Source organism: Sinorhizobium chiapasense, from assembly GCF_045277575.1.
Classification (GTDB): Bacteria; Pseudomonadota; Alphaproteobacteria; order Rhizobiales; family Rhizobiaceae; genus Ensifer; species Ensifer chiapasense_A.
Window position 1 is genome coordinate 1,910,687 of the sequence record NZ_CP144206.1, and the last position, 230,686, is coordinate 2,141,372.

The window sequence follows — 230,686 nt, forward strand, 5'->3', positions numbered from 1 at the left end:
CCCCCGACGGATCGATCATCACCAATCATCACATGGTCGAGGATTCAAAGACAGAGCGGATCCGGAGCGTCAACGGCAGCGTCGGACAGAGAACCGTGCTTGGCCGCGACGCGGATACCGACATCGCCCCAGCGGCGCCGACCTGGACGTCCAGTCATGGGCTCGCCTCGGGGACGGCCGGACGATGGCGCCGGCTCAACTGGGGACCGGCCGCAATCAGCGCACGGCGTCCGCCACAGTCGACGCCGCAGCGGAGAACAGATTCAAGGCGGCGTACTGCAACAGCATGATCGTCTTGCCATCGCGGATGGCGCCCGAGGCAACCATTGCAAGCGCCTCGTCGATACCGAACTCCAGCACGGCAATCTCCTCGCCTTCCGCCTCGTTGCCACCCCCTGCAGAAGCCCTATCGCGCGGCTGGTACTCGCCGACGAAAAAATGCAGCCGCTCAGTTACCGAACCCGGGCTCATGAAGGCATCGAACACGTGGCGGACTTCGCGCACGCGAAAACCCGTCTCCTCCTCCGTCTCGGCGCGGATGCGCGCTTCAGGCTCAGCATTGTCGAGGAGCCCGGCCGGCGCTTCGATGAGGAGGTCGTCATGACCGTTGACGAAGGCCGGGTAGCGGAACTGGCGCGTGAGAATGACCGTACGGCGTTCCGGATCGTAGAGAAGGATCGTCGCACCGTTCCCCCGATCGTAGGTCTCGCGCGACTGCCTTTGCCAATGCCCGTCATCGCGCTGAAAGCAAAAGGTCGTTTTCTTCAGTACGTACCAGTCATCCGAGAGAACGGTGACATCCTCGACACGAACCCGGTGTGCAATGCTCATTGTTGCCTCCTCCATGGCTGCAGGCCGAGGCAAACCACCACGCTCCGCGCCGGATCGAAATTCGTGCATTTTCATGCAATGTCAAGAAATTTCGTGCAAAACCGGGCGTGCCACCCTGCAAGTGCTCAATCTCGCGAGCAGCTTCAATCCACGTGGCAGACCTGTCTTCCGATGAAACTTGTCCGGTTATCGCGCTTTCTGGCCTGACGAACCGGTGTCGCTGGCTTGGTCGGCACCTGACCGAAAAAACAGCGCTTAAGCGACACACCGATGACACGCCACGGGCGGACGCTTGACCTTGCCATCGTTGGAAGCCCTACAAACATAACCGCACCGGCGTCGATAAAGACCCGATCGCACCACAGATTCGACGCGAATCGACCGTCAGCCGATCTGGCAAATGACGGCAACGGCCACGTGCGCGGGGGCAGAATGTTTCAAATCTCGGGGCCGACAGGCATGACGTCTTCATTGCATCCCCACTGGGACTTCGCCCGCGAGACGCGGTCGGTGCTGCTTCGCTTCGTCGCCTTTGCGATCCTGCTCGCAAACCTGCTGCTCGGCGGCAACGAAGGCGCAGAAGGGATGCATGCGCTCGTCGTCGTCAGCTATATCGCAATCAGCATCGCCTCCGTGGCGACGGCCCGCTACCTGCCCGGTCGCTCGTGGCTGAAGGCCTTTTTTGTCGTCCTCGACGCCCTGTTGGTCGCGCTGCTCCTCTATGCACACATCCTGGCCGGGCCGGTGACGGAAAACCATAACCTCACGACCACCAGCCTTGTCGTCGCTTTCATCCTGCTCGTCCATGTCGGCCTGAAGCTCGAACGGCGGCTCGTGCTCATCTTCTCAAGCGTCGTTCTCGTCGCCTGGGTAGCGATGCTCGCAACGACTGCTGCCAGGCATCAGACAGGCGGCACCCTTTCCCTCCTCGGGTCGTTCTTCAACCAGGATCTCGGCCTGACCGTCAGTTTCGGTTTCACCGCCTTCGCCATCTATCTTCTCGCGCGGGATCACGACCGGACGCGCAAGGAGGCCCTCAAGGCCGACCAGCGGCGCCTCAATCTCTCCCGCTTCTTCTCGCCACTTGTGGTCTCGGAACTGCAGGAGCGTGGAGGCGCTCTTGGTCTGGAACGCCGGAATGCGGCAATCATGTTCGTTGATCTCAGGGATTTCACTCGTTTCGCCGAGACCGCACCTGCTCCGGAACTCGCCTTCGTGCTGGCTGAGTATCGCCAGCTCGTCTCGCAGACGATTTTCGAACATGGCGGCACCGTCGACAAATTCATTGGTGACGGCGTGATGGCGGTCTTCGGTCAGCCGAGGCCCATGGACGACGATGCAGATCGGGCAATGGCCTGCGCCCTCGATCTCGTCGACGCCCTGACCGACTGGAAAAACCACAATGCCCTCAACGGCCACCCCGCCCTCGATGCCGGCATCGGCCTGCATTACGGCAAGGTGGTCGGCGGCGTGCTGGACAGCGGTTGCCACAGCGAATTCACCGTCATTGGCGACGCGGTCAATGTCGCCCAGCGCCTGGAAAGCCTGACCAAATCGCTTGATGCGCCGCTGGCGGTATCGGCTGCGCTGATGGCGCGCCTCATGACTCCGGTCCCGCCCGCCAACTGGATGGCGCAGAAGGACGTCACGCTTCCCGGACGCAGACTGCCTGTCGATGTCTGGTATCTGCCTCGCCAAGCCAGCGGCCTGTCCGCCGCCGCAACCTCGCCTTACGAGACCGGCACCGTACAAACAGCTCTCCAGAGATCGGCTTTCCAATCAACCGGCGCCGACGCCAGCACCGGATAGTCGACGCCCCGGACGGAGACTTTCGCCGGATCGCTGCACTTCACCAGCGCACGGTGCTTTCCGGGATCATTGTACACGCTGCCATCGACAACCCGTCGGGAGGAGATCGAGATCAGCACATCGTAGTCGTAACCAGGCAGCAGTGCCGCGCGATTGCCGGCAAGTGCAAGGCTGACGACCGTGTCGTCGCTGAAATGTTCCGCATGGAAGACCGCCGGCTCTCCCGCGATCGCGCTTGTGATGGATAGCCCTCCGACGACGAGGGCGATGACAGGGCGACGCATTCCGACCTCCCATGGTTCGGCCGCCACGCCATCCTATCATCGATGGTGTAGCCCCGCACTCGGAATGCGCGCAATCGCGGGCCTTGCGCCAATTACCCGTCGACGAAACTGAGCTTGAAGCGTGTGGTGAAATCGCCGCCCCACCACATGGGGAAATTGGTGCCCCACTTGTTGTTGTGGATGTTGAAGCGGACGCCGGCGGAATAATCAGGCAGGTCCTTGCAAAAGGCCATGAACGGCCATGCCTGAGGCGCGACCAGCGGCGTGTCGAGGTTCTCGACCATCAACACTGCGCCCGATTCCGGCCGCCCCCGCACGGCCGTGACCGCCTGCAACTGGGCGCCACCGGCGCGGGCGAAATTGTCGGTGTCGTGCCAGAGGCCCATTTTGCGCACGGTCCAGGCAGAGCGCCCCTCGGGCGTGAAAGACAGGAAGCTCGCCTCCGGCATACGGTTGGCATTCTTGCCGTAAAGTGTCAGCCGGACGTCGAGGCCGGTTGAGGTCGCGGCAAACTCCAGCGCAATATCAGCCGGGGCACCGCATTGCTCCACCGCCTCGGCCGGCATCGCTGCGACGATCGATGTGGTTGTCGTGCCTCGAAGCTCCGGCCGATAGGCTTGCGAGCGGGCCTCGGCGACTTGAGCAAGTCCGGGCTTGTCATGATCGAGCACGGCCCAGTCCATCCAATGAGTCAGATAGCTATCCATGTGCCGGCGGACATCGCCGGCATCATAACTTTCATAGCGGTAGGCCATCAGCGATCCATTGGCGCCGCGGATCTTTCGGCCGTCGGGTGCAGTCAGCGCGGCGACGTCGCCCGTCGCCGGATCGAGATCGATGCTCCATCCGCCGACCTCAAGCCGCGTTGCGACATCGGCGGGAACGGGTCGCGGCGCAACCGTAAGATCGGCAAGGGCTGCCTCGGCGCGGGCCGCATCCTCGACCTCCAGTTCCGCCACCGCCTGGTCGAGATAGGCGCGCTGCTCCCGCCACGAAGCCTCCGTGTAATGAAAGCGCGGATCGGTCCCTCGTGCCGCCTCGAAGGCAGGGCGCGCCCAGGCCTTTTCGTCGCGCAGGAAGGATTTGATATCGACGCCGCAGGTGTGTTCGGCGACCAGCGTCAGCTTACGCCCGAAAGCCTGACGGCTCGCCGTCATCTGCTCTTCCGTGAAGCGACCATAGAGCCGCTGTAGCGCGAGATAGCGGGCGATCTTTTCCGGGTCCGTGCCGCTGCCATGGATCCAGCTATCGCCAAGTTCCTTCTCCACGACCGGGAAACGCGCGCGCACGTCCCACATCAGCGCACCATAATCCTCAAGCGTCGCGGCACGCACGGTGGCGCCGGGCTCGTGCTTCAGAATATCGCGGTACGCCTCGGCCGTCTGCGACACGCTCTGCGGGCCGATATTGTCGCTCGTATGGGCAAAGCTCAGGCCATCGGAAAGGCCTTGCGGGAAATAGGTCTCGCCATAGGAGTGCTGATACATGACGACGATTTCCTCGCCGCCTGGCGCCCGCCAGCGGAAGACATCGGGAATTTCCGGCGGCGGTGAAGCCGAGTTCACGCCGATATGCAGAAAGCGTACGCCCGCTTCCGCCAGCAGCGGCACCATGCCGAGCGTATGGCCGGGCACATCGGTCATCTTGGCGGCGGTCGTCGTCAAACCGAAGCGGCGGTCGAGCTCCTGGGCATAGGAGAGCCCGGCGCGGAAAAGCTCCGGCGACATCAGCTCCGTATGGGTCGTGAAGGGCAGCGCATGCCAGCGGATCAGGCCGCGCTCGATCGCCTGTTCCAGTCGCGCAACCTCTTCCTTCGAACGCGAATGCAGGTGGTCCCAGATCAGCCAGGCGCCGGTCGTCCAGATGAATTGCGGTTCGTGCGGATTCTCGTTGTAGAAATGCGCCCCGGTTTCGATCGCCTGCGGAATGAAGCGCTCGTGGTACTGCTTACGGATCTTCTCGGCGTGATCGGTGAAGCCGATGTCGAGATGAGTCTTGAAGACGACGTGAATGCGCTTTTCGGTCATGTTCATTACCTTCAGCCGACGGTGCCCCGCACGATCAGGCGGGTGTTGAGTGTCTCGGTGAGCGGCTCGGCATCGGGTGCCCGAAGTCGCATGAGGATCAGGCGAACGAGCGCGCGCACCCGCTCTTCGAGGTCGATGCGCACGGTGGTGAGGTTGTAGCTCTTCCAGTGCGACTGCGGGATGTCGTCGAAGCCGACGACCTTGACGTCATCGGGCACGGAAAGGCCAAGTTCGTGGCGGAGCGCATCAATGGCACCAAAGGCGCCGACGTCGTTGGCCGCGAAGATCGCGTCGGCCCCCTCACCGATCCGAAAGAGGTCGAGCGTCGCCTGATAGGCGGTGTCGTAGGTATAGTCGCCGGGAAGCACGATCGGCGCATCCATGCCGCGCTCGGCGAGCGTCTCCTTCAGCGTTCGCTCGCGCTCGGCATTGGCGAGCGATTGCGCCTTGCCGCCGAGATAGGCGATGCGGCGCGCGCCATAGCCCTGAAGCAAGGCCACGGCCTGCTCGATGCCGTTCTTCTGCCGGACAAGCAGCCGGTCGTAGAGGGTGCCGGATGCCGCCCCCGCAAACTGCGCGACGTCGTCGTAGATCACATAGATCGGCACGGCGCGATCGAGAAAACCGCAGAGCACGTCCGGCAGGATGTTCTCGGTGAAGGCGATTACCGAATCCGGATTGAAGCCGCGCATATAGGTAAGCAGGCGCGGGTCCATGCTGAAATCGGCCTTCACCTTGAAGAGAAGGGTTGCGAAACCTTCCGCCTGCAATGCGGTCGTCAGCGCGTCGATCTCCTGGCTTTCCCAAGGGCTGCAGACGTCGGGCACGATCATGCCGACAAGGTGCGAGCGGCCGGTGACGAGCGAACGCGCGGCCATGTCGGGCGTGTAGTTCAGTTCGCGCGCCACCTTGAGGATACGGTCACGCTTCTCCGGTTTCAGCGAGGCGTTCGGGTTGAAGGCCCGGGATACGGCAACACGGGAAACATTGGCTTCGCGCGCCACCTGGTCTGCGGTGGCTCGGGCGGCTTTCTTGTCGGCGCGATCGTTCATCTATCCGTCACAAAATGAAAACGTGTTCAACAACAAAAGAGGACAACCCTTCGATTTCGTCAAGCAGAATAACAATTCTCGTCGTAATCGTAGAAAGAACAGATGGTCCATGTTGACAAAAATGAAAGCGTGTTCATTCTTGATCGTCGTCGGGACAGCGGACCTGGAGGAGGGCCGGACTGTCGCAGCCAGACACTTTGGTCCGCAGTGGACCGCCGGGAGGAGAAAACATGCGTACCAGGTTTCATTCCCTATTGCTCAGCGCGGCCGCGGCCATTGCCTTTGCGGCGCCGGCGAGCGCCACCGAACTCAACATCACCTGCCGCTGCGTCGTCGGCGGCGTCAACAGCGGCATGGCCGAGTGGATCGAACAGAAGGTCATTCCAGCCTTCACCGAGAAGATGAAGGCCGAAGGCAAGGACGTCACCGTCAAGCTGACGCAGTTTGGTGGCGAAGACGAGCAGCTGACGCAACAGCTCGCACTCGACTTCTCGACCGGCGCCGGCCCCGACGTCTCGGGCTTCGACGGCTTCCTCATCCCGAGCTTCGTTCAGGGCAACCTTCTCAAATCACTCGAGGAAGTGGCCGGTCCCGACGTTGCGAAATGGGACGGCTGGCAGCACATTTCCGACGGCACCAAAGCTCTGATGAGCTACCAGGGCAAGCCCTACGGCATCGCGCTTGGTACCGACGCGCGCATGATCTTCGTGCGCAAGGACCTCTTCAAGTCCGCCGGGCTCGACGCCGACAAGTGGCAGCCGAAATCCTGGGAGGAGCTGCTCGAAGCCGCCCGCAAGATCAAGGCGGCGGCACCCGAAAGCTTCCCGCTGCAGCTCAATGCGGGCGTCTCGATGGGTGAGGCAACGACGATGCAGGGCTATTGGATGGCACTGCTCGGCACCGGTGAGCAGGTCACCGACGACAGCGGCAAATACATCGTTTCGAGCCAGGGCATTCTCGACACGCTGAAGCTCTACAAGACCATCTATGTCGATGAGAAGCTCGGCGACCAACGCGCGCAGTTGCTTGCTGACGGCCGCAACCGCACCTTCGCCAATTTCCGTGACGGCAAGACCGCAATGCTGGTCGAAGGCGACTGGTTCTACCGCTCCGTCACGGCACCCGGCGCCGAGTTTGCGGTGGCCGATCGCGACAATGTCATGACCTGGAAGAAGATGCCGGCAACAGCACCCGGCAAGGGGCTTCGCGGCCAGGACTTCGTCACCGTCTCGGGCGGCACCGGCTTCGTCATCAACCCGCATACCGATGCGCCTCAGGAATCCTGGGCGCTGCTTTCCTTCATGAACAGCAAGGAGCAGCTCACGGCCTTCCAGGAGATCCAGCCGGCGATCCGCATCCGCGACGACGTGGCGATCCCGAATTCGCCGTTCCTGACGGAAACGGCGACGACACTGCTGCCAATCACCACGGCCCGGCCGAACGACGCCAACTACAACAAGGTCTCGACCGAGATCCAGCGCATGACCGAAAGTGTCGTTTCCGGCGAGCTTTCGCCCGAGGATGCGATGGCCCAGTACAAGGCGGCGGTCATTGCCATCGTCGGCGAAGAAAACACCGTCAGCACGCTCTGAAAGCCGCACGGGGTGAAAGCGGAAACCCATGCGGCTTCCTCATCCCGTCCCCATCCAGTGACCAGCGCGCCCGGCCCTCCAGCGGCCGGGCGACCGATCCGGAAAAAGGGCATGAAGAAATTCTCACTGCTTTCGACGCGCGCCGGCGCACTCTTCCTTGCGCCCGCGGCGGCTCTCGTCGGGGTCTTCGTCATCATTCCTTTCTTCTGGGTGATCTTCGTCTCCTTCACCAATCGCACGCTGCTCGGGCGCACGGCGGTCGACCCTGATTTCGTCGGGCTGCAGAATTATTTCGCCCTCTTCAACCCCGCGACCTTCTTCACCCGCGGCCAGTTCGGCTTTTCACTGATCCTGACGATCCAATTCGTGCTGCTCTCGGCGCTGATCGGCCAGGCGCTTCTCGGTCTGCTGCTCGCCTGGCTTAGCCAGTCGGTCACGCCGACGCTCAAATCCTTTCTGCATACGGCCGTCATCGCCGCCTGGATCCTGCCGGAAGTGGTGATCGGCTTCGCCTGGTTCGCCTTTCTCGACTACGACAACGGCACCCTCAACATGATCCTGCGCGGCCTCGGCCTGCCGCCCGGCGACTGGCTGCTGCAGCAGCCCTTCTGGGTGATCGTCTTCTTCAACACCTGGCGGGGTGCCGCCTTCTCGATGATGCTGTTCAACTCGGCCTTCCAGTCGATCCCGCCGAGCTACTTTCAAGCTGCCGACGTCGCCGGCGCCACCTCCTGGCAGAAGCTGCGCGACATCGCACTGCCGCTGATCCGCGGTCATGTCGTGACGGACCTGATCCTCATCACCATGTGGACCTTCAACGTCTTCACGCCGTTCCTGCTCACCCATGGCGGGCCGTCCTATCGCACCGAGATCCTCTCGATCTACACCTATCGCATCGCTTTCAAGGATTTCGAATTCGGCAAGGGCGCTGCCGTCGGCGTCGTCATCATGCTGATCAACCTGGCCTTCGCGCTCGTCTATCTTCGCCTTGCCCATAAAAAGCCGGTGGAGGCGGAGTGATGCAGAAGAGGACGCAGAACATCTCCGTAAGGCGTACGGTCTTTGCGGCTGCCGCCACCTTCCTCGGCACGGTCTTCGCACTGCCGCTCGTCTGGTTCATCTTCGCGCCCTTCAATGCCCGAGCCGAACTCGGGCTTGCCATCCCCTCGCCCTTCACGCTGTCGAATTTCGCGACCGTCTTTGAGAACACTTTCGCCATGCAGGCGCTCTTGAACAGTCTCATCCAGGCGGCAGGCGGCGTGGTGTTGGTCGGGGGAGCGGCGACGCTTGCGGCTTACGCGTTGTCGCGCTCCCCGATCCCGGGCAAAGGCGCGGTCACCTACATCCTGCTTCTCTTTTCGTCCGTGGTTTCAGGTTCGGCGGCGATGGTGCCGATTTTCCTGATCATCTCGGCGGCCGGGCTGATCGACACCCATCTCGCCGTCATCCTCGTCTTCGCCGGCGGACTGCTGCCGACGGCGATGTTCATCCTTCGCGACTTCATCGACGCCATCCCGCGCTCGTATGAGGAAAGCGCGATGGTCGCGGGTGCCTCGCCGCTGCAGGCTTTCTTCGATGTCGCGCTGCCGGTCATCCGGCCCGGCATCGTCGTGGTCGTCGTCTGGGCCTTCGTCAACATTTGGGGCAGCTTCCTCATCCCCTTCATCCTGCTGCGCAGCGACAAGCTGATGCCGGCTTCCGTCGCCATCTATTCCTTCTATTCGGAAGCCGGCACGCCGATCGTCACGCTGCTTGCCGCCTATTCGCTGATCTATTCGCTGCCGGTCATCGCCCTCTATCTCTTCGTGAACTGGAAATTCGGTTTCCGGTTCTTCGGTGGCATCAAGTCGTAATCGGAAATCCGCCATGGCCTCTGTCGAATTCCAGAACGTCTCCAAAAGCTTCGGCGCCTTCGTCGCCGTTCCCGACATCAGCTTCCAGATCGCCGATGGCGAGTTCATCTGCCTGCTCGGCCCTTCCGGCTGCGGCAAGACGACGAGCCTTCGCATGATCGCCGGCCTCGAAACGCCGACGTCGGGCCGGGTGATGATCGGCGGCCGCGACGTCACCTATCTGCATCCGAAGGACCGCGGCATTTCCATGGTCTTCCAAGATTATGCGCTCTATCCGCACATGAACATCGCCGACAACATCGCCTATCCCTTGAAAGTACGCGGCGAGCAGGAAACCAAGCGCCACGCCCGGGCCAAGGAGGTGGCCGACGTGCTCAAGATCGGCGATCTCCTGAAGCGCCTGCCGAGCCAGATTTCCGGCGGCCAACAGCAGCGCACCTCGCTCGCCCGCGCGCTCGTCTATCCGAGCGAGGTCTACCTTTTCGACGAGCCGCTCTCGAACCTTGACGCGAAGCTGCGCCTCGAAGCGCGCGGCTTCTTGAACCATCTCCAGCGCGACATGGGCATGACGGCGGTCTATGTCACCCACGACCAGGCCGAGGCCATGGCGCTCGCCACCCGCATCGCGGTCATGGACAAGGGCCGGATCGTGCAGTTTGCGCCGCCGATCGAGATCTATCGCCGGCCGGCGACCACCTTCGTCGCCAATTTCGTCGGCAATCCGCCGATGAACCTCGTTGCCGTCGAAGCATCCATCGGCGAGGGCGTGCTGCATCTCAGCGCTGACGGTCTTCAGGTCGCGCCGATCGAACTTAACGACGCCATCGCCAAAGCGGCAAAGGCCGGAAAGATGACCCTCGGCGTCCGACCGGAGCATTTGCGCGTCGCCGGTCCCACCGACCACAACGTTCTTTCCGGCGAACTCTTTGCCAATGAGAACATGGGGCCGGAAAGCCTCGTCACCCTCGAGCGCGGCGACAATGGCCGCGTCACCGCGCGCATCTTTACCGACGACGAGATCAAAGTCGGTACCTCGGTGCACCTCGCCTTCGATGCCAGGCACGTCACCCTCTTCGACGACAACGGCGCGCGCATTCCCGCGGCCGACGAGCACTGAGGTCGCCATGCAGGAATTCGCCGTGCGGATCACCCGCGAGCACCAGGCCGCCGATCCCTATTTCTACGTGCCCTTCGATGTGCCGGACGGCGTGACACGGATCGACGTGACGCTCAGCTATCCGAAGTCTGAGGGGTGCGTCGTCGATCTCGGCGTGCTTGATCCGCGTGCCACGGACTATCCGACGGAGCGGGGCTTTCGCGGCTGGAGCGGCGGCGCACGCGACCGCTTCTTCGTCGCCACCGACGACGCCACGCCCGGCTATATCCATGGCGCGATACCACCCGGACGATGGAAAGTCATGCTGGGTCTCTATAAGATCCCTGACGACGGCGTCGAGGCACTGGTGACCATCGACTATGACAGCAGCCCGCGCGCGATCGCACCGCAGTCGGTGCGACAGTTCCCGATACGCAAGGGACCCGGCTGGTATCGCGGCGACCTGCACTGCCACACCTTCCATTCGGATGCGGCAGGCTCGCCGGAACTGTTGCACGCGGCCGCGCGCCAGGCAGGGCTCGACTTCCTCGCGGTTGCCGACCACAACACGATCACCCAGCGACGCTATTTTCATCCGCACTCTTCTCCAGACCTCGTCTTCGTGCGTGCCATGGAAGTCACCACCGCCATCGGCCACGCCAATGTCTTTGGTGTCGACGACTGGATCGATTTCCGCATGACGAGACCCGAGCACGCCCACACGCTCGCGCGCCTGGTGCATGAGCGCGGCGGACTGCTTTCGATCAACCACGACAAGCCGACGATCCCCTGGGACTACGAGTTGCCGAAGATCGATTGCATGGAGGTCTGGCAATCCCACTGGCTTGCCTGGAACTGGGTGTCCTTGGAGCGCTACCAGCAGCGCCTCGCCTCCGGCCTGAAGATCTCCGCCATCGGCGGCAGCGACTTTCACCAGCCGGCCCGCCTGATGCCGGAAGGCCCGCTGGTCCTCGCCCGTCCGACGACCGTGCTTCATCTGGAGGAACTATCCGAAGAGGCTGTGCTCGGCGCCATGAAATCCGGCCGCGGCTATGTCACGGAGAGCCCAACGGGACCGCATCTGGAACTCACTGCCAATGGTGAGCCGATGGGATCGAGCGTCGCCGGCCCCGTGGCAGCGGATGCGCAGGTTCGCGGCGCCAAAGGCGACAAGCTGATGTGGTTCGATGCCTCGGGCATCATCGGTGACCAGGTGATCGAAGCCGACGACTGGACCGGCCAGTATGTCGGCGCGCCCGATCGCTTCCTGCGCACCGAGATCGTAGCGGCCGCGAGCCGCGGCGGGATCGTCGAGACATTCCGGGAGGCCCTTCGCGGCAAGGGCCTACCCTGGCAGCTTTGCGAGGACGATCTCGCGAACCGTACGATCCGCCGCGCCATCAGCAACCCGATTTATTGCCGGCCCAGCTAACGGCACACTGCATTCAAGAACTTCCGGGCCGTTCTGAGCAGCCATCCGGTTCGGCACTTCGACAGCCCGAAACCGGAGGGTCCGGTTTTTCCGTGCGGACCGTCACATTTCTCCGTTGCAGCAATTTTAAGCAGAAAACTTCCGTGCTAAGAAAAAGTGCAGAAGCTCCCTCGACGGCACGTTAGGAACCCCATGGCGGCACGCCAGCGCATCATTCCCATAAGGCGGGAATACAATCGTTGGGTCGCCAACCAGACGCTTGAAGACTATGCGTTGCGCTTCACCGCCAAGAGCGCGCGGCGCTTTTCCTCCGAGCGCATCTCACAGACCGCCATCGGCGCCATCTCCTTCCTGGCACTGGAAGCCATCGGCGGCGCCATCACCATGTCCTATGGCACCACCAATGCGATCGTCGCGATCCTGGTCGCAAGCCTGATGATCCTGACCGTAGGACTGCCGATCAGCCGCTACGCCATCCGCCACGGGGTCGACATTGATCTGCTCACCCGCGGCGCCAGCTTCGGCTATATCGGCTCGACGCTGACCTCGCTGATCTATGCGAGCTTCACCTTCATCCTCTTCGCGATCGAGGCGTCGATCATGTCGGGGGCGCTCGAACTGGCGCTCGGCATCCCCTTGTGGGTCGGCTACATCGTCAGCGCTGCCGTCGTCATCCCGCTCGTCACCCACGGTGTGCGGCTGATCAGCAAGTTCCAGCTTTTGACCCAGCCCTTCTGGATCGTGCTCAACATCCTGCCCTTCGTCTTCATCGCGTTCGCCGATTGGGAGAAGGTCGGCGCCTGGCTTGCCTATTCCGGCATTCATCACGCCTCGGGCCCTCCCGGCACGCTTGCGCCCTTCGGTCTCGTCGAATTCGGTGCAGCGTCGGCCGTGATCTTCGCGCTGATGGCGCAGATCGGCGAGCAGGTCGACTTCCTGCGCTTCCTGCCGCCGGACGGGCAGCGCAAGCTGCATCATCGCATCGCCGTCTTCCTCGCCGGCTCCGGCTGGGTGATCGTCGGCGCGCCGAAGCTGCTTGCCGGGTCGTTCCTCGTCGTGCTGGCGCTTTCGAGCGGCGTGCCCTCGACCAGAGCCGCTGATCCGGCGCAGATGTATTACACCGCCTTCGGCTACATGATCCCGTCCGAAACGGCTGCGCTGCTCTTGATGGTCGCCTTCGTCGTCGTGTCGCAGCTGAAGATCAACGTCATGAACGCCTATGCCGGCTCGCTTGCCTGGTCGAACTTCTTTTCGCGCCTGACCCACAGTCACCCGGGCCGCGTCGTCTGGCTGGTCTTCAATGTCGCCATCGCGCTTCTCCTGATGGAACTCGGCATCTACCGGCTGCTCGAAGAAACGCTCGGCGTCTTCTCGATCATCGCCATGGCCTGGCTTTGCACGATTTCGGCCGATCTCTTCGTCAACAAGCCGCTCGGCCTTTCACCGCCGGGCATCGAGTTCAAGCGCGCCCATCTCTACGACATCAATCCGGTGGGGCTTGGCGCCATGGCGATCTCGGCGACGGTCGCCCTGACGGCACATTTCGGCGCCTTCGGCGAGATCGCCGCTTCGCTTGCGCCCTATATCGCGCTCGTCGTCGCCTTCATCGCCTCTCCGCTGATTGCCTGGCTGACAGACGGCAAATTCTACCTCGCCCGCAAGCCGCGCAGAAGCTGGGCAAACCAGAGCGAAATCGCCTGCTCGATCTGCGAGCATCCGTTCGAGCCGGAGGACATGGCCTGGTGCCCGGCCTATGCTGCGCCGATCTGTTCGCTTTGCTGTTCGCTCGACAGCCGTTGCCATGACATGTGCAAGCCGAAGGCGCGCTTCAACGCCCAGGTCGCAGCCGTCGCCAACACCCTGCTTCCACGCACCGTCACGGAAAAGCTGGCAACACGCCTCGGCCGCTACGCGATCTGCGCGATCCTCTCGATTGCCGGCATCGGCTTGATCCTGGCGATGATCGCGCACCAGACCGCCGGCGCGTCTCCGGAGACCGCAGCCGTCGTCGAACGCACCATCGCCGTCGTCTTCTTCGTCTTTGCCGTGCTCGCCGGCATTGTCTCCTGGTTCTATGTGCTCGCCCATGACAGCCGCGTCGTCGCGGAAGAAGAATCCTCGCGCCAGAACACCCTCCTTCTGAAAGAAATCGCCGCTCACAAGAAGACGGACGCGGCCCTGCAGCAGGCGAAGGAAACGGCGGAGGCGGCCAATCGTGCCAAGAGCCGCTACGTCGTCGGCCTCAGCCACGAACTCAGGACGCCGCTCAACGCCGTGCTCGGCTATGCCCAGGTGCTGGAGCGCGACGAGACCATTCCGCCGGCCCGACAGGGCGCGATCAAGGTGATCAAGCGCAGCGCCGATCATCTCTCCGGCCTGATCGACGGGCTGCTGGACATCTCCAAGATCGAGGCCGGCAAGCTGCAGGTCTATTCCAACGAGATCAACATTCACGACTTCCTCGACCAGATCGTCGAGATGTTCCGACCGCAGGCGCAGGCCAAGGGCATCACCTTCGAGCACGAGCGCGCCGCGAGCCTACCGCGCTACGTGAAGACCGACGAGAAGCGTCTGCGCCAAATCCTCGTCAACCTTCTCTCCAACGCGCTGAAGTTCACCGAGCGCGGCGGCATCCGCCTGGACGTCGCCTATCGAAGCCAGGTTGCGACCTTCACGATTGCCGACAGCGGCCGCGGCATTGCGGACAAGGACCTGCCGCGCATTTTCGACCCCTTCCAGCGCGGCGAGGCCGAGCATCAAGGCAACATGCCGGGCCTCGGCCTGGGCCTGACGATCACCAGGCTTCTGACGCAGACGCTCGGCGGCGAAATCGCCGTGACCAGTAAGCTCGGCGAAGGCACCAGCTTCCGCGTCCGGCTGATGCTTTCGGCGGTCGACCGCCCAGCGCTTGCAGCCCCCGTCCGCCGCATCACCTCCTATCTCGGCCCGCGGCGCACGATCGTCGTCGTCGACGATAATGCCGATCATCGCGCCCTGATGCGTGAAATCCTCCTGCCCATGGATTTCACGGTCTTCGCCGTTCCATCCGGGGGCGACTGCCTCTCTCTCCTTGAAGACGTCAGCCCGGACCTCTTCCTGATCGACATTTCGATGCCAGGCATGAACGGCTGGGAACTCGCCGGGCGGCTGCGCGAAATTGGACAAACGGCGCCGATCATCATGCTGTCGGCCAACATCGGCGACGGCTCGACGACCGGTTCTTTCACCGGCCACGATGACACGCTCGCCAAGCCCTTCGTCGTCGGGCAACTCGTCGACAAGCTTGCGGTCCATCTCGGCCTGACCTGGATCCACGAAGGCGAAGAAAAACTGCATGCCGCCCCAATTGCCCGGCCGATGACGCGCCCGCACTTCCACCACGTTCAGGAACTGATCCGCCTCGGCGAGATCGGCTACATCAGAGGGATCGAGGCCAAACTGACGGAGATCGCGATGGAGCCAGAACATCAATCCTTCGTCGAAGAAGCCCGTTCCTATGTGCAGGCCTTCGATCTCTCGGGCTACGACGCCTTCCTCAAGAACAGCACCCAAGAAGGAGGCGACGCTCGTGGCTGAGACCTACGACCGCCGGGACATCGTTCTGCTCGTCGACGATTCACCGGAAGCCCTCGGTTTCCTTACCGAGGCCCTGGAGCAATCGGGCTTTTCCGCGCTGATCGCCACGTCAGGCAACGCCGCGCTTTCGATCGCGGAGCGCATAACCCCCGACGTCATTCTGCTGGACGCCGTCATGCCCGGCATGGACGGCTTCGAGACCTGCCGACGCCTCAAGGCCAATGCCGCCGTCGGCCAGACACCGGTACTGTTCATGACCGGATTGACGGAGACCGAGCATGTTGTTCGCGCCCTTGAGGCTGGCGGCGTCGACTATCTAACCAAGCCGATCAACATCGACGAACTCAGGGCGCGCATCCGCGTTCATCTGTCCAATGCGCGCTCTGCCCAGAGCGCGCGCGTCGCGCTCGATGCCGCAGGGCGCCACCTCCTGGCGGTTCGCGCCGATGGCGGTATCTGCTGGTCGACGCCCCAGGCGACCCGCCTCGTCAATGCCGCAACCGGCCGCGACGATGGATTGGGTACGGTCACGAAACGCATCGCGCAGTGGATGGAAAACCGCGGCCGAGGAACGTCATCGCACGAGGATAACTTCACGCTCGACCAGCCGGGCCAATCGGGTCTGCAGATATCCTATCTCGGCGGCATCGGTCCGAACGAATATCTCTTTCGCCTGACGGCCGAGAACCGGCTGACCGACGATGAAATGCTGCGCCAACATTTCGCGCTGACGCAACGGGAATCCGAGGTGCTGCTCTGGATCGCCAAGGGCAAGGCGAACCGCGACATCGGCGAGATCCTGGGCCTGAGCGCGCGTACGGTGACCAAGCATCTGGAACAGATCTATGTGAAGCTCGGCGTCGAGAACCGGGCGTCGGCCGCCGTCAAGGCCACACAGGTTCTGCACGGGATCTGAGACAAGGAACGGAACATCCGCCACGCTGACAGGTTCGGCTAGTGATCCAGACGCCGACTATTGTACTATCGACACCGCTGAACGGAGGGTTGCATCCATGCCCCGTTGGTTGTTGCTTGTCGTCATGGCCGCGCTCGCCCCTGGCGTTGGGCGCGCGGACGAGGGTGCATTCCTGAAGTCGTTGGGTGGTAGCTGGGCGGGCGTCGGCGTCGTTCGTATCCGGACCAACATGTCCCCAATCAACGTTTCCTGCAGCTTCAACTCCGAGGCAACCGGTCTCGCGCTGTCGATGGCCGGGGTCTGCCGCGGGATGCTGCTGATCTCGCGCTCCATCGACGCAAAGCTGCGCTACACGGGTTCGACCTATAGCGGCTCCTATCTCGGCCCCCGCGGCGGGCGCGCCGGGCTCAATGGCCATCGCCGCGGCGACGCGATCAACCTCACCATCCGCTGGGCCAAGGACGTCAACGGCGACCGCCGCGCCGATCTGACCGTACGCAAGGTCGGCGCCAACGGAATGCAGTTGACGACGATTGACGTCGATCCTGCGTCGGGCAAGCACGTGGTGACGAGCGAGATAAATCTCAAACGACAATAGCGGAGGAATGCCGCCCTCTCCGCGAGCGGCCATTGAGCGCAGTCAGGCCGCGGCCGCGGTGCGGGTATCGTAGTCGGCGGTCCATTGCAGCGATGGACGCGCGCCACAACGCTCAACCCATGCCTTGACGGCATTGCTGTCCGGTGTCGCTGCAGGATACCAGGCAAAGGGCGAATGCAGCAGCAGGTCTACGGCCGTGTAGTGGTCGCCCATCAGATAAGGGCTATCCTTCAGCGCGCTATCAAGGCGCTCGGCCATCTGCTTCGGACCGCGGAAGGTGAAATCCAGATAGGGATGGGAAAGCCCCGCTGCCTGCATGATCAGGACGGGCTCGACCACGCCCGCATACCAGGCAAGCCAGCTCAGATACCGGCCGCGTTCCCGGTCGCCTGCAAGCGGCGCCAGCTTCTTTTCCGGGAAAAGATCAGTCAGATACTGGATGATCGCAATGCTTTCCCAAAGCACGACGCCATCATGCACAAGCAGCGGCACCTTGCCCTCCGGATGCGGGTTCTTCGGGTCCTTCCGACCACTGCCGTCTCCGCGGGTGATGTCGACGATCTCGATCTCCACCTTGTCGATGGCATCGAGTTCGCGAAGCAGCGTGATGATGCGCGACGAGCGCGAGCGCGGGGCGTGAAAGAGTGTCAGCATGATGAGGTTCCTTGGTTGCGTTTGCGGATGCGGGTCTTATACAGTCGCCCAACTGCCAGTTTTCGTCAGCAGGCTTCATCTATCTTCCAGAGCCATGGCCCGTAGTGATCGTCTGTTCCGCCTGCTCCAGGCGCTTCGCACATTGCCCTCTCCGGTGACGGCCGCTCGCCTTGCCGAAGAGACCGGGGTGTCGATGCGCTCGCTCTACCGGGACATCGACAGCCTGCGGGCCGCCGGCGCCGTGATCGACGGCGAACGCGGCTTCGGCTATCGGTTGACGGAGGACATCGCCTTGCCGCCGCAAACTTTCACACGGCTCGAAATCGAGGCGCTGGTGCTCGGCCTCGCTGAGGTGCAGCACATGGGCGAGCCAGACCTTGCGGCGGCAGCAGGCGCGGTGCTTTCCAAGATAACGGCGACGTTGCCCGACCGGCTGCAGCGCCAGGCGCTACATGCCGCGTCGCAGGTCTACCGCTTCGAGCGCAGGGATCCGCCGGTGGCTGATGTCGGCCTTTTGCGCGAGGCCTGCTGGCAGGAACGGGCCGTTGTCATCGGTTATGTGGATGCAGACCAGCAGCGAACGGACAGGCAGGTGCTGCCGCTCGCGATCGTCTATCTGGAGCGGATGCTGGTGCTGCTCGCCTGGTGCTGCCTGCGCCAGGATTTCCGCAAGTTCCGCATCGACCGCATCGCCGATATCAGGATGACGGACGAGAGTTTCCGTCCGCGCCGGGTGCCGATGCTCAGAGAGTTCATCGCCTACTTGAACGGTGGCGCACCTGACCGGCCGAAAATGAAACTGGCCGGCCAATAGGTCCAAACGACGACGCGGCCCGTGTTGCCACGAGCCGCGTTCGGACTGCACTTTGCAGTCATGCCTTGGGCGGCAACCTTATTCGGCCGGCTGAAGCGCCGGCTGCGGAACGGCGACAGGCGCGCGGCCGCCGAGCGTCGCGGCCATCTGCGCTTCGTCCAGCTCACCTTCCCACTTCGCGACGACGATCGTGGCGACCGCATTGCCGACGAAATTGGTGAGTGCACGGCATTCCGACATGAAGCGGTCGATGCCGAGGATCAGCGCCATGCCGGCGACCGGAACGGCCGGCACGACCGAGAGTGTTGCGGCCAGCGTGATGAAGCCGGCGCCGGTGATGCCGGCGGCACCCTTGGAGCTCAGCATGGCGACGAGCAGCAGCAGCACCTGGTCGCCGAGCGACAGCGGGATATCCATCGCCTGGGCGATGAAGAGCGCCGCCAGCGTCATGTAGATGTTGGTGCCGTCGAGGTTGAACGAGTAGCCGGTCGGGATGACGAGACCGACGACCGAGCGCTTGCAGCCAGCCTTTTCCATCTTGCTCATCAGCCCCGGCAGTGCAGCCTCCGACGAGGAGGTACCGAGCACCAGCAGCAGTTCTTCCTTGATGTAGCGGATGAGCGCGATGATCGAGAAACCGTTGTAGCGGGCGACGGCGCCGAGAACCAGGAACACGAAGAGGAAGGACGTGAGATAGAACGTGCCGATCAGCATCGCCAGGTTAGCGATCGAGCCGACGCCGTATTTGCCGATGGTAAACGCCATGGCGCCAAAGGCGCCGATCGGGGCGGCTTTCATCAGGATGCCGACGAGCTTGAAGACCGGCAGCGTCAGCGCGTGCAGGAAGTCGACGACCGGCTCGGCCTTCTTGCCGACCATCGCCAGCGCGAGACCGAAGAGAACGGAGACAAACAGCACCTGCAGGATGTCGCCTTCGGCAAAAGCACCGACCAGCGTCGTCGGGATGATGTTTGTCAGGAAGCCGGTGATCGTCTGCTCATGCGCCTTCTCGGCATAGGTCGTCACGGCCTTGACGTCGAGCGAGGCGGGATCGATGTGCATGCCGGAGCCGGGCTGGACGACATTGGCGACGATCAGGCCGATGACCAGCGCCAGCGTCGAGAAGGTCAGGAAGTAGATCATTGCCTTGCCGGCGACGCGACCGACCTTGGCGAGATCGGTCATGCCGGCAATGCCGGTCGCAACCGTCAGGAAGATGACCGGCGCGATGATCATCTTGACGAGGCGAATGAAGGCGTCGCCGAGCGGCTTCAGCTCGGTGCCGAGCGACGGATAGAAATGGCCGAGCAGAATGCCGGCCGCGATCGCCGCCAGGACCTGGACGTAGAGATGCCGATAGAAAGGTGTCTTGCCGCGCGGTTCCGCGGATTGGTCGATAATCATGAGATCCTCCACTGGACCCAGTCCGGCGTCATGCCGGGCCTCCCGGGTCAATTTCCGATGCGCGACAGCTCGGGCTGTCATGAGGATGCCATTTGCAACAGGCGTGCCAGTTCTCTGCGGTCAGAGCCAAACTATTGAATCGATGAGGACCTTTTGTGCATGCGGGTCGACGCGCACGAAGAGTTGAGCGGAATTCCGCACAAGACGCCTGGAAGCTTGAGCGAAAAGATGCACAATCGGGCGATGTTCAATGCCCCATCCGCCCCCCTGAACCTGGCAGATCTCGACCGGTCCATGCGCCGCATCTGGCTGGCGTTTGCCGGCCTCGCTTTGGCGCTCATCGTTGCCGGGCTTCTGTTCGCCGGCGAATATCGTCGCAGCCAGGCGCTCGAGACGGTCGATGCCCAAAGCCGGATCGACGCCAATCTGAAGGCTTCGCTGCTGCGCGCCGTGCTCGAGCGCCAACGCTCGACGCCGCTGGTGCTGGCCGACGATGTCGAGGTGAAGGCGGCACTTTCAACAGGTGACGGCCGGGCGCTGCAGCGACTGAACGAAAAGCTGCAAGCGCTCGCCTCCAATACGGACGCGGCCGTCATCTATGTGATCGGCACTGACGGCGTTGCAGTCGCCGCCAGTAACTGGCACGAGCCGACGAGCTTCGTCGGCAACGACTACGCCTTCCGCGAATATTTCCGCATGGCGATGCGCGACGGCAAGGCGGAGCACTTCGCCATGGGCACCGTCAGCAAGCGGCCGGGCCTTTACATCTCGCGTCGGGTGCAGGGCCCTGACGGCCCGATCGGCGTCGTCGTCGCCAAGCTCGAATTCGACGACGTCGAGACGGAGTGGCTTGCCTCCGGCAAACCCGTCTATGTCACCGACCGGCGCGGCATCGTGCTGATCACCAACTTTCCATCCTGGCGCTTCATGACGACCAGAACCATTCCGCGCGATCGCGTCGCCGCGATCCGCGACAGCCTGCAATTTGGTGACGCTTCCCTGCTGCCGCTGCCGTTTCGCGATATCGAGCCCACCAGTAACGGTTCCAGCGAGTTGCGCGCGCTGCTGCCGGGCGATAGGGAGCGATGGTTCCTGCGGGTCGAAACCATGGTCCCGACCACTAACTGGCGCCTCGAACAGCTCGCCCCGCTGGACGGCGCCCTGGCCGCAGCAACCCGGGAGGCCCGGCTGATCGCGTTGGCCGTGATCGTGCCGCTGCTGGCGCTTGTCGCCTTCCTCCTGCGTCGCCGCCAGGCGCTGACGCTGGCGGCAGCGAGGGAGCGTGCCGCCCGTGACGAACTGGAGCGCCGCGTGGCGGAGCGTACCCATGACTTGAGCCTTGCCCGCGATCATCTGGAAACGGAGATCGCCGACCACAGGCGCACCGGCGAGAAACTCCAGGCGGTTCAGCAGGAGCTGGTCCAGGCGAACCGGCTGGCGATCCTAGGCCAGGTGGCCGCCGGCGTCGCCCACGAGATCAACCAGCCGGTTGCCACCATCCGCGCCTATGCCGACAACGCCCGCACCTTCCTCGACCGCGGCCAGCAGGAAACGGCAGTGGAGAACCTCGCCAGCATCGCAGAACTCACTGAAAGGGTCGGCACCATCACCGACGAACTCCGCAGCTTCGCCCGCAAGGGCCGCTTCGTGGCCGAGCCGACACCGATGCGCGAGGTGGTCGAAGGCGCGCTGATGCTCCTTCGCAGTCGCTTTGCCGGCCGCATGGATGCGATCGTCGTCGACCTGCCGGAAAACGGCCTCAGCGTGTTCGGCAGTCGTATCCGTCTCGAACAGGTGCTGATCAACCTGCTGCAAAATGCCTTGGAAGCGCTGGGCGAGCGCGCCGATGCCGAAATCCGCGTGCGTTGCGAGGACGGCCCCTCCGGCACCGTTTCGCTTGTCGTTGCCGACAACGGCCCGGGTATCCCGCAGCATATCCGCGAAGATCTGTTCACGCCATTCAACACCTCCAAGGACGAAGGACTCGGCCTCGGTCTTGCCATCTCCAAGGAGATCGTCGCCGACTATGGCGGCGAGATATCAGTCGAAACCAGCGACAGGGGCACCGTCTTCACGGTCCGCCTGAAAAGGGCCTGAGCGATGCAGCCGTCCGTTTACCTCATCGACGACGATAACGATCTGCGCAAGGCGATGAAGCAGACACTGGAGCTTGCCGGCCTTGCCGTCACCTCGCTTGCAAGTGCCGCCGAAGCGCTGGAGACGCTCGACGCCAATTTCGACGGCATCGTCGTCAGCGATATCCGCATGCCGGGGATCGATGGCCTGGCGCTCTATCGCCGCATCGCCGCCTTCGATGCCGACCTGCCGGTGATCCTGGTGACCGGCCACGGCGATATCCCGATGGCGGTGCAGGCATTGCAGGATGGCGTCTATGACTTCATTCCCAAGCCCTTTGCCGCCGATCGGCTGGTGCAGAGCGTGCGGCGCGCAACCGAAAAGCGCCGGCTCGTCATGGAGAACCGCGCGTTGAAACGGGCGGCGGAGACGGCCGGCGACAGCCTGCCGCTGATCGGCCAGACACCGGTCATGGAGCGGCTGCGGCAGACGATCCGGCACATCGCCGACACGGATGTCGACGTGCTCGTCGCCGGCGAAACCGGCAGCGGCAAGGAAGTGGTTGCCACCCTACTCCACAATTGGAGCCGGCGCCGCAACGGCAACTTCGTCGCGCTGAACTGCGGCGCGCTGCCGGAAACGGTGATCGAAAGCGAACTCTTCGGCCACGAGCCGGGCGCCTTCACTGGCGCCTTGAAGAAGCGCGTCGGTCGCATCGAACACGCCAGCGGCGGCACGCTGTTCCTCGACGAGATCGAGGCGATGCCGCCAGCAACCCAGGTCAAGATGCTGCGTGTTCTTGAAGCCCGCGAGATCACGCCGCTCGGCACCAATCAGGTCCGTCCCGTCGATATCCGCGTCATCGCCGCCGCAAAAATCGATCTCGGTGACCCGGCGCAGCGCGGTGACTTTCGTGAAGATCTCTACTTTCGATTGAACGTCGTGACGTTGTCGATCCCGCCGCTGCGCGAACGCCGTGACGACATCCCGCTGCTCTTCTCGCACTTCCTGACCCGGGCAGTCGAGCGCTTCAAGCGTGACATGCCCGTCATCTCACCGACCGTGCAGCAGCACCTGATGACGCACAACTGGCCTGGCAATGTGCGCGAACTTTCGCATTTCGCCGAACGCGTCGCGCTCGGCGTCGAAGGCTCGTCAGGGCAGCCCGTTGCCTCGACCGAACAGTCCGGTTTCGCGCTGCCGGAGCGGCTCGAACGCTACGAGGCGGAGATCCTGAAGGAGGCGCTGCGAGCCCAGCGCGGCGACGTCAAGGCGACCATCGAAGCGCTCGGGATTCCGCGCAAGACCTTTTACGACAAGCTCCAGCGCCACGGCATCAACCGCGCCGACTATGCGGAGCGCGGCGCTCCGGAAAAACCTGGCCACTAGCGTCGAGTCCAAATCCGGAAATACACGTTTAACATGCATCTTGAGCAACGGGCGAATTCGCGCTTGACGACCCGTGCCGTTCGATGGCTATCTTCTAGGCATTCACCAGGGGGGTCCCGCAAGGGGCTGAGATTCTGCTGGATGGCCGGCTCGCCGGCTGTGGCGCAGTGACCCGTTGAACCTGATCCAGTTCATACTGGCGTAGGGACGGTGCAGATATCGAAGCCAGGATTCCGTGCGTTCAGCACCTGGCGGCGCGTCTTTCATCCTTCCGGCATCAGAACTGGGTCTCCAATCGCAAACTTGGAGCCTCGTCATGAATATTGCCACAAAGCCCGCAGCCCTCTCGGTCACCCAAGGTCCGCTTCCGGCATCCCGAAAAGTCCACAAGGCCGGCATCCTGCATCCGGAGATTCGCGTGCCGATGCGTGAGATCGCGCTGCACCCGACCTCGGGCGAACCGCCGGTCACGGTCTATGATTCCTCAGGCGCCTATACCGCCGACGATGCCGAAATCCGCATCGAGGAGGGGTTGCCGCGGCTGCGCCGCAACTGGATCGTCGCCCGCGGCGATGTGGAAACCTACGAGGGGCGCACCGTCCGGCCGGAGGACAACGGTTTTGCCAGCGGCGACCGGCTGACGCCGACCTTCCCGTTCCAGCACGCACCGCTGAAGGCAGTGGCCGGCAAGGCGGTAACCCAGCTTGCCTATGCCCGCGCCGGCATCATCACGCCGGAAATGGAGTTCGTGGCGATCCGCGAAAACCTCGGCCGCGATGCGGCGCGCGCGAAAGCTCGCGATGGCGAGAGCTTCGGAGCCCATATCCCCGATCATGTCACGCCGGAATTCGTGCGCCAGGAAATCGCCAGCGGCCGGGCGATCCTGCCCGCCAACATCAACCATCCGGAATCCGAGCCGATGATCATCGGCCGGAACTTCCTGGTGAAGATCAATGCCAATATCGGCAACTCCGCCGTCACCTCGTCGATGGCTGAAGAGGTCGAAAAGATGGTCTGGGCGACCCGCTGGGGCGCCGACACGGTCATGGACCTTTCGACCGGCCGCAACATCCACAACATCCGCGAATGGATCATCCGCAACTCGCCGGTTCCGATCGGCACCGTGCCACTCTACCAGGCGCTGGAAAAGGTCAACGGCATTGCCGAGGACCTCACATGGGAAGTCTATCGCGACACGCTGATCGAGCAGGCCGAACAGGGCGTCGACTATTTCACCATCCATGCCGGCGTGCGGCTGCATTACATCCCGCTCACCGTCGACCGCGTCACTGGGATCGTCTCGCGCGGTGGCTCGATCATGGCCAAGTGGTGTCTGCATCATCACAAGGAAAGCTTCCTCTACGAGCATTTCGAGGAGATCTGCGATATCTGCCGCGCCTATGACGTCTCCTTCTCGCTCGGTGATGGCTTGCGCCCCGGCTCGATCGCTGATGCCAACGACGCGGCGCAATTCGCCGAACTGGAGACGCTCGGCGAGCTCACGAAGATCGCCTGGGCCAAGGATTGTCAGGTGATGATCGAAGGCCCCGGTCACGTGCCGATGCACAAGATCAAGGAAAACATGGACAAGCAGCTCGCCGTCTGCGGCGAGGCGCCGTTCTACACGCTCGGACCGCTGACGACGGATATCGCTCCCGGCTACGACCACATCACCTCCGGCATCGGCGCCGCGATGATCGGCTGGTTCGGCACCGCCATGCTGTGCTACGTCACGCCGAAGGAGCATCTGGGCCTGCCGGACCGCAACGACGTCAAGGTGGGCGTCATCACCTACAAGATCGCCGCCCACGCCGCCGATCTCGCCAAGGGCCACCCCGCCGCGCAGGTGCGCGACGACGCGCTGTCACGCGCCCGCTTCGAGTTCCGCTGGGAAGACCAGTTCAACCTGTCGCTCGACCCGGAGACAGCCCGCAACTTCCACGACGAGACGCTGCCGAAGGAAGCGCACAAGGTGGCGCATTTCTGCTCCATGTGCGGCCCGAAGTTCTGCTCGATGCGGATCTCTCACGACATTCGTGCGGAAGCGCAGAAGGAAGGGCTGGAGGCGATGGCCGCCAAGTATCGCGAAGGCGGCGACCTCTATATGCCGGTCGGCGAAGTCGAAGCTGGGAGTTAAAGCGCAACACGTCGGAAGGGACGCCTCGCAGTCCCTTCCGACAGCAAGGCGGATGCTGGCCCCTGGGCGACTAGCTTGCCCCCTTATCGGTTGAACGATATGTAAGGCTCACGCAAAAGTCGTCGCCTTCGAACCCGTCATTCACGCCAAGCTGCCGTCTGCGGCGGTACTCTTGCAAGACGACGTAAAAAAACGCCGCTTACGAGGAGAATGACGTGAGGACACGCCTGCTGAGACTGACTGCCCTGTCAATAGGCGGCTTTGCGGCACTCGCTGGAGATATGCCGCGCCTCAACGACAGCGGGAGTCTTGCCGCAGGCTTTTCCTGGATTTCCGCCGCCCATGCGGACGACACCGATGGCGGCGGCGATGGGGGTGGCGGCGATTGGGGCACCGGTGACGGCAGCGGCGTAGGCGGCGTGCCCGGTGGTACCGGCGCAGGCGGCGGAGGTGCTGCCGTCATCGACAGCGATAGTCATAGCGAGCGCCACTCATCCTCGCGCGACTCACGGGATTACGGACCAAGCGGCAACGTATGGTACGGCGGCAGCAGTTTCCTCAACCTTTTCCGCCGCACACCGGAAAGGCGCTTCGAACGGAGCCAGCCTGAATCGTCTGCCCGGCAGAAGACCGTTCACACGAAATGAGAGCCTTGAAGGCAGGTCAACTTCGTCGCAACGGAGGGGACCTGCGCTACTTCTCGAAACCGGACTCCGGATGTCCGTGTAGGCACGAGTTCTGACGCGCGAGAACCAGCTCAACTGGGCTTTACATTCGAGAAATGTCTATCCCGATCATGACCTGCCGGAGTGTGGCGACGGAGCCATGGATACAGAGCATCGTCTTTCCCGCCGCGTATGTTCCTAACCGCCTTTCCAGCCGCTGCAAGCAATTCGCTCGACCACATCAAACAGCACATTGGCGCCGGCGACCAGATCATCCGGGTCGGTGTGCTCGCGCGGATTGTGGCTGATGCCATCGCGGCTCGGAACGAAGATCATCGCCGTCGGCGCGAGGCGCGCGATCATCTGGGCATCATGACCGGCGCCGGAGGTCATCCGCCGGCTTTTCAGCCCACGCGCCTTTGCCGAAGCCTCGATGACCGCGACGATGCCCTGGTCGAACGCGACCGGCTGGAAGCGCGCCAGGCGCTCGACCGAGATCTCGACACCCTCTTCCTCGGCGATGCGGACAAGGAAATCTGCAAGCACCGTCTCCAACGCCCTGAGCCGATCCTCGTCCGGATCGCGCAGATCGACGGTGAAGACCGCACGCGACGGGATGACGTTGATGGCGTCGGGCTCGAAACGCATGGTGCCGATGGTGGCCACGCTCGGCGCGTTCGAGCGGGCGATGTGCTCGCGCAGGAACAGGCCAACGCGGGCGGCGGCAAGACCGGCGTCGCAGCGCATCGCCATCGGCGTCGTGCCGGCATGGTTGGCGACGCCATCGATGGTGACGCGTTGCCAGGAAATGCCCTGCAGGTTTTCGACCGCACCGATCGCAAAACCTTCCCGCTCCAGCACCGGCCCCTGCTCGATATGGAGCTCGACATAGGCATGGGGCGTGAGAAACCCCGGCTCGGCAGTACCGGCGTAGCCGATCCGCGCGAGTTCCTCGCCCAGCACCGCGCCATCCGTGCCGACGGTCGCGAGCGCGGTATCGAGGGAGAGGCCGCCGCCATATACCAGCGAGCCGAGCATGTCGGGCGCAAAACGCACGCCCTCCTCATTCGTGAAAGCGGCAACGACGATCGGCCGGGCCGGCGTCACGCCCCGCTCCTTCAACGTCTCTATCACTTCAAGCGCGGCAATCACGCCGTAGCATCCGTCATAGATGCCGGCATTGATGACCGTGTCGATATGCGAGCCAAGCATGATCGGTTCTGCGTCAGCACTGCTCGCGTCGCGCCAGACGCCGAAGATGTTGCCGATCCGGTCGATCACGATGTCGAGCCCCGCAGCCTTTATCCAGGCGACGAGGCGGTCGCGGCCCGCCCTGTCGTTGTCGGACCCGGCCAGTCGCGTCAATTGCCCCTGAGGATCGCGGCCGATTTCGCCAAGCTCGCGGATGCGCCCGGTCAGGCGCGCGGCGTCGATGGAATGCAATGGCATCTTTGTCCTGCTTTCATGCGGTTTCTGATCAGGACCGGGTGTCGGCCGGCGCCAGTCGCTGCCGGACGATCTCGGCGTGGTAGCGCGCGCCGAAGATCAGGGCATCGTCGTTGAAGTCATAACGCGGATTGTGCAGCGGCGCCGACGCCTCACCGTTACCGATGAAGACGAAGCAGCCCGGCACATGCTCGAGAAAGCGCGCGAAATCTTCCGAACCGGTCATCGGCTCGGCGGCCGTTGCGACATTCTCGGGGCCGAACACAGATTCCGCCGCGGCAAAGGCGTGGCCGGTCAGCACCGGATCGTTGATGAGCGACACGAACTCGCGTGTGTAGTTGACCTCGACCTCGCAGCCATAGGCGTCCGCCGTGCCCTTGGCGATCACGCGCATCTCCGCCTCGATCTTCGCGCTGACCTCCGGCCGGAAGCTGCGGGCATCGCCGAGGATCCGAGCGTGGCCGGGCAAGGCATTGCGCGTGCCGTCTGTCAGCAGTTCCGTCACCGAAACGACGCCGATATCCGTCGGCGACAGGCGGCGCGAGACGATCGTCTGCAGATTGACGACGGTGGCGCAGGCGGCAACAAGCGTCTCGTTGCCCCAATGCGGCCGCGCCGCATGTCCGCCAACCCCGGTCAGCGCGATCTCGAAGTTGTCCTCCGCCGACATGATCGCGCCCACGCGGGTTTCGAAACGGCCGACCGGCAGCCCCGGCATGTTGTGCAGGCCATAGATCTCGTCGAAGGGGAAGCGCTCCATCAGGCCGTCGTTCAGCATCGCGAGCGCGCCCTTGCCCCACTCCTCCGCCGGCTGGAAGACGAAGCACACGCTTCCGTCGAATCCGCCGTCTTCGGCGAGCATCTTGGCAGCGCCCAGCAGCATCGCCGTGTGGCCGTCATGGCCGCAGGCGTGCATGGTGCCGGGCCGGGTCGAGCGATAGGAAAGCTCTCCCTGCTCCGGAATGCGGAGTGCGTCCATGTCGGCACGAAGCGCGATTGCGCGATTGCCGCTGCCGCGCTTCAGCCGGCCAACGACGCCGGTGCCACCGACGCCTTCCACCACCTCGTCGAGCCCGAACTCCCTAAGCTTCGCCGCGACGAAGGACGACGTGCGCTGCTCCTCGAAACCGAACTCCGGATGCGCGTGCAGGTCCTGGCGCCAGGTCGTCATTTCCTCGACAAGCTGATCAAAATCCAGTTCCGCCATGGGTCACCCTCTTTCGTTCGAGCTGTTCGCAACCGCCTCGGGCGGCAATCCGACCAGGGCAGCATAACGCTCGGGGTCTGTCGCCCCCTCGGTATTGATGACGAAGACGCGCGACTGGGCCGTCAATCCGAGCGCTTCGCGCAGTGCCGGATTCCGGGCCACCGCCAGCAGCCCGGCCAGACCGACGCCACCGCTTTCACCGGAAACGATCGCCGGGTCGGCGCCGGCGGGACGCGCCAGCCTGTTCATGACCGAAACGGCATCCTCTTCGGCGACGGTCATGAAGGCATCGGCCGCGCGCGACAGGATACGCCAGGCAACGAGTGACGGCTCGTAGCATTCGAGCATCGCCATGATCGTCGGTTCGCCATGCGCCACCTTCACCGGATGTCCGGCCTTGGCGCTTTCGTAAAGACAGGCAGCCCGCGCCGGATCGACGACGACGAAACGCGGACGCTTCGCGCCATAGCGCAGCGCCAGATGTCCCGCGGTGGCGGCGGCAATACCACCGACGCCCGCCTGCACGAAGACATGGGTCGGCGGCCGATCCATTTGCCGAAGTGCTTCGCTGAGGAGCGCCGTGTAACCCTGCATCACCAGACCAGGGATATATTCGTAGCCCGGCCAGGACGTGTCGGAGACCACGGTCCAGCCGTGCGCCTCGCAGACCCGCGCGGCCTCCTCGACGGAATCGTCGTAGGTCCCGGCCACCCGAACGATCTCGGCGCCATAGTGGGCGATCGCGTCTATGCGCTTCTCGCTGACACCGGAATGCACGAAGATCACCGACTTCGCCCCGACGAGTCTGGCGCCCATGGCGACGGAGCGGCCGTGATTGCCGTCCGTGGCGCAGCCGAAGGTCATGCCGGCGGCAATCGCCCGGACCTCAGGCTGTTCGAGATCGTCGAGATCGAGGCTACGCCCGAGGCGCCGTTCCGCCTCCTTGATCACCAGCCGGATCACCGCGTAGGAGCCGCCAAGCGCCTTGAAGCTTCCAAGACCCAGGCGATGGCCCTCATCCTTGACGAAGACACCGGCGACGCCGAGCTCACTCGCCAAGGCGGGCAAAGCATGAAGCGGCGTTGGCCGATGATCCGCGCGCCGGGCAAGCTGCTGCTCGACCTTTTCGGCGGCCGCGAGCGACAGCATATCCGCATCTTCAGGCGCAAGATGATGGCCGAAATCGGCATGGGCATTGGCGAGAAACATGGTGCAATCTCCGTAGACCTGCGAAAATCTATTTCATTGCGGACGAGAAATGCGCTCTAAATGGCCAAAGCGAATGCAAGTTTGTAAAGCTGGACCGGCCAGAGGGCCTGATGTCCCGCTCACGGCTCCGAACTCAGCAACCGACAGGCCCCGGATGGTCCCCTTGAAAAAGCCCCAGATCGAACTCGACCGCTTCGATCTTGCTATCCTCGCAATCCTGCAGAAGGACAATTCGACGCCCCAGCGCCAGATCGGCGAGGCGGTCAATCTGTCCGCTCCGGCCGTCCAGCGGCGTATCAAGCGCATGGAGGAAACCGGCGTCATCCGCGCCAATGTCGCGCTGGTCGATCCCGCGAGCGTCAACCAGGCGCTGACGATCCTGGTGGAGGTGGAGGTCGAGAGTGAGCAGATCGCCCTGCTCGACGCGGCAAAGGCGGCGTTCACCGGCGCGCCCGAGGTGCAACAATGCTACTATGTCACCGGCGACGTCGATTTCATGCTCGTCGTGATCGTGCCGACAATGGCCGATTATGAAGCCTTCACGCGGCGGATGTTCTTCGGCAATCCGAACATCAGGCGCTTTCGCACTTTCGTGACGATGGACCCGGTCAAGGTCAGCCTGTCCGTACCGATCGAAACGTCACGCTGAGCCACGCGGGTACTTCTACCCGAGCGCCTTTTTCGCCGCTCCCGCATCGGGCGGCTGCTCGGCGCCGCGCGATGCGGGACGGCGTCGACGGTTCCGAGCGACGAGGCGGGTACGTATCCGTCTCCGCCTTCGGGCTGGCGGAGACCAATCGTGTCTGCCGTCAGAGATTTTCTGGTCTTCCTCGTACACGCTCCGGGGAACGATGGCGCCCCTGAAGGCTGACCGAACTTGAGCGAGATCAATGTCTCGATACCCGATTGGCGGAGACTGACGGTTTGATGATCTCTTTCGAAAAGGAGAGCCTCATGTTGATCAGAGAAATGACGCGGCAGGAATGTCTCGACCTTGTCGCTGAGAACCACATCGCCCGCCTGGGCTGTGCCCGAGATGGCCAGCCCTATGTCGTTCCCATCCAGTATGCCTTGGCCGCCAACCGGCTCTACAGCTTTTCCATGCCGGGGCAGAAGATCGACTGGATGCGCGCCAACCCGCGTGTCTGCGTACAGATCGACACGGCAACGGACCGGCAGAATTGGCGAAGCGTCGTCATCCACGGGCGCTATCAGGAACTGCCGGACACGAAGCAATGGCATCGCGAGCGCATGAACGCCTGGTCGTTGCTCGAACAGCGCGTCAACTGGTGGGAACCGGGCGGGCTGAAGCTCGGGAAACAGCCCGTTGCCGGCACATCCCCGCATCTCTTCTTCGAAATCGAGATCGACGACGTAAGCGGACGAGCGGCCTCTACCGGCTGACCGCCGAAGGCGCGCAGGCAAATGGCTGCGCGCCGCGCCCCGGTCCCGCCAATTGATGCCATAAGCATCGGGATCAATGCGCCATGAGCACGGGGATCACGGCGTTTTCGAGCATCGAGCGAGTGACCCCGCCAAAGACCCGCTCGCGCATTCTGGAATGTCCGTAGGCACCCATGACGATCAGATCGGCCTCCACATCCGACGCAAACCGGTTGATCACGTCATCAACCCGATGTCCGCCGCTCGGCAGTCTCTCGACGGAGACGGAAACGCCGTGCCGGGCAAGGTAGCCGGCGATATCGGCGCCGGGTTCCTCGCCGTTCTTGCCATAGGCGGCGCGAGGATCGACCATCGTGACGTAAACGGTCTCGGCTCCGGTCAGCATGTCGAGCGCTTCACGTGCTGCGCGGGCGGCTTCCAGTCTGGAATTCCAGGCGAGTACCACGGTCTTCGGATCAAGCCGTGCGGGCTTGCCCTTGGGCATGATGAGGACCGGGCGAGCGGAGCTGAACAACGCCCCATCGACGGAGCGTGAACGCAACTCCGGATCCAGCGTCAGACCATCACCGACCAGCGTCAAGTCGGCGTAGCGGGCGCGCTCGCCGATCTCGTCGTCGGCCCAGGCGGCCTCGGTGTATTTCGTCTCGACGCTAAACGAGATGCCCTCCTTGGTCAGAACATCGGTTGCTCTTGCCACGCAGGACTCGAGCTTGTCGACATCGCGCTGCCGCTCGTTCAGCCAATCGACGGAGATGGCGGCGGCATAATCGCCGATCGGTGGAGATGCGGCGAGCTTGACGATCAACAGGGAGAGGTGGGCGTTTGCGGATGCACAAACTTGTGCTGCCGCACGCAGATGCTCTGCGGAATGATCGACGCCGACGACGGCGAGAATGGTCTTGTATGTCATCGCGTTTTCTCCTCGTGACCAGATCTTGGGTCTGGATCAGCGTAGTAGAACCCCGAGCGACGGCATTGATCCCCGTCAACAGAAATCGCGGACATGGGCGTATAATCCCAGGGGAGGCTCCATGTTGCAGCTTGGCAAAGTCTTTGCGCCACCATTGCCTGACTGCGAACGGGCGTGGGCGGCGGAGTGCGCGACGGCCGGAAATACAGCCATCAGGCGCTCCGGCGCGCGACGACCGGCACGTAATGCTCGAGTTCCGGCGCCGGGAAGTTGAGCGTCGCGTTGATCTCCGCCGAGCGGTAGAGGCCCATCAGCATCTCGACGACGGCGAGTCCGTCCTCGAAGGTTTCGAGCGGCTTCTCGCCTTTGCGAAAGCGCTCGACCATGTGGCGGTTCTCATCCGTATAGCCGTAGGCGCCGGCTTCGTCCTCAAGCACCGGCATCAGCCCCTGTTCGGCATTCTGCTTCTCGACGAGATCCTCGCCTTCGGAACCCTTGACCTCGCGCGACATGAAGATCTTGAGGCCGGTGCTTAGCGAATTGTATTCCAGCGCATATTCCGGCCCGAGCAGTTCCAGCTGGATGCGCAGCCCGGCGCCAACATAGGCCCAGGAGGTGGTGGCCTCGATCATCAGCTCGTTGCCATCCTGGTCTTCGAGCGTCACCGTGGCACGGGCGAAATCCTCCGACGGCCGGTTGCGGTAGTCCACCTCGCTGCCGAAGCGCCGGCGCAGCTGGTCGGCATAGTTCGGTCGCGTCCATTTGAGGTTGGCGACCGTGCCGTTCACCGCCTTGATCTTAAGCGAATTGCGCGGCGCGCCGGGCGCCGTCAGCAGGTAGCGCGCCACCTCGACGCTGTGGCACATCATGTCCGAGAGCACGCCGCCGCCCTGCTTGTCGCCCTGCCAGAACCAGGGCTCGTGCGGACCGGAATGTTCCTCGGCCGCCCGCGCCAGATAGGGCCGACCCGTGGTGGAGGCGGCACGCCGCCAGATAATCTCCTTGCCGCGCAGTACCGGCGTGCAGAACACCTGGTTTTCGAGGTAGCCATGGTTGAGGCCAGCATCCTCGGCGAGCGACAGCATCTCGCGCGCCTCGGCCACGGTGCGGGCGAGCGGCTTTTCGCAGGCAACGGCGAAGACCTTGCTGCGGCCCTCCTTGATTGCCTTGTGCAACAAACGCATCACGTCGAGGCGGGTGTAGTTGGGCGAAAGGATCCAGATCGCGTCGACGTCATTGGCCGTCAGCAGGGCCTCCAGGCTTTCATGGGTGCGGCAGGTTCCGAGATCGAGCGCGGCGACCTCCTCCGCAAACTTCTCCCGGTTTTCCGGCTTGCGGCTGAAGACGCCGGTCACCTCGACGTTGCGCACGCCGATCATCGACTTCAGATGGAAATGGGCGATGAAACCCGATCCGACGAAACCCACGCGCAGCGTCTGCTTCGGTAGCTGTATCATTCTCTTCTCCCGGGCTGTTTCAACGCAATTCCAGGAAATGTGTGAAACGGGCTTCCGTCCGGAATTGCGTCATTTCAAAGAGTCAGATCATTTCCGCGGCGGCGCAGTGCTGCCACGAATGTTGAGAGCGGTCGGCAGGACGATTGCCGGCGCGGCGACATCGTCGCCGGACATAATGTTGAGAAGCAGCGACATGGCGGTGCGGCCGATATCTGCGCGCGGCTGGCTGACCGTCGTCAGCGGCGGATAAAAGGCTTTGCTCAAGTAGAGGTCGTCGAAGCCGACCACGGACACATCGCCGGGCACGTCGCAGCCGAGACGGCGCAGCGCATGAATCGCGCCATAGGCCATCTCGTCGTTGGCGACAAAGATCGCCGTCGGCGGTTCCGGCAGATCGAAGAGCTCGGCCGCGCGCGCTTCCCCACTCTCCAGCAGGTAATCGCCACGGACTTCAAAGCCATCGGGGATCGGCAGACCGGCCGCCTGCATCGCCGCCCGGTAGCCATCACGACGATGGGTCGCCATCACCTCCGGCAATGGCCCGGCGATGTGGGCGATGCGGCGGTGACCGAGCCCGATCAAATGCTCCACGGCGCTACGCGCCGCCGCGGCGTTGTCGATCTGCACATGCGGAAAACCCGAGGTCTCGATCAGTTCCAGCGCGACCACGACTGGCAGATGTGAAAGACCGGTACTTTCGCCTGGTCGCGGCGGCGGCAGCTTGCCGGTCATCAAGATCATGCCGTCGGCATGGCCGTCGCGCAGCATGTTGAAATATTCAACCTCGCGATCCGGGTCGTTCTCGGTGTTGCCCATGAGAACGGCGTAGCCCGCCTCGCGCGCCGTCGCCTCAACGCCCTTGAGGATCTCGAGATAGAAAGGGTTGCCGACGTCGCGGACGACGAGCAACACGGACATCGACCGGCGGGTTCGCAAATTGCGGGCACTGACATTCGGCCGATAGTTGAGCTCGCGGGCAAGTTCGTGGATGCGTTTGCGCGTCTCGTCGGTCACCAGCGAAGAGCCGCTGAGCGCACGCGAAACGGTGGCGACCGAGACGCCGGCGCGCTCTGCGATATCCTTGATCTTCGGCCGCTCGCTCATGCCCGCATCGCCCGCCCGCGGCCGTAGAACAGCATGAGAAGCAACAGCGTCGCGCCGAACACCATCTGGCGGCCGGATTCGTCGATGTTGACCGTGGTCAGGATGCCCTGGAGGATGACGAGCAGCAACGCGCCCGCCATCGTGCCGGTGTAGCCGCCCTTGCCGCCGGCAAGCGAAGTGCCGCCGAAGACCACCGCTATGATCGAGGAAAGCATATATTGCTCGCCGACATTGGCGAAGGACGAGCCGGAATAGCCGAGCAGGCAGAGCCCGGCGATCGCGGCAAACATGCCCGAGATCATGAAGAGGCCGATGCGCATGAGGCGGACCGGAACGCCGGCCATGTAGGCGGCATGTTCATTCGAGCCGATCGCATAGATGCGGTGGCCGAAGACGGTCCGGTTCAGCATGAGGGCCATGAACAGGCCGATCGCGATCCAGAGCCAGATGATGCCAGGCATGCCAAGTATAAGCGGTTGGGTGACGAAGGCGGAGAGGCCGGGTGCCGCCCGGCCCGAGGGAATGCCCTGGCGGATGACGACGAGCAGGCCCTGTAAAACGCCGAGCATGCCGAGCGTCATCACCAGCGGCGGGATGCGCAGAAGCGTGACGCCGAGGCCGTTCAGCAAGCCGAAGAAAGCACCCGCCGCAAGGCAGGCAAGAGCTGCCGGCAGGATCGCGCCGTCGGCGCCATTCATGACGTTGCCGGCGATGATGGCGCAGAGCGAGACGACACCGCCTACGGAGAGATCGATGCCCTCGCGGCCGCCGAGAATGACGACATTCTGGCCGGCCGCGACGATGCCGAGCAGCGAGGCGACGATCAGCAGGCGCAGGATCTGATCGGCCGAAGCGAAACCGGGAGACAGGCTTTCGCCGAGGACAAGCAACACGACGATGAGGATGAGCGCTACGACCAACGGCTGTTTGAAGAAGGTGGTGATCGCTGTCATGCGCGTGCCCTCCGTCCGGCGAGCACGCCCGCCATCAGCACCAGCAGGATGGCGAGACCCTGGACGAAGTTCTGCCATTCCGACGGCGTGCCCATGAAGAAGACCAGCGAATTGACGAGGCCGATCGTCAGCGCACCCAGGACCGAGCCGACCACCGTTGTCCAGCCGCCGGCAAGCGCGCTGCCACCAAGCACCACGGCGGCGACACTGTAGAGCGTCATTTTGCCGCCGACGAGCGGATCGCCGCTTGCGGTGTCGCCGGTCAGGCAGAAAGCCGCGAGCGCCGAGAACAGCCCGCATAGCAGGTAGCCCTTGATGCGTACGGCAACGACGGGAAGCCCCGTCTGATAGGCCGCCTGTTGGTCGTCGCCGACCGCCAGGAGTTCGGTGACGATGCGCGTGCGTGACAGTAGAAAGAGCAGGACGGCGAGTGCCGTAAGCGCGTAGAATACGAAGGGGACGCCGAGAAGCCGCCCGCCATAGGTGCGCCAGAAGAGCGCCGGCGCCGGCGTGCCGGCGACCGGCATCACATAGAGAGCCAGACCGGTGAAGAAGATGCTGGTCGCAAAGGTCGCGACGATCGCCTGCAGCCGCAGCGCGGCAACGACGAGCCCGTTGACCAGGCCGCAGGCAAGCCCGATGAGGACGCCGAGCGCCAGCGCGAGCAGCACGGCGCCGGCGCCACCGCCCCAGCGCTCCATCAGCACGACGATGGCGACGTTGACCAGCGACAGCGTCGCGCCCGCGGAAAGATCGATGTCGCCGGCGGAGACGACATAGGTCTGCGCAATCGCCAGCATGACCAGCGCCAGATAGGTGCTGAGGAGACCCGTCAGCGAGCGGAAGCTCAGGCTGTTCGGCGAAAAGATACCGTTGAGCGCCAGCAAGGCGACAATGATGACGAGCGCCGGAAGGAAGGGGTAGCGCTCCAGCCAGGAGCGAAGGCCGCCTGCCCCGAAAGATCGAGTGTCTGTCGTGGTCGATGTCATCACGCGGCCTCGTATGCAGCCTGGTAGAGATTGTAACGGGTGCGGTCGTCGCCGGTCAGTTCGCGCGTCACCGAGCCGCCATTGAAGACAAGGATGCGGTTGGCATTGCCGAGCAGCTCGGCATCCTCGGACGAATAGAGCAGAATACTGAGCCCCTCGGCCGCGAGCTGCCGGATCAGCGCGAAGAGATCGGCCTTGGCCGAAAGGTCGATGCCCTTGGTCGGATCGTCGAGCAGAAGCACGTCGGGCCGGTCGATCAGCCAGCGGGCGATGACCACCTTCTGCTGGTTGCCGCCGGAAAGCGAATTGATCGGATGGAAGAGGCTCGCAAGTTTCGTGTGCATCGCCTCTAGCGCCGGCATTGCCTTGTTCCTGAGGCGAGAAGGCCGCGCGATCATCAGCCGGTCGCGAAGATAATGGATCGGCGTGACATTCTCGATGATCGGACGGCCGCTGATCACCCCGTCACGTCCGCGGTCACCCGAGACATAGGCGCAGCCGCGCCGGATGGCATCGCGCGGGCTTTTGGCGTCATAGCGCTCGCCGCCGATCGTCACCGAGCCCGACGTCACGGGGTTCGCGCCGAAAATCGCCCGCAGCAGCGCCGATTGACCCTGACCGTGCAGGCCGCCGAGGCCGAGGATTTCACCGCGCGCAACCTCGAAGCTGACATCGCGAAAACCCTTGCCTGAGAGGTTCCGCACAGAAATTGCCGCCTTCGCCTCGGTTTCCACCACCGCGGGCGCCGAGGACCGCGCCGCTGGCATATCGCTGGCGCCACCGACCATCAGCCGGATGACCGTTGCCGGATCGGTGTCGGAAAGCTTGAGTGTCTCGATGGTCTCGCCGTCGCGGATGATCGTTACGCGATCGCCGATCGCGGTGATTTCGTCCATGCGGTGCGAGATGAAAATGATGCCACGTCCTTGCGCTTTCAGGCCACGCAGGATTTCGAAGAAGCGATCGACCTGGGCGCGGTCGAGCGCCGAGGTCGGTTCGTCGAAGATCAGAATCGGCGCTTCGCTCGCGAGCGCCTTCATGATTTCGACCAGTTGCCGCTGGTCGGCCCGGAGATTGCCGACGAGCGCCTGCGCATGGAAACCTTCGCCGGCAACCTGCGAGAACAGAGCGATGTAGCGCGCCGCCCGCGCCTTCAACGTCCGGTGGTCGATGAAGAAGCCGGCCTTCACCGGCAGCGCGGAGAGGCAGATGTTCTCCTCGACCGAACGATGGCTGGCCAGACTGAGCTCCTGATAGAAGATGCCGATGCCGGCAACGCGCGCGGCTTGCGGCCCTGAAATCGTCACCGGCTTGTCATTGATCAGAATCTGGCCGGCGTCAGGGCGAACGCTGCCGGCGATGATCTTGCACAGCGTGCTCTTGCCGGAGCCGTTGGAGCCCATCAGCACATGCACTTCGCCGGCGGCGATCTCGAGGTCGCCGCGGCGTAGCGCCAGCGTTGCGCCGTAAGCCTTGCTCACGCCGTTCAATCTCAGTTTCGACATCGGCTGTCGTCCGTCGTTTGGTTGCTTGCCGCTTCGCCTTTCAAGCCGGCCTCGGCGCGGGCTCCGCTGCAACTGATTTCATGCCCGTCACGGCCCCGCCCTCGGCAGTCGTCGGCGACGGTCGCCGGACAACTCCAATGAAGTTGCCCGGCGGAACCACGGCTTACTTGAACAACGCCGTTGCGTCGTCGATCGAAAGCGCACTGGTGTAGGAGTAGTAGCCGGGCTTGCCGTCGAGCTGCTTGGCGGCCTCCGCAAGGTTCTTGGAATCGATGAACGGGATCGGCAGATACATGGCGTTCTTGTACTGCCCCGCCGTTGCCGGTTCCTTCAACTCCTTGCCCTGCAGCATCAGCACCGCGACGTTCAGCGCGCTTGCCATGACACCCGGCGGGTTGACGGTCGCGCCGGAGTTCAGCTTGTCCTTCACCCAGAGATCGATGAAGTCCTTACGGATTTCGCCGGTCGCGGCGATCTGGCTGGTCTTGCCGGCATCCATGATCGACTTCCATGCGCCGGCCGCCATGCCGTCCTGCACGACGACACCGTTGATGTCAGGATAGGTCGCAAGGATGTTCTGCATTGCCTGCTGGCCCTGCGCCTGATCCCAGTTCGCATTGACCTCGTTGACGACCTGGATATCCGGATAGTCCTTGAAGACGCTCTTGTAGCCGGCGACGCGCATCTCGTTGGCCGGATGGCCGGCGACGCCGTTGATCGCAACCACCTTACCCTTGCCGCCGAGCGTTTCGGCGAGCCACTTGGCACCGGCCGCACCCCAGGCCGTCTGGTCGATACCGACATAGATCGCGTCCGGCGAGGAAACCTCGGCGTCCGTTGCGATCACCAGAATGCCGGCTTCCTTCGCCTGCGCGAAGATCGGATCGAAGGCCGTCGGGCTGTTGGGGTTGATGATGATGGCGTTAACGCCCTCGGCGATGAAGTTGCGCACATGCGCAATCTGCCCGGGTACATCGACATTGGCGCTCTGGACGGAGACTTCGACGTCGACGCCCTTTTCCTTCCATTTCGCCGCGGCCTCCTTGGCCTCGTCGATCATCTGCGTGCGCCATTCGCTGCCCACCCAACCGTTGGACAGGCCGATCTTGAAGGTCTCGGCGTTGGCGAAAGAAGCGGAAATAGCAATGGTGGCGACAGCGCCAAGCGCTGCGGCGATAAATTTCTTCATAAGATCCTCCCAAATCTTGCGAAATCCATGAAGCCAGAAAATGTAATCGATTTCAATGGGAGCTTTCAGCGATTTTGTGAGGTTTCCTTCCCGTCACAAGCCGTGCCCAGCATCTCAGCACGCGCCGGCGACAATCAATGGAACGCATCGCAAGAGCGACCACGGAAGGTGCGATGCCCCTTGGCTCCCCCTTTCCGCTGTGCAACAGCAAAGACAGAGGCGGCGACGATTCGTCGTGCCGCCAACTGGAATGAAATGCAGGAATAGAGCCATGACATGAAGGCGCTGCGGGGTGGACCCCGATTGTCGCCGGAGCGACGGCGCGCGCGTTGCTCAAATCGCAACACTTCGTTGCTTGCGGGCCGACTAGCCGCAATTTGCCCTCACCCCCTACTGTGAAGTCTGGGCAAAGAACAACAACTGGCTCCCAACCAGAGGAGAACATCATGACCGGGAAAACCGGAGCCGCCTCCGGCGCGCTCTATCTGCATCTCATTGTGCTGGCGATCGTCATCGTCTCCGAGCTGATCGGCATTCAACGCCTTCCGATCGGCATCGGCACCGTCATCTTCCTGCCGATCCTCTATGCCTTCGCGCTCGGCATCCTTTTCAATCCTGCCATTTTCAAGGCAAGCGCCAGGTTCCTGTCGCGCGATGCGGTCAAGCTTTCCGGAGCGATGATCACCGTTGCCATCATGCCGTTCATCGCCAAGTTCGGAACGACCGTCGGCCCACAGATCTCGAAGATCATCGAGGCCGGCCCGGCGCTCGTGCTGCAGGAACTCGGCAATCTCGGCACGATCCTCATCGCCTTCCCGGTCGCCGTCTTTCTTCTCAAGATGGGTCGCGAAGCCGTCGGCGCGACCTATTCGATCGACCGCGAACCGAACCTCGCACTGATCGCCGACAAATACGGTCTCAACTCGCCGGAAGGCGCCGGCGCCATGGGCGTCTATGCCACCGGCACACTGATCGGCACTTTCGTTTTCGCCATCATGCCGCCAATCGTCCACGGCCTCGGTGTCTTCGACGTGCGAGCGCTCGCCATGTCCTGCGGCGTCGGCTCCGGCTCGATGCTCGCCGCCTGCACTGGCGGGCTCGTCGCCGCTGTCCCTGACCAGAAGGACATCATCCTGGCGCTTGCCGCCGCCAGCAACATCCTGACCTATGCCACCGGCCTCTATGTCGGCATGTTCGTCGCGCTGCCCTTGACCGAGTGGCTCTACAACAAGGCTCGGCCGTCCGAGCGTCGCGCTCAAGCCTGATCGGGAGAGACAATCATGGCCAACCAGACCACCTCCGCCAACTACGCAGACGATCTCCCGCTTGCCGCCGAAGACGAGCGCAAGATCGACGTCATCGGCCATGCCGGCCTGCTTTTGATCGCCTGCACCATTGGCCTCGTCGCCAACTGGGTCGGCACAGGCACCTCGCCGCTGACGGCGCTGCCGGGCATGGCAACGCTCTACGTCGCCTGCATTGTCGGCCTGGCGCTCGCCCGCTTCGTGCCCTTCTATCTGCCGGGAGTCGCCTGGGTGTCGCTGATCGCAATCCTCATCACCATCCCCGGCGTACCGGGTGCTGCCTGGGTCAGCGAAAAGGTCGAACACCTCAACTTCCTTGCGCTGGCGACACCGGCGCTCGCCTATGGCGGCCTCGCCCTGACGGCAAGCGAGTTCGCGATCGCGCGTCGCTCGGGCTGGAAGATCGTCATCGTGGCGATCTGCGTGATGATCGGCACCTATATGGGTTCCGTCGTCGTCGCTGACCTGTTCCTGCGCCTTGGGCAGTAATCGAGACCACATTGATCGGCCGGACCACTTGGACCGGCCGGCCATTCCTCCATTCACAGGACGCATGCCATGAAACGCCACGACATCAGCCCCGAGCGCATCGAGGAAACGATCCGCTGGCGCCATCACCTGCATGCCTGGCCGGAACTGGCCTTCGAGGAACGGCAAACTGCGGCTTTCATCGCCGGCAAGCTCGCAGAATGGGGCATCCAACTGAAGGACGGTTACGGCGGCACCGGACTCGTCGGCACATTGAAGCGCGGCGCCTCGAGCCGGGCCATCGCCATCCGCGCCGACATGGACGCACTGCCGATTGTCGAAACGAGCGGCGTCGCCTATGCATCGCGAACTGCGGGAAAAATGCATGCCTGCGGCCATGACGGCCATGTGTCCATGCTGCTCGCGGCCGCCCGCCAGGCGAGCGAGATGGATTTTGACGGCACCGTGCACTTCATCTTCCAGCCGGCTGAGGAGGCCGAAGGCGGCGCGCGGGTCATGGTTGCCGACGGGCTCTTCCGTGACTTCCCCGCCGATGCCGTCTATGCGCTGCACAACTGGCCGGCGCTCGATGTCGGCTCGGTGGTCGCCCGCGATGACGCCATGATGGCCGCTTTCGGCGTCTTCGAAATCACGATTTCCGGCCGGGGCGCCCACGGCGCCATGCCGCATGAGGGCGCAGACCCGCTGGTCGCTGCCGCCCAGATCGTCACCGCATTGCAGACGATCGCCAGCCGGAATGTCTCGCCGCTCGAAGCGGCAGTCATCTCGGTGACGCAGATCCACGGCGGCGACGCCTGGAACGTAATCCCGGAGAAGGCTGTGATCCGCGGCACGACACGCTGGTTCGACAGCTCAGTCGGCGATACGCTGGAAAACCGCATGCGCTCGCTCGTCACGGCGCTCGCCGAGGGGCTCGGCTGCAACGCTGAGCTCGACTATCAGCGACGCTACCCCGCAACGATCAACGACGCCGCGGCTGCGGCCCTGGTGCGCTCCGTCGCTGCTAAGGATCCTGCGCTGACGGTCGTCGACGCGCCGCCGAGTATGGCGGCCGAGGACTTTGCCTTCATGCTCGACGAGCGCCCCGGCTGCTACCTGTGGCTCGGCGCCCGGCGAGAGGGCGCAAACCCGGGGCTGCATTCGCCGCACTATGATTTCAACGACGCGATTATCGGCCAGGGCGTCAATCTCTGGACGCGCCTGATCGCGACATCGCTTGGCCGTTGACCCCAAGGGGATTCCGTCGCATCCATGACCGCCATGGACGTACTCGACGCGAAGGCGCTCAGGATATTTATGGCGGTTGCGCGCATCGGCTCGATCCGGGGCGCGGCGGAGCATATGGGGCTTGCTCCGTCCGTCGTCAGTCGACAGATCGCCGATACCGAGCGTGACATCGGCCTTTCCCTCTTCGAGCGGACTGCCAGAGGCACGGTGCTCACCGATGCTGGCGAGCTGGTTCTCGAACATGGCAAGCGGGTGCTCGAGGACAACGGGCTGCTCGCCGAACAGCTCGATCAGATCCGCGGCGTGCAGCAGACCCGCATCCGCATTCGCTGCGGCGAAGGCTTCATGGCCGATCTGGTCGAAAACGGGCTTTCGTCGTTCGCGAAGGCGCATTCCTACGTGCGCTACATCGTGGAGCTCGGCAGCACCGAAGATGTCGTCGATGCCATCGCCAACAGCGACGCCGATATCGGCATCGCCTACACCCCCTTCACCGACCCACGCATCCGGGCGCTGGCGATCGCCCGCCAACCGCTCTGCGTGATCGTGCCAACCGGCCACCCTTTGTCGGAGCGCAGCGACCTGAAACTCGCGGATTGCCTTGCTGCGCCTTGCGCCCTGCTCGGCAAGGGCAACGGCGTGACGCAATTGGTGGCGCGGGTGGCGGCCGATGCTGGACTGGCGCTCGCCCCATTGCTCGAAACCCATTCTATCGAAGTGCTGCGCCGCTTCGTCGCCGCCGGACTCGGCGTCACCTTCTTGCCGCGTACGGCTGTTGCCAGCGAAATGGCGCGCGGCGCCATGCAGGCTCTCGACCTTACCGACCCGCTGCTTCGCGAAGCAAGCGCTCATCTGATGGTGCGCGCGCACCGACGCCTGCCCCTGTCGGTCGAAAAGCTCGCGCAGCATCTCGCACGCGAGATGCAGTCCTTCCGCGACTGACCCGCCTCGCCCGTTGCCACGCCAGCAACACATTGTACCGGGCGCGCCGTCTACCCGCTCACCAGCCCGCATGCCACTTTCCCGGATCATCAAAACCATATGAGGGTGCAGCGAACTATGACGGCGGAACGGACAAGTGTTGGCGTGGTGGGATTGGGCGCCATGGGGCTTGGCATGGCGACGACGCTTGCCGCCAAGGGCTTCGCGGTCAAGGGATTCGACCTTTCAAAAGCACGGCGCGCCCTCGCGGTCGACGGTGGCGTCTCCCCCGTCGCCTCGCTCGACGAGGTCTTCGTCGATACCGACTTCATCGTCTTCTCACTGCCGACCGCCAAGGATGTCGCAGCGGTGGTGGAAGCCAATCTCGACGCGCTGAAGTCCGCGGGCCGGCGCGTCGTCATCATCGACACCTCGACATCCGAACCGGACGTCTCACGCGATCTCGCAGCGGCCCTCGCCGACATCGGCCACGGCTTCATCGATGCACCTGTCTCCGGCGGACCGACCGGTGCTGCAAGCGGCAAGCTGACGATGATGATCGGCGGCAGCAATGCGGATATTGCGCTTGCCGGCCCTGTGATCGATGCCATGTCGGCAAAAGCATTGCATGTGGGTGCGAGCGGTGCCGGCAACGTCGCCAAGCTTGTCAACAACCTGCTTGCCGCCGCCCATATGGTGACGACAGGCGAAGGCCTGAAGCTGGCGCTCGCCGCCGGACTCGATCCGGAAGCGGCATTGAATGTGCTGAACGCGGCTTCTGGAAAGTCGATGATAAGTGAGGTGCACTTTCCCACATGGGTGATGAACGGCCGCTTCGACAGCGGTTTCACCATGGGCCTGATGCGCAAGGATGTGCGGCTTGCGAGCGAACTTGCCGCGCGCACCGGCACCGACCTGCCGCTCTCGGGCGCCGTCGCGAAGCTCTGGGCCGAAAGCCCGCTCGACAATGCCGAGGATTTTACCCGCATGGGCACCTTCCGCCCCGTGGCCAACGACAACTGAGACAAAAGGGAACGATGATGAACGACATGACCATGCCCGCCAAGGCCGAACGCATCCGCGCCCTCTTCCACGGCTTTTTATCCGGCAGCGAGATCGGCAGCTATGTCGATGGCGCGCTGGTACCCGGCTCCGGCGACGAACAGAAGCTGACGGATCCGGCGACCGGCGAAATCTTCGCGACCTTCAAAGACGCCGGCACGGACGTCGTCGACGCCGCAATGCAGGCTGCGGCGCGCGCCCAGCGCGAGTGGATTTCCATGACCGCCTCGGCCCGTGGGCGGGTGATGAACGAAATCGCCCGCAAGATCCGCGAGCGCGCCGGCGAGATTGCTGAACTGGAAAGCCGCTCCGCCGGCCGGCCGATCCGCGATATCCGCGGCGAGGCGGTGCGGGTCGCCGAGATGTTTGAATATTACGCCGGCTGGTGCGACAAGCTGCACGGCGAGGTTATACCCGTGCCGACCTCGCACTTGAACTATACCCGCAACGAGCCCGTCGGCATTGTCGCGCAGATCACCCCCTGGAACGCGCCGCTCTTTACCGGCGGCTGGCAGATCGCCCCGGCGATCTGCGCCGGCAATGGCGTCGTCATCAAGCCTTCGGAACTGACGCCGCTCAGCACGCTGGTGCTCGGCGCGCTCTGCGAGGCAGGCGGTACGCCGCGCGGCCTCGTCAACGTCATCGCCGGAAAGGGCGTGACGGCGGGTCAGGCGATGGTCGCGCATCCAAAGACGGCACTCGTCGTCTTCGTCGGCTCCGCGCTTGCCGGCTCGGCGATCGCGGCGGCTGCGGCAAAGAACGTCGTGCCCTGCATCCTCGAACTCGGCGGCAAGTCCGGCAACATCGTCTTTGCCGATGCCGATATCGACCGCGCCATCGTCGGCGCACAATCGGCAATCTTCTCCGGCGCCGGCCAGAGCTGTGTTGCCGGTTCGCGTCTGCTCGTGCATCGCTCCGTGCACCAGCAATTCGTCGACCGCTACGTCCAGGCCGCCGAACGCATCCCGGTCGGCGATCCCTTTGCGGACACCACACAGATCGGCCCGATCAACAACGCCCGCCAATGGGCGAAGATCGAGGAAATGGTCCGTCAGGGTGTGGCCGAGGGGGCCAGCCTTGCAACCGGCGGCGCCAAGCCGGCTGCACTTCAATCCTCCGGCGGCTTCTATTTCGCGCCTACCATCCTCGACAACGTCAAGCCCGATATGACGATCGCCCGCGAGGAGGTCTTCGGTCCAGTCGTCGGCGTCACGGTCTTCGACGACGAGGAGGAGGCGATCGCGCTTGCCAATGACAACCCCTATGGCCTTGCAGGCGCTGTCTGGACTGGCGATGTCGGACGCGCTCATCGGGTCGCATCCAAGGTGCGGGCCGGAACCTTCTGGATCAACGGTTATAAGACGATCAGTGTCATGTCGCCCTTCGGCGGCTTCGGCCGCTCCGGCTATGGCCGCTCCTCCGGGCGCGATGCGCTGATGGCCTATACTCAGACAAAGAGCGTCTGGGTCGAAACCGCCGAGAACCCGGCCGTCGTCTTCGGCTATTCACCGGAAGCCTGATCGATATCGACCTGCTGAAAACGATAACGGGCCGGCAATGGCCGGCCCGTTCGCATTCTTATCCCGACCCTCGATCAGGCAGCACGGCTCCAGCTCTCGCGGCCCGTCTGCGCTTCGAGCTTGAACTTCGCCAGCATGGCGCGAAGCTGCCGGCTTTCCTCGGCCAGTGTGCCACTGGCCGCCGTCGTTTCCTCGACCATCGCCGCATTCTGCTGGGTCATCTGATCCATGTGATTGACCGAGGTGTTGATCTCCTGCAGCGCGGTCGCCTGTTCGCGGGCGGCGGTGGCGATCGTATTGACGTGGCCGCTGACATTGTTGACCAGCGTCTCGATTTCGAGCAGCGCCTCGCCGGTGGAACGCACCAGCGCCACGCCGTTTTCGACCTCCGATGCCGAGCTGTGGATCAGCGTCTTGATCTCCTTGGCGGCGTTGGCCGAGCGCTGAGCCAGTTCCCGGACCTCCTGGGCGACGACCGCAAAGCCACGACCGGCCTCGCCGGCGCGCGCCGCCTCGACGCCGGCGTTCAGCGCCAGAAGGTTGGTCTGGAAGGCGATCTCGTCGATCACCGAGATGATCTGGTTGATGCGGTTGGAGGAATCCTCGATCCGGCCCATGGCATCGACTGCGCTACGCACGATCGCACCGGAACGGCCGGCACTTTCCTTGGTGGCGCACACCATCTCATGCGCCTCGTTCGCGCGCTCGGACGCCGTACGCACGGTCGAGGTGATCTCGTCGAGCGCCGCGGCGGTCTCTTCGAGTGCTGCCGCCTGCTGCTCTGTGCGCTTCGACAGATCATTGGCGGCGGAGCTTAGCTCGGCGGAATTATCGTTGATGGTGCTTGCGGCCGTGCGCACGTTCTGCATGGTCGAGCGCAAGGTCACCATCGTCTGGTTGACGTTCTTCTGCAGTTCGGCAAACGCGCCGTGAAACTCGCCGCGCATGTTCTGCGTCAGGTCGGCGTCAGCGAGTGCGGCGATGACGCGACGGACTTCATTGACCGTCTGGTCGACGCTTGAGACCAGCTCGTTGACGCTCGCCGCAAAGCGGTTGAGGTCGTCGTTTTCATAATCCTTGGTGATGCGGCCGGTGAAATCGCCGGCAACGGCCGAGGCGACGACGACGCTGATGTTCGATTGCAGGTCGCTGCTGCGGGCATGGAGTGCGGCTTCCTGCGCCTTCATCGCGCGCATGGCGATACCGTTCTTGCGGAAGACTTCGACGGCGCGGGCCATTTCGCCGATCTCGTCCTGGCGCGAGACATCCGTGCTGTTGCCGTCGAGCTTGCCGTCGGCAAGTTCGCTCATGGTCGCGGTGAGTTCGCGCACCGGCATGACGATGCCGCGGCGGGCAACGACGAGGCTGACGCCGACGCCGAAGAGAACGCAGGCAGCGGCGGCGGCAGCAAGAATGCTCATCGCGACGGACGATGAGTTGAGCGCCTCGGCGCGGGCAGCGGCCAGTTCATCACCGGAGTAGGCGCTGTAGGACTTGACTGTCGCCGTCACTGTCTTCTGCGCTTCGAGCGCCTTGTCGAGTGCAGCCTTGACGGCCGCCTCGTCTGTGCCCTTCTCGGCGGCAACGGCGACCATTGCCCGAATCTCGTCGAAATAGCCGTTGAGGGTCATGCGGACATCGTTGAGCAGCTTGTCTTCGGCGTCGTCCGCGACCGCCTCGATCTTCGTCAGGCGACCGAGCATTTCCTCGGCGCGCTTCTCGGTTTCCTGGCCGAACTCGGCAGCTTTTTCAGGGGTTGCGGCGAGCTGGTAGGTCATGCGGCTAATGGCGATGATGTCGACGCGCAAGTCCATCGCCTCGCGCGCCGCCTCTTCGCGCGCGCCGACATCGATGATCGTTGCACCGAGGGAGGAAAGACCGCGCGCACCGGCAAGCGCGATCAGAATGGAAGATATGCCCATGACCACGACCACAAGGCCGACCTTGGTCAATATCGAGAGGTTCTTGAAGGTCACTGCCGTGACTCCTGTGATGTCGCGATCGCGTTGTTGGGAGGACATGGTCAGCCATACCGGCGGGAGGAGGACCGGCTGTTTGCTGCGCCCGAAAGGGAGGAACTGGGGCGCGCACTGACCGATGAGTACTTAGTAATTTCGAATTTAAATTAGGGTTAAGGAAGCGACCGCGGCTTTTCGCAGGCGCAGCAAAACTGGCAGTGGGCCGGAACCAAACAAAAGCGGGCGGACGATTTCTCGTCCGCCCGCAGACCGCCGCAGCAGTCTTGGGAGATCGTTATTCTCGAGACTTACGGCCGGCCGTAGCCACCGCCGGTCGGCGTCACCACGGTGAAGGCTTCGCCGGCCTCGAGAATCGTGTGGGCGCAACCGGGCAATTCCTCCGTCCGGCCGTCATTGCGGCGCACGAGGTTGCGGCCAAGCTCGCCCGGGCTGCCGCCCTTGATGCCGAAGGGCGCTATGCGGCGATGGCCGGAGAGGATAGCGAAATCCAGCGTCTCGCGGGCGCGAATCGTGCGCTTCGTGCCATTGCCGGCATTCCATTGGCCCCGGCCGCCCGAACCGACGCGAATGTGGAAGTCTTCGAGCACGACCGGAAAGCGGGATTCGAGGATTTCCGGATCGGTGAGGCGCGAGTTGGTCATGTGGGTATGGACCGCGTCGGCGCCATTATAGCCGGGACCGGCCGGCGCGCCGGAGCAGATGGTCTCGTAATATTGGTAGTTCTGGTTGCCGAAGGTGAGGTTGTTCATTGTGCCCTGGGCGGCCGCCTGGCTCTGGACCGCACCGAACAGGCAGTTGGTGACCGCCTGGCTGACCTCGACATTACCGGCAACGACGGCGGCCGGATAGCGCGGCGTCAGCATCGTGCCCTCGGGGATGACGATGTGGATCGGACGCAGGCAGCCTGCATTCATCGGGATATCGGCCTCGACGAGCACGCGGAAGACATAGAGCACCGCCGCGCGGGTCACCGGCGCCGGCGCGTTGAAATTGTCACCGCGCTGCTCGGACGTGCCGGTGAAATCGACCGTTGCCTCGCGCTTGTCGCGGTCGACGGTGATCCTGACCACGATGCTGCAGCCCTGGTCCATCTCGTAGGAGAATTCGCCATCCGGCAACTGGTCGAGCACACGGCGTACGCTCTCGGCGGCATTGTCCTGGACGTGGCCCATATAGGCCTCGACCACGTCTTCACCGAACTGGGCGATCATCTTCTTGAGTTCGGCGACGCCTTTCTCATTGGCCGCCACCTGCGCCTTCAGATCGTTGACGTTCTGCAGGATGTTGCGCACCGGGTAGCGGGCGCCACTGAGAAGCGCTTCGAGCTCAGCCTCACAGAAGCGACCGGCATCGATGAGCTTGAAGTTGTCGATATAGACGCCCTCCTCCTCGATGTTGGTGGCAAGCGGCGACATCGAGCCCGGCGAGATGCCACCGATGTCGGCATGATGGCCGCGGCTTGCGACCCAGAAACGGATCTCCTTGCCGGCGTCGTCGAAGACGGGCGTGCAGACGGTGAGGTCAGGCAGATGCGTGCCGCCGTTATAGGGTGCGTTGATGAGGAACACGTCGCCTGGCCGGATCACCGGGTTCTCGCGGATCGCGGTCGCGACCGAAGCATCCATGGAGCCGAGATGCACCGGCATATGCGGCGCGTTGGCGACGAGGTTGCCCCGGTTGTCGAAGACGGCGCAGGAGAAATCGAGCCGCTCCTTGATGTTCACTGAATAGGCGGTGTTCTGCAACGTCACGCCCATCTGCTCGGCGATCGACATGAAGAGGTTGTTGAAGATCTCCAGCATGACCGGATCGGCATGCGTGCCGATCGCACTCTGCTGCTTGAGAGCCTTCACGCGGGTGAGCACGATATGGTCCTTGGCCGTCAGTTCCGCCTGCCAGCCATCTTCCACGACGATGGTCTGGTTCGGCTCAATGATGATCGCCGGACCATAGAGCCGCTGGCCGGGCGCGATCTCCGCACGCAACAGGACCGGCGCATCGTGGAATTGGCCCTGCGAATAGAAGCGCGTGCGCCGCGCGATAGCCGGCGTTCCCTCGGTGACCGCGCCGCCTTCGCGCTCCATCTGGGCGGCACCGCCGCCGACCGTCTCGACTTCGACGGCATCGATGACCAGCGCCTTGTTCTCGGCGACGAAGCCGAAGCGGCGCTTGTGCAGGATCTCGAACTCGGCGCGCAGGCGGGCGATGTCGTCTTGATCAGGGAATGTCGCCTCGACGGCGAGCACCGTATCGGTGCCAGCGTAGCGGATATGGGCACGCAAGTGTGTACGGATCGCGTCGCGGGGAATACCTTGCGCTTCGAGTTCGCCGAGGCATTCGACTTCCAGTTCGACACCGAGGGCGCCAAGCGCCGCCGGCGCCCCGTCATCGAGCGGGACGCCGAGCGCCTTCTGGCGCGTGGCGCGGATATCCGCAAGCCCCATGCCATAGGCCGAAAGCAGGCCGGACATTGGGTGTACGAGAATACTCTTCATGCCGAGCTGATCGGCAACGAGGCAGGCATGCTGCCCGCCGGCGCCACCGAAGCAGCTCAGCGCATAGCGCGTCACGTCATAGCCGCGCTGTACGGAAATCTTCTTGATCGCCTCGACCATATTGGCAACCGCGATGCGGATGAAACCATCGGCTACATCCTCCGGGCTGCGACCATCGCCGATCTCGGCCGCCATCGCCGCGAAACGGTCGCGCACGGTCTCGACGTCAAGGCGTTCGTCCTGGTTCGGGCCGAAAAGCGCCGGGAAAAACTCCGGCAGCAGCTTGCCGAGCATGACATTGGCATCGGTGACCGCGAGCGGACCGCCGTTGCGGTAGCAGGCAGGACCGGGATTGGCACCGGCTGAATCGGGACCGACGCGGAAACGCTCGCCGTCGAAATGCAGGATCGAGCCGCCGCCGGCCGCCACCGTGTGGATCAGCATCATCGGCGCACGCACCCGCACACCGGCCACTTCGGTCTCAAATGCGCGCTCATATTCACCGTCGAAATGGGCGACATCGGTCGAGGTCCCGCCCATATCGAATCCGATGACACGATCGAAGCCTGCGGCTTCGCCGGTCTTGGCAAGGCCGACCACGCCGCCGGCCGGGCCGGAGAGGATCGCATCCTTGCCCTGGAACATATCGGCCGCGGTCAGGCCGCCGGACGACATCATGAACATGACGCGCGCGCCGGTGCGCGCGACGTCGAGTTCGCTCGAAACCTGGGCGACGTACCGGCGAAGCACCGGGGAGAGATAAGCGTCGATCACAGTGGTGTCGCCGCGCCCGACATATTTGATCAGCGGCGAGACTTCGTGGCTGACGGAGACCTGTTCGAAGCCAAGCTCGCGCGCAAGCCGGGCGACGATCGCCTCATGCTCGGGATATTTGTAGGCATGCATGAAGACGATGGCGACGGCCTTATAGCCCTTGCCCTTGAGCCCTTCGAGTGCCGCGCGCGCCCTTGCTTCATCGAGAGGGTGCTCGACAACGCCGTCGGCCAGCACGCGTTCGTCGAGCTCGACGATGTCCTGATAAAGCGCTTCAGGTTTGATGATTTCGGTCGCGAAGATCTTCTTGCGCTCCTGATAGCCGATCTTCAGCGCGTCGCGGAAACCCTTGGTGGTCACCAGCGCCAGCGGCTCGCCCTTGCGCTCGAGCAGCGCGTTGGTGGCGACCGTCGTTCCCATGCGCACTTCGCCGATGAGGCCGGTCGGGATCGCAGCGCCTGTCGCAAGGCCGAGATGCAGGCGAATGCCCTGAACGGCGGCGTCGCGATAGGCTTCCGGATTTTCCGAAAGCACCTTGCGCGCATGCAGCACCCCTTCAGGATCGCGACCGATGACATCGGTGAAGGTGCCGCCGCGGTCGATCCAGAAGTCCCAACTGCCGGTTTCGCGTGCGCTCATTGTCCATCCCTCTCGTTCGCGAGCCGCATCATTATCATTGCGCAAGCCCGGAAATTCATCAAAGCAGTTCGTTGACAAAATGTCGATAAAATGATGACATAAAATCGTCAAGATGAGGAAGAGCTAAATGACGAAGAAGTCGGAGGAGAGCTTCGAAGGTCGGGAATGGGCCGAAAATGCCCTGCCCGAACATCTAAAGCCGGTCGCGGCCATCGGCCCAATCGTCTCTTCCGCGCACCTTGCCGAAGGCGGCTCCCCCGGGCTCTCCGAAGTGGAATACGGGCTGATCCTCGCGTCGCATGCCTTTCACCGCTGGATGATACGTTGCATGGCGGCCGCCGGCGTACCCGGTCTTTCCGCGATCGAAATCCTGATCCTGCACACGATCCGCCATCGCGATCGCGGCAAGAAACTCGCCGACATCTGCCTGGTGCTCGATATCGAAGACACCCATGTCGCGACCTATGCCATCCGCAAGCTCGAAGCCGCCGGCCTGGTGACGACGGGCAAGGAAGGCAAGGAAAAGACCATCCGCATCACTGACAAGGGGGCAGAGGCCTGCACGCGCTACGCCCAGATCCGCGAGCGCCTGCTGGTTTCCTCCACCGCCAAAGCGCGTCCTTCCGAGGAGACGCTTTCCGAGATCGCCGCCGTCCTGCGTTTCATGTCGGGCGCCTATGAACAGTCCGCGCGCGCCGCGACCACATTGTAACGAGGAAGACCGCGTGACCGTCGATACGCCTGCGCCACTGCTTGCCGTTGAGAAGCTTTCCGTCGCCTTCAACGGCAACCCGGTCGTGGAAGACCTGAGCTTCACCGTGACGCCGGGACGCACGGTGGCGATCGTCGGCGAGTCCGGCTCCGGCAAGTCGGTAACGTCGCTCTCCATCATGCGGCTTGCCGACATGATGGGCGGCCAATTCCCGACGGGACGCATCCTGTTTTTCGGCAAGGACGGCGAGATCGACCTGACCGCCGCACCGCAGAAGACCATGCGCGCCATCCGCGGCAAGGAGATCGCAATGATCTTCCAGGAGCCTATGACGTCGCTGAACCCGGTCTTCACCATCGGCGACCAGGTCGCCGAAGTGCTGATGCTGCATGAGAAGATGACGAAGGCGGAAGCACTCGCCGAGACGCGCCGCCTGCTCGACATGGTGCGGCTTCCCGATTCCGCCGAACTGATCGGCCGGTATCCGCACCAGCTTTCCGGTGGCATGCGCCAGCGCGTCATGATCGCCATGGCGCTCGCCTGCCGGCCGAAGCTGCTGATCGCCGACGAGCCGACCACGGCACTCGACGTCACCATCCAGGCGCAGATCCTGACGATCATCCGAGACCTGCAGAAGGAGCTCGGCATGGCGGTGATCTTCATCACCCACGACATGGGCGTGGTCGCCGAGATGGCCGACGACGTCGTTGTCATGTGGAAGGGCCGCAAGGTCGAGGAAGGTCCGGTCGGCGAGATCTTCGCCGCGCCCAAGCACCCCTATACCCAGACGCTGCTTTCCGCCGTGCCGAAGCTCGGCAGCATGGCGGGCGAGGAATTCCCGAAGCGCCTACCGCTGACCGTCTTGGTGGACGGCGAGCCGAAACGCGTCGGCGACGTCCATATCCAGCGCACCGCCCGCTACGAAACCGCGCCGATCCTCTCGGTGCGCGATCTCGTAACCCGCTTTGATGTGCGCAAGAACCTCTTCGGCAAGGCGACGCACCGCGTGCATGCCATCGAAAACGTCAGCTTCGATATCTTCCCGGGCGAGACCCTGGCGCTCGTCGGTGAATCCGGCTCGGGCAAATCGACGATCGGCCGCACGATCCAGCAGCTCCAGGCCGCGACATCCGGCGAGATCCTCTTCGGCGGCCGCCCCGTTTCGGCGATGAGCTATGCGGAGCGGCAGCGATTGAAGCAGGAAATCCAGTACATCTTCCAGGATCCCTTCGCCTCGCTCGACCCGCGCAAGACCGTGGGCTTCTCGATCGCCGAGCCGATCCGCACCCATGGGCTGATCCTCGGCGAGAAAGACATCGAAAGGCGCGTTCACGAACTCTTGGAGCGCGTCGGCCTGACGGCGGCACATGCCAAGCGCTATCCGCACGAATTCTCCGGCGGCCAGCGCCAGCGCGTCTGCATCGCCCGCGCGCTCGCCTCGCGCCCCAAGCTGATCATCGCCGACGAGGCGCTTTCCGCCCTCGATGTCTCCATCCAGGCGCAGATCATCAACCTGTTCATGGAACTGCAGGAACAGGAAGGCCTCGCCTATCTCTTCATCAGCCACGACATGGCGGTGGTCGAACGCATGAGCCACCGCGTCGCCGTGCTCTATCTCGGCCAGGTAATGGAGTTCGGCAGCCGTAGCCAAGTGTTTGAAACGCCATCCCATCCCTATACGCGCCGGCTGCTTTCGGCCGTCCCTGTCGCCGAGCCCGGCAAGGGCCGCGAGCGCGCGATGCTGGAGGGCGAAATCCCGAGCCCTATCCGCCGTGTCGGCAATGAACCCGCGGTTCTGCCGCGCAAAGAAATCGCTCCTGGCCATTTCGTGGCCATGGACGCGTAAGCCGCTTTCTTTCCTAGAGAAGGCTGTCGAAACAGGAGTGAGTAAATGATCAACAAAAAGGGGATCCACGCCGCTTTCATCGCGCTTGCGATGGCCGGCAGTTTCATGGCCGCAGCCCCAGCCTCTGCCGCTGGCACGCTGACGGTATCGTCGCCGCAGGATCCGGGAAGCTGGGACCCGGTCGACACCTTCCTCGTCAACTGGGCATCCGTCGCCACCAACATCTACGATGGCCTCACCTATCGCGGCCCGGATCTCAAGCTCGTGCCCGGCCTTGCCACGTCGTGGGAAGAGCTCGACGGCGGCAAGCGCCTGCGCTTCACGCTGCGCGAGGGCGTCAAGTTCCACAATGGCGAGTCCTTCAACGCCGAAGCGGTGAAGTTCACCTTTGACCGCCTGCTCGGCGAGGAAGGCTCGAAAGGCCCGCAGAAGTCCAACTATGCCGTGATCGAGAAGGTCGAGATCGTCGACGAGAAGACCGTGGATCTTGTTCTCAAGACCCCAGACCCGGTGCTGCTCACCAAGCTCGCCGGCTATGGCGCGATGATCGTGCCGCCGAACTACATAAAGGAGAAGGGCGAGGACTATTTCAACGCCCATCCGGTCGGTACCGGCCCGTTCAAGTTCGTCTCCTATGAGCCGAAGGTCGGGATCAAGCTCGAAGCTTTTGCCGACCACTGGGGCGGCGCGCCCAAGCTTTCGAACCTCAACTACCGCTTCATCTCGGAGCCGGCGACCGCCGTTGCCGAACTGCAGGCCGGCCGCGTCGATCTCGTCATCCCGCCGACCATTCCGATCGGTATGATCCCGACCATCCAGGACGACGGCAACCTCGAAATCGTCACCAGCCCGGGCCCGACGGTCTACGCGCTGCGCTTCAACACGCGCGACGGCATCACCAAGGATCCGAAGGTCCGAAAGGCTCTGATCCTCGGCGTCGACCGCGACACGATCATCCAGTCGATCCTCGGCGGCCAGGCAGATCCGATCGCCAGCTTCCAGGGTAAGCTCTCCTTCGGCTTCGACCCGGCGATGAAGCCGCTGCCTTATGATCCGGAACAGGCCAAGGCGCTGCTGAAGGAAGCCGGCGTAGCACCTGGTGCCTCGGTTCAGATCGACGTTCGCGGCAACGACGCGACCTTCAACGAAGTGGTGCAGGCAATCGCGAGCTACCTGCAGCTCATCGGCATCAACGCGACGATCAAGCCTTACGAAACCAACGTTCTCCTGAACGACATCATCCCGGCCGGCAAGACCGGCGCGATGTTCCAGCAGTCCTGGGGCGGATGGACGCTCGACTACGACAACACCGCCTATTCGATGTACCACTCCGGCGAAAAGTGGAACCCCTACGACAAGGACGCGGAACTCGACAAGCTGCTCGAATCCCAGCGTTCGATCACTGATCGTGCCAAGCGCGAGGAGATCCTCAAGCAGATCGCAAATTACGCCGCCGACCGCGCGCTCGAAATGCCGCTCTATAACCTCAACGCCATCTTCGGCGTGAGCAAGCGGGTCAAGAACTTCGCGCCGGTACCGGACAGCCGCCTGCGGCTGACGGACGTGACGGTCGAGTAAACAATCCGGTCCGCCGCTTTACCTGTGAGGCGGCGGACCACTTTTTAAAAGGGCGGGTCACTTGGCCGGATTTCTGATCAAACGTTTTCTGCAGGCGGTCTTCGTCGTGTTCGTCGTGACCCTGACCGTCTCCTATGCCATTCGGTTCACCGGTGACCCCGCACTGATGCTGGCGCAGGGCGCCGGCAGCGTCACCGAGGAAGACCTCGTGCGCATCCGCGAAGGGCTCGGCCTCAACCAGCCGTTCCTGGCGCAGTATTTTGACTTCATCAAAGGCCTGTTCACGCTCGATTTCGGCCGCTCGTTCCTCGGCGGCACGCCCGTTTCGCAGCTGATCGCCTCGGCCTTGCCAGCGACCATGCTGCTTGCCTTCGCCTCGCTGATCGTCTCGATCGCCATCTCCATTCCGCTCGGCATCCGTGCCGCCGTCGCCCGCGGCAAATGGGCCGATCAGACAATCCGTATCCTGTCGCTGATCGGGCTTTCCTTCCCGAACTTCTGGCTGGCGATCATGCTGGTGCTGCTCTTCTCGATCGTGCTCAAATGGCTGCCGCCGAGCGGCATGGACGGCTTCGCAAGCTTCATCATGCCGGCGCTGACCATGGGCATCATCCTGACGGCGACGAACGTGCGACTGGTGCGCACCGCCATGCTGGAAACGCTGCAGTCGCAATACATCATGGTCGCCCGCGCCAAGGGCCTCAGTGAGAGCAAGGTGCTCTACAAGCACGCATTGCGTAACTGCGCGATCCCACTGATCACCTATCTCGGCCTGCAATTCGGCGGCCTGCTTGGCGGCATCGTCGTCGTCGAGCTCGTCTTCAACTGGCCGGGCATGGGCACGCTCGCCTTCGATGCGGTCGCTTCGCGCGACTACCCCGTGCTTCAAGCCGTCATTACCGTGCTTTCGCTCATGATCGTGTTCGTCAACCTCCTGGTCGACATCGCCTACGGCCTCGTCGATCCACGCATCCGGACGGAGTGAGCCGATGACCACCAAGGCCGCCAACGCCCGTTTCGCCCGTTTCCGCAACCTCGAATTCATCCTCGGCGCGTTTCTGACCGGCAGCATCTGCCTCGCCGTCATCTTCTCCGGCGTGCTCTTTCCGGGAGGTGTCGACAAGATCGACCTGATGGCGCGCCTCACCCCGCCCTTCGTCAACTGGGCGCATCCGCTCGGCACCGACCCGCTGGGGCGTGACGTGCTCGCCCGCGTGGTCGCCGGCGGCAAGATCTCGCTGCTCGTCGGTCTGACCTCGGTTGCCGGCGCCGTCGTCGTCGGCGTGATCATGGGGCTCGTCTCCGGCTACTATCGTGGCTTCTGGGACATGCTCGTCATGCGTTTCGCCGACGTGCAGCTCGCGCTGCCGTTCATCCTGCTTGCGATCACCTTCATCGCCATCGTCGGCGGCGGGCTTGCCAACACCATCATCCTCCTGATCGTGTCGCAATGGGTGCAATATGCCCGGCTCGTTCGCGGATCGGTGCTGTCGCTGCGCGAGCGCGAGTTCATCCAGTCGGCCCGTGCCATCGGCGTGCGCGACTACAAGATCCTCTTCCAGCATCTGTTGCCCAATCTGATCGGGCCGGTCATCGTGTTGATGACGCTCAACGTCGCCAACAACATCCTGCTCGAAAGCAGCCTCACTTTCCTCGGCCTCGGCGTCGACCCGCTGATCCCGAGTTGGGGCGGCATGCTTGCCGACGGCCGCACCTATCTGCAGAACGCCTGGTGGGTCAGCGTCTTTCCGGGCCTTGCGATCCTGCTCACCGTTCTCGGCCTCAATCTTCTCGGCGACTGGCTGCGCGACAGTCTCGACCCAACCGGCAGAACTTCACGATGACGACGATTTTCGAAGGCGCCTTCGAGCGCACGCTCGACACCCTTCTTACCACCTACGGCAAAGAAGCGGCCCGCGGCACCAAGCTCGAAGCCTGGCTCTTCGACGATGCCGCCAGCCGCAAGGCAGCCGAACAGAAGCTCGCGAGCTTCGGCGTGAAGGCCAAGCTCCGCAGCGCCTACAAGCCGCTGCTGCATTTCTTCCTCGAGGACGTCGACCGCACGACGCTCGCCCGTGTCGTCGTCCGCTACCCCCAGCATGAAGGCGCGCCGCAGAACCGCTTCCTGCTGGAAGCTTATCCGCTCGCGGCACTCGTTGGCGACGCGGAAATCCGCTTCGAGGCCGGTAGCAAGGCGGCCTTTACCTATGACGTCGCGCTGACCTTCCGCGATGGGCGTCAGGAAAACCATACAGTCTTTGCGCCCAACCGCATTCACTCCGATTTCGTCGGCGAAACGCTATTGTCGCCGACAGGTTGGGTCCGTCTCGATGAGGGCTGCGACAAATGCCGCGAATGCCATCTCGAGACCGACTATGAGCGTCTCTTTTCCGGAACCATGCGGGCGATCGCCGATCATGCCTGGGGCGAAACCGAGCCCTATTTCGAAGAGCTCAACATCCGCGTGACCCTGCCAATCACCGACTTCCGCCTGCCCGTCGGCGAAGAGGTGGTGAGCCTTCGCGAGGCCCTGCACGAGGATTTCTACTTCTCGCTTCTCGAGGTCTTCCAAAAGAAGTCCGGCCGGCCGCTCGGCGACCGCGGGCTGAAACCTGGGCAGATCATACCGGAGATCGTCTTCGGTGTCGGCAGGCCCACAGTCGTCGTCGAAGCACGGCCCCTGCAGACAGGTGACGGCGAGGGCGAAACCCAGCCGATCGAAACCGCTGAAACGCCGCTCACGGTCGCCCAGATCCATGCCGAGCTGGCCGCGATCGCCGGTCAGCCGTTCGAAGCGCAATCGCGTGCCGGCCGGTCCGTCAAGGCCCGCTATCACAAGGGAAGTGATGCTGCTGTGATGATCAGCGGCGGTCAGCATCCAAACGAGACGACCGGCATCATCGGCGCACTTCGCGCCGCTCAAGTGCTCGCCGCCCGACCGGGCACGCATTTCACCATCTCACCGCTCGAAAACCCCGACGGCTACGCCGTGCACCAGCGGCTGCGCGCGGACAACCCGCTGCACATGCACCATGCCGCCCGCTACACGGCGCTCGGCGACGATCTCGAATATCGCACCGGCACCGCGCTCAACGAGCGCGAAATCCGTAAAGAGGCCGAGCGCCTGACCGGTGCGCAGCTCCACGTCAATCTACACGGCTATCCGTCGCATGAGTGGACCCGGCCGCTGTCGGGTTACGTGCCCCGCGGCTTTGCCATGTGGACCCTGCCCAAGGGCTTCTTCCTGATCATGCGACACCATGGCGAATGGGCGGCACGTGCCGAGCAGTTGATCGCGGAAGTCACCGTGAGGCTCGCCGCCGTCCCGGGCCTGCTCGCCTATAACGACGCCCAGATCGCGCTTTACGAGACCCATGCCGGCGAAACCGGCTTCCGCATCATCAATGGCTTCCCCTGCATGATCTCTGTCGACGACCGCCATACGGCGCCGCTGACGCTGATCACCGAATACCCGGATGAAACCATCTACGGCGATGCCTTCATCGCCGGCCACGACGCCCAGAAGGAAACGGTTCTCGCGGCCTACGAGGCGTTCCAGCGGATAATGGCCGTCGCCTAAACCCCACGGAGCGACGGTATCCAATGCCGCCGCGCCAAAGCCCGGCCCTTGAATTGTCGCTGCCAGCGGCAAGCCGGCGCTGGCGACCTTAGCAATCCGACACGACCACGACCGGATACGGTAAAGCCGGACGCGGCTGCATTGCCGTGCCATTGCGTGTGCCGCTAGAACCGGCACACGTTGCGCACGCATGCCCCGCAACGTTGCTGCAATCCTCGTCGACCAGACGTGAGGCAACATCTATCGTGTTCGGAGACTTTAATGCGCCTGCTCCTTGTCGAGGACGAGCTGGAAATGGCGACGGCGCTCGGCGCCGCGCTCGGTCGCTACGACATGATCCTGGATCATGCGCCAACGCTCGACCATGCACTGGCTGCCCTGGCCAGTCGGGTGCATGACGGCATTATTCTTGACCGGCAATTGCCCGATGGCGACGGGCTCTCGCTCATCCCACGCGTCCGTGCGCTGAAATCCGGAATTCCCGTGATCGTCCTGACCGCGCGCGGCGCGGTCGATGAACGTGTCCGTGGCCTCGACATGGGCGCCGACGATTATCTCGCCAAGCCCTTTGCCGTCGAAGAACTGTTGGCGCGCATTCGCGCCCTGATGCGGCGTTCGCCGGATATCGCCCCCATGACGGCGCGTATCGGCAAACTCGTCTTCGATTTCGACGGCAGGCAGGCGCAGGTGAACGGCCAGTTGCTCAACCTGCCCCGCCGAGAACTGCTGGTGCTGGAAACGCTGGCGCGGCGGCAGGGCCGCACCGTGCAGCGCTCGACGCTGGAGGAGTCCGTCTACGGCTACGATGACGAGATCCAATCCAACTCACTCGATGCGCATGTCTCGCGGCTGCGCCGGAAGCTTGCTGATTCCGGTGCCGGCGTGGAGATCCACAGCATCCGCGGCGTCGGCTATTTGCTGAGACCCTCGCCATGAGCACGTCATCCGTCAACTCGTTGAAGAAGCGCCTGATCTGGCGGATCCTTACCTTTCAGGTGCTCTTGTTGATGGCGGTCATTGCCGGCTTCATGGCGTTGTTGACCCGTGCCGATCTTGGCGGGAAATTCCTCGATGCCGATGGCGCTTCGGTCGCAGCCGGGGCGATCCGGTCGGGACCGGGCGGTGGACTGACGGTGGTCGAGACAGCGCAGTTGCTCGCCATGCGGGCCGAGTCCCCCGATTTCTGGTTCATCGCGAGAAACGAACGCGGCGACATAATCCGCAGCGGGCCCGTGCCTGATGCTTACCGCAGCATCGGCGAGCACCTGGATCGGATCGCCTTTGGCGATATACGGGACAGCGCCGAACCCTACACCCTCTCGTCGATCGTGCGCTCGGTCAGTACCGAAAGCGGCACCTACACGGTGCTTGCGGGCGGCGGTCGGCTGTGGAGCGCGTCCTTCGCCGTGTTCCTGCTGGCAAACCTGCTGCTGCTGCCGATCGTGTTGATCGTCGTGCTGATCCCGGCCTTCGCCATCCCGATCATCGTCAGGCGCGCCTTTGCCGGTCTCTCCGACATGGTCGACCAGGCCAGAAAGATCGATGTCGATCGCCGCGGCGCCCGCCTGTCGGATCACCGCGTTCCGGCCGAGGTGCGACCGCTGGTCGAGGCTTTCAACGGCGCGCTGCAGCGGCTCGATGAGGGATACGAGCGGCGACAGCGTTTCATCCTGGATGCGGCGCATGAACTCCGGACCCCGGTGGCGATCCTGCAGACGCGGCTGGAAAGCATGGATGCCGGGCCGCTCAGAAACCGGCTGCTGATCGATTCCAATCGCATCGCCGGGCTTGCCGAACAGCTCCTCGATCTCGAACGGATCGATCGCGATGACGCGGACTTCATCTCGCTTGACCTGGTATCGCTCTGCCGCGACGTCGCCGCGGATCTCGCTCCGCTGGCGCTTTCGGCCGGTTGCGACCTTTCCTTCGCGCCTGGCGTCGACCAGGTCCTCGTGCGCGGCGACGCCGGCGCCATCGGGCGCGCCGTCACCAACCTCGTGCGCAATGCCATCGAACATGCCGGCGGCCTCATCACCATTCGCGTCGAACGCGGCGGCGTGATCGAAGTCACCGACGAGGGCCCCGGCATTCCCGAACGCGAGCGCGAGCGAATCTTCGAGCCGTTCCATCGCCTGCAGCCGCGTGATCACGGCGCTGGTCTCGGCCTGCATCTGGTGAGCGAGATCATTGGCCGCCACAAGGGTCATATCTGCGTCGTCGACGAGCCCTCCGGCGGCGCCTGCTTCCGCATCAACCTGCCTGCCGTGTAAACCAGGGTCGGCGCAGAAAACGTGGTTAATACATAATTAATTGTAAAATCAGCAGCTTAATTGAATTGTGCAATGTTGGCGCAATCCGTGGAGCCGACAAAGGACGTGCATCTTCCAAGCTTCGCGACCGCGCTACCCGGCACGATACGCGAAACGGAAGACCGAAGGCACCGCGAAGGGCGCCCTATCCAATCCACGGAGCAATATCATGCGGCATTCCAGCAAGTTTTCGATCTGGTCCAGTCTTACCCTGTTGACCGTCCTCGGCGTCCAGCAGGCCCAGGCGGCCGACTTCCCCGCGAGCGATTATCAGGATCCGCCAGCCTTCAGCTGGAGCGGCGCCTATGTCGGTGCGCATGGCGGCCTCGGCTTCACCGGCAGCCCTAACCCCTTCGCAGATCGCAACGGCGTCGCGCTCGGCGTCCAGGCCGGTTACAACATGCAGGCCGGTCCCGGCATCGTCGGCGCCGAAATCGAGGGCTCCTATCTCGGCGACACCGAGCACAAGGTCAATGGCGGCAAGCTCAAGGAAAAATGGCGCGGCGCGATCAAGGCGAAGGCCGGTCTCACCTTCGACCAGACACTCGTCTACGGTACCGCCGGCTATGCAATGACCAATTACAAGAAAGGCGGCGATGTTCGCAACGATGTCGGCTTCAAGGGGGGCTATCTACTCGGCGCCGGCATCGAACAGGCGTTTGCCGGCGGTCTTTCGGCCAAGATCGAATACAACTACATCATGACGCCGGATATCCGCACCAGCACCATTTCGGGCTCCAGCGAAAAGGACCTCGACAGCCACGTCATCAAGGCCGGCATCAACATGCGGTTCTGACGAGGCCGTTGGTGCGCGGTAGTGCCCCCGCTAAGCCGACGCTCCCTCCCGAAAGCGGGTCTGCCTCTGCAGGCCCGGCAAGCGGCAGAGCGCCACCCCGAAAGCCAGATCACTCCGCCGCTTCCCTCACCAATGGCGCGGGTGTGGCCAGCCGGCGCCAAATCGGCGCCATGGCGGCGGCGATCTCGCCGTAGAGCGCGAAACGCCGGTCATAGTGTGCGCTGAGCGCGGCATTCGGCCGGTAGTGGCGCTCGGTTTGGACCATTGCCGCAGCACCGGCGGAGATGTCTGCGAAGAGGCCGATCCCGGCACCGGCCGCGATTGCGGCGCCCAACGCGCCGGTCTCGCGCGAACGGGCAACCGTGACCGGCACGCCAAGAACGTCGGCAAAGATCTGCGGCCAGATGAGGCTACGCGATCCGCCGCCCGAGAGCACCGCCTCGTCGAAGCGCGCGCCGGCGGTACGCAGTGTCGTGATATGCTGGCGGTGGCCGAAGGCGACGCCTTCGAGGACAGCGCGGACCAGATGACCCTTCGTGTGCCAACCGGCGATACCGTAGAAGCCGGCACGCGCATTGCCATCCTGCTGAGCGCCATAGAGAAATGGATGGTAGAGCGGATCGTTTGCCGCCGGCTCGACGTCATCCGCCAGCTGGCAGCAGAGGTCGAAGGGTGATCGGCTGTCGCTGGCATCGTGCGGAAAGAACTCGCGCACCAGCCATTCGAGATTGGCAGCCGATGTCGCGCTTGCCTCGATCGCCATATAGCGCTTGCGATCGAAGGTCGCCGACATGAAAAGCGGGCTCGATAGATCGGGCTGATCGATGATCACCTGGTTGATGCTCCAGGTGCCCGCGATGATGGAGGCTGCGCCAGTGCGGGTAACGCCCGAGCCGATCGCCGAGGCGACGACGTCGAAGAGACCGCCGACAACCGGCGTACCCTCGGCGAGCCCGGTTTGCGCCGCTGCATCCTCGGTCACCCTGCCGACGATGTCGGCGCTCTCGGCGAGATCGGGCAGCAGGCCCAGGCAGTCGCCGAGCCCGTATGCCTTCATCAGCGCGGCATCGTAGCGTCGGGCGGCAACGTCGATCAGGCCCGCACCACTCATATCGGAGACTTCGCTGACGCGGGCTCCGGTCAAGCGATTGACGACGAAATCCTTGCAGAGAAACACCGTGCCGATCCTTGCAAAGAGCTCCGGCCGATGGCGCTTCAGCCAGGCAAGCAGCGTCGGCGTCTGCGATGGCCAGGGCCTCTGCCCGGCAACCGGGTAGGTGCGTTCGCCGACGCCTTCGGCCTGCCATTCCTCGACGAGGCCGGCGGCGCGGGTGTCGAGCGACTGGATGCCTAGCAACGGTTCGCCGTCGCGATCGAGGGCATAGAGGCCGTTGCCATGGCCGGCGCAGCCGATGGCCACGATCTCACTCGCCGGGATACCGGCGCGCTCGATGCAGGCGCGGATCACTACCTTTGCATGGCTCCAGAGCTCGCCAAGCCCTCGTTCCACGTGACCGGGTTTCGGCACATGACTATGCCCCTCCTCCGCGGCCATCGCGATCTCGTTGCCGCGACGATCGAAGATCACAGCCTTGATCACGGTGTTCCCGGCGTCGATCCCGAGCAGATATTCTCCCATCGGCGAACCCCTCCCAAGGTTCTGAACTCATTTGCATGCAGCGCCGCCGCCGTATTCACAGCAGCAGCGCTTCCTCCTTCAACGAAAGCCTCGCTGTTGCGGAGCAATGCCCCATCGAGAAGCGTCAACCGCGCTGGTAGAGCGCGTAGGCCTCCTCGCCGCTTGCGTCCTCATGCACAATCGCCATCAGGCCGCGCACGACGGCGCTCGGATTGGCGTGCTGGTAGATGTTTCGGCCATAGACCATGCCCATTGCGCCCTGGCGCATCAAGGCCGAAGACTTGTCGAAGACGCCGCGCAAATCCTCCTTGCCGCCGCCGCGCACCAGAACCGGGCAGCGCGCTGCCTCGACGACCCGATGGAAGTCTTCGGCATTGGTGGTCGGGTCCGCCTTGACGATATCCGCGCCCATTTCGCGCGCGAGCCGGGTCAGCGTCACGATCTTCTCGGTATCGCCATCGACCATGTAACCGCCATGTTCGGTGACCGGCTGCATCACCAGCGGCTCGATCATCAGCGGCATACCGTATTTCTCGCAATCGGCCCTGACCCGCGAGATGTTGACGACACATTGCCGGAAGAGATCCGGCTCATCCGGCAGCATGAAGAGATTGACGACGACGCAGGCCGCGTCCATCGCCAGCGCGCCGATCAGCGGCTCAGCCTCGTTCTGCAACACCGCCCACATGTGCCGGTGGCGGATGCGGTTATAGGGATTGCCCATGTCGAGACGCATGACGAGCGCCGGCTTGTCCTTGCCGGGCACATCCTGCAGCAGGTCCGCCTGGCCGTAATTCATCTGGATCGCGTCCGGCGCGGCGGCGACCAGCGCCTTCACCACGGCGGACATATCCTCGAGGCCGTTGAGGAAGGACGGTTCGTTGCAAACGCCATGATCGATCGCCACATCGAGACAACGCCCCCCGCCAAAGAGACGGTTCATCCGGACCTTGCGGTTGTTTTGCATAATGCACTCCTTTGTTCATTCCGTGCGGAAAGGGTTTTCTCATCGACGCCATGGCGCTCGGCGAGAAGGGTAAGAAATCGCTTACGCTCTGCGGCAACCTGCACCGGCAGCCAGTGCTTTTCGGTCGCGAGCAAGGCGAGAACGGCGTCGGTCATATCGAGCGAAAGCTCACCTGATATCGCCAGCGTCGTGCGGCGCAGCAGCAGGTCGTCGAGATGCTCGACCCCCTCGTTGCGGATCAGGAACTGCATCTCGCGTATTGAATAGTCAGGATGCGGCAGGACGTGATCGGCACCGCCGGCGATGAAATCGGCGACCAACGTCGAGTCCGTTCCGTAGCGCGTAAGCAGGACGTCGATCCGCGCCTCGCAAAGGCCGGTCGCCAAGGCGACATGGTGAATCCATGCGTTTCGATCTGATGGGAAATGCCGGCCACCGCCGATCGCGCGCTCGCCGGTCGACACGCGGCGCTGGCGCCCCAGGCGCTCCAGCGCGAGGTCGGCCGCCAACTCGCCGAAGGAGCGGAACGTCGTCCACTTGCCGCCGATCATACAAAGCACTGGCGCACCATCCTCAGCGCCACCCACGAACGTGCAGAAATGGTCACGCGGGATGCGGCCGGTGAAACTGTCCTGGCTCGCCGGTAGCGGCCGCACACCGGAGAACTGGAAGACCACCTCTTCCGGATGGATCCTGATCGATGGAAGCACAAAGGCAAGCGATTGCAGGATGTAGTCGCGCTCGTCGCGCTCGCAGCGCACCGTCGCGGGATCATCGACACGGATGTCCGTCGAGCCCACCAGCACCTTGCCGAGGTAGGGGAAAAGGATGCAGATGCGCCCATCCTCGTTCTCGTAGTAGATCATGTGGCCATCGAGCGCGTCCATGAGCTTGGGGTTGTCGATGATGAGGTGCGATCCCTTGGTGCCGCCCATCAACGGCGCCGGCTTTGACACCGCGGGAAACAGAGTGCCGTTAGCGATATCGATCCAGCCGCCGGTGGCATTGATGATGAGGCTGGGCTCGATCGGAGCGACGGCGCCGGTAATCCCGTCCTCCAGCTCGTATTGCCCGGGAGCTGAAAGTCTCAGCTCCGCATAATTGATCGCACGTGCATGAGAACCGGCGGCGAGCCCGTCCTTCAGCAGCTCGATGCCGAGACGTTCCGGCTGGCTGACCCAGGCGTCGTAATAGGTGGCGGAGCTCTTGACCTGGGGATTGAGCGCCGGCCAACGGGCGAGCGTCGCGCGCCGCCCGCGAAAGGCATGCCGCGGCATGAGCGCGCGCCTGCGCGTCAGGAAATCATAGATGCCGAGGCCCAATTTGACTGCGATCGCGCCACGACGGCTCGGGCGGCGCGTCAGCCCGAGGAACCGCACGGCGCCATTCGCAAGCCCAGAAAAGATATCGAAGATTGGCACCGTCGTCGGTAGCGGCGCCACGTAGTGGGGCGCATTCTTGAGCAACCGGTCACGTTCGACGAGCGATTCGCGCACCAGGCTGAACTCGCCGTTTTCGAGATAGCGAAGCCCGCCATGCACCATGCGCGACAGAGCCGCGCTTGCGCCCGAGCAGTAGTCGTGCTTCTCGACGAGCAGCACGTTCACCCCTTGCAGCGCCAGCTCGCGAAAGACGCTGAGGCCATTGATGCCGCCGCCGAGGACGCACACGTCCACCTTCGGGCTCTTGGCGAGCCCGTTGAAAATCTCTTCACGGTTCATGATGGCAGTCCGTTAGCTGTCCATGTTTACGAGCGTCGCCGCTATGGCCGCGTCGATCCCTGCAAGGTCGTCAGGATCGAACCGGATCGTTCCGGCCCGGGCATTGTCGAGCGCCTGCGCCGGATTGCGCGCGCCGCAAAGCGCGAAAGTCACGCCCTGCTGCGCAAGCGTCCAGGCAATGACGAGCTGGGCGACCGTCGCGCCATGCTTCTCGGCGATCGGACGGATCGACTTGGCAAAGGCCGCCACCTTCTCACGATTGCCGACCGAGAAACGTGGATTGTCCCGCCGCTGGTCGTCGCCTGAGAAGACACGCTCCGGCCCGATGCTGCCGGAGAGAAGCCCGAGCGCCAGCGAGGAATAGCTGAGCGTCGCGACACCGCTGCGCCTGGTCAGCGGCAGCAGCTCCGTCTCGATCTCGCGATCGATCATGCTGAAACGCTCCTGGATCGCATCGAGCCCGCCAACGGCGATGTATCGCTCCAATTCACCGCGGCCGACATTGCTGGCGCCGATCGCCTTGATCTTGCCGGCCTGGCGCAGCTCTTCGAGCGCACTCATGGTTTCCTCGATCGGCGTCGTCGGGTCCTGCCAATGGGTGATGTAGAGGTCGATATAGTCGGTGCCGAGCCGTTTCAGGCTCTGTTCCACCTCATGGAGGATTGCGTCGCGGCCGAGGTAGCGATGCACCGGCTTGCCGTCCTGGTCGAAGAAGTGCCGACCTTTGTCCGTGTGCCAGACGAGCCCGCATTTGGTGGCGATCACCGCCTTGTCACGGCGGCCGGCCAATGCCTTGCCGACAATCTCTTCCGAGCGCCCGAGACCATAAGCTGGCGCCGTGTCGATCAGCGTCACGCCGGCATCGAGCGAGGCCTGGATCGCGGCAATCGATTCCCGTTCGTCGGTGCCGCCCCACATCCAGCCACCGATCGCCCAGGTGCCGAGCCCGACGGCCGACGCCGTCACGCCCGATCGGCCGATCTCGCGCATCAATTGGTCCCCGCTCATGCCAGAAGCCCCTTTTCGCTTGCCATGGCGAGCACGCGCTCGCCGGTCGCCTCGTCCGTCACCAGCGTGTCGAGGTGATGCCCTCGCATGACACTGAGGATCGGCCCCGCCTTGTTCGGTCCGCTCGCCACGCCGATCTTCGTCGGGATCGAGGCAAACTCCTCGAGCGTCAGCGACACCAGCGACCGGTTGAGGCTGTAATCGCAGACCCGGCCCTTATCATCGAGCAGGTGAGCGAGCAGCTCACAGCTTGCGCCTGAACGTTCGATTGCCGCCCGGTCGGTGCTGGATGACGGATGGAGGTCGTAGTAGCTCGAATCGTCGGAGAGGATCGAACCGATACCGACGACCGCGACCTTCGCTTCGCGCGCTCTTTTAAAGACGTCCGCCACTGAGCGCATGTTGATCAGCATCGCCCGTTCCGCTGCGCTGTCGGCAAAGAGCGGCGCATGGATCTGGTAGGACCGCCCGCCGAGCCGGTCGGCCATCAGCGTCGAGACGTGGTTCACGTCGGTATAGTGCTTGCCCTGGACGCAGCCGGTCGCGGGGATGACCTCGACATCGAAGCGGCGTGGCGCCTGCAGCCCGGCAACGACGGCGCTGACGCCCTTGCCGCCGGTGATGCAGATGGTATCGCCGTCGCCGATCTCTTCGAGCAGCAATCGCGCCGCGGCCTCGCCGACCGCCTGGAGCGCGGTCTGCGGGTTGTCGGAAACGGTCGGCACGACGATCGCCCGACGGATGCCGCCGATCGCCAGCAATTGCTCCTCCATGTCGACCAGCGGTTCGATCGGCGACTTGATCTTGATCTCGACCAGGCCGAGCTGCCGGCCGCGCTTGATCAAGCGATTGACGGTTGGCTGCGAGATGCCGAGGCGGTCGGCGATCTGCGACTGGGTCAGCCCCTCCAGGAAATGCAGGACGAGCGCCTGATGCATCTGCCTTGCGACGACGAGTTCCTCGCGTGCGTTTGAAACCGGGGTCAAAGTGGGTTTGGCAATCGGCATGTCAGGCGGCCTTCCGCTTATGAAGCAAGTGGTCGATGGAAACGGCGGCGAGCAGGATGCAGCCTTTGATCATGTCTTGCCAATAGACGGAGACGTCGAGCAGGATCAGCGAGCTGGTGACGACCGAAAGCAGCGCAATGCCGAGAATGGCGCCAAGGATGGTGCCCGAGCCGCCGTTGAGCGAGGCGCCGCCGATGACGGCGGCGGCGATGATGTTGAGTTCCATGCCGACGCCGAAGGTCGGCGTCGCAGCACCGAAGCGCGACATGTAGATGACACCGGCGACACCCGCCAGCGTTGAGCACAGAACCGTCACCCAGAATTTCACCTGCTTCGTCTTGATGCCCGAGTACAAAGCCGCCTTCTCGTTGCTGCCGGTATAGAACACCTTGCGGAAGGCGGTCGCCCGGCGCAGCAGGAAGTCGAAGAGCATGACGACGGCGACGAAGATCAGGATGACATAGGGGACGCCGTGGAAGGTGCCCTGCCCCACCGCCTTGAAGGACGCAGGCAGCGTGAAGAGCGACAGCGGCGTGCCCTTGGTGATGACGAGGCAGAGACCGCGCACGATCACCATGCCGGCAAGCGACGTGATGAAGTGGTTAAGCCCGACGACGGTGACGAAGAAGCCCATGATCATGCCGATCAGGCTGCTGGCGAGGATGCCGACCAAGGAGGCCGTCCAGGGATCGACGCCGGTAAGAAACAGTGAGCCTGCCAGCACCATGGCGAAGCAGACGACCGAGCCGACGGCAAGATCGATGCCGCCGACGATCAGGAGAATCGTCATGCCGACGACGACGATGCCTTCGACAGAAAAGCTCATCAGCATGGCGCGCAGGTTGCCGAAGGTGAGAAAATGCGGCGAGGCGAAGCTCATGACGATGCCGAGCGCCAGGATGATGGCGATCAACCCGGCCTCGCGCATCGCGCCTATGCGTTTCCAAGCAGGCGCCTGCCTCTCGCTTACAATCATCGTATCAACAGCCATTTCCGCCTCCCCGGCTCTTTCCCTTCTTTCAGGCGACATTTGCCGTCCTGCCCATCGCGGTGCGATCCGTCTGCGTCACTCCGGACGCCAGGCGGATCACCGCCTCCTCGCTCATTTCCGTATCATCGAGCTCACCGGCGATCGCGCCTTCGCGCACAACCAGGACCCGGTCGCAGAGTCCGAGCAGTTCCGGCAGTTCGGACGAGATCACGATGATGCCGATGCCGGCTTCGGCGAGCTCGCGCAGCAGCCGGTGGATTTCGGATTTCGCGCCGACATCGATGCCGCGCGTCGGCTCGTCCATCAGGATGACCTGAGGCCGCACCGCAAGCTGCTTGGCGATCGCCACCTTCTGCTGATTGCCGCCTGACAGCGACGACACCGGCATGTCGATGCCACCCATGCGAACGCCGAGACGCCGGACGAAGTCGCGGGCAAGGTCGGCCTCCGCCCTGGCATTCAGCAATCCGAGCCGCCCGGTCAGCGTCTTCAGATCCAGAACGGAAATGTTCTGCGCGATCGACAGATCGACGAAGACGCCGGAACCCTTGCGATCCTCCGAGAGGTAGACGATGCCGGCATCGACGGCATCGCGGTAATTGGCGATGTGCTGCGGCGTTCCGCGCAATGCGATCTCGCCCTTCGACTTCGCCCTGAGACCGCAGATCGCCTCGGCGATCTCCGTGCGGCCGGAACCGATCAGGCCGCCAAGCCCAAGGATTTCGCCGCGGCGAAGAGCGAAGGACACGGTGTCGATGCGGTCGCCGTCGCTGAGTTCCCGAACCGAAAGGATGGTCTCGTCCGAGCGAGTTTCCGGCGACTGTTTCGGCGGATAGAGCTGGCTGATCTCGCGGCCGACCATGCGGCGCACGATATCGTCAGGCGTCACGTCCGCAATCTTCTCGGTAACGACATGCCGGCCGTCGCGGAACACGGTGACCCGATCACAGAGCGAAAAAATCTCGGCCATGCGGTGGCTGATATAGATAATGGAAATGCCCGCGGCCTTGAGGTCGCGGATGATGCCGAAGAGCGCCTGCGCTTCCGCCTCCGTCAGCGCCGCGGTCGGCTCGTCGAGGATCAGCACACGGCAATCGAGCGTCAGCGCCTTGGCGATCTCGACCAACTGCTGGCTGGAAATGGTAAGATCGGCGACCTTGCGCCGGACGTCGATCGGCGCGAGCCGGTTCATCACGACCTGAGCCTCGCGCTCCAGCGCACCATAATTCATCAGCGGCGAGCGTCGGCGGTTGGTGGCGGCCATGAACATGTTTTCCGCCACGGTCGCATCGGGGCAGAGGGCGATTTCCTGGTGGACGAGGCCGATGCCGAGCGCCTGGGCGGTCGCCGGTGAGGTTATCTTCACAGGCGCTCCATCGACCAGCACCTCACCGTCGTTCGGCTGCAGCACGCCGGCGATGATGTTCATCAACGTGGATTTGCCGGCGCCGTTTTCGCCGCAGAGCGCGTGGATCTCTCCTCGCTCCAACAGGAAATCCACCTCCGTCAACGCCTTCACCGCACCGAAATGCTTGGTGACGCGCCGGACCTCCAGAACCGGTTGTGCTGCCATGCCGTCCTCCACCCCGCATTCTTGGCTGCCCGGAACAGGCCGGGCAGCCAATTCATATCCCTACTCGTCAATGCCCTTGGTGCCACGACGCTTCAGGTATTTGTCCCAGTAGAAATCGTCGGCATTGTCGGCAGTGACGATGGAAAGGCCATTGTCGACGAAGGGGATGCTCATCGGATTGAAGCCCGAGCGTTTGGCGTCGTTCATCGGGTCGATCAGATCCGGATGCTTGGCGAGCCAGAGCAGCATGAAACCCATATACCCCTGCATGCCCTGGTTCGGGTTGATCGAACCGAAAACTTCGCCAGCCTTGATCATGTCGAGGATGTTGGCGTTGACGTCGGCGCACATGACAAGCACCTTACCGCCGCTTTCCTTGCTGGCCTGGGCCGCACCGATGGCGGAGTTGGCTTCCGGCATGAACACGGCGCCGAGGTTCGGATTGGCCTGGATGATGCTCATCAGACCCTGGTAGGCCTTGTTCGGATCCTGGTTCGAGGCAGCGCGACCGACAAGCTTCATCTCTGGCCACTTCTCGGCCATGCGGCCGACAAAGGCGGCGATGCGCTTGTCGTGGTTGTCCTGGCCGGGGTTTTCCAGAACCGCGTACTCGCCCTTGCCGCCCATCTTCTCGGCGATCGCATCGGCCGCGTAGATGCCTTCGCGGGTATTGTCCGAGGTGATGAAGGAGACGCGCTTCGACAGCGGCGAGTCCGCCGCGAAGGTAACGACCGCCGTGCCCTGATCGATCGCCCGATTGATCGGCTCGATGAACGGATCCGAGTTCATCGGATGCACCAGGATGCCGGCCGGGTTCTGGGCAAGCGCCTGGTCGAAGGTGGCGATCTGCTTGTTGACGTCGTATTCCGGCGTGCCGGTATATTCGGTCTCGCAGCCGAACTGCTGCCCGGCCTGCTTGAACATCTCATAGACCGGGAACCAGTATTCGACGCCCGATACCATGACGTTCATGACGTATTTTTCGCCTGGCTGGCAGCGAAACGGATTGGCCGTTTCGGCGCTCGCCGGAGCGGCCCAATATGACGTTGCAATGACCGCCAGAGCGGTCGTGCTGAAAAATTTGCGCACGCGTCCTCCTCGAGGCCGAAGCCCCTCCCAAAAACCGATGGGCCGCCTGGTTGCGGCCACTGAATGATGAGTTTCGTCGGAACTCCTCCTCGACTTCCGACGATGGCGATTAAAGCCGTGGATTCAGCGGCTGTCAATATAATTCACGGCATGAATAATAATTCACGCCCAATGCCTCGGGTCGCATTCGCAAGACTTCAATCTGCTGTCATGGAGCGCAGCTACACAACGCCGATGGCAACCCTGCAACAGATCGCTTTCCAAGCCGGCTGCTCGCTGGCCACCGTCTCGCGCGTGCTGAACGGCGAAGGCCCGGTCAGCGCCGAGATGGTGCGGCGAGTGCGCCGCGCGGCAGCTGAACTCGGCTATCGGCCGGTGCAGGCGAGACGCACCGCGGTGCGAAACCAGCCTGTCGTCGGTGTCCTGGTGCCGAGCGTCACCAATCCTGTGTTTGCCGCCTCGCTCGGCGGCATCCAGCATCGTATGCAGGCGGCGAACCACGGGGTGTTGATCGCGCAATCCAACTACGACCCGGCGCTCGAGGCACGCGCGGTGCGCTCGCTGCTCGAGCAGCGCCCGACCGGTCTGATCCTGACGCTTTGCGATGCCCGCACCAGCGAGGCGCTTTCGGCGGCGCTGCCGCCGACGGTACTTCTCAACAACCTGCCGGTCGCCCGCTTCGCCGCCGCCGTCACCGTCGACAATTATCGGGCCGGTTTCGAGCTCACCCGCCACATTCTGGACCATGGCCATCGGCGCATCCTCGTCGTCTCGGGCCACTTCCGCTCGTCCGATCGGGCACGCCTGCGCTACGATGGCTATGTGGCCGCCATGCAGGAGGCAGGCGTTCCACCAATCGAGGCGGTCGAGATCCCCTTCGTCGATGGCTACGAGAACCTCGACCTCGGGACGGTCCTGACGCACCACCGCCCGACCGCGATCATCGCCTCCAACGATCTCCTGGCACTCGGCGTGATTGCGGCGCTCCGGCGCGAGCGCCTTTCCGTTCCCGATGACGTCTCTGTCGCGGGGTTCGACGGCATTGCGCTTGGGCGACTGATGAGTCCGACGCTCACCACGATCACCATGCCCGACGGCGACATGGGACTGGCCGCTGCGGCGTTACTGCTCGACATGGCCGAAAATGCCTCCGACTGCCGTCATCTCAACCTCGAGTGCCGGCTCTATGCCGGTGGGACGGTTCACCGCCTCGGCTGATCGACATGAGAACGCCGCCCGCAGAGTTTCCTCCGGGGCGGCGACAATCATCGTGCCAATCGAGATCAGCTGCGCGGCAGCAGGCTTTCGACTTCGGCCGCAGCCTCGTCCAGTGCTTCCTTCGGCGCCGCCGACTGCTCGACGATGCGCGACAGGTTCTCGACGATCGTCTGGGTGACCTTTACGCCGTTGCTGCCGGGGAAGGCATACCAGGGGCGCATCAGCGGCATCTGCTCGAGGCCGGCGCGGAACAGCGGGTTTTCCTTGTAGAAGTTGGCGAGATACTCAGGCGACTTGGCAGCAAGTTCGTTGTTCGGCACGTAGCCGGTGCCCGGAACGACAACCGAGGCGCCATAGGGGCCGGCGGCGAACTTCGCGAACTTCCAGGCGGCTTCCTGCTTCTCGGCATCACGCGTCAGGATGACGACGGCATTACCGCCGGTCGGCAGCTTGCCCTTTGCCGGATCGATGAGCGGAATGTGGGCGGTGCGCAGATCGAACTTGCCGCCGACATTCTTGATCGTGTTGCGCAGCGCCCCGGTGGTCTGGAAGGCAAAGCCGACCTTGCCGGCAACGAAGGCCTGCTCGCCGGCCTGCTTGGTCAGAACCGGCAGACCGCCTTCTTTCACCATGCGATCGAGCACGTCGACGGCCTTCTCACCCTCCGGACCGTTGAAGGCAACCTTGCTTTCGTCTGCGCTCAGCATCTCGCCGCCGGCGCCAAAGAGCAGTGCCGAGAACATCCAGTCGTCGCCCTGCCAACGGAAGTCGATACCCTCGTTGCCGTCGCCGAGCGCCTTGATCTTGCCGCCGAGCGCGATGACCTCGTCCCAGGTCTTCGGCGGGTTTTCCGGATCGCCGCCAGCTTTGCGCACCAGATCGGCGTTGTAATACATGATCGGGTTGGACGTGGCGAAGGCGAGGCCCACCTGCTTGCCGCCGACCTGGGCGAGTTTCAGGATGTTTTCGGAAAAGCCCTGTTCGGCCATGTTGCCGTCCTTGGCGATGAACGGGCCGAGATCGACGGGAATGTCGCGCTCGTTGACCATGCGCAGACGGTTGAGACCGATGAAGGTGAGATCGGGCATCTCGGCCGTACCGGCCTGCCGCATGATCGTCTGGATGCCTTCCTCATAGGTCGCCGAAGGATTGGCGAAGGTGATCTTGATGTCTGGGTTTTCTTCCATGAACTTCTTCGAGATCGTGTCCATCACGTCCTTGAAGAAGCCCGGCATCGGAAAATGGACCGTCAGCACAGTCTCGGCATGGGCCGGTGCAGCGAGCATCAGCGATGCGGCAGCCGCGGTGAAAAGCTGTCTCAGATGTTTCATGGATGCGCTCCTGGTTGGACCGTTCAGCCTTTGAGTCCGGTCATGGTGATGCCCTCGACGAAGCGTTTCTGCGCCAGCAGGAAAGCGGTCACGAGGGGAAGGGTGATGTTGAGGGTGGCGGCCATCAGCGCGCCGTAGTCGTCGCCGGCTTCGGCGGCGCGGAAATAGAGCAGGCCGAGCGGCGGGGTAGCGTAATCCTGGTTGGTGACGACGATCAGTGGCCAAAAGAGATCGTTCCAGTGCGCGACCACCGAGAAGATCGCGAAGGCGGTGATCGCGGGCCAGGCATTCGGCACGATGACCCGCGCTACGATGCCCGCTTCCGACATGCCATCGAGCCGAGCGGCATGGATCAGGTCGTCGGGCATGGCGCGGAAGAACTGCAGGAACAGGAAGATCGCGAAGACCGAGATCGAAAAGGGAGCCACCAGCGCGGTGTAGCTGTTCAGCACCGAGAGCTTGTCGAAGGCGACATAGATCGGCAGCGCGGTCGCATGGATCGGCACGAGCAAGCCGAGCATGACCAGCACCATCATGGTCCGTGCAGCGCGGAACTTCAGCTTCGCCATGGCATAGGCGCAGGGGATGGCGACGACGATCTGGATGACGAAGATCAGCGCGCAGACGATGACGCCGTTGAAAAGCAGGGTTGTCATCGAGACGCGCGACAGCGCCTTCGTGAAGTTCTCGACATAGGACCATTGCTGAGGGATGAGCGAGAGCGACGAGGAGAAGATCTCGCTCTGTGGCTTGCCGGCGGTCGAGACCATGAAGATGTAGGGCGCAAGGAAGAGCAAAGCGCCAAGCGACAGGACCGTCAGGCGGGCGATGCGGGCGACGGAGAAAGCGTTGCTGGTCATGCGTAATGCACCTTCCGGTCGAGCACGCGGTACTGCAGGAACATCAGGACGACGAGGATTGCGAGAAAGACGACGGTCATCGCCGAGGCATAACCGACGCGCAGATAGACGAAGCCTTCCTGGTAGATGGTGAAGAGCAGCACTTCCGACGCCTTGTTCGGACCACCTTCGGTTAGCGTCTTCACCGTTTCGAACACCTTCACCGAATTGATGATGCTGATGGTGGTCACGAACAGCGTCGTCGGCCCGAGCATCGGCCAGGTCACCAGCCGGAAGCGATCGAACCAGGTCTTGGCGCCGTCCACTTCTGCGGCGGCATAGAGCTCGCGCGGGATTGCGGTGAGGCCGGCGAGAAACAACACCATGTTGAAGCCGACCGACTGCCAGGTGCCGATGATCGACAGGCCATAGAGGACCGTGCCGGAGGCGCCGAGCCAGTTGGGACCGGCGATGCCGAAGAGCGCAAGGAAGGTGTTGATCGGGCCGATCGTCGGATGGAAGAGGAACTGCCAGACGGTCGCCATGGCGACCAGCAGCGAGGCGACCGGCAGGAAATAGACCGTGCGGAACAAGGCCCTGCCCTTGGTCTCTGCCTCGATCAGCATGGCGATTGCCAGTGCCAGCACGATCGAAACCGGCGTGACGATCGCTGTGTAGACTGCGGTGTTCCAGAGCGAGCGTCGGAAGGTGCGATCCGTGAAGAGTTCGGCATAGTTCTCGAAGCCGACGAAGCGCCAGTTGCTGTAGCCAAGTTCGAAATCGGTGAAGCCGAGCACGATCACCGCCGCCGTCGGCAGCAGAATGAAGAGGAAGAGCAGCACGATCGCAGGCAATGCGAGCAGCCAGGCGATGCGGGCTTCGCGTATCTCGGGCGCCGCGATCGCCGTCTCCAATGTCGAAACGCTAACCATCAATCGTCTCCAGCGCGGCAGCGGCAGCGACCGGTTCGGCCAGCAGCCGGACACCTTGCTGGTCGAAGAGCATCGTCCGCTCGGGCATGATCTCGACGTCAACCGGTTGGCCGATGGTCCATGCTGCGGCTTCGGCAGGCGTCGCCTTCGACGTCATCGCCTCGCCGATCGCATCGAGGCGGGCGTGGACGATGACTTCCGAGCCGAGAAACTCCATGCGCTCGACCCGTGCGCTCAACCGGCGGGTACTTGCCGGATTGAAGCGAACGAATTCCGGACGGATAGCGAGCTTCACCGATGCATCCGACACCTGTCCCCGGTTCGCCAGCAGCACCAGGTCGCCGAAGCGCACGAGGCCAGTGGCATCGGTACGGGTTTCGAGCACGTTGATCTTCGGCTGACCGAGGAAACGGGCGACCTCGATATGCGAGGGATTGTCGTAGATCTCCTTGGGGGTCGCCAGTTGCAGCAAGTTGCCGCCGATCATCACCGCGACCCGGTCGGCCATCGACAGGGCTTCCGACTGGTCGTGGGTGACATAAAGCGTCGGCACGCCGGCGCGCCGATGCAGGTCGACGATCTCGCCGCGGGCATGCACACGCAGGTTGGCATCGAGATTGGAAAGTGGTTCGTCCATGAGGAAGACGGCCGGACGGCGCACCATGGCGCGGGCGAGTGCCACGCGCTGGCGCTGGCCGCCGGACATCTGGCCGGGCTTGCGATCGAGCAGATGGTCGATCTTCAGCGCCAAGGCCATTTCCTTTACCTGGCGCTGGATGTCAGTGCGGATTTGCCTTTGCCCCGGCAGGAAATTGCCGATCCCAGGCAGGCGCTGCATTGCCGTCAGGCGTCGCATGGCGAGCGGTACGGCGATGTTCTGGCCGGCGGTCAGATGCGGATAGAGGGCGTAGGACTGAAAGACCATAGCAACGTTGCGATCGGCCGCCGCCATGCGGGCAACGTCACGGCCGCCGATGACGATCTCGCCGGTGTCGCCATGGTCGAGGCCGGCGACGATGCGCAAAAGCGTACTCTTGCCGCAACCGGACGGGCCGACGAGGGCGATGAACTCGCCCGCTTCCGCCTCCAGGCCGACGCCCTTCAATATGGCATTGCCGCCATAGGACTTGGTGATGCCGCGAAGCGAAAGCACGCTCATTGCGCGGCCTCCACGTGAGGCTTCGTCTTCGCCGCTTGCGGATAGACCTCCTCAACGATCGGATCGAGCACGTGGCTCGTCAGCCCCGGAACCGTAACAATTTCGCTGGAAACGCTCGCATCGGTGAACGTGTGGACGACGGCGCCGACCAGCCGCTCGCCCGGCATCGGCCGTTCCAAAGTGTCGATGATGAAGGAGGTCGGCGGCGCCCAGACGAGCGCCGCTCCGGCATGTTCACCCGTCCACGCCCAGTGCAGATGACCGCTCGCATGCAGCGCCACGTCGGAACCTGCGATCAGGTCATAAAGACGCTGGCGCTGGCGGGGACGAACGCTCCAATAGCCGGTGTCGCCTTCCTGCGGCGCGTCGACGAAAAGCGGCTTGTGGGCGAAGATCGCCACCTTGCGCCGGTCGCGGCTTTGCAACTGCTCCTCGAGCCAGGTGAACTGCGTTTCCTCTTCCTCGTCCTCGAAGCCGAGCAGCAGGCTGTTGAGCCCGATCAGCCGCCAGGCTTCGTGATCGGAGACCCAATAATCCGGCCCTGCGAGCCCGCGCCAGCGGGCAAGCCGCTGTGCATCCACCGGCTGATGCGAACCCGGCAGGTGACCGACGTCATGATTGCCGGGCACGATCAGTACCGGCATCGAGAGCTGGCCGATCAGCTCGAGCGAAAAGGTGATGTCGTCCTCGTGGTCGGCGCCGTCGATCGTCACGTCGCCGGTATGGATGACGAGATCGGGCGCCGTCGCCTCGATCCAGGCGCGAAGCGGCTCCCAGTTGTCGTTGAAATGGCACTTCACCGGGCTGAGATGGGTATCGCTGATCTGGACGATCTTCATGGAAACGGCCTCCGACAATGGCTTCAGGGCGTGCGCGTCGGAGAGCTTTCATCTCCCCTCCGGCTGCGGTTGGCCGCAGTCTTTAGGGAGCTGCCATGTCAGTTTGGTAACAGCCGTTCTCAGTTGATTTTCAGTTTTTCCATGAAAGTTTCACCTTCGGGAGAAACAGGCGGTCACGAAATCCGCCGGAGCCCTTCCCTCGGAGGCTTTGCGGCGCCCGTGCCCAAAATTTCATACTATTGTATACAATAATTTGCGCATATTGGCGACGAAAAGCTCAATTCATGAGCAGTCGCTCCGAAACAACGATCTTCACCGGCGATGGCCGGAAAGGGCAATACCCCCATGAAAACACGGCCTTAGACGCTCCGATCGAAAGTGGCACGATTGATGCTTCTCCTCTGTTGCAAGGAGAAAGCGTCATGTCGAAAGCCGCAGAGATCGATATCGTGTCCGTTTCCAAGATTTACGGCTCGACGACAGCCGTACATTCCATCAGCCTGAAAATCCCCGCCGGCAGCTATTGCTGCTTTCTTGGCCCATCGGGCTGCGGCAAGACCTCGACGCTGCGCATGATCGCCGGGCATGAAAGCATCTCGTCGGGCGACCTCAGGCTCGGCAATGTCGTCGTCACCGATTTTCCGCCGGCCAAGCGCAACACAGCGATGATGTTCCAGTCCTACGCGCTGTTTCCCCATCTCGACCTCGTCGACAACGTCGCCTTCAGCCTCAAGATGAAGGGGGTCGACCGCGACGCCCGCCGCGCCAAGGCGCTCGACATGTTGAAGCTGATGCAGATGGAGGCCTATGGTTCCAGGCGTCCGGCCCAGCTTTCCGGTGGCCAGCAGCAGCGCGTGGCGCTTGCCCGTGCGCTCATCACCGAGCCGGAGGCGCTGCTTCTCGACGAGCCGCTGTCGGCGCTCGACCCGTTCCTGAAGATCCGCATGCGGGCAGAGCTGAAAAAACTGCAGAAGACGCTCGGCATCACCTTCGTGCACGTCACCCACAGCCAGGAAGAGGCGATGGCGCTCGCCGATCTGATCGTGGTGATGAACAACGGCCGGATCGAGCAGGCGGCGGCACCGCGCATGGTGTTCGAGCGGCCGGCAACCGCCTTCGTTGCACGCTTCATGGGCGACCACAACGTACTCTCGGGAAAGGTCCGGGCGATCACCGACAGCATCGTCGAAATGGAGACGGCGGAGGGTCAGGTCTTTGCGGTGCGCGATATCGCCCAGGAGATCGGCCGGCCGATAGACATCGGCATCCGCACCGATCGCGTGCGGCTCGATCCGCCGAGTGAGAAGGGCCTCGGCTTCCAGGCCGTGGTTTCCAACATCGAATATCGCGGCGCGTCGGTGAAGCTGACTGCCATCGGCGCCGGCAGCGACGACTTCACGCTGATCGTCAGCGACAGCGACTATTTCAGGAAACCCGTGTCGGTCGGCGACGCGGTGTCCCTGAGCTGGACCCTGGAGGACGTCGTCCCCCTCGGCCGCCTTTCCGCATGAGCTACCAACCATCACAAAAGGGGAACTGCACATGACGACTGAAAACAAGACCGAAAAGCCTGGTGCCGGCCTGACACGCCGGTCACTGCTAAAGACCGGCGCTGCCGCCGTTGGCGCGATCGCCGGGTCGGGTGCCATCACCGGCTTCCCGACGATCTGGGCCCAGAACCCGATCACGTTGCGCCAGTTCGGCACCGGCGTTTCCAACATCAACGCCATTGCCGAGAAGTGCAAGCAAGACCTCGGCATCACGCTGGAGATGACGGCGACAGATTCCGACGCCGCTGCCCAGCGGGCGGTGACCCAGCCAGACTCCTACGACATCGCCGACATCGAATACTGGATCGCCAAGAAGGTCTTCCCGGCCGGCGTAATGCAGCCGATGGACGTCAAGAAGATCAAGTACTTCGACAAGATCGTTCCACTGTTCATCGACGGCAAGCTGAAGCCCGAAAGCGTGGTCGCGCAAGGCACGGCGCCGCATACCGTCGGCTTCGTCGACGCGCAGGATTCCAAGACCTTTGCCAAGTCGCCGACCGACTGGATGACGCTGATCCCGACGATCTACAATGCCGACACGCTCGGCATTCGCCCTGATCTCGTCGGCCGCGAGATCTCGACCTGGGCCGACATCATGGATCCCGCCTTCAAGGGCAAGACGGCGATCCTCAACATCCCCTCTATCGGCATCATGGATGCAGCGATGATCATGGAGGCCATGGGCAACATCAAATATGTCGACAAGGGCAACATGACCACGGACGAGATCGACAAGACGATCGACTTCCTGATCAAGGCCAAGCAGGACGGCCAGTTCCGCGCTTTCTGGAAGTCCTTCGACGAAAGCGTCAACCTGATGGCTTCGGGCGAAGTCGTCATCCAGTCCATGTGGTCGCCGGCGGTCGCCGCCGTCCGCTCCAAGGGCATCGCCTGCAAATACCAGCCGCTGAAGGAAGGCTACCGCGCCTGGGGTGGCGGCCTCGGCCTTGCCGCCCATCTTCAGGGTGCCCAGCTCGACGCGGCCTATGAATACATCAACTGGTACCTGTCCGGCTGGGTCGGCGCCTATCTCAACCGCCAGGGCTACTATTCCGCCGCCATGGAGACCGCCAAGGGCTTCATGTCCGAGGACGAGTGGGGCTTCTGGGTCGAAGGCAAGCCCGCCAAGGGCGACATCCTGTCGCCGGAAGGCAAGGTGATGGAGAAGGCCGGTGCCGTGCGCGACGGCGGCTCCTTCGAGGAGCGAATGGGCAAGGTCGCCTGCTGGAACTCGGTGATGGACGAGGACCGCTACATGATCAAGCGCTGGAACGAGTTCATCGCTGCGTAATGGGGCTTCCGTTGGGGCTGGAACGACCGTTCTGGCTGGCTTTGCCCTTCACCCTAGCCCTCTCCCCACATGCGGGGAGAGGGGACATGCCACTGGGTAAGGCTAGAGGCGCAAAACGTGCATCCATTCTCCCCGCGCACGGGGAGAATGCGGCGGCAAGCGGATGAGGGACAGCCCCCATCCGAGGAAATCCAGAGAGGAACGACGATGGCGACACTTGCGACTTCGCAGTCAGGGGAAATCAGTGCGGACAAGCCAATCCGCCGCTGGTTCGTTCCACGTGCACTGGCCTCCCACCTTCAGGCCACGCCGCTCCTCTTGATCCTCGGTTTCTTCTTCGTGCTGCCGATTCTCACCATCGTCGTCGTCAGCTTCTGGGATTATGACTTCGCGGGGCTTTATCCGGATTTCCTGACGATGAACTACGCCGATACGCTCGGCTCCTGGGTCACCTGGAAGACTTATCTCAACACCCTGAAGTTCACCGTCCTCGTCTGGGCGCTGACACTCTCAATCGGCTTCTGGGTGGCCTATTTCCTCGCCTTTCATGTCCGCACCACCACCATGCAAATGGTGCTGTTCCTCGTCTGCACCGTGCCGTTCCTGACCTCCAACATCATCCGCATGATCTCCTGGATCCCGGTGCTCGGCCGCAATGGCCTCGTCAATTCGACGCTGATCGAACTTGGGCTGATTCCGCAGCCGATCGAATGGCTGCTCTATTCCGATTTCGCCGTCGTCCTGGCCATGGTTCATCTCAACACGCTGTTCATGGTGACGCCGATCTTCAACACGCTGATGCGCATCGACCACTCGCTGATCGAGGCGGCACGCGATTGCGGCGCTACCGGCAAACAGATCCTTTGGAACGTCATCCTGCCGCTTGCCAAGCCGGGCATCGCGATCGGCTCGATCTTCGTCGTCACGCTCGTCATGGCGGATTTCTCGACCGTGCAGGTCATGTCCGGCGGCCAGAGCGCCTCCGTGGCGCTGATGATGAAGAACCAGATGTCGCTGCTGCAATATCCGGCAGCCGCCGCCAATGCGGTGGTGCTGTTGATCGTCGTGCTATCGATGGTCGCCGCGATCCTGCGGGTCGTCGACATTCGTAAGGAGCTCTGACATGAGCAACGAAAGACGCGGCAGGGAATTCTACCTGCTCGCAGCCTTCTTTACCCTGTTCGTGCTGTTCCTCTACGGACCGCTTTCGGCAGTACTGATCCTGTCATTCCAGGGACCGGACGGCGGTCTGACCTTTCCGTTGAACGGCGTTTCACTGCACTGGTTCTACAATCTTTTCGAAAAACAGGCGGTCGGCGATTTCGGCGCCTCGTTCCGCCGTTCCTTCACGCTCGGCCTGATGGTGATGGCGGTCAACGTCGTGGTCGCGCTGCTCGCCGGCCTTGCCTTCCGCCGGCGCTTCCGCGGCGCCACCGTGCTCTTCTATCTGACCGTCGCAAGCCTCGTCGTGCCGTCGATCATCATCTCGCTCGGTATCGGTGTCGTCTTCCAGCAGTTCGGCCTGAAGCCCGCCTGGTATTCCTCCGGCTTCGGCGCCCACCTCACCTGGACCCTGCCTTTCGGCGTGCTCATCATGTTTGCCGTCTTCAACCGGTTCTCACCGTCCTATGAGGAGGCAGCGCGCGATCTCGGAGCGACCTCGTGGCAGACCTTTCGCCACGTGCTCCTGCCGATGATTGCCCCGAGCCTCATCGGCGTCGGCCTCTTCGGCTTCACGCTTTCCTATGACGAGTTCGCTCGCACGCTGATGACCTCCGGCAGCTACAACACGCTGCCGCTCGAGATCTATGGCATGACCACAAATGTGACGACGCCGGTGCTCTATGCACTCGGCACGGTCACCACGCTTTTCTCCTTCACCATCATCCTCGTTGCGCTTGCGGTCATTGTGACCTTGCGGCGCCGCCAGGCAAAGTTGAGCTAGGCCAGATGCGCATCCTGATCGTCAATCCCAATACCACCTCGTCGATGACGGCCAAGGCCGCCGCGGCGGCGCGGGCCGTCGCCGGCCCCGCCACGGAAATTCTCGCCCGTACATCGAAGTCCGGACCGGCCTCGATCGAGGGGCATTATGACGGGGCGGTCGCACTTCCGGGGCTGCTTACAGAAATTCGCGACGGGGAAGGAGCCGGCGCCGATGCTGCGGTCATTGCCTGCTTCGACGACACGGGCCTTGAAGCCGCCCGCGCGCTTGCCCGTATTCCAGTGGTCGGGCTCTGCGAGTCCGCCGTCGCGACCGCTGCCATGTTGGCGCAACGCTTCACCGTGGTCACGACGCTCGAGCGTTCCCGCGTCCTGATCGAGAATCTCGTCCGGCACTACGGCATGGGCAGCCGGGCCAAGGTGCGCGCCGCCGATATTCCGGTGCTCGAACTGGAAGACAAGGCCTCGAACGCGCTTGCCAAACTGCGACGCGAGATCGAACTGGCGCTTACTCAGGACGGCGCCGAGGCGATCGTGCTCGGCTGCGCCGGCATGGCAGACCTTGCCCGGGACCTGCAAGCCGATTACGGCGTTCCGGTGATCGATGGCGTCTCCGCCGCCGTCAAGCAGGCGGAGGCGTTGGTGTCGCAAGGACTTATGACCAGCAAGCGCGGTTCCTACGCATCACCGCTCAGCAAGACCTATTCAGGCTTCATGAGCGCACTCGCGCCGACCACGGCCTGAGGGGATGCCGACCTCGATTCATCCATCGCGATCGCGAGCAGCGCGTTCGATGCGTCCGCCTCGGCAATGATCCAGTCGCGAAATGCCTGGATCTTCTTCTGCCGTCGGCTGCTCTGCGGATAGACCAGCCAATAGGCGCGACCGTCCCTGACCACATGTTCGAATGGCCGAATGAGCCTGCCGCTCTTCAGTTCCTCCATCAGGAAGGTCGATACGGCAATGGCGATGCCGTGTTCCGCCAGGGTGGTCGCGACATCCATCGCCTGGACGTCGAAGATCAGCTCCGTGCCGTTGCTTTCCGGCGGCTCTACGCCAGTCTCGATCATCCATCGGCGCCACCAGTTGGCATTGCCGAAACGCCGGACGCGCAGTACGTCGCAGGGCTGCCTGAGCTGGTGTTTTTCCATGAAGGCCGGCGTGCAGACCGGCATGTAATCGATCGGGAACAGCGGGAACACGTCGTTGCCCGGCCAGTCGCCGTTGCCACTGCGCACTGAAAGATCGATGGCGTCGCGCTTGAAGTCGACCAGATCGGTCGACATGTGCACCCTTATACTGATGTTCGGCTGGGCGGTCTGGAACGAGGCGAGCCTGGGGCCGAGCCAGCTCGAAACGACGGTCGGAAGCACGGAAATGTGCAGGTGATGTTCGGTCTTGTCGGCAATCTCGGAGAAGGCCGAGCCCAGCAGGTCGATCGCCTCCGTCACCTTAGGCGCCAACTGCCGCCCGGAGGCCGTCAACCGCACCTCGCGCGGAAGCCGCACGAAGAGCGGCGTGCCGATGCGCTCCTCCAGCAGCCGGATCTGGTAGCTGACGGCAGCCTGAGTCATCCCGAGTTCCTCGGCCGCACGGGTGAAACTCAGGTGCCTGGCGGCGGCTTCGAAGGCGCGCACCGCGCTCATTGGAGGAATCTTACTCATGGCGCTGAGATAAGCATTCTTTATGCCAGCATGCGAGAAATCGCTTTGCGCGAAGCAGCAAAATTCCTCACTTTTTTCGCGAACACAACAGCAAAAACAAAGAGGATAGCAATGCTCAGCGCAGTGCGATCAACGATCCGTCATGTCCTGAAGCGGGCCGGAAGCACCCTCAATCCGACCATCGCCATCGATACGTTCAGCGAATTCCAGTTGAAGGATATCGGCCTGACGCGGGACCACGAGACCATCCGGGCGCGCGTTGGCGAGGTTGCCGATCCATGGCACTGGTCGAAGGAAGACACGTCATCCGCGCCGAAGCCCTCGCCAAAAAGCGACCGCACCAACACGCTACCAGCCGTGACGATCTCGCCGCGCGCGCAGCCCGGCGAAAACAGGGACGTCAGCATCTCGCTTTGCGACTGACAGATTGCCGGGACAAAACGTACTCGGAGCTTCTGTTGGAGCACCCCGCGAGCGAGCGGATCGCACCACAGAGACCTTCGGCCTGAAACCTCGCAATGGCCGCGGCGGTGCCCCGCCAGACATTGGCGGAGCGCGCCAGTTTGTAGCCGACAAGTCTCCCCGGTGGGTTCCGCTGCAGTCCGCCGTTTACGTCTCGTTATCCATATCGGGAAGAAATGACCCTCCGCACAGGATCTCCGACGTCGCGCACCTATTGACGCAGATTGGCGATGAGATACTATATCTAGTGTTTGAGGTTCTTCCGATTCGCAAGGATTGGGAGCTAAGACGGGAATACGGTGCGCCGGCGGCTTTCCGCCCGGCTATGCCGTAGCTGCCCCCGCAACTGTAGACGGCGAGCAACTGTCCGGAATTGGACCACTGAGGCATGAGGCCTCGGGAAGGTCGGGATGGAAGCGTCGACCCGTGAGCCAGGAGACCTGCCTCGAGCAACAAACGTCCACGGGCGGGGTGTCCGGAGGGGTTGAGTACGGCAGGATGAGCCTGCCTGATCGTCTCGACGTCTCCCCGGCAGCCTGTCGAAAGCTTCGGGGTGAAGTCATGTCTGCGTCATCGAAATCCTATCACTCGCCAATCAAGAGGCGCGGTTTCCCGCGCAGCTGAAGAAGAGGCGTGCCCGGGCTCCATATCCGAGCAAGCCACAGCCATGACAGCCCTGCATTTCGCCGGATCGCGGTCGCGTGTCCACGCGCCTTCTCTTGCCCCTATCCAGCCGACCAAACGAGGAAGAAATGAACGTCACCGTCTACAGCAAGCCCGCCTGTGTCCAATGCACCGCGACCTATCGGGCGCTCGATCGCCAGGGCGTCAGCTACGAGGTCATTGATATCTCCGTCGACCAGGACGCGCTCGAGACGGTCAAGGGCCTCGGCTACATGCAGCTCCCCGTCGTCGTCGCCGGCCCCGAACACTGGGCGGGTTTCCGCCCCGACAAGATCAGCACGCTTTCTTAGAGGAGAGAAGCGGTGGGGCTTATCGTCTATTTTTCCAGCCGCTCGGAAAACACCCATCGCTTCGTCGAAAAACTCGGCCTTCGCGCGAAGCGCATACCGCTCGCGGAAGGTAAGGATGCGCTTACAGTCACCGAACCCTATGTGCTGGTCGTGCCCACCTATTGCGGCGACGACGGCCGGGGTGCCGTGCCGAAACAGGTAATCCGCTTCTTGAACGACGCGGGCCACCGCTCTCACATCCGCGGCGTAATTGCCGCGGGCAACAGCAATTTCGGCGCGACCTACGGGGTCGCCGGCGACGTCATCTCGGCCAAGTGCAGCGTGCCTTATCTCTATCGTTTCGAGCTAATCGGAACGGACGAAGACGTCGCCAATGTCAAAAACGGGATGGAACGATTTTGGACGTCACAACACGCGAACACCCCCTGAAGGCGACGGAAGCGGCGCTGGACTATCATGCGCTGAACGCGATGCTTAACCTCTATGACGAAGAGGGGCGAATCCAGCTCGACAAGGACCGGCTGGCGGCGAAACAGTACTTCCTCCAGCACGTCAACCAGAACACGGTCTTCTTCCATAATCTCAGGGAAAAGCTCGATTATCTGGTGACCGAGGGCTATTACGAACAGGAGGTGCTGGACCAGTATTCTTTCAACTTCGTGCGCGACCTCTATGACCACGCCTATGCCAAGAAGTTTCGTTTTCCGACCTTCCTCGGCGCGTTCAAATATTACACCTCCTATACGCTGAAAACCTTCGACGGAAAGCGCTACCTGGAGCGCTACGAGGATCGCGTCTGCATGGTGGCGATGACGCTGGCGCGCGGCAACGAGCAACTTGCCCGCGATCTGGTCAACGAGATCATTTCCGGCCGGTTCCAGCCGGCGACGCCGACTTTCCTCAATGCCGGCAAGAAGCAACGTGGAGAGCTGGTTTCCTGCTTCCTGCTGCGGGTCGAGGACAACATGGAAAGCATCGGCCGTGCGATCAATTCGGCGCTGCAGCTTTCCAAGCGCGGCGGCGGCGTGGCGCTGTCGCTCACCAATATCAGAGAGATGGGCGCACCGATCAAGCAGATCGAGAACCAGTCGTCCGGCATCATCCCGATCATGAAGCTGCTCGAAGATTCGTTTTCCTACGCCAATCAGCTTGGCGCCCGCCAAGGCGCAGGCGCCGTCTATCTGCATGCCCACCACCCCGACATCATGCGTTTCCTCGATACCAAACGCGAGAATGCCGACGAGAAGATCCGCATCAAGACGCTGTCCCTCGGCGTCGTGATCCCGGACATCACCGTTGAGCTCGCCCGCAACAACGAGGACATGTACCTCTTCTCGCCCTATGACGTTGAGCGCGTCTACGGCATGCCGCTGACCGAGATTTCGGTAACGGAGAAGTATCGCGAGATGGTCGAGGATGCGCGCATCCGCAAGAAGAAGATCAAGGCGCGCGAGTTCTTCCAGGTCATCGCCGAGATCCAGTTCGAGAGTGGTTATCCCTACATCATGTTCGAGGACACGGTGAACCGGACAAACCCGATCGCCGGGCGCATCACCATGAGTAATCTCTGCTCGGAAATCCTGCAGGTGAGCGAATCCAGCGAATTCAACGAGGACCTCTCCTACGCCCGCATGGGCAAGGACATTTCCTGCAACCTCGGCTCACTGAACATTGCCGCGGCGATGGACTCACCAAACTTCGGCCACACGATCGAAACCTCGATCCGCGCCTTGACCGCCGTCTCCGAAATGAGCCACATCTCCTCAGTGCCCTCGATCGAGAAGGGCAACGACGACAGCCACGCGATCGGCCTCGGCCAGATGAACCTGCACGGCTATCTCGTCCGCGAGCACATCTTCTACGGCTCCGAGGAAGGCATCGATTTCACCAATATCTATTTCTACACGGTCACCTATCACGCCATCAAAGCCTCGAACCGATTGGCGATCGAGAAAGGCCAGAGCTTCAAAGGGTTCGAGAACTCGAAATATGCGTCGGGCGAATATTTCGACAAATACACCGAGGCTGAATGGCTGCCGGCGACAGAAAAGGTGAAAGGCCTCTTCGACAGAGCCGGCATCCCCATCCCGACGCAGGAAGATTGGTTCGAGCTGAAACGGGCGGTGATGGACGGCGGTCTCTACAACCAGAACCTTCAGGCGGTGCCGCCGACCGGCTCGATCTCCTACATCAACCACTCGACCTCCTCGATCCATCCGATCGTCTCGAAGATCGAGATCCGCAAGGAAGGCAAGATCGGCCGCGTCTATTATCCGGCCGCCTTCATGACCAACGACAACCTGGAATACTACCAGGACGCCTACGAGATCGGGCCCGAGAAGATCATTGACACCTATGCAGCGGCGACCCAGCACGTCGACCAGGGCCTGTCGCTGACCCTCTTCTTCCGTGACACAGCAACGACGCGCGACATCAACCGCGCCCAGATCCACGCCTGGAAGAAGGGCATCAAGACCATCTACTACGTCCGCCTTCGGCAGATGGCGCTCGAAGGCACACAGGTCCAGGGCTGCGTCTCCTGCACGCTGTAGACCGCATTTCCGCAAAAATGCCCCTCACCGCGCGGATGAGGGGCAACTACGCCCCAGAGGATAACGACATGACCATGCACATCCAACCCGCAAGCCGCATCCGCGCGATCAACTGGAATCGCATCGAGGACGACAAGGACCTGGAAGTCTGGACCCGTCTCACCGGCAATTTCTGGCTGCCGGAGAAGGTGCCGCTCTCCAATGACATCCCCTCCTGGGCGACGCTGAAGCCGGAGGAGCAGAAGCTCACCATCCGCGTCTTCACCGGCCTCACGCTGCTCGATACGATCCAAAACGGCGTTGGCGCAGTCCGGTTGATGGAGGATGCCGTCACCCCACACGAAGAAGCAGTGCTTTCCAACATCTCCTTCATGGAGGCGGTGCACGCCCGCTCCTACTCCTCGATCTTTTCCACGCTCTGCCTGACCCCCGATGTCGACGATGCCTATCGCTGGTCGGAGGAAAACGAGTTCCTGCAGAAGAAATCGGCGCTGATCATGGGAGAGTACGCCTCCGGCGATCCCCTGAAGAAGAAGGTCGCGAGCGTCTTCCTCGAAAGCTTCCTGTTCTATTCCGGCTTCTATCTGCCGATGTACTGGTCGAGCCGGGCCAAGCTTACCAATACCGCCGACATGATCCGGCTGATCATCCGCGACGAAGCCGTGCACGGCTATTACATCGGCTACAAGTTCCAGCGCGGTCTGGAGCGGCTGAGCGACGAACGCCGGCAGGAGATCAAGGACTTCGCCTTCGACCTGCTTCTCGAACTCTACGACAACGAGGCGAAGTACACCGAAGCGCTTTATGACGGCGTCGGCCTTACCGAGGATGTGAAGAAGTTCCTGCACTACAACGCCAACAAGGCGCTGATGAACCTCGGCTACGAGGCACTGTTTCCGGCCGAGGCCTGCAAGGTGAACCCCGCCATTCTCTCGGCGCTGTCGCCGAATGCCGACGAGAACCACGACTTCTTTTCCGGCTCCGGCTCCTCTTACGTCATCGGCAAGGCGGTGGCGACCGAAGACGAGGACTGGGATTTCTGAGCGCGCATCCCGGGGCACCGGCTGACACACGAAGAGCCACCCGGGGACATGCTGTCTTCGGGTGGCTCTGCATATCAACGAAGTGCGGTTATTCTGCCGCGACCACCCGGCTGCGGCCGATGGTGGCCCGGGTCAGCAGGAAGGCGGCGAGCGCGCAGGCGGCGATGGCGCCGGCCATCGGCAGGGCGGTTCCATCGAAGAAGAGGCTGGCGATGACCATCGCCAGGGCGGCGGTGACGAAGTGCAACGTTCCCATCAGCGCCGACGCTGTACCGGCGATCTCGCCATGGTCTTCGAGCGCCAGCACCGCCGAGGTCGGGATCACCAGGCCGAGCACGCCATAGCCGACGAACAGGAAGGCGGCCATCACAGGCAGTTGGTTGAAGCCGAGGCTCACGACGGCGAACATGGTAACCATGGTGAGCGCAAAGGCGCCGACGGCGAGGTGCATCACCCGGACCAGGCCGAAGCGCTCGCCGAGCCAACCGGTCGCCTGCGACACCGCGAAGAACGACACGGCGTTCATCGAGAAGGCGATGCTGTATTGCGTTGGCGTCAACCCGTAATGGTCGATTAGCACGAAGGGCGAGTTGGCGAGATAGACCAGAAACCCGGAAATACCGAGGCCGCCGATAAAGGTGAGCGTCAGGAAGTTGCGGTCGGAAAGCAGCAGGCGGTAGGCGGCAAGCGCACTTGCCACGCTGCTGTCGGCTCGGTCCTTTTTCGGGCGAGTCTCCTGCAATTGCGTCGACAGGAGGATCAGGCCGATGAAGGCGGCGATCATCACGGCATAGAAGACGCCACGCCAGCCGTAAAACTGGATCACGGCGCTGCCGGCGAGCGGCGCCAGGATCGGCGAAATGCTGAAGACCAGCATCAGCAGCGACATCAGCCGCGCGGCTTGCACGCCGGTGTGCATGTCACGGACGACCGCACGCGGAATGACCATGCCGGCGGCGCCGCCGATCCCTTGCAGGAAGCGGAAGGCGATCAGCGTTTGGATATCGCTTGCAAGGGCGCAGCCGATGCTGGCGACGGTGAAGAGGCCAATGCCGAGATAGAGCGGCGCCTTGCGGCCCCAGATATCGGAAAGAGGCCCATAGATGAGCTGCGCGATGGCAAAGGAAATGAAGAACGAGAGCAGGCTGAGCTGCACGACGCCGTTCTCTGCAGCCAGGTCTTTGCCGATCGACGGCAAGGCAGGCAGATACATGTCGATTGCGAAGGGACCGATCGCCGAAATCAAACCGAGAACGATGGCCGTGCGAAGGAAGGACGCTGTCATGGCAATGATCTTTCAGAAATCGTGACAACGCTCCGGCGCGAGGCCGGCATCGCTGCCGCCGGGATTAAAACTCGAAAGATGACGGTCGTGCCAGGATCGCACGTCTGGAAGACGCATCCTGCGCTGACTACTTAGTCCAATAATTTGGACAGATGTGTACAATTAGACACCGTTGTCTAAATCGTCAATGGGCTCTATCTTCAGTCGATGAAAAAACATGACCTCGCCTCGACGGACGCCCACGTGCAAAAAGGACAGCTCGCGAAACGCGTCTCGATCCTGGGGGCGGCTGCGGACGTATTCTGCCGCGAGGGCTTTTCCGGTGCCAGCATCGACGAGATCGCCGCCGAAGCCGGCGTGTCGCGCCAGACGGTCTACAACCACTATCGCGAAAAAGAGACGCTGTTCATGGCAGTGATCCAGGACATCATGGATCGTACCAATGGCGTCCTCTTTTCCATCCTGGCGACCTTTCCGGAACGGGCCGACAATCTCGAAGAAGACCTTGCCGCTTTCGCGGTGCGTCTCAACAAGAACTGCATCTGCAACCAGGACGCCAAGTTCATCCAGAAGCTGATCGCAACGGAAGGCAACCGCTATCCGCATCTCTTCCAGGTCTGGCGGGAACAGGGCCCGGGCAAGACGGATCGGGCGCTTGCGGCACTCTTTGCGCGGCTCGCCCACCTGGCGCCGCTCGAAATCGATGACTTCGACCTCGCGGCGCGGCAATTCATCGCGTTGATAAAGGCAGACCTGCAGATGGGCGGGCTTTTCGGCGAGGCCCCAAGCGACGCGGAACTTGAAGATAGCGCCCGCAAGGCGGTGCGAACCTTCCTGCGCGCCTATGGCCGCGAGCAGAAAACGGGCAGTCTCGAAGCTCAAACATTGATTTCCGAGCGGTGATCGCCGCCGGACCAGGCCGCGTTCTTCGGCAGTCGTCAGCTCATGGATGGCGCCGACGGTCTGCTCCCGCTGCGCCGACTGCTCCAGCACCCGCTCGACAACAAGCTCGTCTCTGATCTGATCGATCTTGCTGACTGGCGGTCCGATTCCGAGCACATCCTTGACTCAGTCCGGCACATAAGGACCGACGGTTGCGCGGACGCTGATCCTATCTGGTGATGCGAAAACCGCTGACGCCCTCCGGCGTCTCGACGAATTCGGTAACGACCCTAGAAACCCATGCTGCCGGCGGTCCTTCATGCAGACGCTCGAGCATGCGGGTAACCGCCTCCTCCGAGCCGCTTATCAAGGCGGCGACCGAGCCATCGGCTTCGTTACGGACCCACCCGACGAGACCGAGCTTCTGCGCCTCGTCGCGCGCCCAAACCCTAAAGCTAACGCCTTGCACCCGCCCAAGGATTCGGACCAACGCCGTCTTGTTGGTCTCATTCATGATCGCGTCTCCGTCATCGTCTCCCACGCTATCTGGCGCGAGGTGGGGCAAAGGCAAGTCATCCGCGCAATGAACCTGGAGGGGACTCTTCCGACGACCCGGCAAGCTGACGATGAATCGCAGAAAAGCGCACTTAATTTCCTCGTTATGTCTTTTATTTTTTGTTCGCGTATTTTTAAAAGTTGACGCGCGGAAAGTTTTGTGGCTTTTACGCTGCTACCAAGACGGCGGTGGGAGGGCCTCGCCAGCTTGGATCGAGACACCGAAGGCCCGCGCCGTTTCCAGGGAGGAAACCATGAACATGTCCCGCACTCTGAAATCGCTCGTCGCCGGCACGGCGCTGTCTCTCTTCGCCTCCGCGGCCTTCGCCGATGGCATCGGCGCTTCGCTGTTGACCCAGCAGCATCCGTTCTACATCGAGCTCGCCGACGCGATGAAAGCCGAAGCCAAGGCCAAGAACGTTGCGCTCGAAGTCTCGATCGCCAACCAGGACCTCAACAAGCAGCTCGCCGACGTCGAGGATTTCATCGTCAAGGGCGTCGACGTCATCGTCATCTCGCCGGTCGATAGCCAGGGCGTGCGCGCCGCGATCGAAAAGGCTGAAAAGGCCGGCATCAAGGTGATCACCGTCGACGTTCCGGCCAACGGCACGACCGTCACCTCGCATATCGGCACCGACAACTTTACCGGCGGCGTCAAGGCCGGCGAACTCATGGCGAAGGTCCTCGACAACAAGGGCAAGATCGCGGTGATCGACTACCCGACGGTCCAGTCGGTCGTGAACCGCGTCAATGGCTTCAAGGAAGCGATCGCCAAGCATCCCGATATGGAGATCGTCGCGATCCAGACCGGCATTACTCGCGCCGAAGCGCTGGCAGCCGCCCAGAACATGCTGCAGGCCAATCCGGATATCACCGGCATCTTCGGCTTTGGCGACGATGCGGCACTTGCCGCCGCCGTTGCCGTCAAGGCCGCGGGTCTCGAATCCCAGGTCAAGGTCATCGGCTTCGACGGCATGAAGGAAGCCCGTGACGCCGTCGACACCAACCCGGTCATGGTCGGCGTCATCCAGCAGTTCCCGGACCAAATGGGCAAGCAGGCGGTCGACACCGCCGTCAAGGTTGCGGCCGGCGAGACGGTTCCGGCCGAACAGCCGATCGTGCCCGGCGTCTACACCGCCAAGTAAGTCCTCCCAGGACCGCCGCCGCCTTCGAGCGGATGAGGAAAAATGTGTGCGGTTTTCCGCCCGCATCCTGCTCTGATCTGAAGTCGGCGGCACCCCATTGGGGTGCACGCTTCCGGCCTATGGCCGAAGGCGCTCCCCCTCGGCTGACCCGAAGGAGGCCGCCATGCATGGTTCGACCACGGATACCATTCTCGAAATCGACAACATCACGAAATCCTTCGGCCAGGTCGCGGCTCTGAAGGGCATGCGCCTTCGCGTCCGGCGCGGTCGGGTGCACACGCTGCTTGGCGAAAACGGTGCCGGCAAATCGACGTTGATGAAAATCCTTGCCGGGGTGCATGAGGCGACCTCGGGAAAGATCGCTCTCGACGGCCGCCCCTACCGGCCGCGCAATCCGCAGGATGCCGCCGCCCTCGGCCTTGCCATCGTCTTCCAGGAGTTGAGCCTCTGCAGCAACCTGACGGTGGCCGAGAACATTCTCGCCACCCGCGAACCGCGCCGCTTCGGCTTCATCAACGACAAGGCACTGGTCGCCAGGGCCCGCGCGATCGTCGCCGATCTCGGCCTGCCGATCGATGTCAGCGAGAAGGTCGGCAATCTCTCGATCGCCCAGCGCCAGCTCGTCGAAATCGCCAAGGGCCTGAGCCACGACGCCAAGGTCGTCATCCTCGACGAACCGACCTCGTCGCTCAGCGACAGCGAAGCCGAAATCCTGTTCGACATCATCGCCCGGCTGAAGCAGCGTGGCGTCGCCGTCATCTACATCTCGCACCGTATGGAAGAGATCATGCGGCTCAGCGACGACATTACCGTCATCCGCGACGGCGAGTATGTCTCCACCCACGACCGTGACAGCGTCACCATCGAGGCGTTGATCGCGCTGATGGTCGGCCGCCGCATGGAGGAAATCTATCCGCCAGCGGCACACGAACGCAAGGCGGACGCGGCTGCGGTTCTCTCGGTCGAAGATCTTACCCGCGACGGCGATTTCGAGAACATCTCCTTCAACGTCCGTCCTGGCGAGATCCTCGGCTTCTTCGGGCTGGTCGGCTCCGGCCGCTCGGAGGTGATGAACGCGCTCTTCGGCATGAAGACCGCCAGCGGCACCGTCCGCTTCGATGGCGAGACGGTTCGCTTTCGCTCGCCGGCCGAGGCGATCGCCCGCGGCATCGGCTTCGTCACCGAGAACCGCAAGGAAGAAGGCCTCGTTCTTGGCCACAGTGTCGGCTGGAACATCTCGATGGCGGCGCTCGGCGACTTCACCGGGCCGCTCGGCTTCACCCGCAACCGCGCCGAACGCGCGGCAGCCGTCCAGGAAGTCGCAAGGCTCGCGATCAAGGCCCATTCGCTCGACACGCCGTCGGGGTCACTCAGCGGCGGCAATCAGCAGAAGATCGTGCTCGCCAAGTGGCTGCTCACCCGGCCCAAGGTGCTGATCCTCGACGAGCCCACCCGCGGCGTCGACGTCGGCGCCAAGTTCGAAATCTACAAGATCATCCGCCAGCTGGCGGCCGAGGGAACGGCGATCTTGCTGATCTCCTCCGAGCTGCCGGAAGTTCTGGGAATGAGCGATCGCGTCGTCGTCATGCACGAGGGCGTCATTGGCGCAACCCTATCCGGCACCGAGCTCACGCCCGAAACGATCATGGCGCACGCAACAGGATTCCAATCATGACTCAGCAATCCGAAGCCAAGGCCGCTCTCCTGCGGGCGTTGAAACAATATGGCGGCATTCTGCTCTCGCTGGTGATGCTCTGCGTCGTCTTCTCCTTCCTCAACCCGCGCTTCATGTCGGTCGTCAACTTCATGAACATCCTGCAGCAGGTGGCCGTGGTGGCGATCGCTGCCTTCGGCATGACCTGGGTGATCCTGCTTGGCGAAATCGACCTTTCGGTTGGCTCGATCATCGCGGTTGCCGGCATGGTCGGCGCGCAATGCTTTGCCTTCGGCCTCGGCTTCGCGCCGGCGATCGTGCTCACGCTTCTCGCCGGCGCGCTGATGGGCATGCTGAACGGCGTGCTGACGGCGAAGCTCTTGCTCCCTTCCTTCATCGTCACCGTCGCGACCATGGGCATCTACCGTGGCATGGTCAGCCTGCCGACCAACGGCGCCCCGGCGATGATCGAAAATCCGACCTGGACGGCGATCGGCACGGAGAGCTTCTTGGGCCTGCCCATCATCATCTGGGTCGTCGCCGTCCTCTTCCTCGTCAACCACATCCTCTTGAGCAAGACGAGCTTCGGCCGTCGCGCCTATCTAACCGGCGGCAACCGCGAAGCGGCCGTCTATTCCGGCATCAAGGTCGATAGGCTGAAGATCACCATCTTCATGATCTCCGGCGTGATGGCGGCGATCAGCGGCGTGCTCTTGTCCTCGCGCCTGTTCTCGGCCCAGACCAATGCCGGCATGAGCTACGAACTTGACGCGATCGCGGCCGCCGTGCTCGGCGGCACCTCGCTCGCCGGAGGCGTCGGCACCATGGTCGGTACGCTGATCGGCGCGCTCATCATCGGCGTCATGAACAATGGCATGAACATGCTGTCGGTTCCGTACTTCTACCAGCTCATCGTCAAGGGCCTGGTGATCCTGATCGCTGTTTGGCTCGACGTGCGCGCCAAGCAGGCAAAACGCTGATCCGCTGAGAGCGGGATGAGGAAAGTGTGTGCGGTTTTCCGCCCGCACCCCGCTCCGACCTAATCTTCGTGATCTAACGAGTGACACACCCATGCATAAGATACTGACGATCGGCGAAATTCTCGTGGAGATCATCGCCACCGAGAAGGGTGACGGCTTCCGTCAGGCTACCCCTCTGATCGGTCCCTACCCCTCCGGCGCACCGGCAATCTTTATCGATCAGGTTGGCAAACTCGGGCAGGCCGCCGCAATCATCTCGCGCGTCGGCGACGACGATTTCGGCCACGTCAATCTCGACCGCCTCAAAGCCGACGGCGTCGACATCTCCGGGATATCCGTCGATCCGCTCGGCACGACCGGCAGCGCCTTCGTGCGCTATCGCGCCGACGGTAACCGTGCCTTCGTCTTCAATATCCGCCACAGCGCCTGCGGCACGATCCCGCTCGATGACGAGACTCGGGCGCTGGTGCGGAGTTGCAGCCACCTGCACGTGATGGGTTCGTCGCTCTATGCCCCGAGCGTGGTGGAAAGCATTATCGCGGCGATCGAGATCATCAAGTCCGCCGGAGGCACGGTCTCCTTCGATCCAAACCTGCGGGCGGAAATCCTCGACAGCCCCGGCATGCGCGAGGCGCTGCAGACGGTGCTCGCGAAAACCGACGTCTTCCTGCCGAGTGGGCAAGAGCTGTTCCTGTTCACACAGGCAAAGACAGAAGCCGAGGCCGTTGCCGAACTGCTCGCCACCGGCATCAAGGTCATCGTCGTCAAGCGTGGCGCCGAAGGTGCCACCTACTTCGACCGTGACACGACGCTGTCGCATCCGGGCTTTGCGGTCGACGAAATCGACCCCACGGGTGCGGGCGACTGCTTCGGCGCGACCTTCGTCACCTTCTGGCTGAACGGCGCGAAACCCCGCGAGGCGCTGGAGTTCGCCAATGCCTCGGGCGCCCGTGCCGTCATGATTTCTGGCCCGATGGAAGGCGCCTCGACGCGAGCCAATCTCGATACCTTCATCAGTACACGAAAGGGCTGACCGCCATGCAGCAGAACCTTCTGATCGACATTGCCCGCTGGTCCGAACGTCCCGGCCCGCGCGGCATTCCCTCGGTATGCTCCGCCCACCCGCTGGTGATCGAAGCCGCCATGCTTCGCGCGCTCAAGCAAGATGCGGCCCTGCTGATCGAGGCGACCTGCAACCAGGTCAACCAGGATGGCGGCTATACCGGCATGACGCCCGCCGATTTCACCCGTTTCGTCGCCGGCATCGCCGATCGCGTCTCCTTTCCGAAGGACAAGATTATTCTCGGCGGCGACCATCTCGGCCCGAACCCGTGGAAACATCTGCCGGCGGACGAGGCGATGGCCAAGGCAGAGACGATGATCGAGGCTTACGCGAAGGCCGGCTTCACCAAGCTGCATCTCGACACCAGCATGGGCTGCGCCGGCGAGCCCGTGGCTCTACCCGATGCCCTCACGGCGGAGCGCGCCGCGCGGCTGGCGGCGGCGGCCGAAGCCGCCATCCGCGGCGAAGACGGCATTGCCCCTGTCTACATTATCGGCACGGAAGTGCCGGTTCCGGGCGGCGCGCTGGAGGAGCTCGACACGCTGGAAGTCACCGCACCGGAAGCGGCGATCGAGACCGTAGCCGTTCATCGCGACGCCTTCGAACAGGCCGGTGCTGCCGACGCCTTCAGGCGTGTCGTCGGCGCAGTGGTGCAGCCGGGCGTCGAGTTCGGCAACGAGAACGTCATCGCCTATGACAGGCAGAAGGCGGCAAAGCTCAGCGCCAGCCTAAGACAGCTCGACGGTATCGTCTTCGAGGCCCATTCGACCGACTACCAGACGCCGGAAGCACTGAGAGACCTGGTCTCCGATGGCTTTGCCATTCTCAAGGTCGGCCCCGGCCTCACCTTTGCCCTGCGCGAAGCGCTCTACGGCCTCGACCAGATCGCCGCCTTCCTCTTCCCACAAGCGCGCAAGCAGACGCTGGCGGTGGTAACTGAAACGGTGATGCGCGAAGAGCCGGCGAACTGGGGCAAGTATTACCACGGCTCGCCCGAAGCCCAGCGGCTGCAACGGCATTTCTCCTATAGTGACCGCATCCGTTATTACTGGCCACACCCGAAGGTGGCCGCGGCCGTTGAAGAACTGCTCTCGCTCCTCGAAGGCGTAAGCATCCCCGAGACGCTGATCAGCCAGTATCTCCCGGGCAGCTACGAACGCGTGCGCGATGGCAAAGTCGCCGCCAGAGCAAAGCCGCTGGCGATTGCTGCCGTCGACAGGGTTCTCGAGGATTACTTCACGGCCTGTCGCTAATAGCGCCAGGCCGTACGTTCGGTGAATATTTCTGAGCCGGTACTGCCTATCCCCTCGAAATGAACCTATAGATGAAATCAAAACAATATGGGGTATTGCGGCCGTGGACAGACAGATCAAGACGATGGAGGATTTTTCGGAGTTCGTCGGCTTGTCGCGCCCCACGGTCTCCAAATACTTCAATGATCCGGGCTCTGTTCGGAAGAAGACCCGCGATGCTATCGAGGCGGCGATCAAGCAGTCGGGCTTTCGCCCCAACATCTTCGCAGTCAATCTCAACCGCCGCCGCACCAATATCCTCGGCGTCATCGTTCCGAACTCGACCGACCCGTTCTACATGGCCCTGACGCGCCGGATCGAGCACATCGCCAACCAGGCGGGTTTCCTTGCCTTCGTGCTATCCTCCGACGGCCGACCGGAGATGGAAGAGCGGGCGATCGAGACCTTCAAGTCGATGAACGTCGCCGGGGCCATCATTGCGCCGCTCGGCGTGCAATCGCATCATAAGACGCTGACGGCGCTCGGCGAGAGCATTCCACTGATCTACGTGGACTCGCCCCTCGACGACAGTTCCTCCTTCGTCGGTACCGACAACCGCCAGAGCTTCCGGCTGATGGTCGATTATCTCTGCCGCTCCGGAAGCCCGCCCTGCTACCTCGGCATGCCGCCGGTCAACAACAATGCGATCGCCCGGCGCGACGCCTATCTCGAGGCGATGCAGCAGTTGAAGATGGAGCCGGCGCTGGTCGAGACCACGCCGAACGCCTCCTGGGACTTCGAGAAATTCGGCTTCGACGAGACGCTGCGCATCCTCGGTGCCGGTGGTTTTCCGACGCAGACGGTGCTTTGTGCCAATGACCGCGTCGCCTTCGGCGTCATCGCCGCCGCCTTCCAGTCGGGCCTCAAGGTCGGACGCGATGCAGGTTCCGACCTGCGCGTCGCCGGCCACGACGACCATCCGCTGTCGCGCTACACCTGTCCGCCGCTGACGACGGTCGCCCAGAACTACAACGAGATCGGCCGGCTGGCCATCGAACTGCTTCTGTTCAAGCTCGGGGAAACCTCCGACGACGGCGGTGCCTTCCCCGAGGACGAGCGCATTCTCTTGAGCGCCGAGATCATGCTGCGCGGTTCGGCGTGACGATATCACGTCAGGCAGTGGCTTCGCACGATATCGATTGCCGCCGCACGAGGATGACAAGCAGCGGCACGGCGACGATGGAAACCCCGGCCGCGCAGAGGAAGAACGCCGAGTAGCCGAAACGCTCGGCGATCCAGCCCGCACCAAGGCCGCCGGCCATGCTGATCAGGCTGTCCATGCACTGAAAAAGCGTGAAATCGACGCCCGCCTGACGCGGGTCGGCCCAGCCCATGAACTGCGCATAGAGCGCTACGAAGCCAATCGCCATCACGCCGGAGGAACTGGCGACGGCAAGCGTCATCACGAGCGACCGCGAGAGGTCGCCGGACACGCCGACATAGGCAAGGGCGATGAGCATCGCCACCTGCATGAGCAGCGCACCGACAAGCACTGCGCCCGCACCTCGGAGCCGGACGAGCAGACCGCCGAAGAGCGCTCCGCCGAAGCCGACGAGCATGCTGCCGACGCCATTGAGCATGCCGACGGAGGCCAGGTCGAAGCCGTAGTCGATGAGGAAGGGGCCGAGCATGGCGAGCCCCCATTTCTGCGCGGAGACATAAGTCGCCGCAAGCAGCAGACCCCTGCGCACCTCTGGCCGACGCAGCGCCGCTTTCAGCGACGGCACATGGCTGCGCGTTGCGAACGTCAGCCGTGAGCCCGGACCGAGCAGGAACGGAAGGCCGAGCATCAGCACGACGGTCGCCATCGCCCAGACAGCGGGCGCCCAGCCGAGCCGGTCGACGAGGACGAGAAACAATCCCGCGCCGATCGCCGAGCCGACATAGGACCCGCCGACCTGGGCGGCATTGCCCCAGCCGTGATGTTCTTCCGCGAGCGTCTCGACCGCATAACCATCGCAGGCGATGTCAACCGTGGAGGTGAAAAGCGCAATGAACACCAGACAGACGAGCACCGGACCGAGGCGCTCCGGATCCAGCAGGCCGACGAGCGCCAGCATGACAGCGCAGAGCCCGCCGCCGGTGACGACGATGACGGCCGAGCGGTTGCGGCCGGCCGCCGGCAGGCGAAAACGCTCCACCAGCGGCGACCACAGAAACTTCAACGCCCAGGGCAGCACTGTCAGATAGACGAGGCCGATCTCGCCGAGCGATACACCTTGCGTCCTCAAGACCGCTGGCAGGCCGAGCATCGTCAGCCCGCCGATCACGCTCTGCGCCACATAGAGCCCGCCGACCGCGAAGAAGATCGCAGCCGGCGACGGCCTTGTTGACGGCTTGGCTTCAAGCACCATCAGAAGCGATAGCGCACACTGGCGACGACCTTGCGGCCCTCGTCGAAGTAGCAGAAGCCAGTGGTGCAAAGCTGTTCGACCTCGTTGAAGAGATTGGTCGCATTGAGCTGCAGTCGCACGCCCTCGAAGTTCGGATTTGCGGCACCGAGGTCGTAACGCACCGACGCGTCGACGAAGGTGCGTGCCTCGTTGTTGAGGACAGGCGTGTGCACGTTGTCGCCGAAGCTCGATCCGACATAACGAACACCGGCGCCGATGCCGAGCCCTTCGAGGGGACCTGACAGCACCTCGTAGTCGGCCCAGAGCGAGAACATGTGGTATGGCGAGGAGTTCAACTGATTGCCGAGCGTTTCGGCGGTCAATTTGGTGATCTCGACATCGTTGTAGGAATAGGAGGCGATGAAGTTCCAGCCATTGTCGAGCGACGCCGTGGCTTCGAGCTCGAAGCCGCGCGACCGGAGGTCGAGCTGGCGCAGGAGATTCAGGCCGGAAGAGGTCTCGTAGACGGTGGCGTTTTCCTGGTCGATGTTGAAGACGGCGGCGGTGATCGTCGCGTTCTGGCCAGGAATTTCGTACTTGACGCCCGCCTCCCACTGCTTGCCGAGCGTCGGCATGGCCGCCGTGTCGGTGCCGCCGAGATTGATGATCACACCCGGATTGGAAACGAAAGCCGTGCCGTAGCTGACATAGGGCATCATGCCATTCGGCAGGACATAGCCAAGCGCCGCACGCGCCGTCGTTTCGCTGTCGTCGCGGTTGAAGCGGCTTCCGTCGATCGAATATTTGTTGTCCACCCAGTCGTGGCGCAGGCCTGCGGTCAGTCGCCAGGCGTCATATTCGATCTGGTCCTGGAGATAGATGCCGATGCCGCTCTGCGACTGCTTCTGGGTGGAGGTCAGCTTCGGCACATAGGTGAAATCGTCCGTGAAGAGATCCGGCCCACTGCCCTGCTTCGACGTATATTTCATGTAGCTGTAGTCGATGCCGGCAATGAGCTGGTGCGCGGCGGCACCGGTGTCGAAGTCGAACTTCAGGTAGGTGTCGCTGGCAACGCCGGTATTGTCCTCGACGGTCAGGCCTGGATACTTGGCGAACACCCATTCCTGCCGCGTCGAAATGTCGGAATAGCGCAGCTTGTGATAAAGCGTGACGCCGTCGCTGAGTTCGTGCTCCAGCTCGTAGCCGATGCGCCCCTGCTTCTGGGTGAAATCGTTGAAACGGGCGTCGCCGCCATAGGTCGGGATCGCGCCGATCGACTTGCCGTCCGGCCCGTAGCGATTGAGGTAGCCCCAGGTGCCTCCGGTCGTCGAATCCATATATTCGCCGAGCAGGGTGAACTTGGTGCCCTCGTCCGGCTGCCAGGTGAAGGCGGGCGCGATGAACAGGCGATCGTCCTTGACCGCCTCGATATCGGTGCGCCCGTCGCGCGCAAGTCCCGTCATGCGGTAGAGCATCGTGCCTTCGTCGTCGAGCGGCCCGGAGACGTCGAACGCACCCTGAACCCGTCCATAGGAACCGTACTGCACCTCGACCTCGCGCAACGGGTCGCTGGTCGGGCGCTTGGAAACGATATCGACGATACCGCCGGAGCTGCTCGCGCCATAGATCGACGCCGCCGGACCGCGCAATGTGGCAATCGCCTCGACGCCATAGGGCTCCAGCCGGAAGAGGCCGTTGGGGCTGGCGATCTGCCTGAGGCCGTCGCGGAAGATGCCGGTGAGCGTCAGGTCGATGCCGCGCACCTTGAAGGCGTCGAAGCGCGGTTCGGCGCCGTACTGGCCGACGCGGGCGCCGGGCGTATAGTTCAGCGCCTCTTTCAGGTTCTGTGGTTTGAGATCCTGCAACTGCTTCTGGCTGATCACCGACATCGACTGCGGCGTCTGCATAACCGGCGTATCGGTCTTTGTGGCGATACGCGCCGATTTCGCGACATAGCCGTCGGTCTCGACGATGCCCTCGGCACCGGTCCGCTCACCGGTGGCAGTAATCTTTTCGAGCTGCGTGGTGCCGTCCTTGACGACGGCACCTGTGGTGATGGTCGCGTCCGACGGATCGAAGATCTGAACGGTCTTCTCGCCGACGATGCGATAGCGAAGCCCTGTCCCATCCAGAAGCGATGCAACCGCTGCTTCGGTCGCGATCGTGCCGCTGACGCCCTTGGTTTGCTTGCCGTTGGTGAGCGTACTCGGATAGAGCAGGCGCAGGTCCGCTTGCTCGCCGAGTTTCAGAATGCCCGCTTCGAGGGATCCGGCGGGGACGGAGAACGCTCTTTGGGCCGTTTTCGTCACCGGCGCCTGTGCCTGCACTGCGTCCGTGCAAGCAATCAAAGAGACGCCGGCAAGTGCCAAGCGTGCGAAAGTACGGCGCCGTGAACCACGGCCCTCAAAAAAGCTCATCCGAAATCCCCTACTCAACTCCTGGAGCGCCGACTGTTCCTTTGGGGCGGCACTGCCACTGTTGACTAAGAGCGTCGGGAGCTCGATCTCCTGACGTCGTTTGGAAGATTTTCTGCCTAACGCGACTGCACGACGACCATGAACCCGGACAACCTCATCACACGCAGCGGCAGGCTCGTCTCCAGCACCCGCAGCGCGTCATCGGTGTCATGCAAATCGAAGATGCCGGAAACCTCCAACGCGCCCGCCGTCTCGTCGAGTAGCAGGATGCGGCCGCGACGATAGCGTTCGAGCGTGGCCAGCACGTCACGCAGCGGCCGGCGCGAGAAGACAAGCTTGCCATCGCGCCAGGCGGTTCCGACAGCAACGTCCGCCTTCGCCAGGGAAAGCCGCCCCTGCCTGTCGATCGTTGCCGTCTCGCCGGCGCCGAGAATCGCTTTGTTGCCGGATGCCTCAACCTCGACGCGGCCTTCCTCTACCTGCACGTCGGCCGCCCGATCGGCGCTCACGGTGCCGACGGAATAGCGGGTTCCGAGCGCCGTCGCGCTGATGGAGCCGTCTTCGACCACGAACGGCCTGAACGGATTCTTCGCGACGGCGAAGAAGGCCTCGCCTCTAAGGAGCCGCACCGTTCTGCTGTTCTGCTCGTACCGGACCACAAGGGCCGTGTCGGTGTTCAGATCGACCTCGGTCCCGTCTTCCAGTGTAATACGCCTGACTTCGCCAACACCCGTATAGTAGTCGGCGCGCCAACGGTCGCCGTAGGGCGTCGTCAGCGACAGGATCGCGACGCCGGCCGCCAGACAGAGCCCGACGAAACCGCCGACCCGCCGCCGGCGCTGCGCGCGCAATTCGCCTAGCCTCCCTGCGGGAATAGGCACATCGCCCAAGTCGCGCCACAAGGCACGCAATTCGTGGTAGGCCGCCTGATGATCGGGATGCTCAGCTACCCAGCGGTCGAAGGCTTCGCGGTCAGCAACCGTCGCATCCTCGGACTGCAGCTTCGCGACCCATATCGCTGCCGCTTCCAGGATGCCGTCATCGATTGTCTGGCGATTGCCGCTCATTCATGCCTTCCGGTCGAACTGAAATGCCGCTCGGCGATCCGCTCCTGGAATCGCTCCCATCACCTTAGAGTTGAAAGGGCGGTTCTTCCTGACGTCCGCTCAGAAAATAATCTCGGCGCGCATTTTCCGGCATTCGAGAAGCGCGCGGATGATGTGTTTTTCCACCATGTTCCTGGAGATGCCAAGCTCGCTGGCGATCGCGCCGTTGCTCAATCCGTGTAGGCGGCTGAGGATGAAGACCTGCTGGCAGCGATTGGGAAGCCCCTCGATGGTCCGGGTCATGATCAGGAGGCACTGGCGCGCATTGACGATCCTGTCCTGGATTGGCCGGTCTTCGGCGTGTTCCAGTCCTTCGCTGTCTTCCACGAACATCGCTCGTTCGCGCGCGGCTCGCTCGGACGCCACGCGCGCGACAGAACGGGCAACCTGAAACAGATAGGCTTGAGGATTCTCGATCAGGGTGGAGCGTGACGCTTCCAGCATGCGCATGAAGGTTTCCTGCGTGGCATCGACGGCGTCTTCGCGATTCCTGAGGCGGCGGCTGAAGAAGCGACGAATCCGGCTCTCTTCGCGCTCGTGGAGCCCCTGCACCATCGCATCGGTCATCAATCTGTCTCTCCAGCGCACGGCGTTGGCACCACAAGCGCGCAAGACCCGGCGCCATCGTTTATCTTGAATGCACTACTCATGTTTCATAGGCGAAGCGGAGGTGCGCTGCAATGTGCGGACCTGCGGCACGAAGAACCGAAACCGCAACGGGGCCGGTGAAGCCCTATATTGGAAAAGAACTGTTGCACGGAGGCCACGGCAGCCGACGATGGCTGAGCGCGACCGCCGATGTCAGGTGCGTCGCGTGCTCGCCAGCACGTTCCCCATGGAAGTCAGTTCCGAGGCAATGCGATCGATCAACAGTCGCACGCGTCGCGGCTGTACGCTTGCCGGCGGATAGACGATCTGCAGTCCTGTTTCTCCGGACGCGAAGTCCGCAAGCAACTCGATGAGCGCGCCAGAGGCCAGGTCCTCCGCAATATCCCAGACGGATTTCAGCGCGATGCCGTGGCCGGCACGGCACCATTCGGCTACCAACCCGCCGTCATTGGCAACGCGTCTGCCGCGCACCATGACCTTGTGTGGCTTGCCATCGACCTGAAAGGCCCATTCACGATCGAGATTGGCACCGAAGCGCATGACGATGCAGTCGTGACGGGAGAGATCGTCCGGATGTTGCGGCCTGCCCATGGCTTCAAGATAGGCAGGCGCCGCACAGACGGCGCGGCGGTTCTCGCCGAGGATGCGCGACCGAAGCGTGCTATCGGCCAGAACACCATGGCGGATGGCGAAGTCCATGCCTTGTCCGACGAGATCGACGTAGCCATCGGTGAGGTTGAGATCCACCGTCACATCAGGGTGTTCGGCAAGAAAGCGATCGAGGATCGGCACGATATAGCGCCGGCCCATATCCTCGGGCGCACTCAGGCGGATCGGTCCGGAGATGGTACGGGTTCCCGATCGGATGCCGGCCTCCAGTTCTCCGGCCTCCGCCAGCAGGCGGCGGGCACCGTCCACCAGAAGGCGCCCCTCTTCCGTCAGGCTGATCGCCCGCGTCGTTCGCTTCAGCAGGGCTGCGCCATAGTGCGCTTCGAGTGCGGCCAACCGCTCGGAAACGGAGGCCGGCGACAACCCCTTCTCGCGCCCGGCGGCGGAAAGCCCACCCTTTTCGACGATCAGGAGAAACAGGGCGAGGTTGTCGAGCAGCATCTTTCGCTTTCTCCGAAATATAATTTTGGAACTAAGCCAATTATCCGGATGCGTCGCAATAGCTAAATTCCCAATCGAAAAGGAGGCGCGAGATGCAGCTCGACCACGTCACAATCCGCACAGGCGACATCGACGCAACGCGCGCGTTCTTCGAAACGGTCTTCGATCTCACCATCGGCGAGCGTCCGTCGGCCATCCGGCGCATCCCCGGCTTCTGGCTCTACGCCGAGGGTAGGCCGATCGTTCATATCATCGGCAGCTACGGCAACGGTTCTGACCGTGCGGCCGAAGCGATCGATCACGTCGGCTTCCGGCTCGAAGGTTATGCCGCCTTTCGCGCCCGGCTAGACCGGCTTGCGATCCCCTATTCGACGATGGATCTCGCCGAAATCGGCGAACGCCGACTTTTCCTGCGCGCGCCCGGCGGTCCGCTGCTCGAAGCCGTCTTTTGCGAACCCATTCCCGTGGAGAATGACCATGACATTCAATAACAACACCGTTTCCGTCGTCATCGGTGGCACCAGCGGCATCGGCGCCGCCGTCGCCAGGGCGCTGATGCAGCGCCCCGGCCGGGTCGAGATCGCCAGCCGCGCCACCGGCCTCGACATTGCCGACAGCACAGCGGTCGCCGCGTACTTCCGCAAGCTCGGTCCGATCGACCACTTGATCGTCACTGCCGGTTCCGCCGCTCCGGGTGGCAAGATCAGCGATATCGATCTGGGCACCGCCAAGGCTGCCTTCGACGTCAAGTTCTGGGGTTCGGTCGTGCTCGCCCGCGAAGCGGCCCGCTACATGCGTGCCGGCGGCACCATCACCTTCACCTCCGGGTTCCTCGCCCGTCGGACAGTACCCGGCACCTTCGTCAAGACGGCGATGAATGCCGCCCTCGAAGCCACGGCGAAGGTGCTGGCCAAGGAACTTGCACCGCTACGCGTCAACGTCGTCAGCCCCGGGCTGACGCAGACGGAAGCCTATGCCGGCATGACCGGCGAGGCGCGCGACGCAATGTTCGACCGCGCCGCCGCAACCTTGCCCGCCGGCCGCTTCGGGCAGCCCGAAGATATCGCCAGCGGCTATCTCTTCGCCATCGATAATCCCTTCGTCACCGGATCAGTGATCGACATCGAAGGCGGCGCGCTCATCAGTTGACTGAGGCCACCCGAAGGCTTTGCTCGCAGCATGCGCGGCGCCTATTCTGGTTGGATCATCGGCGCCAGCCGTGACGGCCGAGAGAATTCGCAACAGCAGACCGTTTACCCATAAGGAGCACACCATGAAAGCCGTCGCCCTCACCCGTTATCTTCCGGTTTCCGACCCGGAAAGCTTCCTCGACGTCACCCTGCCGAAGCCGGTGCCCGCGGGGCGCGATATCCTGGTCGCTGTCAGCGCCGTCGCCGTCAATCCGGTTGACGTCAAGATGCGCGCGCCGAAGGACAAGATCGAGGAGACGCCGCGCGTCCTTGGCTGGGATGCGAGCGGCGTGGTCGAGGCGGTCGGGCCCGGCGTGACGCTGTTCCGGCCCGGTGACGAGGTCTACTACGCCGGCGACCTGACGCGGTCCGGCACCAACCAGCAGTACCACCTCGTCGACGAGCGCATCGTCGGACGCAAGCCGAAGAGCCTTTCCTTTGCCGAAGCGGCCGCCTTGCCGCTGACGACGATCACCGCTTACGAAGCCTTCTTTGATCGCCTGGGGATCGACCGGGACGGTGCCGACCGCGGCCAGTCGATCCTGATCGTCGGCGGTGCCGGCGGCGTCGGCTCTATCGGCATCCAGCTTGCCAAACGCGCGGGCCTCACCGTTATCGCCACGGCCTCGCGGCCGGAAACCATTGCTTGGGTGAAAGAGCTTGGCGCCGACCATGTCGTCAGCCATCGCGAGCCGCTGGTCGAACAGGTCCGTGCGCTCGGTTTCAACCATGTCGACCACGTCGCCATTTTCAACGACATGCGCCACTGGGACGCCGCCGTCGAACTGATCCGCCCTCAAGGCGGCATCGTCTCGATCGACAATACCGATGTGCCGATGCCGATGGCCGGCATGAAGACCAAGGCGGCCAGCCTCCACTGGGAGTTCATGTTCGCCCGGCCGATGCATCAGACGCCCGACATGATCGAGCAACACCGGCTCTTGTCCTTCGTCGCCGACGAGATCGATGCAGGCCGACTGAAGACGACGCTTGCCGAGATCCTGTCGCCGATCAATGCCGCAAATCTGCGCGAAGCGCATCGGCGCATCGAAACAGGGGCTGCCAAGGGCAAGATCGTCATCGAAGGCTTTGGCGACTGATGCCCGAGCAGGCCGCGGCCGTCACGGCGCTGCCGGCCTGATTAAGCGAAATCGCTCGCCGCGACATAGATTGCTGCGAGCGCCTCGAACCCGACCTGATCTTCGGCATCAAACCGGCCAGGGCTCGGGCTGTCGAGATCGAGCACGCCAAGCACCTTGCCGTCCTTGACCAGCGGCACGACGAGCTCCGAGCGTGACGCGGCATCGCAAGCAATATGCCCGGCAAAGGCATGGACGTCCGGGACCAGCATCGTCCGCCGTTGCGCGGCGGCGGCGCCGCAGACGCCTTTACCAACGGGTATCCGTACGCAGGCGACCTTCCCCTGGAACGGCCCGAGCACGAGCTCGTCGTTCGAGCGCAGAAAGTAAAAGCCAGCCCAGTTCAGATTCGGCACGACATCGAAAACAAGCGCCGAGAGATTGGCGGCATTGGCGATGAAGTCGCGCTCGTCGTGCAGCAGGCCACCGAGCTGGCCGGCGAGTTCATGATAGAATTCGGACTTGTCGGCGGTTTCGATTGTCTTCGAGGCAAACACGGTCCTACCTTTCAAATCTCGGCATCACGCCGCATGGCCGCTCAACGATCATGGCGGCTCGCCAATGGCTGATCGCGGCATTTGCGACCATTGACGCAGCAGTATCATCATCCTCGGAGACAGCAAAATTGCGATCAGGCGATATTTCTAAATGCGATATATCGATACAGCCCGCCCCAGGTTCTCAGCCATCCGTTTCCGGATCGCCCTTCACCGTCGTAATGATTTCGCCGAGCACCAGGTGCAGCGCATCGCGGTAGCCATTACGGGCCGAAGGCCCGCTCTCGGCCGATGTCATGACGACGGTCAGATCGAGACTCGGCACGATGTAGAGCATCTGGCCGCCATACCCCCAGGCGAAATGCACGTCTTCACCGGCAATTCGGCGCTCAAACCAACCATAGCCGTAGGAGTCCCCGGAAAAGCGTGAATTGGTGCGATGCTGCCAGGACGCTTCGATCCATGCCGGAGACACGAGCTGAGCGCCTGACGGTGTGCGGCCGCCATTGCGGTAGAGTTCGCCAAAGGCAAGAAGCGAGCGGGCACTCATCGCCATCTGGTTGCCGCCAAGATAGATCCCCTGCGGGTCGCGATCCCAGGCTCCGATGCGGAAGCCTTCGAGCGGCCCGAGCCAGTCGTGCGCCAGGGTGAGGGTCGACTTGCCGCTCACTTTCGTCAGGATCGCGGAAAGAAGATGTGTGGAGGCCGTCGAATAGAGCATCTGGCCGCCCGGATCGTCATCGAATGGCTGCGCGAGCGCCGTGCGCACCCAGTTGCGGCTGGCGACCCAACGGCCGTAGTTCGGACCTGAAAGACGCCCAAGCCCGGCCTGCATTGATAGGAGGTTGCCGATGGTGATGTCGTAGATGCGCGGATCGGGCGAAGCAGGAAGATCCGCCTTCAGGATCGGCGCGAACTTCTGGTCCGGACCTTCCAGCAGCCCCTTGTCGATAGCGATGCCGACAAGCGCCGAGATGATCGATTTCGACGCCGATTTGATGTTCGTCGCATCCGTCACCCGGTTGCCGCGATAGCCGCGTTCCGCCAGGATCTCGCCATCGCGGGCGACGATCACGGCCTTCAACGGTTCGAGTTCTGTACGCGATGCCAATTCCTTGAGGAGAGCCGAAACCGGCGCCTGCACCTCGGCAGCAGCCGCCAGGGTGAAGAACGTCCAGAAGACGAACGTCGGAGCCAAGAGTGTCCGGGCGAAGACGGCGGTGGCAAATCTGATCATGGATCAGCATCTAAGACCGCCCGGCCCCCGCGTCATCCGTCGCGCCGCCATTTCACGGTGATTTGAAATCCGGGTGACCGCCGGGCCGCGATGCCGACTTCAGTCCGCCGGCTGCCTTGCAAAGGCCTCCACGAAGCGCCGCAGGCTTTGTTCGACGAATTCCGTGACCGGTGCTTGCGGATCGAAACTCCACCAGAGCAGCGCCCCCTGCCATTGCGCCGCCATCAGCAACCCTAGTCCTGGGGCCGCTGCGGGCAATCCCGAAAGACACTCGTCAAGCACACCCGAAAGCACGTCGCGCCATTTGGCGCCCCGCGCGCGGAGCTTCGGATCGCGTAGGTCTTCGCGAAGAATCCGGAGATCGTCGGCATAGGATTCGATGGCGCCATAATCGCCGGAAAGGCCAACGAGCAGCGTAATGGCGCCCTCCGGTGTGCGAGGGACGGTCGCCACCAGTTCCGCCGTCTGTCGGTCGAGACCATCCCAGGCCTGTGTCAGCGCACTCTGGATCAATCGTGCCTTGTTTTCGAAACGCTGCACCAGCGTGGCACCGGAGAGCCCTGTCTTGGCAGCGAGCGCAGCAAAGGTCAGTCCATCCGGACCTTCGACCCGCATCAACGCGAATGCAGTGGCCAGCACCTCCTCGTCGGGCATCGTTTTCGGGCGCGGCATCTTGACTCTCATTTATAACCGAACAATCATTTATATATTACAGTCGAAAGAGAACGCCAGACGGCAACTGGCCCAACGGAGGAAAACATGTCTCTCGAAGGAAAAATCGCGCTCGTCGCTGGCGCGACACGAGGCGGCGGGCGGGGCATCGCCGCCGAACTCGGCGCCGCCGGTGCCACCGTCTACGTGACAGGGCGAACCACGCGGCAGCAACAATCCGACTACGGACGGCCCGAGACGATTGAAGAGACGGCTGAGATCGTGACCGGTCTGGGCGGCAAGGGGATTTCCGTTCAGGTCGATCATTTGCAGCCGGCACAGGTAAAGGCACTCATCGATCGCATCCGCGAGGAACAGGGACGGCTGGACATCCTGGTCAACGATGTCTGGGGCGGTGAATTGCTGTTCGAATGGAACAAGCCGGTCTGGGAGCACAATCTGGAAAATGGCCTGAAGCTGCTGCGCCTTGGCGTCGACACCCACCTGATCACCGCCCACTACGCCCTGCCGCTGATGATCGAAAGGCCGGGCGGCCTGCTGGTCGAGGTGACCGACGGCACCGCCGAGTACAATGCCGAGAACTATCGATTGTCGCCCTTCTACGATCTTGCCAAGGTTTCGGCCAATCGCATGGCCTGGGCCCACGCCAAGGATCTTGCCCCGCATGGCGCGACTTCGGTTTCAATTACCCCGGGCTGGATGCGCTCGGAGATGATGCTCGAGCACTACGGGGTCAGCGAGAACAACTGGCGCGATGCCACGAAGAGCCAACCGCATTTCGTGATCTCGGAGACGCCACGCTTCGTCGGCCGCGCCATCGCTGCACTCGCGGCAGACCCAGAGAAGGCCCGCTGGAACGGCCAGTCGCTTTCGAGCGGCGGGCTGGCTCAGGTTTACGGCTTCACCGATCTCGACGGCTCGCGGCCCGATTGCTGGCGCTACATGCGCGAGGTGATGGAGGCCAACAGGCCAGCCGATGCCACGGGATATCGCTGAGCGAGCCAAGCACTGCCGCTCGCGAAAGAAACGCAATCGATCACGATGACCATCCAGCAAACTTGAAACGGCGCGCCGCCTCCTATAGTCGGAGTTCCAGGCAAACCCAGCGCGCCGCCGCTCCTTATGCGAAGGCGGCGCTATCGAGTGTTATTGAAGATGGCATCGCGGGATCGTTATTCGAGAAAGCTGGAATGCGCGAAATGCGGAGCCTCCGGCTTTGCCGAGGCGTCTGAGAACGACAATGCCAAGACCGGCAATCGCGGCTTTCTCATCGACGTCATGCCGAAAGGCTTTTCGACCGAACGCACCTCTCCCGATCCCGCCAAGCACATGGTCCGTTGCCGCTGCGGCAACGTCTTCGCCTTCAAACAGAAGACCGTCTACGCCCCCGGCAGCGAACCGCGGGACTGACGCGCCATCGCAATCCGGCCGCCGGCGTTGAGAAAAAATTCACCATATTGTCTCAACATCGACCCAATCAGCGGGCAGCTAAGGCGGCGCGCGTTCAAGTTTTGTTGATCGCGGACCCCTGCGGCAAAGGCTTGCGGCCAGAGCTGCCACCGCTTAATCGCTGACGTTGAAGCCGAGCCGACACGCGTTGTTTTGCGAATGACCGGCACCCGTACCGCCGGAAAGACGCTTGCGGCGAGAGTATTTCCAGGAGCCCGCATGCGGCGCGAGACAACAAAGAGCCTTTCTTCCGAGACACCACAGACGGCCAAGTTTTTCGCTCAAATGCACCGCATGCGGCATGCGCTGGCGATCGGAGCGATGGCGGTTGTTCTGACGGGCTGCACGGCGCTCGATGCAGACGACGTGCGCGAACCGCCGCCGATCCCCGCCAAGCTCATTGCCGCCATGGCCAAGAACGGCAGCAAGCCGGAAAGCCCGGTACTGGTTCGCATCTTCAAGCAGGAAAGCGAGTTGGAGGTCTGGAAACAGAACAAGCAGGGGCAATATGCGCTGCTGAAGACCTACCCCATGTGCCGTTGGTCAGGAAAACTCGGGCCGAAGACGAAGATCGGCGACCGCCAGGCGCCGGAAGGTTTTTACCATGTCTCCGCCGGCATGCTGAATCCGAAGTCGCAATACTTCCTGTCCTTCAATCTCGGCTACCCGAACCGGCTGGAGTCGGCGCTCGGCTATACCGGCGAAGCGCTGATGGTGCACGGCGCCTGCTCGTCGTCGGGCTGCTACGCCCTGACAGATCAGGGCGTCGGCGAGATCTACTCCGTGGTCCAGCGTGCCCTTGCCGGTGGCCAGGGCACCTTCCAGGTGCAGGCCTATCCCTTCCGCATGACGGCTGACAACATGGCCAAGCACCGCGGCGATCCGAATTTCGATTTCTGGAAGAACATCAAGCAGGGCTACGACATCTTCGAAACGACGAAGCGCCAGCCGAAGGTTTCCGCCTGCGGTCGGCGCTATGTCTTCAACACCGAGTTCGCCGACGGCGAGCCTTCCGATCCGCTCGCCGCCTGCCCGCCCGCGATATCGACACCTGACTCCGGGCTCGTTGCGAAGCTGCAATCGGAAGACGCGAAGCTCGCGAGCCTGATGGCAAGCCAGGCGCCGGCCCCGCTCAACGCCTATGTCGACGGCGGCATGCATCCGAGCTTCCGGGTGCTTCTCGAGAAAAACGGTGCGGAAAAGCTGGCCGCGAAGATCTCGGGAACTAAGTATCCTATCAGCCGACCCGAAGCGGCGCTGGCGGATCCCTACGCCGGCCTGTAATCGTTCGTCGGCTGGCGACGCACAATTGACTTGAAAGTTCGGTTGCATCGCCAGAAGCGAACACAGGACCATCGAGGGTTCCATGCCTGAAAGAGAGATCCGCCGCCGCACCTTCCTGCAACTCTCCGCGGGGATCGCGGCTGCCGGTCTAGCGGGTTGCGCTTCGACCCGGCCGACGGTGACGCGCTCCTACGCGCCGGAGCCGGTCTCCGAGGCGAACGCGTTCCTTGCAGACATGTACGGCGAGAAGCCGAACGAACTTTATCCGCTGCCGGCCATTCCCTACGAGAAGATCGATCCCCGCTTTTACCGCCAGATGGTTGCCGATCCGACCGGCGAAAAGCCGGGCACGCTGGTCGTCGACGTCGGCAGCCACTTTCTCTACCGGGTCTACGAGAACGGCCAGGCGATGCGCTACGGCGTCGGCCTCGGGCGCGCCGGCTTCGCCTGGGCCGGCCGCGGCGTCATCCAGTACAAGCGCGAATGGCCACGCTGGAAGCCGCCGAACGAAATGGTGGCCCGCCAGCCCGAGCTGCAGCAGTTCAGCATCGAGGCGGGCGGCATGGATCCCGGCCTGAGGAACCCCCTCGGTGCCCGCGCCATGTACATCTTCCAGAACGGCGAGGACACGCTCTATCGCATCCATGGCTCGCCGGAATGGTGGACCATCGGCAAGTCCGTGTCGTCGGGCTGCGTGCGCATGATCAACCAGGACGTGGTTGACCTTTACAATCGCGTGCCGAACGGCACGCCGATCGTCGTCACCGACCTGACCGGCGGCGGCATGGTACAATCGCAGCCGATGCCAGAGTCACAGCCACTTCCAGACCAGCAGCCGTTGCCTGAGCCGTCGGACTACATGCAGATGGGTCCGGACGGACTGCCGCCTCCGCAGCCCCTGTAAGACAGTTCGTCCGATTCAAGGCGATAGCGCGCTAAAGAACGAGAAGCGGCGTCTTGCCCCTCACCCGATCGTAGAGATCGATCGCGTCCTGCTGCAGCATGCGGACGCAGCCGGCGGACGCATTCTTGCCGATCGAGCGCCACTGCGGCGAGCCATGAATGCGGTAGAGTGTGTCCTGACCGTTCTGGAAGATGTACATGGCGCGGGCGCCGAGCGGATTGTCGAGGCCCGGATCCATGCCGCCGGCTTCGATGCCGTATTTCTTGAGGTGCGGTTGGCGCGCGATCATGTCATCGGGCACGGTCCAGCGCGGCCATTTCCGCTTCCATTGGACCACGGCGCGCCCCTTCCAGGCGCGGCCCGCCGCGCCGAGACCGACGCCGTAGCGGATCGCGCGACCGCCCGGCAGCACCCAGTACAGGAACATCTTCTGGGTATCGACGACGATGGAATAGGGCGGCTCGCTGGTCGTGTAAGCCACCTCCTGGCGCAGAAATTCCGGCTTGATCTCACCGTACTGGATGCCGGGAACGTCATAGCCCTCGTCCTTCACCGGTGCGTAGGCCTTTGCATAATCGAAGGTCTTCGTCGGTCCGACCGCTGCACCCGCTGCCTCGCCCGGCGGCTTGCCGTTTCCGGCGATCGGTTCGATCAGCTTCGGCTTCGGTTCGGGTTTCGGGATCTGCGTGCAGGCGCTCAAGACGGAGCTGGCGATCACCGCGAGCAGCGACCGGCGGGACAAATTCATCGACACTTTATTCTATTCCAGGTTGGGATTTCAGTTGGAAATTTTTCCGAGGAGGGGCCCCAGGCTCTTGGGTCGAACCGTGACCGAAATGTGGTGAAAATCATTCTTTGGCGTGGATCGCCACCCGCCGAAGGCACTCGCATGCGGAGTGTTGCAGAATTCCCGCGCCGCCACGGTTGCCCGTTCTATCCGATCGCTACTGCATGTCTCCTTAAATCGATCTCGATTTAGGGACAAAGACATGCAGCAAATCAAAGTGCTACAGCGACCTTTGCGCGTCTGAAGAAGACGCGCGGCGCTGTAGATCACCCTTTGTCGGATCTGGAATGACGACGATGGTGCTGCCGTCCCGGACCTGGTCGTAGAGATAGACGACATCCTGGTTGAGCAGGCGAATGCAGCCGGACGAAACTGCCTTGCCGATCGAGTGCGCCTCGGGGCTGCCGTGGATGCGGTAAAGCGTATCCTTGCCGTCCTTGTGGATGTAGAGGGCACGCGCACCCAGCGGGTTCTTCAGGCCCGGGGGCATGCCGCCATTGGCGATGCTGTAGGGAGCGAGCTTCGGCTGGCGCGCCACCATCTCGTCGGGCGGTGTCCAGCGCGGCCATTTGCGCTTGTAGGCGACGACCGCGCGCCCCGACCAGGCGAACCCCTCGCGGCCGACGCCGATGCCGTAGCGCATCGCCCGTCGACCGGGCAGCACGTGATAGAGATACTTCGCCGGCGTATCGACGATCAGCGTGCCGGGCCGCTCATCGGTCGGATAATCCACCTCCTGCCGCCAGAACTTCGGATCGACCTCGGCGACCTTGACTTCGGGGATCGGGAACTCTTCGTCCGGCATCGCAGAGTACATCGGCGGCACGGCCGATCCCGTCGTTGCCGGTACCGGCGCCGCTGCCGCGATCACCACAGGCGTCGGGCGTGCCGTCGCACAACCGGTGACAAACAGAGAGGCCGTGCCGACGAAAAGGCTGCGGCGGGTGAGCGTGATGCCGGTCTTGTGATCGGCCGGGGATGAAGAGGGCTCGTTTGATTCGGTCATATCGGGCATTCAACGATTCGATTGTTGCAATGCCGCTTCACAGGGAAGTCCTACCTTAAGGCTGCCTTAAGGGAGCGCCTTAAGAGTTCGACTCTCAAAAATGTGAGGAATAGCAATGCGAGTCCTGATCGTCGAAGACGACGATATCCTCAGAGACGGCTTGAAGGTGGGCCTGGCGCTGGCCGGCTTCACCACCGATGCCGTCGGCACCTGCGACGCGGCAGCAACCGCGCTCGCCGCCAACAGCTTCGACGCGATCGTACTCGACCTGATGCTGCCAGACGGCTCAGGCATGGATATCCTCAAGGACCTGCGCTCCGCTCAGAATGACACCCCAGTGCTGCTGCTGACAGCCCGTGACACGGTTCGCGATCGGGTGGCCGGCCTCGACGCCGGGGCCGATGACTACCTGGGAAAACCGTTCGACCTCGACGAGGTGGCAGCACGGCTGCGGGCGTTGTCCCGGCGGTCTACGGGGCGCGCAACGGCTGCACTCGAATGGGCGAGCTTGCGACTCGATCCCGCTCGACAGTCCGTCGAACAGGCGGGCAAGCCGGTGCAGCTTTCCCGGCGCGAATACTCCATCCTGCATACGCTGATGGCACATCCCGGCGTCATCTTCTCGAAGACCAGGCTGGAAGACAGGCTCTACGGCTGGCAGGAGGAAATCGAAAGCAACGCCGTCGAGGTCCATATCCATCATTTGCGCAGCAAGCTCGGGCCCGGTCTGATCGAAACCGTCAGGGGCATCGGCTATCGGTTGGGCGGGGCCGACTGATGCGATCGTTGCGCACGCGCCTCTTCGCCATTCTGCTGATCACGACCGGCCTTCTCTGGCTGTCGGCCACGGTCTGGATCTTTCTCAGCACCCGCGCCGAAGTCGAGCGGGTGCTCGACGCGCGGCTGATGGAGGCCGCGCGCATGGTGAATTCGCTGATTGTCAGCCCCGACATGTTGAAGGAAGAAGGCGACGCTGACGCCAACCGCCTGATACAAAGCGCGACCAAGATCCCGCTGCTCGAGCATCCGCACTATGATCGCCAACTCTCCTGTCAAATCTGGTCGCTGGACGGCACGCTGATCGGCAAATCCGACAGCGCTCCCGACACGACCCTTGCGCCACACGCGATGGGCTTCTCGGAAACCGTCATCAACGGTGAAACCTGGCGGGTCTTCGCGGTTGAGAACGCCAGCCTCGGCGTGCGCGTCCTCGTCGGCGACAACCTGCGTATCCGCGACCGGCTGGTCAACGATCTGGTCAAGGGATTGCTGCTGCCGGCCCTGCTGATCATCCCGTTGCTCGCCGTCTTGATCTGGCTCAGCGTCGGACGCGGGTTGGCACCGCTCAGGAAACTCGCCGGCGATCTCGCAGCGCGCGAGGCCTCCGATCTGCACGCGATCGAAGACCTCGGCACGACGCGCGAAATCAGCCCGGTTCTGAAATCCCTGAATGGTCTCTTCGCCCGTGTCGCCGGCGCCCGCGCGCGCGAACAGAACTTCATCGCCTTTGCCGCGCACGAGTTACGCACGCCCCTGGCCGGCCTGAAGACGCAGGCCCAGGTCGCGCTCGCGAGCGACGATGGCGAAATCCGCGAAAAGGCGCTCGGCCAGATCGTCGCCGGGGTCGACCGCACAGGAAAGCTGGTGCGACAATTGCTGGATATCGCCTCGGTCGAGGCTTCAGAGAGCACCAAACCAGCAGCCGGCTGCAATGTCGGTGAAATGCTGGCAGCCCTTCAGACTGAACTCGCCGGCCAGGCTCACCGGGTCGACGTCGCCATCGACGCACAGCTGTCCGGTCTCAGGATCGGCATGGATCCGGACCTCTTCCGGCTGGCGGCACGCAACCTCCTGGAAAATGCCCTCAACCATTCGCCGCCGGGCGCAACGGTCTCCTGCAGTTGCGAGATCGCGGTGGACCACCTCGTCATCGCGATCGAGGACATGGGACCCGGCATCCCCGACGAGGAGATGCCGCATGTTACCGAGCGCTTCTTCCGCGGACGCTTCAAGACGGCGGTCGGCAGCGGCCTCGGCTTGAGCATCGTCGAACGGGCGCTGGATCGCACCGGCGCGGAACTGGAACTCCGCAATCGCCCAAGCGGCGGCCTGTCAGCACGCATCGTGCTGCCGCCGGGCCTCGTGCGGTGAGCTTGCGCCAGAGCCGGACGTGCGGCTTTGCCCAACTGCCTGCCGTTCAGCAATTCCCGCGGAAAACCGTTTCACCCTTCGCGCCGCCGCTATGACTCCCGGCAACGCAAACTAGCTCGAAAGGAGGCGTTGACCTCACGATCAGGCGTGACACGCTCAGGCATGGGTCACATCAGTCATCCGCGAGGACCAAACTCCGGGTGGCGCGAGCCGAGAGGAGACGAGTCATGGCAGGGAACGGTAGCTACAACGGAAAGTGCTTCTGTGGCGCAGTCGAGATCGAAGTGAGCGGCGACCCGGCCGCCATGGGCTTTTGTCACTGCAGCTCGTGCCGGACGTGGTCGGCGGGGCCAGTGAATGCCTTCACGCTCTGGCCGCCGGAGAAAGTGCGGATCGTCAAGGGCGCGGATAATTTCGTCGGCTATCAGAAGACTGCGACGAGCGTGCGCAAATGGTGCAAGGTCTGCGGCGGCCACCTCATGACCGAGCACCCGCTCTGGGGCGTGACGGACGTCTTTGCTGCCGTCATTCCGGCGCTACCGTTCAAGCCCGCGCTCCACGTCAACTATCAGGAGACCGTACTGCCAATGAAGGACGGCTTGCCCAAATATCGCGATTTCCCGCCCGCTTTCGGCGGCACCGGGGAATTGATCGGGGAATGAGTCAGGCCGCGGCGGGAGCGGCGCTCGCCAGGTAGTGCTGGAGGGCGGTGCGGGTGTTGACGAACAGGCGATCGGGGCCGAGCTGGTCGGCAAAGCCGGAGGCCCGCACATAGGCGAGCACGTCCGGGTTCAGCTCGGCCAGCCACACGGTGACCCCGTGTTCGCTGATGCGACGCTCGCCTTCCATCATCATCTGCAGCGCGGAATACTCGATGTCGGAGACGCGGCTCATGTCGAGCACGAGTACCCTGGGCTTGTGCTTGGCGACCAGCATCTGCGCCTGGTCTGCCACCTGTTGGGCATTGGCAAAGAACAGGCGTCCCTCTGGCCGAAGAATCAGCAAGCCTTCAAAGGTCTCGTCGTCAGGATGATCCGGTGACAGCGGCCGGAGCCGATCGGTGCCGCGCTTGCGACCGACGACATGCACCTTCGGTGCTGAAGCCTGGCGGGCCAGCCCGATGAACGACAGGATGATCGCGATGATGATGCCTTGGAGCGTGCCGAAGAACAGCACACCGAGGAAGGCCGCAAGCGCCCATTGAAACTCCATCCGCCTGACCTTGCGAACCGACCAGAAATCCGCCGGTTTGATGAGCCCAACCGAATAAACGATGACGATCGCCGCGAGGACGGCCTGCGGCAGCAGGCCGAGCAAAGGCGCCAGGACGAGCATGGTCGCCGCCGCGGCCGCAGCAGTGACCAGCGACGCCACTTGCGAATGCCCGCCGACGGCATGCACGACGGCGGTTTGCGATGTGCCGCCACCGGCGCTCATGGCGCCGAACAAGGCACCGGCGAGGTTTGCGGCGCCCGTCGCCAGCAGCTCGCGGTTCGCCCTGATCGGCGGGTCGGAGGGAGCGGCAAATGCACGCCCGGCGGCGATGGTCTCGGTGAAGCTCATCAGTGCAATCCCCAGAGCACCGGGCAGAAGCTCTCGGGCGAGACCGAGGCTAGGCAGGGTGATCGAGGGCAGCGACTGCGGAATGAAGCCGACGATGGAGACGCCGAGCGCCTCGAGACCGGCAAACCAGGAGAGCGCAACGCCCGCCGCCACCGCCAGAAGCGGCGCCGGCGAATGTGGCCAGAGCCGTTCCATCGCCAGAAGCGCCACCAGGGCGGCAGCCGCAATCGCCAAGGTGAGCGTCGAGGTTTCCGGCAGGTGGCTGGCGATGCTGAGGATATCCCGGAAGAAGCCTTCCTTGGTGATGTGAAGGCCAAGCAGCTTCGGCACCTGATCGAGCACGATGACCAGGCCGATGCCGGCCTTGAAACCGATCAGGACCGGCGAGGAGATGAAATTGGCGACGAAGCCGAAGCGGAGAACCGAAGCGAGGATAAGAAGCCCGCCGGTCATCGCCGTCAGCGTCGCGGTTGCCGTTATCAGCTTGCCGGGATCGCCATCCGGGACGGCAAGGCCGAGCTGCGTTCCGGCGAGGATCGCAAGCGTGGTCGTCGACGAGACGCTCAGGACCCGGGAGGTGCCGAGAAGCGCGTAGACGATCATCGGCACGAAGGCGGTGTAGAGACCTACACTGACAGGCAGGCCGGCGACCGTGGCATAGGCCATCGCCTTCGGCAGAACCACGGCAGCGGCCGTGAGACCTGCAATCACATCGAGCCGCAAACCCGCGGTGAGACCGCGACCGTCGCCGACAGACGAATGCTCGTTCGATGCCATCCGGACTGCCCTCTGACAGAAGCTTTCATGAAGCAATTCTAAAGCGATAGCACTGGGCCAAATCGGTTGCAAGAAGCGCCTCAGCCGGAGATCGAATGTGGTTTCCGGTCTCCCAAAGCAGGCGCTGGCAGGCTGCTCGACTTGCGGCTATCTTGACGACGGCGGATGCGGAGCCGAGAGAGGATCCCGGCGACAGACGCGAAGCGGGATCGTCGGCAGGACGGGTTTGCTGCCCGGCGAAAGGGAGGATTGCGTGGCGGAATCTGATCGCAGGAGCCATTCGAAAAGAATGCGGCGCCTGTTCTTCTCCAATCTTTACCAGCAGCTTCAGGTGCTGTGGCCGATCTTCTCCGCGATCCTGATCGTGATGACCGGGTCCGGTGTCGTCATCGGCCGCATCGAGGACTGGCGGCTCGATGAGGCTCTCTATTTCACCTTCGTTACCGGCCTGACGATCGGCTACGGCGACATCACGCCGAAACACTTGAGCGCACGGCTGCTGGCTCTGGTGATCGGCTTTTCCGGCATCGTCCTGACGGGCCTCGTCGCGGCCATCAGCGTGCAGGCGCTGAATGCAACCAGCAGGAATGAAATGGACGAACGCTGAGGAGAGCGAACCGGCCATGCATGCCCGCTCTCCGGTGCAAGTCTGCCGCGGCTCAGCCGGCCACGAAGCGCCCCTCGGACACGATCTCGGAGAGGGCCTTGCGCGGGCTCGGCTGTTCGCGCTGCTTCAGGGCGTCCGGCAGCAGTGCCTTGTCGCCCTGACGGCCGATCGCGACGGCTGCCTCGATCCGGAAGTTTTTGGGCACTTCGAGTTCGGCCCGCGCGCGATCATAGTCGATGCCTGCCATGCCATGCGCCTGCCAGCCGGAATGGGCCGCCTGCAGGGCGAGCGCACCCCAGGCCGCGCCCGCATCGAAGGAATGGGTGTAGGAGGGCACCTCTTCGCTGGCGCCGGGCGGTAACAGCGATGTCTTCGACAACACGAAGATGAGGGCCGAGGCCTCCTTTGCCCAAGTGCGGTTGAACTCGTTTAGAAGACCGAGCAGCTTCTCCCAGTCGCGCCCGCCACGGCGGGCATAAACGAAATGCCAGGGCTGGGCATTGTAGGCGGATGGCGCCCAGCGGGCGGCCTCCAGGATTTCGAACAGCGCGGCCTCGGAAATCTCTTCGGCGGAATAGGCCCGCGGCGACCAGCGTTCGAGGAAGAGCGGATTGATCGCGTGGTCCGCGACACGTGAATTCACATGCAATGTCATGGGGATGGTCCATTCATCGGCGACGCGCTGCCACCGTTCGGGTTGGTCATTGGCGGCCGAAGCTTTCGTATCGGTCGCAACGACTTCTCAAGGTCGAGATCTCATCGGAGAGTTCGGCGATACGGTCCCTGAGCTCATTGGCCGTTCCGTCCTCGATCTCGTCGAAACCGAAACAGTCCCGCGCCTCGTGCAGTTCCAGCCGTCCCTGCAAGACTTCGCGGATTGCGCTCAAGCGCTCATATTGCCGCAGCATGCTCATCTCAGACCTCGTTTCAGCCAGTCGCCGCAATCGCGCCGACCGGAGGGTGCTTCTGTCCGGCCCGGTTCCTGACCGAGCTTCCCCGAGATTATCCACACAAATGGTAGATTAAAGGAATTCTGACCCAAAGAGCGGGCGAGACGTGAAAAACTGCTCCGCCTTTGGTTCATGCCGCAGGCGCAAGCGGCGGGGAGATGAGATGGTTGCCGGCAACGCTGTCAACCCTGTGGCTGGGTGGACCTGGGCGATGGGAGGCTCGCCCAGGTCGGGAGACGTCAAGCGGTCGGCAGGTCCTTCGCGTCGGGGCGGTTGCCATCGAGGAAGCCCATGTCCCGCTTCAGATGATCCGACAGGTCCCTGACGTCGACGACATCGAGCACCGGGCGCTTCCGTGCGAACAGAAGCGCCAGCCAGGAGCCCGCGGAAAAATCGTTTGTCGACGAAAAACTACGTACTTGAATGGTTGTCATAGCCATCATCCTCTTCATCAATCCGTCTAATGGACGGACCTTGAAAATGGTTATGAACCACATCACCTTCCAATCGAATTTCGCTCACCATACATAAGGCCATTTGATGCATAAGACACTTCCGCTCCCGCCATTGACGGCGATACGCGTTTTCGAGGCGGTTGCCCGGCATGGAAGCTTCACCAAGGCCGCAACCGAGCTCGGCATGACCCAGGCGGCGGTGAGCTATCAGATCAAGGTTCTCGAGGATCGTGTCGGCGCACCCCTGTTTTTGCGCCGACCGCGCCAGATCGCTCTGACCGAAGTGGGGCAACGGCTCGCGCCCGCCGTGACGCAAGCCTTCGAGCAGCTCAGCGAAGCCTACGTGACGGCGCGCGGCGGCGCCCAGGGAACGCTGGTGATCAGCACGATCGCCACCTTCGCCTCCAACTGGCTGGCGCGGCGCCTTGGCTCCTTCCAGATCGCCCACCCCTCGCTTGCCGTCCGCCTTCAAACCGAGCCCCACCTGGTCGACTTCAGCCGCGAAGAGGTCGATATCGGCATTCGCTCAGGCAGCGGCGACTGGCCGGGGCTTGCAGCACACCGGCTCATCAACGCCGATTTCACCCCCATGCTCAGCCCGAGCCTCGCCGCAAGCATCGGCGGGGTGAAAGAACCGGCCGATCTCCTGCGTCTGCCGCTGCTCGATCCGGGCGACCCCTGGTGGGCCAAGTGGTTTATGGCCGCAAATGTGCCGGCCGAGGGCCTCTCGAGCCGTCCCGGCGCAAGCATGGGCGCACAGGTCTATGAGGGCAACGCCGCGACGGCCGGCCAGGGCGTCGCAATCCTGACGCCCGCCTTCTTTGCCGCGGAATTAGCCGATGGGCGCCTCGTCCAGCCCTTCGATCTCCTCTGTAACGACGACCAGGCCTATTGGCTGGTCTACCCGGAAACGCGGCGCAATTCGTCGAAGATCAGCGCCTTCCGTCAATGGATCCTGGGCGAGCTCGCAGCGACCTGAGCCCAAACATTTTTGCCTCGTTCCGGAACTCTCGGGCATGCCCAGGAGTTGCATTCCCGAAGCGCCCATAACGGGGTACACGGGAGCGACCATGCAACGCGCGCCGACGGAAGAGTTCCGTTCAGCCACTGAGAACGCCTGGTGGACTGTCCATCGCGGCGATGGACCGATCGTCGGCACCGCGATCCACAACGGGCATGCCATGCGCAGCGACGCCCGGGCGCTGGTGGCCCTGACGGACGAGCAAAGGCTGCGCGAGGAGGACCCGTTCACCGAGTTCATCATCCGGGATCTCGCCAACCGCATTGTCGTCCATCGATCCCGCTTCGAAGTCGACATCAACCGTGCTCGTCCCGGCGCGGTCTATCTCCAGCCGGCTCAGGCTTGGGGCCTTTCCGTCTGGCGGGAGCCGCCATCGGCGGAGCTGATCGAGGCCTCGCTTGCCCTTCATGACGAATACTATGCCATGCTACGGTCGATGCTGACGGCAATCGAGCGCCGCCACCGACATTTCATCGTTCTTGACGTACACAGCTACAACCATCGACGTCAGGGGCCCGAGGCCGAACCGGCCGACAGCGCCGAAGCGCCCGAGGTCAATATCGGAACCTCGTCCATGGACCGCGACAAATGGGCCGACGTCATCGACACGCTGATATCGGCCGTTAGCGCCACCACCATCACCGGCCAGCCGATGGATGTGCGCGAGAACATCGCCTTCCAGGGACGCGGGGAACAGACGCGTTTCATCCACGAGCACTTTCCCGATACCGGCTGCGCGATCGCGATCGAGTTTAAGAAAACCTTCATGGACGAATGGACCGGCAAGCCGGATCTCGAAGCGCTGCGGTCGCTGCGCACACTGGTCGGATCGCTCGCTCCGGTCCTGACCGAGGCGCTCGCGAGGCAGCGATGACGGACCGGACACCCATGCTCGCCGGTCCTGGATCGGAGTGGCTTGATGAAGCCATTGTCCGACTGAAGAATGGTCGTGCCGTGCGACGGGACTTCGGCGAGGGTGGACGACTGCACATCGATCGCCTGCTTCCCTTCCTGTGCGTTCATATTGCCGCCGAGCAACAGCAGCAGCCGGTCGCCCGCGACATCGCCCAGGCGAATGCCGCCTATCTGCTGGCGCCAAGCGTCGATATCGCCGCCGCCGTTATCGAACGGGTCGGCCACGTGATCGAAGAACGACTGGGCATGTTCATCGTTCTCGAATTTGCGGAACTCGAAAGCGACGATCCGCCCGCCAAGGACGCGCCTTTCCTGCCGCCGTTCCTGATCGAGGTTGTCGCCGGGACGACCGGCGCCGAGCAGGTTGCTGCGAAAGCACTGATCGAGACAGCTGCAACGATCGAAGGAAAATTCCGAACGCCCCATGTGACGCTCGTCGAGCGAAAACCGGATGCGACCGCACAGCGGAAATCCCTGGCGATCGACTATCCTCATCTCACCGTACGCTTCGCGCCGATCTATTGCGAGCCCGGCACCCGCCGCATCTATCCGCAATTGCGCGAGCGGCTGGTCGCAAGCGTCTTCGATGCCGGCCTTCGGGCCATCACAGCCTTCGCCCGCGCCAGGTCTGACGACTTCCGGATACCGACGCACCGTGCCCTTGGCCGGAAGGCCTTCGTCGACGCGGTCGTGCGCGCCGACCGCGGCATGGACGACATCGCCTCCAGCTTCGATTTCCTGCTCGCGGTAACGCCGATCAACGCCGAGACCGCCTGGGCTGAGTTCGCGTCGAGCGGCTTTTCGCGCAGCCCCCGCCTCTACTATCGCCCGCTGACCCTGCAGATCGAAACGGCCAAGCGCAAACTCTTCACCCTCAATTTCGAGCACCTTGAAGATCCACTGCTCTACGCCCTCTATCGCGAGAAGCAGCAGGAGATCGATCTCCAGCTCTCGATGATTTCCGCCCGCGAGACCCGCAAGTTCGTCGAACTCGGTCGCGCACTCTACGGCCCGGTCGAAGACGAGCTTCTCGACGCCGCTTCCAACGTCCTTGCGAAAACCGCCACGGATGGGGACACGTCGCTGACATCCGGCGACAAGCGCGGCTGCGACTACATAAGGGAGCGTGCGCAGGCGATGATATCAGCCTATCGGCGCCAATCGCCCGATTTCACCGCGTCCGCCGAAATTCGCGACGACCTGCCGGCCGGCCTGCTCGTCTCGCGTGGCCAATTGCTGATCGCCCGAAGCTCGGCACTCGACGCCGACCGCGTCGAGGCGTTGCTCAACCATGAAGTGGGCGTGCACCTGCTGACCTACTTCAACGGCTCGGCACAGGGCCTCAGGATTCTGCGCTCCGGCCTCGCAGGCTACGAGGGCATGCAGGAAGGGCTCGCCGTTTTCGCCGAATACTTGAGCGCCGGCATGACAGCGGATCGGCTGCGGGTGCTTGCGGCGAGAGTGGTCGGCTGCGCGGCCCTGCTGGACGGCGCCGAGTTTCCGGACACCTACCGGCTGCTCGTCGACGACCACGGTTTCGGCACCGCCGAGGCCTTCAACATTACGCTGCGCATCTATCGCGGCGGCGGACTGGTCAAGGACGCGATCTACATGCGCGGCCTGCTGCAGCTTCTCGACCACCTCGCCGACGGCGGCAATCTCGAACCCTTCTGGATGGGCAAGATCGCCGCATCGCATTTCGGCGCAATCCAGGAACTCAATTTGCGCGGCCTCCTTGGTGCCGCGGCCATTCGCCCTATTTTTCTCGATGACGTCAAAGCGCGCGACCGGCTTCAGCGAGCCGAGAGGGGAATGACCCCGCTCGACATGGTCGCAGACTAAAGCGCCGTGCGTTCAGATGAACGCACTGAGATTTCAGCATATGTCGGAGTCGGACCGCTAGGAAACCGGATGCGCATCGCCTTTCTCGTCAACTCGATCGAGGGTGAAGAGACGTTTTACGCGACGACGTCGCTGGCGCTTGCAGCGCTCGCCCGCGGCCACGAGATTGCCTACGTCACGCCTGGCGACTTCACCCTGAGGCCCGATGGCCGGCTGACGATCCACGCTCTGAGCCTCGCTTCGGCGAAGCCGCGCAAGGCCGAGGCCTTCATCGCCGCGCTGCGAAGTGGCGCCACACGGCGCGACATCCTGGACATTGCCGAAATCCAGGTTCTGTTTCTCAGAAGCGATCCGTCGGAAGACACCGGCCCTCGCTCCTGGGCGGCCCACGCCGGCGTCATCTTCGGACGACTTGCAGCCGAACGCGGCACGATCGTCGTCAACGACCCCGACGGCCTGGCACGGGCGCAGAACAAGCTCTATCTCCAGGACTTCCCCGAAATCGTTCGGCCGACCACGCTGATCTCGAAGCACATCGAGGAGATAAAGGCCTTTGTCGACGAGCACCCCGGGGGCGTCATCCTCAAGCCGTTGCAAGGCTCCGGCGGCAAGAACGTCTTCAAGGTCAGTTCCAGCCACGAGACGAACCTCAACCAGATCTTCGAGGTGGTCTCCGAGATGGGCTATGTGATCGCACAGGAATATCTGCCGGCAGCGACCGAAGGGGATGTCAGGCTGTTCCTGATGAACGGCCGGCCGCTCAAACGCGGCGATATCTATGCCGCGGTTCGACGCGTTCCGGCGGACGGCGAACTGCGGTCCAACATGCATGTCAACGGCAGGCCGATCGCCGCGGTGATAACGCCCGAAATGCTTACCGTCGCCGAACAGATGCGTCCCAAGCTGGTGCGCGACGGCATGTTCCTTGTCGGACTCGACGTGGTCGGCGACAAGCTCGTCGAGGTGAATGTCTTTACCCCCGGGGCCCTGCCCGAGATCGCCGAGCTTACCTCGATCGATTTCAGTGAGGATATCGTGGCGGCGCTTGAACAGAAGCTCGACATCAAGCGAGCCAACGGCGGCACCCTTTCCAATCGCGAGCTTGCTACCCTCTGACCTGCACTCGGTGCCCGCGGGAGTTCCACCTGCCCGGCGATCGGGGAAATCCTGCCTTTCGCGCTGTCAAAACCCCGCTCGCGCGGTATAAGCGCCGCGCAGCCTGGGTATCTTCGTGCTCCCAAGCGAAGATCACCAGCTGCCGCCGGCGCGTCCAATTGGACGTCCTCCCAAGGCCCAAGCTCCGGCGTCAACGACATCATGAGGTTAAACCATTGGCAGGTATCATCACCAAGGGCTCTGAGCCCGCGCGCGCGGTCTCATCCGCGTCATCGGACGCCACGGGCTATCGATTTGCCCTCTTCGCGCTCACCTCACTGTTCTTCATGTGGGGCTTCATCACGTGCCTGAACGACATTCTGATCCCGCATCTGAAGAACGTCTTTTCGCTCAACTACACGCAGTCGATGCTGATCCAGTTCTGCTTCTTCGGCGCCTATTTCATCGTCTCGCTTCCTGCCGGCGCGCTGGTCAAGCGCATAAGCTACAAATGGGGGATCGTGCTCGGTCTCGTCATCGCCGCAGTCGGCTGCGCGCTCTTCGTGCCGGCGGCAAGCTATCGCATCTATGTGCTGTTCCTCGGCGCTCTCTTCGTGCTGGCGAGCGGCATCACGCTGCTGCAGGTCTCGGCCAACCCCTATGTGACCGTGCTTGGTCCGCCGGACACGGCCGCAAGCCGCCTGACGCTGACCCAGGCCTTCAACTCCCTCGGCACCACGCTCGCCCCGATGTTCGGCGCGACGCTGATCCTGTCGGCTGCGGTCGTCGCGACCGCTGACGCGACGCCGGAGCAACTCGATGCTCTAAGGCTCGCGGAAGCGAGCGCGGTCAAGATGCCCTACCTGCTCCTTGCCGCCGCCTTCCTGCTGCTTGCGGCGCTTTTCGCCGCCCTGAAGCTGCCGACCGTCGAAGTACATGACGAGATCGAGCCGATTACCGACGGCAAGTCGGCTTGGCACTATCGGCATCTTGTTCTCGGTGCGATCGGCATCTTCGTCTATGTCGGCGCGGAGGTCAGCATCGGCAGCTTCCTCGTCAACTTCCTGAACCAGCCCGACATTGCCGGCCTCTCGGAAGCCGACGCCGCCCACTATGTGATGTATTTCTGGGGCGGAGCGATGGTCGGCCGGTTCATCGGCGCGGTTGCGATGCGTTTCGTCGACGACGGCAAGGCGCTCGCCTTCAATGCGGTCGCAGCGATCGTGCTGCTGCTCCTCACCGTCTTTGCCGGCGGCAGCATTGCCATGTGGTCGGTCCTGGCGATCGGGTTCTTCAATTCGATCATGTTCCCGACGATCTTCAGCCTGGCGCTCTACGGTCTCGGGAAATACACGAGCCAGGGCTCCGGCGTCCTGTGCCTGGCGATCGTCGGCGGCGCACTCCTGCCGCTGATCCAAGGCGGGCTTGCCGACACGGTCGGCATCCATCTCGCCTTCCTGATGCCCGTCGCCTGCTATGCCTATATCGCCTTCTACGGCTTGAAGGGGCACAGGCCGACCTGATTATGAGAATCCGCACTTCGCCGCCGCGGCGGCGAAGTGCCTTTTGCCGGAATAGCGCCTACAGCGACTCGTCGACGATGACGACAGGACGCCCCATCGAGCAAGCCTCGACACGCGCCTCGACGCGGTAGACGGAGCGCAGCATGTCCGCAGTGATGACCTCATGGGTCGGGCCGCTCGCCAGCACCGAACCGCCGCTGATGACGATTGTATCGTCGCAATAGCGCAGCGCATGGTTCAGGTCGTGCAGCGCGATCAGCGCCGCCATTCCCGATTGCGCCGACAGGCGTTTCATGAAGCCGAGCACCTCGATCTGGCGGAAGAGATCGAGCGCCGAGGTCGGCTCGTCCATCAACAGCACTTCGGGCTTACGCACCAGGGCCTGGGCAATGGAGACGAGCTGGCGCTGGCCTCCAGAGAGTTCGCCGAGGCCGCGAAAAGCGAGATCGGCGATCCGCAGTTCTGAAAGCACCCGATCGATCTCCGAGAGCTCGCTGTCCTTCACCTTCCAGCCGGAGCCCTGCTTGGCCGACAGCAGAACCGATTCATAGACCGTGAGCACGGCATTGGCGCCGGTATCCTGCGGCATGTAGCAGATGCCCTCGGCTCCCTTGGCGGTGTCGGACAGATGGACGGTTCCGGGCCCGGACGTCAGGCTTGCGATGCGCTTGAACAGCGTCGACTTGCCGGCCGCATTCGGACCGATCACCGCCGTCAGGCCGCCGCCTCTGAGCACGCCGGTATTGACGTCGGACAGCACGGTTCGCCGGCCATAGGTCGCGCCGACTTTTTCCAGCGTCAGGCTTACCATGCGCGCCTCCTGTTGGTGAAAATCAGCACGAAGAAGAAGGGCACGCCGACCAGCGCGGTGATGACGCCGATCGGCAGCACGGCACCCGGAATCAACATCTTGCTGACGACGGAGGTGACCGAGAGCAAGAGCGCGCCGCACAGAACCGAGGCGGGAAGGAAGAAGCGCTGATCTTCGCCGACCAGCATCCGGGCGATGTGCGGCGCGACGAGGCCGACGAAGCCGATTGTGCCGACGAAGGAAACCGGAATCGCCGCAAGCAGGCTCACCGTCATCATCGCTTCAAGCCTTAGCCGGCGAACATTGATGCCGAAGCTCGCCGCCTTGTCGTCGCCGAGCCGAAGCGCCGTTAGGGCCCAGGCGTGCCGTGCAAAGAGCGGCACGGCGAAAAGTAGTACGGCGCCGGTGATCCAGACCTTCGGCCAAGTTGCCTTGGTGAGGCTGCCCATCGTCCAGAAGACGACTGCGGCCAGTGCCTGTTCGGAGGCGAGATATTCGAGCAGCGACAGCGCGGCATTGAAGGTGAAGACGAGCGCGATGCCGAGCAGCACGATCGTTTCCACCGTGACGCCGCGCATGGTGGAGGCCAAATGGATGAAGAGTGCCGCCAGCATCGCCATCAGGAAGGCGTTGATCGGCACCATGTATTGGACTGCGACCGGAAAGACCGCGATGCCGGCAACGAGGCCGAGGGCCGCGCCAAAACCGGCAGCGGCGGAAATGCCGAGCGTGAACGGGCTTGCGAGCGGATTGGCGAGGATCGTCTGCATCTGTGCACCCGCGACCGACAGCGAGGCGCCCACCGTCACCGCCATTAGCGCGATCGGCATGCGGATGTCCCAGATCACCACCCGAAGCTGGTCGCTCACCGTCTCAGGCCGAAACAGCGCCGTCAGCACGTCGGTGAGCGGATAGTTTGCGGGCCCGAGCGCCATGTCGACTGCGACCGATGCAAAAAGCGCGCCGATGAGACAGAAGATCAGCACCAGACGGCGCAGAACGAGGGCGCGGTAGCGCCCTCGTCCCGCAATGCCGGAAATATGGTCGGTCAAGGCAACCATCATTCACCCCCCTTCTCAAGCGATACGAAGTAACCCGGGCGATAAGTCACCGGCAGGAACTTCTCATGAAACTCGCGGAAGGTCCGATCCGGATCGATGTCGTCAAAAAGTTCCGGGTGGAACCATTTGGCGAATTGCTGAATCGGGACGAACTCGTAGGGCGCACCGTAGAACTGGTGCCAGACTGCATGAACGTTGCCCTCCTTCACCGCCTTCAGTCCGGGGAAGCCCGGGCGCTGCATCAGGCCGCGCAGCCGCTCCTCAGCCGCTGCTGCATCGGCGCCGCGGCCGACGCTGACGAACTGGTTGAGATCGGACTCCGCCGACCAGTTGCTGCCGGTAATGATGACATGGTCCGGATCGCTGACGATGAGTTGCTCGGGATTGAGGTCACCGAAGGTGCCCTTGATGACGTCCGAACCGATGTTGTGGCCGCCGGCCTTTTCCACCATCTCGCCGAAATTGGCCGGACCGAAGGTTCGGCAGCAGGCGAATTCGCCGGTGATGCCGGGCGAGCGTTCGATGAACACCTTCGGACGCGCAATCGCCCCGGCCTTGGCCAGGCGGTCGGTCACCAGCGCGATCTGGGCGTTGCGGTACTCGATGAATTCGCGCGCCCTTGCTTCGGCGCCAAAGAGCTGGCCGAGGATTTCGACGGATTTCTCGCTGTTGGCCGCCGGATCGACGCGGAAATCGACATAGACGACGGCAATCCCGGCAGCCGCGGCCTTTTCGATGAAGCCAGATTCCTCAACCGCATCTCGCGCTTCGAGGTTCAGCGTCAACACGTCAGGCTTGAGCGCAATGGCCGCTTCGAGGCTGAAATCCCCCGTCGGGATATAGCCGAAGCGCGGCAGTTTCTCGATCTCGGGGAACCGCTCGACATACGCGGCGTAGGAATCCGGATCCTTCTTGATGAGATCGTCACGCCAGCCGACGATCGTATCGAAGACGTGCTCCCCCTTCAGCGCCGCGGCGATGTGAATCTGTCGCGCCTCGCCAAGGAGTATCCGCTTGGCGGGAAGCGCCATTTCGACTCGACGGCCGGTGACGTCGACGATATCCGAAGCCGCCGCCGGCAGAGCCGCTAACACGACCGCAGCAATCATCGCGGACGCGATTTTCCTGAAGATCGACATTCTCATACCTTTCGATCGCGGCGCCGGCGGTCCCCGTCCCGCCAGCCGCCGATGCACTTACTTGCTGGTCGTCAGCGAAACGAAGTAGCCACCTTTGTAAGGAAGCGGCAGGAAACGCTCGTGCAACTCCCTGAACGTCTCCTCCGGGTCGAGATCGGCGAAGAGGTCGGGATGCAGCCACTTGGCAATCTGCTGGATCGCGACGAACTGGTAGGGATTGTTGTAGAACTGGTGCCAGATGGCATGGACCTGGCCGTCCTTGACCGCCTGCACGCCGGTAAAGGCCGGGCGCCTGGTGAGGTTTTCGAGCTTGCGGGCGGCTTCCTTTTCATCGGCACCGTAGCCGACGCCGACCCAGGCACCGCCCGGCACATAACCCTGCCAGTTGCCGCCGGTGATGATGATCTGCTCCGGGTTTGCGGCGATGATCTGCTCCGGATTGACCGTGCCGAAGGTGCCGGGAATGATGTCCTTCGCCATGTTCACGCCGCCGGCGAATTCGACCATCTTGCCGAAATTCTCGTCGCCGAAGGACATGCAGCAATCGTCGGAGTAACCGCCGGCCCGCTCTACGAAGACGAGCGGCTTCTTCGGATTGGCCTTCGCCAGCACGTCGGTTACCTTGGCGATGTTCTCGGCGCGGAACGTGATGAACTCTTCGGCCTTTTCTTCCTTGCCGAGAAGCTTGCCCATCACACGCATGCTCGGTTCGGTGTTTTCCATCGGCTTTTCGCGGAAGTCGACATAGACGAGCGGGATGCCAACCTTGGCGAGCTTTTCGATGTAGCCGGCCTCTTCCGTCGCCGTCTTGGCATCGACATTCATCAAGACGACATCGGGCTTCAGCGCCACCGCCTGCTCGATGTCGAAGGTCCCGTCCTTCATGCCGCCGAAAGTCGGCAACTTGGCGATGTCAGGATATTTCGCGAGATAGGCGGCGTAGCTTTCAGGATCCGCCTTCGCCAGGTCGTCGCGCCAGCCGACGACGCGCTTGAACGGGTCGTCGCGGTCAAGGGCGCCGAGGAAATAGATCTGGCGCCCTTCACCGAGGATGAGGTGCTCGACCGGCACATTGACCTCGACGTCGCGACCCGTGACATCTTTCAACGTCACGACATCAGCGAAGGCTGCCGTTGAAAAAAGCACGCAAAAGCCCGTGGCGGCCGCGGCCACCCTGTTGAAAAGCTGCATTGTTTTCTGCTCCGCTGGGAAAATCGACGCGATCTAATGTTTCATGACTTTATTAGTCAACATTTATCTTTTAGAACGCCTCCAAACAGGGGCGAGCGGTATCGATATGAGCGATGTAACGGATCGGCAGAACTACAGCCTGCGAGATGAAATCAAGGCCTATTGGTCGGAGCGCGCCGCGACCTTCGATCTGTCGCCAGGACACGAGATCTTCTCGGAGGACGAGCGCGCGGCCTGGCACAGGCTGCTTCTACGTCATCTCGGACCGGGCTCCGGCCGCAGCGCGTTGGATCTTGCGAGCGGCACCGGCGTCATCTCGCACCTGCTCGACGATCTCGGCTTCAAGGTGCAGGGCCTGGACTGGGCCGAGCCGATGCTCGAACGCGCCCGTGAAAAGGCCCGCAAGCGGGGTCGTTCCATCCGCTTCGGTCTGGGTGATGCCGAAAACACCATGGAACCCGATGACCACTACGATGTCCTCGTCAACCGGCATCTCGTCTGGACGCTCGTCGATCCGGCCGCGGCCTTCGCGGAGTGGCTTCGCGTTCTCAAGCCGGGCGGAACGCTGCTGATCGTCGATGGCGACTTTGTAAATTCCAGCGCGCTTGAGCGGTTGTTCTCGAAACTCAGCGCCTGGGGACAACGCCTCGGCGTGTTCAGGTCGGAAACGCCGAGCGGCTCATCACAGATGATGGCGACGCATCGCAGCATTCTCTCGCGTGTTCACTTCTCCGAGGGCGCGCGCGCCGAGGCTGTCGTGGATCTTCTGCGGAGGGCCGGATTTGTCGATATCAAGGTCGATACCGATCTTGGTGAGATCCATCGCGCCCAGGCGAGGAACTGGAATGTCTTCAAAGGTCTGGCGCGGCAGTCACAGCACCGCTACGCCATTCGCGCCGCAAAACCGTAGCCGTTCCGTCAATCCGCCGAAGCATCCGAAATCTAGCCGCCGACGCGTTCGGCGAGACGCCGCAGACCTGGAATGTCCTTGAGCGTCAGCTTCTGGCGACCGCCCTGGACGAGGCCCTGGCCTTCCCAGGCGCTGAGGATGCGCGAGACCGTATGCAGCGTCGTTCCCGTCATCTCAGCGATATCCTGGCGCGAGATCGGGAAATCGATGCGGATACCGCCACCATCGGGCTTGCCGGCTTGCTCGGCCAGCCGCAGCACCGTGTGGGCGACGCGGCGCTCGACCTCTTCCGTCGACATTTCGCGGATACGGGTATGCGCCTCGTCGAGACGCTGGCCGATCGTATGCATGGCATTGACGGCGAGGTGGGGATTCTTCTCGACGAAGACGTTCCAGAGCTCCGTCGGCCAGGCGAGAACCAGGCTCTCGGTCGCCGCCGTCGCGGTTCCCGGGTAGTCGCTGCGCTGGAGCGCACGGGCAAAGCCGAAGAGATCGCCAGGATTGACGACCCGGACGATGATCTGCTGTCCGTCCTTGGTGACCTGGGTCACCTTCAGTCGGCCATGCAGCAGCAGGAAGAAGAAATCGGCTGTCGCACCCTGTTCGAACACCGCTTCGTTCTGCGGAACGCGCCGCACCGTGGCGCGCGTCAGCAGCGAATCCAGTTCCGGATCGCTCATCTTCTGGAACAGAGGGAGCGATTTGACGAGTGTGCGATCGAGTGCAGCCACTTTGGCCCTACATCCTGCCGTTTGAGTTGCCCTGATCTAGCACAGCCCAGGACCGTGCAAAAGGACCAGAGCGCCGCACGACCGGTCAGACGCACAAAGGGTCGCGGCAGCACCTCGATTGTCACATGTTTTTGCCCCTGGACCGGCGACGACCCAAGGGCAAAAGCATGTATCGGAACCTATGCCGGCTGAGGCGTGAGAGCCCTGGCGGCTCTACCGGCCGCGCCATCTCACCCAGCACCCTGGAGCCGGCGTTCGAAGGCATAGAGGAAACCCGAATACCAGCGACCGTCGCGCACCAGCCGAAAGCCGAGATTATCCGGCGGTACGCCGACGGCGCAGCCGCCGCTTTTCGGGTCACGGATGAAGAAGCTCATTGACGCCCGGTGCTTGCCGTTAACGACGAAGATGCCACAGGCCGGAGACTCTTTCAGTACCTCGCCGTCTTCGCCTATGGTGACGCGGCGGTGGCAGGTCTCGGTCCATTCCCAGACATTGCCGTCCAGGTCTGCGACCCCATACTCGTTTTCGCCGAAAGCGCCCGATGGCTGCGGCATCGGGTTCTCTGCGCGCTGCCGGCTCGCTTCGCGCTCGTAGTCCGCCAGCCAGCGCAGCGCCGGATTGTCCTTGGTGCCGTCGATCCCCAGCGCATCGTCTGGAAATTTGGAACCGGCGGCAAAGGCCCATTGCTGATCGGTCGGAAGGCGCCAGACCACACCGGTCTTCTTCGTCAGCCACGCAGCATATTCAGTCGCGTCGGTATAGTTGACTCCGGTCATCGGCACACCCGACAGGTTTGCGCCATGGCCGCCTTCCGGCTGCTGGCAGGCGCCGTCGGCAACGCAGCGTTCATAGTCCTGACGCGTCACTTGGTATTTCATGATCTCGAGCGGTTCTTTAAGCGCTGCGACGACGATGGGCGCATCAACGGCAAAACCGTTCTTCAGGAAGTGTCCCTCTGCCCGATAGCTCATTTCACGCGGCGCGATCGTCACGGTCACCGGCGCCTTGACCGACAGGTCGACGCCGTCCTTGAGATCGTCGAACAGCCCCACCTTCGCCGAAAGCACGCCGCCGATTGCGGCCAGAAGGACGGCCGGCGCTGCGAGCGACAGGAGCGAAACCGCAGATTTCTTTTTGCTGGGCATGGGAGGTCTCCGGGGAAACGGCACGCGCTGGCAGGCGCGTGCCCTTGTGTTCGCGTGTGGGGTCGCTGAGACCGCAGCCCCACGATTACCTTGCTTCAGGCTACATCGACGCCGGCTTGACGATCGACGTCATGAGGTCGTCGTTCCATTCGCCGGTGACCTTGAAGTGGCCGGCAGCACCCAGTTCGAACGCCTCGATCAGGTTGTGGTTGACATAGGCGTACACACCCGGCTGGCGGAAGGTGTAGAAGGCAGCGCCCGCGGTTCCGCCAGGAATGAGCCAGGTTTCCTGGTCGAGCTCCGGCGGATTGCGGAACTTGCCGGTTGCCCAGACATAGTCACCATGTCCGCCGATCAGGTGCGGCCGCGTATCGCGGTTGGCCTGCGAATGGACGACAAGCACGCGCTCGCCCACGGCCGCGGTCAGGGCATTGTCGCCGGTCAGCGCGCCGACCGCGCCGTTGAAGACGATGTGGGTCGGGGTCAGCGTGCGCATCGCCTTTACCGCATCTTCATAGGCTTCGCCGGGGGTCTCGTATTTCTTGTAGTTCCCGGCCTCGTCCTTCGGCACGTAGAAATCCTGCTCGCCGACATAGTAGATCTTGTCATAGGTCAGCGGCTGGCCCTTTTCGTCCTTCAGGCCTTCACGCGGTAGCACCATGATGGCGCCGTTCATGCCCGAGGTGACGTGCCAGGGCACCATGCCTTCAGGCGCGCAATGGTAGACGAAGACGCCGGGCTTGGTGGCCTTGAAGCGAAGCGTCGTCTCCTCGCCCGGGTTAACCTGGGTCAGCGCGCCACCGCCCAGAGCGCCGGTCGCGGCGTGAAAGTCGATGTTGTGCAGCAGCGTGTTGGTCGCCGGGTTGATCAGCCGCAGCTCGACATAGTCGTTCTCATGCACGACCATCAGCGGGCCCGGCACCGAGCCGTTGAAGGTCATCGCGTGGATCTCGGTGCCCTCACGGTCGATCACCAGCTTCTTTTCCTCGATCGTCATGGTGAATTCGACGACGCGTGGTCCGGTCTTGGCGACCTGCTCGTGGGCATGCACGAAAGGCGGCTTGACGAGATCGACCTTCACGCGCGGCAGGGTCGAGACATCGACGGGGGCAGCACCCGCTGCCGTGGCGGCGCCGGCCGCCTTAGCCTGCGCGGTATGGAGAAGCGGCGCAACCGCCCCCGCCAGGGCAGCACCGGCAAGCATCGTCCGGCGGGTCATCTGAAGTTGTTCAGTCATCTTGCTCTCCTTCGACGCACTCCAGCGGCCGGGATTGGCCTTCTGCGAAACACGCCTGTATTCAACGAGTTAGGGTGGGCGACGCCGACTTGGGCGGCCTCACCTCCGGTCTCGACCACCGGTCCCCCAGCAGTCACAAGAGAAGTAGAACCAGAGACGAATCGCGTCTTTGTCTTGGAACAAATCCTTTCGCGGAGAGCGCATTTCTTTACCGCCGCATGAACACACATGGCGAAGCGGGGTAACGATACTTGCGTTTTCGCAAAGAGCGCCTGCGAAGCCATTGATAGATCAAGCCTCATCCGCAAGTCCGCAAGCACGCACGACGAGGACGATGATCATGTTGGACAGACTCATAAGACCGAAACCGAGCGGCGGCATTCCGCGCGGGCTCTCGACCACCGGCCCGGTACTCTTCTCCTACGGTTTCCGGCCGTTCTTTCTGGGCGCCACCCTTTGGGCGATCGGCGCCATGGCACTCTGGATCTCCGCATTGATTCTCGGGCTCAACCTTGCCGGCAACTACGGCGCCGCCCATTGGCACGCTCACGAAATGCTGTTCGGCTTCTCCTCCGCCGTGCTCGGCGGCTTCCTGTTGACGGCGATCCCGAACTGGACCGGCAGGCTGCCGGTTTCCGGTCGCCCGCTCGCCGCCCTCTTCGGGTTCTGGGTCGCCGGTCGGGTCGCGCTGCTGTCGAGCGGTGTCATCGGCCTGCCCGCCGCCGCGGGTATCGAAGCGCTGTTCCTGCCGGTGCTCCTGCTGATCTGCGCGCGCGAGGTGATCGTCGGCCGGAAGTGGAAGGACCTAAAGGTCATCGGCGGGCTGGTGCTCCTGTCCGCCGCCAATATCTGGTTCCATCTTTCGGTGCTCCGAGACCTCGATGAGGATGCCGCAGCGCGACTGGCGATCGGTGCCTACACCATGCTGATCATGATCGTCGGCGGACGCATCGTGCCGAGTTTCACGCGCAACTGGCTGAACAAGGTGGGGCGCACCAATTTCCCGGTGCCCTATAACCGCTTCGACACGGCGGCGATCCTGATCGGCGTCGCGGCGCTTGCCGCCTGGACCTTCGCGCCTGTTCACATCGTCACCGGGGCGATCGCGCTCGTCGCTTGCGCTTTCCATACGGTGCGGCTGTTCCGCTGGCGCGGATTGGCGACCTGGCCGGAAAAGCTGCTCTTCGTGCTGCACGCGGCTTACGCCTTCGTGCCGCTTGGCTTCCTGGCGATATCAGCCGGCGCGATCGAACTCCTGGGCGAATATCCGGTAATGCACGTGCTGACGGTCGGCGTGATCGCGTCGATGATGCTCGCCGTCATGACCCGCGCCAGCCGCGGCCACACCGGACGGCCGCTGGTCGGCTCGGCGCTCACCAGCGCCTCCTATGTCGCGATCATGGCCGCGGCACTGACCCGGCCGCTGGCAGACGTACTTCCCGCACACTACCAGCACCTGATCGCGCTGTCGGGCGTGTTGTGGATCGCCGCCTTCGCGCTGTTCACGCTCGAATACGGACCGATGCTCGTGTGCGATCGCCGATCGCCGCGTGCCTCATCCTGACCGCGCGGTCGATCCTCAATGCAAAGGCGCCGGATCAGCGGCGCCTTTTTTCTTGCAAGACCACTCTCAAAAGATGCTGCCGTGCGCGAATTCGACCGCGCCGTCGGCCATCATCTCAGGGGTCCAGGGCGGCTCGTAGGTCAGGCGCACTTCGGCGTACTCGACGCCCGGCACATACCAGACGCAGTTCTGCACAGCTTCCTTGAGGAAGGCCGTCGCCGGGCAGCCCTTGATCGTCGTTGTCATGGTCACGCGGGCAATACCGCCTTCCTGAACTTCGATGTCATAGATCAGGCCGAGATCAACGACGTTCTTGCCGATTTCCGGGTCGATGATGATGCGCAGCGCATCGCGGATCTTCGCTTCGAGATCCAGGGTTTCAGGCGCCGACATGGGAACGCCTCCCGCCAATGCGAATGAGGATGCGGTAGGTCTCGCCGGTCGCATCGAAATTGCCGGCCCACTTGTGCCCGCGCTTTGCGAGCTCCGGGTAAAGGAACAGCGGTTCACGGGCGAGCAAGGCGAACAGCACCTCGCCCTCCGCCATCTTCTCGGCCGTCGCCAGGATGCGCACCATCGGTTCGGGCGGATCGAGCTCGGTCAGGTCAAGCTGGCGGCTCGGGTCGGGCCAGGTATCGACATCCGTTTCGCCTGCCGAAAGTCGGATCTCGTCGACCTCGCCTTCGGGCGTGAACAGAACCTCCCAGTCGCCGTTATCGAGCTGGCAGTCCTGGTGGGTGAAACCACGCCCGGCCATGACGCTGAAGAGCGGAACGGGACGGAAGGTCGCGATCAGCTTCAACGCCTGGCCCGGCGCAAGGCTATCGACGGCATTCATGATGGCCTGGAACGGATCGCTGCCGCCGTGCAAAAGCGGCCGGACGTCGAGTTCAAAGGGATCTTGGCTCATGGGAACCTCCGTGAGGAATGGATGGCAGAAACAGGCCTGGTCGAACGAGTCCTCCAGGCAATCGAAGTTCGGCCGGAACGTTGATCAGTCGCCGTGTTCGCACGAACTCGAGGATGAGCGCATTGACGGCAATCAATTGGCCAAAGCTCGCAAAGCGAAAAAGAATGGCATTGCCCAGCAGCAGGGCGACAGTGCCGAGCGCGACCGTCAGATAATAGAGCCGGAACCAGCGAAGGGCCGAGGTCTCGGTGACGAGATCCTGAACCCTGGGAGTCGGCATGCGCCCGAGCGCCGGCCCGTAACATTCGAGCCAGGTCATGAACGGCACGATCTTATAGAGCTGGGCGAGCCCCATGCCGGTCAGCCAGCCGAAGGCGACGAGATAGGTGACGGCTCCGGTGCCCGCATCGAGCGGCCCGACTGCCAACAGCGCCACGAACAGCACGGTCGCGGCGATCAGAGATGCGAAGGCACCGATGCTGGCGCGACTGTTGAGCTCGATCGCCTTGCGTCGGCGCTCCCGATAGATGCGCAGGATATCGCCGACATAGATCGCCACCAGCGCAGCGCCGGAAGCGACGGCAAAGATGAGAAGCGGCACACGGCCGAATGTGCCCACGAGAATGACAGGGACCGCTGCGGCCAGAAGGCCGAGACAAAGCGTACCGAGCACGAAGACTAGCCGGCTGCTTGCGCGTTCCTTGTCCGGCGACAGCATGAACATGGTCAAAAGCCGGTAGCTGACGCCCATGGTGGTGAAGCTCAACCAGCCGCAAAGGCCCAGGGAAGCATGAAGCGACAGCCCGTCGATCGTCAGGTCGATCGCGCCTTCCGCATCGATCAAGCCCGAGAGTACACAGGCATAGACGCCGCCGAGCAGCATCGTGGCGAAGAGCGCAGCGAGACCGACCGCGACAAAGCGGGCGGGAAGCGGCAGCGGGCGCGCATGCCAGAGTGTCGCCGCGAAGGCGAAGCCAGGCACTGAGAACCCGACAATCGAGAACGCGGCTCCGAGAGGAAGCAGCGTCACCGGAAGATAGATCGTGCCCGAGAGGCTGACGAAGCCGAGCGTCAGGCTGGCGATGCCGCCGATGAGCAACAGGAGTGCCGGTAGGGCGACGCTGGGGAAGGACAGCGGCCGGCCGACGAGAACCGGCACGAATTGCAGCAACGCACCGGTCATCAGCAAGCTCAACCAGCCCAAGACAACGATATGGACGAGCGTCAGCGTTTCCGGCGCCTCAAGGGCCGAGACCGGGTAGCCGTAGCCGAGAACCATCATGATCTCGCCAAGGACGAGGAAGATCAGCGCGGCCGCGAAATAGGACATCGTCCAGCGGGATAGCGTGGCTGCGAACATGGCGGTTCATCCCCTAGATCACGATGGGTTTTGGCCGAGCCGATCAAAAACCAATAGACGTGATCGATTCTCGTAAGTTAGAGCGGGATGTGAGCGGAAGACCGCACAGATTTTTCTTCATCCCGCTCTTGAGGCGCACCGACGGGACTCAGTGCCCGCCGCAGCAGCATTCGCAGCCGGAGGATTGTTGCCGGCCGATTTCCACACGCCAGACATCAGGTCCTTGCTCAAGATATTCCCAGGTGAACTCGCCCGGATAACGCGTTTCCAACTGGTAGTGCAGCGGACGCGGGTCATGATCGTTGATGATGATGAAGGCACCGCCCTCGGCAAGCGCGTTCAACATGCCGAAGATTTTGGGATGGCGCTCCACCGGCGGGATCGTCCGCACGTCGATGAAGGGCTTGTCGGTCTCTGCAATGCTCATGGTCATCCGCTCTAGTCGCCGTCGTTGCTTGATGATCCGGGAAACGCCGGCGCACACGCCCCGGATTTCCGCAACCTAACGACGGCCGCACCGCGACATTTTGTCGAAGCGCAAACAAATCCCGGTTTGCCCGAGACCACCCCCGTCCTTGACTTTTCGCAAAGAGTTACCGGGCCACGCAGCCTAGAAAGATGCATCCATCGCCACCCAGATGAGGACGAAATGTTAGCTTCCGCGCTCCTGAAATACGGTGAAATGCGCCTGCCGCGCTACACGAGTTACCCGACCGCGCCACGCTTTGCCGCAGCGGTCGACGAGCAAACCTATGGCGCCTGGCTTAAGGCGATACCAAAGGGGCAGGACGTGTCGCTCTATCTGCATATCCCGTTCTGTCGATCGATGTGCTGGTACTGCGGCTGCCACACGACGATCACCAAGAAGGATGATCCGATCCTCGATTATCTCGACGTGCTGAGAGACGAGATCCGCATGGTAGCCGATACCGTCGGACACCCCTTGCCGGTGGCAGAAGTGCACTTCGGTGGCGGTACGCCAACAATCATCGAGCCGCGCGAATTCCTGGCGCTGATGACGTTGATGCGCGAACGCTTCGCTCTCACTCCGTCGACCAACGTCGCCGTCGAGATCGATCCGCGCCGGTTAACGCTCGCCATGGCTGAGGCGCTCGGCGAAGGTGGCGTGCGGCGCGCAAGTCTCGGCGTGCAGAGCTTCGATCCCGTCGTGCAGAAAGCGATCAATCGCATTCAGAGCGAGAAGCAGACGGCCGAGGCCGTCGGCCATCTGCGCGGGGCCGGCATTGGCGGGATCAATTTCGACCTGATCTACGGCCTGCCGCATCAGACGGTTCGCTCCTGCGTCAAGACGGTCGAAGCGGCCGTGGCGATGTATCCGGAACGGTTCGCCGTTTTCGGCTACGCCCATGTGCCAAGCTTCAAGAAGCACCAGCGCATGATCGACGAGAAGGCACTGCCCGACAGTAGCGCCCGCGCCGAGCAGGCGCTGGCGATCAGCGAGGCGCTCGTCAAGGCCGGCTACCGGCAGATCGGCCTCGATCATTTTGCCTTGCCTGATGACGATCTAGTCACCGCCCAGGCAGCCGGACGGCTTCGCCGCAACTTCCAGGGCTACACGACCGACAATTGCGAGACGCTGATCGGTTTCGGCGCCTCGGCGATCGGCCGCTCGCGCGACGGTTATGTCCAGAACGAGGTACCGCCGGGTGTTTACGCAAGCCGCATCGCCTCGGGCCGGCTCGCGACCACGAAGGGTTACCGGCTGACCGACGAGGACAGGCTGCGTGCCGTGATCATTGAACGGCTGATGTGCGATTTCAGCGCGGATATTTCCGCAATCGCCGCGACGCACGGCCGGGACTGGCAGTCGCTCATCGAAGGCAACGGCAAATTGGCCGAACTGCAACGGGACGGTGTGATCGATATCGCTGATGGCGTCATCACGGTCAGGCCCGAGCACCGCTTCGTCATCCGCGCGGTGGCGGCGGCCTTCGATGCTTATATCGATGAGTCTCAGCGAGTGCACAGCAAGGCTGCTTGAGGGCTTTTTCGCCAGGAAGGCTCGGCCATTGCCGAGTCTTCCGTTTGGGGTGCCTCTCATTAAAAACCGAGCACTTCACGGTTTTCAGCGACGACCAACACCGGCGAATGCGGGAGCCTTCGCGCCGATACGAAGTCAATCGAGCGCCCATTCTCTCCGTCATTATCGGGCTTGCCCCGAGCATCCCGATGCAGCCCCTGCTCACAGGAGGCCGCGAACGCGAAGTTTGGAGATCCGCGGCTCGAACCCGCGGGAGACGATGGGCGCCCGCATACCCTGACCTTGAACACAAAAGGCCCGACGACTGCCGGGCCTTTGTTTCCTGACTGGATGACCGCCTCACCCCACCAGGTTGCGGTAGATCGCCGGCAGCGCCGCGGGTAGCCGCGAAATGTTACCCACGACCGCGTAGCCGTTCTGGCCGAACATGGCGGGCACGTAGGACTTCGCCTCGCGGTCGACCGTGACGGCAAAGGTGTTGATGCCGCTTCGCCGCGCCTCCGTGACCGCGCGGCGGCTGTCTTCAAGGGCGAAGCGTCCCTCATAATGGTCGATATCGTTGGGCTTGCCGTCGGTCAGTACCAGGAGAAGCTTCTTGCGGTTCGGTTGCCGGCGAAGCTCGGCCGAGGCATGGCGGATGGCCGCACCGATGCGGGTGTAATAGCCGGGCTTCAGCGCGGCAATACGCGCCTCGACCAGCGGTCCCATCGTCTCGTTGAAGGCTTTGACCGTTTCGACGCGCACCCAGTCGCGCCGTCGCGACGTGAAGGTCAGGATCGAGTGGGTGTCGCCGCAAGCGGAAAGCCCGTGCGCAAGGATGAGCAGGGCCTCTTTCTCCACGTCGAGCACCCGCCGGTTGTCGGACCAGGAGTCGGTCGACAGCGACACGTCGACGAGGATCGTTACAGCCAGATCGTGCACCTGCGGCCGACTCATCGAATGGATGCGATCGCTACCCTGGCCGCCGGCGGCGAGGTCGGTGCGGGCACGCACGACCGCGTCGAGATCGAGATCGGCGCCGTCCAGTTGGGCACGTAGCATCTCGTGCCGCGGACGCAGCACTTCGAACTGGCGTCGCACGCGGCGTATCAGGCTCTTGCTTTCATTCGTGAGTTCAGGGCGCTCTTCCTGGCCGGAGGCCGGCATCGCCAGCACGCGGCAATGGTCTTTGAGATATTGACCCGTCCGGTAATTCCATTCGGGATAGGTGAGCTCGGCCGTCAGCGGCGTCGGATCGACCGCTTCCGGCGGCAAGTCGAGATCGAAGCGGAAGCGCGCCGAGGGCCGCCCCTTGCGCTCGCCGAGCGTCATGTCGTCGAGTTCCTCGGCAGCCTTGCTGTCGTGGTCGTCGCTGTCATCGCCGGGGCGGTCGACATTGACCATCTCGGCCATGGCCAGGATCTTCTCGAAGCGGTTGAGAATGAAGGGGCTGCGCTCGCCCTTGCGGTTTTCCGGGTTTTCGCGAACGGCGACATGGCGTTCGACTTCGGTAATCGCGGCCTGAGTGCCCGGCGTCGCGGTAGCATCCTCGCCGCGGGTGGTCGTGGTTTCCGTGCGCAGCAGCGTGTCCGGCCAGAGCGGCATCGGCAGCATCGGCAGGTAGCCGGGTGGTGCGCGATGCGGGAAGATCACCGGCAGCGTCGCATCCGCCTGACCTGCAGCCTTGCGCAGGAGGCGCAGGATATGGTTTTCGAGATGTTGCTCGATCGTCGGCAACGCGCCCCGCTGCCGCTCGGCAAGCGTCGCTTCCGCCAGGTGCCGATAGCGCCGCCGAAGTCCCGGAAACCGCTGGAACACCTCCTCGACCGTTTCCTGGGCGCGCGACACGAGCGCCAGGTCGCGGCGGAGCGGATCGGTTTCACTGACGGGGTCGACCGGCATTGTTGCCATGTAGGCAACCAGCCAGTGATAGAGATCCCGGTTGAGGTCCTTCGTCGGAAAGATATCGATCTCGCCGGGCAGCATCAGCGACGCGTGGTCGCGCGCCGGCTGCACGAGCTTCTCTTCGCCGAGCCCCATGCGCTGCCGCCACCGCAATCGATGGGTCGAGGTTCGACCACGGGCCGGCACGATCTGCACGGCCGCCTCGCCGCCGTGTCCGCGAAAGGAGACGCCGAGCACCGGCATCATGTCGGTGAGCTTCACCGCTTCTTCCGGATAGCGCCGCCAGGTTCTGGTGTTGCCGACGAAACGGTGCCATGCCCGCCCGACGGTTTCTTCGAGCTCGAGGAAATCAAGCATGGCTCACCTCAGGCGATCAGGGATCCGGCTACTTCGAGAAGTGCTGCGCGCACATCCGGCTCATCGGTGAGCGGCTCGATCATCGCGGCCCGCACCGCATCCTTGACCGGCATGCCGGCATCGATCAGCGAGGCGCAGTAGACGAGCAGCCGGGTCGACACGCCTTCTTCCAGGTCATGCCCCTTGAGGGCGCGCAGCCGCTGCGCGAGATTGACGAGCGGCGCCACCTGGCTTTCCAGCAATCCACTTTCCTGGGAAACGACTGCGATCTCCTGGTTCTTCGGCAGGAAATCGAATTCGATCGCCACGAAGCGCTGCCTGGTGCTGGGCTTAAGGCTCTTCAGCAAGTTCTGGTAGCCGGGATTGTAGGAGACGATCAGCATGAAGCTCGAGGGGGCTTCGAGCAGTTCGCCGGTGCGTTCGAGCGGCAACATGCGGCGATCGTCGGTCAGCGGATGCAGGACGACGGCGACGTCCTTGCGAGCCTCGACGATCTCGTCGAGATAGCAAACGCCGCCGTCGCGCACGGCGCGGGTCAGGGGGCCGTCGACCCAGACGGTGTCGCCACCCTTCAGGAGATAGCGACCGGTGAGGTCAGCGGCAGCAAGATCGTCATGGCAGGAAACGGTCGAAAGCGGCAGGCCGAGCTTCGCTGCCATGTGGCTGACGAAACGGGTCTTGCCGCAACCGGTCGGTCCCTTGAGGAGCAGCGGCAGCTGCCGCACCCAGGCGCTTTCGAACAGCGCGCATTCATTGCCGGAGGGACTATAGGCGGGGATATCGAGTGCCGCGCGACTGACGGCAGTCTGGACAGGGCTCATGGCAAGTCTCCATGCTGAAAATTCTTGGGGGTGCCGGCGCGGGGAACCGCGCCGGCTGATTGGTCATTCGGCGGGCTGGACCACGCCGCTGAGCTTTTCGCTGCGCTCCCGGCCGGGCACGAGAACCGCCCAGATGAACATCAGCGCCGAGATCAGGACGACGGCACCGGAGCCGAGGCGGATCCAGTAGAACAGCGCAAGCTGATCCTGAACGTCCATGTAGCTTTCGCCGAGCACGCGCTGCAGGTGCGCCTGGAGAACACCGGCGAAGGTGAGTGCGAAGGTCATGACCGACATGGCCGTGCACATGATCCAGAAGCTCGTGATCGACAGCCACTGATTATAGGGGGCGCGGCCACGGATCTCCGGGATTGCATAGGCCATGACTGCGAGGTTCAGCATCACATAGGCACCGAAGAACGCGAGGTGTCCGTGGGCCGCGGTCACCTGGGTACCGTGAGTGTAGTAGTTGACCGAAGACAGCGTGTGCAGGAAGCCCCAGACGCCGGCACCGAAGAAGGCCATGACCGAGCAGCCGATCGACCAGAGCAGGGCGGCTCGGTTCGGATGCTTGCGGCCGGCCTTCCAGGTCATCACGAAGGTGAAGATCACCATGGTGAAGAAGGGTGCGACTTCCAGCGTCGAGAACAGCGAACCGATCCACTGCCAGTAACCCGGCGCACCGATCCAGTAGTAGTGATGGCCCGTGCCGAGAATGCCGGAGAAGAGCGCCAGGCCGACGATGACATAGAGCCACTTCTCGACGACTTCGCGGTCGATGCCGTTGAGCTTGATCATCAGAAAGGCGAGCACCGATGCCATGATCAGTTCCCAGACACCTTCGACCCAGAGGTGGACGACGTACCACCAGTACATCTTGTCGAGCGCCAGGTTGATCGGATTGTAGAAGGCGAAGAGGAAGAAGATCGCCACACCCCAGAGCCCGAAGATCAGGATGTTGGTAACCGTGGTCTTGCGGCCTTTCAGCACCGTCAGCGTGATGTTGTAGAGGAACATCAGCGCGACGATGACGATGCCGACCTTGATCGCGAAGGGCTGTTCGAGGAATTCGCGGCCCTCGTGGATATGCATGAGATAGCCGACGACGGCGACGGCCGCGGCGATCAGGAAGATCCAGAACTGCGCGATGGCGATCTTCGTGCTGTAGAGTTCGGTTTCCGCCTCTTCGGGCAGCAGATAGTAGGTTGCGCCCATGAAGCCCATGAGCAGCCAGACGATCAGCGCGTTGGTGTGGACCATGCGCACGATGTTGAAAGGCAGGAGCTCGGAGAGCGTGTTGGGCAGGACGTAGATGGTGCCGGCAAGCACGCCGAACAGCACCTGGGCGAGGAACAGGCCGAGGGCTCCGTAAAAGTAGAGCATCGCGACCTTTTGGGTTTGGTATTTCATGGTGTCACACTCCAATCGCTTCGCTTAACCTGCCTCGTTCGGCGGCCAATCCTGGGTCTTGATGCGGCTCGTCCATTCCAGGAAGTCGGCGAGGTCGTTCAGTTCCTGTTCGGTGAGGTTGAACTGCGGCATCTGCCGCCGCCCCTCGATGCCGGTCGGCTGGGCGGCCATCCACGCCTTGAGCGTTTCGCGGGCGCCGTCCGGATCGGCCTCGCCGCCGAAGCGCTTCCAGACATTGCCCAGCTCGGGTGCGAAATAGGCTCCCTCGCCCAGCAATGTGTGGCAGTTGATACAGGAGTTCTTTTCCCAAACGTGTTTGCCGCGCGCGACCGAGTCGGTCAGCGTCGTTTCGTCCGTCGAGGTTGTCCGCATGTAGTAGTGGCTGTGGGCGGTCAGCCCGACGAAGATTGCGAAGAAAAAGAAGGACCCGCCGTAAAAGACGTTACGGGCCCCGGTTTTGGTGAGGCGTTCTGCCATCACGTGGTCCTTTCGATTTCAGATGGCTGCACAGAGCGCGGCCGGCTGATCTGATCCCCTCCCCGTGTGGCGTCGGCAACAATCGGGGCGACCCCATGTCTAGGGAAATCGGCAGCGGCTTCTTTGCGTTTCGGCAAACAAGTCGACGGGTGACCTCAGGTGAGGAGAACGGCACTCAGCACCAGCTTCGCGGCAGCAAGCAGGACGAGTGCTGCGGGCCAGATCAAAAGACCCAGGCGGAGAGCAGACGGCGCATGGCTGAGCCCCATGAAATCGAGCGCGACGAACCGGCACTTGACGATGGCGAGCCCGAGCAGGACGGCGATGACGACCACCGTCGGCCCGGCGACCGCCATCAGCGCCATGCTCGAGATCACGATCGCTGCGAGCACGAGCCAGGTGTTGAACAATTGTCTTGGATTGCGGTCGGTCATGGCACTTACACGAGATAGACGAGCGGAAACATCACGATCCAGACGAGATCGATCACGTGCCAGAGCGTGGTGATGAGTGCGACGTTGCCGGGAGCCGGCCGCCAGGCGACGATGAACAGCACGAGGGCGCCGAAGACCACGTGCAGCAGGTGAAAGCCGGTAACGAGGAAATAGAGCTCGAAGAAGGAGCCGAATGCGGGATCTCCGGCGACACCGGCTTCCGCGCTGTATTCAAAGAGCTTGATCGCGACGAAGGCAAAGCCGAAGAGCGCGGCATTCACCAGCGCCCGCCGACGCTGCCCGAGCGAGGCCCGAGGCCTTGTCGCCAGGGCTGCCTGCCAGCCGCTGGTCAGGAGAACGAGCGTGTTGATGCCGGCAAGCAGCGGATCGAGATGCGAACGAGCGACAGCAAACGCATCCGGCTGGATGAGGCCGACAACCAGAAAGCCGACGAGCAGGATGCCGAAGGCAGCAAGTTCGCTCCAGACGAGCACCCATAGCAGCAGGGTGTCCGTGGAGTCCTCTTCCGCCGCTCCGGCAATCGGATAACTGCGGGCATCCATGTCAGCGCCTCCGTCAAGTCTCATGGGTTGGAGCGGAAAGCGGCCGGAAAACAGCACACGTTTTTCATCCCGCTTCATAAACTTGAGACTTGAGCTAGGCGCGAGCGCACACCCTGTCTTTGCGATTGAGCAAAGAAGGCGGCAGGGGGCGGGGCTATTGGCGGTGACAAAGGAGCCCTCCGATGACAGACGCACAGATCGGCCTTTCCGTTGCCACCCCCATCATCATCGTCTTCGCCCTCGTGCTCTATCGCATGGGCGTGCTGCAACGCGGCGCGACGCTGTCAGCGATCCTCTCCTCCGTCGCGATCGCCATCGTTCTCTTCCTCGACCGCTGAGCCGCAGGGTCGCCCACGCGAACGGATGCCGGAGACCTCGTGGAGCTCCCCCCTTCGCGGCGGGCGGTGCCGATTGAAGCGACCTTTCGACACTGCTAAAATCTGTTTCTTCCGCATCCAAACAGGAGCGGTCCCGTGACCGAAGCAGGCGCGGGGCGATACTACCATTCGCGCCGCAGATAAAGTCGATCAGGGCATGCCTCCTTGAGAGGACGATCACGGCATCGAGGCGCTGAGCGGAAGAAATGCCCTCTCACAAATGCGACCGCTCAAGGGGAGGATTGGAGGGATGGTCGACCAATGGCTGTTCAAGAGCGAGACCTACGACAACTGCAATTGCGCCATGAATTGCGGGTGCCAGTTCAACCTGCCGAGCACACGCGGCTACTGTCAGTCGGCCTTCGTCGGCAACCTGGTTGAGGGCTACTACGGTGATACGCCGATCGCGGGCCTCAACTGGGCAGCGATCTACAAGTGGCCCGGCGAAATCAAGGACGGAAACGGCCGGCGCCAGATCGTTATCGACGAGCGCGCAAACCAAGCTCAACGGATCGCGCTTGAAGCGATCATCTCCGGCGAGGCCGGCGAACCCTTGAGCAATCTCTTCTCCATATTCGCGTCCACATGCTCCGAATTTTGCAAGACATTGTTCCTGCCGATTCAGCTTGAAGCGGACTTGGAGCTCAGAACCGCCAGGGTAGAGATACCCGGCGTCATGGTGAGCCGCGGCAGGCCGATGATCAACGAGTTTACCGGTCAGCCGTTCCACATTGCGCTGGCGCGTCCGAGTGGCAGCTTCGAGTTCACCTATGCAGAGATCGGACTCGGTACGACCTCGATCACCGGGGATATGGAGATGGCGTTCGAAGATTCATGGGCACATTTTTGCGTCCACCACTTCAACCAGCATGGTCTGGTCCGGGAGAGATCGAGGCTCACCGCATGGCTCGAGCGCATGAGCCCGCGTCCGTGATGCATGACAAATCCGGCAATCGTCATGCGCTCACGACCGACTGCAGGGGCCACTGACTGCAGCCGGCGGCGTTCGTGACCGTGATCAAGGTCTTTGATCCCGGCGCGGCATCTGCGGCTCCTCCGCCGCCCAAGAGTAAGGATCGATCTACACCTGGTCGCCGTGTGACCGACCTTCTCAGAGGTCGTGATGTACGCCGCGGTGTGCTTGAAATCCTCCGAGATGCGGAAGAGCCGATCCTTGCAGGTGATCTGTCGAAACAGTTTGCTGAACGAGAAGGCTTCGGGTCCGAGATCGACGGGATTAGTCCGAACCTTGCCGGTCGATTTTCTGGCCTGCTCGAAGTGCTTCCGATGGTCGTCGTAGATTGTGGGAGATCACCAGGTAAGCGTCCGAGGGTTAATCTGCTACCCCACTCGGCTAACTGTCATTGAATGACCAAAATATCGACAGAGGGAGCGCGAATATGTTTTCGCCGAAACTGAGCACGCGCTCCCCCATATAGATAACGATGCCGACGAAGGGACGGTTCATACCCGGGCCTTCGTCTCGAAACCATCGCAGATGTTGAAAGTCCTTTGTCTCAACCGTGGTCGATGTCTTCATCTCGAAGCCGATTATCGTTCTGTCTGACTCAGCAAGGATGTCTATCTCGCGCCCTCTTTGCCTCCAATGATAAAGCCGCCATTGACGCATCTGATGGGGGAGGGATTTCCACATTTCATTGAAAACGAAATTTTCGAACAGGCCGCCAAGCGCTGAGGGATTCGCGCCGATATTGAAGCTCTGGGCATTCATACTCCTTAAAGCCGCGACGATCCCAGTATCCACAAGATGGATTTTTGGTTGTCGTATGTCGCGCTTGGACTCTCCGGAGCTCCACGCAGGCAATCTTCGCAATAGAGAGAGCTTTGTTAGAATATCGAGGTAGGTCTCGGTGGTATTCCTTTGTAAGCTTATGTTCGAACATAGTTCGTCTATATTCAGCTCGTTTCCGACCCGCGTAGAAAGTTGATCAATCATTCGTCTCATGGCGTCTGATTTTCTTATTTTTAAGATGTACGCAACGTCCCGTTCCACGACACTGTCAACGTAATCTGTGTATCGATTTTGCCTCCAGCGCTCTTCCAGAGTTCGTATCTCGGGGAAACCGCCTGCGACTATCAAGTCGATGTATTGTGTACGGGACAACGTTTCTGGTTTAGGCAGGTCTAGCGGATCGGGACGGTCTTTCGTCGATGCCCAGTCGAGAATTTTCGCTGGCCCCATGCGCTTTGTTTCGGCGACACTCATTGGAAGCATCGTCATTGTATGAACCCGACCTGCCAACGAGTCCGCCACGTGCGCGGAAATGAAAACGTTGGATGAGCCTGTCAGGACGAACTGACCCATTGCTCGGTTTTCGTCCACGATCCTCTTCAACGCCAAAGCTAATTTCGTTGATCGTTGGGCTTCGTCGATAATGAGGGGGCCTGCTTTCGTCTCAGCCAAAAGGGCATCCAGCTGTCCTTTTGGATCAGCCTCAATAGCTGCAAGCACACCCTCGTCATCTAAGGTGATGAATTTTCCAACGCTCAATAGATCGCGTACCAGCGTCGTCTTCCCGACTTGGCGCGGTCCAATGATGTTAACCACGCGCGCTGATGTAAGTGCAGCTCTAAGTTCGGGCTGCAGGTGACGCGGGATAAGGCTCTCGTCCATGAATGGTCACTTTCTCAGCAAACCGATTCGGCAAAAGTTGTAATAGCGTAGCGGCAAAAGTGTCAACAGAAGCCGGGTGAAAGTCTCAATAGGATTCCGGTGAAAGTTTCAATAGCATGCTGGTGGAATCGTCAATAGCGCCCTGGTGGAACTATCAGTACGCGTTGGACTTCTCGGTCCAGACCTAGTCCTCGATGCGCTCTGCCGCGCCCTGCCAGTAGCTGCAGAGGTTCTCCGACGTCGTGCGGTGGGTAACGGTGCGCAGCACCTCGGCGAGCTGCCAATGCAACCCCATGTAGCGAGTGTCCTCCTTCCATGCTGCCTGGACATGTACCAGTCCAGGTAGTCCCGAGCGGCGAGGGGTCGCGCCGTAGACTTTGAGAAATGTCAAAGATGCCCGCCTTCAGTGGGTGTAGTTGAGGCATCAACACCCAATGGAGCAGGTTCTATGCAGCAGCGATTTTCTGAACACCACGAGTTGGGACAGGCTTACCGCGACCTTCTTTCTCTGTGTGATCGCCTCGAGACACTTGCCGATTCCATTCCGCGCCGCATCGACGCCGCGAGTTGCCGCGTGATCATGGCGGAACTGCCGGAAAAGCTCAGGCGGGTCCATGCGCTGGAGGAAATGATCCTGTTTCCTGCAGTCGAAGACCAGCGGGCTGGCGAAGATCGCGACGCCTTGATCGCGCGGCTGCGCGCCGAGCATGACCAGGACGATCGGGCCGCTATCGAACTGGTGCGCGTGCTGAGAGCAGTTCTCGACAACAGGGCATCGCTCAATTGGGACGCGATCGGCTATATGTTACGGGGCTTTTTCGAAACCGTTCGCCGCCATGTGGCAACGGAGCGCCTGCTTCTATGGCGCCACGGGTGAGGCGACCGACATGACCTACTTTCTCCTCGCCTTCGCCGTCTTCCTCCTGCTCCATCTCGTGCCGGCCTGGCCGGCGCTTCGCCAGGGCCTGATCGACCAGCTCGGCCGCTCGACCTATTTCGCGGTCTATTCGCTGCTCTCCGTGCTCGCCCTCAGCTTCGTCTTTCACGCGGCGCTGCAGCTCGATTTCATCCCGCTCTGGGACCCAGCCGCCTGGCAGGCCTGGGTGACCTTCGTTCTGGCGCCGCTAGGGATCTTTCTCGTGCTGGCCGGCCTCTTCAGCGAGAACGCGCTGTCGATCTCGATCTACCAGGGAAACGAACGGCCCGGCGCCATCGTGACGATCACCCGCCATCCGGTGCTCTGGGGCTTCCTGCTCTGGGCCGCCGGCCATATCGTACCGAATGGCGACCTGCGCTCGCTCGTGCTTTTCGGCGGCTTCGCGCTCTTTTCCGTCGGCGGTTTCTTCATGCTCGAAAAGCGCGCCCGCCGGCGTCTCGGTGAGGGCTGGCGGGCAGCCTCGAAGGGAACATCGGTCTGGCCCTTTGCAGCGGTAATCCGGGGCGAAACCCGTTTGCGCGCCGACCCCGTCATGATCATCGCCGCCTTTGCGACCGTCGCCATTGCCGTCTGGTTGCTGCTCGGTGGGCACGAGGTCCTCTTCGGAGCCGACCCCCTGCTCCAGGCTACCGTGCTCGACTAGAACATCGGGGGTAAAAAAGGACCTTTGAATGTGACGTGAACCGTGGTGGCCAAGACCGCGGTCACGGGAACTGGTATGTTGCCTTCTGCTGTCGGCGCTTTGCCCGGATTCCCTGTTGGAGGTACCGATGTCGCTTGTTTACCGACCCGCGCAGGCCGACGACTTAGCCGCGACCGATGCTCTCGTGGTTACCAGCATCAACGATCTTACCGTTCGGCATGGCTTCGGCCCGATGGCAACGGCCAGCCCTCCCAGCTTTCAACTGTTTTCGCTCAAGGACGATCCGGACGGCCTTTGGATTGCAGAGGACGGCGGGCATATTCTCGGCTTTGCGTGGAGCTGGGTTTGTGGAGATGTCTGGTTCCTCGCCCAGCTATTCGTCGATCCCGCCCGGCAGGGCCAAGGCATCGGAAATCAGCTATTGGAACGCACCCTGGAGCACGCGCGGAAATCAGGAGCAGCGCACAAGGCACTCATCACTTTCACTTTCAATCGTGTCTCGCAGGGGCTTTACATGCGACACGGCCTCTTTCCCAAGATGCCGATCTACTTTTTCAACGTCTCGCGCGAACGGGTGGCGTTGGCATCGCCGGAGCCGCCGCTGCGTGCAGTCGCAATCGACGGCGAGGCTACGACCATGACAAAGCTTGCCGAGATCGACGCCCGCGCCATAGGCGTCTCGCGGGAGAAACATCATCGCTACCTGCTCGGCGACCCGGCAACGGAAGGGGTCTTGCTCTATGCTGGCGACGTTCCTGTCGGCTACGGCTATATCGGCGCCAACGGGCACATCGGCCCCCTCGCTGTCACGCGACGTGACATTCTTCGAGATGCGTTTGCGACGGCGTTGAAGCTGGCGGCAAATGGCTCCGCTACGACGATATCGGCGTTCCTGCCAGGTACATGCGACGGCGCCTTAAGCCTCGCAGTCAGCCAAGGCATGCGGATCACCTTTCCAATGCTATTGATGGCGTCGCCCGGCTATGGCGACTGGACGCAGTATTTGCCGCGAAATCCCGGGTTCATGTGATCAGCTTTCCGCTGACAGAGTTTTCCTGAAGTGGCTCCGCCTTTCCCGGAAAATCTTAGCCTTCGCCTTGCCAGGCCTTTGCCAATGGCGCGATCGGCAACGCCAGGAGATCGATCGCACGGGCCGCCAGATGATCGACAATGGCCTCGATGGTTTCAGGCCGATGGTAGAAGGCCGGCACCGGCGGCATGACGATCGCCCCCATTTCGGTGACGGCGCACATGTTGCGCAAATGGCCGAGATGCAGCGGCGTTTCGCGCGCCATCAGTATCAGCCTGCGGCGCTCCTTCAGATGCACATCGGCGGCACGAACCACGAGATTGTCGGCCATGCCACTGGCGATCGCCGCAAGCGTGCGCATGGAGCATGGCGCGACGATCATGCCTGCCGTCGAGAACGAGCCGCTCGCAATTGCCGCGCCGATGTCTGCGTGGTCATAGGTTCGCGCGGCCTTACGCAACAAGGACGGAAGCGCTTCCGCGCCAATTTCGTGCGCGAGTGTGCGGTTCGCCGCAGGCGACAGGACGAGATGTAGCTCGATGCCTTCGATTTCGCTGAGCCGCTCGGCAATACGCACGGCGATCGGGGCGCCGGAAGCGCCGGTGACACCGAGTACGACCTTCATCCTGTTCATCGCGTCAGGCCTCCAAGCCCGAGATCTGCCCAGATCGCGTCGACCCGACCGATGACCTCCGGCGACATCGCCAGAACACGCCCCCATTCACGATCGGTTTCGCTACCGATCTTGTTGGTGGCGTCGAGCCCGAGCTTGCCGCCGAGGCCAGGGCGCGGCGAAGCGAAGTCGAGATAGTCGATCGGAGTGCCCTCGATCACGGTCATGTCGCGGCTGGCATCGAACCGTGTCGCAAGCGCCCACATCACGTCGGACCAGTTGCGCACGTCGATATCCGGGTCGACGGCGATGATCAGCTTGGTGTAGCTGAATTGCGACAGCATCGACCAAAGCCCCATCATCACGCGCTTGGCCTGCCCCGGATAGCGCTTGTCGATCGAAACGACCATCGCCCGGTAGGAGCAGGCTTCGGGCGGCAGCCAGAGATCGGATATCTCCGGAAACTGCTTGCGGACCAGCGGTACGAACAGCCTGTTCATCGCTTCACCAAGCCGCGAAGGCTCGTCCGGTGGCCGGCCGGTATAGGTCGAGAGATAGAGCGGGGTCCGGCGCATGGTGACTGCCGACAGGCGCATGACCGGGAACGGCTCGATCGAATTGTAATAGCCGGTGTGGTCGCCATAGGGGCCCTCCTGCGCCGTTTCGGCTGCCGAAACGGTGCCCTCCAGCACGATCTCGGCATTGGCCGGCACCAAAAGAGGCACGGTCTTCGCCGTGACGAGCGGCGTCCTGCCCCTCCTGAGCAAGCCAGAGAAATTCAGTTCGCTCAATCCATCCGGCAGCGGCATGACGGCGGCAAGAATCGTCGCCGGGTCCGCACCGATGACGACCGCGATCGGCATGTCCTGACCCAAGCGTTGCCACAGGCGATGGTGGCGGGCGCCGCCGCGGTGGGCGAGCCAGCGCATGATCACGCGATCAGGGCCTAGCACCTGCATGCGGTAGATGCCGACATTGACATCCAGTGGATCATCCGGCGCACGGGTGATCACCAGCGGCCAGGTGATGAGCGGCGCCGGCTCGCCGGGCCAGCACCATTGAACTGGCAGGCGGCCGAGGTCGATTTCCTGACCGCGCCACACGATTTCCTGGCAAAGCGCACGCGCCACCTTTCGCGGCCGCATATACATCGCCGATCTCAACAGCGGCAGCCTGTCCCAGGCATCGCGCAGCGATTGCGGCGCTCGTGGATCGCGCAGTTCCGCCAAGGCGCCGGCAAGCGCATCGAGTCCTCCCGGCATCAGGCCGAAACCACGTTCGATCCGGCGTTCCGACCCAAAAAGATTAGCAAGAAGCGGGATCGGCTGCACGGCGCCAGAGGCATCGACCGGTTGCTCGAAAAGAAGCGCCGGCCCGTCGGCCGCGAGCACGCGGCGGTGGATCTCGGTCACCTCGTGCACCAGCGAAACGGGTCGCGATATGCGCTTCAGGTCGCCTTCACGCTCAAGCGTATCGACAAAATCCCGAAGCGTTGCGAAGCCCTGAGATGGGCGAAAGGTCCTGTTCATGGAGCCTGTTTGTGGCGGCGAATGGCCCTTGTCTTTGATGTGGCGCAAACAACCGCCGGCGGCGGGCGTCTAGCATGCGCCGCATCGTCCGATTCCGTCGCTCCGCAGGCCGCCCCACAGGTAGTAAATGACCCTTCCGCTCGCGATCACCGCACCCCTCAGCTTTGTTCCCATCGTCGCCATCGAAAGCGTGGTGCAACGGGTCTTTGCCCGCGTGATCGCGGCCCATCCCGGCCTCTTCGATCGCCTCGCCGACCATGCCGCCAAGCGCTACGCCTTCCTGCCGTCCGATCTGCCGATCAGCTTTCTGGTCGAGCCGTCCGTGCCGCGTATCTCCGTCCATCGCAAGGAGCACACGCCAGCATCAGACGCCCGCATGGAAGGCGAATTCGTCCTGCTGCTGGCGCTGCTCGAAGGGCGCATCGATGGCGACGCCGTCTTCTTCTCCCGTGATCTCACGGTCAGCGGCGACATGGAGGCGATGCTGGCGCTACGCAACGCCCTCGACGATTGCGGAATCGATCTTCCAAACGATCTCGCGCGCATGAGCGGGCCGCTCGCGCCACTCATACGCCGCGCCGGGGAGGAGATCCGAGAACGCGCGCTTGGCCGCGTTCTCAAGGAGGAGGCTTCCCAATGGAACTGATCTGCCCCGCCGGCACGCCGGCCGCCTTCCGCGAAGCCGTCGATGCCGGCGCCGACGCCGTCTATTGCGGCTTTCGCGACGAGACCAACGCCCGCAATTTCCCCGGTTTGAACTTTTCGCGAGAGGAACTGCGAACGGCCATTGCCTTTGCCAAGCAGCGCAAGGTGATGACCTTCGTCGCGATCAATACCTTTATGCGCGCCGGCCAGGAGACGCTCTGGCACCAAGCGGTGGACGACGCCGTGGCACTCGGTGCCGATGCCGTCATCCTCGCCGACTTCGGCCTGATGGCCTACACGGTCGAGCGCCATCCGCAGCAGCGGCTGCATGTCTCGGTGCAGGCCTCCGCCTCCAATGCCGATGCCGTGCGGTTCCTCGTCGAGGCTTTCGCGGCAAAACGCGTCGTGTTGCCGCGCACGCTGACGATCGCCGACATCGCCCGCCTTGCCAAGCAGATCGATTGCGAGATCGAGGTTTTTGCCTTTGGCGGGCTCTGCGTGATGGCCGAGGGGCGCTGTTCGCTGTCCTCTTATGCCACGGGCAAGTCGCCCAACATGAACGGTGTCTGCTCGCCCGCCAGCCACGTGCGCTATCGCCAGGACGGGCGCGAACTCGTCTCCGAGCTCGGCGAGTACACGATCAACCGCTTCCCGGCCGGCGAGGCCGCGGGCTATCCGACGCTCTGCAAGGGGCGCTTCGACATTGCCGAGGAACGCGGCTACGCCTTCGAGGATCCGGTCTCGCTTGACGTCATGGATCATATCGATGCGCTGCGCAGCGCCGGCGTCAGCGCACTGAAGATCGAGGGACGGCAACGCGGCAAGGCTTATGTTGCCGAAGTCGTCTCGGTCATGCGGCGGGCGCTGACCGCCGACGCCGCCGAACGGCCCGCGCTTGTATCGCGGCTGAAAGCTCTGAGCGAAGGCCAAAAGACGACAACAGGCGCCTATGAGAAGCGCTGGAGGTAACCGGCCCATGACCATGTCCATCAGCCCATCCAAACCGGCCTTGAGCCTCGGCCCGGTCTATTATCTCTGGGACGGCCCCAATTGGCGCGACTTCTACTTCCGCATCGCCGACGAGGCGCCGATCGCCCACGTAACGATCGGCGAGGCCGTCTGCTCGAAGCGACTGCATTTCATCGAACCGCATATCGGCGATGTCATCGAACGGCTGGAAAGCGCCGGCAAAAAGGTGAGCCTCGCCTCGCTGGCGCTCGTGACGCTGGAGCGAGAGAGCCAACTTGTGCGCGGACTGGTGCGTGACAGCGCCCATCCGATCGAGGCCAACGACCTATCCGCCCTGCACCTGCTTGCCGGCAAGCCGCATTCGATCGGACCGCTGGTCAACGTCTACAACGGCGCCACGGCAAGGCTGCTGGCATCGCGGGGGGCGACGAGCATCTGTTTGCCGCCGGAGCTGCCGATGGCATCGGTGCGGGACATCATTCAGGACAATCCCGGCGTCGCTTTCGAGATCTTCGCCTTCGGCCGCGTACCCTTGGCGATCTCGGCGCGCTGCGCCCATGCCCGTTCCAAGGGCCTGATCAAGGACAACTGCCAGTTCATCTGCGGCGAGGACACGGATGGCCTGACCGTCGAGACGCTCGACCGTCAGCCCTTCCTTGCTCTCAACGGCGTGCAGACCATGTCGCACACCTGCCAGGCGCTGATGCAGGAACTCCCTGAACTGGCCGCCGCCGGGGTCTCCCGGATCCGGCTGTCGCCACAGGATTGCGACATGGTCGCCGTCGCCGAAATCTACGACGACGCGATCGCCGGCCGGCGCACCATCGGGGAAAGCCTGGTACGGCTCGAATCCGTCTATCCGAGCATCCCGTTTTCCAACGGCTTCCACCACGGCCAGACGGGAGCGGCGTGGGTCAAGGTACCGATTGCCGGCGAAACCCCGACTGCATGAAAGCGTCCGTGCTCTCAACCCGTTAGAAACCAAGCACCACCGCGCCTCCGGTGAGCCCGGCGCCGGCCGCCGCCAGCAGCAGTTTCTCGCCGCGCTCAAACGGCCGCTCCTCTCGCTCCAACGATAGCGAGAGCGGGATCGTCGCGGCGGAAGAGTTGCCATAGTTCGCGATCGTGCGCACGGTTCTTGCTGGCGCGATGGCAAGACGATCGCAGACGGCCTCGAAGATCCGGGTATTGGCCTGATGCGGCACGAAGCGGCTGACCTCCGACGCAGTACAGCCTGCGACGTCCATGGCGCGGACGGCACACGTCGCCATCATCTCCACCGCCCGGGCGAACATCTCCCGCCCGTCACGCATCGTCATCAGGAAATCCTCGGGCGGCATACCCGGCGAGAACGGTTGGCTGCTGCCGCCGGCGGCGATCGAGATCAGATCGTAACGGCTGCCGTCGGCGGCAAGATCAACACCAAGCAAGCCGGTCTGCGGATCATCAGAAGGCGTAACGACGACGGCACCGGCCGCGTCGGCGAAGAGAACGGCGCTTGCCCTTTCCGCCGGATTGATGCGCCGGCTCAAAATGTTGGCCGCCACCACCAGCACAGGCTTTCGCTGCGAACGGACGAAGCCGTCGGCGAGTGTCAAAGCGTAGAGGAAGCCCGAGCATGCCCCGGCCAGATCGATCGCGCCCGAACGGCCTAGCCCGAGCCGATGGGCAAGAAGCGGCGCCGAAGGTGGCAGGAGATGATCGGGCGTCGAGGTCGCGAGCAAAGTCAGGGCGATATCGTCCCGCGGAATGCCTGCATCATCGAGTGCCGCCGCGCCGGCTCTCGATGCAAGTCCCGTCAATGTCTCGCCAGCCTCGACCCAACGCCGCTCGCGAATGCCGGTACGGCGCTCGACCCAACCGGGATCGAGACCGAGCTGCGTTTCGATCTCGGCGTTTTCAACACGCCGCGCCGGCACCGCATGGCCGAAACCGACAAGGCGGGATGAGTGCGCGACGCTCACAGCCGCCCAGCCGCGAAAAGCGAAGCCGCCTCATCGATCGCGCCATAGACTCGGTCGAGCTCCTCGGAAGTGACGCAATAGGGCGGCATCAGATAGATGACGTTTCCCAGCGGGCGGATCAGCAAACGGCGCTCGCGGAAGAACGCCTTGAGCCGCGGGCCGGCCTCGGAGAGATAACCGGCGCCTGGAACCTTGAGATCTAGGGCTACAATCGTACCAAGCTGGCGGGTATCGCTGAAGCGGGGATCTTCGGCAAAGCGCTCGACATGCCGACGCTGCCGCTCCGTCAACGCGTCGATGCGTTCGCGCACAGGCTCTTCTTTCCAGACGGCGAGATTGGCGACGGCTGCAGCGCAGGCGATAGGATTGGCTGTATAAGAACTCGAATGGAAGAAGGTCTTGCGTCGATCCGTCGAGAGATGTGCCTCGAAGATCTCCGCCGTGGAGAGCGTCGCCGCCAGCGGCAGCGCGCCACCGGTCAGCCCTTTCGAGGTGCAAAGGATGTCGGGCGTGACGCCAGCCTGCTCGCAAGCGAACAGGCTGCCCGTCCTTCCCCATCCCGTCATCACCTCGTCGGCGATCAGCAGGGCGCCGTGCCGCTCGGCGATCCCTTTCAACTCGGAAAGGATGGAAGCCCGATAGGTCTTCATGCCGCCCGCACCGAGGAGCAGCGGTTCGATCAACAGGGCTGCGACCGCGCCGGAGGCGCAGGCCGCCTCGAAGGCATCCAGCGTCGTCTGCTCTTGACCCGACTCCGGAAACGGCAGCCGATCGACAGCGAAGAGCAGCGGTGCGTAAGGCGCATTGAAGACGCCCCTTTCTCCCGTCGACATCGTGCCGATCGTGTCGCCGTGATAGCCATTTTCGAGGACGCAGATGCGGTTCCGCGGCCGGCCGAGATTGTGGAAGAAACCAAGTGCCATCTTCAGTGCGACTTCGACCGCCGTCGAGCCGCTGTCGGAATAGAACACATGGGCGAGGCCAGGTGGCGCAATCTCGATCAAGCCGCTCGCCAGTTCCTCCGCCGGCGCATGGGTATACTCCGCGAAGATGAGCTGGTCGTAGGTTTGCGCGGCAGCACGGATCGCTTCCATGATGGCAGGATGCCGGTGGCCGTGGGTGATGACCCACCAGGACGAGATCGCATCGAGGATCGCCGCCCCGTCTTCGTCGATGAGATAGGCGCCCTCGGTCCGGACGACGCGTCGCATCGCCGGCTCCAGTGCATGCTGGGTGAAGGGGTGCCATACCGCGGATCGTCTCATGCCGTCACCTCATGGAAGCAGCCGATGTCGAAGTTTTCGCGAAAGGCCTGTCGCAGGCGATCCGGTGTCAACGGATCAAGCCGCGGCAGCCGGCCAAGCCGCCGAACCTTCCCCAGTTCCGCAATGATCGCCTCGCTGTCCGCCTGTTCGTCGCCGATGAAAGCGACGCCCAGGACCGGGATGACACGGCGGCGCAGCGCCTCGAGCGAAAGCAAGGTGTGATTGATCGTGCCGAGCCCGGTGCGGGCACAGAGGATCACCGGGATCTGCCAGCGCGCAAACACGTCGGCGAAGACCACCCGGTCGGTGAGCGGCACCAGGAGTCCACCCGCCCCTTCGATGACCAGCGGTCGGTTCATTGCCGGCGGAGAGAGCCTCTCAGGCAAGATCGTCACGCCATCGATCCGCGCCGACAGGTGGGGCGAGGCCGACGTCATGAGCCGATAGACCTCGGGCAGAATCCGTTCGGGTGGAACCCTGCCGAGCCGTGCTACGGCCTCGCTGTCGGTTTCGCCGTCAAGCCCCGACTGCACCGGCTTCCAGTAGTTGCCGGAAAGCGCATCGGTCAGCGCCGTAGAGAATATCGTCTTGCCAATGCCGGTGTCCGTGCCGGTGACGACGAAACGGGGCATCATGGCCGCTCCTCCGCCATTGCCACCTTCAAACGCTCCAGCATATTCGCGATCGTCGGACGGTCGACATTCAGCGTAATCGCGATCCGGAGCCGCGCGGTCCCCTCCGGGACGGTCGGCGGACGGATGGCCCTGATATCGAAGCCTTCGGTGCGCATGCGCGCGGCAATCCGTACGGCGCAACCGTTGTCGCCGATCGGCACCGGAAGGATCTGCGAGCCACTGCCTTCGATGCCGAGGGTATCGGTGAACGCTCGATTGGCGAAGGTCCGGAGATCACCGAACGCCGCCCGACGCCGAGGCTCATCCACGAGCGTCACAAGAGCCTCGCGGACAGCGGCGGCAATGAGCGGCGAAGGCGCCGTCGAATAGATGAAGTTGCGGGCACGGTTGACCAGGTAGTCGCACAGCACCGCATTTGCGCCGATCAGCGCACCGCAGACGCCGAGCGCCTTGCCGCAGGTGTGGAGCACGACGAGATTTTGTCGGCCTTCCAATTCCGCGGCCAAACCGCGGCCATCCGGTCCAAAAGCACCGGTCGCATGCGCTTCGTCGACGACCAGAAATCCATCATGCCGCGCAGCAAGTGCCGCAAGATCCGCAAGCGGCGCCCGGTCGCCGTCCATCGAATAGAGGCTTTCGACGGCGATCCAGGGATGCCCCATGCCGCCGTGCTTGCGCCAGATGCCGATCGCATCGGCGAAGGCGTCGACGTCGTTGTGCTTGACCGCGACCGCGTCGGCCTTGCTTGCGGCGATACCCTCATGGGCACTCGCATGGATCAAGGCGTCGTGGACGATGATGTCGTCGCGCTGTGGGAGCGTCGAAAACAAGGCGGCATTGGCCGCATAGCCGCTGGCGAAGAAGAGCGCCCTCTCCGCGCCAAAGAAGGCGGCTGCCTCTGCCTCCAACGCCGCGTGTTCCGCATGGTTGCCGCGCAAGAGCCGCGAACCGCCAGACCCGACCGTCACGCCGCGCTCGATCGCAGCGGCAATCGCGGCCTTCAACCGCGGCGACCCGGCGAGCGCCAGATAGTCGTTGGAGGTGAAGTCGATGCCGCCCCCGGCGACAAGTTCACGCCGGCGCCCCTTGCGTTCGAGGCCGTGTAGCGTCTTCTCGTGGCGAGTGACGAGGCTCGCGGTCATTCGGCCGCGTCCTGCTTTGCGGCAAGCGCCATCGGCTCCAACCCAAGGCGGCGGAAGAGGCCCGCATCATGGTCCTCGCCCGGGTTGTCGGCGGTCAGCAGCGTCTCGCCGACGAAGATCGAATTGGCGCCGGCGAAGAAACAGAGCGCCTGCATCTCGTCGCTCATGTCGGTGCGGCCGGCCGAGAGGCGGACGTGGGACTTGGGCATCAGGATGCGCGCAAGCGCGATCGTGCGGACGAAGTCGATCGGATCCACCGGCGCTGCGTCGGCGAGCTTCGAGCCCGGGATCGGAATCAGCATATTGATCGGGACGCTTTCGGGCGGCACAGGCAGATTGGCGAGCGTCACCAGCATCGATACCCGGTCGTCAACGGTTTCGCCCATGCCGAGGATGCCACCGGCGCAGACCTTGATGCCGGCGTCGCGGACGTTGGCAAGCGTTTCCAGCCGGTCGGCAAAGCTGCGGGTGGTGATGATCTCGCCGTAGAAACGTTCCGACGTATCGACATTGTGGTTGTAGTAATCGAGCCCGGCGTCTGCGAGCCGCTCGGATTGTTGCGGCGTCAACATGCCGAGCGTCATGCAGGTCTCCATGCCCAGCGCCCGCACCCCGCTGATCATGGCGACAATCGCCTCCATGTCGCGCTCCTTGGGGCTGCGCCAAGCGGCCCCCATGCAGTAGCGGGTCGCACCGCCCGCTTTTGCCTTCCGTGCCTCGGCAAGGACCCGTTCGACCTCCATGAGTTTCGACGCCTTGAGTCCGGTCGGGTAGTGCGCCGACTGGCTGCAATAGCCGCAGTCCTCAGCGCAGCCGCCGGTCTTGATCGAGAGCAGTCGGCTCATCTGGATCGCGTTCGGATCGAAATGGGCGCGGTGAACGGAATGCGCCCGAAACAGCAGATCGTTGAAGGGCGAATGATAGATTTCTTGTGCTTTGGCCAATTCCCAAGCGGTTTCGGCGGGCTTGGCGACAACCGAAGTCGGCTCGATCGAACTGTTTGCGTCCAGCATGCGCGTTCACTTCCCTCTTCGCAACGAGGCAAAATAGATAGAATCCAATATTATCTATAATTTCTTTCGCAGCGGAATCGAACAACCACTCAAAAAGAGAGATGCGACAAAAATGCAATCAGGGAGAGCAGTGGCGCCAATCAACGACGTCGCCATCGACGCTGGAATAGCGAGAAACAGACACAATTTCTGTGACTTAGATCTCCTGCATTACCCGCCGAGACGCATGACGATAAAAACAGAACGTCCGTTTTCCTGCCTGTTTTAGGCGTCAGAAACCCGCCGTCTCCCGATCGATCAACCGCAATTCGGCAAACTCGAAACGCAAGTCCGCGAGTTCCTTTCAAATTTATAGATAATTTCCAATCCGAACCGCCGCACGACATGCGCGCGATCGGGCTCTTGACAAAATCCGGTCCAGCCCATCAGTTTGAAGCATTCACCAGGGGTGTCCCGACAAGGGGCTGAGATTCTGCTAGGCGGTTTGCGCGGCGCAGTGACCCGTTGAACCTGATCCAGTTCATACTGGCGTAGGGACGGTGCAGACATCGCTGCCGTAATCGTTGCGTTCGCGCGGGCATACTTCGGCAAGGCGTCCTTCCTTCCCTTCCTGTTCGAACTGGGTCTCCTACAATGGAGCCTCGGCAATGCGTATCTTCATCGCGACCTTTCCTTCAAGCCGACGTCCCGCTGGCAGCGGCTGGGCACATTGACCATGCGCGCCCTCATCAAAGGCGCCGGCGTCGTCGGGCTGGCCTTCGCCCATGAATTGACCGCCCGAGGCATCGAAGTGACGGTTGCGGAGCGGCAGCCAGACTTCGGCGGGGCCGCATCCTGGTTTGCCGGCGGTATGCTTGCGCCCTGGTGCGAGCGCGAGAGCGCCGAGGAACCGGTGCTGACACGCGGCATCGCCGCCATCGATTGGTGGAATCGGGTGCTTCCCGGAGAGGTATCGCGCAACGGCACCCTCGTCGTCGCCCCGCCACGCGACGCCGGCGAACTCAAACGCTTCGCGTCGCGCACCTCCGGCTTCGAGTGGATCGACGCCAAGGCGATCGCAGCGCTGGAGCCGGCACTTGCTGGGCGCTTCCGGGAGGCGCTGTTCTTTCCGGGCGAGGCGCATCTCGACCCACGCCGAGCGCTTTGCCTGCTGAGGCAAAAGCTCGTCGAACGCGGTGTCGCCCTCATCGGTGAGACCGATAGCGACGGCGGCTACGATCTGATCGCCGACTGCCGTGGCGCCGCAAGAATCAACAGCACCGCCGGACTGCGTGGGGTGCGTGGCGAGATGCTCTACCTGCAGAGCAATGAAGTGGAATTGTCGCGGCCGGTCCGTCTCATCCACCCGCGCATCCCGCTCTACATCGTGCCGCGCGGCAACGGCCTCTTCATGTGCGGGGCGACCATGATCGAAACCGATGACGGCGGTCCGATCACTGCCCGCTCCCTGATGGAGTTGCTGAACGCCGCCTATGCGCTGCACCCTGCCTTCGGCGAGGCTCGCCTTCTCGAAACCGGCACCGGCATCCGACCGGCCTTTGCAGACAACCTCCCGCGCATCAATCGCGCCGGAAACACCATCGCGCTCAACGGGCTCTACCGCCACGGCTTCCTGCTTTCGCCGGCTTTGGCCGAGGAAGCGGCGGACCTTGCGCTTGCCTGGAACCTGAAGGGAGACGCCGCATGAAATTGATTGTCAACGGCGAGGATCACGACCTCGCAGTCACCACCCTTGCCGAGCTTCTGGCGACACTCGACTTCGAAGGCGATTGGCTTGCTACCGCCGTCAATGGCGAGCTGGTGCACCGGGCTGACCGTTCGGCCCATTCCCTCAACGATCGCGACCGGATCGAAATTCTCTCGCCGATGAAAGGAGGCTGAGACATGCTGACGCTTTACGGACAGGAACTGCGTTCCCGCCTGCTTCTGGGCACCGCCCGCTACCCCTCGCCTGCCTCGCTCGAGGACGCGGTTCGTTCGTCGGCAACCGAGGTCGTCACGGTCTCGCTTCGTCGCGAAACCGCCGGCGGGAAACAAGGCGGCGCCTTCCTCGAACTGATCCGCGCGCTCGGCGTGCACGTGCTGCCGAACACTGCCGGCTGTCATTCGGTGTCGGAGGCGGTGCTGACCGCGAAGATGGCCCGCGAGGTCTTCGGCACGAACTGGATCAAGCTTGAAGTCATCGGCCATCAGGATACGCTGCAGCCCGACGTCTTCGGGCTGGTCGAGGCGGCACGCGTCCTCTCGGCCGAAGGCTTCGAGGTCTTCCCCTATACGACCGACGACCTGGTGGTCGGCGAGCGCCTTGTGGAAGCCGGATGCAGGGTGCTGATGCCCTGGTGTGCGCCGATCGGCAGCGCCAAGGGACCGCAGAACATCTCCGCCCTGAGAGCCATGCGGGCCCATTTTCCGGATATGCCGCTGATCGTCGATGCCGGCGTTGGCCGCCCGTCGCACGCAACGGCGGTGATGGAGCTCGGCTTTGATGCGGTGCTGCTCAATACTGCCGTCGCCGGAGCGGCAAAGCCGGCCCTCATGGCCTCCGCCTTCGCCCGAGCGATCGATGCTGGACGCGATGCCTTCGAGGCAGGCATGCTCGAACCGCGCGATTTTGCCGTTCCTTCCACGCCCGTCATCGGAAAGGCGGTGTTCGCGTGAAGCTCGATCCCTTCTACCTCATCGTCGACAGCGCGGCATGGATCGAGCGGCTGGTGCCGCTCGGCGTCAAGCTGGTGCAACTTCGCGTCAAGGACCGTTCGGATGCAGAGCTTCGCGACGAGATCCGCACGGCCATGGCGATCTGTGACCGCCATGGTTGCCAGCTCGTCGTCAACGACTACTGGCGCCTCGCAATCGAAGAGGGCTGCGATTTCGTCCATCTCGGCCAGGAGGATCTCGCCGGCGCCGATCTCGCTGCTATCCGCGCCGCAGGCGTGAAACTCGGCCTCAGTACCCATGACGAGGCCGAGCTGGAGACGGCCCTTGCCGCCAGCCCCGACTACGTCGCGCTCGGGCCGATCTATCCGACGATCCTCAAGCAGATGAAATGGGATCCGCAAGGGCTGCCGCGCCTCTCCGCCTGGCGGGAGCGCGTCACGCCGCTGCCGCTCATTGCGATCGGCGGCCTCAATACCGACCGGATTGCTGGCGTCTTCGAGCATGGCGCCGACAGCGCCGCGGTCGTCACCGACATCACGCTGAATGCCGATCCCGAGGGACGGACACGCGAATGGATCGCTCGCACGGCGCGGTGGCGATGAGCCTGCCTGACGTGGCAGGTGCTACGACCTCATCTCAGGCGATCGCCAGTTCCGCGAGCCAGGCGCTATCGAGGCCGCGCTTGCGGCAATAGGCCATAAGCCGGTCGCGCGTTTTGCCTGGTCGATCGAGACCGAGAAAGCGGGAAGCGTTCCTCCAGAGGATATTCTGCTGATGCTCGTCGCTGACGCTGGCGAGCGTCAGCTGCTCGGCGATCCGCGAAACATAGGCGTTGTAATCCTTCTCGAGCGCCATCATCGACCAGTCGGTCCCGAACATCAGATGGCGGGCGTCGGGATCGTAGGCGGTCAGCCATTTGTCCAGCAACTGACGGATCTCTGCGTGAAGAGTTTTGTCGTCGCTGCTGACCAGCTCACTGAGATAGCTTAAATCCGCAAAGAGGTTCGGGCGGCGCTCGTGGTCGATCGTTCTGCCGATGATCTCCTCCCAGCTCGGCGGCCCGGAAAACTTGTCCTGGGGACAAGAGACCATGACGCCCGTCGGTGCCCCGGGGCGCAGGATTTCGTCAAAGGCACCGAAATGCGCCAGGTTGATCCGCAGCTTGTCGTATTGGTTCGTATCGAGCAGTTTCTTCCAATAGGCAGGGCTTGCCAGATTGCCATAGCCACAGCCGGCGCCGATGCTGTTTTCCGCATGCGCCATGATCGGCACGTCGTTGTCGCGGCACCAGACGTAAAGGCGCTTCAGCGCCGCATCGATCGCCGGGTTTGCATTGCCCCATGCCTTGAAGCCCATCGGGGGATAGATTTTGACGCCGATGAAGCCTTTTTCCATGATCGCATACTGGACATTTGCCAGCGATGAGCCTGGCCTTTGCGCTTCCCGGTGCGGATCGAAGCCGACGAAGCTATGCATGCGGATGCCGTGCTTCCTGGTGACGATCTGCTGAACCTCGTCCATGACGTCGATCTGGTCGTGCTGCGGCGATGATGTCCCGTGAAGCGACTTGTCGAAGTCCAGAATGCTCGGCGTGATCAGCGAAAGCCGGCATTTGGACGCGAAGATCTTGACATAGGCTTCCGCCAGATTTTCCCGGTAGTCCTGCATCAGCCGGACGAAGGAAAGATAGGTTCCGATCTGGTCGTGCGCCTTTGCGTTGTTGGCAAGGGTATCGACCTCCTCGTCACTCATGCCGCCGCCGGAGCGCCGCTGGTCCAAACGTCTCTGGAATGTTTGTGGCAGATTGGGCGTGCCGCCAAGCTGGCGCAACAGACCGTCATAATCAGGGGATTCACCAAAGCTGCGCCTCGAGAATGTCGAGCGTTGCTCGTTGGCACGCGCGACCAGATCCTTTATCGCGACGCGCAATTGCGCATCCTTGCGCCGCGCGAGCTCGGTGTCTGAAATACGCCGCTCCCTTTTTCTTAGAACAGCAAGTTCATGCTTGGCTTTGGGCGCGACGTCGCCAAGAGCGGTAACGAGAAAGACCACCAAGGCATTTTCCAGCCCCTTCGCCTCCTGCGCGTTTGAAGAGAGCCTTTTCTCCGGCATCTTCTCCCGCAGCGCCACGTAGCGAACCAGACCCTCCACCGGCACATCGGCAGCGTTGAAGAAATGGCAATGGACGTCGATGATCGGATGACTGAGACTGCAGGCGCCGGGCGAAGGCAGATGCCGGCATCCGGAAAGCACATTTGCAAAAACGCCCGCCGAAACCAGCCGCAAGAAATCGCGGCGCGCCACGGCGGCAACCGGACCAGCCCAGTCGACCCCCATCGTCCCCTCCTGTTGCGAGACCCCCTCGAACAATCGGGCAAACATTACTCCGTCCTGCCACCTCGCGAAATAGGTATTTACTTGCCGTTACTGGCAGATCGAAGATCAGCGCGAGTCGTCTTTCAGTCAGACAGGAGGCGTGTTACTCTAAAATCTTGGGGAGAATTTTGCGTGGTTGGTGGCGCCGGCAAATATGAGTTCCAACGTTACCTGTCCGGAGCCCTGGTCCAATGGTCGTCCCCGGCAGCGACGGAATCGGCTGCGCCGGCACGCGAAGACTTCCTCGGCTCGCTGCTTTTCGCCGACATTTCCGGCTTTACGCGCCTGACCGCCAAATGGTCCGAAAGTGACCGCGCTGCCGGCGCCGAACGCGTCAGCCTGCTTCTGAACGCCTTCATGGGCGAGCTCATCAGCCATATCGAGGAGCATGGCGGCACGGTCTTGAGTTTCGCCGGCGACAGCCTGATTGCCGGCTGGCGGGCGTCCTCGGCCGAAGAGCTCGAACAGACGGCCTGGCGCAGCTGTTATTGCGCCGAACGGATCCGCGAGCAAATTGGCGTGCCGGGCAATCTCGAAGATACCCTTCAGCTGCGCATCGCCGTCGGCGCCGGCGCCATCACCCTGCTGCATCTGCTGCCCCGCGCGGACCAGCGTTGGCTGATCGTCGGAGGCGATTGCCTGGCCCAGGCCGATCATGGCGGCCAATTGAGCGACGCCGGCGAGATTCTCGTTTCCGATGCCGTGTGGCAGTTGATCGGCAAGCGGGCCAAGGGCGAGCTGAACCGCGAAGGGACAGCCCGCCTCGATAGCATCGAGCCCTGCTCGACCACGAAGGAAGCGCCTCGTACCCATCCGGGCGCCGCATCCGAGCGGCTCGAGGCCTATCTCCCCCTCTCGCTGCGCAGCCGCCTGCTCTCACCGCTTTCGGAATGGCTCGCGGACCTCAGGACCGTGACCGCGCTTTTCGTGCATATCGTCGGCCGCGACCTCGATACGGATCTCGACCGGTTGAACAAGCTCGTGGCGCGCTCGATCGCCGTCGTCGGCCGCACCGGCGGAGAGATCCTGCACACGGCGCTCCATTCAGGCGGGCTCGAGGTCTTCGCCGTATTCGGTCTGCCCGGCAAGAAGCACGCCGACAATGCGCGCCGAGCGATCATCGCTGCCCTGCGCCTGTCGAACGAACTCGACGAACCGGATCTCGGCCTGTCGGCGGGCATCTCGACCGGCGAGAGTTTCTGCGGCGCACTCGGTACGATCCATCGCGCCGACTACACCGTCGTCGGCGCTGCCGTGAACATGGCCTCCCGGCTGGCGAGCGTCGCCGCAGGCCGCATTCTCGTCGACCAGGCAACGGCGAAGGAAACCGCCGGCCAGATTGCTTTTTCCGGTCCCTGGACACTTGCCGTGCCCGGCATGCGCGGTGGCGTGGTCGCGTTTGCGCCGATTGCCGAGACCGTCGCGACGATCGACACCAAATCCCCCGTTCTTTTCAACCGGGCCGCCGAACTCGCGGCACTCAACGCCTATGTGGAGCGCGCGGGCCGAGGACAGGCCGGGGTGATGATCGTCAAGGGTGATTCCGGCGTCGGCAAATCGGCTCTGCTTCGCGCCTTCGTCGAAACATGCCGTGACCATGGAAGCCAGGTTCTGGTCGGCCATGCCGACGATATCGAGAGTGACGTACCTTACTTCGCCTGGCGTGGGGTGATCCGCGACCTGCTTGGCATCGGCGACCTGCGCGGCACCAATGCCTCGGATCAGGTGATGCAGTTCTTCGCCCACCGACCCGAACTCGCTCATCTGGCGCCGCTGCTCAACGATGCCATCAACCTCACTTTGACCGACACGGCCGAGACCCGGGCGATGTCGGGCGACGGGCGGTCCCACCGCCTGCGTGAATTGCTGCGCGATCTCATGACCGACAGCCTCTCCTGGGGGCGCGGTCTCGTCGTGCTCGAAGACGTCCATTGGCTGGACGAGGCATCCGGCCAGTTGCTCGGCCGCCTGGTTTCCGGACCGGCACCGATCCCGGTCGTCGTTTCAACCCGGACGGCCAGGACGCAGCAAGACCTGACGCGATGGACCGGACAACACCACAATGGTGCGCAGACACTCGATCTCCTGCCGCTCGATTTCGAGGGTACGATTTCACTCGTACGCGCATCGATCGGCAGCAGTTCCCCGGCAGATGGCTTTTGCGAAGCGGTCTATGCGCAGTCGGCAGGAAACCCGCTGCTGATACACGAAATCTGCCGCATGATCGGCGAACGGCGATTGCCGAAGACCGCAGAGACCCAGACGCCCCTGTCGCTCCCTGAAACCCATTCGAACGAAGCGACCTTGCTCAATACGGCCAAGGTCACTGTGATCGCCCGAACCGACCAGCTCCCGGCCGAGCTTCAAGCGCTCCTGAAGATCGCAAGCGCCATGGGCGCGACTTTTTCCGCCGCGGAACTCCAGGCGCTTCCGCCGATCAGGAAGTCCGCCCTGGACATCGAGGCAAGCATCGAGCGGCTGGAGGCGGCCCATCTGATCAAGCCCATGGATGACCGCCCGGGGCGTTTCACTTTCAGCCACGCCGTCATCCGCCAGGCCATCTACGACAGCATGCTTTCGGAACAGCGACGTGAGGCGCATCGTGCGATCGCGCAGGCGATGGAGGAAAGCAGACAGCCCGACAATGCGGAAAACCTGCCACGCATCTTGAGCCATTGGGAGCGCGCCGGCGAGGCCGCACTTGCGTTCAACTATCTGGACCGTGTCGCCGAACTGCGCCTGCGCCAGTTCGACAATGCCGCCGTCGTCGACCTGATCGAGCGCTTTTTCAAGACTGGGCGCGATCTCTCGATCACGATCACGCCGGCACGGCGGGCGGCCGCCTGTTTCCTGCTCGGCGAAGCCAATCTCAATCTCGGCCGCGCCGAAGCTGCGCGGCATGCCTATGAGGAGGGCCTGCGGCTTTCCGGCCTGCCACTTCCGCGCACCTCGGCCGGCCTCGCACTGCATCTGGTTCTCGATCTTGCAGAACAGGTGTGGCGCCGCGTGATCCATGGGGACAAGGACTGGATCCTGGAACGGGAAATCTCGCGATCGCCATCCGATCCTTTCCTTCTTGCGGCAAAGGCGCATGAGGACCTGACGCGGATCTACTACTTCACCAGCGAGAAGCTGCGGCTGATCCATGCGACGCTTCGCGCGACGAACCTTGCCGAAAGAAACAAATATGTCTCGCCGACAACCGCCACTAATTACGCAAGCCTCGGCGCCATATGCGGCGTCATCCCGCTGCACAAACAGGCCGAGCACTACAGCCGCTTGGCCGCCGCCCTTTCGGAGCGCGTCGACCAGTTGGGAACGCGCGTGCGTGTCGACCTCCTGTCGGGCATGTACCAGATCGGCATCGGCCATTGGCGCGAAGGCAAGCAGGCGTTCGAGGCCGGCCTCAACAATGCCTCGACCGTCGGCGATTTGAGGCGGTGGTGCGAAGTGGCCGTTGGCCTCGAGACGATTTCCGGTCCTTGGCTGCTGACCTCGGCTTTCGAAGGCATCGCCCCATGGGAAATTCTGGTTCAGCGGATCTGTGAAGAGGGCCGCAGGCGCGGCGATATCCAGGTGCTAGGCTGCGGCCTGCTTGGGCGTCTCAGGGGGCACGCGGCCCTTGGCCGATGGTCTGCCATCGACGCCGATCTCGATGAGCTCAAGCAGATCATCACCGCAAAGGCCGACGGACTGGAACTCGTACATTGCATCGAGGGCGCGTCTCTTCTGGCGGAAGCCGCGCGACGGCAGGGCGACACGGGCGCAGCAAGGGCCTGGTTCGAGCGCGCGTTCTCCTGGTGCCAGACGCTCAACCCGGCAATGAAGACGCGAACCCTGCCGGCACTTGCCCGCCTGTTCGACGTGGCGAGCGATCCGGACGGTGGCGACCCGGCTGCGGCGCAGCTTGTCCTTAGAAAGCTCGAGCGCTTCGCGCGCGTCTATCCTATCGGTCGCCCGGCGGCAGCGCTCGGAGAGGCGACCCTGTACCTGCATCGCGGCCAGCAGCGCCGCGCCGAGCGGGTGGCGCGATACGCCTTCGCGGAAGCGATCCGGCTGGAGATGCCGGCCGTGGCGCTCGCTTCGTTGCACCACCCGGCCGGGCCGAAGGATGCGGCGGCCTGGCAGGCATTGGAGACAATGTTTGTCGTTCGGCAAAACACCTGGAGCGAGGTCCTCCAACTCGATCAGGCCGAGTTCCAGACCCATCTTCCGATCGTTGCGTTCGAGGGAGGCCATGCATGAACCAGTTTCGAGTGCCCCGCGTCCTGATCGTGCTTGCCCATTTCGACGAGACCAGAAATCCGCAAGGTCGCCCCGATTTCATTCCGCAGGGGACCGGTCACCTGTTTCTGGCTGGCGCCTTTGCCCGCAATCGCGTGCACCTTCGAGCCTACAGCGAATTTCACGACGGGCCGCTCGTCGACGAGACGGCTTTTGCGGAGCTGGACATGCTGGTGCTGACGGGGGTCACCGCCGCCTTCGACCGGATGCGCCACCTGACCGCCTATGCCCGCACGAAATCACCAGGCTGCGTCATCGTCGCCGGTGGACCGGTCGTCCGCAATCTGCCGGTTTCGAGCGCCGAAACCTTCGACTACGCCTGCGAAGGCGACGTCGAGGAGATGCATGCCGTGATCAAAGAGGTCTTCGGGGAATGGGCGGTCTCCGAAACGATCCTGCCACGCTTCGACCTTGCCAATTGGGGCGGCCCGGTCAGTTACGTCGAAACGAGTCGCTACTGCAATTTCAAATGCAGTTTCTGCGCGCTCACCGCGGAAGGCCGCCGCTACCACGGCTACGATCTCGGCTACATCGAGGCACAGCTTCGCAATGCCCCGCCCAAGAAATACGTGCTGTTCATCGACAACAATTTCTATGGCAACAGCAAGGACGCCTTCCATGCCAAGCTCGAGCTGATCCGGTCGCTTTGGCGCGAGGGCCTGTTTCAGGGTTGGTTCGCGCTCGTCACCGGAGATTTCTTCCGAGACCCCGACAATCTCGAAGCGGTGCGCGCGGCCGGCTGTCTCGGGCTCTTCAGTGGCGTCGAGACGCTGAACGAAGCGCAGTTGAAGCGCTATCAGAAAAAGCAGAACCTGGTGGTGCCGCAACTGGAAGCCATTCAGACCTGTCTCAAAGCCGGCATCGCCTTCCAATACGGACTGATGTTCGATCCGGCAGCGCAGACGATGCAGGCGATGCAGGACGAACTGGCCTTCATCACCGGCGAGAGCAGAATGCCATTGCCGGCCTTCCTGAGCCTGACGATCCCGCTGCTGGGCACCCCCCTGTTTGACGAATGCGCGGCAGAAGGTCGCTTCCTTCCTTCTGCCAAGCTGCGCGACATGGATGGGTTCACACTGATGACCCGCCCCCTCGACAACCTTGACGATGTCGCCCTGTTTGCCCGCAAGCTGTCGCGCCTCGATGGCAATCGCGCCCTAATCCTACGCCATTGCCTGGGCTTCTACCGCAACTACCGCCGCTCGCTTTCGGGCCGGCAGATGATCCATCTGCTTGCCAACAGCCTGCGCCTGGCCTTGCCCTCGATCATGCATCGCCATGGTCTCCCGATGCGCTCGGGGAGCGACGACAATCTCACCTATGTCACGACGACGCAGCCGCTCGGACCGCTCTACACGCCGGCCTTCCGGGTCGGCGAAGGCTTCCGCTCGCATTTTGCGCCGACGATGATCACCGACGCCTCGGGCGCGCTTGACGAGACCATTGCCCGCAATCTCGAATTCCGCGCCGGCCAGCGGCGGCGGACCGGCACCGGCATGGAACACGCCCCCGGCTGAAACACTCCGGCGACTGCGTCAATCTGCCCTCGCCACTGCAACCTCCAGTGCGCGAAGTTGGGTCGGGTTGGTAAGATTGGATTCAATCTTTTTGAGTAAGCTTCCGTTAGCTATTCACACCTGTCGGCCGGCGATTGCCGTCGACCTTGTTCTGCGTACGGGTGCCCATGCGTCTTTCAGCTGCGACCGCAATCATTTTTGCCGGCCTTGTTTCGGGCTGCACTTCCAGTTCGAGCCTGGACACCATCGCACCGCGGCCCTCGCGTGAAACGACCAGCTCCGTCGTGCTTTCGGCCGCACCAGTACCCGCCGCCAATGTCGGCGCAAGGGTCTCCGAGGTAACGCCACCGCAGACCGTCGAGTCCGCACCGCCGCAGGAGATGCTCGCCTGGGCTGGCCCGGTTCCGGAGCCCAAAGCCTTTGCGCCGGCGGTCAATACGACGACGACAACGGCGACCATGGACATGCCCGTCCCCGGCGCTCGGCCGGTCGCCTTCGTGGCCCCCGCCAATCCGGTCACACAGGCGATGCCGCAGGGGCGCTCGCGCATCTACGGCCACCGTTTCCGCGACGCCAAGCCGATCAATTTCGGCCGCGCCAAAAATCCGCGCAAGATGGCCGTCCACGGCGTCGACGTTTCGCGCTGGCAGGGCGAGATCGACTGGTCGAAGCTGCGCACCCAGGGCGCGAATTTCGCCTTCATCAAGGCGACGGACGGCGGCGATCATCTCGACCCGATGTTCAAGAAGAACTGGCGCGCCGCCAAGGCAGCCGGCATGCGGCGCGGCGCCTACCACTTCTTCTACTGGTGCCGCACCGCCGGCGAGCAGGCCGACTGGTTCATCCGCAACGTGCCGCGCGAGCCCGGCGCGCTGCCGCCCGTGATCGACGTCGAATACAACGGCGAATCCAGCTGCAAGCGGCGCCTGTCACCTGAACGCGTGCGCGAAAAGATGCAGGTCTTCATGGACAAGCTCGAGGCGCATTACGGCCAGCGTCCGATCATCTATACGGCGCCGGACTTCTATGCCGACAACCTGCAGGGCGCGTTCCAGAAATATCCGTTCTGGCTGCGCGCAGTGGCTCAGCATCCATCCAAGGTTTACCCGAACCGCAAATGGCTGTTCTGGCAATATTCGGGCTCCGGCCTCTCGCACGGCGTCGACGGCAAGATCGACCTCAACGTCTTCCACGGCAGCGAAGACGAGTGGTATGACTGGCTGGAGGCGCGGGCGAACTGAGCCGCCAGCAACGGGACCTCGAATAGCTCCGCTACGGCATGTTTCCTTAGATCGTCGCCGATTTAAGGACAAAAACATGCAGCAATTCAACTTGCTACCGCGACCATTGCCCTCTGATCCCTCTGATAGGACGCGGCGCTGTCATTGCGCCTTCACCGCGCCTCTTCGCGGGCCAGAAAGAGCAGCGTGCCGCCGAGTTCGGAGATGACGATCTGCCTGTTGTCCCACACGAGGACGGAGACCGGTCGCGTCAGCCCGTCGACCACCGTCTCCCGGCTGCCCGTCGCATGATCGAACAGCAGCAACCGGCCGCTGTTTGCTCGGAACCCCTGCTGCTGGTCGTATAGGCCGTGTTCAAGGACAAGCATCCGCCCCTTTTCGTCGAAGGCAATGGCGACCGGTGCATTCAGGCCATCAACCTCCGGCCGCAGCTCCGCACCCTCGCTTTTCTCGGGAATTGAAACGACCTTTCCGGCCCCGGCGAGGAAAGGAAAGCCGCCGAAAAGCGCAACATAGAGACGCCCCTCGCGAAGCGTGATCCCGGTCGGCACGGCATCGACCTCGTAGTTGCCCTCGTTGAACTCTGTCGGGGAGAGTGTTTCCAACGCGGCCGCCTTTTGACGAAGGCGGCGAAAGCTCGTGAGCGTCTGCTTGCGGCCGTCGGCTCCAAGACGCTCGACGCTGTTGCGCGCCGAATCGACGACATAATAGGCATCCGTGGCGGCGACGAGGTCGAACGGATTCCAGAAATCGGCATTGATGACACGGCGCCGGCCGGCACCGTCGATCGCGACGAGGGCGTGATCATAGGGTCCGGCATCGGTATCGGCCGGCGTCCATCCTTGGGCGACGACAAGCTTGTCGCCGACACGAAGCACCCGATAGGGACCGGTCGGGTCGCCGATCACGTCGAGGCCATGGGGAAAGACCGGACCGAACGCTTCGAGGTCGCCCGCGGGCACCCGCCGATAGAGCCGGCCACTGGCAAGATCGGTAACGAGAAGAGCCTCGCCGTCGCGAGAAAGGCCGCCGAAGGCAGCACCGGCCTTGCTGAAGCTTTCAAGTCGGTAGCCCGGCGCGACCTCCGGCTCGGCAGCGGTACCTGCTGCGAGAAGCAAGAAGGCGACGAGGATCGTCATCTGCCGGAACGAACGCATCGGAAACCGCCATTCCCCGAGAACCGGAAGTTGGGATCATAGGCCAAACGATAGGTTGTGGTAAGATGTGTGGGATCGCTGTTCCAGGCCCCGCCGCGCAGCACGCGATACGATTTGGCGCCGCTGCTCGCGGTCGTGGCGGCATAGGGCGCATAGAGATCGCTCGTCCATTCCCAGACATTGCCGACGAGGTTGAGTACCCCTTCGCCGCTTGCGCCATCGGCAAAGGACAGGGCGGGGGCGGTCATCGGATAGCCGTCGCTCTCGTCGCCAGCGCAGCAATTCGCGGCGCCGGCGTTGGCGCGGCGGCCATCCGCGGGCGCAGTACCCCATGGAAGGGCCTGCCCCTCGGCCCCGCGCGCCGCCCTCTCGTACTGCTGCTCCGAAGGGAGAGTGAGGCCATAATGTCGGCAAAAGGCATCGCCGTCTCCCCAGCTTACGCCGACCACCGGATAATCGTCCAAACCGAGAATCGGATGCCCGGCATAGAAAGCGGGACGATGGCCCGTCGCTTCGACGAAGGCTCGATATTGCCGATTGGTGATTTCGGTGCGGTTGATCGCAAAGGCGTTGCCCGACACCAGGCGGCGCGGACGTTCGTTATCCGGGCCGTCGTCACGGCCGAACACGAAAGTGCCGGCGGGAATGTCGATAAGCGGATTGCCGGCGATCTGACCGTCATCGGCGGTGGCCGCCCCGGCCGCAAACGTCAGCGCGATCGCCACAGCCATCATCCGGAGATCAGAAGTCGACACGACGCTGAGACTCGCCATCGAACAGAAACACCCGATCCGCCGCGACCTTGATGCCGATCGGCTGGTCGATCTGGCCGGCGAAATTCTTGTCTGCCCGCAGGGTCAGCAATTGGGCGCCGAGCCTGAGGCTGACAAGCGTGTTCTCTCCGGTAAGCTCGACCGAATAGATTGGGGCGACCAGATTGGCATCACGCCCCCCGGCTCCCGTCGCATGGATGTCTTCTGGGCGAACGCCGAGAACCGCGCGGGGAACGCTTGCCTGGCCAAGCCCGTCGACCCTCAGCCCAGCGCTCGTGAAGATCCCGTCCCGCGCCTCGCCCGGAATGAGGTTCATCGGCGGCGAGCCGATAAAGCCGGCGACGAAAAGCGTACGCGGATCGCTGTAGATTTCCCGCGGCGTACCCAACTGCTCGATCACCCCCCTGTTCATGACCGCCACCCGATGCGCCAGCGTCATCGCCTCGATCTGGTCGTGCGTGACGTAGATCGTCGTGACCTGGAGCTCATGCTGGAGATGTTTCAGCTCCGAGCGCATCTGGGTGCGCAGCTTTGCGTCGAGATTGGAGAGCGGCTCGTCCATGAGAAAGACGCGCGGCGTGCGCACGATCGCGCGGGCCAGCGCGACGCGCTGGCGCTGGCCGCCCGAAAGTTCCCTTGGCAGGCGTGACAGCATGGTCTCGAGTTCCACCCGACGCGCGACTTCGGCGACGCGCCGTTTGCTTTCCTCGGGTGGCACTTTGCGGATCTTGAGAGGGTAGCCGATGTTCTGCTCGACGGTCAGGTGCGGGTAGAGCGCATAGGACTGGAAGACCATCGCGACGTCGCGATACTTCGGCAGGACGCCATTAATGCGTTCCGCATCGATGTAGATATCACCGGAGGTCGCCTCCTCGAGGCCGGCGACCATGCGCATCGTCGTGGTCTTGCCGCAACCGGAGGGGCCAAGCAGGACGAGAAACTCCTTGTCCCGGACCTCCAGGTTGAAGTCGGCCACCGCGACGAATTCGCCGAATTTCTTGGAGACGTTGTTGAACGTCACGGACGCCATGGCCTCACCCCTTGACCGCCCCGAGAGACAACCCCCGGACCAGATGTTTCTGAACGATGAACGCGAAGATGACGATCGGCACGCAGGCCATGAACCCGGCGGCGCTGATTTCCCCCCAATAGGTCTTGTACTGCGTCACCCGCCCGGCAATGCCGATCGGCAGCGTCTGCGACTGCTCGGTGAGCGTGATGATCAGGGAAAGCAGGAACTCGTTCCAGGAGATGATCAGGCAGAAGATGGCGGTGGCCGCGAGCCCTGGGCGCGCCAGCGGCAAGGCGACATGCAGGAAGGCGCCCCATTGGGTGTCACCGTCGACGATCGCCGCCTCTTCCAATTCGACGGGCAAGTCCTGGAAATAGCTCTTCATCATCCAGGTGGCGAACGGCAGGTTGAAGGCGGTGTAGGCGATGATGAGCGCCGACTTGGTGTTGAGCATGTCGAATGAGTTGAAGAACAGATAGAGCGGGATGATGCTGACGATCGGCGGCATCATCCGCGTCGAAAGAATCCAGAACGAGATCTGCTTGCGCCATTGCCAGGGATAGCTGAATCGCGCCAAGGCATAACCAGCCATCGTGCCGAAGCCGACGGAAATGACCGTGGTTCCGACCGCGACGAGCAAGCTGTTCAGTGCGTAGCGCAGGAACGGACGCTGGATGAACGCTTCGTCATAGTGCTTCAAGGTCGGGTTGCGCGGCAGCCATTCGGGCGGCACGGCGAAAATGTCGATGTCGTACTTGAACGAATTGACCGCGATCCAATAAACGGGAAACAACGTCAGGATCAGCGCGACGAGGATCGTCAGATAGGCGGTCAGGCGGAGAAGCATTTCGCTGCCACGGCTGCGTGTTCTTATCGTCACCATCGTCGCCTCACTCCGCCAGCCGCATGCGCTTCATGAACCAGGTGCTCAGCACGATCGTCACGAACAGCACGAAGAGAGAGATCGCCGCCGCGTAGCCGGGATCGGCGAAGCGATAGGCGACCTGATAGATGTACAGGCTCAGGACCTTCGTTCGATCCGCCGGACCTCCCCCCGTCAGGATGAAGACCAGATCGAAAAGGCGCAGCGCATCCATGACGCGCAGGAGCACGGCAATCGCGATGACCGGTTTCAGGAAAGGCAGCGTCAGATCCCAGAACTGCCGCCAGGACGAGGCGCCGTCGAGCGCCGCCGCCTCGTAGGGCTCGACCGGCAGACTTGCCAGCCCCGCCAACATCAAGAGGAATATGAATGGTGTCCACTGCCAGACATCGGCGACGATGATTGAAAACATCGCCAAATTCACGTCGCCCGCCCATGCCTGCAATGGAAGACCTAGACGGAACATGATCTCGTTCAGCACGCCAAACTGTGGCTCATAGATGATCTTCCAGGTGATCGCGACAGCGATCGGCGGCAGCATCATCGGGATCATCAGGACGGTTTTCAGAAAGGTCAGCCGGCGGATGAACTTATCGAGCAGCAGCGCCAGGCCCAGCCCGAGCAAGAATTCAAACGTCACCGCCACGATCGTGAACACCGCGGTGTTGCGCAGCGCGACGTGAAACTGTGCGTCGGTCAACAGCCGCGCGAAATTGCCTGAGCCGACGAATTCCCAGGGCAGGTCGGGATTGGGGCTGATCCTGTGGACCGCCGCATAAAACATGTAGAAGCTGGGGAAGATCGTCAGTGCCAGAAGGACGATCATGGTCGGCGCAAGCATCAGGTAGCGCAGGTGACGCTCAGTCCAATGCTCGAGCGCGCCACCCGGTCTGGGCGACGCCGCCGGCATGCCTTTGTCGGGCCTCAACATTGGCTCCTCCCGCAGGCGCTACTGCATGTGTCCGTAGCCGATTTAAGGATGCAAACATGCAGCAATTCAAAATGTGACAGCGACCGTTGCATCTCTGATAAGACGTGCGGCGCTTTCGCTACTGACGTCGGATGCGACCGCACCGGTCGGTTCCGATGCGGCCGCGAGAGTAAAGCCTGTGGCCCCACCGATGTAGCGTCCGTCTATTTAAGGCCGGTGATTTCTTCGACCGCTGTCTGTGAGTTCTTCAGCGCCTCCTCCGGCGTGATCGTGCCCGCGACTGCCTTGGAAAGCTCGATCCCGAAGGCATTTTCGATCTCCGGCCACTTCGGATGGCGCGGCCGTGGCGTCGAGGCCTGGATCGCCTCCATCAGCACCGGGTAATGGCGGAATTTCTCCTGCTTGGTCAGCTCCGGGTCGGTGAAGACCGAGGTGCGGACCGGCGGATTACCGCGCTCGGCGGAGATCTTGATCTGCTCGGGCGAGGTCGCCCAGAGCATAAAGTCGAAAGCCTCCTGTTTGTTCTTGGAGGCCGACATGATGCCCATGGTCCAATGGCCAATTTCGGAGCTGCCCGGTTTCGTGCCCGCCGGAATCGGACTGTAGGATATCTTGCCCACCATTTTGGATTGGGTCGGATCCTCGAAGGTCGCAACCCAGTTCGGCCAGTTGATTGACGACGCTGCGGTGCCGGCGGCAAGCGCAGTGCCGACCTCGTTGGCGTTATAGCTCTCGATCCCCTTTGGAGAAACGTCGCGGAGCGCCATGAACATCTTCATCGCGGCCGCGCCTTCCGGCGTATCGATCGTCACCTTCGTACGATCCTCGTTGAACATATTGGCGCCGTAGGACCAGAAGATCGGCATGAAATCGGCGACGACCGGGTTACCCTGGCCGCCACGGAAAACGTAGCCGAAATAGCGCCCGCCGCCTTCCTTGGTCAGGGCCTGGCTCGCCTTCAATACGTCGTCCCAGGTCTTGGGGGCGTCAACACCGGCCTCCTTGTATTTCGCGGCGTCGTAGAAGAACATCTGCGCGTTTCCCACATAGGGCAGGCAGACATAGGGACCCGTATTGTAAGGGTTGCGGCATATTGCCAGCGACTTCGAGAGGAAATCGGTGTCCGGTCCCTCCAAGCCCGCCTTCTTGAAGAACGGCGTCAGATCCTCCAGATGCCCGTTCTCGGCGAAAAACGGAATCCATGGGTCATCCATCAGGATGATGTCGAACACGCCGGATTTGGTCGAGCCTGCATTGGCGCCCTGCTCAAACACATTGGCATAAGGCGCCTGCACGATCTCCACCTTCGTGCCCTTCATTTTCGAGTAGTCGGCGGCAGCGGCCCTTAGGCCGTCACCTTCACTGCTCGATGGCACGAGGATTGTGAAATCGGCCCATGCCGCCCCGTTGATCGCAAGCGCAGACGCCGCGGCAGCCAAAACGAGAAACAGTTTGCGAACCATTGTACACCTCCCAATCCGAGTTGTTGGTCAAAGGCCTCTTCGCAATGGACCCGACCTTGCCCGGCATGGTGGAGACGCTGCCTCGACATCCACAAACGATTGAACAGCAAGATGAAATGGAGGCCGGCATCTCCTTTAGCCGGCTGTTGCTCCCGCGATGAGTTTATCACATCAAAAGGCTTATTCAGAGAGGTTGCATTAGTATTTACTGTTATTTGGATCGCGCGAGCGCCAATTCGACAAGGCGCTGATACGCCCATCCGTCGCGCCCCGCCTGATGCGGTCCAGGAAGCGCTGGTATCCGGGATGCTCGACGAGCAACCGCCGGCCAAGGCCCGACAGGAAATCGACATCCTCCGCATCCAATGCCAGCCTGTTGTGGAGCTTCATGATCCGTCGCGCCACTGGCGGGTCGACGATATCGGTCAAGGCCAGCCGGATGACATCGACATCAAGATCGCCGCAGCCCCGCCTTGTGCCACCCATACCGCAACGCCATTTCACGAATTTGTTGCGCCAGGCGGGCAGATGGTCGCGCAAGGCATCGAAGCTTTGGAGGTTGGGGATGTTGATCATCGCGTCGATGGCCGCGACGATCGCATCCGGCGCCTTGGGGCTGTCGACGGTTTGCGACAGATCCCCTCCGATCCGGGTCGAGGCATCGACGACGATGACGATCAGGTGCCTGAGGCTTAGAGCCCGTTCCTCTGGAATGGGTTCGGGCGCCGACCGCCCCATCAGATGCAGCAGGCTCTGCGTTCCGACGCCATCGACCAGACCACCGTCGTAGAGCTTGAGATAGTTGAGATCCTTCGCCGTTTCGTAGCGCCTGAGTGAATCGGCGTATTCGCGCGCGACGAGCGAGCCCGGCGGCTGCGATCGCGCCGCCTGTGCGCGCACTTCCGGTAAAGCCTCGCAACCGGTCCGGAAGTTCTTTAAGGTCAGAGGCGCAAACACCACCGGGACTGCGGCCGAGGCCGCGACGGCATAGGCGAGCGGATAGTCGTCGTAACTGCTGCAAATCGCGGTGAAGGACGCTCGATCGAAGATGAACGGCGCGCGGTTATAGAGGTCGGTCGCATGGATCACCAGGCGCGGGTGGCCCGGGCGTGCAACGGTGCCGAGTGTCGCTCCCTTGAACAGGTTCGCGTCGAGCCACGCAGGAAAGCCGGATAGATCGTTCACCCCGCCGCGATAGCCGCGCAGGATATTCGCCGGCGAAAACGACATCCTGAGCGAGGCCTCGACATCGCGCCCGAGGAAACGCTTGCGAAAATCTTCAAGTCCCGAACGGCCGTAGAGGGCGAAATAAGAGGCAAGCACAGCGCCGCCGGAAACACCGGCAACGACAGCGACATCATCCGCAAGACGGCGCCCCCTTGCGGCCGGTGATGGCTCTTCCGCCAGCGCCGACAACACGCCGTAGCCGAAGGCGGCAGAACGGGCACCGCCTCCGGAAAAGGCAAGGACGATACCGGTGTCGCCGGCATCCGAGACTGGCTGCTGCCGTGGCACTGCTCCGGTCGTCAGTTCGAGCCGCCTGTTGGTCGGCGTCACATCCGGGCCGGCGCAGCCGGCCGCAGCAAGGGCAAGCGCCAGCGTTCCATGCCGCAGAAGCCGCCTTGTGTGCGCAACAACAACCTGCCGCACGGTGTGGCGGCCAGCAGCCCCTTCTCCTTTCTCCCTGATTGAATGTCGCTTTCGATTGCTAACCTTCATGCGTCCTGATCCAGGTTGGCTTTGCCCGCAAGAATTGACGTTCGCGAGCAATTGCCGCCCAGCCTAAGGATCTACATTGAGACAGCATGTCATGAACGACATTCGCAACGAAAGATTGTACGGCAGCGGCGATCGGGATTACTTTGCGGCAGGATGACAGGTTCCCTCAATGAAGCGGCGCTAGGGTCGCGCGCGTAGGCACATTGCACGAGGTAAAGCGCATTCATGCGGGTCTTGCTGGTCGAGGATGAGAAGGAACTCGCGGGAGCGCTCAGGGCCGCCTTGAGCCATCACCGGATGGTCGCCGACCACGCGCGCGACCTCACTGAGGCCGCCTTGATCCTGAACGATGCCGTCTACGACGTGGTCGTGCTGGATCGAAAGCTGCCCGATGGTGACGGGCTCTCGCTCATTCCCGTGATCCGGTCGCGCGGCAACAACGTGCCGGTGCTGGTGCTGACCGCGCTCGACGATCTGGCGGAACGGGTTGCCGGGCTCGATGGCGGGGCGGACGACTATATCGGCAAGCCCTTTGCCTTCGAGGAACTGCTGGCGCGGCTGCGGGCGCTGGCGCGGCGTCCCGCGCCCGTGCAATCCGATATCGTCACCGTCGGGCGTCTCTCCTTCGACCTTGCGCACTGCGAGGCAAGTATCTCCGGGGCGCCGCTGAAGATGCCGCGCCGCGAACTTCTGGTGCTCGAGACGCTGACCCGGCGCATGGGCCGGATGGTGCTGCGCGCCGCACTGATGGAAGCCGTCTTCGGCCTCGATGACGACATCCAGTCGAACGCGCTCGACACCCATATCTCGCGCGTTCGCCGCAAGCTTTCAGACGCGGATGCCGGAGTGATCATCAACGGCATTCGCGGCGTGGGCTATCTCCTCAGGGAAGATTCATGAGCGGCAGAGCCCCGCATTCGTTCAAATGGCGCCTCGTCGGCTGGCTGGTGCTGTTCGAAACGGTCGCCACGCTGGTTGTGATCGCCATTGCCGTCGGCCTGCTCTGGGTGACCGGCTACCTCATCGACGGGTACGAGAACGGCAATGTCGACGTGTTGAAGGATGCGATCACACGCAACGCCGAAGGTAAGCTTGTCCTTCAGGAAACGCCTGACCTGATCCGGCTGCGCCAGCGGGCAGCAACCATCTGGTTCATCGTACGCGACAAGCAAGGACACAGCCTCGCCGAGGGCAAGGTGCCCGAAGCCTTCGCCTTTGCGATCGCCGGCCTCGAGCACATGAACGACGCCCGTTTCAGGCTTTCGCCGGACAAGAACGCGCGCCCCGAAGCCGTCGTCAAATGGCTCGAGTCGCCAGCGGGCAGCGTCCAGATCTTCAGCGGCACCGAGGGAGAACTGACCTTCGACCGTCTGCTGCTGAGCACGACCGGCGCCTTCCTCACCATCTTCGTGCCGATGTTGTTGCTGCTCGCCTTTGCGACCGTGGTGGTCACGCCGGTCGTCGTACGGCGAATGTTGTCGGGTCTCTCCCATGCGGCCTCGCATGCGGCGCATATCGAATACGACCGGCGTGGCATCCAGATGCCGGTCGCAGGCGTTCCCTCGGAATTCCTGCCGCTGGTGAGGGCCGTCAACGATGCGCTCGAACGCCTCGACGAAGGCTATACGAGGCACAAGCGTTTCCTGGCACAGGCCGCCCATGAACTGCGCACACCGGTCGCCATCCTTGGCGCCCGGATCGCCTCGCTGCCACCGGGACCAGACAAGACCCGCCTCAACGAGGACGTGACGCGCCTTTCAATCCTGGCAGGTCAGCTTCTCGACCTCGAACGGCTCGACGCCCAGAAGGACGAATTCAGGCCCGTCGATCTCGCGGCCCTTGCCGAACGGGTGATCGTTGCGCTCGCACCGCTTGCCTTTGGCGCCGGCTACGAGGTGACCTTCGAGGCGGATCGACGCCCCGTCATGGTGACAGGGGACGAAGCATCTTTGGAGCGGGCGCTCACCAATCTCGTGCAGAATGCCATCGACCATGGCGGCCGACGGGGCACGATCACGGTCAAGGTCGACCCGCAAGGCGCGATCGATGTGTGCGACGACGGCGACGGCATCCCGCGCAGCGAAACGGACCGGATCTTCGAGCCCTTCCAGCGGCTTCGCAAGGACGGCAAAGGGGCGGGCCTGGGCCTCAACCTGGTGCAGAAGATCGTCCAGTTGCACGGCGGCTATGTCGATGTCGCCCGCTCGCCGTCCGGCGGCGCCTGCATGCGCATCGTGCTGCCGCGGGAGGCGACGACTTCGGCTTGAAAAGAGCAAGCCCCGGAACCTGCTGCCTGCTTTGCCCTTGAATCGGCTAGGACATAGGGAGAAGACATGAGGTTCCGGGGCTCGACGCGACCTGACCGGGAGAAAATGTCAGGCCGCCTGGACCTTCTTCGACACCCGCGCCCATTCCGGGATCCAGTCACGATGGGCTGTGAGCAGATCGTCGACGAGCGACCAGATCTGGTCGAGGTCGAGTTCGGCCGCCGTGTGCGGATCCATCATCGCGGCGTGGTAGAGATGTTCGCGGTTTTCGGTCATCAGCGCCTGCACCGTCAGCTCCTGGACGTTGATGTTGGTACGGATCAGCGCCGTGAGCTGCGGCGGCAGGTCGCCGATGAATGTCGGCTGGATGCCGGATGCGTCGACCAGGCAAGGAACCTCGGCAGCGCAGTTTTCCGGCAGCGAGGTGATGCAGCCATTGTTGCGGAGATTGCCGTAGATGACAGAGGGCTCGCCGGTCCAGACCGAGTTCATGATCGAGGAGGCGTATTCATGGCTTTCGGCCACTTCGATCGTCTCGGCCTCCTTGAAGGCGGCCGCCTGCCCCTTCCAGCGCTCGATCTGCTCGACGCAGCGTTTCGGATATTCGTCGAGTGGGATGCCGAACTTCTCGATGAGGTCGGGCCGGCCGTCCTTGATGAAATAGGGGGTGTACTCGGCGAAGTGCTCCGAGCTTTCGGTGACGAAATAGCCGAGCCTGGTCAGCATCTCATAGCGCACCTTGTTGGGGCAGCGCGGGTTCCAGTGGCTGGGTTTCGGGAAACGACCTTCGCGGTAGCCGCGCACGAGATCCGGATAGAGGTCGCGGTAGCTGCCGTCTGACTGCTTGTGCTCGAATTTGAGGAAGAACGCCATGTGGTTGATGCCGGCGGCGCGGTAGCGGATCTCCGAAACCGGGATATCGAGATCGCGCGAAAGCTCGTAGGCCGTGCCCTGGACCGAGTGGCAGAGGCCCACCTGACGGATCGTCGGATATTTCTCGGCGATCGCCCAGGTGTTGATCGCCATCGGGTTGACGTATTGCAAGAGGATGGCGTTGGGGCAGACCTCGAGCATGTCCTCGCAGATCTTCCAGAGATGCGGCACGGTGCGAAGCCCGCGCATGATGCCGCCGACGCCGAGCGTATCGGCGATCGTCTGGCGCAGACCATATTTCTTCGGCACCTCGAAATCGGTGACGGTGCAGGGCTCGTAGCCGCCGATCTGGAAGGCGACGACGACGAAATCGGCACCCTCCAGCGCCTTCTTCTGGTTGGAATGGGTCTCGATATCAGCCTTGACGCCGAGCGTGCGCACCAGCTTGCCGGCGACGATCTCGCTTTCGCCGAGACGTTGAGGGTTGACGTCCATCAGCGCGATGGTCGCGGCCGACAGCGCCGGGCGCTGCAGCACGTCGCCGATGATGTTCTTCATGAAGACGGTGGAGCCAGCGCCAATAAAGGTGATCTTGGGTTGTCTGGTCATGGATTGCCTCTGCTTTCTGGTGTCATGCGGCCACATCGAAGGCGGCTTTCACAAGCCGTTCGGTGTAGGCGGTCTTGGGATTGGACAGAATTTCGCTCACCGGCCCCTCCTCGACTATTCTGCCGTGCTGCATCACCACGACCCGGTGGCAGAGCGCGCGCACGACCTTGAGGTCATGGGAGATGAAGAGATAGCTGAGGCCCCGCTCGTCCTGCAGCTTGCGCAGCAGTTCGATGATCTGGGCCTGAACGGAGAGATCGAGCGCCGAGGTGGGCTCGTCGAGTAGGATGAATTCCGGCTCGAGCGCGATGGCACGGGCGATCGCTATGCGCTGACGCTGGCCACCTGAGAACTCATGCGGGAAGCGTGACAGGATGTTGCCCGGCATTCCGGCCGCTGTCAGCGCATCGACCACCCGGTCGAGCCGTTCCTTGCGATTGGCACCAATGCCGTTGACGACCAGCCCCTCCTCGATGATCTGGCCGATCGACATGCGCGGATTGAGCGAGGCGAAGGGGTCCTGGAACACGATCTGGATGCGCGAACGCAGCGGCCGCATTGCGGTGCGGTCCTTGTCGTGGATCGGGATCCCGTCGAAGAAGATCTCGCCACCATCGGCATTGAGCAGTCGGATCAGGGCCTGGCCGAAGGTCGTCTTGCCCGAACCGGATTCGCCGACGAGCCCGAGCGTCTCATGCTTGCGCAGATTGAGGCTGAGCTTGTCGACCGCGACCAGCTCGGAAAACTGCGAACGGAACAGGCCGCCCTTCTTCAGCATGAAGGAGACCTTCACATCCCGTCCGTCGAGGACGATCGGCGCATTGTCCGGTAGCCGGTTGGCGGCGCCTGAGGGCTCCGACGAAAGCAGCCGCTTGGTATAGGGGTGCAACGGGTTGGCAAAGAGCGCCGCGGTGGTGTTGTGCTCCTTCACCTCGCCATATTGCATGACATAGACATAGTCCGAGAACTGGCGCACGACCGTCAGGTCGTGGGTGATCAGGATCACCGCCATGCTGAGCTCGCGCTGCAGGTCGCGGATCAGATTGAGGATCTGCGCCTGGACGGTCACGTCGAGCGCCGTCGTTGGCTCGTCGGCGATCAGCACATCCGGATCGTTGGCAAGCGCCATGGCGATCATCACGCGCTGCCGCTGGCCGCCGGAGAGCTGGTGCGGATACTGGTTGAGCCGGAGCTCGGGATCCGGGATCTTCACATGGCGCAGCAGTTCGAGCGCGCGTTCGGTCGCTGCTCGGCGGCTGATCCTGCGGTGTGCCCGGATCGCCTCGATGATCTGCGCACCGACCGTATAGACGGGATTGAGCGAGCTCATCGGCTCCTGGAAGATCATCGCCAGCCGATCGCCGCGGAGCGCCCGCCGCTCGCGTGGCGAGAACTTGAGCACATCCTTGCCGTCATATTCGATACGCGATTGCCGGGCGATCGTGGCGCGCTTCGACAGAAGCCCCATGACGCTGCGCGCCGTCACCGATTTTCCCGAGCCGGACTCGCCGACAATGGCGATGGTTTCGCCGCGATAGAGCTGGAAGGACACGTCCTTCACCGCCTCCACCGTGCCATGCTCGACCTTGAAGCGGACAGCGACGTTGCGCGCGTCGATGATCGGCCGGCCATTCTGTTTCAAAAGATCCTTTCTCTCGGCGGGAGCGGCGGAGAGGACGTCGATAGTTTCTGTCATGAGCATCCTCCTCAATAGGGGTCGATGGCATCGCGCAGACCGTCGCCAAGGGCATTAAAGGCGAAGACTGTGACAAGCACGAAGGCGACGGGCGACAGGATCCAGGGATAGGACCCGATGACGGAATAGGTGGACGTGTCCTGCAACATCAGCCCCCAGGAAATCAGCGGCGGCTTGACCGCAAAGCCCAGGAACCCAAGGAAGGATTCGAGCAGCACCACCTGCGGGATCGAGAGCGTGACCGCGACGATCACGTGACTCATCACGTTCGGCAGGATGTGCTGGAAGATGATGCGCCGGTCGCTGGCGCCGACAGCAATCGCCGCTCGCACATAGTCGATACGGGCGAGCGCCAGCGTCTTGCCACGCACCTCGCGTGACATCTGCGCCCAGCCAAGCGCCGACATGACGATGATGACGAAGGCGAGGAAGACATTGGTCGGCGCCGTCACCGGGATCAGCGAGGTCAGTGCCAGGTAGAGCGGCAGTTGCGGGAAGGCGAGCACCAGCTCGACGAAGCGCTGCGTCCAGACATCGAAGCGGCCGCCGAAATAGCCGGACGCCATGCCGACAGTCGTGCCGACGACGGTGACGATCGAGACGACGACGAGGGCGATCATCAGCGAGATGCGTGATCCGACGAGAATGCGCGACAGCACGTCCCGGCCGAACTTGTCGGTGCCGAGCAGATGCACCGGCGAACCGTCGACCGCGCCGAAGAAATGCCGTTCGGACGGGATCAGGCCAAAGAGCCGGTAAGGCGCCCCTTTGACGAAGAAACCGAGGATCTGCGGATTATCGTAATTAGGGCCGATGATCGGCTGGAACGTGATCGGGTCAAGCTCTGCACCTTCGGTCAAAGGGTAGCTGCGCGGCGGCAGGGCGATTTTCCCGTCCTTGTCGGTAAAGCTGATCGCCTGCGGTGGCGCAAAGGCGACGCCCGTGGCCTTAGGATCCACAGGCGACAGGAAGTCGGCGAAAATTGCCATGAAGATCAGCAGGCCGACGAGAACCAGGCCAAGTATGCCGGTCCAGGAACGCTTCAGCCGGCGCCAGACGAGCGCCTGGTAGCTTTCGTTGTGATGCTCCTGTTTGGGTTCGACGGTGAGCGGACGTACTGTCTCAATCTCGACGGTCATGCGTGGGCTCCTCCGAGACGCACGCGCGGATCAAGCGCGGCCAGCAGCATGTCAGCGATGATGTTACCGAGGATGAGGGTGGCCGAAAGCACCAGCATGAAGGTGGCGGTGACATAGACGTCGCCTACCCACATGGAGCCGACGATAGCAGGGCCGACGGTCGGTAGCGCGAAGATGATCGCGGTCTCGATCTCGCCCGTTAGCATATAGGGCAGCACCACGCCTTGGTACATGATCAGCGGATGTAGCGCGTTGGGCACGGCATGGCGCATGATCACCGCACCTTCGCTCAAGCCCTTCGCCCGGGCGGTCTCGACATATTGGGCGTTCAGCGTGTCGAGCAGATTGCCGCGCATCACCCGCATATTGTAGGCGAGGCCGCCGAAGGTGGCGATCGCGACGACCGGCCAGACATGCTTGACGAGGTCGACGAACTTGTCAAAGGACCAGGGTGCGCCGCCGTAACGGGCCGAGTGGAAGCTGTTGATCTCGCTGACATTGAAATGGAAGACCAGGACATAGACGATAATCAGCGCCATCAGGAAGCGCGGCACCGTCATGCCGAGGAAGGACACGGTCGAAAGCAGGCTGTCTATCCAGGAATATTGCCGGGTCGCGGCAATGATGCCGAAGGAAATGCCGATGACGGACGCGAGGATGTGGCAGACGAGCGCCAGGGCCAGCGTGCGCGGCAGGCGCTCGCCGACGACATCGGCAACCGGCTTGTTGTAGTAGAGGCTGTGTCCGAAATCGCCGCGCGTCAGGATGCCGGTCATCCAGTTGACGTATTGCACCGGCAGCGGCTTATCGAGGCCATGTTCCTTGCGATAGGCCTGCGCCTGGGCTTCGGCTTCCTCGTAGGAAGCGCCACCCTGGTTGATGAGCTGCGAGCGGATGTAGTCGCTGTAGTCACCGGGCGGCGCCTGGATGATGGCAAAGGTCGCCACGCTCAGGACCAAAAGCACCGGAATGGCAGAGGCGATGCGGACAAGCAGAAACCTGAACATGCCGTTTCCTTCTGTCGGTTGGGGTGATGGAGCGCTCCTCCGGCCTGCAGCCGGAGGAGCGGCTTGGCGTTAATTGCTCAGGCCCTTCTCGCCGGGCTTGCCCGGAAGCTGTTCAGCAAAGAGCTCGAAATCACCCTGCTTGTCGGCGGGCACGAAGAGGCGTTCACGCATGATCGTGTCCTCGGCCCAGTTGAACATGAAGATCGGCGCTCCGGTCGGTACGTTGGCGAAGCGCTTGTTGATGATCAGTGCGCCCGGATATTCGGTGAGGCCCACCGTATCGAGATGCGTCGTCGCGACGTTCTGATACTGCTTCATCAAGTCCGCGCGCTCGGCATTGTCGTTGCTGGCAATGAACTTGTTGATGATGTCGACGAGTTCCTGTTCAAACGGCATCAGGTCGAGCTGGCCGCCCTCCGGTGCGCGGTGGTGCCAGCTTGTGCGCGGTCCGGCCGCCGCAAGCTGCGGCGTATTTTGAACGACCGAGGCGTATTCCGCCGCATTACGATGAACCATCCAGTCGAACTTGCCGGCATAGTTGGCGGCATCGCGCTGCTTGCCGTCAAGCGAGTTCATCACGACGCGAAGGCCGATCTTCTCCATCTGGCCGATCAGGCCTTCGGCGAGGTTGCGGTCGGTGTTGTAGCTGTTATCGATCAGAAGCACGATCTCGACATCGCGCCCGCCGGCAGTACCGGCGGGGAAATTGACGAAGCCGTTGCCGTCGGTGTCCTTGAGCCCCGCCTTTTCGATCAGCGCCTTCGCGCCGTCGAGGTCGTAGGGATAATAGACCGTCGACTGCCGGTCGTAGAAGCTCGTGCCGGAGGAAAGACCACCCGGATAGATCGCCGTGAACGGTCCCTTGACCAGCGCCTCGCCGAGTTTCTTGCGGTCAACGGCCATGGTTACCGCCTTGCGGAAATCCTCGTTGCGGTTGAGCTCGCGCACGGCCTGGGCACGTTCGTCCGGCTCGCCCCAGCCATTGGCCGAGAAATTCATGTGCAGATTGTAGCCGATGAGGCGCGGACCGAAGGCAAGCCGCGCGGGTGCCGTATCCTGGGCGGCACGCTTCAGCGACTCGACGAAGTTTTCCGGCTGCTCGAGGTTAGAAAGATCGGCGGAACCGGCGATCGCCTGAACGTCGCGGTCGGCCCAGGTCGAGAGCTTGTAGTGCAGCTCGTTGATATAGGGGAGCTGGTTGCCGGCTTCGTCGACCTTCCAGTAGTACGGGTTACGGCGCAGCACGATGATGTCATCGGGACGATAGGCGACCGGCACCCAGGCGCCCATGACGGGAATGTTCATATATTCCGGCGGGAATGCGTTCTTGTACTGGTCGTAGGTCGTACCCGCATATTTCGGATGCTTGGCCTTGAGGATATGCGACGGGCCGGGGCAGAAGGTACCATAGGCCATGGCGTAGAGGTGCTGGCGCGGGAAGGCCTCCTTGAATGTCCATTCGACCGTATACTGATCGACCTTCTTCAGGGTCGTGCCGACGCCGAAGGTCTCGGGCGTCGCCCCGTTCAGCGGCGTCACGCTCGGGTCGAGAACGTTGTCCTCCCAATAGAACATCACGTCCTCGGCATCGAAGGGGTCGCCGTCGGACCACTTGGCGCCTTCGACGAGATGCATCGTCAGCTTGTGACCGTCGGCGGACCATTCCCAGCTCCTGGCAAGGTTTGGCAGCGGCTCGACGTCCTTGGCTTCCACCTGGAAGAGCGGCGCCGTGCGGGTCAGGCATTCGGACATGCCGATGTCGATGCCGCCCCAGCCTTGGCTTTGACCGGCCGAGTAGTTCCAGCCCTCCGGCCGGCCACCGATAACGTGACGCAGCGTATCGCCATAGACGCCGACGCCATCGGGCATGTTGCCGGTCTTGAAGACCATCGGCTCCTTCGGAAGACGCTCGGCGACCGGCGGCAGCTTGCCGGTCTTGACGTATTTCTCGGTGACCCAGGCCGGTTCCTTATATTCCGGCAGGGCCTTGAACTCGGCGATCGAGTCGCGCGGCACATAGGTGATCTTGCCCTGCGCCGGAAATGGCGGCTGTTCGGGCACGACAGTTGGTTCGGACGCCGCCGCCTGAAGCGCGAAGGTCGAGATACCGACGAGCAGCAGGCTCGCCATCTTCGTCAGTCTGTGGCTGGTCATTGGCTCAGATTCTCCCTCATTCGCCGCGCCGGAGCGCGGCCTCCTCCTTAGAAAGTCTGCAGTTGCGCAGCACGGGCCCGCGTCTCCTCACGCGGACACGTACTGCAATCGATCAGCCCGCTACGCGGGCCTGCCGCTCGGCGCGCAACTCGTCGAGCGAGCGGACCTGGCGGCGTGCGGCACCGCTCCACTCACGCGTCTTGACCGTGGCGCGGCTCAGGCGCTCCCTGGCGCCATCGATCGCATGGGCGTATTGCGGCAACCATTGGGCCTGCGCGACGATCATCTCGTCGACCATCTGCCAGACCTCCTCCGGCGTGCAGATGGCGCCGACCAAGGGGTCGTGCAGCATTGCCAGCTTCAAGAGGTCGAGATCGCCGGTGATGGCCGCATGCACCGACATGCGCTGGACATTGATCGAGGCAAGGCAGGTGGCGGCGCAGGCCTCGGGCAGCGTGATACCGGAGACCATGTTGATGCCGAAGCGGTCGACGAAACCGGGGGATTCGATGATCGCATCCGCCGGCAGATTGGTGATGACGCCGGTATTCTTGACGTTGAAGTGGCCACGATAGACCCGGCCCGTTTCCAGCGCCTCCAGGATATGGCTCGCATGCTCGTTCGAGCGCTTGCGCGGGTCGAGTGGCAGACCGGCTGCTTCCAGGAACTGCGGAAACTCGGTCTCGAACCAGTTGCGCGTTTCGGTCGAATACCGGAGGTAGCCGCCGGTTTCGCCGTGGATCCAATCCGACATGTCGATCCAGCGGGTGATTTCCTCCGGGCGTTTGCGATACCAGGGAAGATATTCGGAGAGGTGGCCGTTGCTCTCGGTCGAATAGACACCGAAGCGCTTCAACACGTCGATCCGGAGCTTTTCCTGCTTGGAGAACACCGGGTGCGCCTCGAAGGCGGCGACCAGTTCGTCCTTGCCGATCTTGCGGCCCTTGAGCCTGACATCGACGAACCAGGTCTGGTGGTTGATGCCGGAGCAGATGTAATCGAGCTCGCCCTCGCCGGCGCCGAGTATTTTGGCGATCTGCTCACCGCCGTGCTGGACGCCGTGGCAAAGACCGACCGTGTCGACCTTGCCGTATTCGATCGCCGCCCAGGTGTTCATCGCCATCGGGTTGGCATAGTTCAGGAACTTGGCCCCCGGTTCGGCGACGGCACGAATGTCCTTGCAGAAATCGAGAATGACCGGGATGTTGCGTTGGCCATAGAGGATGCCGCCGGCGCAGATCGTGTCGCCGACGCACTGGTCGACACCGTATTTCAGGGGGATGCGGATATCGTCGGCATAGGCTTCGAGGCCGCCGACGCGGACGCAGCTGATGATGTAGCGCGCACCTTCCAGCGCTTTCAGCCGATCGGTCGTCGCCGTTACCTTCGTCGGCAGGCGGTTCACCTCGACGATCCGGTCGAGGATCGCCTTGATCATCTCGAGATTGCGGGCACTGAGATCGGTGAGCGCGACTTCGATGTCGGTGAGCTCCGGCACGGCGAGAATGTCTGTGAAGAGCTTCTTGGTGAAGCCGATGCTGCCGGCGCCGATGATGGCGATCTTGAAACTTGCCATGCTCTTTTCACTCCTCCTGGACTGCGCCCCTTCATAAGAAGGGTAAAATCAATTCACGGATTTGCCCCGCTGCTACGCGCAACTTCCGCGCGGTTCCGGGTTTTGGCTCGGCTGAAAGCACCGGCCATTGCGCGATTGGTCGCCATTATGTTTATAATTACCGACCCCGCCAGAGCGGTATTGTGCTTTCATGGGTAATTTTATGCTGCAAGATTTGATCAATAACGGCCCGGTCATGCGGACCGTTTCGCTGCCGCGGGGACGCCAGAGCCTGCACACCATGCCGACCAGCACCGGCTACGAAATCCGCACCAACGCCACCTATGACTGGGATGGAAGAAAGCGCGGCAACACGCCCTTCACGGTGCTGCAGCACACGATCGCCGGCGCCGGAAACCTGCGCTACGAGAACCGCAGCTATCGGGTGCGCGAGGGCGAGACACTGCTCTTGCTCGTGCCGCACAATCATCGCTACTGGCTGGAAGACGGCGGGCGATGGGAGTTCTTCTGGATTTCGATGAACGGCGACGAGGCCTTGCGCATTCACCGCGCCATCCTCGCCGTTACCGGCCCGGTCCTGAAGCTGCAGCCGGAAACCATCGAGCATCTGGCCGATTGCAGCCTGCGGCTCATCCGCGGCGGCGAGACGCCGGGGCGCGCTTCCGCGATCGCGTACGAGGCAGCGATGGCGCTCTATGACGACGTCTTCGGCTCGCATCCAGTGTTCAGCCATGAGCACCGGACGATGCACCGGGTCGTCGATCACATCATGAACAATCTGGGAAAGCCCCTGCCGGTCGAGGAGCTGGCGCGTGTCTCGGGCTTGAGCCGCGCACATTTCTCACGCGTCTTCTCCGCCAGCGAAGGCATGGCGCCGGCCGAATATGTCTTGCAGAAGCGCTTGCAGCGCGCCGTGAAGCTCTTGACCAAGACGGCGAGCCTGCCGGTCAAGGAAGTGGCCATCCTCTCGGGATTTGAAGACCCCAATTACTTCGCCAAGGTCTTCCGTCGTTCCTTCGGCTTGAGTCCGACCGAATTCCGCACGACTGGCATGTATGCAAGCGTGCCGGCGGGCTCGGTGGAAGACCCGCCCGCGGACACGAACCAACAACCGGATCGGTCGAAGCTGGCATAGCCGCGTCGGTGCTAATTGCACCTGGGACCCGGATGCCAGCCCCGGCGCTTTGAGCACGAGCAGCGTTGCTCACGCGGCAAGGACGTTCTCGATATGGATCGCGTGAGATCGCCCGTGGCAAACGTTCCCCATCGGTCTTGGGCGAACAGCATCGCTGAAAGAGGTATAAGCTGCGCGCCCCCTAAGGAGGGGGCACCTATTCAGATGCGCCGAGTGATCCAGGCTCCCCAGAACAGGCTCGAGAAGAAGCGCTGCGGCTTTTCGAACCCCGCGGCGATCAACAGGGCCGCCACGGCATCCTCGGATTCCGGTGGGTCGGCACCTTGCAGGATCTTACCGAGCTTGGCCTTGATCTCGTCTCCACTCGCGCCGTTCATCCGCCAGCGCTCCGCCCAAGCCGCCATCATCAGAGGCTGCGAGGCATATGCGTAGTGGTTTCCCGCCAGGATCAATGGCGCTCCCCTCTTAAGCCGCGTAGCGATATCGCGAAGGATCGACTGCTTGGCGTCCTGACCGGGAAGGTGATGTAATACGCCGATGAGCGTCGCCGCATCGAAAAGCCGGTCAGAGGGCAAGTCTGCGACGACACCCAGGACTGATCCCGTGCGATCCAGAAGGCCCGCTGCCGCCACGCGCGACAAGGCCAACTCCAGCATGGAATGCGATGGATCGACCGCAACAAAGCTCCAGCTCGGCTCGAGCCTGCCGGCAGCGACAATTTCGCTCGCCGTGCCACCGGCGCCGGCGACCAGGATGGTCGCGCTGGAGCCGGCTCCGAGGGACGCGGCGAGCATGCATGCAGCCAGTTCGTGACAGGCGTCATAGCCGGCGAGCGCAATCCTGCTTTGTCTTTCATATTCGGCGGTGCGTGAGGCATCGAATTTTTCCGCGGTATCCACGGCCATGGCTTCCCTTCCAAATCTTGGAGCGCAGTGCTGCTCCGTTGCACAGGAGGCCCAGAGTCGCATAGAATCGATCATTATTTTGAGTAAATACATGATCGAAACACCGCCGCTTCAAAAGAAACATGATCGATTGACCGCCTTCCTCAAGGCCTTTGGTTTGCGTGCGGTCGCCAGCGCAGACGCCCCTGGCAGCAACTCCGCCAACCTTTTCGTGATCGGTGATGGCGATGGCGAAGGTCCCACGCATATCTTTTTCCGGGTCCTGGGCGGCCCCTTGCAGCGAAGCGGCCTTGCCATTCTTGCGGCCGCCAAGATCGACTTTGGCGGAGCGGCCAATCCGCTCGTTGGCGCGCTGCCTGAAGAGCTGGTCTTCTCATTGGAAGAGCAACCACAGATGCGCGGATTGGCCGACATCTTGGTCGCCGAGGTAGAGAACAGCCGATGTGGCGGAGGGACCGTCCAGGACCGCATCTGTGAGATCATTGTCGTACTGGCTGTCCGGCGAGCGATTGACCAGGGAACAGTCAATGCGGGCCTGTTGGCTGGGCTTGCCCATCCGACACTTCATCCTTGCCTGGTCGCTGTACATGACGACCCGGCGCGCCAATGGCGCACCGACGTCCTTGCTCGGCTTGCGGGCATGTCCCGCAGCCATTTCGTCACCCTCTTCACGAACGTGGTCGGTATGACGCCGACGGCATATCTGACCGCATGGCGCCTGGCATTGGGGCGAGCCGCTCTCGAAGCAGGCAGCAGCGTGAAAACGGCGGCGGCACTGGTGGGATTTGGCAGCGCCGCCGCGTTCTCGCGCGCCTTCTCGCGCAAGTACGGTTACCCGCCAGTGGGAGCAAAAAGGACAGCTGCGCCCCGACCCGCCTGACCGTTGAGATCGCTCGATCCACGTGGAGACACGGCTTCTCCGCTGAAGGCATGAGCCTTTGGCTGCTCATTCTGGAGTGGGAGTACGATCTCATCGCTCTCTCGATCCGCCTCGGCAATTGGATGGCAAAAGTTGACCGGCGTTCCAGCCGATTGAGCAACTGAACGACGGGAGCTTTGCGCCACCACCCCGACGTGATCGCGCATCGTCGAAATCGGGCGTTGGGTTTATCCCGCTGGGTGAGCTAGACTGCGGCAACACACATGAAGCGGTGCGAAGCGTCATGAGACAGAACGGGACATACTCCAACGCATCTACCACCGTCGCCTTCGTCGACCTGGCCGGGTTCAGCGCAATTGCCGACGTCTATGGCGACGCTTCCGCAATTTACATACTCGAACTTTTCGAGAACATGGTTCGTACTTCTCTTAGAGACTACCAGCCGCCGCTCAAATGGATTGGCGACGAGGCGATGCTCGCCTTTCCGGACCCGGACCTGGCGATTCAGGCACTTGGCACGTTGTTGCAGGCATGCCGGGAGGACACACGATTGCCCCTGACGCGGGCTGGCGTAAATCACGGACCGGTCATTCGCAGGGATGACGACATCTTCGGCTCGACGGTCAATGTTGCAGCCCGTGTTGCCGCTCTTGCCTCTCCCGGCCAGTTGCTCGCGACGCGCCCGATCGCCGAGGCCGCTCAAGCAAGAGGCGTCATGGTCAAGAACCTCGGTCCTAAGGCACTGCGCTCCGTGGCAAGCGAAGTTGAACTGTTTGAGATCGAGCTTGCACCGTCCGCCGACCCGGGATGGGTCGATCCGGTTTGTAAAATGCATGCGCCCTATTCAGCTTACAAACGCGCAGTTCGTGAGGGCCTCTGGTTCTGCTCACCGCTCTGCGAGGAGGCGTATAGAAAATCACCTCAGACATACGCGCTCAAGGTGAACGCCAAGGAACAATGATGACTGAACCTTGCGTGCTTTCGGCCGATCGCTTCGCTGAGGCGCTCGAACAGGTTGCACCACACCGAAAGCCGTAGCCTGCTTTGAGCCTCTCGTGCCCTGCGTCTTGACCGCGTACCGGCGGCAGTGAAATGATCGGCCAGTTCCTGGTGAGGTGTGTGACATGGCTGGGTTCGTGGCAACAAACCCCGAAGCATATGAAGCGTATGTTGGGCGGGGCAGTCAGCATCTCGCGCCTGTCTTCGTGCGCTTCGCCGGTGTTTCAGCCAACGAACGCGTTCTGGACGTCGGCTGTGGCACGGGGCATTTGACTCGTGCAATCGCGGCGGCGAACGCACGCGCAACCGGCATCGATCTGTCACTGCCCTATGTCGATTTCGCGCGACGCGCGACCGCCGACGAGACGGTCACCTTTGACGTTGGTGATGCCCTGGATCTGCCGTACGCGGATGGTGTTTTTGAACGCGCGTTGTCTATGCTCGCTCTGGATTTGTTTCCCGACGCGACCAGAGGCTTACGCGAACTCCGGCGGGTCACGCGGCCGGCCGGCACTGTAGCTGTGGTCGTCAACAACTTCCGCTGCGGCTGGACGCCGTTCAGCCTGGTTTGGGACGCGGCAGCGGTGCTCGATCCTGATGGCGCAGCGATGCGCGACGAAATGGTATCCAAGCCGCTGGGTTGGCATGGCGGGCTCGCAAGACTGTTCGGAGCCGTTGGTTTCGCGAATGTAGTGGAAGAACAACTCAGCGCAATGTTCGAGTATCGGTCGTTCGGAGACTATTGGTCCGGCTTTCTGACGGGGCAGGGAAAGACCGGTAGCTATGTCACCAACCTCGAAGACGCGCACCGCGGCGAATTGGAGCGCCATGTCAAAGCCGCGTATCTTTGTGGCATGGCGGATGGCCCACGCTCCTTTGCCACCTTGTTCTGGGCCGTGCGCGGTGAGGTCCAAACCCAGCAGTAGACGCTAACCCTCGAGGCGCCGTCCTGAGAGAAGGGAGTGTCCGCGGAAATCGCCAGCGACAACTCGAATGGCTATGCTCACAACTCTCCGGGGACAACACGCACGGTCGTCTTGCGTAGGATTTCATCACGCGGCATGTCGCAAGAGTCCCAAAAGTTGGCGATTACCCGGCCAGTTGTTGGGGAAAAACCTGCACTCTCGGAAAGACCAAACCGAGATCGGCATGCATTGCCTGGGCAATGACGCGAAAATCGCGCTCACTGACGGCAAGATGTCCGAAGCGAAGCTTCTGATCCCAGTTGCGGTTGCCTTCGGCAAATTCCAGGCTGTCCAGCCATGGACGAACTGGAGCTTCCATGCTGTCGGCCCAGTCGATGTCGTCGTGGTGCGGGGCAAAGCCGCTCATGCCGAAGAAATAGGGCAGGCGCTCCCTGACCACACCGATGGCGGTAAAGCACGGGAGAGGACCGCGCCCGCGGAAGGCCGCGTTGGGTGCGTAGCCGACAAAACCGTCGCCCGCCTTCATCCGCGTCAACGGTTGAACTTTGCCGTAGCCAAATTGCGAGAGGCCTTGCGATGCATGCTGCCCGTCATCGCCGGGCAGCGCGCCGATCCAGAAGTTGCGCTCACCCGGCTTGCTTCCTACGCCCACCTCAAACATGCCCTGCGCCGACATCGGTCATCCCTCGATCTCTGATCATGGCAACACTTTACGCGCGACCCCTGCCAGATTCTGTCAGCATTGCTGCAGCTACATGCCACACGACGTTGCTGCTCGAAAACGTCGCCTGCCAGTAACGGGTTAATCGCCGAGGAAAATAGGGACATCTAAAACCTTGCCGAACAGGCGCGCTCTTAACCCAGGGGCGAAGGCGCGCCTTAATTGAATAGACTAATCAATTAATTGAAAAGCGAGATCGAGGTGCAGGAAGACGATGGGCGCAAAAAAGGCCGCGCAAAACAAAAGCGCCCGCAGCAGATGCAGGCGCTTGGGCAATTTAGTCAGTCTTGTAGATCGCCTTAGCGGGCGAAGGCCGTGCGTGCGACGCGGTCGATGTCGGCGCGTTCGATGCCGAGATCCCGGAGTTCCCGGTTGGACATGCGGCCCAGCTCGGTGACCGTCTGACGATACTTGCGCCAGTTGTTAAAAGAGCGTGCGATATTCATCTTGATCCCCCTTTCAATGGGCTTTCGAAGCCTGGCAGCCAGTCCGTGGCGCCTCGTTTCGCTTCGATGAACACCTTATAGCTGAGGGCTTTGGTAAGTTGCAGCGCTCAAAAGTCAGCGCTCCCATGTGGGAAATGCATGGGTGGATACGACGGCTGCAGAGCGGCCCCTTTTGCTCGCATCAGATCAGCAAGAATTGCAGCAACGCTATCCGGACAACCCTGATTGCGCCGGCGGATGACCGTGAACAAGGCGCCAGCGGCCAACGCACTGCGTCTGAATATGTCAGCCTCGCACAATCGTGGACACGGAAGCTGTTGATCCCCGCGGCAGAGCCAAGTATTTCTTTTGTCGACAAAGGATTCTGACATGACCGATATCGACACCGACAACAGCCCCATCCCCGAACGCAAGCGCGGCTCCGGCGTGAAGATGGTCTATGACCTCCTGCGCGACGAGATCCTCGACCTCGTGTTGCCACCTGGCAGCCCGATCGACGAGGTGCAACTCGCCGAACGGCTGAAGATGTCGCGCACGCCGATCCGCGAGGCACTAGTGCGCCTCGCCGGCGAGGGACTGATCGACACGTTGCCAAACCGTTCGACGATGGTCGCCAACATCGACTTTCTCAATCTCAATCCGTTCTTCGACGCGCTGGTGCTCATGTACCGGGTCACAACAAGGCTTGCTGCGCAGAACCATCGCCCGGAAGACCTGCCGATTATTCGCGGCTTCCACGAGGATTATGCGGCGGCCGTTCAATCGCGCGACGCGCTGACGATGATCGCCACCAATGCCGCTTTCCATGCGGCAATCGCCGAGGCCGGCCGCAATCCCTATTTCACCAGCCTGTTCCGCCGGCTGCTCGACGAGGGGCGGCGCATCCTGCGTCTCTATTACCAGTCCTACGAGGAGCAGTTCCCGCAGCGCTTCGTCGACGAGCACGCGGAAATCATCGCCGCGATCACAGCGCGCGACGTCGAGGCGGCGGACCGTCTTGGCAAGGCTCATGCCGAGCAGATCGTCGAGCAGGTGCAAAAGCTTTTTGCCCGCAACAACAAGCTCGATATCGCTTTGTAGCAGGCTTTGTATTTTTCTTGTCGACAAATAAAATACAAACAGCTATTGTCTGATCAAAGGCAAGGGCGCGCGTGCACCGTTGCCCCGAAGCCAAAGCCGAGAGGAGTTTCAGATGAAGGCTCAGATTTTCACCGGCGTCATCCCGGCGCTGATGACCCCCTGCAAGGAAGACCGCACCCCCGACTTCGACGCGCTGGTGCGCAAGGGCAAGGAGCTGATTGCTCAGGGCATGTCCGCCGTCGTCTATTGCGGCTCGATGGGTGACTGGCCGCTCTTGACCGACGCGCAGCGCATGGAAGGCGTCGAACGCCTGGTCAAGGCCGGCATCCCGGTCATCGTCGGCACTGGCGCCGTCAACACCGCCTCGGCCGTTGCCCATGCCGCCCATGCCCAGAAGGTCGGCGCGAAGGGCCTGATGGTCATCCCGCGCGTGCTGTCGCGTGGATCGGTCGTCGGCGCCCAGAAGAACCACTTCAAGGCGATTCTGTCGGCTGCCCCTGACCTGCCGGCTGTCATCTACAACAGCCCCTATTACGGTTTCGCCACCCGCGCCGACCTGTTCTTCGCGCTGCGTGCCGAACATCCGAACCTCGTCGGCTTCAAGGAATTCGGTGGCGCCGCCGACATGCGCTATGCGGCCGAGAACATCACCAGCCGTGACGATGGCGTCTCGCTGATGATCGGTGTCGACACCGCCGTCTTCCACGGCTTCGTCAACTGCGGTGCGACCGGCGCCATCACCGGCATCGGCTGCGTGCTGCCGAAGGAAGTCATCCACATGTGCAACCTGTCGCGCGCCGCCGCCGAAGGCGACGTCGACGCACGTCAGCGCGCGCTGGAACTGGAGCAGGCCCTCGCCGTACTCTCCTCCTTCGACGAAGGTCCGGACCTCGTTCTCTACTTCAAGCACATGATGGTGCTGAAGGGCGACAAGGAATACACGTTGCACTTCAACGAGAGCGACGTGCTTTCGGAAAGCCAGCGCGGCTACGTCGAGACCCAGTTCAAGCTGTTTAACACCTGGTACGCCGAGTGGAGCAAGCTCCCGGGCGCCGTCCAGAAGTACAAGGCCTGATCGCCCGTATCGGCCCGTAATTGAAGAGGCCCTCCGGTTGGAGGGCCTCTTTTCGTTTGGCAGTTTTCGCCCATCCGCCGAAGGACGGCGGCGGGTGAGCCGCCGCTTACGCGACGGCGTCGAGCCCGAGCGAGAGAAGCCGGTCGAGTTGTTCCATCTCCGCCGTGTTGAGCACGACACCTTCGGCTTCCGACTTGGCGCGCGCGACGAAGCGGCGCTGCGACGGAAGGCGGGCGCCCTGACCGACGATCGCTTCGAACAGGAGTTCCGCGCGGGCAAACGGATTGCCCGGCCGGCCGGCTGCGAATTTTTCCGGCGAAAAGGCAACGATCAGCTCGCCATGGAAGGGTGCCAGCGTCGTGGTACCGAGATAGTCGAGCACTTCCGGGCTCGTCAGGTCGCCGATCATGATGCCGGCGAGGAGCTCGATCATCGTGCCGATCGCCGAGCCCTTGTGGCCGCCGAAGGGCAGCATGGCGCCGGCAAGCGCTGCTTCCGGATCCGTCGTCGGATTGCCCTCGGCATCGATCGCCCAGCCCTCCGGCAAGGGCTTGCCGGCGCGGCGGTGCAGCTCGATCTCGCCGCGGGCGGCAACCGAAGTCGCAAAGTCGAAGACGTAGGGCGGCTGGTTCTTTCGCGGCCAGCCGAAAGCGAAGGGGTTGGTGCCGAGCAGCGGCTTGTTACCGCCGGTCGGCGCAACGGTCGCGTAGCTCGGGCACATGACGAGGCCGGCAAGTCCTTCTCCCGTCAGCCCCTCGACTTCGGGCCAGAGCGCGGAGAAATGGGTGCAATCATTGATGACGAGCGCGGCAAGACCAAGCGAGCGGGCACGCTCGGCAAGAACGGGCAGGCCGAGTTCGAAAGCCGGGTTGGCGAAACCGCCCTTGGCATTGACCTTGACGATCGCGGAACCTTCCTGCGCATCGAGTTCCGGCACGGCATCCGGCTTCACCTTGCCGGCCTTGACGGTGCGAAGCGCTCCTTCGATGCGGTAGATGCCATGCGATTTACAGGCATCACGCTCGCCGGCAACGATCACGCGGGCAAGTGCGCCGGCCTGGACGGCGTTGAGTCCCGCCTTCAGGAAGATCGCCTCGACGCGCTCGAAAAGCGCTGCGATCGTCAGGGTGTTGGTTTCGCTCATCTCTCTCCCTCTCAAATGCTGCGCCTGATCCGGATGAGCCAGTCAGGCGATTGATGTTCTGCATACATATAGTATACAAAGATCCCACGAGTGCAATTCAGCCATGATCCCCTCTGCCACAAAAGGCAATCCGGGATCGAAAGAAAGGATCCGCAGATGGCCTTCACCCCCAAAGGAAAACACCTGGTCGCCGGCGAATGGCTCGACGGAGCGGGCACCTTCGCCTCGACGCCCGCGCACGGTCCGGTCCATCAGTTTGCTACCGGCACCGTCGCACTGGTCAACCGCGCCGCCGAGGCCGCCGAAGAAGCCTTCCTCAGCTACGGCTATTCGACACGGGCTGAACGCGCTGCCTTCCTGCGCGCGATTGCCGATGAGATCGAGGCGCGCGCCGAGGCCATCACCGAGATCGGCAGCCAGGAAACCGGCCTGCCCGAAGCCCGCCTGCAGGGCGAACGCGGCCGCACCACCGGCCAGCTCCGCCTTTTCGCCGACCACATCGAGAAGGGCGAGTATCTCGACTGCCGTTTCGATGCGGCTCTGCCCGAGCGCCAGCCGGCGCCGCGCCCGGAGATCCGGCTCATCCAGCGGCCGATCGGCCCGGTCGCCGTCTTCGGCGCTTCGAACTTCCCGCTCGCCTTCTCGACGGCCGGCGGTGATACCGCTGCCGCCCTTGCCGCCGGCTGCCCCGTGGTCGTCAAGGGCCATTCGGCTCATCCGGGCACCGGTGAGATCGTTGCACAGGCCGTCGAAGCCGCGATCCGCAAGACCGGCATGCACCCGGGCGTGTTTTCGCTGATCCAGGGCGGCAGCCGCGAGGTCGGCCACGCGCTCGTCCAGCATCCGCTGATCAAGGCCGTCGGCTTCACCGGTTCGCTGGCCGGTGGCCGCGCCCTGTTCGACCTTTGCGCCGCGCGTCCCGAGCCGATCCCGTTCTTCGGCGAGCTCGGCTCGGTCAACCCGATGTTCCTGCTGCCGGAAGCGCTGAAGGCACGGGCCGAAACGCTCGGCCAGGGCTGGGCCGGCTCGCTGACCATGGGCGCCGGCCAGTTCTGCACCAATCCCGGCATCGCCGTCGTCGTCGACGGCGCTGACGCCGATCGGTTCGCCGCCGCCGCCGTCGAAGCTCTCGGCAAGGTGGCGCCGCAGACGATGCTGACCGACGGCATCGCCAAGGCCTATCACGACGGGCAGGCGCGCTTTGAAAGCCGTAACACCGTGAAGCAGCTGCTGACCACCGAATCCTCCGGCCGATCCGCTTCGCCGAATCTCTTCGAGACATCAGGCGAACAATTCCTCGCCGACCACGCGCTCGGCGAAGAAGTCTTCGGACCGCTCGGCCTCGTCGTCCGCGTCGGCTCGACGGGCGAGATGGAGCAGCTTGCCCGCGGCTTCCAGGGCCAGTTGACCACCACGATCCATATGGATCCGGCCGATCTCGAGACCGCCCGTCGTCTGCGTCCGATCCTCGAGCGCAAGGCCGGCCGTGTGCTCGTCAACGGCTTCCCGACCGGCGTCGAGGTGGTGGATTCGATGGTGCATGGCGGGCCCTACCCGGCCTCTACCAACTTCGGCGCGACGAGCGTCGGCACCATGTCGATCCGCCGCTTCCTGCGTCCCGTTTCCTACCAGAACATGCCGGAAGCCCTGCTGCCCGAGGACTTCCAGGGCTAAAGCCGGATGCGGAAAAGTGCGCGCGGTGTTCCGCTCGCATCCCGCTTCCGCTGGTGAGCCGCGACAGATCGCTGCGCAAGGAACCCATTTGGCGAAACAAATGGGAACCTTGCGCACGTCCTGCGTTATGAACTTATACTTTTTGTATACTAATTGTATTTTTCTATTGATTTGTGCTCTCTAAAACGAAATAGTGGCTCAGCCTCATACGGCACTCATTTCAGGGAGAGAGAGAATGAAGACTTCGGTGCTCGCGCTCGGCCTCGTTGCGGCCGCTGCTTTGACCAGCCAGGCCCATGCGGACAAGCTGGATGACGTCATTGGCTCGGGAACGCTGCGTTGCGCAGTCGTGCTCGACTTCCCGCCGATGGGTTCTCGCGACGAGAACAACAATCCGATCGGCTTTGACGTCGACTACTGCAACGATCTGGCCAAGGCACTCGGCGTCACAGCCGAAATCGTCGAGACCCCGTTCCCGGAGCGCATTCCCGCTCTGATGTCGGGCCGCGTCGACGTCGGCGTTGCCTCGACCTCGGACACACTTGAGCGTGCCAAGACGGTCGGCATGACGGTCCCCTACTTCGCCTTCGAAATGGCCGTGACTGCCAACGACAAGTCGGGCGTCAAGTCCTTTGAAGATATGAAGGGCAAGGTTGTCGGCGCCACCGCAGGCACCTTCGAAGCGATCGCGCTCGAAAAGCAGGTCAAGGAATGGGGCGCCGGTGAGTTCCGTCCGTACCAGACCCAGGCCGACGTGTTCCTCGCTCTCAGCCAGGGCCAGATCGATGCCACGGTTTCGACCTCGACGGTTGCCCAGGCCAACGTCAAGGGCGGCAAGTTCGCCGGCATCTCCGTCGTCGGCAAGGCTCCGTTCGATACCGACTACGTCGCGCTCTTCACCAACCGCGAAGAATACGGCTTCATCAACTTCCTCAACCTCTTCATCAACCAGCAGGTCCGCACCGGCCGCTACGCAGAGCTCTACGAAAAGTGGGTCGGCGGCGAGCTCCCGGACCTTACGGCTAAGGGCGTTTACCGCTAATCTGGCCGTCCATCTGGCGGCGCGAAGTGTAGCTTCGCGCCGCTATTCGTTTCCGCAGAGGTGAGACGAACAATGTTCAGTTATACCTTCCATTGGAACCAGGCGCTGAAGGCTCTGCCGCAGATGCTCGATGGAGCGTTGGTCACCTTGCAGGTGGCTCTGCTCTCGATGGTCATCGGCCTGGCACTGGCGCTGGCGCTGACGGCCTGCCGCCTGTCCGGAAATCGCATCCTCGGTGGTCTTGCCACCGCCTGGGTCGAGATCGCCCGCAACACGCCGGCACTGTTCCAGATCTACATGGCCCATTTCGGCCTCGGCAATTTCGGCATTCATCTGAGCCCCTATACGGCGCTGCTCGCCGGGATCGCCTTCAACAATGCCGGCTACCTCGCCGAGAATTTCCGCGGCGCGCTCAAAGCAATTCCGGACACCCAGACGCGCGCCGGTCGCTCGCTGGGCATGACCTCGGTTCAGGCCTTCCGCTACATCGTGCTGCCGCAGATGCTGCGTGTTGCCTTCCTGCCGGCCACGAACCAGATGGTCTGGGCGATCCTGATGACATCGCTCGGCGTCACTGTCGGCATGAACACCGATCTCGCCGGCATCACGCAGGAACTGAACGCCCGCTCGTTCCGCACCTTCGAATTCTTCGCCATCGCCGCGGTGATTTACTATGTCATCGCCAAGGCCGTGACGCTGGCGGCGCGTGCGCTCGCCGCGCGCATGTTCCGCTACTAAGGAGAGGTGAGAGATGTTCAACACCGCCCTCACCCTAAGTGATCTCGGCTTCCTGCTGCAAGGCGCCTTGATGACGCTCGCAGTGACGGCCGTCTCGGTTACCGCCGGCACGATCCTCGGCGTCATCTTCGGCGTCGTGCGCAACCAGGTCGGCCCCTATTGGGCCGCGCCCTTGACCTTCGTGCTCGACGTCTTCCGCTCGGTACCGCTGCTTATCCAGCTGGTACTCGGCAACGCCTTCCAGTCGATCGCCAAGCTTGGCTGGCCTCCGTTCACGACCTCCTGCGTGGTGCTGTCGCTCTATACGGCCGCCTATTGCACCGAGATCGTGCGCGGCGGCATCTCGTCGGTACCGCCGACGACGCGCCGCGCGGCCCGCTCGCTCGGCATGACCTGGTGGCAGGACATGCGCTATATCGTGGCGCCGCTCGCCACCCGGGTTTCGCTGCCGTCCTGGATCGGCCTGACGCTCGGCGTCATGAAGGACTCGGCACTCGTCCTCTGGCTCGGCCTGATCGAGTTGCTGCGCGCCTCGCAGGTGCTCGTCACACGCCTGCAGGAACCGCTGCTGATCCTGATGATCTGCGGCGCCATCTACTTCCTCATCAGCTTCCCAATCGCCCGGCTCGGCGGTTACCTTGAAAAACGGTGGTCCAATGATTGAGATCCAAAACGTCCGCAAATCCTTCGGTTCGCTGGAGGTTCTCAAAGGTATCGACCTCACCGTCAACAAGGGTGAAGTCGTCACCGTCATCGGCGGCTCCGGCTCCGGCAAGTCGACGCTGCTCACCTGCATCAACGGCCTCGAACCGATCGATGCCGGCCGCATTCTGGTCGATGGCACCGAGGTCCACGCCAAGTCGACCGACCTCAACAAGCTCAGGGCCAAAGTCGGCATCGTCTTCCAGCAATGGAACGCCTTCCCGCACCTGACCGTGCTCGAAAACGTCATGCTGGCGCCGCGCAAGGTGCTCGGTCTCTCCAAGGAGAAAGCCGAGGAGATCGCCGTCAAGCAGCTCACCCATGTCGGCCTCGGCGAAAAGCTTTCGGTCTACCCGACCCGCATGTCGGGCGGCCAGCAGCAGCGCATGGCAATTGCCCGCGCACTCGCCATGTCGCCGGAATACATGCTGTTCGACGAAGTTACCTCGGCACTCGACCCGCAGCTCGTCGGCGAAGTGCTCGACACGCTGCGCATGCTTGCCTCCGAAGGCATGACGATGATCTGCGTCACCCATGAAATGAAGTTCGCCCGCGAAGTTTCCGATCGCGTCGCCTTCTTCCACAAGGGCGTGATGGCGGAAATCGCGGCACCCGAGGCGCTCTTCGGCGCCCCGAAGGACCCGGAACTCAAGAAGTTCCTGGCAGCAACGCACTGAGCCGATCATGAAGGATGCAGTTCAGCCTGACGTCATAGTCATCGGCGCCGGTGTTGTCGGCCTTTCTGCGGCGATCGCCGCCCAGGCACGGGGGCTTTCCGTCACCGTGCTCGACCGGGAAGGTCCGGCAGCCGGAGCCTCGGCGGGCAATGCCGGGGCCTTCGCCTTCACCGACATCCTGCCGCTCGCTTCGCCCGGCATCCTCAAGAAGGCGCCGAAGTGGCTACTCGACCCGCTTGGGCCTTTGAGCGTCCCCCCGGCCTATGCGGCGCAGATCGCTCCGTGGATGTTCCGCTTCTGGCGCGCCTGCTCGCCAAGCCGCGTCGCCCATTCGACGACCGCGCAGACGGCGATGATGGACCTCTCCAAGGCGGAGCTCGAACCTTTCCTCGCCGCAACCGGCACGCTGCCGATGCTGCGCAAGGAAGGCAATCTCCAGGTCTATGAAAGCGAAGCCGAACTGAAGGCCTCGCTTCCCGGCTGGAGGGCCCGGGCCGAGCACGGCATCGAATTCCGTCATATGGGTGCGGCCGAAATGGCCGAGATCCAGCCCGGTCTGGCGCCGCGCTTCACTCACGGCACATTCACCCCAGGCTGGTACTCAATCGCCGATCCGAAGCTCTATACGCTGGCGCTTGCCGACCATTTCCGCGCCAAGGGCGGCACCATCGAGCGTGCCTACGTTACGGCATTGAAGCCGGTCGATGGCGGCGTGGAGCTGACGGCGGACGGCAAGACGCGGCGTGCGGACCAGGTCGTGCTCTCGGCCGGCGCCTTCTCGCACCAGATCGCCCGCACGCTCGGCGAACGCATTCCGCTGGAAACGGAACGTGGCTACAACACCACGCTTCCGCAGGACGCCTTTGACCTGCGCACGCAGGTCACTTTCGGCGGCCACGGCTTCGTCGTCACGCGACTTTCAACCGGCATCCGCGTCGGCGGCGCGGTCGAACTCGGAGGCCTGATGCTGCCGCCGAACTACCGCCGTTCGGAAGCGATGCTGAAGAAGGCTGAGACCTTCCTGCCCGGCTTCAAGAGCGACGGCGGCGTACAATGGATGGGCTTCCGTCCGTCGCTGCCCGACAGCCTGCCGGCGATCGGCCGTGCCCGCGCAACGGGCCGCGTCGTCTACGCCTTCGGCCACGGCCATCTCGGGCTGACCCAATCGGCAGGCACTGCGCGGCTCGTTGCCGATCTGCTGACCGGCCAGCGTCCGGCGATCGATATCCAATCCTTCTCGCCTCAAAGGTTCTGATAGAGCATCGACCATGGCCACCTATACCTTCTCCTGCATCGACGGCCACACCTGTGGCAATCCGGTCCGCCTCGTTTCCGGCGGCGGTCCGCGGCTCGAAGGGGCCAACATGCTGGAAAAGCGGGCTCATTTCCTGCGTGAATTCGACTGGATCCGCACCGGCCTGATGTTCGAGCCGCGCGGCCACGACATGATGTCCGGCTCAATCCTCTATCCGCCGACGCGCGCCGATTGCGATGTGGCAGTGCTCTTCATCGAAACCTCCGGCTGCCTGCCGATGTGCGGCCACGGCACGATCGGCACCATCACCATGGCGATCGAGAATGGCCTCATCACCCCGCGCGAGCCCGGCAAGCTCTCGATCGACGCGCCGGCCGGCAAGGTCGACATCACCTATCGCCAGGAGGGCCGCTTCGTCGAGGAAGTGCGCCTCACCAACGTGCCCGGCTTCCTCTATGCCGAAGGGCTGACGGCGGACGTCGAGGGCCTCGGCGAGATCGTCGTCGACGTCGCCTATGGCGGCAATTTCTACGCCATCGTCGAGCCGCAGAAGAACTTCCGCGACATGGCCGATCATACGGCCGGCGAACTCGTCGGCTGGAGCCCGAAGCTGCGCGCGGCGTTGAACGCCAAATACGAGTTCGTCCATCCGGAGCACCCCGAGATCCAGGGCCTCAGCCACATCCAGTGGACCGGCAAGCCGACGCAGGCCGAGGCGCACGCGCGCAACGCCGTTTTTTACGGCGAAAAGGCGATCGACCGTTCGCCCTGCGGCACCGGCACCTCGGCGCGCATGGCCCAGCTTGCCGCCAAGGGCAAGCTCAAGGTCGGTGACGAGTTCGTGCATGAATCGATCATCGGCTCGCTGTTCAAGGGCCGCGTCGAGGCAGCGACCAAGGTCGCCGACCGCGATGCCATCATTCCCTCGATCGCCGGCTGGGCCCGCATGACCGGCATCAACACGATTTTCATCGATGACCGCGACCCCTTCGCCCATGGATTTGTCGTAAAATGACCCGATCGATCTCCGCCCGCAGCATTCTTACCGGTTCCGCCGATGGCCCTGTTATCGCCACCGAGGAGGCGCTGAGCTTCTGGGGTGGGGTCGACCCCGCTACAGGCCGAGTGATCGATGTGCACCATCCGCTGCATGGCCTCTGTCTCACCGGCGGTATCCTCATGATGCCGTCGAGCCGCGGCTCCTGCACCGGTTCGGGCGTTCTGCTCGACATGGCGCTGACCGGCCGTGCACCCGCCGCGCTGGTCTTTTGCGAAGCCGAGGACGTGCTGACGCTCGGCGCGCTGATTGCGGCAGAGATGTTCGGCAAGTCCTTGCCGGTACTCAGGGTTTCGCGCGAAGCCTTCAAGGCGCTCTCGCAGGCAAAGTCGGCGCGCATCAGCGATACGACGATCGTGGCCGACGGCCTGACGGTCCAGGTCGAACCGCCGGCGACGGCCGCACTCGATTTCACCGAGAACGATCGCGCCATGCTCGAAGGCCGCGACGGCATCGCAGTGCAACAGGCGATGCGCATCATCTCGGCCATGGCCGCACAGCAGGGTGCGGAAAAGCTCGTGAACGTGGTGCAAGGCCACATCGACGGCTGCATCTATGCGAGCCCGGCGAACCTCACCTTCGCCGAGAAGATGGCAGACATGGGCGCGAAGGTCCGTGTGCCGACGACGATGAACGCGATTTCGGTCGACCGCGCCAACTGGCAGGCGCAGGGCGTGCCGGAGAGCTTCGGCGATCCGGCCGCAAGGCTTGCCGACGCCTATGTGCGCATGGGTTGCCGCCCGACCTTCACCTGCTCGCCGTACCTGCTCGACAGCGCGCCGAAGGCGGGCGAATCCATTGCCTGGGCCGAGTCCAACGCTGTCATCTTCGCCAACACGGTGCTTGGCGCACGCACGGCAAAGCATCCTGACTTCCTCGATCTGTGCATTGCGCTCACCGGACGTGCGCCGCTGTCCGGCGTCTATCTCGACGAACAACGCAAGGCGAAGCGCATCATCGACGTGGAGCTTCCTGACAACATCGACGATGCCTTCTGGCCGCTGATCGGTTATCTCGCCGGCCGCGCCGCGCCCGATCGCATCCCGGTTCTGCGTGGTCTTGCTTCCGCACGGCCCTCCCGCGACGACCTCAAGGCGCTCTGCGCCGCTTTCGGCACGACGTCCGCAGCACCCATGCTGCATGTGGAAGGCGTCACGCCTGAAGCCGAGGGGGCCGCCGCCGAAGATGCCGACCGCACGGAGATCACGCGCGCCGACATGGTCGAAGCCTGGGTGCATTTCAACGAAGGCCCTGCCGAAATCGAGCTCGTCGCCATCGGCAGCCCGCACGCTTCGCTCGAGGAATGCCGCGCGCTGGCCGAAGCCTTCGACGGTCGGAAGCGGCACAGCGATGTCGCCGTCATCGTGACGGCCGGACGCGACGCGATCGCCGAGGCGAAGGAAGACGGGTTGCTCTCGCGCCTTGAAGCAAGCGGCGTTCAGGTGCTGCCCGATCTCTGCTGGTGCTCGATCTCGGAGCCGGTCTTCCCGACGAAGACCCGGGCGCTGATGACCAATTCCGGCAAATATGCCCATTACGGACCCGGCCTCTCCGGCCGCGCCGTTCGCTTCGGCAGCCTTGCCGATTGCGTCGAGGCGGCGCTGACGGGTCAGGTGCCGGCGCGACTGCCGGCCTGGCTGTCCTGACGACTTTGTCTCGAGTCTACTGCATGTTTCCCTTGATCGTAGCCGACTGAAGAGGCGTCTAAGTCTAATAAGACGCGCGGCGCTGGAGGCGCTCCGCCCATCGCTGCGTGCACCTGCTGTGCTCGACGCCGGCGCCTGTCGCATCGAGACCCCATGCACAGTGCCCCCACGCACGTTGCAGAAACACCACCCCGTCGCAGCTCCCGTCCGAAGAAGAAGAAAAACGTTCCGCCGGCGCGCCAGCACGACGGTCCGGATCAGGATTTCGTGAGCCTGCGGTCACGATCTTTCAATCGTTGAAAGCAACCCCTTCGAGAATCAGAAGAAAGCGAGTAATCTGAGGGAACATTGCGCATGGGACGCCGTTTATTCGAATGAGCGAGCCGATAAGCAGCGATCCCCGTCTCAGCCAGCGGCCGCGGGAGAGCATGATGCAAAAGAGTGAATGCGATGTCTTTGATCTCTTCTCCGAGATCTACACGAGTGCAGCGCAGGAAGAAATCAGCCTTCAAGAATACCTTCTCGCATGTCGTGACGACAAAAGCATGTATGCCACCGCGCAGGAGCGGATGGTCACTGCCATCGGCGATCCGACCCTGATCGACACCAGCGCGGACGAACGTCTCGGCCGTATCTTTTCAAACCGGACCGTCAAGATCTATCCATCCTTTGCCGACTTCTACGGCATGGAGGATACGATCGAACGGATCGTCGGTTACTTCCGCTATGCCGCCCAGGGGCTCGAGGAGCGCAAGCAGATCCTCTACCTGCTCGGGCCGGTCGGCGGCGGCAAGTCGTCGCTCGCCGAACGTCTCAAGAAACTGATGGAACAGCAGCCGATCTACACGCTCGCAGTCGGCGGCAAGATCAGCCCGGTCTTCGAATCGCCGCTAGGTCTCTTCCATCCCGACCGGATGGCCGATCTCCTCGAAGACAAATACGGCATCGCACGGCGGCGTCTCACCGGCCTGATTTCTCCCTGGGCAACGAAACGGCTCGACGAGGTTGACGGCGACATCTCCAAGTTCAGCGTCGTCAAGCTGACGCCGTCGCGTCTGCGCCAGGTCGCGATCGCCAAGACTGAACCAGGTGATGAAAACAACCAGGACGTTTCCTCGCTGGTCGGCAAGGTGGATATCCGCCAGCTCGAACACTACAGCCAGGCCGATCCGGATGCCTATTCCTACAGCGGCGGCCTCAACCGCACGACGCAAGGCCTGCTCGAATTCGTCGAAATGTTCAAGGCGCCGATCAAGGTCCTGCATCCGCTGCTGACGGCGACACAGGAAGGCAATTACAACGGCACCGAAAACTTCGGCGCGTTTCCCTATCAGGGCATCGTCGTTGCACACTCCAACGAATCCGAATGGCTGCAGTTCAAGAACAACAAGAACAATGAGGCCTTCCTCGACCGCATCCTGGTGGTCAAGGTTCCCTACTGCCTGCGCGTCACCGAGGAACGACAGATCTATGAGAAGCTGCTGCGCGAAAGCGAGCTCACCAAGAGCCCCTGCGCACCGGAAGTTCTCGAATGCCTCAGCCGCTTCACCGTATCGACACGCCTTGCCCGCCACGAGAACTCGCCGCTCTACACCAAGATGCGCGTCTACGACGGCGAGAACCTGAAGGACACCGATCCCAAGGCGAAGTCCGTTCAGGAATATCGCGACGCCGCCGGCGTCGACGAGGGCATGACCGGCATCAGCACCCGCTTTGCTTTCAAGGTGTTGTCCGAGACCTTCAACTACGACACCAAGGAGGTTGCGGCCGATCCCGTGCACCTCATGTATATCCTGGAACAGGCGATCCGCCGCGAACAGTTCCCGAAGGAGACCGAAGCGAGCTATCTCGACTTCATCAAGTCCGAGCTTGCCACCCGTTACGCCGAATTCATCGGTCACGAGATCCAGAAGGCCTATCTCGAATCCTATAGCGAATACGGCCAGAACCTGTTCGACCGCTATATCGCCTATGCCGACGCGTGGCTCGAAGACCAGGATTTCAAGGATCCCGACACCGGGCAGATCCTCAATCGCGAGATCCTCGACAGCGAACTGTCGCAGATCGAGAAACCGGCCGGCATCGCCAATCCCAAGGATTTCCGCAACGAGGTCGTGAAGTTCACCCTGCGCGCCCGCGCCAAGAATCATGGGCGCAACCCCTCCTGGACGAGCTACGAGAAACTTCGCGACGTGATCGAGAAGCGCATGTTCGGCCAGGTCGAAGACCTGCTGCCGGTCATCAGCTTCGGCTCGAAGAAGGACAGCGCCACCGAGAAGCAGCATGCCGAATTCGTCCAGCGCATGACCGAGCGCGGCTACACCGAGCGTCAGGTCCGGCGGCTAGTCGATTGGTACATGCGGGTCAACAAGGCGGGCTGACGATGCCGAAGCAGGGGATTGGTATATGCCGAATTTCATCGACCGGCGGCTCAATCCGAAGGACAAGAGCCTCGGCAACCGACAGCGATTTCTGAAACGGGCCCGCGAAGAACTCAAGCGGGTCATCAAGGAACAGGTCAAAACCGACAGGATCATCGACGTCGATGCCGCCCACGGCGTGCCGATGCCGACGGATGGCGCCAACGAGCCGACGTTCCAGCCGGCCCGTGGCAGCGGCGAACGCAATTATGTGCTTCCCGGCAACAAGCAGTTTTCGGCAGGCGACCGCCTGCCGAAGCCGGAAGCAGGCGGGGGCGGAGGCGGCCGGGGGCGCCCCGGGACCGGAGAAAGCGAAGACGACTTCCAGTTCGTCCTTTCACGCGAAGAGGTGCTCGATCTTTTCTTCGAGGATCTGGAACTGCCCGACATGGTCAAGCTCAGCCTCAAGGAAACGGTGTTGTTCAAACCGCGTCGCGCAGGCTTCGCCACCGCGGGCACGCCGACCAACATCAATGTCGGGCGGACCATGCGCAACAGCTTCGGCCGACGCCTGGCGCTGCATCGACCGAAGGAAAAGGAACTGACCGCCATCGCCGAGGAGATCGCGCGACTGGAAGCGACGCCGGAGCTTTCACCGAAAGACCGCCAAAGGCTCAGCGAGCTTCGCAGCGAACTGGAGAGGATCGAGCGCAAGCGACGTCGCATACCCTATGTCGACCCCGTCGACATCCGCTTCAACCGCTTTGAAGCGCAACCGCTGCCGAACGCCAATGCGGTCATGTTCTGCCTGATGGACGTCTCGGCCTCGATGGGCGAACGCGAGAAGGACCTCGCCAAGCGCTTCTTCGTGCTTCTGCACCTGTTCCTGAAGCGGCGTTACGAACGGATCGACATCGTCTTCATCCGCCACACGGACGAAGCCCGCGAGGTTGACGAGGAGACGTTCTTCTACAGTACCCAAAGCGGCGGCACGGTCGTCTCGACCGCGCTCGAGGAGATGATCAGGGTCATCGAGGAACGCTACCCCTCGCAGATCTGGAACATCTATGCGGCGCAGGCCTCTGACGGCGACAACATCATCGGCGACAGCGAGCATTGCGCCGCGCTGCTCCGGGAGAAGCTGACGAAGCTCTGCCAGTATTACGCCTATGTCGAGATCATCGACGAGCGCGAGACGGAAATCTTCGGATCGACGGACAACGGCACCGCGCTCTGGCGCGCCTATCGCACGGTGGATGGCGAGAAGTCGAATTTCCAGATGACCCGGATCGCCAAGCCCGCCGACATCTACCCGGTCTTCCGCAGGCTCTTTGCCCGGCAGCCGGCCACACGCACCCGGAAATGAGGGACGACCGGATGGCTCGACGTGCGACTTCAGGTCTCCTGTTCCAGGGCTCGGACTGGAATTTCGTGACGCTTTCCCGTGCCTATGACGCGATCGAGCAAGTCGCGCTCGAGGAAATGGGCCTCAACGTCTACCCGAACCAGCTGGAGATCATCACCTCCGAGCAGATGCTCGACGCCTATTCTTCGGTCGGCATGCCGCTCATGTACCAGCACTGGTCTTTCGGCAAGCGCTTCGCCTATGAGGAACACCACTATCGCAAGGGCCACCGCGGCCTTGCCTATGAGCTGGTGATCAATTCCAATCCCTGCATCACCTATCTCATGGAAGAGAATACGATGGCGATGCAAGCGCTGGTCACGGCGCACGCAGCCTTCGGCCACAATCATTTCTTCAAGAACAACTACCTCTTCCGCCAGTGGACCGATGCCGGAGCCATTCTGAGCTACATGGATTTCGCCAAGAAATACGTGGCCAAATGCGAGGAACGGCACGGAACTGCCGCGGTCGAGGCGATCCTCGATTCCGCTCACGCGCTGATGGACCAGGGCGTCTTCCGCTATCGCCGGCCGCCGCGGCTCTCCTCCGAAAAGGTTCGGGAACGGGCGCGGGAGCGGCTGGAATATGAGGAACAGACCTATAGCGATCTCTGGCGGACGCTGCCGCAGACGGCCGAGAGCCATGACCCGGCCGACGCCGAGCGGGACGCTTCCGAGCGCAAGAAAGTGCTGAACCTGCCGGAAGAGAACCTGCTCTATTTTCTCGAGAAGCACAGCCTGATCCTGGAACCGTGGCAGCGGGAGCTGCTCCGGATCGTCCGGGTCATCGCGCAATATTTCTACCCGCAGCGGCAGACGAAGGTCATGAACGAAGGCTGTGCCACCTTCGTGCACTACACCATCATCAATCGGCTCTACGACCAGGGCCGGATTGGCGAGGGCCACATGCTGGAGCTCTTGCAGAGCCACTCCAACGTCGTCTTCCAGCCGGATTTCGACGACCGGCGCTATCCTGGGATCAATCCCTATGCGCTCGGCTTCGCAATGATGCAGGACATCCAGCGGATCGCCACCGAGCCGACGGACGAGGACCGCGACTGGTTCCCTTCCATTGCCGGCAACGGCGACTGGATGGAGACGCTACGCGACGCCTGGGCCAACCACCGCGACGAATCCTTCATCCTGCAATATCTGAGCCCGGCGGTGATACGCAAATTCCGGCTGTTCCACCTCGCAGACCGTGCGTCCGACCGTTTTGTCGAGGTCGCTTCGATCCACAACGAACGCGGCTATTCGGCGGTTCGCTCTGCCCTCGCCAACAGTTACGACCTCGGCGCAAACCAGCCCGATATTCAGGTGATGGACGTTGATCTCCTCGGCGACCGGCATCTTCGATTGCAACACAATGTGAAGAGCGGAATCCTGCTCGAGGAAGGCAGCCGCGACGCGACGCTGCGCCATGTACGCCACCTCTGGGGCTACGAAGTCAGCCTCGCCGGCGTCGACCCGCAAACGGGGCGCACAGTGTATGAATGTTCGACGGCAAAAAACGCCTGAGCAAGACGCGAACGGCTTTTCGCCGCAGGTGCCGGCCGAGGCGCGCGGGAGGGCCATCAAAACGGGCATCACAAGAACTCAGGGCAGGCATTAGAATTATTTGGTCTTGTGACGACCTCGATGGCTCGCGGGCTGCGCCAGCACCGTGAAACCGCTCCGCGGAGCGCAACCCGGCGCCTACTGCACGCTTCTTTAAATCGACTTCGATTTAACGACGCAGCGCGTCTGATAAGACGCGCGGCGCCGTAGGAGGAACAGATCTTCGGCTTCAGCCAGCGAGCACTTCTTGTGCCGGAGGCGATGGCAAGGCCGCGGCCTCCTGCGCCGCCGCGGCACCGAGCCACTCGCCAAACGCCTTCATCGCCGGTGTGATGGGCCGTGATTTCAGCCGTGTCAGCCAATAGCTTCCCATCGAGGTGTGAACGTCGAACGGCTGTCGGATCGTGCCGTTGGACAACAGCCGCGAGAACATCAGCGGTGGCGCGAGCGCGACGCCGATCCCCTGGGCCGCCGCCTCCATCATCGCGAGCGAACTATCGAAGACGATGCCTTTCAGCAGCGGCGCCGGATAGGCAATGCCGGCTGCGTCGAACCAGTTCACCCATTCATCGGCCCGGTAGGACCTGAGCAGCGTTTCGTTCAGGAGATCGGCGGGCGTCTTCAGCCGATCGCCGATCTCAGGAATGCAGAGCACGGAAAGTGGCGCCTCGAACAGCCGGGTCGCCTCGATATTGTGCCAGGAGCCGCCGCCGAAGCGGATGGCGAAATCCAGGCCTTCTGCCGCCATGTCGACCCGATTGTTATTGGTCGAAAGCCGAACATCGATGAACGGATACTTGGCCTGGAAGTCGGCAAGCCGCGGCAACAGCCAGCCGACGGCAAAGGTGCCGACGGCGCCGATCATCAGCACCTCCCGGATATGGCCGGCCTCGAAGCGCTCGAGCATATCCGCCATCCGGTCGAAGGAATCGCGCAGCACCGGCAGCAATGCCTCGCCCTCTGCCGTGATCATCAGTCCGCGCGGCAACCGCTTGAACAAGGTGACGTTCAGTCGGCTTTCGAGCAGCTTGACCTGATGGCTCACCGCGGCTTGCGTCACGCAGAGTTCGATCGCCGCGCGGGTGAAGCTTAGATGCCGCGCCGATGCCTCGAAGGCGCGCAGCGCATTGAGCGGAAGATATGGCCTGACCATGAATGCCCTAACTCATCTAATGGGTCTCGCAAATAAACGTGGTTTGTTGCTCCGGCACAATCCCTTTACGGTGAACTTCATCGGCTGACGCCGCTGTCGCTCGGCAGCATCAGCTCGGGAAGGTGCGGCCGACCACGCCGCTTACCGGGATCGATCCCATGCGTCGCTTTACCTGGCCATAGCGCCCGCCCGCATCGCTCCACAGCCGGCATCTCGGATGCCGGCGAATCCAAATGCCGTTCCAGATTGGCCGCGCGCCGCACGGGCATCCGTGCCGGCCGGGCTATCCTATTGCCCCAAAGGTCCGTTCCGCCCTTATGAAGTTCATCGCAAGTCTACTTGGCACATCCCTCAATCTCGCGACGGTCGTCGCGCTCGCGGCGGCCGCGATCGTCGCGGCGCTGACGCGACACCTGCCCGATCACCGCACGCTTGCCGGCTGGGAACCCGCGGTCACCACTCGCCTCTATGCCGGCGACGGTACGATGGTCGGAGAACTCGCGCGCGAACGCCGGCTTTTCCTGCCGATCGGCGCGATCCCCGCGCGTATCCGCCAGGCATTCCTTTCGGCCGAGGATAAGAATTTCTACCTCCATCCCGGTATCGACGTTGCGAGCATCGGCACGGCGCTTCTGTCCAATCTCGCCAATTACGGTTCCGGCCGGCGCATGATCGGCGGCTCGACGATCACGCAGCAGATCGCCAAGAATTTCCTCCTGTCTTCCGACCGAACGGTTGAGCGCAAGCTACGCGAAGCGATCCTCTCGCTGCGGATCGACCAGAGCTATTCCAAGGACCGCATTCTCGAGCTCTATCTCAATGACATCTATCTTGGGCGCGGCGCCTACGGCGTGGCACAGGCAGCACTCACTTATTTCGACAAGCCGGTAAGCGAGCTCTCGGTTTCGGAGGCAGCCTTCCTCGCAGCCCTGCCGAAAGCACCCAACAACTACCATCCCGATCACCAGACGGAACGCGCAATGGGCCGCCGCAACTGGGTCATCGACCAGATGCGTCAGAACGGTGTCATCGATGCCATGACTGCCGCCAGGGCATCCGCCGCCCCGCTCGGCGTCAAGCAACGCCAGCCTTCGTCCGCGATCGCAAGTTCCGACTATTTCACCGAAGAGGTCCGCCGCCAGCTCAATGGCCAATATGGCGAGGCCGCACTTTACAGGGGCGGCTATTCGGTGCGCATGACGCTCGACCCGCGATTGCAGGAGGCTGCGATGAGGGCGCTGCGCAGGGGGCTCATCGCCTATGATCAGGCGAAAGGCTACCGCGGCCCGGTCGCCAAGCTCCCCGCAACCGAGGACTGGGCTTCCGCGCTCATCAAGCTCCGGCCGCTTTCCGACGTACCGGAGTGGCGGCTGGGCGTGGTCCTTGCCGCAGGGAAGGCGGACGCGGAAATCGGGCTCCGTCCCGAGGCCGCACCGTCAAACGGGACCACCGCGGCAGAAACGATCCGTCTCGACCGCCGGGGCGCCACCTGGGCGCTCTGCCGCTCGGTCAAGGCAAAGCTGAACTGCGCTGAAGGGATCGACGGCGTTCTGTCGCCCGGCGACGTCGTCTATGTGGAGAACCAGGAGGACGGCTATGTCCTGCGGCAGCCGCCACTCGTTCAGGGTGCGCTTGTTTCCATGGATCCGAATACCGGCCGCGTGCTCGCGGTCGCCGGTGGTTTTTCCTATGCCCAGTCGGAATTCAACCGCGCGACCCAAGCCTATCGCCAGCCGGGATCGTCGTTCAAGCCCTTCGTTTATGCCGCGGCGCTGGACAACGGCTATGCGCCGACGACGCTGGTGATGGACGCGCCGATCGCGCTTGCCGACGGCGGCGGCAGGACATGGAAGCCAAAGAACTATGACGGGCGCTTCAGCGGTCCTTCGACCTTGCGCGTGGGGCTGGAAAATAGCCGCAACCTGATGACGGTGCGCCTCGCCCGCCATCTCGGCATGGATCTCGTGGCGGACTACGGCAAGCGCTTCGGCATTTACGACGACCTGAAACCATACCTGCCGATGTCACTCGGCGCCGGCGAAACGACGCTCTTGCGGCTGGTCTCCGCCTATGCCGTCATCGCCAATGGCGGCAAGGCAGTTGCGCCCTCGATGGTCGATCGTATCCAGGATCGCTACGGCCGCACGATCTTTCGCCACGACCAGCGCCGCTGCGACGAGTGCAACGCCTCCGACTGGAACGGCCAGGAAGAGCCTGTCCCGGTCGATGATCGCGACTACGTGCTCGATCCGATGACAGCCTATCAGGTGACCTCGATGCTGCGCGGCGTCGTCGAGCGGGGGACGGCCAGGAATGTCGGCACCCTCGGCGTACCGATTGCCGGCAAGACCGGCACCACGAACGACGAAAAGGATGTCTGGTTCGTCGGTTTCACCCCGAATATCGTGACTGGTGTGTTCCTCGGCTACGATACGCCGAAGCCGATGGGCTACGGCGAAACCGGCGGCGGCCTCGCCGCACCGATCTTCATCGATTTCATGAAGGTGGCGCTTCAGGGACGTCCGGCGGCGGATTTCCATGCGCCATCAGGCATGACGGTCGAGGCAATCGACAGGAAGAGCGGCCAACCGGTGGCTGAGGGCACGCCCGGGGCCATTCTCGAAGCGTTCAAGCCAGGAACTGCACCCTGCGCCGGCGGCTGCCCCGTCATCGACGGTTTCGAGACGGCGACCACGTCGGCAACCGCCGGCGCCGACCTCTCGCCGGAACTGCGTGAAAAGCTTCTCACCAGCAGCAATGGGCTCTACTGACATGACACGCCAGGTTCAGCCCCACCCGGATCGTCGCGGCAGATTGCTCTTCGTCATCGGCGCTTTCGCGCTCGTCTTCGGGCTCACGCTCGCGCGCCTCGTCCAGCTTGGCGTCGCAGACTACGAGCGAACCGGCTATATTCCGCCGCCACCCAGCCTCGGCCGTCCATCGATCCTCGACCGAAACGGCAATCTTCTGGCGATCGACGTACCGGGTTCCGGGCTCTATGCCGAACCGCGGCTGATCGTCGATGTCGACGAGGCCGTCGAGAAGCTGACCGCGATCTTCCCCGACATCGACCGGCGTGACCTCTATCGACGGCTGAAGAGCGGCGCGGCCTTCGCCTGGATCAAGCGGCAGGTAACGCCGGCGGAGGAACAGGCGGTCTGGAACGCCGGCATTCCGGCCATCGGCTTCCAGCGCGAGAAGCAGCGCTTCTATCCCAACGGCTCGCTCGCCGCACACGTGCTCGGCACCGTCGATATCGACAATATCGGCATTGCCGGAATCGAGCGCTGGATCGAGGGACAGGGGCTGGAGGTCTTGCGCCAGAGCGGCATGGATCTCTCCCACCGCAACCTCGAGCCGGTGAACCTCACACTCGACATCCGCATCCAGCATGCGCTCGAGACCGAGCTTCGCAAGGCGATCGTCAAGTTCAGCGCCAAGGCGGGAGCCGGCCTGGTGCTCGATGTCAGCAATGGCGAGATTCTGGCGCTTGTTTCCTACCCGGACTTCGACCCAAACTTGCCGGTCGACGCGCTGAAACCCGACCGCATCAACCGCATCGCCGCCGCTACATTCGAGATGGGCTCGACCTTCAAGGCATTGACGACGGCAATGGCGCTCGATTCCGGCAAGTTCACCCTCCGCTCCGTCGTCGACGCCAGCAAGCCGCTCGCCTTCGGCCGCTTCCGCATCAACGACTACCGCGGCCAGTACCGGCCGCTGACGCTGCCGGAAGCGTTTATCTACTCGTCAAACATCTCGATGGCGAAGATGGCGATCGCGATCGGTCCCGAAAACCTGCGCACGTTCCTGACGCGCTTCGGCCAGATGTCGCGGCTGACGACGGAAATGCCGGAAAGCGCCCATCCGCAACTGCCGCGGCGTTGGGGAGAGGTCGATACGGCGACCGCCTCCTACGGCCACGGCATCGCCGTCACGCCGCTGCAGGCGAGCATCGCGGTTGCGGCGCTCGTCAATGGCGGCCGTCTCATAAGGCCGACGCTGATCAAGGGTGCACCGCTCGAAGATCGCCTGCTGGCCCACGACCTGATCAAGCCGGAGACCGGCGAGGCGCTTCGCTACCTGCTGCGGCTCAACGCCAAGACCGGCTCGGCGAAGAAAGCGGAGGTCAAAGGCTATTTCATCGGCGGCAAGACCGGCACTGCGGAGAAGGTGATCGGCGGCCGCTACTCGAAGGAGCTCAACATCACATCCTTCATGGGCATCGTTCCAGTGGACAAGCCGCGCTATCTGCTCCTGACCCTGCTGGATGAACCCAAGGGCCTGCCAGAGACCTACGGTTTCCGCACGTCGGGATGGAACGCGGTACCGCTTGGCGGCGCCGTTTTCGAGCGCATTCTGCCGATGCTTGCATTGATGCCCGATTTCGAGATCGCCGATGTCGGCTTTCCCGAGATCAGCAGCCAGGGGGTCTTCGGTTCCCAGCTCTTTCCGTCATCGGCTGGCGAGGGCGAGCGCGACAGTTCTCCGATCGACGGCGCGCTTTGATGCGCCATCCCGCAATGGCAACGCCCCCGCGTTTTCCACGAGGGCGTGCGCAAATGCAAATAACGGTTAGTCGATACTTACCTTTCGATCATGCGATTCCAGCGCTTGTTCCATTCCTGCCGGTTCTGGTTGATCGCGTCCCAATCGAGAACCTTGGCGGTCTGCATGTTGGCCTTGAAGGTTGCAAGCTTCTCGTTCGCCGCCTCCGTGCCGGCCTTGGCATTGATGTTCGACGGGATGATGTTGCCGTGGTCGAGCGCCAGGCTCTGCGCCTCGGCCGAAAGCAGGTAGTGAGCGAGCTTCTGGCTGAGTTCCGGTTCGCTGTTGTTGGCAATCACGCATTCGGTGACGGCGAGCACCACGGAGCCTTCCTTGGGCTGCGCGTATTCGACCGGGATGCCCTTGTCCTTCAGGTTGTTGACGGCCGTCGGGGTCAACGGGAAGATCGCGGCCTCGCCGGTTTGCACCATCTCGGAGATCTTGGCCGAGCTCGGGATGAACTCGATGACGTTCTTGCCGATCGTGTCGGAGAACATTTCGAAGCCGGGTTCGACATTGGTCTCGTCACCGCCCTGGATGCGGTTGAACATCAGGAAGGCATGCAGGCCGAAGCTCGATGCGGAAGCCGACTGGAAGACGACGGCGTTTTCGAACTTCGGATCGGCCATGTCCATCCACGAAGTCGGCGCCGGCCAACCCTTCTCGTCGAAAAGCTTCTTGTTATAGGCGAGCCCGGTCATGCCCATGTCGACGCCCACGGCCATGTCGTCCTTCAGGCGAGCGGCCGGCTGAACCTGGTCGAGCACCGGATCGGCAGCGATCTTCTGGCAGAGGCCTCCGCCGATCGCGCGCACCATCACGCCATCGTCGAGCAGCATGACATGCATCTGCGGATTGTCCTTGGCGGCGGTTGCCTTGGCGAGAATGTCGGCCGAGGTGCCGGGCACGACGACGACCTTGACGTCGTTCGCCTTCTCGAACGGCGGCAACACGTGTTCGGTATAGGCGCGCTCGAAGTTGCCGCCGTTCATGCCGATATAGAGCGTCTTGGTTTCTGCCGACGCGGCGTTGTGCTGCAGGACAAAGGCCAGAGCCGCGAGCGCGGTGGTTTTGGTAAGCCGTTGGTCGATCATGGTATTCCCCTTTCTGTTTACAACGAGGCTGCAGTCTCGGCCGTCACCTTGCGGAAGCGGCCAATGGAAAAGGCTTCAATGGGCGTGGTACTCCGGCCCTCGGTGACGAGCTCCGAAAGCACCGCGCCGACGGCGGGCGCGGTCTGGAACCCGGCGCCGCAGAAGCCGAAGGCGTGGAAGAGGCCCGATGTCGTTTCGCTCGGGCCGATGACCGGGTTGCCGTCGGGCATCTCGGCCTCGGTGCCGGACCAGAAGCGGATGACTTGGGCATGGGCGAGATGCGGAAAGAGCGCGATGGCGCGCTGCATGACCGAGGAGGCCGCAGTCACCGACGGGCGTGAATAATCGGGATCGGCCAGCGGCAGGCCGCGGCCGCCGCCCATGACATAATTGCCGCGTGCCACCTGCCGGCCGTAGAAGCTCCCGCCTTGCTCGCCCATGCTGACAGGCAGGCGTTGCGGCAGCGGCTCGGTCACGACCATCGACGGGTAGATGCGTGTGAGCGGCACCGCTTCGCCGAATTGGGCCGCGAAACGATCGGACCAGGCGCCAGCGCTGTTGACCAGTTGCCGGCAATGGATCTCGATGCCGTCGCCGGCGAGGATCTCGAAGCCGTTGCCGGTCGCTACGACCTCGCGCACTGGCGTTAATTCCAGCACTGCCACGCCGGCACGCTCAGCGGCTCGGGCGAAGGCGGGCGCAACGAGGCGCGGATTGGCATGGCCGTCCTCGGGGCAGAGCGACGCGCCAGCCGCCTTCGCCGAAAGCCAGGGAAATCGGCGCTCCAACGCCGAACCGGCGATGAGTTCGAGGCCAAGGCCATAGTCCCTGACCGTCTCGGCATAGGCTTCGAGCTTGGCGAAATCCTTCTCGGTGCGGGCAAGCTTCAGATGGCCGGAGCGTATATATTCGGCATCGATGCCGATCATCGCCTTCAGTTGCGGCCAGATGCGGTGCGCCCGCTGCGAAAGCGGCAATTGCTCGGGAAGGCGACCCTGCCGGCGTACGCCGCCATAGTTCACGCCGCTGGCCTGGGCGCCGCAATAGCCCTTGTCGATGAGCGCGACGGAAAGCCCGGCCTTGCGCATCGCGAGCGCTGCGGAGCTGCCGACCAGCCCGCCGCCGATGATCGCGACGTCGACGGAGATACGTCGGCTCATGGGCGAGCCTCCGTTTCAAGGCCAGCGCCGAAGCCAAGCGGGATCGGCTTGACCGGCGCCTGTGCGCGCAGACGGCCAACCTTATCTGCGGAGGTACCGCAGGTGCCGCTCAAGAGTTCGGCCGCGGCAGCAGAGCACATCCGCCCCTGGCAGCGGCCCATGCCGACACGGCTCAGCGCCTTCAGGCGGTTGATCTCGGTGACGGCCCCGCTCGCAATGGCGTGGCGTCCTTCGGCAATGGTGATCTCCTCGCACCGGCAGAGCGTCGTTTCGTCCGGTACGGTCTCGAACCAATCGTCCGGGAAGGGAAAGGCGCGTTCGAGGATATCGCGCTGACGCAGGATCGCGTCGCGCGCCGCTACCAGGCGCGCCGCATCCGCCGCCGATGCTTGCCCCCTATCCTCAAGAAGGGCCATCGCCGCGAGTTCGCCCGAAATCTCTGCAGCATCGGCGCCAGCAATGCCGCTGCCGTCACCGGCGACATAGACATCCGGCCGACTCGTGCGGCCCAGAGCGTCGCGTTCCGGCAGCCAGGTGCGGTCGCGCTCGTCGAAGCGGAAACGGCAACCGGCAAGATCGGCAAGTTGGGTTTCCGGACGGAGCGCAAAACCATAGGCGAGCGCGTCGCAGGAAATCGTCTCGCTCGCCACGCCCACAGGCGTCCGCCGGAGGAAACGCAGACCCTCGACTTGGCCCTTGCCGAGAACCGCCTCGGGCCTTACGCCGTAATGGATCCTCACACCGGCAAGTTTGAGCTGCAGCCCGTAAAGGAGACCGAGCCCGACGATCCGGGGTGCCCGAACGGCAAGCGACAGAAGGTGCCGCTTCGATGTGAAGGGCGCAGTATCAAGGACCGCTTCGACGCGCGCGCCGGCTTTCATATATTGCCAGGCGACGAGATAGAGCAGCGGCCCGGAGCCCATGAAGACGATGCGATCGCCAATCGTGCAGCCCTGCGCCTTCAATGCCGTCTGCGAGGCGCCGAGCGTATAGACGCCTGATGTCGTCCAGCCCGGGAACGGCAGCACGCGATCGGTCGCCCCCGTGCAGAGGAGCAGCTGCGAGAAGCCGATCTGGCGATGAACGCTGGCCGAGAGAACATCGAGCTGATTGCCACGCTCAGGCGGGGAAACATTCCAGGCGAGCGTTTCGGGCCGGTAGTCAATTTCGGGCAGCAGCGCCTCGAAGCTCTCGTGGAGCTTTCTCGCTTTGCCGGCTTCCGAACCATAGCGGCTGCGATAGGAACGCCCGTCCTCGATCTGCGGGCGGCGATAGATCTGGCCGCCGGCGCGTGATCCCTCGTCGAGCACGATTGGTCTCAGCCCTGCACGGACGAGACGCTCGGCGGCCCGAATGCCCGCCGGTCCGGCGCCGACGATGACCGGTTGCAGCGGCTCACTCATGGGCCGCACTCCACCATCGCGTCGAGATCGGTGATGAAAGCCATGCCGGGCTCAAGCGCCGTGCTGCACGCCCGGACGCGGCTGCCATCCGCCAACATGACGTAACAATCCTGGCAGGCGCCGATCAGACAGAAGCCCGCCCGGTCTTCGCCGGTGAATTCGCTCGTTCTCAGGCGGCCGCTGACCGAGAGGATTGCGGTCAGCACCGTGTCGCCGCGGCGCCCGGTTTCGGGCGCTCCGTTGAGCATGAAGGGCACGGGTGTCTCGTCCAGGCGGTAGCGCCGCCGGAGCAACGGATGCATCAACATCAGATCTCAGCCCTTGCCCACCAGAAGCCGGTCGAGACCGAACAGGCGATCGAGAATGATCATCGTGACGGTGGCGAGCGCGATCATCAGCGTCGAAACGGCCGCCATCATCGGATCAATGGATTCGCTGGCATACATATACATGCGCACCGGCAAGGTGACGGTTGACGGCGAGGTGACGAAGATCGACATGGTCAGTTCGTCGAAGCTGTTGATGAAGGCGAGCAGCCAGCCGCCGCTGATCCCCGGCAGCATCAGCGGCAAGGTGATCCGGCGAAATACCGTCCACTCCGCAGCTCCGAGCGTGCGCGCCGCGTTCTCGGCGTTGCGGTCCATGCTGGTCAGGGACGCGAGGATCAGGCGCAGCGTGTAGGGTGTCACAACGATCGCATGGGTGGCGACCAGCCAGCCGAAGGAACCGCCCATGCCCATCAGCGAGAAGAGACGCAGGAAGGCGACGCCGAGAACCAGGTGCGGAATGATCAGCGGCGACAGGAACAGGGCATTGAGCGCTTCGCGACCGCGGAACTCGTAGCGGGTGATCGCCAGTGCCGCCGGCACGGCAAAGAGCGTCGAGATGGTCGCCGCAAGCAGAGCGAGCCGGACGCTGTTACCGAAGGACGACATGAAGTCGCCGTGATGGAAGACCGCCTCGAACCAGCGCAGCGAGAGCCCGTTCCAGGGCATCGCCAGCGTGTTTTCCGGCGTGAAGGCCACGAGGCAGACCACAACCATCGGCGCCAGCATGAAGACGACGA

The 230,686-nt window shown here is 62.9% G+C and carries 202 protein-coding genes and 3 riboswitches (1 of these 205 only partly in view); of the genes, 103 read left to right on the forward strand and 99 right to left on the reverse strand.

The genetic code is table 11. The features are described 5' to 3' along the window. Window positions 1-216: 216 nt before the first annotated feature. Complete coding sequence (locus QM996_RS27670; RefSeq protein ID WP_334197070.1) at window positions 217-831, reverse strand: NUDIX domain-containing protein; 615 nt, start codon at window positions 829-831, stop codon at window positions 217-219. Window positions 832-1,290: 459 nt separating this feature from the next. Here QM996_RS27670 and QM996_RS27675 point away from each other — a divergent pair, with 459 nt between their 5' ends. Next, the gene (locus tag QM996_RS27675) at window positions 1,291-2,640 is read left to right on the forward strand and encodes an adenylate/guanylate cyclase domain-containing protein (protein WP_334197071.1); all 1,350 of its coding nucleotides are present in this window, start codon (window positions 1,291-1,293) and stop codon (window positions 2,638-2,640) included. Here QM996_RS27675 and QM996_RS27680 read toward each other — a convergent pair. The 3 genes from QM996_RS27680 to QM996_RS27690 form a co-directional block, all read right to left on the reverse strand. Next, a complete protein-coding gene (locus QM996_RS27680; RefSeq protein ID WP_334197072.1) occupies window positions 2,562-2,924 on the reverse strand; it encodes a hypothetical protein in 363 nt (120 codons plus the stop codon). The two genes, QM996_RS27675 and QM996_RS27680, sit on opposite strands and share 79 nt — an antisense overlap. 92 nt (window positions 2,925-3,016) lie before the next feature. Then, on the reverse strand, window positions 3,017-4,951 hold the full coding sequence (locus tag QM996_RS27685; RefSeq protein ID WP_334197073.1) for a DUF5054 domain-containing protein: 1,935 nt from the start codon (window positions 4,949-4,951) through the stop codon (window positions 3,017-3,019). An 11-nt stretch (window positions 4,952-4,962) separates the two neighbouring features. Continuing rightward, window positions 4,963-6,003, reverse strand: a complete 1,041-nt coding sequence (locus tag QM996_RS27690; RefSeq protein ID WP_173519700.1) for a LacI family DNA-binding transcriptional regulator — start codon at window positions 6,001-6,003, stop codon at window positions 4,963-4,965. A gap of 230 nt (window positions 6,004-6,233) precedes the next feature. Between QM996_RS27690 and QM996_RS27695 the strand changes: the two genes are divergently transcribed. From QM996_RS27695 to QM996_RS27730, 8 genes are all read left to right on the forward strand, one after another. Next, window positions 6,234-7,595, forward strand: a complete 1,362-nt coding sequence (locus QM996_RS27695; RefSeq protein ID WP_334197074.1) for an extracellular solute-binding protein — start codon at window positions 6,234-6,236, stop codon at window positions 7,593-7,595. Between the two features lie 111 nt (window positions 7,596-7,706). After that, window positions 7,707-8,615 carry a carbohydrate ABC transporter permease gene (locus tag QM996_RS27700; RefSeq protein ID WP_334197075.1) on the forward strand — a complete coding sequence of 303 codons (909 nt, stop codon included), beginning with the start codon at window positions 7,707-7,709 and terminating at the stop codon, window positions 8,613-8,615. Further along, on the forward strand, window positions 8,615-9,448 hold the full coding sequence (locus QM996_RS27705; protein ID WP_334197076.1) for a carbohydrate ABC transporter permease: 834 nt from the start codon (window positions 8,615-8,617) through the stop codon (window positions 9,446-9,448). Before QM996_RS27700 ends, QM996_RS27705 begins: the two co-directional genes overlap by 1 nt. A 13-nt stretch (window positions 9,449-9,461) precedes the next feature. Beyond that, a complete protein-coding gene (locus QM996_RS27710) occupies window positions 9,462-10,565 on the forward strand; it encodes an ABC transporter ATP-binding protein (RefSeq protein ID WP_334197077.1) in 1,104 nt (367 codons plus the stop codon). Window positions 10,566-10,572: 7 nt separating this feature from the next. Beyond that, window positions 10,573-11,976 carry a CehA/McbA family metallohydrolase gene (locus QM996_RS27715; protein ID WP_334197078.1) on the forward strand — a complete coding sequence of 468 codons (1,404 nt, stop codon included), beginning with the start codon at window positions 10,573-10,575 and terminating at the stop codon, window positions 11,974-11,976. A gap of 192 nt (window positions 11,977-12,168) precedes the next feature. Then, window positions 12,169-15,552 carry a hybrid sensor histidine kinase/response regulator gene (locus QM996_RS27720; RefSeq protein ID WP_334197079.1) on the forward strand — a complete coding sequence of 1,128 codons (3,384 nt, stop codon included), beginning with the start codon at window positions 12,169-12,171 and terminating at the stop codon, window positions 15,550-15,552. Then, window positions 15,545-16,468 carry a response regulator gene (locus tag QM996_RS27725; protein WP_334197080.1) on the forward strand — a complete coding sequence of 308 codons (924 nt, stop codon included), beginning with the start codon at window positions 15,545-15,547 and terminating at the stop codon, window positions 16,466-16,468. Before QM996_RS27720 ends, QM996_RS27725 begins: the two co-directional genes overlap by 8 nt. 97 nt (window positions 16,469-16,565) lie before the next feature. After that, the gene (locus QM996_RS27730) at window positions 16,566-17,066 is read left to right on the forward strand and encodes a hypothetical protein (RefSeq protein WP_334197081.1); all 501 of its coding nucleotides are present in this window, start codon (window positions 16,566-16,568) and stop codon (window positions 17,064-17,066) included. A gap of 42 nt (window positions 17,067-17,108) precedes the next feature. On the opposite strand, the gene QM996_RS27735 is transcribed toward QM996_RS27730, so the two are convergent. Next, complete coding sequence (locus tag QM996_RS27735) at window positions 17,109-17,720, reverse strand: glutathione S-transferase family protein (RefSeq protein ID WP_334197082.1); 612 nt, start codon at window positions 17,718-17,720, stop codon at window positions 17,109-17,111. Between the two features lie 94 nt (window positions 17,721-17,814). Between QM996_RS27735 and QM996_RS27740 the strand changes: the two genes are divergently transcribed. Next, window positions 17,815-18,534 carry a helix-turn-helix transcriptional regulator gene (locus tag QM996_RS27740; RefSeq protein WP_334197083.1) on the forward strand — a complete coding sequence of 240 codons (720 nt, stop codon included), beginning with the start codon at window positions 17,815-17,817 and terminating at the stop codon, window positions 18,532-18,534. Window positions 18,535-18,612: 78 nt separating this feature from the next. On the opposite strand, the gene QM996_RS27745 is transcribed toward QM996_RS27740, so the two are convergent. Further along, window positions 18,613-19,938, reverse strand: a complete 1,326-nt coding sequence (locus QM996_RS27745; RefSeq protein WP_334197084.1) for a dicarboxylate/amino acid:cation symporter — start codon at window positions 19,936-19,938, stop codon at window positions 18,613-18,615. A gap of 228 nt (window positions 19,939-20,166) precedes the next feature. On the opposite strand from QM996_RS27745, the gene QM996_RS27750 reads away from it, so the two are divergent. From QM996_RS27750 to thiC, 3 genes are all read left to right on the forward strand, one after another. Next, complete coding sequence (locus QM996_RS27750) at window positions 20,167-22,035, forward strand: sensor histidine kinase (protein WP_500270512.1); 1,869 nt, start codon at window positions 20,167-20,169, stop codon at window positions 22,033-22,035. A 3-nt stretch (window positions 22,036-22,038) separates the two neighbouring features. Further along, window positions 22,039-23,403, forward strand: coding sequence for a sigma-54-dependent transcriptional regulator (locus QM996_RS27755; protein ID WP_334197085.1), 1,365 nt, complete (start codon window positions 22,039-22,041; stop codon window positions 23,401-23,403). Window positions 23,404-23,500: 97 nt separating this feature from the next. Beyond that, window positions 23,501-23,629, forward strand: a riboswitch (TPP riboswitch). Window positions 23,630-23,719: 90 nt separating this feature from the next. Then, window positions 23,720-25,540 carry a phosphomethylpyrimidine synthase ThiC gene (thiC, locus tag QM996_RS27760; protein ID WP_334197086.1) on the forward strand — a complete coding sequence of 607 codons (1,821 nt, stop codon included), beginning with the start codon at window positions 23,720-23,722 and terminating at the stop codon, window positions 25,538-25,540. Window positions 25,541-25,788: 248 nt separating this feature from the next. On the opposite strand, the gene QM996_RS27765 is transcribed toward thiC, so the two are convergent. From QM996_RS27765 to QM996_RS27780, 4 genes are all read right to left on the reverse strand, one after another. Continuing rightward, a complete protein-coding gene (locus QM996_RS27765) occupies window positions 25,789-26,019 on the reverse strand; it encodes a hypothetical protein (protein ID WP_500270410.1) in 231 nt (76 codons plus the stop codon). 384 nt (window positions 26,020-26,403) lie between these two features. Further along, on the reverse strand, window positions 26,404-27,654 hold the full coding sequence (locus tag QM996_RS27770; RefSeq protein WP_334197088.1) for a Zn-dependent hydrolase: 1,251 nt from the start codon (window positions 27,652-27,654) through the stop codon (window positions 26,404-26,406). 28 nt (window positions 27,655-27,682) lie between these two features. After that, window positions 27,683-28,858, reverse strand: a complete 1,176-nt coding sequence (locus QM996_RS27775) for a M20 aminoacylase family protein (RefSeq protein ID WP_334197089.1) — start codon at window positions 28,856-28,858, stop codon at window positions 27,683-27,685. A 3-nt stretch (window positions 28,859-28,861) separates the two neighbouring features. Beyond that, entirely contained in the window at window positions 28,862-30,067 is a 1,206-nt protein-coding gene (locus tag QM996_RS27780) for a diaminopropionate ammonia-lyase (protein WP_334197090.1), read from the reverse strand. Window positions 30,068-30,221: 154 nt separating this feature from the next. Between QM996_RS27780 and QM996_RS27785 the strand changes: the two genes are divergently transcribed. Both QM996_RS27785 and QM996_RS27790 read left to right on the forward strand, forming a co-directional pair. After that, complete coding sequence (locus QM996_RS27785) at window positions 30,222-30,716, forward strand: Lrp/AsnC family transcriptional regulator (RefSeq protein WP_334197091.1); 495 nt, start codon at window positions 30,222-30,224, stop codon at window positions 30,714-30,716. A gap of 305 nt (window positions 30,717-31,021) precedes the next feature. Further along, the gene (locus tag QM996_RS27790; RefSeq protein ID WP_334197092.1) at window positions 31,022-31,471 is read left to right on the forward strand and encodes a pyridoxamine 5'-phosphate oxidase family protein; all 450 of its coding nucleotides are present in this window, start codon (window positions 31,022-31,024) and stop codon (window positions 31,469-31,471) included. A gap of 73 nt (window positions 31,472-31,544) precedes the next feature. Here the strand turns inward: QM996_RS27790 and QM996_RS27795 are convergent, their stop codons facing one another. The 7 genes from QM996_RS27795 to QM996_RS27825 form a co-directional block, all read right to left on the reverse strand. Next, window positions 31,545-32,381, reverse strand: coding sequence for a universal stress protein (locus QM996_RS27795; RefSeq protein WP_334197093.1), 837 nt, complete (start codon window positions 32,379-32,381; stop codon window positions 31,545-31,547). Window positions 32,382-32,593: 212 nt separating this feature from the next. Continuing rightward, a complete protein-coding gene (locus tag QM996_RS27800; RefSeq protein WP_334197094.1) occupies window positions 32,594-33,838 on the reverse strand; it encodes a Gfo/Idh/MocA family protein in 1,245 nt (414 codons plus the stop codon). A gap of 87 nt (window positions 33,839-33,925) precedes the next feature. Further along, entirely contained in the window at window positions 33,926-34,942 is a 1,017-nt protein-coding gene (locus tag QM996_RS27805) for a LacI family DNA-binding transcriptional regulator (RefSeq protein WP_334197095.1), read from the reverse strand. After that, window positions 34,939-35,895, reverse strand: a complete 957-nt coding sequence (locus QM996_RS27810) for an ABC transporter permease (RefSeq protein ID WP_334197096.1) — start codon at window positions 35,893-35,895, stop codon at window positions 34,939-34,941. Before QM996_RS27810 ends, QM996_RS27805 begins: the two co-directional genes overlap by 4 nt. Then, window positions 35,892-36,884 (reverse strand): ABC transporter permease, encoded by a 993-nt coding sequence (locus QM996_RS27815; RefSeq protein WP_334197097.1) that lies wholly within the window; start codon window positions 36,882-36,884, stop codon window positions 35,892-35,894. The genes QM996_RS27810 and QM996_RS27815 overlap by 4 nt, the downstream gene beginning before the upstream one ends. Beyond that, the gene (locus QM996_RS27820; protein WP_334197098.1) at window positions 36,884-38,389 is read right to left on the reverse strand and encodes a sugar ABC transporter ATP-binding protein; all 1,506 of its coding nucleotides are present in this window, start codon (window positions 38,387-38,389) and stop codon (window positions 36,884-36,886) included. Before QM996_RS27820 ends, QM996_RS27815 begins: the two co-directional genes overlap by 1 nt. Window positions 38,390-38,552: 163 nt before the next feature. Next, a complete protein-coding gene (locus QM996_RS27825; protein WP_334197099.1) occupies window positions 38,553-39,578 on the reverse strand; it encodes an ABC transporter substrate-binding protein in 1,026 nt (341 codons plus the stop codon). 446 nt (window positions 39,579-40,024) lie between these two features. On the opposite strand from QM996_RS27825, the gene QM996_RS27830 reads away from it, so the two are divergent. From QM996_RS27830 to QM996_RS27855, 6 genes are all read left to right on the forward strand, one after another. Beyond that, window positions 40,025-40,843, forward strand: a complete 819-nt coding sequence (locus QM996_RS27830; RefSeq protein ID WP_334197100.1) for a DUF3100 domain-containing protein — start codon at window positions 40,025-40,027, stop codon at window positions 40,841-40,843. Window positions 40,844-40,858: 15 nt separating this feature from the next. Next, window positions 40,859-41,371 (forward strand): hypothetical protein, encoded by a 513-nt coding sequence (locus QM996_RS27835; protein WP_334197101.1) that lies wholly within the window; start codon window positions 40,859-40,861, stop codon window positions 41,369-41,371. Between the two features lie 69 nt (window positions 41,372-41,440). After that, complete coding sequence (locus QM996_RS27840) at window positions 41,441-42,598, forward strand: M20 aminoacylase family protein (RefSeq protein ID WP_334197102.1); 1,158 nt, start codon at window positions 41,441-41,443, stop codon at window positions 42,596-42,598. Window positions 42,599-42,622: 24 nt separating this feature from the next. Then, entirely contained in the window at window positions 42,623-43,540 is a 918-nt protein-coding gene (locus tag QM996_RS27845; protein ID WP_334197103.1) for a LysR family transcriptional regulator, read from the forward strand. A gap of 117 nt (window positions 43,541-43,657) precedes the next feature. Then, window positions 43,658-44,542: an NAD(P)-dependent oxidoreductase gene (locus QM996_RS27850; RefSeq protein WP_334197104.1), complete on the forward strand. Its 885-nt coding sequence runs from the start codon at window positions 43,658-43,660 to the stop codon at window positions 44,540-44,542. 14 nt (window positions 44,543-44,556) lie between these two features. Further along, complete coding sequence (locus QM996_RS27855) at window positions 44,557-46,101, forward strand: aldehyde dehydrogenase family protein (RefSeq protein WP_500270411.1); 1,545 nt, start codon at window positions 44,557-44,559, stop codon at window positions 46,099-46,101. Between the two features lie 74 nt (window positions 46,102-46,175). Here QM996_RS27855 and QM996_RS27860 read toward each other — a convergent pair whose 3' ends face one another. Further along, entirely contained in the window at window positions 46,176-48,077 is a 1,902-nt protein-coding gene (locus QM996_RS27860; RefSeq protein WP_334197105.1) for a methyl-accepting chemotaxis protein, read from the reverse strand. A 290-nt stretch (window positions 48,078-48,367) separates the two neighbouring features. Next, window positions 48,368-51,988 carry a hydantoinase B/oxoprolinase family protein gene (locus tag QM996_RS27865; protein ID WP_334197106.1) on the reverse strand — a complete coding sequence of 1,207 codons (3,621 nt, stop codon included), beginning with the start codon at window positions 51,986-51,988 and terminating at the stop codon, window positions 48,368-48,370. A 127-nt stretch (window positions 51,989-52,115) separates the two neighbouring features. Here QM996_RS27865 and QM996_RS27870 point away from each other — a divergent pair, with 127 nt between their 5' ends. From QM996_RS27870 to QM996_RS27910, 9 genes are all read left to right on the forward strand, one after another. Further along, a complete protein-coding gene (locus QM996_RS27870) occupies window positions 52,116-52,700 on the forward strand; it encodes a winged helix DNA-binding protein (RefSeq protein ID WP_173519665.1) in 585 nt (194 codons plus the stop codon). Then, entirely contained in the window at window positions 52,666-54,546 is a 1,881-nt protein-coding gene (locus QM996_RS27875) for an ABC transporter ATP-binding protein (RefSeq protein WP_334197107.1), read from the forward strand. The genes QM996_RS27870 and QM996_RS27875 overlap by 35 nt, the downstream gene beginning before the upstream one ends. Before the next feature lie 45 nt (window positions 54,547-54,591). After that, the gene (locus QM996_RS27880) at window positions 54,592-56,124 is read left to right on the forward strand and encodes an ABC transporter substrate-binding protein (RefSeq protein ID WP_334197108.1); all 1,533 of its coding nucleotides are present in this window, start codon (window positions 54,592-54,594) and stop codon (window positions 56,122-56,124) included. Window positions 56,125-56,185: 61 nt separating this feature from the next. After that, window positions 56,186-57,109: an ABC transporter permease gene (locus QM996_RS27885; protein ID WP_334197109.1), complete on the forward strand. Its 924-nt coding sequence runs from the start codon at window positions 56,186-56,188 to the stop codon at window positions 57,107-57,109. 4 nt (window positions 57,110-57,113) lie between these two features. Next, window positions 57,114-57,968 (forward strand): ABC transporter permease, encoded by an 855-nt coding sequence (locus QM996_RS27890; RefSeq protein WP_173519661.1) that lies wholly within the window; start codon window positions 57,114-57,116, stop codon window positions 57,966-57,968. Then, a complete protein-coding gene (locus QM996_RS27895) occupies window positions 57,965-59,704 on the forward strand; it encodes a M14 family metallopeptidase (RefSeq protein ID WP_334197110.1) in 1,740 nt (579 codons plus the stop codon). Before QM996_RS27890 ends, QM996_RS27895 begins: the two co-directional genes overlap by 4 nt. Before the next feature lie 261 nt (window positions 59,705-59,965). Next, the gene (locus QM996_RS27900) at window positions 59,966-60,640 is read left to right on the forward strand and encodes a response regulator transcription factor (protein WP_334197111.1); all 675 of its coding nucleotides are present in this window, start codon (window positions 59,966-59,968) and stop codon (window positions 60,638-60,640) included. Next, window positions 60,637-61,974, forward strand: coding sequence for a sensor histidine kinase (locus QM996_RS27905; protein ID WP_334197112.1), 1,338 nt, complete (start codon window positions 60,637-60,639; stop codon window positions 61,972-61,974). The genes QM996_RS27900 and QM996_RS27905 overlap by 4 nt, the downstream gene beginning before the upstream one ends. 208 nt (window positions 61,975-62,182) lie before the next feature. Then, window positions 62,183-62,809 carry an outer membrane protein gene (locus tag QM996_RS27910; RefSeq protein WP_334197113.1) on the forward strand — a complete coding sequence of 209 codons (627 nt, stop codon included), beginning with the start codon at window positions 62,183-62,185 and terminating at the stop codon, window positions 62,807-62,809. Window positions 62,810-62,918: 109 nt separating this feature from the next. Here the strand turns inward: QM996_RS27910 and QM996_RS27915 are convergent, their stop codons facing one another. The 8 genes from QM996_RS27915 to QM996_RS27950 form a co-directional block, all read right to left on the reverse strand. Then, window positions 62,919-64,448 carry an FGGY-family carbohydrate kinase gene (locus QM996_RS27915; protein WP_334197114.1) on the reverse strand — a complete coding sequence of 510 codons (1,530 nt, stop codon included), beginning with the start codon at window positions 64,446-64,448 and terminating at the stop codon, window positions 62,919-62,921. Between the two features lie 124 nt (window positions 64,449-64,572). Next, window positions 64,573-65,415 (reverse strand): class I fructose-bisphosphate aldolase, encoded by an 843-nt coding sequence (locus QM996_RS27920; protein WP_334197115.1) that lies wholly within the window; start codon window positions 65,413-65,415, stop codon window positions 64,573-64,575. Next, window positions 65,388-67,136, reverse strand: a complete 1,749-nt coding sequence (locus QM996_RS27925) for a glycerol-3-phosphate dehydrogenase/oxidase (protein ID WP_334197116.1) — start codon at window positions 67,134-67,136, stop codon at window positions 65,388-65,390. Before QM996_RS27925 ends, QM996_RS27920 begins: the two co-directional genes overlap by 28 nt. A gap of 12 nt (window positions 67,137-67,148) precedes the next feature. Beyond that, window positions 67,149-68,144, reverse strand: a complete 996-nt coding sequence (locus tag QM996_RS27930) for an aldo/keto reductase (RefSeq protein ID WP_334197117.1) — start codon at window positions 68,142-68,144, stop codon at window positions 67,149-67,151. Next, on the reverse strand, window positions 68,141-69,151 hold the full coding sequence (locus tag QM996_RS27935; protein ID WP_334197118.1) for a sugar-binding transcriptional regulator: 1,011 nt from the start codon (window positions 69,149-69,151) through the stop codon (window positions 68,141-68,143). Before QM996_RS27935 ends, QM996_RS27930 begins: the two co-directional genes overlap by 4 nt. Before the next feature lies 1 nt (window position 69,152). Continuing rightward, window positions 69,153-70,142, reverse strand: coding sequence for an ABC transporter permease (locus QM996_RS27940; RefSeq protein ID WP_247959162.1), 990 nt, complete (start codon window positions 70,140-70,142; stop codon window positions 69,153-69,155). A 28-nt stretch (window positions 70,143-70,170) separates the two neighbouring features. Further along, window positions 70,171-71,715: a sugar ABC transporter ATP-binding protein gene (locus QM996_RS27945; protein WP_334197119.1), complete on the reverse strand. Its 1,545-nt coding sequence runs from the start codon at window positions 71,713-71,715 to the stop codon at window positions 70,171-70,173. A 60-nt stretch (window positions 71,716-71,775) separates the two neighbouring features. Beyond that, window positions 71,776-72,804, reverse strand: a complete 1,029-nt coding sequence (locus QM996_RS27950) for a substrate-binding domain-containing protein (RefSeq protein WP_334197120.1) — start codon at window positions 72,802-72,804, stop codon at window positions 71,776-71,778. 234 nt (window positions 72,805-73,038) lie between these two features. Between QM996_RS27950 and QM996_RS27955 the strand changes: the two genes are divergently transcribed. After that, the gene (locus QM996_RS27955) at window positions 73,039-74,022 is read left to right on the forward strand and encodes a LacI family DNA-binding transcriptional regulator (RefSeq protein WP_334197121.1); all 984 of its coding nucleotides are present in this window, start codon (window positions 73,039-73,041) and stop codon (window positions 74,020-74,022) included. A gap of 65 nt (window positions 74,023-74,087) precedes the next feature. On the opposite strand, the gene QM996_RS27960 is transcribed toward QM996_RS27955, so the two are convergent. From QM996_RS27960 to QM996_RS27980, 5 genes are read right to left on the reverse strand one after another with little or no spacing between them, the layout of a single operon-like run. Further along, window positions 74,088-75,353, reverse strand: a complete 1,266-nt coding sequence (locus tag QM996_RS27960; protein ID WP_334197122.1) for an ABC transporter substrate-binding protein — start codon at window positions 75,351-75,353, stop codon at window positions 74,088-74,090. Window positions 75,354-75,376: 23 nt separating this feature from the next. Continuing rightward, window positions 75,377-76,213 (reverse strand): carbohydrate ABC transporter permease, encoded by an 837-nt coding sequence (locus tag QM996_RS27965; RefSeq protein WP_334197123.1) that lies wholly within the window; start codon window positions 76,211-76,213, stop codon window positions 75,377-75,379. After that, window positions 76,210-77,124 (reverse strand): carbohydrate ABC transporter permease, encoded by a 915-nt coding sequence (locus tag QM996_RS27970; protein WP_334197124.1) that lies wholly within the window; start codon window positions 77,122-77,124, stop codon window positions 76,210-76,212. The genes QM996_RS27965 and QM996_RS27970 overlap by 4 nt, the downstream gene beginning before the upstream one ends. Then, window positions 77,117-78,283 carry an ABC transporter ATP-binding protein gene (locus QM996_RS27975; protein WP_334197125.1) on the reverse strand — a complete coding sequence of 389 codons (1,167 nt, stop codon included), beginning with the start codon at window positions 78,281-78,283 and terminating at the stop codon, window positions 77,117-77,119. The genes QM996_RS27970 and QM996_RS27975 overlap by 8 nt, the downstream gene beginning before the upstream one ends. Beyond that, window positions 78,280-79,122, reverse strand: a complete 843-nt coding sequence (locus tag QM996_RS27980) for a metallophosphoesterase family protein (protein WP_334197126.1) — start codon at window positions 79,120-79,122, stop codon at window positions 78,280-78,282. The genes QM996_RS27975 and QM996_RS27980 overlap by 4 nt, the downstream gene beginning before the upstream one ends. 422 nt (window positions 79,123-79,544) lie before the next feature. Between QM996_RS27980 and QM996_RS27985 the strand changes: the two genes are divergently transcribed. From QM996_RS27985 to QM996_RS28005, 5 genes are all read left to right on the forward strand, one after another. Next, window positions 79,545-80,633, forward strand: a complete 1,089-nt coding sequence (locus tag QM996_RS27985) for an ABC transporter ATP-binding protein (protein WP_334197127.1) — start codon at window positions 79,545-79,547, stop codon at window positions 80,631-80,633. A 31-nt stretch (window positions 80,634-80,664) separates the two neighbouring features. After that, window positions 80,665-81,963 carry an ABC transporter substrate-binding protein gene (locus tag QM996_RS27990; RefSeq protein ID WP_334197128.1) on the forward strand — a complete coding sequence of 433 codons (1,299 nt, stop codon included), beginning with the start codon at window positions 80,665-80,667 and terminating at the stop codon, window positions 81,961-81,963. A 207-nt stretch (window positions 81,964-82,170) separates the two neighbouring features. Beyond that, entirely contained in the window at window positions 82,171-83,085 is a 915-nt protein-coding gene (locus tag QM996_RS27995) for an ABC transporter permease (protein WP_334197129.1), read from the forward strand. Window position 83,086: 1 nt separating this feature from the next. Then, complete coding sequence (locus QM996_RS28000) at window positions 83,087-83,908, forward strand: ABC transporter permease (protein ID WP_334197130.1); 822 nt, start codon at window positions 83,087-83,089, stop codon at window positions 83,906-83,908. A gap of 5 nt (window positions 83,909-83,913) precedes the next feature. Beyond that, window positions 83,914-84,651, forward strand: coding sequence for an aspartate/glutamate racemase family protein (locus QM996_RS28005; RefSeq protein WP_173519638.1), 738 nt, complete (start codon window positions 83,914-83,916; stop codon window positions 84,649-84,651). Here QM996_RS28005 and QM996_RS28010 read toward each other — a convergent pair. Next, window positions 84,609-85,553 (reverse strand): LysR substrate-binding domain-containing protein, encoded by a 945-nt coding sequence (locus tag QM996_RS28010; protein WP_334197131.1) that lies wholly within the window; start codon window positions 85,551-85,553, stop codon window positions 84,609-84,611. The two genes, QM996_RS28005 and QM996_RS28010, sit on opposite strands and share 43 nt — an antisense overlap. A gap of 129 nt (window positions 85,554-85,682) precedes the next feature. Here QM996_RS28010 and QM996_RS28015 point away from each other — a divergent pair, with 129 nt between their 5' ends. From QM996_RS28015 to nrdF, 5 genes are all read left to right on the forward strand, one after another. Then, window positions 85,683-85,994, forward strand: coding sequence for a hypothetical protein (locus tag QM996_RS28015; protein ID WP_334197132.1), 312 nt, complete (start codon window positions 85,683-85,685; stop codon window positions 85,992-85,994). A 276-nt stretch (window positions 85,995-86,270) separates the two neighbouring features. Continuing rightward, window positions 86,271-86,495: riboswitch (cobalamin riboswitch) on the forward strand. A gap of 290 nt (window positions 86,496-86,785) precedes the next feature. Further along, window positions 86,786-87,007 (forward strand): glutaredoxin-like protein NrdH, encoded by a 222-nt coding sequence (gene nrdH / locus QM996_RS28020; protein ID WP_334197133.1) that lies wholly within the window; start codon window positions 86,786-86,788, stop codon window positions 87,005-87,007. A gap of 12 nt (window positions 87,008-87,019) precedes the next feature. Continuing rightward, window positions 87,020-87,436, forward strand: a complete 417-nt coding sequence (nrdI, locus tag QM996_RS28025; RefSeq protein WP_334197134.1) for a class Ib ribonucleoside-diphosphate reductase assembly flavoprotein NrdI — start codon at window positions 87,020-87,022, stop codon at window positions 87,434-87,436. 41 nt (window positions 87,437-87,477) lie between these two features. Further along, window positions 87,478-89,559: a class 1b ribonucleoside-diphosphate reductase subunit alpha gene (gene nrdE, locus QM996_RS28030; protein ID WP_334198693.1), complete on the forward strand. Its 2,082-nt coding sequence runs from the start codon at window positions 87,478-87,480 to the stop codon at window positions 89,557-89,559. A 68-nt stretch (window positions 89,560-89,627) separates the two neighbouring features. After that, complete coding sequence (gene nrdF, locus QM996_RS28035) at window positions 89,628-90,602, forward strand: class 1b ribonucleoside-diphosphate reductase subunit beta (protein WP_334197135.1); 975 nt, start codon at window positions 89,628-89,630, stop codon at window positions 90,600-90,602. 88 nt (window positions 90,603-90,690) lie between these two features. On the opposite strand, the gene QM996_RS28040 is transcribed toward nrdF, so the two are convergent. Next, on the reverse strand, window positions 90,691-91,887 hold the full coding sequence (locus QM996_RS28040; protein ID WP_334197136.1) for a multidrug effflux MFS transporter: 1,197 nt from the start codon (window positions 91,885-91,887) through the stop codon (window positions 90,691-90,693). A gap of 207 nt (window positions 91,888-92,094) precedes the next feature. Here QM996_RS28040 and QM996_RS28045 point away from each other — a divergent pair, with 207 nt between their 5' ends. After that, window positions 92,095-92,790 (forward strand): TetR/AcrR family transcriptional regulator C-terminal domain-containing protein, encoded by a 696-nt coding sequence (locus tag QM996_RS28045; protein WP_500270412.1) that lies wholly within the window; start codon window positions 92,095-92,097, stop codon window positions 92,788-92,790. Window positions 92,791-92,998: 208 nt separating this feature from the next. Here QM996_RS28045 and QM996_RS28050 read toward each other — a convergent pair whose 3' ends face one another. Then, window positions 92,999-93,283, reverse strand: a complete 285-nt coding sequence (locus tag QM996_RS28050; protein ID WP_334197138.1) for an acylphosphatase — start codon at window positions 93,281-93,283, stop codon at window positions 92,999-93,001. A 295-nt stretch (window positions 93,284-93,578) separates the two neighbouring features. Between QM996_RS28050 and QM996_RS28055 the strand changes: the two genes are divergently transcribed. The 6 genes from QM996_RS28055 (at window position 93,579) to QM996_RS28080 (ending at window position 100,560) form a co-directional block, all read left to right on the forward strand. Next, window positions 93,579-94,469: a substrate-binding domain-containing protein gene (locus QM996_RS28055; RefSeq protein ID WP_334197139.1), complete on the forward strand. Its 891-nt coding sequence runs from the start codon at window positions 93,579-93,581 to the stop codon at window positions 94,467-94,469. 163 nt (window positions 94,470-94,632) lie between these two features. Beyond that, the gene (locus QM996_RS28060; RefSeq protein ID WP_334197140.1) at window positions 94,633-96,144 is read left to right on the forward strand and encodes a sugar ABC transporter ATP-binding protein; all 1,512 of its coding nucleotides are present in this window, start codon (window positions 94,633-94,635) and stop codon (window positions 96,142-96,144) included. Continuing rightward, complete coding sequence (locus QM996_RS28065; protein ID WP_334197141.1) at window positions 96,141-97,103, forward strand: ABC transporter permease; 963 nt, start codon at window positions 96,141-96,143, stop codon at window positions 97,101-97,103. Before QM996_RS28060 ends, QM996_RS28065 begins: the two co-directional genes overlap by 4 nt. A 91-nt stretch (window positions 97,104-97,194) precedes the next feature. After that, window positions 97,195-98,136 carry a tagatose kinase gene (locus QM996_RS28070; protein ID WP_334197142.1) on the forward strand — a complete coding sequence of 314 codons (942 nt, stop codon included), beginning with the start codon at window positions 97,195-97,197 and terminating at the stop codon, window positions 98,134-98,136. Between the two features lie 5 nt (window positions 98,137-98,141). Then, complete coding sequence (locus tag QM996_RS28075; protein WP_334197143.1) at window positions 98,142-99,419, forward strand: D-tagatose-bisphosphate aldolase, class II, non-catalytic subunit; 1,278 nt, start codon at window positions 98,142-98,144, stop codon at window positions 99,417-99,419. A gap of 124 nt (window positions 99,420-99,543) precedes the next feature. After that, complete coding sequence (locus QM996_RS28080) at window positions 99,544-100,560, forward strand: LacI family DNA-binding transcriptional regulator (protein WP_334198694.1); 1,017 nt, start codon at window positions 99,544-99,546, stop codon at window positions 100,558-100,560. A 10-nt stretch (window positions 100,561-100,570) separates the two neighbouring features. Here the strand turns inward: QM996_RS28080 and QM996_RS28085 are convergent, their stop codons facing one another. From QM996_RS28085 to QM996_RS28105, 5 genes are all read right to left on the reverse strand, one after another. Beyond that, on the reverse strand, window positions 100,571-101,812 hold the full coding sequence (locus tag QM996_RS28085; protein WP_334197144.1) for an MFS transporter: 1,242 nt from the start codon (window positions 101,810-101,812) through the stop codon (window positions 100,571-100,573). Further along, window positions 101,812-104,208: a TonB-dependent siderophore receptor gene (locus QM996_RS28090; protein ID WP_334197145.1), complete on the reverse strand. Its 2,397-nt coding sequence runs from the start codon at window positions 104,206-104,208 to the stop codon at window positions 101,812-101,814. Before QM996_RS28090 ends, QM996_RS28085 begins: the two co-directional genes overlap by 1 nt. Before the next feature lie 116 nt (window positions 104,209-104,324). Further along, a complete protein-coding gene (locus QM996_RS28095; protein ID WP_334197146.1) occupies window positions 104,325-105,275 on the reverse strand; it encodes a FecR family protein in 951 nt (316 codons plus the stop codon). Between the two features lie 99 nt (window positions 105,276-105,374). Beyond that, on the reverse strand, window positions 105,375-105,881 hold the full coding sequence (locus QM996_RS28100) for a sigma-70 family RNA polymerase sigma factor (protein ID WP_334197147.1): 507 nt from the start codon (window positions 105,879-105,881) through the stop codon (window positions 105,375-105,377). 234 nt (window positions 105,882-106,115) lie between these two features. After that, on the reverse strand, window positions 106,116-107,033 hold the full coding sequence (locus tag QM996_RS28105; protein ID WP_334197148.1) for a LysR family transcriptional regulator: 918 nt from the start codon (window positions 107,031-107,033) through the stop codon (window positions 106,116-106,118). 92 nt (window positions 107,034-107,125) lie between these two features. Between QM996_RS28105 and QM996_RS28110 the strand changes: the two genes are divergently transcribed. The 3 genes from QM996_RS28110 (at window position 107,126) to QM996_RS28120 (ending at window position 109,323) form a co-directional block, all read left to right on the forward strand. Then, on the forward strand, window positions 107,126-107,524 hold the full coding sequence (locus QM996_RS28110) for a VOC family protein (protein ID WP_334197149.1): 399 nt from the start codon (window positions 107,126-107,128) through the stop codon (window positions 107,522-107,524). Further along, a complete protein-coding gene (locus QM996_RS28115; protein WP_334197150.1) occupies window positions 107,511-108,182 on the forward strand; it encodes an SDR family oxidoreductase in 672 nt (223 codons plus the stop codon). The genes QM996_RS28110 and QM996_RS28115 overlap by 14 nt, the downstream gene beginning before the upstream one ends. A gap of 124 nt (window positions 108,183-108,306) precedes the next feature. After that, complete coding sequence (locus QM996_RS28120) at window positions 108,307-109,323, forward strand: zinc-binding alcohol dehydrogenase family protein (protein WP_334197151.1); 1,017 nt, start codon at window positions 108,307-108,309, stop codon at window positions 109,321-109,323. Window positions 109,324-109,364: 41 nt separating this feature from the next. Here the strand turns inward: QM996_RS28120 and QM996_RS28125 are convergent, their stop codons facing one another. The 3 genes from QM996_RS28125 to QM996_RS28135 all read right to left on the reverse strand — a co-directional run bounded on the left by QM996_RS28125 (window position 109,365) and on the right by QM996_RS28135 (window position 111,768). Then, window positions 109,365-109,859, reverse strand: a complete 495-nt coding sequence (locus tag QM996_RS28125; RefSeq protein WP_334198695.1) for a free L-methionine (R)-S-oxide reductase MsrC — start codon at window positions 109,857-109,859, stop codon at window positions 109,365-109,367. Window positions 109,860-110,043: 184 nt separating this feature from the next. After that, window positions 110,044-111,096 carry a serine hydrolase domain-containing protein gene (locus QM996_RS28130; RefSeq protein ID WP_334197152.1) on the reverse strand — a complete coding sequence of 351 codons (1,053 nt, stop codon included), beginning with the start codon at window positions 111,094-111,096 and terminating at the stop codon, window positions 110,044-110,046. Window positions 111,097-111,195: 99 nt separating this feature from the next. Continuing rightward, window positions 111,196-111,768, reverse strand: coding sequence for a TetR family transcriptional regulator (locus QM996_RS28135; RefSeq protein WP_334197153.1), 573 nt, complete (start codon window positions 111,766-111,768; stop codon window positions 111,196-111,198). Between the two features lie 87 nt (window positions 111,769-111,855). Between QM996_RS28135 and QM996_RS28140 the strand changes: the two genes are divergently transcribed. From QM996_RS28140 to QM996_RS28155, 4 genes are all read left to right on the forward strand, one after another. Then, the gene (locus QM996_RS28140) at window positions 111,856-112,764 is read left to right on the forward strand and encodes an SDR family oxidoreductase (RefSeq protein WP_334197154.1); all 909 of its coding nucleotides are present in this window, start codon (window positions 111,856-111,858) and stop codon (window positions 112,762-112,764) included. 159 nt (window positions 112,765-112,923) lie between these two features. Beyond that, complete coding sequence (locus QM996_RS28145; RefSeq protein WP_334197155.1) at window positions 112,924-113,178, forward strand: hypothetical protein; 255 nt, start codon at window positions 112,924-112,926, stop codon at window positions 113,176-113,178. A 324-nt stretch (window positions 113,179-113,502) separates the two neighbouring features. After that, window positions 113,503-114,501: a murein L,D-transpeptidase family protein gene (locus QM996_RS28150; RefSeq protein WP_334198696.1), complete on the forward strand. Its 999-nt coding sequence runs from the start codon at window positions 113,503-113,505 to the stop codon at window positions 114,499-114,501. A gap of 82 nt (window positions 114,502-114,583) precedes the next feature. Next, window positions 114,584-115,405 (forward strand): L,D-transpeptidase, encoded by an 822-nt coding sequence (locus tag QM996_RS28155; protein ID WP_334197156.1) that lies wholly within the window; start codon window positions 114,584-114,586, stop codon window positions 115,403-115,405. A gap of 31 nt (window positions 115,406-115,436) precedes the next feature. Here QM996_RS28155 and QM996_RS28160 read toward each other — a convergent pair whose 3' ends face one another. Next, window positions 115,437-116,153 carry a L,D-transpeptidase gene (locus QM996_RS28160; RefSeq protein WP_334197157.1) on the reverse strand — a complete coding sequence of 239 codons (717 nt, stop codon included), beginning with the start codon at window positions 116,151-116,153 and terminating at the stop codon, window positions 115,437-115,439. A gap of 259 nt (window positions 116,154-116,412) precedes the next feature. Next, the gene (locus QM996_RS28165) at window positions 116,413-117,198 is read right to left on the reverse strand and encodes a L,D-transpeptidase (protein ID WP_334197158.1); all 786 of its coding nucleotides are present in this window, start codon (window positions 117,196-117,198) and stop codon (window positions 116,413-116,415) included. Window positions 117,199-117,313: 115 nt separating this feature from the next. Between QM996_RS28165 and QM996_RS28170 the strand changes: the two genes are divergently transcribed. The 3 genes from QM996_RS28170 to QM996_RS28180 all read left to right on the forward strand — a co-directional run bounded on the left by QM996_RS28170 (window position 117,314) and on the right by QM996_RS28180 (window position 120,011). After that, window positions 117,314-117,976 (forward strand): response regulator, encoded by a 663-nt coding sequence (locus tag QM996_RS28170; RefSeq protein WP_334197159.1) that lies wholly within the window; start codon window positions 117,314-117,316, stop codon window positions 117,974-117,976. Beyond that, a complete protein-coding gene (locus tag QM996_RS28175) occupies window positions 117,976-119,349 on the forward strand; it encodes an ATP-binding protein (protein ID WP_334197160.1) in 1,374 nt (457 codons plus the stop codon). Before QM996_RS28170 ends, QM996_RS28175 begins: the two co-directional genes overlap by 1 nt. A gap of 227 nt (window positions 119,350-119,576) precedes the next feature. Beyond that, window positions 119,577-120,011 (forward strand): GFA family protein, encoded by a 435-nt coding sequence (locus QM996_RS28180; RefSeq protein WP_334197161.1) that lies wholly within the window; start codon window positions 119,577-119,579, stop codon window positions 120,009-120,011. 1 nt (window position 120,012) lies between these two features. Here QM996_RS28180 and QM996_RS28185 read toward each other — a convergent pair whose 3' ends face one another. After that, window positions 120,013-121,689 carry a SulP family inorganic anion transporter gene (locus QM996_RS28185; protein ID WP_334197162.1) on the reverse strand — a complete coding sequence of 559 codons (1,677 nt, stop codon included), beginning with the start codon at window positions 121,687-121,689 and terminating at the stop codon, window positions 120,013-120,015. A gap of 289 nt (window positions 121,690-121,978) precedes the next feature. Between QM996_RS28185 and QM996_RS28190 the strand changes: the two genes are divergently transcribed. Continuing rightward, window positions 121,979-122,296, forward strand: coding sequence for a potassium channel family protein (locus tag QM996_RS28190; protein ID WP_334198697.1), 318 nt, complete (start codon window positions 121,979-121,981; stop codon window positions 122,294-122,296). A gap of 52 nt (window positions 122,297-122,348) precedes the next feature. Here the strand turns inward: QM996_RS28190 and QM996_RS28195 are convergent, their stop codons facing one another. The 3 genes from QM996_RS28195 to QM996_RS28205 all read right to left on the reverse strand — a co-directional run bounded on the left by QM996_RS28195 (window position 122,349) and on the right by QM996_RS28205 (window position 123,680). Then, complete coding sequence (locus QM996_RS28195; RefSeq protein WP_334198698.1) at window positions 122,349-122,945, reverse strand: nitroreductase family protein; 597 nt, start codon at window positions 122,943-122,945, stop codon at window positions 122,349-122,351. Between the two features lie 52 nt (window positions 122,946-122,997). Then, window positions 122,998-123,210, reverse strand: a complete 213-nt coding sequence (locus tag QM996_RS28200) for a hypothetical protein (RefSeq protein ID WP_500270413.1) — start codon at window positions 123,208-123,210, stop codon at window positions 122,998-123,000. A 275-nt stretch (window positions 123,211-123,485) separates the two neighbouring features. After that, on the reverse strand, window positions 123,486-123,680 hold the full coding sequence (locus QM996_RS28205) for a hypothetical protein (RefSeq protein ID WP_334197163.1): 195 nt from the start codon (window positions 123,678-123,680) through the stop codon (window positions 123,486-123,488). 106 nt (window positions 123,681-123,786) lie between these two features. Here QM996_RS28205 and QM996_RS28210 point away from each other — a divergent pair, with 106 nt between their 5' ends. The 5 genes from QM996_RS28210 (at window position 123,787) to QM996_RS28230 (ending at window position 130,097) form a co-directional block, all read left to right on the forward strand. Further along, window positions 123,787-124,680 carry a LysR substrate-binding domain-containing protein gene (locus QM996_RS28210; RefSeq protein WP_334197164.1) on the forward strand — a complete coding sequence of 298 codons (894 nt, stop codon included), beginning with the start codon at window positions 123,787-123,789 and terminating at the stop codon, window positions 124,678-124,680. A 91-nt stretch (window positions 124,681-124,771) separates the two neighbouring features. Next, window positions 124,772-125,596: an N-formylglutamate amidohydrolase gene (locus QM996_RS28215; RefSeq protein WP_334197165.1), complete on the forward strand. Its 825-nt coding sequence runs from the start codon at window positions 124,772-124,774 to the stop codon at window positions 125,594-125,596. Beyond that, a complete protein-coding gene (locus tag QM996_RS28220; RefSeq protein WP_334197166.1) occupies window positions 125,593-127,479 on the forward strand; it encodes a peptidase MATCAP family protein in 1,887 nt (628 codons plus the stop codon). Before QM996_RS28215 ends, QM996_RS28220 begins: the two co-directional genes overlap by 4 nt. Before the next feature lie 69 nt (window positions 127,480-127,548). Further along, window positions 127,549-128,595: a glutathione synthetase gene (locus tag QM996_RS28225; protein ID WP_334197167.1), complete on the forward strand. Its 1,047-nt coding sequence runs from the start codon at window positions 127,549-127,551 to the stop codon at window positions 128,593-128,595. Window positions 128,596-128,810: 215 nt separating this feature from the next. Then, complete coding sequence (locus tag QM996_RS28230) at window positions 128,811-130,097, forward strand: sugar MFS transporter (protein ID WP_334197168.1); 1,287 nt, start codon at window positions 128,811-128,813, stop codon at window positions 130,095-130,097. Between the two features lie 58 nt (window positions 130,098-130,155). Here QM996_RS28230 and QM996_RS28235 read toward each other — a convergent pair whose 3' ends face one another. From QM996_RS28235 to QM996_RS28250, 4 genes are read right to left on the reverse strand one after another with little or no spacing between them, the layout of a single operon-like run. Then, entirely contained in the window at window positions 130,156-130,908 is a 753-nt protein-coding gene (locus tag QM996_RS28235) for an ABC transporter ATP-binding protein (RefSeq protein ID WP_334197169.1), read from the reverse strand. Beyond that, window positions 130,902-131,972, reverse strand: coding sequence for a FecCD family ABC transporter permease (locus QM996_RS28240; protein ID WP_334197170.1), 1,071 nt, complete (start codon window positions 131,970-131,972; stop codon window positions 130,902-130,904). The genes QM996_RS28235 and QM996_RS28240 overlap by 7 nt, the downstream gene beginning before the upstream one ends. Then, on the reverse strand, window positions 131,969-133,114 hold the full coding sequence (locus tag QM996_RS28245; protein ID WP_334197171.1) for an ABC transporter substrate-binding protein: 1,146 nt from the start codon (window positions 133,112-133,114) through the stop codon (window positions 131,969-131,971). The genes QM996_RS28240 and QM996_RS28245 overlap by 4 nt, the downstream gene beginning before the upstream one ends. A gap of 51 nt (window positions 133,115-133,165) precedes the next feature. After that, on the reverse strand, window positions 133,166-134,299 hold the full coding sequence (locus tag QM996_RS28250) for an ABC transporter substrate-binding protein (RefSeq protein ID WP_334197172.1): 1,134 nt from the start codon (window positions 134,297-134,299) through the stop codon (window positions 133,166-133,168). A 106-nt stretch (window positions 134,300-134,405) separates the two neighbouring features. Here QM996_RS28250 and QM996_RS28255 point away from each other — a divergent pair, with 106 nt between their 5' ends. Then, window positions 134,406-135,209, forward strand: coding sequence for a class I SAM-dependent methyltransferase (locus QM996_RS28255; RefSeq protein WP_334197173.1), 804 nt, complete (start codon window positions 134,406-134,408; stop codon window positions 135,207-135,209). Window positions 135,210-135,241: 32 nt separating this feature from the next. On the opposite strand, the gene QM996_RS28260 is transcribed toward QM996_RS28255, so the two are convergent. The 3 genes from QM996_RS28260 to nirK all read right to left on the reverse strand — a co-directional run bounded on the left by QM996_RS28260 (window position 135,242) and on the right by nirK (window position 138,325). Further along, entirely contained in the window at window positions 135,242-135,940 is a 699-nt protein-coding gene (locus QM996_RS28260) for a Crp/Fnr family transcriptional regulator (RefSeq protein WP_334197174.1), read from the reverse strand. Window positions 135,941-136,170: 230 nt separating this feature from the next. Continuing rightward, the gene (locus QM996_RS28265) at window positions 136,171-137,088 is read right to left on the reverse strand and encodes an SUMF1/EgtB/PvdO family nonheme iron enzyme (RefSeq protein WP_334197175.1); all 918 of its coding nucleotides are present in this window, start codon (window positions 137,086-137,088) and stop codon (window positions 136,171-136,173) included. A gap of 100 nt (window positions 137,089-137,188) precedes the next feature. Beyond that, window positions 137,189-138,325: a copper-containing nitrite reductase gene (gene nirK, locus QM996_RS28270; protein ID WP_334197176.1), complete on the reverse strand. Its 1,137-nt coding sequence runs from the start codon at window positions 138,323-138,325 to the stop codon at window positions 137,189-137,191. A 340-nt stretch (window positions 138,326-138,665) separates the two neighbouring features. Here nirK and QM996_RS28275 point away from each other — a divergent pair, with 340 nt between their 5' ends. After that, window positions 138,666-139,889, forward strand: coding sequence for an NnrS family protein (locus tag QM996_RS28275; protein WP_334197177.1), 1,224 nt, complete (start codon window positions 138,666-138,668; stop codon window positions 139,887-139,889). A gap of 66 nt (window positions 139,890-139,955) precedes the next feature. Here QM996_RS28275 and QM996_RS28280 read toward each other — a convergent pair whose 3' ends face one another. The 4 genes from QM996_RS28280 to QM996_RS28295 form a co-directional block, all read right to left on the reverse strand. Continuing rightward, window positions 139,956-140,282, reverse strand: coding sequence for a metal-sulfur cluster assembly factor (locus QM996_RS28280; RefSeq protein ID WP_334197178.1), 327 nt, complete (start codon window positions 140,280-140,282; stop codon window positions 139,956-139,958). Continuing rightward, window positions 140,269-140,799 carry a DUF2249 domain-containing protein gene (locus QM996_RS28285; protein WP_334197179.1) on the reverse strand — a complete coding sequence of 177 codons (531 nt, stop codon included), beginning with the start codon at window positions 140,797-140,799 and terminating at the stop codon, window positions 140,269-140,271. The genes QM996_RS28280 and QM996_RS28285 overlap by 14 nt, the downstream gene beginning before the upstream one ends. Beyond that, entirely contained in the window at window positions 140,780-142,159 is a 1,380-nt protein-coding gene (locus QM996_RS28290) for a hypothetical protein (protein WP_334197180.1), read from the reverse strand. Before QM996_RS28290 ends, QM996_RS28285 begins: the two co-directional genes overlap by 20 nt. A 148-nt stretch (window positions 142,160-142,307) precedes the next feature. Beyond that, window positions 142,308-142,586, reverse strand: coding sequence for a DUF2249 domain-containing protein (locus QM996_RS28295; protein ID WP_500270414.1), 279 nt, complete (start codon window positions 142,584-142,586; stop codon window positions 142,308-142,310). Between the two features lie 222 nt (window positions 142,587-142,808). Here QM996_RS28295 and hemN point away from each other — a divergent pair, with 222 nt between their 5' ends. Then, window positions 142,809-144,161: an oxygen-independent coproporphyrinogen III oxidase gene (gene hemN, locus QM996_RS28300; RefSeq protein ID WP_334197182.1), complete on the forward strand. Its 1,353-nt coding sequence runs from the start codon at window positions 142,809-142,811 to the stop codon at window positions 144,159-144,161. Window positions 144,162-144,500: 339 nt separating this feature from the next. On the opposite strand, the gene QM996_RS28305 is transcribed toward hemN, so the two are convergent. From QM996_RS28305 to QM996_RS28330, 6 genes are all read right to left on the reverse strand, one after another. Next, window positions 144,501-146,402: a nitric oxide reductase activation protein NorD gene (locus tag QM996_RS28305; RefSeq protein ID WP_334197183.1), complete on the reverse strand. Its 1,902-nt coding sequence runs from the start codon at window positions 146,400-146,402 to the stop codon at window positions 144,501-144,503. A gap of 8 nt (window positions 146,403-146,410) precedes the next feature. Then, complete coding sequence (locus QM996_RS28310; RefSeq protein WP_334197184.1) at window positions 146,411-147,223, reverse strand: CbbQ/NirQ/NorQ/GpvN family protein; 813 nt, start codon at window positions 147,221-147,223, stop codon at window positions 146,411-146,413. A 63-nt stretch (window positions 147,224-147,286) separates the two neighbouring features. Continuing rightward, the gene (locus QM996_RS28315; protein WP_173519587.1) at window positions 147,287-148,633 is read right to left on the reverse strand and encodes a nitric-oxide reductase large subunit; all 1,347 of its coding nucleotides are present in this window, start codon (window positions 148,631-148,633) and stop codon (window positions 147,287-147,289) included. Window positions 148,634-148,657: 24 nt separating this feature from the next. After that, complete coding sequence (locus QM996_RS28320) at window positions 148,658-149,110, reverse strand: c-type cytochrome (RefSeq protein WP_334197185.1); 453 nt, start codon at window positions 149,108-149,110, stop codon at window positions 148,658-148,660. Between the two features lie 155 nt (window positions 149,111-149,265). Continuing rightward, a complete protein-coding gene (locus QM996_RS28325; protein WP_334197186.1) occupies window positions 149,266-149,544 on the reverse strand; it encodes a cytochrome C oxidase subunit IV family protein in 279 nt (92 codons plus the stop codon). 5 nt (window positions 149,545-149,549) lie between these two features. Then, window positions 149,550-150,107 carry a cytochrome c oxidase subunit 3 gene (locus tag QM996_RS28330; protein WP_334197187.1) on the reverse strand — a complete coding sequence of 186 codons (558 nt, stop codon included), beginning with the start codon at window positions 150,105-150,107 and terminating at the stop codon, window positions 149,550-149,552. A 182-nt stretch (window positions 150,108-150,289) separates the two neighbouring features. Between QM996_RS28330 and QM996_RS28335 the strand changes: the two genes are divergently transcribed. After that, the gene (locus QM996_RS28335) at window positions 150,290-150,445 is read left to right on the forward strand and encodes a hypothetical protein (protein ID WP_089044838.1); all 156 of its coding nucleotides are present in this window, start codon (window positions 150,290-150,292) and stop codon (window positions 150,443-150,445) included. Window positions 150,446-150,734: 289 nt separating this feature from the next. Beyond that, window positions 150,735-151,418, forward strand: coding sequence for a DUF1326 domain-containing protein (locus tag QM996_RS28340; RefSeq protein ID WP_334197188.1), 684 nt, complete (start codon window positions 150,735-150,737; stop codon window positions 151,416-151,418). Window positions 151,419-151,838: 420 nt separating this feature from the next. Here QM996_RS28340 and QM996_RS28345 read toward each other — a convergent pair whose 3' ends face one another. Next, window positions 151,839-153,119 (reverse strand): ATP-binding protein, encoded by a 1,281-nt coding sequence (locus QM996_RS28345; protein WP_334197189.1) that lies wholly within the window; start codon window positions 153,117-153,119, stop codon window positions 151,839-151,841. A 184-nt stretch (window positions 153,120-153,303) separates the two neighbouring features. Next, on the reverse strand, window positions 153,304-153,510 hold the full coding sequence (locus QM996_RS28350; protein WP_334197190.1) for a hypothetical protein: 207 nt from the start codon (window positions 153,508-153,510) through the stop codon (window positions 153,304-153,306). A 57-nt stretch (window positions 153,511-153,567) separates the two neighbouring features. On the opposite strand from QM996_RS28350, the gene QM996_RS28355 reads away from it, so the two are divergent. The 3 genes from QM996_RS28355 (at window position 153,568) to QM996_RS28365 (ending at window position 155,729) form a co-directional block, all read left to right on the forward strand. Then, a complete protein-coding gene (locus QM996_RS28355) occupies window positions 153,568-153,996 on the forward strand; it encodes a hemerythrin domain-containing protein (RefSeq protein ID WP_334197191.1) in 429 nt (142 codons plus the stop codon). A gap of 10 nt (window positions 153,997-154,006) precedes the next feature. After that, window positions 154,007-154,699 carry an NnrU family protein gene (locus tag QM996_RS28360; protein ID WP_334197192.1) on the forward strand — a complete coding sequence of 231 codons (693 nt, stop codon included), beginning with the start codon at window positions 154,007-154,009 and terminating at the stop codon, window positions 154,697-154,699. 127 nt (window positions 154,700-154,826) lie between these two features. After that, the gene (locus tag QM996_RS28365; RefSeq protein ID WP_334197193.1) at window positions 154,827-155,729 is read left to right on the forward strand and encodes a GNAT family N-acetyltransferase; all 903 of its coding nucleotides are present in this window, start codon (window positions 154,827-154,829) and stop codon (window positions 155,727-155,729) included. A gap of 55 nt (window positions 155,730-155,784) precedes the next feature. Here QM996_RS28365 and QM996_RS28370 read toward each other — a convergent pair whose 3' ends face one another. Together QM996_RS28370 and QM996_RS28375 are read right to left on the reverse strand one after the other, a co-directional pair. After that, the gene (locus QM996_RS28370) at window positions 155,785-156,363 is read right to left on the reverse strand and encodes a UbiX family flavin prenyltransferase (RefSeq protein WP_334197194.1); all 579 of its coding nucleotides are present in this window, start codon (window positions 156,361-156,363) and stop codon (window positions 155,785-155,787) included. Then, a complete protein-coding gene (locus QM996_RS28375; protein ID WP_334197195.1) occupies window positions 156,360-157,871 on the reverse strand; it encodes a UbiD family decarboxylase in 1,512 nt (503 codons plus the stop codon). Before QM996_RS28375 ends, QM996_RS28370 begins: the two co-directional genes overlap by 4 nt. A 127-nt stretch (window positions 157,872-157,998) precedes the next feature. Here QM996_RS28375 and ubiT point away from each other — a divergent pair, with 127 nt between their 5' ends. The 3 genes from ubiT to ubiV are packed head-to-tail and all read left to right on the forward strand — an operon-like array spanning window position 157,999 to window position 160,437. Beyond that, entirely contained in the window at window positions 157,999-158,517 is a 519-nt protein-coding gene (gene ubiT / locus QM996_RS28380; RefSeq protein ID WP_334197196.1) for a ubiquinone anaerobic biosynthesis accessory factor UbiT, read from the forward strand. Then, complete coding sequence (gene ubiU, locus QM996_RS28385; protein WP_334197197.1) at window positions 158,508-159,485, forward strand: ubiquinone anaerobic biosynthesis protein UbiU; 978 nt, start codon at window positions 158,508-158,510, stop codon at window positions 159,483-159,485. Before ubiT ends, ubiU begins: the two co-directional genes overlap by 10 nt. Window positions 159,486-159,498: 13 nt before the next feature. Continuing rightward, a complete protein-coding gene (gene ubiV, locus QM996_RS28390) occupies window positions 159,499-160,437 on the forward strand; it encodes a ubiquinone anaerobic biosynthesis protein UbiV (protein ID WP_500270513.1) in 939 nt (312 codons plus the stop codon). Window positions 160,438-160,459: 22 nt separating this feature from the next. On the opposite strand, the gene bioZ is transcribed toward ubiV, so the two are convergent. Genes bioZ through bioB form a run of 5 tightly spaced genes read right to left on the reverse strand, consistent with a single transcriptional unit; the run spans window position 160,460 to window position 165,504 of the window. Then, window positions 160,460-161,449 carry a 3-oxopimeloyl-[acyl-carrier-protein] synthase BioZ gene (bioZ, locus tag QM996_RS28395; protein ID WP_334197199.1) on the reverse strand — a complete coding sequence of 330 codons (990 nt, stop codon included), beginning with the start codon at window positions 161,447-161,449 and terminating at the stop codon, window positions 160,460-160,462. Beyond that, on the reverse strand, window positions 161,446-162,714 hold the full coding sequence (locus tag QM996_RS28400) for an adenosylmethionine--8-amino-7-oxononanoate transaminase (RefSeq protein ID WP_334197200.1): 1,269 nt from the start codon (window positions 162,712-162,714) through the stop codon (window positions 161,446-161,448). The genes bioZ and QM996_RS28400 overlap by 4 nt, the downstream gene beginning before the upstream one ends. Continuing rightward, window positions 162,711-163,349, reverse strand: coding sequence for a dethiobiotin synthase (bioD, locus tag QM996_RS28405; RefSeq protein WP_334197201.1), 639 nt, complete (start codon window positions 163,347-163,349; stop codon window positions 162,711-162,713). Before bioD ends, QM996_RS28400 begins: the two co-directional genes overlap by 4 nt. After that, window positions 163,346-164,491 (reverse strand): 8-amino-7-oxononanoate synthase, encoded by a 1,146-nt coding sequence (locus QM996_RS28410; protein ID WP_334197202.1) that lies wholly within the window; start codon window positions 164,489-164,491, stop codon window positions 163,346-163,348. The genes bioD and QM996_RS28410 overlap by 4 nt, the downstream gene beginning before the upstream one ends. Then, the gene (gene bioB / locus QM996_RS28415) at window positions 164,488-165,504 is read right to left on the reverse strand and encodes a biotin synthase BioB (RefSeq protein ID WP_334197203.1); all 1,017 of its coding nucleotides are present in this window, start codon (window positions 165,502-165,504) and stop codon (window positions 164,488-164,490) included. Before bioB ends, QM996_RS28410 begins: the two co-directional genes overlap by 4 nt. A gap of 434 nt (window positions 165,505-165,938) precedes the next feature. After that, window positions 165,939-166,059: riboswitch (TPP riboswitch) on the forward strand. Between the two features lie 160 nt (window positions 166,060-166,219). Here bioB and thiO point away from each other — a divergent pair. From thiO to QM996_RS28435, 4 genes are read left to right on the forward strand one after another with little or no spacing between them, the layout of a single operon-like run. Continuing rightward, on the forward strand, window positions 166,220-167,191 hold the full coding sequence (thiO, locus tag QM996_RS28420; RefSeq protein ID WP_334197204.1) for a glycine oxidase ThiO: 972 nt from the start codon (window positions 166,220-166,222) through the stop codon (window positions 167,189-167,191). After that, window positions 167,188-167,385, forward strand: a complete 198-nt coding sequence (gene thiS, locus QM996_RS28425; RefSeq protein WP_334197205.1) for a sulfur carrier protein ThiS — start codon at window positions 167,188-167,190, stop codon at window positions 167,383-167,385. Before thiO ends, thiS begins: the two co-directional genes overlap by 4 nt. A 3-nt stretch (window positions 167,386-167,388) precedes the next feature. After that, the gene (locus QM996_RS28430) at window positions 167,389-168,162 is read left to right on the forward strand and encodes a thiazole synthase (RefSeq protein WP_334197206.1); all 774 of its coding nucleotides are present in this window, start codon (window positions 167,389-167,391) and stop codon (window positions 168,160-168,162) included. Beyond that, complete coding sequence (locus QM996_RS28435; RefSeq protein ID WP_334197207.1) at window positions 168,159-168,764, forward strand: thiamine phosphate synthase; 606 nt, start codon at window positions 168,159-168,161, stop codon at window positions 168,762-168,764. Before QM996_RS28430 ends, QM996_RS28435 begins: the two co-directional genes overlap by 4 nt. A 34-nt stretch (window positions 168,765-168,798) precedes the next feature. Here QM996_RS28435 and QM996_RS28440 read toward each other — a convergent pair whose 3' ends face one another. Beyond that, complete coding sequence (locus tag QM996_RS28440) at window positions 168,799-170,544, reverse strand: amidohydrolase family protein (protein WP_334197208.1); 1,746 nt, start codon at window positions 170,542-170,544, stop codon at window positions 168,799-168,801. A 126-nt stretch (window positions 170,545-170,670) separates the two neighbouring features. Between QM996_RS28440 and QM996_RS28445 the strand changes: the two genes are divergently transcribed. The 3 genes from QM996_RS28445 to QM996_RS28455 all read left to right on the forward strand — a co-directional run bounded on the left by QM996_RS28445 (window position 170,671) and on the right by QM996_RS28455 (window position 177,580). Then, the gene (locus tag QM996_RS28445) at window positions 170,671-174,783 is read left to right on the forward strand and encodes an AAA family ATPase (protein ID WP_334197209.1); all 4,113 of its coding nucleotides are present in this window, start codon (window positions 170,671-170,673) and stop codon (window positions 174,781-174,783) included. Next, the gene (locus QM996_RS28450; RefSeq protein WP_334197210.1) at window positions 174,780-176,339 is read left to right on the forward strand and encodes a B12-binding domain-containing radical SAM protein; all 1,560 of its coding nucleotides are present in this window, start codon (window positions 174,780-174,782) and stop codon (window positions 176,337-176,339) included. The genes QM996_RS28445 and QM996_RS28450 overlap by 4 nt, the downstream gene beginning before the upstream one ends. A 167-nt stretch (window positions 176,340-176,506) precedes the next feature. Beyond that, on the forward strand, window positions 176,507-177,580 hold the full coding sequence (locus QM996_RS28455) for a glycoside hydrolase family 25 protein (RefSeq protein WP_334197211.1): 1,074 nt from the start codon (window positions 176,507-176,509) through the stop codon (window positions 177,578-177,580). Window positions 177,581-177,732: 152 nt separating this feature from the next. Here QM996_RS28455 and QM996_RS28460 read toward each other — a convergent pair whose 3' ends face one another. The 7 genes from QM996_RS28460 to QM996_RS28490 form a co-directional block, all read right to left on the reverse strand. Then, window positions 177,733-178,737 carry a ScyD/ScyE family protein gene (locus QM996_RS28460; RefSeq protein WP_334197212.1) on the reverse strand — a complete coding sequence of 335 codons (1,005 nt, stop codon included), beginning with the start codon at window positions 178,735-178,737 and terminating at the stop codon, window positions 177,733-177,735. After that, window positions 178,716-179,468 (reverse strand): formylglycine-generating enzyme family protein, encoded by a 753-nt coding sequence (locus tag QM996_RS28465; protein ID WP_334198700.1) that lies wholly within the window; start codon window positions 179,466-179,468, stop codon window positions 178,716-178,718. Before QM996_RS28465 ends, QM996_RS28460 begins: the two co-directional genes overlap by 22 nt. Before the next feature lie 10 nt (window positions 179,469-179,478). Then, complete coding sequence (locus QM996_RS28470) at window positions 179,479-180,540, reverse strand: ABC transporter ATP-binding protein (RefSeq protein ID WP_334197213.1); 1,062 nt, start codon at window positions 180,538-180,540, stop codon at window positions 179,479-179,481. A 4-nt stretch (window positions 180,541-180,544) separates the two neighbouring features. Next, window positions 180,545-181,405: a carbohydrate ABC transporter permease gene (locus QM996_RS28475; RefSeq protein WP_334197214.1), complete on the reverse strand. Its 861-nt coding sequence runs from the start codon at window positions 181,403-181,405 to the stop codon at window positions 180,545-180,547. Window positions 181,406-181,412: 7 nt separating this feature from the next. After that, window positions 181,413-182,336, reverse strand: a complete 924-nt coding sequence (locus QM996_RS28480) for a carbohydrate ABC transporter permease (RefSeq protein ID WP_334197215.1) — start codon at window positions 182,334-182,336, stop codon at window positions 181,413-181,415. A gap of 203 nt (window positions 182,337-182,539) precedes the next feature. Beyond that, a complete protein-coding gene (locus QM996_RS28485; protein WP_334197216.1) occupies window positions 182,540-183,799 on the reverse strand; it encodes an ABC transporter substrate-binding protein in 1,260 nt (419 codons plus the stop codon). 198 nt (window positions 183,800-183,997) lie between these two features. Continuing rightward, window positions 183,998-185,449 (reverse strand): patatin-like phospholipase family protein, encoded by a 1,452-nt coding sequence (locus tag QM996_RS28490; RefSeq protein ID WP_334197217.1) that lies wholly within the window; start codon window positions 185,447-185,449, stop codon window positions 183,998-184,000. A 294-nt stretch (window positions 185,450-185,743) separates the two neighbouring features. Between QM996_RS28490 and QM996_RS28495 the strand changes: the two genes are divergently transcribed. Together QM996_RS28495 and QM996_RS28500 are read left to right on the forward strand one after the other, a co-directional pair. Continuing rightward, window positions 185,744-186,418: a response regulator transcription factor gene (locus QM996_RS28495; protein WP_334197218.1), complete on the forward strand. Its 675-nt coding sequence runs from the start codon at window positions 185,744-185,746 to the stop codon at window positions 186,416-186,418. Beyond that, window positions 186,415-187,785 (forward strand): sensor histidine kinase, encoded by a 1,371-nt coding sequence (locus QM996_RS28500; protein WP_334197219.1) that lies wholly within the window; start codon window positions 186,415-186,417, stop codon window positions 187,783-187,785. The genes QM996_RS28495 and QM996_RS28500 overlap by 4 nt, the downstream gene beginning before the upstream one ends. A 108-nt stretch (window positions 187,786-187,893) precedes the next feature. On the opposite strand, the gene QM996_RS28505 is transcribed toward QM996_RS28500, so the two are convergent. The 6 genes from QM996_RS28505 to QM996_RS28530 all read right to left on the reverse strand — a co-directional run bounded on the left by QM996_RS28505 (window position 187,894) and on the right by QM996_RS28530 (window position 196,839). Further along, on the reverse strand, window positions 187,894-189,267 hold the full coding sequence (locus QM996_RS28505; protein WP_334197220.1) for an alpha-glucosidase/alpha-galactosidase: 1,374 nt from the start codon (window positions 189,265-189,267) through the stop codon (window positions 187,894-187,896). 22 nt (window positions 189,268-189,289) lie between these two features. Further along, entirely contained in the window at window positions 189,290-190,969 is a 1,680-nt protein-coding gene (locus QM996_RS28510) for an ABC transporter ATP-binding protein (protein WP_334197221.1), read from the reverse strand. A 5-nt stretch (window positions 190,970-190,974) separates the two neighbouring features. Then, entirely contained in the window at window positions 190,975-192,102 is a 1,128-nt protein-coding gene (locus tag QM996_RS28515) for an ABC transporter permease (protein WP_334197222.1), read from the reverse strand. Then, window positions 192,099-193,109: an ABC transporter permease gene (locus tag QM996_RS28520; protein WP_334197223.1), complete on the reverse strand. Its 1,011-nt coding sequence runs from the start codon at window positions 193,107-193,109 to the stop codon at window positions 192,099-192,101. Before QM996_RS28520 ends, QM996_RS28515 begins: the two co-directional genes overlap by 4 nt. A gap of 69 nt (window positions 193,110-193,178) precedes the next feature. Then, window positions 193,179-195,263 (reverse strand): ABC transporter substrate-binding protein, encoded by a 2,085-nt coding sequence (locus tag QM996_RS28525; protein WP_334197224.1) that lies wholly within the window; start codon window positions 195,261-195,263, stop codon window positions 193,179-193,181. A 112-nt stretch (window positions 195,264-195,375) separates the two neighbouring features. Then, a complete protein-coding gene (locus QM996_RS28530; protein ID WP_334197225.1) occupies window positions 195,376-196,839 on the reverse strand; it encodes an alpha-glucosidase/alpha-galactosidase in 1,464 nt (487 codons plus the stop codon). Window positions 196,840-197,029: 190 nt separating this feature from the next. Between QM996_RS28530 and QM996_RS28535 the strand changes: the two genes are divergently transcribed. Next, window positions 197,030-197,974 (forward strand): AraC family transcriptional regulator, encoded by a 945-nt coding sequence (locus QM996_RS28535; RefSeq protein WP_334197226.1) that lies wholly within the window; start codon window positions 197,030-197,032, stop codon window positions 197,972-197,974. A 200-nt stretch (window positions 197,975-198,174) separates the two neighbouring features. Here the strand turns inward: QM996_RS28535 and QM996_RS28540 are convergent, their stop codons facing one another. Then, window positions 198,175-198,879: a class I SAM-dependent methyltransferase gene (locus QM996_RS28540; RefSeq protein ID WP_334197227.1), complete on the reverse strand. Its 705-nt coding sequence runs from the start codon at window positions 198,877-198,879 to the stop codon at window positions 198,175-198,177. A gap of 91 nt (window positions 198,880-198,970) precedes the next feature. Here QM996_RS28540 and QM996_RS28545 point away from each other — a divergent pair, with 91 nt between their 5' ends. The 3 genes from QM996_RS28545 to QM996_RS28555 all read left to right on the forward strand — a co-directional run bounded on the left by QM996_RS28545 (window position 198,971) and on the right by QM996_RS28555 (window position 201,684). Further along, on the forward strand, window positions 198,971-199,759 hold the full coding sequence (locus tag QM996_RS28545; protein WP_334198701.1) for a helix-turn-helix transcriptional regulator: 789 nt from the start codon (window positions 198,971-198,973) through the stop codon (window positions 199,757-199,759). Between the two features lie 283 nt (window positions 199,760-200,042). Beyond that, entirely contained in the window at window positions 200,043-200,720 is a 678-nt protein-coding gene (locus tag QM996_RS28550) for an adenylate/guanylate cyclase domain-containing protein (RefSeq protein WP_334197228.1), read from the forward strand. A 163-nt stretch (window positions 200,721-200,883) separates the two neighbouring features. Beyond that, on the forward strand, window positions 200,884-201,684 hold the full coding sequence (locus QM996_RS28555; RefSeq protein ID WP_334197229.1) for a class I SAM-dependent methyltransferase: 801 nt from the start codon (window positions 200,884-200,886) through the stop codon (window positions 201,682-201,684). A gap of 163 nt (window positions 201,685-201,847) precedes the next feature. On the opposite strand, the gene QM996_RS28560 is transcribed toward QM996_RS28555, so the two are convergent. After that, entirely contained in the window at window positions 201,848-202,360 is a 513-nt protein-coding gene (locus QM996_RS28560) for an EVE domain-containing protein (RefSeq protein ID WP_334197230.1), read from the reverse strand. 344 nt (window positions 202,361-202,704) lie between these two features. Then, window positions 202,705-202,851 carry a DUF1127 domain-containing protein gene (locus tag QM996_RS28565; RefSeq protein ID WP_173519540.1) on the reverse strand — a complete coding sequence of 49 codons (147 nt, stop codon included), beginning with the start codon at window positions 202,849-202,851 and terminating at the stop codon, window positions 202,705-202,707. A 369-nt stretch (window positions 202,852-203,220) separates the two neighbouring features. Between QM996_RS28565 and QM996_RS28570 the strand changes: the two genes are divergently transcribed. Next, on the forward strand, window positions 203,221-203,931 hold the full coding sequence (locus QM996_RS28570) for a GntR family transcriptional regulator (protein ID WP_247959207.1): 711 nt from the start codon (window positions 203,221-203,223) through the stop codon (window positions 203,929-203,931). 112 nt (window positions 203,932-204,043) lie between these two features. After that, window positions 204,044-205,006 carry a dihydrodipicolinate synthase family protein gene (locus tag QM996_RS28575; RefSeq protein ID WP_334197231.1) on the forward strand — a complete coding sequence of 321 codons (963 nt, stop codon included), beginning with the start codon at window positions 204,044-204,046 and terminating at the stop codon, window positions 205,004-205,006. Between the two features lie 106 nt (window positions 205,007-205,112). Here QM996_RS28575 and QM996_RS28580 read toward each other — a convergent pair whose 3' ends face one another. Then, entirely contained in the window at window positions 205,113-206,150 is a 1,038-nt protein-coding gene (locus QM996_RS28580; protein WP_334197232.1) for an Ldh family oxidoreductase, read from the reverse strand. Between the two features lie 156 nt (window positions 206,151-206,306). Between QM996_RS28580 and QM996_RS28585 the strand changes: the two genes are divergently transcribed. From QM996_RS28585 to QM996_RS28635, 11 genes are all read left to right on the forward strand, one after another. Beyond that, a complete protein-coding gene (locus tag QM996_RS28585; RefSeq protein WP_334197233.1) occupies window positions 206,307-207,824 on the forward strand; it encodes an aldehyde dehydrogenase (NADP(+)) in 1,518 nt (505 codons plus the stop codon). Window positions 207,825-208,059: 235 nt separating this feature from the next. Continuing rightward, entirely contained in the window at window positions 208,060-208,866 is an 807-nt protein-coding gene (locus tag QM996_RS28590; RefSeq protein ID WP_173519535.1) for an ABC transporter substrate-binding protein, read from the forward strand. Window positions 208,867-208,938: 72 nt separating this feature from the next. Next, complete coding sequence (locus QM996_RS28595; RefSeq protein ID WP_334197234.1) at window positions 208,939-209,604, forward strand: amino acid ABC transporter permease; 666 nt, start codon at window positions 208,939-208,941, stop codon at window positions 209,602-209,604. Between the two features lie 13 nt (window positions 209,605-209,617). Beyond that, complete coding sequence (locus tag QM996_RS28600; protein ID WP_334197235.1) at window positions 209,618-210,268, forward strand: amino acid ABC transporter permease; 651 nt, start codon at window positions 209,618-209,620, stop codon at window positions 210,266-210,268. Continuing rightward, window positions 210,261-210,983, forward strand: coding sequence for an amino acid ABC transporter ATP-binding protein (locus tag QM996_RS28605; protein WP_173519532.1), 723 nt, complete (start codon window positions 210,261-210,263; stop codon window positions 210,981-210,983). Before QM996_RS28600 ends, QM996_RS28605 begins: the two co-directional genes overlap by 8 nt. 7 nt (window positions 210,984-210,990) lie before the next feature. Next, window positions 210,991-212,238, forward strand: coding sequence for an NAD(P)/FAD-dependent oxidoreductase (locus tag QM996_RS28610; RefSeq protein ID WP_334197236.1), 1,248 nt, complete (start codon window positions 210,991-210,993; stop codon window positions 212,236-212,238). Between the two features lie 13 nt (window positions 212,239-212,251). Continuing rightward, window positions 212,252-213,253, forward strand: coding sequence for a 4-hydroxyproline epimerase (locus QM996_RS28615; RefSeq protein ID WP_334197237.1), 1,002 nt, complete (start codon window positions 212,252-212,254; stop codon window positions 213,251-213,253). Next, the gene (lhpI, locus tag QM996_RS28620) at window positions 213,250-214,941 is read left to right on the forward strand and encodes a cis-3-hydroxy-L-proline dehydratase (RefSeq protein ID WP_334197238.1); all 1,692 of its coding nucleotides are present in this window, start codon (window positions 213,250-213,252) and stop codon (window positions 214,939-214,941) included. The genes QM996_RS28615 and lhpI overlap by 4 nt, the downstream gene beginning before the upstream one ends. A 431-nt stretch (window positions 214,942-215,372) precedes the next feature. After that, a complete protein-coding gene (locus QM996_RS28625; RefSeq protein WP_334197239.1) occupies window positions 215,373-217,322 on the forward strand; it encodes a PrkA family serine protein kinase in 1,950 nt (649 codons plus the stop codon). Window positions 217,323-217,347: 25 nt separating this feature from the next. After that, complete coding sequence (locus QM996_RS28630) at window positions 217,348-218,667, forward strand: YeaH/YhbH family protein (protein ID WP_334197240.1); 1,320 nt, start codon at window positions 217,348-217,350, stop codon at window positions 218,665-218,667. An 11-nt stretch (window positions 218,668-218,678) separates the two neighbouring features. Then, window positions 218,679-220,223, forward strand: coding sequence for a SpoVR family protein (locus QM996_RS28635; protein WP_334197241.1), 1,545 nt, complete (start codon window positions 218,679-218,681; stop codon window positions 220,221-220,223). Window positions 220,224-220,491: 268 nt separating this feature from the next. Here QM996_RS28635 and QM996_RS28640 read toward each other — a convergent pair whose 3' ends face one another. Then, complete coding sequence (locus QM996_RS28640; RefSeq protein ID WP_334197242.1) at window positions 220,492-221,415, reverse strand: LysR substrate-binding domain-containing protein; 924 nt, start codon at window positions 221,413-221,415, stop codon at window positions 220,492-220,494. Between the two features lie 317 nt (window positions 221,416-221,732). Here QM996_RS28640 and QM996_RS28645 point away from each other — a divergent pair, with 317 nt between their 5' ends. Then, on the forward strand, window positions 221,733-224,186 hold the full coding sequence (locus QM996_RS28645) for a penicillin-binding protein 1A (protein ID WP_334198702.1): 2,454 nt from the start codon (window positions 221,733-221,735) through the stop codon (window positions 224,184-224,186). 1 nt (window position 224,187) lies between these two features. Further along, window positions 224,188-225,924, forward strand: coding sequence for a peptidoglycan D,D-transpeptidase FtsI family protein (locus QM996_RS28650; RefSeq protein ID WP_334197243.1), 1,737 nt, complete (start codon window positions 224,188-224,190; stop codon window positions 225,922-225,924). 77 nt (window positions 225,925-226,001) lie between these two features. Here QM996_RS28650 and QM996_RS28655 read toward each other — a convergent pair whose 3' ends face one another. The 5 genes in view from QM996_RS28655 to QM996_RS28675 are tightly spaced (at most 17 nt apart) and all read right to left on the reverse strand, a layout consistent with a single transcriptional unit that may run on beyond the window. Continuing rightward, window positions 226,002-227,057 carry an ABC transporter substrate-binding protein gene (locus QM996_RS28655; RefSeq protein WP_334197244.1) on the reverse strand — a complete coding sequence of 352 codons (1,056 nt, stop codon included), beginning with the start codon at window positions 227,055-227,057 and terminating at the stop codon, window positions 226,002-226,004. A 17-nt stretch (window positions 227,058-227,074) separates the two neighbouring features. Then, a complete protein-coding gene (locus tag QM996_RS28660; RefSeq protein WP_334197245.1) occupies window positions 227,075-228,217 on the reverse strand; it encodes an NAD(P)/FAD-dependent oxidoreductase in 1,143 nt (380 codons plus the stop codon). Further along, entirely contained in the window at window positions 228,214-229,620 is a 1,407-nt protein-coding gene (locus QM996_RS28665) for an FAD/NAD(P)-dependent oxidoreductase (protein WP_334197246.1), read from the reverse strand. Before QM996_RS28665 ends, QM996_RS28660 begins: the two co-directional genes overlap by 4 nt. Further along, window positions 229,617-229,928 carry a (2Fe-2S)-binding protein gene (locus tag QM996_RS28670; protein WP_334197247.1) on the reverse strand — a complete coding sequence of 104 codons (312 nt, stop codon included), beginning with the start codon at window positions 229,926-229,928 and terminating at the stop codon, window positions 229,617-229,619. The genes QM996_RS28665 and QM996_RS28670 overlap by 4 nt, the downstream gene beginning before the upstream one ends. A 6-nt stretch (window positions 229,929-229,934) precedes the next feature. Further along, a protein-coding gene (locus QM996_RS28675; protein ID WP_334197248.1) for an ABC transporter permease crosses the window boundary here: on the reverse strand, window positions 229,935-230,686 show its 3' portion. It continues 43 nt past the right edge of the window; the window shows 752 of its 795 coding nt (coding positions 44-795); the start codon falls outside the window, past its right edge; the stop codon is at window positions 229,935-229,937.

Coding starts and splice junctions, on each gene's coding strand:
- QM996_RS28285 (WP_334197179.1), bottom strand. CDS start 140,799: ATGAGCCAAGATCCCTTTGAACTCGACGTCCGGCCGCTTTTGCACGGC.
- QM996_RS27905 (WP_334197112.1), top strand. CDS start 60,637: ATGAGCACGTCATCCGTCAACTCGTTGAAGAAGCGCCTGATCTGGCGG.
- QM996_RS28630 (WP_334197240.1), top strand. CDS start 217,348: ATGCCGAATTTCATCGACCGGCGGCTCAATCCGAAGGACAAGAGCCTC.
- bioD (WP_334197201.1), bottom strand. CDS start 163,349: ATGATGCCCCGTTTCGTCGTCACCGGCACGGACACCGGCATTGGCAAG.
- QM996_RS27960 (WP_334197122.1), bottom strand. CDS start 75,353: ATGAAACATCTGAGACAGCTTTTCACCGCGGCTGCCGCATCGCTGATG.
- QM996_RS27810 (WP_334197096.1), bottom strand. CDS start 35,895: ATGACAGCGATCACCACCTTCTTCAAACAGCCGTTGGTCGTAGCGCTC.
- QM996_RS27855 (WP_500270411.1), top strand. CDS start 44,557: ATGATGAACGACATGACCATGCCCGCCAAGGCCGAACGCATCCGCGCC.
- QM996_RS28290 (WP_334197180.1), bottom strand. CDS start 142,159: ATGTTCGCAGCCACGCTATCCCGCTGGACGATGTCCTATTTCGCGGCC.
- QM996_RS27735 (WP_334197082.1), bottom strand. CDS start 17,720: ATGCTGACACTCTTTCACGCCCCGCGCTCGCGCTCGTCGCGCATCATC.
- QM996_RS28340 (WP_334197188.1), top strand. CDS start 150,735: ATGGTCGACCAATGGCTGTTCAAGAGCGAGACCTACGACAACTGCAAT.
- QM996_RS28015 (WP_334197132.1), top strand. CDS start 85,683: ATGCTCAGCGCAGTGCGATCAACGATCCGTCATGTCCTGAAGCGGGCC.
- QM996_RS28045 (WP_500270412.1), top strand. CDS start 92,095: ATGAAAAAACATGACCTCGCCTCGACGGACGCCCACGTGCAAAAAGGA.
- QM996_RS28590 (WP_173519535.1), top strand. CDS start 208,060: ATGAAGACTTCGGTGCTCGCGCTCGGCCTCGTTGCGGCCGCTGCTTTG.
- QM996_RS28095 (WP_334197146.1), bottom strand. CDS start 105,275: ATGAGCGGCAATCGCCAGACAATCGATGACGGCATCCTGGAAGCGGCA.
- QM996_RS28070 (WP_334197142.1), top strand. CDS start 97,195: ATGCATAAGATACTGACGATCGGCGAAATTCTCGTGGAGATCATCGCC.
- QM996_RS28250 (WP_334197172.1), bottom strand. CDS start 134,299: ATGCAGCTTTTCAACAGGGTGGCCGCGGCCGCCACGGGCTTTTGCGTG.
- QM996_RS27740 (WP_334197083.1), top strand. CDS start 17,815: ATGGCCCGTAGTGATCGTCTGTTCCGCCTGCTCCAGGCGCTTCGCACA.
- QM996_RS28235 (WP_334197169.1), bottom strand. CDS start 130,908: ATGGTAAGCCTGACGCTGGAAAAAGTCGGCGCGACCTATGGCCGGCGA.
- QM996_RS28255 (WP_334197173.1), top strand. CDS start 134,406: ATGAGCGATGTAACGGATCGGCAGAACTACAGCCTGCGAGATGAAATC.
- QM996_RS28660 (WP_334197245.1), bottom strand. CDS start 228,217: ATGAGCCGACGTATCTCCGTCGACGTCGCGATCATCGGCGGCGGGCTG.
- QM996_RS28595 (WP_334197234.1), top strand. CDS start 208,939: ATGTTCAGTTATACCTTCCATTGGAACCAGGCGCTGAAGGCTCTGCCG.
- QM996_RS28365 (WP_334197193.1), top strand. CDS start 154,827: ATGTCGCTTGTTTACCGACCCGCGCAGGCCGACGACTTAGCCGCGACC.
- QM996_RS27745 (WP_334197084.1), bottom strand. CDS start 19,938: ATGATTATCGACCAATCCGCGGAACCGCGCGGCAAGACACCTTTCTAT.
- QM996_RS27685 (WP_334197073.1), bottom strand. CDS start 4,951: ATGACCGAAAAGCGCATTCACGTCGTCTTCAAGACTCATCTCGACATC.
- QM996_RS27945 (WP_334197119.1), bottom strand. CDS start 71,715: ATGGCAGCACAACCGGTTCTGGAGGTCCGGCGCGTCACCAAGCATTTC.
- QM996_RS27910 (WP_334197113.1), top strand. CDS start 62,183: ATGCGGCATTCCAGCAAGTTTTCGATCTGGTCCAGTCTTACCCTGTTG.
- QM996_RS28585 (WP_334197233.1), top strand. CDS start 206,307: ATGGCCTTCACCCCCAAAGGAAAACACCTGGTCGCCGGCGAATGGCTC.
- QM996_RS28545 (WP_334198701.1), top strand. CDS start 198,971: ATGATCGAAACACCGCCGCTTCAAAAGAAACATGATCGATTGACCGCC.
- QM996_RS27795 (WP_334197093.1), bottom strand. CDS start 32,381: ATGACATACAAGACCATTCTCGCCGTCGTCGGCGTCGATCATTCCGCA.
- QM996_RS28000 (WP_334197130.1), top strand. CDS start 83,087: ATGAGCAACGAAAGACGCGGCAGGGAATTCTACCTGCTCGCAGCCTTC.
- QM996_RS28450 (WP_334197210.1), top strand. CDS start 174,780: ATGAACCAGTTTCGAGTGCCCCGCGTCCTGATCGTGCTTGCCCATTTC.
- QM996_RS28315 (WP_173519587.1), bottom strand. CDS start 148,633: ATGAAATACCAAACCCAAAAGGTCGCGATGCTCTACTTTTACGGAGCC.
- QM996_RS27990 (WP_334197128.1), top strand. CDS start 80,665: ATGACGACTGAAAACAAGACCGAAAAGCCTGGTGCCGGCCTGACACGC.
- QM996_RS27670 (WP_334197070.1), bottom strand. CDS start 831: ATGAGCATTGCACACCGGGTTCGTGTCGAGGATGTCACCGTTCTCTCG.
- QM996_RS27880 (WP_334197108.1), top strand. CDS start 54,592: ATGATCAACAAAAAGGGGATCCACGCCGCTTTCATCGCGCTTGCGATG.
- QM996_RS28090 (WP_334197145.1), bottom strand. CDS start 104,208: ATGAGCTTTTTTGAGGGCCGTGGTTCACGGCGCCGTACTTTCGCACGC.
- QM996_RS27825 (WP_334197099.1), bottom strand. CDS start 39,578: ATGAAGAAATTTATCGCCGCAGCGCTTGGCGCTGTCGCCACCATTGCT.
- QM996_RS28600 (WP_334197235.1), top strand. CDS start 209,618: ATGTTCAACACCGCCCTCACCCTAAGTGATCTCGGCTTCCTGCTGCAA.
- QM996_RS28605 (WP_173519532.1), top strand. CDS start 210,261: ATGATTGAGATCCAAAACGTCCGCAAATCCTTCGGTTCGCTGGAGGTT.
- QM996_RS28615 (WP_334197237.1), top strand. CDS start 212,252: ATGGCCACCTATACCTTCTCCTGCATCGACGGCCACACCTGTGGCAAT.
- QM996_RS28465 (WP_334198700.1), bottom strand. CDS start 179,468: ATGGCTGTGGCGATCGCGCTGACGTTTGCGGCCGGGGCGGCCACCGCC.
- QM996_RS27975 (WP_334197125.1), bottom strand. CDS start 78,283: ATGAGCGTGCTTTCGCTTCGCGGCATCACCAAGTCCTATGGCGGCAAT.
- QM996_RS27900 (WP_334197111.1), top strand. CDS start 59,966: ATGCGCCTGCTCCTTGTCGAGGACGAGCTGGAAATGGCGACGGCGCTC.
- QM996_RS27675 (WP_334197071.1), top strand. CDS start 1,291: ATGACGTCTTCATTGCATCCCCACTGGGACTTCGCCCGCGAGACGCGG.
- QM996_RS27790 (WP_334197092.1), top strand. CDS start 31,022: ATGTTGATCAGAGAAATGACGCGGCAGGAATGTCTCGACCTTGTCGCT.
- QM996_RS28205 (WP_334197163.1), bottom strand. CDS start 123,680: ATGACAACCATTCAAGTACGTAGTTTTTCGTCGACAAACGATTTTTCC.
- QM996_RS28460 (WP_334197212.1), bottom strand. CDS start 178,737: ATGCGTTCGTTCCGGCAGATGACGATCCTCGTCGCCTTCTTGCTTCTC.
- QM996_RS28670 (WP_334197247.1), bottom strand. CDS start 229,928: ATGTTGATGCATCCGTTGCTCCGGCGGCGCTACCGCCTGGACGAGACA.
- QM996_RS28430 (WP_334197206.1), top strand. CDS start 167,389: ATGCTGACGCTTTACGGACAGGAACTGCGTTCCCGCCTGCTTCTGGGC.
- QM996_RS28645 (WP_334198702.1), top strand. CDS start 221,733: ATGAAGTTCATCGCAAGTCTACTTGGCACATCCCTCAATCTCGCGACG.
- QM996_RS27730 (WP_334197081.1), top strand. CDS start 16,566: ATGCCCCGTTGGTTGTTGCTTGTCGTCATGGCCGCGCTCGCCCCTGGC.
- QM996_RS27935 (WP_334197118.1), bottom strand. CDS start 69,151: ATGCCGATTGCCAAACCCACTTTGACCCCGGTTTCAAACGCACGCGAG.
- QM996_RS28475 (WP_334197214.1), bottom strand. CDS start 181,405: ATGGTGACGATAAGAACACGCAGCCGTGGCAGCGAAATGCTTCTCCGC.
- QM996_RS28550 (WP_334197228.1), top strand. CDS start 200,043: ATGAGACAGAACGGGACATACTCCAACGCATCTACCACCGTCGCCTTC.
- QM996_RS27815 (WP_334197097.1), bottom strand. CDS start 36,884: ATGACATCGACCACGACAGACACTCGATCTTTCGGGGCAGGCGGCCTT.
- QM996_RS27690 (WP_173519700.1), bottom strand. CDS start 6,003: ATGAACGATCGCGCCGACAAGAAAGCCGCCCGAGCCACCGCAGACCAG.
- QM996_RS28190 (WP_334198697.1), top strand. CDS start 121,979: ATGCGGCGCCTGTTCTTCTCCAATCTTTACCAGCAGCTTCAGGTGCTG.
- QM996_RS28655 (WP_334197244.1), bottom strand. CDS start 227,057: ATGATCGACCAACGGCTTACCAAAACCACCGCGCTCGCGGCTCTGGCC.
- QM996_RS27750 (WP_500270512.1), top strand. CDS start 20,167: ATGCACAATCGGGCGATGTTCAATGCCCCATCCGCCCCCCTGAACCTG.
- QM996_RS27765 (WP_500270410.1), bottom strand. CDS start 26,019: ATGACTATCGCTGTCGATGACGGCAGCACCTCCGCCGCCTGCGCCGGT.
- QM996_RS28360 (WP_334197192.1), top strand. CDS start 154,007: ATGACCTACTTTCTCCTCGCCTTCGCCGTCTTCCTCCTGCTCCATCTC.
- QM996_RS28580 (WP_334197232.1), bottom strand. CDS start 206,150: ATGAGCGAAACCAACACCCTGACGATCGCAGCGCTTTTCGAGCGCGTC.
- QM996_RS28370 (WP_334197194.1), bottom strand. CDS start 156,363: ATGAACAGGATGAAGGTCGTACTCGGTGTCACCGGCGCTTCCGGCGCC.
- QM996_RS28510 (WP_334197221.1), bottom strand. CDS start 190,969: ATGCTCATGACAGAAACTATCGACGTCCTCTCCGCCGCTCCCGCCGAG.
- nirK (WP_334197176.1), bottom strand. CDS start 138,325: ATGACTGAACAACTTCAGATGACCCGCCGGACGATGCTTGCCGGTGCT.
- thiO (WP_334197204.1), top strand. CDS start 166,220: ATGCGCGCCCTCATCAAAGGCGCCGGCGTCGTCGGGCTGGCCTTCGCC.
- ubiV (WP_500270513.1), top strand. CDS start 159,499: ATGTCCATCAGCCCATCCAAACCGGCCTTGAGCCTCGGCCCGGTCTAT.
- QM996_RS28160 (WP_334197157.1), bottom strand. CDS start 116,153: ATGAATTTGTCCCGCCGGTCGCTGCTCGCGGTGATCGCCAGCTCCGTC.
- thiC (WP_334197086.1), top strand. CDS start 23,720: ATGAATATTGCCACAAAGCCCGCAGCCCTCTCGGTCACCCAAGGTCCG.
- QM996_RS28275 (WP_334197177.1), top strand. CDS start 138,666: ATGTTGGACAGACTCATAAGACCGAAACCGAGCGGCGGCATTCCGCGC.
- QM996_RS27835 (WP_334197101.1), top strand. CDS start 40,859: ATGGCCAACCAGACCACCTCCGCCAACTACGCAGACGATCTCCCGCTT.
- QM996_RS28240 (WP_334197170.1), bottom strand. CDS start 131,972: ATGATGGTTGCCTTGACCGACCATATTTCCGGCATTGCGGGACGAGGG.
- QM996_RS27805 (WP_334197095.1), bottom strand. CDS start 34,942: ATGAGCGAGCGGCCGAAGATCAAGGATATCGCAGAGCGCGCCGGCGTC.
- ubiU (WP_334197197.1), top strand. CDS start 158,508: ATGGAACTGATCTGCCCCGCCGGCACGCCGGCCGCCTTCCGCGAAGCC.
- QM996_RS27755 (WP_334197085.1), top strand. CDS start 22,039: ATGCAGCCGTCCGTTTACCTCATCGACGACGATAACGATCTGCGCAAG.
- QM996_RS28470 (WP_334197213.1), bottom strand. CDS start 180,540: ATGGCGTCCGTGACGTTCAACAACGTCTCCAAGAAATTCGGCGAATTC.
- QM996_RS27920 (WP_334197115.1), bottom strand. CDS start 65,415: ATGCAAAACAACCGCAAGGTCCGGATGAACCGTCTCTTTGGCGGGGGG.
- QM996_RS28535 (WP_334197226.1), top strand. CDS start 197,030: ATGGGTAATTTTATGCTGCAAGATTTGATCAATAACGGCCCGGTCATG.
- QM996_RS28500 (WP_334197219.1), top strand. CDS start 186,415: ATGAGCGGCAGAGCCCCGCATTCGTTCAAATGGCGCCTCGTCGGCTGG.
- QM996_RS28560 (WP_334197230.1), bottom strand. CDS start 202,360: ATGTCGGCGCAGGGCATGTTTGAGGTGGGCGTAGGAAGCAAGCCGGGT.
- QM996_RS27870 (WP_173519665.1), top strand. CDS start 52,116: ATGACGAAGAAGTCGGAGGAGAGCTTCGAAGGTCGGGAATGGGCCGAA.
- QM996_RS28075 (WP_334197143.1), top strand. CDS start 98,142: ATGCAGCAGAACCTTCTGATCGACATTGCCCGCTGGTCCGAACGTCCC.
- QM996_RS28050 (WP_334197138.1), bottom strand. CDS start 93,283: ATGAATGAGACCAACAAGACGGCGTTGGTCCGAATCCTTGGGCGGGTG.
- QM996_RS28480 (WP_334197215.1), bottom strand. CDS start 182,336: ATGTTGAGGCCCGACAAAGGCATGCCGGCGGCGTCGCCCAGACCGGGT.
- QM996_RS28375 (WP_334197195.1), bottom strand. CDS start 157,871: ATGAACAGGACCTTTCGCCCATCTCAGGGCTTCGCAACGCTTCGGGAT.
- nrdE (WP_334198693.1), top strand. CDS start 87,478: ATGCTTAACCTCTATGACGAAGAGGGGCGAATCCAGCTCGACAAGGAC.
- QM996_RS28400 (WP_334197200.1), bottom strand. CDS start 162,714: ATGAGACGATCCGCGGTATGGCACCCCTTCACCCAGCATGCACTGGAG.
- QM996_RS28135 (WP_334197153.1), bottom strand. CDS start 111,768: ATGCCGCGCCCGAAAACGATGCCCGACGAGGAGGTGCTGGCCACTGCA.
- QM996_RS28295 (WP_500270414.1), bottom strand. CDS start 142,586: ATGAGCATTGCAGAGACCGACAAGCCCTTCATCGACGTGCGGACGATC.
- QM996_RS28335 (WP_089044838.1), top strand. CDS start 150,290: ATGACAGACGCACAGATCGGCCTTTCCGTTGCCACCCCCATCATCATC.
- QM996_RS28065 (WP_334197141.1), top strand. CDS start 96,141: ATGACTCAGCAATCCGAAGCCAAGGCCGCTCTCCTGCGGGCGTTGAAA.
- QM996_RS28200 (WP_500270413.1), bottom strand. CDS start 123,210: ATGAGCATGCTGCGGCAATATGAGCGCTTGAGCGCAATCCGCGAAGTC.
- QM996_RS27995 (WP_334197129.1), top strand. CDS start 82,171: ATGGCGACACTTGCGACTTCGCAGTCAGGGGAAATCAGTGCGGACAAG.
- QM996_RS27895 (WP_334197110.1), top strand. CDS start 57,965: ATGACGACGATTTTCGAAGGCGCCTTCGAGCGCACGCTCGACACCCTT.
- QM996_RS27925 (WP_334197116.1), bottom strand. CDS start 67,136: ATGAACCGTGAAGAGATTTTCAACGGGCTCGCCAAGAGCCCGAAGGTG.
- QM996_RS27840 (WP_334197102.1), top strand. CDS start 41,441: ATGAAACGCCACGACATCAGCCCCGAGCGCATCGAGGAAACGATCCGC.
- QM996_RS28555 (WP_334197229.1), top strand. CDS start 200,884: ATGGCTGGGTTCGTGGCAACAAACCCCGAAGCATATGAAGCGTATGTT.
- QM996_RS28650 (WP_334197243.1), top strand. CDS start 224,188: ATGACACGCCAGGTTCAGCCCCACCCGGATCGTCGCGGCAGATTGCTC.
- QM996_RS28345 (WP_334197189.1), bottom strand. CDS start 153,119: ATGGACGAGAGCCTTATCCCGCGTCACCTGCAGCCCGAACTTAGAGCT.
- QM996_RS28505 (WP_334197220.1), bottom strand. CDS start 189,267: ATGACCAGACAACCCAAGATCACCTTTATTGGCGCTGGCTCCACCGTC.
- QM996_RS28410 (WP_334197202.1), bottom strand. CDS start 164,491: ATGACCGCGAGCCTCGTCACTCGCCACGAGAAGACGCTACACGGCCTC.
- QM996_RS27955 (WP_334197121.1), top strand. CDS start 73,039: ATGGCAACCCTGCAACAGATCGCTTTCCAAGCCGGCTGCTCGCTGGCC.
- QM996_RS27700 (WP_334197075.1), top strand. CDS start 7,707: ATGAAGAAATTCTCACTGCTTTCGACGCGCGCCGGCGCACTCTTCCTT.
- QM996_RS28495 (WP_334197218.1), top strand. CDS start 185,744: ATGCGGGTCTTGCTGGTCGAGGATGAGAAGGAACTCGCGGGAGCGCTC.
- QM996_RS28085 (WP_334197144.1), bottom strand. CDS start 101,812: ATGGTGCTTGAAGCCAAGCCGTCAACAAGGCCGTCGCCGGCTGCGATC.
- QM996_RS27985 (WP_334197127.1), top strand. CDS start 79,545: ATGTCGAAAGCCGCAGAGATCGATATCGTGTCCGTTTCCAAGATTTAC.
- QM996_RS27930 (WP_334197117.1), bottom strand. CDS start 68,144: ATGAGCGGGGACCAATTGATGCGCGAGATCGGCCGATCGGGCGTGACG.
- QM996_RS28220 (WP_334197166.1), top strand. CDS start 125,593: ATGACGGACCGGACACCCATGCTCGCCGGTCCTGGATCGGAGTGGCTT.
- QM996_RS28115 (WP_334197150.1), top strand. CDS start 107,511: ATGACATTCAATAACAACACCGTTTCCGTCGTCATCGGTGGCACCAGC.
- QM996_RS28570 (WP_247959207.1), top strand. CDS start 203,221: ATGACCGATATCGACACCGACAACAGCCCCATCCCCGAACGCAAGCGC.
- QM996_RS28485 (WP_334197216.1), bottom strand. CDS start 183,799: ATGGTTCGCAAACTGTTTCTCGTTTTGGCTGCCGCGGCGTCTGCGCTT.
- QM996_RS28325 (WP_334197186.1), bottom strand. CDS start 149,544: ATGACCGACCGCAATCCAAGACAATTGTTCAACACCTGGCTCGTGCTC.
- QM996_RS28155 (WP_334197156.1), top strand. CDS start 114,584: ATGCCTGAAAGAGAGATCCGCCGCCGCACCTTCCTGCAACTCTCCGCG.
- QM996_RS28225 (WP_334197167.1), top strand. CDS start 127,549: ATGCGCATCGCCTTTCTCGTCAACTCGATCGAGGGTGAAGAGACGTTT.
- QM996_RS27785 (WP_334197091.1), top strand. CDS start 30,222: ATGGTCCCCTTGAAAAAGCCCCAGATCGAACTCGACCGCTTCGATCTT.
- QM996_RS27715 (WP_334197078.1), top strand. CDS start 10,573: ATGCAGGAATTCGCCGTGCGGATCACCCGCGAGCACCAGGCCGCCGAT.
- ubiT (WP_334197196.1), top strand. CDS start 157,999: ATGACCCTTCCGCTCGCGATCACCGCACCCCTCAGCTTTGTTCCCATC.
- QM996_RS28140 (WP_334197154.1), top strand. CDS start 111,856: ATGTCTCTCGAAGGAAAAATCGCGCTCGTCGCTGGCGCGACACGAGGC.
- thiS (WP_334197205.1), top strand. CDS start 167,188: ATGAAATTGATTGTCAACGGCGAGGATCACGACCTCGCAGTCACCACC.
- QM996_RS28110 (WP_334197149.1), top strand. CDS start 107,126: ATGCAGCTCGACCACGTCACAATCCGCACAGGCGACATCGACGCAACG.
- QM996_RS27780 (WP_334197090.1), bottom strand. CDS start 30,067: ATGTTTCTCGCCAATGCCCATGCCGATTTCGGCCATCATCTTGCGCCT.
- QM996_RS28005 (WP_173519638.1), top strand. CDS start 83,914: ATGCGCATCCTGATCGTCAATCCCAATACCACCTCGTCGATGACGGCC.
- hemN (WP_334197182.1), top strand. CDS start 142,809: ATGTTAGCTTCCGCGCTCCTGAAATACGGTGAAATGCGCCTGCCGCGC.
- QM996_RS28210 (WP_334197164.1), top strand. CDS start 123,787: ATGCATAAGACACTTCCGCTCCCGCCATTGACGGCGATACGCGTTTTC.
- QM996_RS28455 (WP_334197211.1), top strand. CDS start 176,507: ATGCGTCTTTCAGCTGCGACCGCAATCATTTTTGCCGGCCTTGTTTCG.
- QM996_RS28040 (WP_334197136.1), bottom strand. CDS start 91,887: ATGACAGCGTCCTTCCTTCGCACGGCCATCGTTCTCGGTTTGATTTCG.
- QM996_RS28355 (WP_334197191.1), top strand. CDS start 153,568: ATGCAGCAGCGATTTTCTGAACACCACGAGTTGGGACAGGCTTACCGC.
- QM996_RS27940 (WP_247959162.1), bottom strand. CDS start 70,142: ATGGCTGTTGATACGATGATTGTAAGCGAGAGGCAGGCGCCTGCTTGG.
- QM996_RS28640 (WP_334197242.1), bottom strand. CDS start 221,415: ATGGTCAGGCCATATCTTCCGCTCAATGCGCTGCGCGCCTTCGAGGCA.
- nrdH (WP_334197133.1), top strand. CDS start 86,786: ATGAACGTCACCGTCTACAGCAAGCCCGCCTGTGTCCAATGCACCGCG.
- QM996_RS27695 (WP_334197074.1), top strand. CDS start 6,234: ATGCGTACCAGGTTTCATTCCCTATTGCTCAGCGCGGCCGCGGCCATT.
- QM996_RS28440 (WP_334197208.1), bottom strand. CDS start 170,544: ATGTTTGCCCGATTGTTCGAGGGGGTCTCGCAACAGGAGGGGACGATG.
- QM996_RS28080 (WP_334198694.1), top strand. CDS start 99,544: ATGGAGGATTTTTCGGAGTTCGTCGGCTTGTCGCGCCCCACGGTCTCC.
- QM996_RS28635 (WP_334197241.1), top strand. CDS start 218,679: ATGGCTCGACGTGCGACTTCAGGTCTCCTGTTCCAGGGCTCGGACTGG.
- QM996_RS27970 (WP_334197124.1), bottom strand. CDS start 77,124: ATGGTTAGCGTTTCGACATTGGAGACGGCGATCGCGGCGCCCGAGATA.
- QM996_RS28530 (WP_334197225.1), bottom strand. CDS start 196,839: ATGGCAAGTTTCAAGATCGCCATCATCGGCGCCGGCAGCATCGGCTTC.
- QM996_RS28310 (WP_334197184.1), bottom strand. CDS start 147,223: ATGAGCCCTGTCCAGACTGCCGTCAGTCGCGCGGCACTCGATATCCCC.
- QM996_RS28165 (WP_334197158.1), bottom strand. CDS start 117,198: ATGACCGAATCAAACGAGCCCTCTTCATCCCCGGCCGATCACAAGACC.
- QM996_RS27965 (WP_334197123.1), bottom strand. CDS start 76,213: ATGACCAGCAACGCTTTCTCCGTCGCCCGCATCGCCCGCCTGACGGTC.
- QM996_RS28060 (WP_334197140.1), top strand. CDS start 94,633: ATGCATGGTTCGACCACGGATACCATTCTCGAAATCGACAACATCACG.
- QM996_RS28180 (WP_334197161.1), top strand. CDS start 119,577: ATGGCAGGGAACGGTAGCTACAACGGAAAGTGCTTCTGTGGCGCAGTC.
- QM996_RS27800 (WP_334197094.1), bottom strand. CDS start 33,838: ATGATACAGCTACCGAAGCAGACGCTGCGCGTGGGTTTCGTCGGATCG.
- QM996_RS27890 (WP_173519661.1), top strand. CDS start 57,114: ATGACCACCAAGGCCGCCAACGCCCGTTTCGCCCGTTTCCGCAACCTC.
- QM996_RS28575 (WP_334197231.1), top strand. CDS start 204,044: ATGAAGGCTCAGATTTTCACCGGCGTCATCCCGGCGCTGATGACCCCC.
- QM996_RS27830 (WP_334197100.1), top strand. CDS start 40,025: ATGACCGGGAAAACCGGAGCCGCCTCCGGCGCGCTCTATCTGCATCTC.
- QM996_RS28120 (WP_334197151.1), top strand. CDS start 108,307: ATGAAAGCCGTCGCCCTCACCCGTTATCTTCCGGTTTCCGACCCGGAA.
- QM996_RS27705 (WP_334197076.1), top strand. CDS start 8,615: ATGCAGAAGAGGACGCAGAACATCTCCGTAAGGCGTACGGTCTTTGCG.
- QM996_RS28145 (WP_334197155.1), top strand. CDS start 112,924: ATGGCATCGCGGGATCGTTATTCGAGAAAGCTGGAATGCGCGAAATGC.
- QM996_RS27845 (WP_334197103.1), top strand. CDS start 42,623: ATGACCGCCATGGACGTACTCGACGCGAAGGCGCTCAGGATATTTATG.
- QM996_RS27710 (WP_334197077.1), top strand. CDS start 9,462: ATGGCCTCTGTCGAATTCCAGAACGTCTCCAAAAGCTTCGGCGCCTTC.
- QM996_RS27980 (WP_334197126.1), bottom strand. CDS start 79,122: ATGAAGATCGTCCAGATCAGCGATACCCATCTCAGCCCGGTGAAGTGC.
- QM996_RS27820 (WP_334197098.1), bottom strand. CDS start 38,389: ATGTCGAAACTGAGATTGAACGGCGTGAGCAAGGCTTACGGCGCAACG.
- QM996_RS28625 (WP_334197239.1), top strand. CDS start 215,373: ATGCAAAAGAGTGAATGCGATGTCTTTGATCTCTTCTCCGAGATCTAC.
- QM996_RS28665 (WP_334197246.1), bottom strand. CDS start 229,620: ATGAGTGAGCCGCTGCAACCGGTCATCGTCGGCGCCGGACCGGCGGGC.
- QM996_RS28215 (WP_334197165.1), top strand. CDS start 124,772: ATGCAACGCGCGCCGACGGAAGAGTTCCGTTCAGCCACTGAGAACGCC.
- QM996_RS28565 (WP_173519540.1), bottom strand. CDS start 202,851: ATGAATATCGCACGCTCTTTTAACAACTGGCGCAAGTATCGTCAGACG.
- QM996_RS28105 (WP_334197148.1), bottom strand. CDS start 107,033: ATGCTGCTCGACAACCTCGCCCTGTTTCTCCTGATCGTCGAAAAGGGT.
- QM996_RS28610 (WP_334197236.1), top strand. CDS start 210,991: ATGAAGGATGCAGTTCAGCCTGACGTCATAGTCATCGGCGCCGGTGTT.
- QM996_RS28185 (WP_334197162.1), bottom strand. CDS start 121,689: ATGGCATCGAACGAGCATTCGTCTGTCGGCGACGGTCGCGGTCTCACC.
- QM996_RS28130 (WP_334197152.1), bottom strand. CDS start 111,096: ATGATCAGATTTGCCACCGCCGTCTTCGCCCGGACACTCTTGGCTCCG.
- QM996_RS27775 (WP_334197089.1), bottom strand. CDS start 28,858: ATGGCGGAACTGGATTTTGATCAGCTTGTCGAGGAAATGACGACCTGG.
- QM996_RS28150 (WP_334198696.1), top strand. CDS start 113,503: ATGCACCGCATGCGGCATGCGCTGGCGATCGGAGCGATGGCGGTTGTT.
- QM996_RS27770 (WP_334197088.1), bottom strand. CDS start 27,654: ATGCCATTGCATTCCATCGACGCCGCGCGCCTGACCGGGCGCATCCGC.
- QM996_RS28515 (WP_334197222.1), bottom strand. CDS start 192,102: ATGACCGTCGAGATTGAGACAGTACGTCCGCTCACCGTCGAACCCAAA.
- QM996_RS27720 (WP_334197079.1), top strand. CDS start 12,169: ATGGCGGCACGCCAGCGCATCATTCCCATAAGGCGGGAATACAATCGT.
- QM996_RS28520 (WP_334197223.1), bottom strand. CDS start 193,109: ATGTTCAGGTTTCTGCTTGTCCGCATCGCCTCTGCCATTCCGGTGCTT.
- QM996_RS28540 (WP_334197227.1), bottom strand. CDS start 198,879: ATGGCCGTGGATACCGCGGAAAAATTCGATGCCTCACGCACCGCCGAA.
- QM996_RS28010 (WP_334197131.1), bottom strand. CDS start 85,553: ATGAGCGCGGTGCGCGCCTTCGAAGCCGCCGCCAGGCACCTGAGTTTC.
- lhpI (WP_334197238.1), top strand. CDS start 213,250: ATGACCCGATCGATCTCCGCCCGCAGCATTCTTACCGGTTCCGCCGAT.
- QM996_RS28175 (WP_334197160.1), top strand. CDS start 117,976: ATGCGATCGTTGCGCACGCGCCTCTTCGCCATTCTGCTGATCACGACC.
- QM996_RS27875 (WP_334197107.1), top strand. CDS start 52,666: ATGAACAGTCCGCGCGCGCCGCGACCACATTGTAACGAGGAAGACCGC.
- QM996_RS27850 (WP_334197104.1), top strand. CDS start 43,658: ATGACGGCGGAACGGACAAGTGTTGGCGTGGTGGGATTGGGCGCCATG.
- QM996_RS27680 (WP_334197072.1), bottom strand. CDS start 2,924: ATGCGTCGCCCTGTCATCGCCCTCGTCGTCGGAGGGCTATCCATCACA.
- nrdF (WP_334197135.1), top strand. CDS start 89,628: ATGACCATGCACATCCAACCCGCAAGCCGCATCCGCGCGATCAACTGG.
- QM996_RS28245 (WP_334197171.1), bottom strand. CDS start 133,114: ATGAGAATGTCGATCTTCAGGAAAATCGCGTCCGCGATGATTGCTGCG.
- bioB (WP_334197203.1), bottom strand. CDS start 165,504: ATGCTGGACGCAAACAGTTCGATCGAGCCGACTTCGGTTGTCGCCAAG.
- QM996_RS28320 (WP_334197185.1), bottom strand. CDS start 149,110: ATGGCAGAACGCCTCACCAAAACCGGGGCCCGTAACGTCTTTTACGGC.
- QM996_RS28525 (WP_334197224.1), bottom strand. CDS start 195,263: ATGACCAGCCACAGACTGACGAAGATGGCGAGCCTGCTGCTCGTCGGT.
- QM996_RS28330 (WP_334197187.1), bottom strand. CDS start 150,107: ATGGATGCCCGCAGTTATCCGATTGCCGGAGCGGCGGAAGAGGACTCC.
- QM996_RS28265 (WP_334197175.1), bottom strand. CDS start 137,088: ATGCCCAGCAAAAAGAAATCTGCGGTTTCGCTCCTGTCGCTCGCAGCG.
- QM996_RS28280 (WP_334197178.1), bottom strand. CDS start 140,282: ATGTCGGCGCCTGAAACCCTGGATCTCGAAGCGAAGATCCGCGATGCG.
- QM996_RS27915 (WP_334197114.1), bottom strand. CDS start 64,448: ATGGGAGAATATCTGCTCGGGATCGACGCCGGGAACACCGTGATCAAG.
- QM996_RS28100 (WP_334197147.1), bottom strand. CDS start 105,881: ATGACCGATGCGATGGTGCAGGGGCTCCACGAGCGCGAAGAGAGCCGG.
- QM996_RS28170 (WP_334197159.1), top strand. CDS start 117,314: ATGCGAGTCCTGATCGTCGAAGACGACGATATCCTCAGAGACGGCTTG.
- QM996_RS28305 (WP_334197183.1), bottom strand. CDS start 146,402: ATGCTTGATTTCCTCGAGCTCGAAGAAACCGTCGGGCGGGCATGGCAC.
- QM996_RS28055 (WP_334197139.1), top strand. CDS start 93,579: ATGAACATGTCCCGCACTCTGAAATCGCTCGTCGCCGGCACGGCGCTG.
- QM996_RS27865 (WP_334197106.1), bottom strand. CDS start 51,988: ATGAGCGCACGCGAAACCGGCAGTTGGGACTTCTGGATCGACCGCGGC.